185 protein-coding genes, 7 tRNA genes, 6 rRNA genes, 1 pseudogene and 1 riboswitch (1 of these 200 cut by a window edge) are annotated in these 230,686 nt (G+C 55.9%); of the genes and pseudogenes, 125 read left to right on the forward strand and 74 right to left on the reverse strand.

The annotated features are described in order from the left end of the window. The 4 genes from dnaA to gyrB are packed head-to-tail and all read left to right on the forward strand — an operon-like array spanning position 1 to position 6,066. Positions 1-1,380, forward strand: a complete 1,380-nt coding sequence (dnaA, locus tag JYB84_RS00005) for a chromosomal replication initiator protein DnaA (protein WP_207321446.1) — start codon at positions 1-3, stop codon at positions 1,378-1,380. Positions 1,381-1,403: 23 nt separating this feature from the next. Next, a complete protein-coding gene (gene dnaN / locus JYB84_RS00010; RefSeq protein WP_207321447.1) occupies positions 1,404-2,504 on the forward strand; it encodes a DNA polymerase III subunit beta in 1,101 nt (366 codons plus the stop codon). Between the two features lie 45 nt (positions 2,505-2,549). Further along, positions 2,550-3,632 (forward strand): DNA replication/repair protein RecF, encoded by a 1,083-nt coding sequence (recF, locus tag JYB84_RS00015; RefSeq protein ID WP_207321448.1) that lies wholly within the window; start codon positions 2,550-2,552, stop codon positions 3,630-3,632. Between the two features lie 16 nt (positions 3,633-3,648). Then, positions 3,649-6,066, forward strand: coding sequence for a DNA topoisomerase (ATP-hydrolyzing) subunit B (gyrB, locus tag JYB84_RS00020; protein ID WP_207321449.1), 2,418 nt, complete (start codon positions 3,649-3,651; stop codon positions 6,064-6,066). Between the two features lie 70 nt (positions 6,067-6,136). Here gyrB and JYB84_RS00025 read toward each other — a convergent pair whose 3' ends face one another. The 4 genes from JYB84_RS00025 to JYB84_RS00040 form a co-directional block, all read right to left on the reverse strand. Next, on the reverse strand, positions 6,137-6,688 hold the full coding sequence (locus JYB84_RS00025) for a hypothetical protein (protein ID WP_207321450.1): 552 nt from the start codon (positions 6,686-6,688) through the stop codon (positions 6,137-6,139). Further along, positions 6,681-7,640 (reverse strand): hypothetical protein, encoded by a 960-nt coding sequence (locus JYB84_RS00030; protein ID WP_207321451.1) that lies wholly within the window; start codon positions 7,638-7,640, stop codon positions 6,681-6,683. Before JYB84_RS00030 ends, JYB84_RS00025 begins: the two co-directional genes overlap by 8 nt. A gap of 585 nt (positions 7,641-8,225) precedes the next feature. After that, positions 8,226-8,612 carry a DUF6768 family protein gene (locus JYB84_RS00035; RefSeq protein ID WP_207321452.1) on the reverse strand — a complete coding sequence of 129 codons (387 nt, stop codon included), beginning with the start codon at positions 8,610-8,612 and terminating at the stop codon, positions 8,226-8,228. A 33-nt stretch (positions 8,613-8,645) separates the two neighbouring features. Then, positions 8,646-9,155 carry an RNA polymerase sigma factor gene (locus tag JYB84_RS00040; RefSeq protein WP_207321453.1) on the reverse strand — a complete coding sequence of 170 codons (510 nt, stop codon included), beginning with the start codon at positions 9,153-9,155 and terminating at the stop codon, positions 8,646-8,648. A gap of 300 nt (positions 9,156-9,455) precedes the next feature. On the opposite strand from JYB84_RS00040, the gene JYB84_RS00045 reads away from it, so the two are divergent. Continuing rightward, the gene (locus JYB84_RS00045; protein WP_207321454.1) at positions 9,456-11,882 is read left to right on the forward strand and encodes a choice-of-anchor B family protein; all 2,427 of its coding nucleotides are present in this window, start codon (positions 9,456-9,458) and stop codon (positions 11,880-11,882) included. A gap of 50 nt (positions 11,883-11,932) precedes the next feature. Here JYB84_RS00045 and pxpA read toward each other — a convergent pair whose 3' ends face one another. Genes pxpA through pxpB form a run of 3 tightly spaced genes read right to left on the reverse strand, consistent with a single transcriptional unit; the run spans position 11,933 to position 14,210 of the window. Continuing rightward, positions 11,933-12,646 carry a 5-oxoprolinase subunit PxpA gene (gene pxpA, locus JYB84_RS00050; protein WP_207321455.1) on the reverse strand — a complete coding sequence of 238 codons (714 nt, stop codon included), beginning with the start codon at positions 12,644-12,646 and terminating at the stop codon, positions 11,933-11,935. Next, the gene (locus JYB84_RS00055; RefSeq protein ID WP_207321456.1) at positions 12,643-13,569 is read right to left on the reverse strand and encodes a 5-oxoprolinase subunit C family protein; all 927 of its coding nucleotides are present in this window, start codon (positions 13,567-13,569) and stop codon (positions 12,643-12,645) included. The genes pxpA and JYB84_RS00055 overlap by 4 nt, the downstream gene beginning before the upstream one ends. Beyond that, positions 13,566-14,210, reverse strand: a complete 645-nt coding sequence (gene pxpB, locus JYB84_RS00060; RefSeq protein WP_207321457.1) for a 5-oxoprolinase subunit PxpB — start codon at positions 14,208-14,210, stop codon at positions 13,566-13,568. The genes JYB84_RS00055 and pxpB overlap by 4 nt, the downstream gene beginning before the upstream one ends. 240 nt (positions 14,211-14,450) lie before the next feature. Here pxpB and JYB84_RS00065 point away from each other — a divergent pair, with 240 nt between their 5' ends. Continuing rightward, the gene (locus JYB84_RS00065; protein WP_207321458.1) at positions 14,451-15,503 is read left to right on the forward strand and encodes an HDOD domain-containing protein; all 1,053 of its coding nucleotides are present in this window, start codon (positions 14,451-14,453) and stop codon (positions 15,501-15,503) included. A gap of 41 nt (positions 15,504-15,544) precedes the next feature. Here the strand turns inward: JYB84_RS00065 and glyS are convergent, their stop codons facing one another. The 7 genes from glyS to fadB all read right to left on the reverse strand — a co-directional run bounded on the left by glyS (position 15,545) and on the right by fadB (position 27,074). Then, complete coding sequence (gene glyS, locus JYB84_RS00070; RefSeq protein ID WP_207321459.1) at positions 15,545-17,614, reverse strand: glycine--tRNA ligase subunit beta; 2,070 nt, start codon at positions 17,612-17,614, stop codon at positions 15,545-15,547. Between the two features lie 13 nt (positions 17,615-17,627). Then, positions 17,628-18,533: a glycine--tRNA ligase subunit alpha gene (gene glyQ, locus JYB84_RS00075; protein ID WP_207321460.1), complete on the reverse strand. Its 906-nt coding sequence runs from the start codon at positions 18,531-18,533 to the stop codon at positions 17,628-17,630. Positions 18,534-18,761: 228 nt separating this feature from the next. Then, complete coding sequence (locus JYB84_RS00080) at positions 18,762-21,947, reverse strand: amidohydrolase family protein (RefSeq protein ID WP_207321461.1); 3,186 nt, start codon at positions 21,945-21,947, stop codon at positions 18,762-18,764. Between the two features lie 169 nt (positions 21,948-22,116). Further along, complete coding sequence (tusA, locus tag JYB84_RS00085) at positions 22,117-22,362, reverse strand: sulfurtransferase TusA (RefSeq protein WP_207321462.1); 246 nt, start codon at positions 22,360-22,362, stop codon at positions 22,117-22,119. Between the two features lie 94 nt (positions 22,363-22,456). Further along, on the reverse strand, positions 22,457-23,602 hold the full coding sequence (locus JYB84_RS00090) for a GGDEF domain-containing protein (RefSeq protein ID WP_207321463.1): 1,146 nt from the start codon (positions 23,600-23,602) through the stop codon (positions 22,457-22,459). Positions 23,603-23,744: 142 nt separating this feature from the next. After that, positions 23,745-24,908: an acetyl-CoA C-acyltransferase FadA gene (gene fadA / locus JYB84_RS00095; protein WP_207321464.1), complete on the reverse strand. Its 1,164-nt coding sequence runs from the start codon at positions 24,906-24,908 to the stop codon at positions 23,745-23,747. A 24-nt stretch (positions 24,909-24,932) separates the two neighbouring features. Continuing rightward, positions 24,933-27,074 (reverse strand): fatty acid oxidation complex subunit alpha FadB, encoded by a 2,142-nt coding sequence (fadB, locus tag JYB84_RS00100; RefSeq protein ID WP_207321465.1) that lies wholly within the window; start codon positions 27,072-27,074, stop codon positions 24,933-24,935. A gap of 281 nt (positions 27,075-27,355) precedes the next feature. On the opposite strand from fadB, the gene pepQ reads away from it, so the two are divergent. From pepQ to hemG, 4 genes are all read left to right on the forward strand, one after another. Then, positions 27,356-28,675, forward strand: a complete 1,320-nt coding sequence (gene pepQ, locus JYB84_RS00105) for a Xaa-Pro dipeptidase (protein WP_207321466.1) — start codon at positions 27,356-27,358, stop codon at positions 28,673-28,675. A 2-nt stretch (positions 28,676-28,677) separates the two neighbouring features. Next, the gene (locus JYB84_RS00110; RefSeq protein WP_207321467.1) at positions 28,678-29,298 is read left to right on the forward strand and encodes a YigZ family protein; all 621 of its coding nucleotides are present in this window, start codon (positions 28,678-28,680) and stop codon (positions 29,296-29,298) included. Between the two features lie 71 nt (positions 29,299-29,369). After that, positions 29,370-30,827: a TrkH family potassium uptake protein gene (locus JYB84_RS00115; RefSeq protein WP_207321468.1), complete on the forward strand. Its 1,458-nt coding sequence runs from the start codon at positions 29,370-29,372 to the stop codon at positions 30,825-30,827. Further along, complete coding sequence (gene hemG, locus JYB84_RS00120; RefSeq protein ID WP_207321469.1) at positions 30,827-31,354, forward strand: menaquinone-dependent protoporphyrinogen IX dehydrogenase; 528 nt, start codon at positions 30,827-30,829, stop codon at positions 31,352-31,354. The genes JYB84_RS00115 and hemG overlap by 1 nt, the downstream gene beginning before the upstream one ends. A gap of 9 nt (positions 31,355-31,363) precedes the next feature. Here hemG and JYB84_RS00125 read toward each other — a convergent pair whose 3' ends face one another. The 6 genes from JYB84_RS00125 to def form a co-directional block, all read right to left on the reverse strand. Next, entirely contained in the window at positions 31,364-31,669 is a 306-nt protein-coding gene (locus JYB84_RS00125) for an ArsR/SmtB family transcription factor (protein ID WP_207321470.1), read from the reverse strand. Positions 31,670-31,742: 73 nt separating this feature from the next. Further along, positions 31,743-33,185, reverse strand: a complete 1,443-nt coding sequence (locus JYB84_RS00130; RefSeq protein WP_207321471.1) for a TrkH family potassium uptake protein — start codon at positions 33,183-33,185, stop codon at positions 31,743-31,745. Between the two features lie 5 nt (positions 33,186-33,190). After that, positions 33,191-34,600: a Trk system potassium transporter TrkA gene (trkA, locus tag JYB84_RS00135; RefSeq protein WP_207321472.1), complete on the reverse strand. Its 1,410-nt coding sequence runs from the start codon at positions 34,598-34,600 to the stop codon at positions 33,191-33,193. A gap of 16 nt (positions 34,601-34,616) precedes the next feature. Then, positions 34,617-35,897, reverse strand: a complete 1,281-nt coding sequence (gene rsmB, locus JYB84_RS00140) for a 16S rRNA (cytosine(967)-C(5))-methyltransferase RsmB (protein ID WP_207321473.1) — start codon at positions 35,895-35,897, stop codon at positions 34,617-34,619. Continuing rightward, positions 35,894-36,847 (reverse strand): methionyl-tRNA formyltransferase, encoded by a 954-nt coding sequence (gene fmt / locus JYB84_RS00145; RefSeq protein WP_207321474.1) that lies wholly within the window; start codon positions 36,845-36,847, stop codon positions 35,894-35,896. The genes rsmB and fmt overlap by 4 nt, the downstream gene beginning before the upstream one ends. Before the next feature lie 15 nt (positions 36,848-36,862). Then, complete coding sequence (def, locus tag JYB84_RS00150) at positions 36,863-37,366, reverse strand: peptide deformylase (protein WP_207321475.1); 504 nt, start codon at positions 37,364-37,366, stop codon at positions 36,863-36,865. Positions 37,367-37,490: 124 nt separating this feature from the next. Between def and JYB84_RS00155 the strand changes: the two genes are divergently transcribed. From JYB84_RS00155 to JYB84_RS00165, 3 genes are read left to right on the forward strand one after another with little or no spacing between them, the layout of a single operon-like run. Beyond that, positions 37,491-38,597, forward strand: coding sequence for a LysM peptidoglycan-binding domain-containing protein (locus JYB84_RS00155; protein WP_207321476.1), 1,107 nt, complete (start codon positions 37,491-37,493; stop codon positions 38,595-38,597). Positions 38,598-38,621: 24 nt separating this feature from the next. Next, entirely contained in the window at positions 38,622-39,698 is a 1,077-nt protein-coding gene (gene dprA, locus JYB84_RS00160) for a DNA-processing protein DprA (protein WP_456114981.1), read from the forward strand. 2 nt (positions 39,699-39,700) lie between these two features. After that, entirely contained in the window at positions 39,701-40,174 is a 474-nt protein-coding gene (locus tag JYB84_RS00165; RefSeq protein ID WP_207321477.1) for a DUF494 family protein, read from the forward strand. A 58-nt stretch (positions 40,175-40,232) separates the two neighbouring features. Here JYB84_RS00165 and JYB84_RS00170 read toward each other — a convergent pair whose 3' ends face one another. Then, a complete protein-coding gene (locus JYB84_RS00170) occupies positions 40,233-41,966 on the reverse strand; it encodes a collagenase (RefSeq protein ID WP_207321478.1) in 1,734 nt (577 codons plus the stop codon). A 132-nt stretch (positions 41,967-42,098) separates the two neighbouring features. On the opposite strand from JYB84_RS00170, the gene JYB84_RS00175 reads away from it, so the two are divergent. From JYB84_RS00175 to hemF, 3 genes are all read left to right on the forward strand, one after another. Then, a complete protein-coding gene (locus tag JYB84_RS00175; protein ID WP_207321479.1) occupies positions 42,099-42,662 on the forward strand; it encodes a DNA topoisomerase family protein in 564 nt (187 codons plus the stop codon). Between the two features lie 102 nt (positions 42,663-42,764). Further along, positions 42,765-43,328 carry an L-threonylcarbamoyladenylate synthase gene (locus JYB84_RS00180; protein ID WP_207321480.1) on the forward strand — a complete coding sequence of 188 codons (564 nt, stop codon included), beginning with the start codon at positions 42,765-42,767 and terminating at the stop codon, positions 43,326-43,328. Between the two features lie 12 nt (positions 43,329-43,340). Next, on the forward strand, positions 43,341-44,258 hold the full coding sequence (hemF, locus tag JYB84_RS00185; RefSeq protein WP_207321481.1) for an oxygen-dependent coproporphyrinogen oxidase: 918 nt from the start codon (positions 43,341-43,343) through the stop codon (positions 44,256-44,258). A gap of 5 nt (positions 44,259-44,263) precedes the next feature. Here hemF and JYB84_RS00190 read toward each other — a convergent pair whose 3' ends face one another. Beyond that, positions 44,264-44,713 carry a group II truncated hemoglobin gene (locus JYB84_RS00190; protein WP_207321482.1) on the reverse strand — a complete coding sequence of 150 codons (450 nt, stop codon included), beginning with the start codon at positions 44,711-44,713 and terminating at the stop codon, positions 44,264-44,266. Between the two features lie 130 nt (positions 44,714-44,843). On the opposite strand from JYB84_RS00190, the gene aroE reads away from it, so the two are divergent. Next, positions 44,844-45,671 carry a shikimate dehydrogenase gene (gene aroE / locus JYB84_RS00195; protein ID WP_207321483.1) on the forward strand — a complete coding sequence of 276 codons (828 nt, stop codon included), beginning with the start codon at positions 44,844-44,846 and terminating at the stop codon, positions 45,669-45,671. Continuing rightward, positions 45,668-45,925, forward strand: a complete 258-nt coding sequence (locus tag JYB84_RS00200) for a DUF1488 family protein (protein ID WP_207321484.1) — start codon at positions 45,668-45,670, stop codon at positions 45,923-45,925. The genes aroE and JYB84_RS00200 overlap by 4 nt, the downstream gene beginning before the upstream one ends. Before the next feature lie 2 nt (positions 45,926-45,927). Here the strand turns inward: JYB84_RS00200 and JYB84_RS00205 are convergent, their stop codons facing one another. Next, the gene (locus JYB84_RS00205; RefSeq protein WP_207321485.1) at positions 45,928-46,476 is read right to left on the reverse strand and encodes a gamma carbonic anhydrase family protein; all 549 of its coding nucleotides are present in this window, start codon (positions 46,474-46,476) and stop codon (positions 45,928-45,930) included. 493 nt (positions 46,477-46,969) lie between these two features. Here JYB84_RS00205 and JYB84_RS00210 point away from each other — a divergent pair. The 5 genes from JYB84_RS00210 to JYB84_RS00230 all read left to right on the forward strand — a co-directional run bounded on the left by JYB84_RS00210 (position 46,970) and on the right by JYB84_RS00230 (position 52,847). Beyond that, positions 46,970-48,512: ribosomal RNA gene (locus JYB84_RS00210) — 16S ribosomal RNA — on the forward strand. A gap of 275 nt (positions 48,513-48,787) precedes the next feature. Beyond that, a 23S ribosomal RNA gene (locus JYB84_RS00215) occupies positions 48,788-51,680 on the forward strand. Between the two features lie 143 nt (positions 51,681-51,823). Continuing rightward, positions 51,824-51,939 (forward strand): 5S ribosomal RNA (gene rrf / locus JYB84_RS00220). Together the 16S, 23S and 5S rRNA genes form the textbook arrangement of a ribosomal RNA operon. A gap of 187 nt (positions 51,940-52,126) precedes the next feature. Further along, entirely contained in the window at positions 52,127-52,378 is a 252-nt protein-coding gene (locus JYB84_RS00225) for a YkgJ family cysteine cluster protein (RefSeq protein WP_207321486.1), read from the forward strand. Between the two features lie 13 nt (positions 52,379-52,391). Next, positions 52,392-52,847 carry an Rrf2 family transcriptional regulator gene (locus JYB84_RS00230; protein ID WP_207323046.1) on the forward strand — a complete coding sequence of 152 codons (456 nt, stop codon included), beginning with the start codon at positions 52,392-52,394 and terminating at the stop codon, positions 52,845-52,847. On the opposite strand, the gene JYB84_RS00235 is transcribed toward JYB84_RS00230, so the two are convergent. Genes JYB84_RS00235 through gpmM form a run of 4 tightly spaced genes read right to left on the reverse strand, consistent with a single transcriptional unit; the run spans position 52,822 to position 57,497 of the window. Next, on the reverse strand, positions 52,822-53,577 hold the full coding sequence (locus tag JYB84_RS00235) for a divergent polysaccharide deacetylase family protein (protein WP_207321487.1): 756 nt from the start codon (positions 53,575-53,577) through the stop codon (positions 52,822-52,824). The two genes, JYB84_RS00230 and JYB84_RS00235, sit on opposite strands and share 26 nt — an antisense overlap. A 17-nt stretch (positions 53,578-53,594) precedes the next feature. After that, positions 53,595-54,779, reverse strand: a complete 1,185-nt coding sequence (locus JYB84_RS00240; protein ID WP_207321488.1) for a S41 family peptidase — start codon at positions 54,777-54,779, stop codon at positions 53,595-53,597. 30 nt (positions 54,780-54,809) lie between these two features. Next, entirely contained in the window at positions 54,810-55,946 is a 1,137-nt protein-coding gene (locus tag JYB84_RS00245; RefSeq protein WP_207321489.1) for a murein hydrolase activator EnvC family protein, read from the reverse strand. A 9-nt stretch (positions 55,947-55,955) separates the two neighbouring features. After that, a complete protein-coding gene (gpmM, locus tag JYB84_RS00250) occupies positions 55,956-57,497 on the reverse strand; it encodes a 2,3-bisphosphoglycerate-independent phosphoglycerate mutase (RefSeq protein ID WP_207321490.1) in 1,542 nt (513 codons plus the stop codon). 229 nt (positions 57,498-57,726) lie between these two features. Here gpmM and JYB84_RS00255 point away from each other — a divergent pair, with 229 nt between their 5' ends. From JYB84_RS00255 to JYB84_RS00310, 12 genes are all read left to right on the forward strand, one after another. Beyond that, the gene (locus JYB84_RS00255) at positions 57,727-58,161 is read left to right on the forward strand and encodes a rhodanese-like domain-containing protein (RefSeq protein WP_207321491.1); all 435 of its coding nucleotides are present in this window, start codon (positions 57,727-57,729) and stop codon (positions 58,159-58,161) included. Between the two features lie 204 nt (positions 58,162-58,365). Continuing rightward, complete coding sequence (secB, locus tag JYB84_RS00260) at positions 58,366-58,845, forward strand: protein-export chaperone SecB (RefSeq protein ID WP_207321492.1); 480 nt, start codon at positions 58,366-58,368, stop codon at positions 58,843-58,845. Positions 58,846-58,850: 5 nt separating this feature from the next. Then, positions 58,851-59,867, forward strand: coding sequence for an NAD(P)H-dependent glycerol-3-phosphate dehydrogenase (gpsA, locus tag JYB84_RS00265; RefSeq protein ID WP_207321493.1), 1,017 nt, complete (start codon positions 58,851-58,853; stop codon positions 59,865-59,867). A 92-nt stretch (positions 59,868-59,959) separates the two neighbouring features. Beyond that, the gene (locus JYB84_RS00270) at positions 59,960-61,153 is read left to right on the forward strand and encodes a BaiN/RdsA family NAD(P)/FAD-dependent oxidoreductase (RefSeq protein ID WP_207321494.1); all 1,194 of its coding nucleotides are present in this window, start codon (positions 59,960-59,962) and stop codon (positions 61,151-61,153) included. 130 nt (positions 61,154-61,283) lie between these two features. Continuing rightward, positions 61,284-62,198, forward strand: a complete 915-nt coding sequence (locus tag JYB84_RS00275) for a GGDEF domain-containing response regulator (RefSeq protein ID WP_207321495.1) — start codon at positions 61,284-61,286, stop codon at positions 62,196-62,198. Continuing rightward, positions 62,195-63,145 carry an ABC transporter substrate-binding protein gene (locus JYB84_RS00280; RefSeq protein ID WP_207321496.1) on the forward strand — a complete coding sequence of 317 codons (951 nt, stop codon included), beginning with the start codon at positions 62,195-62,197 and terminating at the stop codon, positions 63,143-63,145. The genes JYB84_RS00275 and JYB84_RS00280 overlap by 4 nt, the downstream gene beginning before the upstream one ends. After that, positions 63,142-66,258, forward strand: a complete 3,117-nt coding sequence (locus tag JYB84_RS00285; RefSeq protein ID WP_207321497.1) for a hybrid sensor histidine kinase/response regulator — start codon at positions 63,142-63,144, stop codon at positions 66,256-66,258. The genes JYB84_RS00280 and JYB84_RS00285 overlap by 4 nt, the downstream gene beginning before the upstream one ends. Before the next feature lie 102 nt (positions 66,259-66,360). Then, a complete protein-coding gene (mog, locus tag JYB84_RS00290) occupies positions 66,361-66,891 on the forward strand; it encodes a molybdopterin adenylyltransferase (RefSeq protein ID WP_207321498.1) in 531 nt (176 codons plus the stop codon). Beyond that, a complete protein-coding gene (locus JYB84_RS00295) occupies positions 66,888-67,364 on the forward strand; it encodes a C40 family peptidase (RefSeq protein WP_228290846.1) in 477 nt (158 codons plus the stop codon). Before mog ends, JYB84_RS00295 begins: the two co-directional genes overlap by 4 nt. 87 nt (positions 67,365-67,451) lie before the next feature. Beyond that, entirely contained in the window at positions 67,452-68,405 is a 954-nt protein-coding gene (locus tag JYB84_RS00300; protein WP_207321499.1) for a TAXI family TRAP transporter solute-binding subunit, read from the forward strand. A gap of 41 nt (positions 68,406-68,446) precedes the next feature. Beyond that, entirely contained in the window at positions 68,447-70,462 is a 2,016-nt protein-coding gene (locus JYB84_RS00305) for a TRAP transporter permease (protein WP_207321500.1), read from the forward strand. After that, positions 70,462-70,878 carry a DUF1850 domain-containing protein gene (locus JYB84_RS00310; protein ID WP_207321501.1) on the forward strand — a complete coding sequence of 139 codons (417 nt, stop codon included), beginning with the start codon at positions 70,462-70,464 and terminating at the stop codon, positions 70,876-70,878. Before JYB84_RS00305 ends, JYB84_RS00310 begins: the two co-directional genes overlap by 1 nt. Positions 70,879-70,880: 2 nt before the next feature. Here the strand turns inward: JYB84_RS00310 and JYB84_RS00315 are convergent, their stop codons facing one another. The 5 genes from JYB84_RS00315 to mtnC form a co-directional block, all read right to left on the reverse strand. Beyond that, the gene (locus JYB84_RS00315; RefSeq protein ID WP_207321502.1) at positions 70,881-71,477 is read right to left on the reverse strand and encodes a HutD/Ves family protein; all 597 of its coding nucleotides are present in this window, start codon (positions 71,475-71,477) and stop codon (positions 70,881-70,883) included. 83 nt (positions 71,478-71,560) lie between these two features. Further along, positions 71,561-71,803, reverse strand: coding sequence for a GNAT family N-acetyltransferase (locus tag JYB84_RS00320; protein ID WP_207321503.1), 243 nt, complete (start codon positions 71,801-71,803; stop codon positions 71,561-71,563). A gap of 15 nt (positions 71,804-71,818) precedes the next feature. Further along, positions 71,819-72,706 carry a D-alanyl-D-alanine endopeptidase gene (pbpG, locus tag JYB84_RS00325; protein WP_207321504.1) on the reverse strand — a complete coding sequence of 296 codons (888 nt, stop codon included), beginning with the start codon at positions 72,704-72,706 and terminating at the stop codon, positions 71,819-71,821. Positions 72,707-72,794: 88 nt separating this feature from the next. Then, positions 72,795-73,220, reverse strand: a complete 426-nt coding sequence (locus JYB84_RS00330; protein ID WP_207323048.1) for an acyl-CoA thioesterase — start codon at positions 73,218-73,220, stop codon at positions 72,795-72,797. Between the two features lie 135 nt (positions 73,221-73,355). Beyond that, a complete protein-coding gene (gene mtnC / locus JYB84_RS00335) occupies positions 73,356-74,036 on the reverse strand; it encodes an acireductone synthase (RefSeq protein ID WP_207321505.1) in 681 nt (226 codons plus the stop codon). A gap of 210 nt (positions 74,037-74,246) precedes the next feature. On the opposite strand from mtnC, the gene JYB84_RS00340 reads away from it, so the two are divergent. The 3 genes from JYB84_RS00340 to JYB84_RS00350 all read left to right on the forward strand — a co-directional run bounded on the left by JYB84_RS00340 (position 74,247) and on the right by JYB84_RS00350 (position 76,492). Further along, positions 74,247-74,606: a hypothetical protein gene (locus tag JYB84_RS00340; protein WP_207321506.1), complete on the forward strand. Its 360-nt coding sequence runs from the start codon at positions 74,247-74,249 to the stop codon at positions 74,604-74,606. 111 nt (positions 74,607-74,717) lie between these two features. Next, positions 74,718-75,893: an alpha/beta hydrolase-fold protein gene (locus JYB84_RS00345; protein ID WP_207321507.1), complete on the forward strand. Its 1,176-nt coding sequence runs from the start codon at positions 74,718-74,720 to the stop codon at positions 75,891-75,893. 2 nt (positions 75,894-75,895) lie between these two features. Beyond that, positions 75,896-76,492 (forward strand): DNA-3-methyladenine glycosylase I, encoded by a 597-nt coding sequence (locus tag JYB84_RS00350; protein ID WP_207321508.1) that lies wholly within the window; start codon positions 75,896-75,898, stop codon positions 76,490-76,492. Positions 76,493-76,570: 78 nt separating this feature from the next. Here the strand turns inward: JYB84_RS00350 and JYB84_RS00355 are convergent, their stop codons facing one another. Beyond that, positions 76,571-78,448 (reverse strand): DUF885 domain-containing protein, encoded by a 1,878-nt coding sequence (locus tag JYB84_RS00355; RefSeq protein ID WP_207321509.1) that lies wholly within the window; start codon positions 78,446-78,448, stop codon positions 76,571-76,573. 240 nt (positions 78,449-78,688) lie between these two features. Here JYB84_RS00355 and JYB84_RS00360 point away from each other — a divergent pair, with 240 nt between their 5' ends. Together JYB84_RS00360 and JYB84_RS00365 are read left to right on the forward strand one after the other, a co-directional pair. Then, a complete protein-coding gene (locus JYB84_RS00360; protein WP_207321510.1) occupies positions 78,689-79,558 on the forward strand; it encodes an AraC family transcriptional regulator in 870 nt (289 codons plus the stop codon). Positions 79,559-79,739: 181 nt separating this feature from the next. After that, on the forward strand, positions 79,740-80,129 hold the full coding sequence (locus JYB84_RS00365) for a YybH family protein (protein ID WP_207321511.1): 390 nt from the start codon (positions 79,740-79,742) through the stop codon (positions 80,127-80,129). A gap of 14 nt (positions 80,130-80,143) precedes the next feature. On the opposite strand, the gene JYB84_RS00370 is transcribed toward JYB84_RS00365, so the two are convergent. Further along, the gene (locus tag JYB84_RS00370) at positions 80,144-80,461 is read right to left on the reverse strand and encodes an ArsR/SmtB family transcription factor (protein ID WP_456114982.1); all 318 of its coding nucleotides are present in this window, start codon (positions 80,459-80,461) and stop codon (positions 80,144-80,146) included. 177 nt (positions 80,462-80,638) lie between these two features. Here JYB84_RS00370 and JYB84_RS00375 point away from each other — a divergent pair, with 177 nt between their 5' ends. The 4 genes from JYB84_RS00375 to JYB84_RS00390 all read left to right on the forward strand — a co-directional run bounded on the left by JYB84_RS00375 (position 80,639) and on the right by JYB84_RS00390 (position 86,937). Next, positions 80,639-81,526 carry a permease gene (locus tag JYB84_RS00375; protein WP_207321513.1) on the forward strand — a complete coding sequence of 296 codons (888 nt, stop codon included), beginning with the start codon at positions 80,639-80,641 and terminating at the stop codon, positions 81,524-81,526. Positions 81,527-81,577: 51 nt separating this feature from the next. Further along, on the forward strand, positions 81,578-82,945 hold the full coding sequence (locus tag JYB84_RS00380) for a glutathione synthase (protein ID WP_207321514.1): 1,368 nt from the start codon (positions 81,578-81,580) through the stop codon (positions 82,943-82,945). 204 nt (positions 82,946-83,149) lie between these two features. After that, the gene (locus JYB84_RS00385) at positions 83,150-85,348 is read left to right on the forward strand and encodes an OsmC domain/YcaO domain-containing protein (RefSeq protein WP_207321515.1); all 2,199 of its coding nucleotides are present in this window, start codon (positions 83,150-83,152) and stop codon (positions 85,346-85,348) included. Between the two features lie 404 nt (positions 85,349-85,752). Further along, positions 85,753-86,937, forward strand: a complete 1,185-nt coding sequence (locus JYB84_RS00390) for an alginate export family protein (protein WP_207321516.1) — start codon at positions 85,753-85,755, stop codon at positions 86,935-86,937. A gap of 1,002 nt (positions 86,938-87,939) precedes the next feature. Here JYB84_RS00390 and JYB84_RS00395 read toward each other — a convergent pair. Beyond that, entirely contained in the window at positions 87,940-90,972 is a 3,033-nt protein-coding gene (locus JYB84_RS00395) for a transglycosylase domain-containing protein (protein WP_207323049.1), read from the reverse strand. 470 nt (positions 90,973-91,442) lie between these two features. Beyond that, positions 91,443-92,681, reverse strand: coding sequence for an imidazolonepropionase (gene hutI, locus JYB84_RS00400; RefSeq protein WP_207321517.1), 1,239 nt, complete (start codon positions 92,679-92,681; stop codon positions 91,443-91,445). 148 nt (positions 92,682-92,829) lie between these two features. Here hutI and hutC point away from each other — a divergent pair, with 148 nt between their 5' ends. Further along, entirely contained in the window at positions 92,830-93,534 is a 705-nt protein-coding gene (gene hutC, locus JYB84_RS00405) for a histidine utilization repressor (protein ID WP_207321518.1), read from the forward strand. A gap of 238 nt (positions 93,535-93,772) precedes the next feature. Next, a complete protein-coding gene (locus JYB84_RS00410; protein WP_228290848.1) occupies positions 93,773-96,271 on the forward strand; it encodes a putative bifunctional diguanylate cyclase/phosphodiesterase in 2,499 nt (832 codons plus the stop codon). A 245-nt stretch (positions 96,272-96,516) separates the two neighbouring features. Here JYB84_RS00410 and JYB84_RS00415 read toward each other — a convergent pair whose 3' ends face one another. Beyond that, positions 96,517-97,491: an alpha/beta fold hydrolase gene (locus tag JYB84_RS00415; RefSeq protein WP_228290849.1), complete on the reverse strand. Its 975-nt coding sequence runs from the start codon at positions 97,489-97,491 to the stop codon at positions 96,517-96,519. 7 nt (positions 97,492-97,498) lie between these two features. After that, positions 97,499-99,274 carry a DUF885 domain-containing protein gene (locus tag JYB84_RS00420; protein WP_207321519.1) on the reverse strand — a complete coding sequence of 592 codons (1,776 nt, stop codon included), beginning with the start codon at positions 99,272-99,274 and terminating at the stop codon, positions 97,499-97,501. Between the two features lie 227 nt (positions 99,275-99,501). On the opposite strand from JYB84_RS00420, the gene add reads away from it, so the two are divergent. Beyond that, complete coding sequence (add, locus tag JYB84_RS00425) at positions 99,502-100,500, forward strand: adenosine deaminase (protein WP_207321520.1); 999 nt, start codon at positions 99,502-99,504, stop codon at positions 100,498-100,500. Positions 100,501-100,559: 59 nt separating this feature from the next. Here the strand turns inward: add and hemN are convergent, their stop codons facing one another. Further along, a complete protein-coding gene (gene hemN, locus JYB84_RS00430; protein WP_228290932.1) occupies positions 100,560-101,900 on the reverse strand; it encodes an oxygen-independent coproporphyrinogen III oxidase in 1,341 nt (446 codons plus the stop codon). Positions 101,901-102,039: 139 nt separating this feature from the next. On the opposite strand from hemN, the gene JYB84_RS00435 reads away from it, so the two are divergent. After that, a complete protein-coding gene (locus tag JYB84_RS00435) occupies positions 102,040-103,335 on the forward strand; it encodes a metal-dependent hydrolase family protein (RefSeq protein ID WP_207321522.1) in 1,296 nt (431 codons plus the stop codon). Positions 103,336-103,361: 26 nt separating this feature from the next. Here JYB84_RS00435 and JYB84_RS00440 read toward each other — a convergent pair whose 3' ends face one another. The 4 genes from JYB84_RS00440 to JYB84_RS00455 form a co-directional block, all read right to left on the reverse strand. Continuing rightward, complete coding sequence (locus JYB84_RS00440; RefSeq protein WP_207321523.1) at positions 103,362-103,826, reverse strand: DUF2489 domain-containing protein; 465 nt, start codon at positions 103,824-103,826, stop codon at positions 103,362-103,364. A gap of 14 nt (positions 103,827-103,840) precedes the next feature. Further along, on the reverse strand, positions 103,841-104,374 hold the full coding sequence (gene yihI / locus JYB84_RS00445; RefSeq protein ID WP_207321524.1) for a Der GTPase-activating protein YihI: 534 nt from the start codon (positions 104,372-104,374) through the stop codon (positions 103,841-103,843). A gap of 51 nt (positions 104,375-104,425) precedes the next feature. Continuing rightward, positions 104,426-105,106 (reverse strand): methyltransferase domain-containing protein, encoded by a 681-nt coding sequence (locus tag JYB84_RS00450; RefSeq protein WP_207321525.1) that lies wholly within the window; start codon positions 105,104-105,106, stop codon positions 104,426-104,428. 748 nt (positions 105,107-105,854) lie between these two features. After that, positions 105,855-106,475, reverse strand: a complete 621-nt coding sequence (locus JYB84_RS00455) for a c-type cytochrome (protein WP_207321526.1) — start codon at positions 106,473-106,475, stop codon at positions 105,855-105,857. 168 nt (positions 106,476-106,643) lie between these two features. Here JYB84_RS00455 and yihA point away from each other — a divergent pair, with 168 nt between their 5' ends. Further along, positions 106,644-107,300 carry a ribosome biogenesis GTP-binding protein YihA/YsxC gene (gene yihA, locus JYB84_RS00460; RefSeq protein WP_207321527.1) on the forward strand — a complete coding sequence of 219 codons (657 nt, stop codon included), beginning with the start codon at positions 106,644-106,646 and terminating at the stop codon, positions 107,298-107,300. 657 nt (positions 107,301-107,957) lie between these two features. Here yihA and polA read toward each other — a convergent pair. Further along, complete coding sequence (gene polA, locus JYB84_RS00465; RefSeq protein WP_207321528.1) at positions 107,958-110,735, reverse strand: DNA polymerase I; 2,778 nt, start codon at positions 110,733-110,735, stop codon at positions 107,958-107,960. Positions 110,736-111,123: 388 nt separating this feature from the next. Here polA and elbB point away from each other — a divergent pair, with 388 nt between their 5' ends. Next, positions 111,124-111,777 (forward strand): isoprenoid biosynthesis glyoxalase ElbB, encoded by a 654-nt coding sequence (elbB, locus tag JYB84_RS00470; protein WP_207321529.1) that lies wholly within the window; start codon positions 111,124-111,126, stop codon positions 111,775-111,777. Between the two features lie 7 nt (positions 111,778-111,784). On the opposite strand, the gene glpG is transcribed toward elbB, so the two are convergent. The 5 genes from glpG to JYB84_RS00495 form a co-directional block, all read right to left on the reverse strand. Beyond that, positions 111,785-112,615: a rhomboid family intramembrane serine protease GlpG gene (gene glpG, locus JYB84_RS00475; RefSeq protein ID WP_207323052.1), complete on the reverse strand. Its 831-nt coding sequence runs from the start codon at positions 112,613-112,615 to the stop codon at positions 111,785-111,787. Continuing rightward, the gene (gene glpE, locus JYB84_RS00480) at positions 112,612-112,923 is read right to left on the reverse strand and encodes a thiosulfate sulfurtransferase GlpE (protein ID WP_207321530.1); all 312 of its coding nucleotides are present in this window, start codon (positions 112,921-112,923) and stop codon (positions 112,612-112,614) included. Before glpE ends, glpG begins: the two co-directional genes overlap by 4 nt. A 79-nt stretch (positions 112,924-113,002) precedes the next feature. Further along, positions 113,003-114,028: an L-threonine 3-dehydrogenase gene (tdh, locus tag JYB84_RS00485; RefSeq protein WP_207321531.1), complete on the reverse strand. Its 1,026-nt coding sequence runs from the start codon at positions 114,026-114,028 to the stop codon at positions 113,003-113,005. Between the two features lie 22 nt (positions 114,029-114,050). Continuing rightward, positions 114,051-115,244 carry a glycine C-acetyltransferase gene (locus JYB84_RS00490; RefSeq protein ID WP_207321532.1) on the reverse strand — a complete coding sequence of 398 codons (1,194 nt, stop codon included), beginning with the start codon at positions 115,242-115,244 and terminating at the stop codon, positions 114,051-114,053. A 224-nt stretch (positions 115,245-115,468) separates the two neighbouring features. Next, the gene (locus tag JYB84_RS00495) at positions 115,469-116,104 is read right to left on the reverse strand and encodes a TetR/AcrR family transcriptional regulator (RefSeq protein ID WP_207321533.1); all 636 of its coding nucleotides are present in this window, start codon (positions 116,102-116,104) and stop codon (positions 115,469-115,471) included. A gap of 147 nt (positions 116,105-116,251) precedes the next feature. Here JYB84_RS00495 and waaA point away from each other — a divergent pair, with 147 nt between their 5' ends. Then, the gene (gene waaA, locus JYB84_RS00500) at positions 116,252-117,520 is read left to right on the forward strand and encodes a lipid IV(A) 3-deoxy-D-manno-octulosonic acid transferase (RefSeq protein WP_207321534.1); all 1,269 of its coding nucleotides are present in this window, start codon (positions 116,252-116,254) and stop codon (positions 117,518-117,520) included. Positions 117,521-117,581: 61 nt separating this feature from the next. Here waaA and JYB84_RS00505 read toward each other — a convergent pair whose 3' ends face one another. Then, a complete protein-coding gene (locus JYB84_RS00505) occupies positions 117,582-118,307 on the reverse strand; it encodes a 3-deoxy-D-manno-octulosonic acid kinase (RefSeq protein ID WP_207321535.1) in 726 nt (241 codons plus the stop codon). Between the two features lie 83 nt (positions 118,308-118,390). Between JYB84_RS00505 and JYB84_RS00510 the strand changes: the two genes are divergently transcribed. From JYB84_RS00510 to JYB84_RS00550, 9 genes are all read left to right on the forward strand, one after another. Then, entirely contained in the window at positions 118,391-119,437 is a 1,047-nt protein-coding gene (locus JYB84_RS00510) for a glycosyltransferase family 9 protein (protein WP_207321536.1), read from the forward strand. 1 nt (position 119,438) lies between these two features. After that, positions 119,439-120,512 carry a hypothetical protein gene (locus JYB84_RS00515; RefSeq protein ID WP_207321537.1) on the forward strand — a complete coding sequence of 358 codons (1,074 nt, stop codon included), beginning with the start codon at positions 119,439-119,441 and terminating at the stop codon, positions 120,510-120,512. Between the two features lie 13 nt (positions 120,513-120,525). Beyond that, complete coding sequence (locus JYB84_RS00520) at positions 120,526-121,590, forward strand: glycosyltransferase family protein (protein WP_228290851.1); 1,065 nt, start codon at positions 120,526-120,528, stop codon at positions 121,588-121,590. Beyond that, entirely contained in the window at positions 121,587-122,681 is a 1,095-nt protein-coding gene (locus JYB84_RS00525) for a glycosyltransferase (protein ID WP_207321538.1), read from the forward strand. The genes JYB84_RS00520 and JYB84_RS00525 overlap by 4 nt, the downstream gene beginning before the upstream one ends. Positions 122,682-122,814: 133 nt before the next feature. Continuing rightward, the gene (gene coaD / locus JYB84_RS00530) at positions 122,815-123,300 is read left to right on the forward strand and encodes a pantetheine-phosphate adenylyltransferase (RefSeq protein ID WP_207321539.1); all 486 of its coding nucleotides are present in this window, start codon (positions 122,815-122,817) and stop codon (positions 123,298-123,300) included. Positions 123,301-123,318: 18 nt separating this feature from the next. Further along, positions 123,319-124,803, forward strand: a complete 1,485-nt coding sequence (locus JYB84_RS00535; RefSeq protein ID WP_207321540.1) for a capsule assembly Wzi family protein — start codon at positions 123,319-123,321, stop codon at positions 124,801-124,803. Positions 124,804-124,973: 170 nt separating this feature from the next. Beyond that, complete coding sequence (locus JYB84_RS00540; RefSeq protein ID WP_207321541.1) at positions 124,974-125,699, forward strand: glycosyltransferase family 2 protein; 726 nt, start codon at positions 124,974-124,976, stop codon at positions 125,697-125,699. A 34-nt stretch (positions 125,700-125,733) separates the two neighbouring features. After that, entirely contained in the window at positions 125,734-126,372 is a 639-nt protein-coding gene (locus JYB84_RS00545; protein WP_207321542.1) for a TVP38/TMEM64 family protein, read from the forward strand. Between the two features lie 10 nt (positions 126,373-126,382). Then, positions 126,383-128,113: an ArnT family glycosyltransferase gene (locus tag JYB84_RS00550; protein ID WP_207321543.1), complete on the forward strand. Its 1,731-nt coding sequence runs from the start codon at positions 126,383-126,385 to the stop codon at positions 128,111-128,113. Positions 128,114-128,179: 66 nt separating this feature from the next. On the opposite strand, the gene mutM is transcribed toward JYB84_RS00550, so the two are convergent. The 5 genes from mutM to JYB84_RS00575 all read right to left on the reverse strand — a co-directional run bounded on the left by mutM (position 128,180) and on the right by JYB84_RS00575 (position 131,563). After that, on the reverse strand, positions 128,180-128,995 hold the full coding sequence (gene mutM, locus JYB84_RS00555) for a bifunctional DNA-formamidopyrimidine glycosylase/DNA-(apurinic or apyrimidinic site) lyase (protein WP_207321544.1): 816 nt from the start codon (positions 128,993-128,995) through the stop codon (positions 128,180-128,182). 16 nt (positions 128,996-129,011) lie between these two features. Beyond that, positions 129,012-129,455 (reverse strand): hypothetical protein, encoded by a 444-nt coding sequence (locus JYB84_RS00560; protein ID WP_207321545.1) that lies wholly within the window; start codon positions 129,453-129,455, stop codon positions 129,012-129,014. Positions 129,456-129,529: 74 nt separating this feature from the next. Further along, positions 129,530-130,117: a molybdenum cofactor guanylyltransferase MobA gene (gene mobA, locus JYB84_RS00565; RefSeq protein WP_207321546.1), complete on the reverse strand. Its 588-nt coding sequence runs from the start codon at positions 130,115-130,117 to the stop codon at positions 129,530-129,532. A 257-nt stretch (positions 130,118-130,374) separates the two neighbouring features. Further along, positions 130,375-130,836, reverse strand: coding sequence for a GNAT family N-acetyltransferase (locus JYB84_RS00570; RefSeq protein ID WP_207321547.1), 462 nt, complete (start codon positions 130,834-130,836; stop codon positions 130,375-130,377). A 67-nt stretch (positions 130,837-130,903) separates the two neighbouring features. Continuing rightward, positions 130,904-131,563 (reverse strand): 7-cyano-7-deazaguanine/7-aminomethyl-7-deazaguanine transporter, encoded by a 660-nt coding sequence (locus JYB84_RS00575; protein ID WP_207321548.1) that lies wholly within the window; start codon positions 131,561-131,563, stop codon positions 130,904-130,906. Positions 131,564-131,751: 188 nt separating this feature from the next. Between JYB84_RS00575 and JYB84_RS00580 the strand changes: the two genes are divergently transcribed. Then, positions 131,752-132,492: an ABC transporter substrate-binding protein gene (locus JYB84_RS00580; protein ID WP_207321549.1), complete on the forward strand. Its 741-nt coding sequence runs from the start codon at positions 131,752-131,754 to the stop codon at positions 132,490-132,492. Between the two features lie 5 nt (positions 132,493-132,497). Here JYB84_RS00580 and JYB84_RS00585 read toward each other — a convergent pair whose 3' ends face one another. Further along, on the reverse strand, positions 132,498-133,847 hold the full coding sequence (locus JYB84_RS00585; protein ID WP_207321550.1) for an isochorismate synthase: 1,350 nt from the start codon (positions 133,845-133,847) through the stop codon (positions 132,498-132,500). Between the two features lie 273 nt (positions 133,848-134,120). Here JYB84_RS00585 and JYB84_RS00590 point away from each other — a divergent pair, with 273 nt between their 5' ends. Beyond that, entirely contained in the window at positions 134,121-135,299 is a 1,179-nt protein-coding gene (locus JYB84_RS00590; RefSeq protein ID WP_207321551.1) for an HD-GYP domain-containing protein, read from the forward strand. Here the strand turns inward: JYB84_RS00590 and moeB are convergent, their stop codons facing one another. The 4 genes from moeB to JYB84_RS00610 form a co-directional block, all read right to left on the reverse strand. After that, a complete protein-coding gene (gene moeB / locus JYB84_RS00595; RefSeq protein ID WP_207321552.1) occupies positions 135,300-136,046 on the reverse strand; it encodes a molybdopterin-synthase adenylyltransferase MoeB in 747 nt (248 codons plus the stop codon). A gap of 20 nt (positions 136,047-136,066) precedes the next feature. After that, complete coding sequence (gene moeA, locus JYB84_RS00600; protein WP_207321553.1) at positions 136,067-137,317, reverse strand: molybdopterin molybdotransferase MoeA; 1,251 nt, start codon at positions 137,315-137,317, stop codon at positions 136,067-136,069. Between the two features lie 96 nt (positions 137,318-137,413). Then, entirely contained in the window at positions 137,414-138,490 is a 1,077-nt protein-coding gene (locus tag JYB84_RS00605) for an efflux RND transporter periplasmic adaptor subunit (protein ID WP_207321554.1), read from the reverse strand. Next, positions 138,487-141,579: an efflux RND transporter permease subunit gene (locus tag JYB84_RS00610; protein ID WP_207321555.1), complete on the reverse strand. Its 3,093-nt coding sequence runs from the start codon at positions 141,577-141,579 to the stop codon at positions 138,487-138,489. Before JYB84_RS00610 ends, JYB84_RS00605 begins: the two co-directional genes overlap by 4 nt. Positions 141,580-141,802: 223 nt before the next feature. Between JYB84_RS00610 and ftnA the strand changes: the two genes are divergently transcribed. Continuing rightward, a complete protein-coding gene (gene ftnA, locus JYB84_RS00615) occupies positions 141,803-142,330 on the forward strand; it encodes a non-heme ferritin (protein ID WP_207321556.1) in 528 nt (175 codons plus the stop codon). Positions 142,331-142,385: 55 nt separating this feature from the next. Here ftnA and JYB84_RS00620 read toward each other — a convergent pair whose 3' ends face one another. Both JYB84_RS00620 and ribB read right to left on the reverse strand, forming a co-directional pair. Next, positions 142,386-145,538, reverse strand: coding sequence for an EAL domain-containing protein (locus tag JYB84_RS00620; protein ID WP_207321557.1), 3,153 nt, complete (start codon positions 145,536-145,538; stop codon positions 142,386-142,388). A 238-nt stretch (positions 145,539-145,776) separates the two neighbouring features. Continuing rightward, a complete protein-coding gene (gene ribB / locus JYB84_RS00625; RefSeq protein ID WP_207321558.1) occupies positions 145,777-146,430 on the reverse strand; it encodes a 3,4-dihydroxy-2-butanone-4-phosphate synthase in 654 nt (217 codons plus the stop codon). 110 nt (positions 146,431-146,540) lie between these two features. Further along, positions 146,541-146,750: riboswitch (FMN riboswitch) on the reverse strand. 160 nt (positions 146,751-146,910) lie between these two features. Between ribB and JYB84_RS00630 the strand changes: the two genes are divergently transcribed. Genes JYB84_RS00630 through JYB84_RS00645 form a run of 4 tightly spaced genes read left to right on the forward strand, consistent with a single transcriptional unit; the run spans position 146,911 to position 150,625 of the window. Continuing rightward, positions 146,911-148,983, forward strand: a complete 2,073-nt coding sequence (locus tag JYB84_RS00630) for a S9 family peptidase (protein WP_207321559.1) — start codon at positions 146,911-146,913, stop codon at positions 148,981-148,983. 1 nt (position 148,984) lies between these two features. After that, entirely contained in the window at positions 148,985-149,305 is a 321-nt protein-coding gene (locus tag JYB84_RS00635) for a GIY-YIG nuclease family protein (protein WP_207321560.1), read from the forward strand. Continuing rightward, the gene (locus tag JYB84_RS00640) at positions 149,302-150,015 is read left to right on the forward strand and encodes a hypothetical protein (RefSeq protein WP_207321561.1); all 714 of its coding nucleotides are present in this window, start codon (positions 149,302-149,304) and stop codon (positions 150,013-150,015) included. Before JYB84_RS00635 ends, JYB84_RS00640 begins: the two co-directional genes overlap by 4 nt. A gap of 37 nt (positions 150,016-150,052) precedes the next feature. Further along, positions 150,053-150,625: a DUF4937 domain-containing protein gene (locus JYB84_RS00645; RefSeq protein ID WP_207321562.1), complete on the forward strand. Its 573-nt coding sequence runs from the start codon at positions 150,053-150,055 to the stop codon at positions 150,623-150,625. On the opposite strand, the gene JYB84_RS00650 is transcribed toward JYB84_RS00645, so the two are convergent. Further along, positions 150,617-151,138, reverse strand: coding sequence for a hypothetical protein (locus JYB84_RS00650; RefSeq protein ID WP_207321563.1), 522 nt, complete (start codon positions 151,136-151,138; stop codon positions 150,617-150,619). The genes JYB84_RS00645 and JYB84_RS00650 overlap by 9 nt on opposite strands. Before the next feature lie 318 nt (positions 151,139-151,456). Between JYB84_RS00650 and JYB84_RS00655 the strand changes: the two genes are divergently transcribed. The 17 genes and pseudogenes from JYB84_RS00655 to JYB84_RS00730 all read left to right on the forward strand — a co-directional run bounded on the left by JYB84_RS00655 (position 151,457) and on the right by JYB84_RS00730 (position 180,662). Further along, on the forward strand, positions 151,457-151,972 hold the full coding sequence (locus JYB84_RS00655) for a GNAT family N-acetyltransferase (protein ID WP_207321564.1): 516 nt from the start codon (positions 151,457-151,459) through the stop codon (positions 151,970-151,972). 87 nt (positions 151,973-152,059) lie between these two features. After that, positions 152,060-152,359, forward strand: a complete 300-nt coding sequence (locus JYB84_RS00660) for a DUF6916 family protein (RefSeq protein ID WP_207321565.1) — start codon at positions 152,060-152,062, stop codon at positions 152,357-152,359. Between the two features lie 43 nt (positions 152,360-152,402). Further along, entirely contained in the window at positions 152,403-152,939 is a 537-nt protein-coding gene (locus JYB84_RS00665) for a phage tail protein (protein WP_207321566.1), read from the forward strand. A gap of 9 nt (positions 152,940-152,948) precedes the next feature. Continuing rightward, a complete protein-coding gene (locus JYB84_RS00670) occupies positions 152,949-153,476 on the forward strand; it encodes a phage tail protein (protein WP_207321567.1) in 528 nt (175 codons plus the stop codon). A gap of 11 nt (positions 153,477-153,487) precedes the next feature. Next, positions 153,488-153,616 (forward strand): annotated as a pseudogene (locus JYB84_RS18500) (tail fiber protein); the annotation flags it as partial. Between the two features lie 132 nt (positions 153,617-153,748). Continuing rightward, positions 153,749-154,042: a phage tail protein gene (locus tag JYB84_RS18400; RefSeq protein ID WP_228290853.1), complete on the forward strand. Its 294-nt coding sequence runs from the start codon at positions 153,749-153,751 to the stop codon at positions 154,040-154,042. 203 nt (positions 154,043-154,245) lie between these two features. Next, entirely contained in the window at positions 154,246-155,424 is a 1,179-nt protein-coding gene (locus JYB84_RS00680; protein WP_228290854.1) for a TIGR03032 family protein, read from the forward strand. Further along, positions 155,421-164,558 (forward strand): Ig-like domain-containing protein, encoded by a 9,138-nt coding sequence (locus tag JYB84_RS00685; protein ID WP_207321569.1) that lies wholly within the window; start codon positions 155,421-155,423, stop codon positions 164,556-164,558. Before JYB84_RS00680 ends, JYB84_RS00685 begins: the two co-directional genes overlap by 4 nt. Continuing rightward, on the forward strand, positions 164,555-165,148 hold the full coding sequence (locus JYB84_RS00690; protein ID WP_207321570.1) for an outer membrane beta-barrel protein: 594 nt from the start codon (positions 164,555-164,557) through the stop codon (positions 165,146-165,148). Before JYB84_RS00685 ends, JYB84_RS00690 begins: the two co-directional genes overlap by 4 nt. A gap of 429 nt (positions 165,149-165,577) precedes the next feature. Beyond that, positions 165,578-172,948: an Ig-like domain-containing protein gene (locus JYB84_RS00695; RefSeq protein WP_207321571.1), complete on the forward strand. Its 7,371-nt coding sequence runs from the start codon at positions 165,578-165,580 to the stop codon at positions 172,946-172,948. After that, on the forward strand, positions 172,945-173,538 hold the full coding sequence (locus JYB84_RS00700) for an outer membrane beta-barrel protein (RefSeq protein WP_207321570.1): 594 nt from the start codon (positions 172,945-172,947) through the stop codon (positions 173,536-173,538). The genes JYB84_RS00695 and JYB84_RS00700 overlap by 4 nt, the downstream gene beginning before the upstream one ends. A 303-nt stretch (positions 173,539-173,841) precedes the next feature. Next, entirely contained in the window at positions 173,842-174,615 is a 774-nt protein-coding gene (locus tag JYB84_RS00705; protein WP_207321572.1) for a class I SAM-dependent methyltransferase, read from the forward strand. A 127-nt stretch (positions 174,616-174,742) separates the two neighbouring features. Beyond that, positions 174,743-175,624, forward strand: coding sequence for a substrate-binding periplasmic protein (locus tag JYB84_RS00710; protein WP_207321573.1), 882 nt, complete (start codon positions 174,743-174,745; stop codon positions 175,622-175,624). A 105-nt stretch (positions 175,625-175,729) separates the two neighbouring features. Next, positions 175,730-177,052: a DUF4397 domain-containing protein gene (locus JYB84_RS00715; protein ID WP_207321574.1), complete on the forward strand. Its 1,323-nt coding sequence runs from the start codon at positions 175,730-175,732 to the stop codon at positions 177,050-177,052. Positions 177,053-177,139: 87 nt separating this feature from the next. After that, positions 177,140-178,048 (forward strand): DMT family transporter, encoded by a 909-nt coding sequence (locus JYB84_RS00720; RefSeq protein ID WP_228289672.1) that lies wholly within the window; start codon positions 177,140-177,142, stop codon positions 178,046-178,048. A gap of 176 nt (positions 178,049-178,224) precedes the next feature. Further along, a complete protein-coding gene (locus tag JYB84_RS00725; RefSeq protein WP_207321575.1) occupies positions 178,225-179,121 on the forward strand; it encodes an ABC transporter ATP-binding protein in 897 nt (298 codons plus the stop codon). Continuing rightward, on the forward strand, positions 179,121-180,662 hold the full coding sequence (locus JYB84_RS00730; RefSeq protein WP_207321576.1) for a hypothetical protein: 1,542 nt from the start codon (positions 179,121-179,123) through the stop codon (positions 180,660-180,662). The genes JYB84_RS00725 and JYB84_RS00730 overlap by 1 nt, the downstream gene beginning before the upstream one ends. Positions 180,663-180,681: 19 nt before the next feature. Here JYB84_RS00730 and JYB84_RS00735 read toward each other — a convergent pair whose 3' ends face one another. The 4 genes from JYB84_RS00735 to hslR all read right to left on the reverse strand — a co-directional run bounded on the left by JYB84_RS00735 (position 180,682) and on the right by hslR (position 185,724). Next, positions 180,682-182,469 carry a M14 family metallopeptidase gene (locus JYB84_RS00735; RefSeq protein WP_228290933.1) on the reverse strand — a complete coding sequence of 596 codons (1,788 nt, stop codon included), beginning with the start codon at positions 182,467-182,469 and terminating at the stop codon, positions 180,682-180,684. A gap of 199 nt (positions 182,470-182,668) precedes the next feature. Then, positions 182,669-184,210 carry a phosphoenolpyruvate carboxykinase gene (locus JYB84_RS00740; RefSeq protein ID WP_407696006.1) on the reverse strand — a complete coding sequence of 514 codons (1,542 nt, stop codon included), beginning with the start codon at positions 184,208-184,210 and terminating at the stop codon, positions 182,669-182,671. A gap of 206 nt (positions 184,211-184,416) precedes the next feature. Then, positions 184,417-185,277, reverse strand: coding sequence for an Hsp33 family molecular chaperone HslO (gene hslO, locus JYB84_RS00745; protein ID WP_207321578.1), 861 nt, complete (start codon positions 185,275-185,277; stop codon positions 184,417-184,419). A gap of 12 nt (positions 185,278-185,289) precedes the next feature. Beyond that, entirely contained in the window at positions 185,290-185,724 is a 435-nt protein-coding gene (gene hslR / locus JYB84_RS00750; protein ID WP_228290856.1) for a ribosome-associated heat shock protein Hsp15, read from the reverse strand. A 213-nt stretch (positions 185,725-185,937) separates the two neighbouring features. Here hslR and gspC point away from each other — a divergent pair, with 213 nt between their 5' ends. From gspC to JYB84_RS00810, 12 genes are all read left to right on the forward strand, one after another. Continuing rightward, positions 185,938-186,843 (forward strand): type II secretion system protein GspC, encoded by a 906-nt coding sequence (gene gspC / locus JYB84_RS00755; protein ID WP_207321579.1) that lies wholly within the window; start codon positions 185,938-185,940, stop codon positions 186,841-186,843. A gap of 29 nt (positions 186,844-186,872) precedes the next feature. Next, a complete protein-coding gene (gene gspD, locus JYB84_RS00760) occupies positions 186,873-188,960 on the forward strand; it encodes a type II secretion system secretin GspD (protein WP_207321580.1) in 2,088 nt (695 codons plus the stop codon). After that, on the forward strand, positions 188,953-190,521 hold the full coding sequence (gene gspE, locus JYB84_RS00765; RefSeq protein ID WP_207321581.1) for a type II secretion system ATPase GspE: 1,569 nt from the start codon (positions 188,953-188,955) through the stop codon (positions 190,519-190,521). Before gspD ends, gspE begins: the two co-directional genes overlap by 8 nt. A 3-nt stretch (positions 190,522-190,524) precedes the next feature. Continuing rightward, on the forward strand, positions 190,525-191,748 hold the full coding sequence (gspF, locus tag JYB84_RS00770) for a type II secretion system inner membrane protein GspF (RefSeq protein WP_207321582.1): 1,224 nt from the start codon (positions 190,525-190,527) through the stop codon (positions 191,746-191,748). A 55-nt stretch (positions 191,749-191,803) separates the two neighbouring features. Beyond that, on the forward strand, positions 191,804-192,238 hold the full coding sequence (gspG, locus tag JYB84_RS00775) for a type II secretion system major pseudopilin GspG (RefSeq protein WP_207321583.1): 435 nt from the start codon (positions 191,804-191,806) through the stop codon (positions 192,236-192,238). A 1-nt stretch (position 192,239) separates the two neighbouring features. Then, the gene (gspH, locus tag JYB84_RS00780; RefSeq protein ID WP_207321584.1) at positions 192,240-192,809 is read left to right on the forward strand and encodes a type II secretion system minor pseudopilin GspH; all 570 of its coding nucleotides are present in this window, start codon (positions 192,240-192,242) and stop codon (positions 192,807-192,809) included. Further along, entirely contained in the window at positions 192,796-193,164 is a 369-nt protein-coding gene (gspI, locus tag JYB84_RS00785) for a type II secretion system minor pseudopilin GspI (protein ID WP_207321585.1), read from the forward strand. The genes gspH and gspI overlap by 14 nt, the downstream gene beginning before the upstream one ends. After that, complete coding sequence (gene gspJ, locus JYB84_RS00790; protein ID WP_207321586.1) at positions 193,145-193,918, forward strand: type II secretion system minor pseudopilin GspJ; 774 nt, start codon at positions 193,145-193,147, stop codon at positions 193,916-193,918. The genes gspI and gspJ overlap by 20 nt, the downstream gene beginning before the upstream one ends. Beyond that, positions 193,915-194,904, forward strand: coding sequence for a type II secretion system minor pseudopilin GspK (gspK, locus tag JYB84_RS00795; protein ID WP_207321587.1), 990 nt, complete (start codon positions 193,915-193,917; stop codon positions 194,902-194,904). Before gspJ ends, gspK begins: the two co-directional genes overlap by 4 nt. Positions 194,905-194,928: 24 nt before the next feature. Continuing rightward, positions 194,929-196,113, forward strand: coding sequence for a type II secretion system protein GspL (gene gspL / locus JYB84_RS00800; protein ID WP_207321588.1), 1,185 nt, complete (start codon positions 194,929-194,931; stop codon positions 196,111-196,113). Between the two features lies 1 nt (position 196,114). Beyond that, positions 196,115-196,591 carry a type II secretion system protein M gene (locus tag JYB84_RS00805; RefSeq protein WP_207321589.1) on the forward strand — a complete coding sequence of 159 codons (477 nt, stop codon included), beginning with the start codon at positions 196,115-196,117 and terminating at the stop codon, positions 196,589-196,591. Between the two features lie 63 nt (positions 196,592-196,654). Continuing rightward, entirely contained in the window at positions 196,655-197,365 is a 711-nt protein-coding gene (locus tag JYB84_RS00810) for a type II secretion system protein N (protein WP_407696021.1), read from the forward strand. A gap of 45 nt (positions 197,366-197,410) precedes the next feature. Here JYB84_RS00810 and yrfG read toward each other — a convergent pair whose 3' ends face one another. Then, positions 197,411-198,082 carry a GMP/IMP nucleotidase gene (yrfG, locus tag JYB84_RS00815; protein ID WP_207323058.1) on the reverse strand — a complete coding sequence of 224 codons (672 nt, stop codon included), beginning with the start codon at positions 198,080-198,082 and terminating at the stop codon, positions 197,411-197,413. An 86-nt stretch (positions 198,083-198,168) separates the two neighbouring features. Between yrfG and nudE the strand changes: the two genes are divergently transcribed. The 7 genes from nudE (at position 198,169) to JYB84_RS00850 (ending at position 205,762) form a co-directional block, all read left to right on the forward strand. Further along, on the forward strand, positions 198,169-198,720 hold the full coding sequence (gene nudE, locus JYB84_RS00820; RefSeq protein WP_207321591.1) for an ADP compounds hydrolase NudE: 552 nt from the start codon (positions 198,169-198,171) through the stop codon (positions 198,718-198,720). Between the two features lie 48 nt (positions 198,721-198,768). Further along, positions 198,769-199,581 (forward strand): 3'(2'),5'-bisphosphate nucleotidase CysQ, encoded by an 813-nt coding sequence (gene cysQ, locus JYB84_RS00825; RefSeq protein ID WP_207321592.1) that lies wholly within the window; start codon positions 198,769-198,771, stop codon positions 199,579-199,581. Next, entirely contained in the window at positions 199,582-200,019 is a 438-nt protein-coding gene (locus tag JYB84_RS00830; RefSeq protein WP_207321593.1) for a GNAT family N-acetyltransferase, read from the forward strand. It abuts the gene before it with no gap. Between the two features lie 84 nt (positions 200,020-200,103). Next, positions 200,104-200,703 (forward strand): TetR/AcrR family transcriptional regulator, encoded by a 600-nt coding sequence (locus tag JYB84_RS00835; protein ID WP_207321594.1) that lies wholly within the window; start codon positions 200,104-200,106, stop codon positions 200,701-200,703. Beyond that, positions 200,703-202,568 carry an MFS transporter gene (locus JYB84_RS00840; protein WP_207321595.1) on the forward strand — a complete coding sequence of 622 codons (1,866 nt, stop codon included), beginning with the start codon at positions 200,703-200,705 and terminating at the stop codon, positions 202,566-202,568. The genes JYB84_RS00835 and JYB84_RS00840 overlap by 1 nt, the downstream gene beginning before the upstream one ends. A 123-nt stretch (positions 202,569-202,691) precedes the next feature. Beyond that, positions 202,692-204,014, forward strand: coding sequence for a hypothetical protein (locus JYB84_RS00845; RefSeq protein ID WP_207321596.1), 1,323 nt, complete (start codon positions 202,692-202,694; stop codon positions 204,012-204,014). A 455-nt stretch (positions 204,015-204,469) separates the two neighbouring features. Continuing rightward, complete coding sequence (locus JYB84_RS00850; RefSeq protein WP_207321597.1) at positions 204,470-205,762, forward strand: hypothetical protein; 1,293 nt, start codon at positions 204,470-204,472, stop codon at positions 205,760-205,762. Positions 205,763-205,818: 56 nt separating this feature from the next. On the opposite strand, the gene mnmH is transcribed toward JYB84_RS00850, so the two are convergent. From mnmH to JYB84_RS00865, 3 genes are all read right to left on the reverse strand, one after another. Continuing rightward, on the reverse strand, positions 205,819-206,934 hold the full coding sequence (gene mnmH / locus JYB84_RS00855) for a tRNA 2-selenouridine(34) synthase MnmH (RefSeq protein ID WP_207321598.1): 1,116 nt from the start codon (positions 206,932-206,934) through the stop codon (positions 205,819-205,821). Continuing rightward, the gene (gene selD / locus JYB84_RS00860) at positions 206,931-207,968 is read right to left on the reverse strand and encodes a selenide, water dikinase SelD (RefSeq protein ID WP_207321599.1); all 1,038 of its coding nucleotides are present in this window, start codon (positions 207,966-207,968) and stop codon (positions 206,931-206,933) included. The genes mnmH and selD overlap by 4 nt, the downstream gene beginning before the upstream one ends. Before the next feature lie 80 nt (positions 207,969-208,048). Continuing rightward, positions 208,049-209,155, reverse strand: a complete 1,107-nt coding sequence (locus tag JYB84_RS00865; protein WP_207321600.1) for an acyl-CoA desaturase — start codon at positions 209,153-209,155, stop codon at positions 208,049-208,051. 149 nt (positions 209,156-209,304) lie between these two features. Between JYB84_RS00865 and fabR the strand changes: the two genes are divergently transcribed. Continuing rightward, positions 209,305-209,919 (forward strand): HTH-type transcriptional repressor FabR, encoded by a 615-nt coding sequence (gene fabR / locus JYB84_RS00870; RefSeq protein ID WP_207323059.1) that lies wholly within the window; start codon positions 209,305-209,307, stop codon positions 209,917-209,919. A gap of 56 nt (positions 209,920-209,975) precedes the next feature. On the opposite strand, the gene trmA is transcribed toward fabR, so the two are convergent. Further along, positions 209,976-211,076, reverse strand: a complete 1,101-nt coding sequence (trmA, locus tag JYB84_RS00875) for a tRNA (uridine(54)-C5)-methyltransferase TrmA (protein WP_207321601.1) — start codon at positions 211,074-211,076, stop codon at positions 209,976-209,978. A gap of 147 nt (positions 211,077-211,223) precedes the next feature. Between trmA and murI the strand changes: the two genes are divergently transcribed. Beyond that, complete coding sequence (murI, locus tag JYB84_RS00880; protein ID WP_207321602.1) at positions 211,224-212,015, forward strand: glutamate racemase; 792 nt, start codon at positions 211,224-211,226, stop codon at positions 212,013-212,015. A 9-nt stretch (positions 212,016-212,024) separates the two neighbouring features. Here murI and JYB84_RS00885 read toward each other — a convergent pair whose 3' ends face one another. Continuing rightward, on the reverse strand, positions 212,025-212,480 hold the full coding sequence (locus JYB84_RS00885) for an RNA recognition motif domain-containing protein (RefSeq protein WP_207321603.1): 456 nt from the start codon (positions 212,478-212,480) through the stop codon (positions 212,025-212,027). Between the two features lie 618 nt (positions 212,481-213,098). Between JYB84_RS00885 and JYB84_RS00890 the strand changes: the two genes are divergently transcribed. The 8 genes from JYB84_RS00890 (at position 213,099) to birA (ending at position 220,722) form a co-directional block, all read left to right on the forward strand. Beyond that, positions 213,099-214,641 (forward strand): 16S ribosomal RNA (locus JYB84_RS00890). Positions 214,642-214,712: 71 nt separating this feature from the next. Continuing rightward, positions 214,713-214,789, forward strand: a tRNA-Ile gene (locus tag JYB84_RS00895). A gap of 132 nt (positions 214,790-214,921) precedes the next feature. After that, positions 214,922-214,997, forward strand: a tRNA-Ala gene (locus JYB84_RS00900). Between the two features lie 284 nt (positions 214,998-215,281). After that, positions 215,282-218,174: ribosomal RNA gene (locus JYB84_RS00905) — 23S ribosomal RNA — on the forward strand. Positions 218,175-218,363: 189 nt separating this feature from the next. Then, a tRNA-Val gene (locus tag JYB84_RS00910) sits at positions 218,364-218,439 on the forward strand. 35 nt (positions 218,440-218,474) lie between these two features. Further along, a 5S ribosomal RNA gene (gene rrf / locus JYB84_RS00915) occupies positions 218,475-218,590 on the forward strand. A 154-nt stretch (positions 218,591-218,744) separates the two neighbouring features. Further along, complete coding sequence (murB, locus tag JYB84_RS00920) at positions 218,745-219,770, forward strand: UDP-N-acetylmuramate dehydrogenase (RefSeq protein ID WP_207321604.1); 1,026 nt, start codon at positions 218,745-218,747, stop codon at positions 219,768-219,770. Then, on the forward strand, positions 219,763-220,722 hold the full coding sequence (gene birA, locus JYB84_RS00925; protein WP_207321605.1) for a bifunctional biotin--[acetyl-CoA-carboxylase] ligase/biotin operon repressor BirA: 960 nt from the start codon (positions 219,763-219,765) through the stop codon (positions 220,720-220,722). The genes murB and birA overlap by 8 nt, the downstream gene beginning before the upstream one ends. A gap of 14 nt (positions 220,723-220,736) precedes the next feature. Here the strand turns inward: birA and coaA are convergent, their stop codons facing one another. Continuing rightward, entirely contained in the window at positions 220,737-221,684 is a 948-nt protein-coding gene (gene coaA / locus JYB84_RS00930) for a type I pantothenate kinase (protein WP_207321606.1), read from the reverse strand. Positions 221,685-221,888: 204 nt separating this feature from the next. On the opposite strand from coaA, the gene JYB84_RS00935 reads away from it, so the two are divergent. The 12 genes from JYB84_RS00935 to rpoB all read left to right on the forward strand — a co-directional run. Further along, positions 221,889-221,964, forward strand: a tRNA-Thr gene (locus JYB84_RS00935). A gap of 7 nt (positions 221,965-221,971) precedes the next feature. After that, a tRNA-Tyr gene (locus JYB84_RS00940) sits at positions 221,972-222,056 on the forward strand. 35 nt (positions 222,057-222,091) lie between these two features. Next, a tRNA-Gly gene (locus JYB84_RS00945) sits at positions 222,092-222,165 on the forward strand. Positions 222,166-222,174: 9 nt separating this feature from the next. Beyond that, a tRNA-Thr gene (locus JYB84_RS00950) sits at positions 222,175-222,250 on the forward strand. A 118-nt stretch (positions 222,251-222,368) separates the two neighbouring features. After that, positions 222,369-223,553 (forward strand): elongation factor Tu, encoded by a 1,185-nt coding sequence (gene tuf, locus JYB84_RS00955; RefSeq protein WP_207321607.1) that lies wholly within the window; start codon positions 222,369-222,371, stop codon positions 223,551-223,553. 271 nt (positions 223,554-223,824) lie between these two features. Next, the gene (gene secE / locus JYB84_RS00960; RefSeq protein WP_207321608.1) at positions 223,825-224,196 is read left to right on the forward strand and encodes a preprotein translocase subunit SecE; all 372 of its coding nucleotides are present in this window, start codon (positions 223,825-223,827) and stop codon (positions 224,194-224,196) included. 9 nt (positions 224,197-224,205) lie between these two features. After that, positions 224,206-224,757: a transcription termination/antitermination protein NusG gene (gene nusG, locus JYB84_RS00965; RefSeq protein WP_207321609.1), complete on the forward strand. Its 552-nt coding sequence runs from the start codon at positions 224,206-224,208 to the stop codon at positions 224,755-224,757. 128 nt (positions 224,758-224,885) lie between these two features. Then, entirely contained in the window at positions 224,886-225,314 is a 429-nt protein-coding gene (gene rplK, locus JYB84_RS00970) for a 50S ribosomal protein L11 (protein WP_207321610.1), read from the forward strand. A gap of 4 nt (positions 225,315-225,318) precedes the next feature. Beyond that, the gene (rplA, locus tag JYB84_RS00975; RefSeq protein WP_207321611.1) at positions 225,319-226,020 is read left to right on the forward strand and encodes a 50S ribosomal protein L1; all 702 of its coding nucleotides are present in this window, start codon (positions 225,319-225,321) and stop codon (positions 226,018-226,020) included. A 240-nt stretch (positions 226,021-226,260) separates the two neighbouring features. Then, positions 226,261-226,761: a 50S ribosomal protein L10 gene (gene rplJ / locus JYB84_RS00980; protein WP_207321612.1), complete on the forward strand. Its 501-nt coding sequence runs from the start codon at positions 226,261-226,263 to the stop codon at positions 226,759-226,761. Positions 226,762-226,815: 54 nt separating this feature from the next. Further along, positions 226,816-227,184 (forward strand): 50S ribosomal protein L7/L12, encoded by a 369-nt coding sequence (rplL, locus tag JYB84_RS00985; protein ID WP_207321613.1) that lies wholly within the window; start codon positions 226,816-226,818, stop codon positions 227,182-227,184. A 238-nt stretch (positions 227,185-227,422) separates the two neighbouring features. After that, a protein-coding gene (gene rpoB, locus JYB84_RS00990) for a DNA-directed RNA polymerase subunit beta (RefSeq protein ID WP_207321614.1) crosses the window boundary here: on the forward strand, positions 227,423-230,686 show its 5' portion. The gene runs 765 nt beyond the window's last position; the window shows 3,264 of its 4,029 coding nt (coding positions 1-3,264); the start codon lies at positions 227,423-227,425; the stop codon falls past the right edge of the window.

Raw genomic sequence — 230,686 nt, forward strand, 5'->3', positions numbered from 1 at the left:
GTGGCGGTTTCACTTTGGCAACAATGTATCGGAAGACTGCAGGATGAGCTTTCTGCTCAGCAGTTCAGTATGTGGATCAGACCGTTACAAGCCGAAATGGATGGTGACACCCTGGTGCTTTATGCCCCGAATCGCTTCGTACTCGACTGGGTGCGCGACAAGTACATCAACATCATCAATCAGTTCTTTACCGAACAGATGGGATCCGACGCCCCAAAGCTCAGATTTGATATCGGCAGCCGTCCTTCTGCCAAAACCCAGACAGTGGCTCCCGCAGCCAGCAAGGTGGCCGCCCCAGCCGCCAAGGCCGGGATCAATCACTTTGCCCAGGCCCCCGAGCCTGCTGCCGTCAGCAATCATCGCAGCAACATCAACCCCACCTACCAGTTCGATAACTTCGTAGAGGGTAAATCGAACCAACTGGGTAAGGCCGCGGCCTTGCAGGTGGCGGAGAATCCCGGTGGCGCCTACAACCCCTTGTTCCTTTATGGTGGCACGGGTCTGGGTAAAACCCACCTGCTGCATGCCGTGGGTAATGGCATAATAAAGAACAATCCCAATGCCAAAGTGGTCTATATGCATTCGGAGCGCTTTGTGCAGGACATGGTCAAGGCGCTGCAGAACAATGCCATCGAAGAGTTCAAGCGCTATTACCGCAGCGTCGATGCCCTGTTTATCGATGACATCCAGTTCTTTGCCAACAAGGACAGGTCCCAGGAAGAATTTTTCCACACCTTCAACGCCCTGCTGGAAGGTAATCATCAGATCATCCTGACCTCGGATCGCTATCCCAAGGAGATCGACGGGGTAGAGGACAGGCTCAAGTCCCGCTTCGGTTGGGGTCTGACCGTTGCCATCGAGCCACCGGAGTTGGAAACCCGGGTGGCGATTTTGATGCGCAAGGCCCAGGAAAGCGGTATCAATCTGCCCGATGAAGTGGCCTTCTTTATTGCCAAGCGCTTGCGTTCCAACGTCCGTGAGCTGGAAGGCGCCCTGAACCGGGTGATTGCCAACGCCAACTTTACCGGGCGACCCATCACCATAGATTTTGTGCGCGAAGCGCTGCGAGACCTCTTGGCTCTGCAGGAAAAATTGGTCACTATAGACAACATTCAGAAGACGGTGGCTGAATACTACAAGATAAAGATGGCCGATATGCTGTCCAAGCGCCGCTCCCGCAGTGTGGCGCGTCCAAGACAGGTGGCCATGGCCTTATCCAAAGAATTAACCAACCAGAGCTTGCCGGAAATAGGCGATGCCTTTGGGGGGCGTGACCATACCACAGTGCTGCATGCCTGCCGTAAGATTGCCCAGCTGCGGGAAGAGAGTCACGATATTAAAGAAGATTACGCGAACCTGATCCGCACCTTATCTTCTTAATTTTTGACAGGGAATTGGACAAGATGAAATTTTCGATTGATAGGGATGCCCTATTAAAGCCGTTGCAGCTGGTGAGCGGCGCGGTAGAAAGACGCCATAACTTGCCTATTCTGGCTAACCTCCTCGTAGAAGTAAGCGGTCACTCACTCAGGCTGACAGGCACAGATCTGGAAGTCGAGCTGGTGGGCCAGGCCGCCATTCACGGCGATATCCAGGAAGGCCGTACCACTGTGCCGGCCAAGAAGCTGCTGGACATAGTCAAATCCCTGCCGGAACAGACAGAGCTCAAGATAGAGCAACAGGACAACAAGTGGTTGCTGCGCAGCGGCCGCAGCCGCTTCTCACTGGCGACCCTGCCGGCGGAAGAGTATCCCAATGTGGAAGCCTTCCAGGCTGATATCGAATTCAGCATCAAGCAGGGCATGCTCAAGTCCATTATCGATTCGACCCAGTTTTCCATGGCCAACCAGGACGTGCGTTATTACCTCAACGGCCTGTTGCTGGAGACCGAAGGCAACGTGCTGCGCGCCATTGCCACCGACGGTCACCGTCTGGCCCTGAGCCACAGAATGATTGCCGACTCCCTGCCCGAGCGCCAGGTGATAGTGCCGCGTAAAGGGGTGATGGAGCTGGCGCGCTTGCTGGACGCCGAAGATCAGGACATCAGCCTAGCCATAGGTGAGAGTGCCATTCGCGCCACCACGGCCAACGCTGTCTTTACCAGCAAGCTGGTGGACGGTCGTTTCCCCGATTACCGCCGGGTGCTGCCCAAGGGCGGCGACAAGATAGTAATCGCCAGCCGCAACCAGCTCAAACAGGCGCTGCTGCGGGCGTCCATTCTGTCGAATGAAAAATTCCGTGGTGTGCGGGTCCAGCTGGAAGACAGTCTGCTGAAGATCACCGCCAATAACCCTGAGCAGGAAGAGGCGGAAGAGATCATCGATGTGGATTACCAGTCCCAGCCGCTGGAAATCGGCTTCAACGTCTCCTATCTGCTGGATGTGCTTAACAGCCTCAAGTCCGATGAGGTGCGTATCACCCTCATCGATGGCAACTCCAGCGCCCTGATTGAAAACCACGTCGAGGAAGACTCAATGTACGTGGTGATGCCGATGAGACTCTAACGGACTCGGCCGGCCTTTGGGCCGGCCAGCCCCTTGAACTTCCCGATGAGCCTCACTCGCCTCAGCATAGACGCCTTTCGCAATATCCAATCCGCCCAATTGTTGCCCGGCCCGGGTCTGAATCTGATCTACGGCCAGAATGGCAGCGGCAAGACCAGCATATTGGAAGCCATTTATTTCCTCGGAATGGGGCGGTCGTTCCGCAGCCATTTGGCGCAGCGGGTGATCAACCAGGACGCCGACAAGCTGACCCTGTTTGCCCTGCTCAAGCTCGAAAGTGGTGACAGCAAACTGGGGCTGCGGCGCTTTCGCAGCGGCGATACCGAGGTGCGTATCGATGGCGAGCGGGTCAAGCGGCTGTCGGAATTAGCCGAGGCCTTGCCCATCCAGGTGATCACCCCCGAGAGTTTTGCGCTGCTGTTTGAAGGTCCCAAGGCGAGGCGCCAGTTTATCGATTGGGGTGCCTTTCACTCCTCGCCCCAGTTCCATCAGGCCTGGATGGCAAGTCGCCGGATATTAAAGCAGCGAAATCAGCTTCTTAGAAATGGCGCACCCTATCAGCAGATCCGATTCTGGGATCAGGAACTGGTGCGCTATGCCCTTGAAGTCACAGAGATAAGAAACCAATATGTGCACTCGTTAAATGACGTGCTTAAGGGTATAATCGGGGAGTTTTTACCCGAGGTGGATATCCGGGTGTCTTTCACCCGCGGCTGGGACAGCAAGAGTGAACTTGCCGAGCTGCTTGAGGCCCAATATCCCAGGGATCTGGCCACAGGTCACACTGTCAATGGCCCCCACAAAGCGGATCTGCGACTCAGGGTAGGCACCTTGCCTGTCCAGGACGCGCTGTCCCGTGGACAACTGAAATTGCTGGTCTGTGCACTGCGGATTGCCCAGGGAAAGTTGCTGAAACAGCAGATAGATAAACACAGCATCTATCTGGTGGATGACTTGCCCTCGGAGCTGGATGCACAGCACAGACAACAGTTGCTGCAACAATTGCTCGATACCGGCGCCCAGCTGTTTGTGACCGCCATCGAGCCGGCAGCAATAGTGGATTTATTACCCGCACCGCCCGACAGGATGTTTCATGTGGAACAGGGGCGGGTGACTCAGATTGAATAACCGACGAGAGAATAATATGTCAGAGAATAGTTACGATTCGTCGAGTATTAAGGTACTTAAAGGCCTTGATGCAGTACGTAAAAGACCGGGGATGTACATAGGTGACACGGACGACGGTACAGGTCTGCATCACATGGTCTTCGAAGTGGTCGACAACTCCATCGACGAAGCGTTGGCCGGTCATTGCACCGACATCATTATTACTATTCATGTGGATGGCTCTGTTTCGGTCAAAGATGATGGCCGTGGCATTCCCGTATCCATCCACCCCGAAGAAGGTGTGTCTGCTGCCGAAGTGATCATGACGGTACTGCACGCCGGCGGTAAGTTCGACGACAACTCCTACAAGGTATCCGGCGGTCTGCACGGTGTGGGTGTGTCCGTGGTAAACGCACTGTCCAAGAAGCTGCAACTGACCATTCGCCGCGAAGGCAAGGTCCACGAGCAGTTCTACACCCATGGTGTACCCGATGCCCCGATCAAGGTGGTGGGTGATGCCAGCAAGACAGGTACCGAAATCCGATTCTGGCCCAGCGAAGAGACCTTCTCCGACGTGGAATTCCACTTCGATATCCTCGCCAAGCGGGTGCGTGAGCTGTCGTTCCTCAACTCCGGCGTGGGTATCCGCCTGGTCGACGAGCGCGATAACAAGGACGAATTCTTCAAGTACGAGGGCGGTATCAAAGCCTTCGTTGATTACCTGAACCGTAACAAGACCCCGGTCAACAAAGACGTATTCCACTTCGCCCAGGAGCGTGAAGATGGCATCACGGTTGAAGTGGCCATGCAGTGGAACGATGGTTTCCAGGAAAACATTTTCTGTTTTACCAACAACATTCCCCAGCGCGATGGCGGTACCCACCTGGCCGGTTTCCGTGGCGCCCTGACCCGTAACCTCAACAACTACATGGAAGCCGAGGGTTACAACAAGAAGGGCAAGACCAACGCCACCGGCGACGATGCCCGCGAAGGTCTGACGGCGGTCATTTCGGTCAAGGTTCCCGATCCCAAGTTCAGCTCCCAGACCAAGGACAAGCTGGTTTCCAGCGAAGTGAAGGCCGCGGTTGAGCAGACCATGGGTGAAAAACTCAATGACTACCTGCTGGAAAACCCCACCGATGCCAAGCTGATCGTCGGCAAGATCATCGATGCCGCCCGTGCCCGTGAAGCCGCGCGCAAGGCCCGGGAAATGACCCGCCGTAAGGGCGCCCTCGACCTTGGCGGTCTGCCGGGCAAACTGGCCGACTGTCAGGAAAAAGACCCAGGGTTATCCGAAATCTACATAGTGGAAGGTGACTCGGCCGGTGGCTCTGCCAAACAAGGCCGAAACCGTAAGAATCAGGCGATTCTGCCGCTCAAGGGTAAGATCCTCAACGTGGAGAAGGCCCGCTTCGACAAGATGCTGTCTTCCCAGGAAGTCGCAACCCTGATCACCGCCCTGGGCTGTGGTATTGGCCGCGACGAGTACAACCCGGACAAGACCCGTTACCACTACATCATCATCATGACGGATGCTGACGTCGACGGCTCGCACATCCGTACCTTGCTGTTGACCTTCTTCTTCCGCCAGATGCCTGAGCTGATCGAACGCGGGTATGTCTACATTGCCCAGCCACCACTGTACAAGGTGAAGAAGGGCAAGCAGGAGCAATACCTGAAGGACGACAGCGCCCTGACCGAATACCTGACCACCCAGGCCCTCGATGGTGCCAGCGTGCATCCATCCCAGGGTGCCCCCGGCATGAGCGGTGAGCCGCTGGAACGTCTGGTGAATCAGTATCGCGAAGTGGAAGCCATCATAGCCCGTCTGGATCAGCGTTACCCCTCCAACCTGACCAACCGCATGCTCTATCATCCCGTGATAGACAATGCCATGCTGGCGGATCAGGGCCGGATGAATGCCTGGTGTGAAGCCTTTGTGGCCGATCTCACCGAGCGTGAAAACAGCGGCGTGCTCTACAGTGCCGTGGCGCAACTGGATCCCGAGCGTCAGGTGTATGTGCCCAAGGTGACGGTGCGTAAGCACGGGATCGACACCCATTATGTGTTCACCTACGACTTCTTCCAGTCTTCCGACTGCCACAAGCTGGGTGCTTTGGCCAAGGCGCTCGACGGTTTGATTGAAGAGGGCGGTTTCGTGCAGCGCGGCGAGAAGGTCAAGGAAGTGTCCAGCTTTGTTGAGGCCCTCGACTGGTTGATTGGCGAGTCCAAGCGCGGCCTCTACATCCAGCGTTATAAGGGTCTGGGTGAGATGAACCCGGAGCAGCTGTGGGAAACCACCATGGACCCCGAGAGTCGCCGCATGCTGCAGGTGACCATCGAGGACGCCATTGCCGCCGACCAACTGTTCACCTGTCTGATGGGTGATCAGGTGGAACCCCGGAGGGAGTTCATTGAGTCCAACGCACTCAATGTGGCGAACCTGGATGTGTAAGGCGTAATCTTAGGCTTCAGCCGATTAAAAAAGGGAAAGCACAGCTTTCCCTTTTTTCTCAAATTCAAACCTAGTCAACAAACTTTGAACCACCCCTATTCACTCTATCAATCAAGAAATGCATACCTAGAGCGGTAGTTGTAAGTATGTTACAAATCAAAAACATATATACTGCAACAAAAAAGTATTTAGTTAATTCATTACAATCCGCAGCTAACTGAATAATGCTTTTTCCTGCAAGTTGTACAAATCCCCCGGCGAAGTACATGAAAATACTCATAAATGCCAGATATCCAAAGAGATATGTAAGAAAATTTCTTCTTGTTAATGGTGTTCCACGTAGAGTAGGTGGTTGACCTGACATAGGTTCATCCATTCCTGCTTTATTAAAAGTTGCTACAGCTGCCATAGATGCAATGTAGAACCCCGACAAAATTTGCAAGATTCCATTAACGACTGATACTAAGCTGTCTTTGCCTACAAATACGACGGGGATTGGAAGGTAATACAAAACAGCACAGATTGCCGTTGATAGGATTGCAGGCAAATAGTAATCAAACCACCGTTTTTCGGGATGATAGATTTGTATGTAACAAAGCGGTTTGAGCAGTTTGTCAAACATCTTCTTTTACCATGTCATGAAGTTTAATAAGTATCTTTTCATGGAGTTTAGCATGCACTACTTCCTGGCACTGTGCGATAGGCTCACTGACGGATACTAAAGAGCTTTTGGCAAACATTTTTTCAGCTATATCTCTTTCTCTAACTCCGACCTCAAGCGTTCGTTGTCGTTTGTTATCCCCAACATACTTGATCTGCAGTCTAGTATACTGGCGTTTATTGACCCAGCCTTTGGCATCTTCTATCAGTCTTAAGGCTTGCTCGCCTCTAGTTTTAAGTGCGACCAAGGTAATCCGTTCATCTTTTACAGTAAACTCGCTATCCTCATCCATTTTGTTATCAACGGCGTCTCGAAATGCAACAAATCCTCGGATAGTACCCTTGTTCAGAAGAGAGCTAAGTTTCTCATTTCCATTGAACTCTAGAGATACCATTGGACGGCATTTTAAGTCTTTTTTTTCACCGTCTCGTTGGTAGGTTGATTGGGCACAGATAGCCAACATATGTGTGAGACCATTAGCAAGTATTTGTCTGGTAATACCTGGCACTTCTTCGAGAATGGCATGATGAAAAATTTTTAGGGCTTCGCTGCTTGGTTTTCTTTGAATAACTAGATGGGCAGAAACGGAAATCCCTTCACCTTCCTTCTTTTCTGCGGTACGGGTCTTCCCAGTTAATATTTCAGTAAAAGTAGGATCAGTTGCTTTTTTATCTGCGTATTGAAACAACATCGTTACTGTCTGATCGTCAATATTAAGTTGGTTTAGTCGTAGTGAAACATCACCGTTTTTAATCTCATATACTGCTTTATTGCTTGCAACCATACTCTTCAATTTAGGCAAGATCCGTTCTAAATCGAAGTCAGGGGCATCATCTGGATGCTTTCTCACGCCAAAGTTGCATTCAAGGAGGTATCTTTCATATTGTTGAATAATCATTTCAAAGGGTTGCATGCAGTTATTGTTCGTTGTTTTATATCATGAAAAAATGGCGGTTCCAATTTCTACTAAAGTGAAAAAGCTCTGAAGCGGTGAACGTCGGCAAGCCAACTTGCGGGAGAAATGGTTCTCCTATAATTGCAAGCAAACCTTGAAGTGACATGCTTCCTTACGTTGCGGTAATCTGATGTTCCAAAATAGAAACTGGCGTCCTACTGTTGCCGTTTTATCTCGCTAGCGTTCCCCGAAGGCCTCTGGCCGCTTAATAACATCAAATGCCTGAAGCTGCTGTAGCACCAAAAGATAGCCGCTGTGCCAGCGGCAGAACGTCGTGGGTCTCCAACCCACACCCGGGCAAGGGGCTTTGCTCATCCAAAGCCCCTTGCAACCCAAAGGATGCCCCCAGACGGAGCCGATAGCTCCTCGGCTTTATGCTGAAAATTGGCTAGCGCGCCAGACGCTCATCCCTGATTCGACTGGCGCTGCTTCGGCATCCATGCCTCGCCACGCCATTTTCAGCAACATCCTCGGCGGCTCCTGAAGGGGGAAGCTACGGGTGTGACCTTCAGGTCTGGGTGTGAAATATTGCTTAGACGTTGACTATTTAGTCTTATCCCCGAGCCTTTGGTTTAGCTGTTGGATGGCCAGTTCCAGCTTTTTGAGTTCCCTTTGGGTGGCGCTGCGATTCATTTCGTTGAAGGTCCACATCTTGATGGCGATTTGCATCATGGTGGCGAGCAGCAGGCCTATGCCCCAGTGCAGTTTGGCGGCCATGCTGGATTCTACGAAGAAGAACTCGTAACCACTCCATACTATGATGGCGGTCAGCAGTAGGGCGATTAGGGTCATCAATACCATCCAGCCGCCGAGTCGGCCCTTGTAGGCGTCGGCGAGCATGCCGAACAGACTGGGGTCCTGTTTGATTTGCGCCCGCAGCAGGGCATTTTCACGTTCAAGTTGGTCGCGGATTTTGTCATCGATACTCATCAGTTATTCCTCTATTACTTGTCCTTTTACGTGCTAATTCAGAAGCTGTTCAAGCTGTTTCCTGGCCCTGAACAGTCGGGATTTCACCGTGCCGGTTGGTATGGCCAGGATCCGGCCAATTTCCGCCAGGCTGAAGCCTTCCAGGTAGAACAGGTGAATGATCTCCTGCTCTGTGGTGCCGAGGCGGGTCAGGGCATCGGCCACATCGACGGCCCTGGTGTCCTGGGCTTGGGGCTGTTCCTCGATAGCCGGGGCGTATCTGGCGTTTTGCTTGGCCATATCCAGCACCTGCCAGTGGGCCAGCTGGAACAGCCAGGATTTGAATGCCGCCGGGTCATCCAGTCGGGACAGCCGTTTGCTGAGCTTTATCCAAGCTTCCTGCACCGCATCCTGGGCCAGGCTGGTATTGGCCGTTTTCTTCAGCACAAAGCCCATCACCTGGGGCGTGAAGTGCTGGTAGAGCCTGGCCAGGGCATCCATATCGCCGGCCTGGGCCTCCAACACCCAAAGTTCTATTTGTGCCTGGATCAATGTTGTTGCCACTCCTGTGTCAGTTCCTTTTTGCTTGAAAGACGCTGCAGTCAGGTCAAAGGTTCATGTGTGGATTAAATATTTCCGTCTTAGCGGGATTGGCTCGTTCGAAATAGTGGCTTGGTTCTGCCGCTGATTAAAGCGCAAGTAAAACATATTGATACAGCATGCTGTGAGCAATAAATATCCAGAAGTTGGCCTTGAATCATGTTATTTTTTTGTTGCCTCTGTGCTAGCTTCACTGAATGAAACATTTGGGGTGCCCGCAGTCGGCAATCTTTGCCGTAGAAGAATAAAGAAGGAGTTTGGCGCATGGAACATACCCGTAAATTATCCGCATTGGCTTTGTTGACTGCAGCTCAATGGCTGCAGGCTTCACCGGCCATGGCCCATGCGGAGCATGACAAGGCCCGCTATGTGGCGGTGCAGGGGGTGGATCAGGGACTGTGTGATGATGTCGCCAAGCCCTGTTTGACCCTGGGTTATGCCATCAGCCATGCCAACAAGGGAGACCGGGTGCTGGTGGCCGGTGGCAACTATAAGATCCCGGATGTGGATTCGCTGTTTCTATTGATAAGCGATCTGGTGCCGGTGAAAGGGGGCTTTGATGCCAAATACCGAACCCAGGCGCCGGAGCGTTTTCAGACTGTGCTGACCGGTGTGCCTGCTGAGTTTGCGCCCGAGCTGGCGGCCCAGGGCTTTCGGGTGATCAGTGACGGTATCAGCCAATACGGCAGCGAACTGAGCTCCCTGCTGGAGGTGCATCAGTCGCTGCAACAAAGTCAGGGCAGCAGTGATTGCGTCAATGGCAAGGCGGGGAACTTCAGCTGTGACAAGCTCGACCTGGTGGCCCATATGGCACTGTCGGCCTTCTCGCCTATACCCTCGGCGGCCAACGATATCTGGGGCCATGTGGATCTCAACACGGGCACAGAGTACGCCATTATCGGCCTGGTTAACGGTACCGCAGTGGTGAGCCTGGCGGATCCTGCCAACCCGGTACAGGTGGGCTTGATCCCGGGCAGTCACACCAGCTGGCGCGATATCAAGGTATACCAATGGTTTGACGAGCAGCAGCTGCGCTGGCGGGCCCACGCCTATGTGTCATCCGAAGGCGCGGATAACATACAGATCATCGACCTCAGCCAATTGCCGGCCTCTGTGTCCCTGGTGGCCAGCGATGCAGCGGCGGCCTCGGCCCATAACATCTACATCAGCCAGGTGGATTACAGCACCAATACGGCGCTTGATGGTTTGCAACCGGCGTTGCACATAGTGGGTCAGGGCAGCGGTGGCGGCGCCTTTCGCAGCTACAGCCTAAGCAATCCAGACAAGCTGGTGGCCCGCTTCAGCCATGCCGGGGCGACCCGCGCTGACTACACCCACGATGCCACCTCCATGGTGGTCGACGACGCGCGGGCCCAAGGCAACTGCCAGACCAGTGAATGCACAGTGCTGATGGACTTCAACGAAAACAGCATGCGGCTGTGGAACATCACCGACTTGGCCAATTCGAAACAATTGTCCGAGGTCAGCTATGCCAACGCCCAATATGTGCACTCGGGCTGGTGGAGCGAAGACAAGCAATATGTGTTTGTTCACGATGAACTGGATGAACAGCGCCTGGGGCTGAACACCACCCTGAGGGTCTTCAGCCTCGACAACCTGGAGGCACCACAGCAGGTGGGCTCCTGGAATGGGCCCACCAAGGCCATAGATCACAACGGATATGTACGCGGTAACCGCTACTACATGTCCAACTATCAGCGTGGCGTGACCGTGCTCGATATCCGCAATCCCCGGGTGCCCGAACAGGTGGGGTATTTCGATACATTCCCAGCCTCAGACGGCAATGCCTTTAACGGTGTCTGGGGCATCTACCCCTATCTGCCGTCGGGGTTGATCATCGCCAGCGATATCAACAGTGGCCTCTATATTTTGAGGGATAAGACCCAAAGCGATATCCGCGGCAGCGTGGGCTTCATTGCAGCCCAGACCCAGGCCAATCCCGGCGATAACATCAGTCTGACTGTGACCCGGCCAACTGGGTTGGGCGCAGTCAGCGTCAGTTGGGAAACCCTTGGCGGCTCCGCCATTGCCGGCAGCGACTTTGAGCCTGACCGCGGCACACTGCAATGGGCCGACAATGACAACAGTCCCAAACAGATCAGTATTCAGAGCCTCGACAGCGGCAAGGGCCATCAGTTGCAGGCCTTTGTGCGCCTGTATGATCCCCGAGGTGGTGTGACCCTGACGTCACCCAGTTATCACACCCTGACAATGGGTGAAAATCCGGTCACCCCGGGGACGCTTGGGTTTGACATCGGTTCTCCGACCATTATGGAAGGGAGTCAGTTGCAACTGCCTGTGCGTCGCAGCGGCGGCAGCAGTGGCACAGTGCGAGTGGGTTATAGGTTAGAGAGCGGCAGTGCCACTGTGGGCACCGACGTGACCGATAACAGCGGCGAGCTGCAATGGGATGAGGGTGACACCAGTTTGCGTTATATCACCCTTAGCACCATAGACGACAGCGATGTTGAGTCCGAAGAGAGCTTCACCGTGCGGTTGTTAAGTCTGGATGGCAGCGAAATCAGCGCTGACAGCATAGAGGTGCGGGTGCAGGATAACGATCAGACCCCAAGCGATCCCGGCCAAGATACCGGTGGTTCCTCTGGTGGTGGTAGTTTGGGCTGGCTGAGCCTGCTACTGCTTTTGGGGCTGAAGCGCCGCCAAGTCTGAGCAAACGCCCCGAAAGGGGCGTTTTCTTTGGTGCGGGTTCCATCATCAGGTTAAACACGGCGTGGCAGCAGAGCACGAATTTGGCGGGCAAAGTCCAGCGCCTTAAGGTTGTCGCCGTGCAGGCACAGGGTTTGCGCTTGCAGATGTATCAGCTTGCCGTTAGCGCTGGTCACCCGTCCTGCGAGTAGCTGCTTTACCTGCTCCAACATGCTGGTTTCCTCGGTTAACACTGCGCCCTTGTCACTTCTTGGCATCAAGCTGCCATCGTCCAAATAGGCCCGGTCGGCGAACACCTCGGCCAGGGCGTTCAGGCCCTGTTGTTTGGCTTGGGTTAGCAGGGGACTGCCGGCCAGGGCCACCAGGGTCAGCTTAGGGGCGACCGCCTTGATGGCGTCGATAAGGCATTGGCCCGTCTGTTGATCCCGGGCGGCGGTATTGTACAGGGCACCATGGGGTTTCACGTGGAACATGGGGACCTGTTGCGCCTCGCATACCCTGAGCAGGGCAAGAATTTGCTGCTCAATGGTGCGGGTTAACGCCGCCGGAGCCAGACTCATGGATTGGCGGCCAAAGTGCTGTGGATCAGGATAGCTTGGGTGGGCGCCTATCCTGGCTCCGGCCGCATTGGCCAACGCCACGGTTGTGGTCATGCTGGTGTCGTCCCCGCAATGGCCGCCACAGGCAATATTGACCATATCCATCAGGGGGATGATGTCGGCATCCAGGACATAGCCTTCACCTACATCGGCGTTAAGCAGCATCATTTAAAGCCTCCGAGGCCCAGTTGCACTTGATAAAGATAGGCTTGCCAGTGTTTGCTTGCGCTGAGGGCGTCGGCGCGTTCGACCTGTTGTAATTGCAATTTCTGGCCGGGTCTGGCCTGGGCCAGTTTCCACAGATCCGCCTCAATGACTGTGGCTATCACGGGGTAGCCGCCTGTGGTCTGGGCATCGGCCAGCAAGATGATGGGCTGCCCCGACGGTGGCAGCTGCACCACACCGGGGAATACCCCGTGTGAGGCCATCTCCAGCTCGGTGGTTTTCTGTAGCGGTCGCCCCTGCAACCTCAGGCCCATGCGATTACTGTCGTTGCCGAGCTGCAACTCCTGTTGCCACAGGGCTTCGCCATTATTGGCCAGGAGACCGAACTGTGGACCCGGTAGAACCCGAATAAGCGTGTTCCATTCCGGCTGGCGCAGCCCGGCAATCCGGTTTATCTCTTTGCCAGGAAGCCAATTCAGCTTGTCACCCGGTTGTAGGGCGCGGCCTGCCAAGCCTCCCATACCACTGCTGAGATCGGTCGCCATGGCACCGAACCACAGCGGGCAGTCCAGGCCGCCGGCGACGCAAAGATAGCTGCGCATTCCCTGTTTGGGACTGTTGAGGCTCAGCTGTTGTCCGGCGTGCACCGGGACGCGCCAACCGCACCACACGGCCTGGTCATCCAATCTGGCATCGGCATCGGCACCGGTGAGGGCTATCCACCCATCCCGGAGAAAGCGAAAGCTGGCACGCCCCAGGGTGATCTCAATGGCGGCTGCCCCGGGTTCATTGCCAAGCAACAGGTTGCCCAGCATCAGAGCTTGGCGGTCGAGGGCGCCGCTAATCGGTACTCCCAAATGCGCCACGCCATGGCGGCCAAGATCCTGCACGCTGGCAAGCACGCCCCCCTGGATGACCTCTATCATGCGCCTGTCTCGCTGATGACAAACTCCAGGCTGTCACCGGGTTGCAGCAGGCAGTGCTCGCTGTCGAGCAAGGGAACTGAGGTGTGGCCCAGCAACTGCCAGCCACCGGGGGCGCTGCAGGGGTAGATGCCGGTCTGCTGACCGCCTATACCTACACTGCCGGCGGGGACTTGCAGTCTGGGATTTTCCCGCCTTGGGGTTGCGAGCGCCTCCGGCAGGCCCCCCAGATAGGCAAAACCCGGCAGGAAGCCGAGAAAATACACGTTATAGCGGCCTTGGCTGTGGAGCCGAATAACCTCGTTCTCGCTGAGCCTGTGGTACTGGGCGATAAAGCCAAGGTCCGGGCCATCGTAGCAAACGGGAATTTTATGGTGCCTTGCACCATGCTTATGTTTTTGGGTTCTGCGCCGGCATTCACCGAGCTTGCGCTGCCAGTCAAAGGTTGGGTTGGCTTCGGCCAGCAGCAGGGTAAGGTTATTCATCCCGGGAACCACCTCGGCAAAGTCGGGATCGTCGCGGCATTGTTCGGCCAGGCGCCAAATTTGCTGTTGTTGCAGCAGACCCATGGCGCTGTCTCTGGGAGTGGGCAACCATAGTTGCATGCCACGCTCTCCGATGGGCATAAGCTGAAAGTCTGACATAGCTCCGCTCCCTTGGATGCCGCTTCTGCTAGGCTGTTATTTGAAGCTAAAAAAGGATATTGCCGCTGTCAATGACAGCCGCCGGTCATGGGTGAAATAAGCCCGGGAGATGGCTGGCGGATACAGGTACAAGGGTTAATATTAAAGTTGCTGTCCAGGTGATGAACCTAAATCAACCTTCTGAATATCAACTGATTTTGGCAGTGATGATGGGCGCGGCTTGGCGATATAAGGGTATCGATGAAATTCTTCAGCAAATTGTTCAACCTCAGGGAAAAAACCGTGGTGGAGCGGCCGGTCAGCTTCAGTGAGCCGGCCGTAGCGCAGAAATATCAACAGGACCTGCAACGGGCCAGCAGCCGCCAACAACAGCAGCAAACCGAGGTCACGGACGTGACCCTGGATGTGGCGGCCTTGTTTTACAGCCTGTTGTTCGCCGTAACCAGTAAGGACACCAGTGGGGTGGCCAACAATCTGGAGCGGCGGGTCATAGCCGATGTTGAGCAAGGCTTGGCGGACCCGCAAAAGGTGGCGGAGGACGTGCTCAGATTGCCGGGCAAAGTGTTGGAGCTCGACCGCATGTTGGCCGATCCGGCGGTGGAAACCCCTGAGGTGATAGCCACCATTCAGCAGGATCCTGTGCTCTGTGCTGAGGTGCTCAAGCTGTGCAATTCGCCGGCCTTTCATCGGGGAGAGAAGCACATTACCAGTTTGCAACAGGCTGTGGTGGTGCTGGGTCGGGCCCAGTTAAGACGCTTTGTCAGCAGCGTCCTGCTTAGAGAAATGATTGAGATTAAACCCATTTATTTCAGGCGTTTTGGTGCTGAGATTTGGCGTCACTCAATGCAGGTGGCCTTTCTGGCCAGTGAGCTGGCCAATGAAGATAAGGACACAGCCTTTTTACTTGGTCTGCTGCATGACGTGGGCAAGATAGCCATATTCCAGATGCTGGTGGCGGAATTTGTTAAGGCCGACCCAAGTGAGCAACCCAAGTCCTGGTTGTTCAGGCAGATAATGACCAGCAAGTCGCTGGTGCTGAGCGCGCTGTTGGTGAAATGCTGGCAGTTGCCGCCGCCGTTTTCCAGGGTGTTGGCGGTCCTGGCTCAGAGTGATACGGTTCCTGGATCCGATGTGGCCCGGGCCATTTGGCAGGCCAATTTACTGAGTGAGTGTTCCATGTTGTGGCAGGCCAAACGACTCAGTGAGCCCATGCTGCAGCAGTTATTGCAGCGGCTGGAAGTGGATAGGGCCAGCTTTGACGCCTTGCATGAAAAGTTACTGAATTTTAAATAAAAAAAGCGCGCCAATGGCGCGCTTCTTCTTTTTCCCGGCGCTTATTGCAGCAGGGAGATGTCGGCCACGTGCAGGAACTGATCGCGCAATTGCGTCAGCAGTGCCAGACGGTTGTTGCGCAGGGCCTGATCGTCGGCCATCACCATCACATCTTCGAAGAAGCTGTCGACGCTGTCGCGCAGGGCAGCCAGTTCGGTCAGGGCCTGCTGATAGTTGCCGGCGGCAAACAACGGTGCTATTACCGGGGCGGTTTCGGCCAGTTTTGCCGCCAGTTGTTGCTCGGCAGACTCTTGCAACAGAGCGTTATCAACCTTGGATGGCAGCTCGCCATCTACCTTGGCCAGAATATTGGATACCCGCTTGTTGGCGGCGGCCAGGGCGGTCGCCTGTTCCAGGGTACGGAAATGGGCCACGGCCAGGATACGGTCATCAAAATCTGCTGGGCGGGTTGGACGACGGGCCAGTACCGCGAGGATCACATCGGTGCTGATGCCCTTGTCCTGGTACCAGGCGCGGAAGCGGGCCATCAGGAACTCCAATACTTCGTCGGCGGCATTGGCATTGCTGAGATTGCTGCCGTGCAATTCAACGGCTTTGGCAATCAAATCAACCAGATCCAGTGGCAGCTTGTTTTCCACTATGATGCGTAAAACGCCAATGGCAGCGCGGCGCAGGGCAAATGGGTCGGCGGCGCCCTTGGGGGCCTGACCTATGCCGAAGATACCGCTAAGGGTATCCAGCTTCTCGGCCAGGGCCACGGCGCAGGATACGGGGGCCACAGGCACAGTATCACCGCTGAACTTGGGTTTGTATTGTTCTTCCAACGCCAGGGCCACGGCCTCGGTTTCACCGTCCAGGCGGGCGTAGTGCATGCCCATGGTGCCCTGGGTATCGGTAAACTCCATCACCATGTTGGTCATCAGATCTGTCTTGGACAGCAGACCGGCACGGGCGGCGTCGAAACTGTTGGCACCCATGTGCTCGGCAATAAAGCCGGCAAGGGTGGAGATGCGCTCAACCCGCGCCTTGAGGGTGCCGAGTTGCTGTTGGAATACCACAGTTTCCAGGCTTGGCAGACGGCTTTCCAGGCTGTGTTTCTTGTCGGTATTGAAGAAGAATTCGGCATCGGCCAAACGCGGACGCACCACCTTCTCGTTACCGGCGATGATTTGGGCCGGATCCTTGGATTCTATGTTGGCGACGAAAATAAAGTTGGGCAGCAGCTTGCCGTCATCAGAGAACACAGGGAAGTACTTCTGGTCACCCTTCATGGTGTACACCAGGGCTTCGGCCGGTACTGCCAGGAACTTCTCTTCGAAACTGGCGGTCAGCACCACTGGCCATTCCACCAGCGAGGTCACTTCCTCCAGCAGGGCTTCTTCGATGTCGGCGTTGCCACCGATAACCGCGGCGGCCTTTTCGGCATCGCGCTTGATCAGTGCCTTACGCTCCTGATAGTCGGCAATGACCTTACCGCGCTCCTTGAGGGCGCTCAGGTAATTGTCTGCATGATCCAGGCTGAAGCTGGCTTCACCCATAAAGCGATGGCCACGGATGATGCGGTCTGAGTTGATGCCCAGCACTTCGCCGGCAATCAGTTCACTGCCGAGCAGCAGGGTGACAGTGTGCACGGGACGGATAAACTGGGTACTGCCTGCGCCCCAGCGCATGGGCTTGGGGATCGGCAGCTTATCCAGGGCTTTCTGGGTCATGGCGGCAATCAGGGTTTCGGTGGCCACACCTTCGACCTTGGCGTTATGGACCAGCCACTCACCCTTATCGGTCTTGAGGCGCTCGGCCTGGTCGACGCTGATACCGTTACCGCGGGCCCAACCCTCGGCAGCCTTGGTGGGCTTGCCATCGGCGTCGAAGGCGGAAGCCACGGCCGGACCGCGTTTCTCGACCACTTTATCCTGCTGGGCGGTGGCCAGTTGCTTGACCGACAGTGCCAGGCGGCGAGGGGCCGCATACCATTCAACGGCGCCATGGCTCAGTTCGGCCTTGGTCAGCTCGTCGGTAAAGTTGGCGGCAAAGGATTCGGCCAGGTTGCGCAGGGCCTTCGGCGGCAGCTCTTCGGTGCCGATTTCTATGAGTAAGTTTTCAAAATTCATCTGTGTCTACCTCTTACTTACACATTGGGAAGCCCAGGGCTTCGCGGGCCTTGTAGTAGGCTTCGGCAACCGCCTTGGCCATGGTGCGTACGCGCAGGATATAGCGCTGACGCTCGGTGACCGAGATGGCGTGACGGGCATCCAGCAGGTTGAATGCATGGGAGGCCTTCATCACTTGCTCGTAAGCGGGCAGAGGCAGAGGGGTTTCCAGTGACAGAAGATGCTGACAGGCTTTTTCGCATTGGTTGAACATGCCGAACAGGAAGTCCACATCGGCGTGTTCAAAGTTGTAGGTAGATTGCTCTACTTCGTTTTGATGGAATACATCGCCATAGGTGATACGGCCCAGGGGGCCATCGGTCCATACCAGATCATAGACGCTGTCGACGCCTTGGATGTACATGGCCAGACGTTCCAAACCGTAGGTGATTTCACCCGTGACCGGGCTGCACTCCAGACCACCCACTTGCTGGAAGTAGGTAAACTGGGTCACTTCCATGCCGTTGAGCCAGACTTCCCAGCCCAGGCCCCAGGCGCCCAGGGTGGGCGATTCCCAGTTATCTTCGACGAAACGTATATCATGGATTTGAGTGTCTATGCCCAGGGCGCGCAGCGAACCCAGGTAGAGTTCCTGAATATTGGCCGGAGAGGGCTTCAGAACCACCTGGAACTGGTAATAGTGCTGCAGACGGTTGGGGTTTTCACCGTAGCGACCGTCGGTTGGGCGGCGTGATGGCTGCACATAGGCGCTGCTCATGGGCTCGGGACCGAGGGAGCGTAGGAAGGTTTGCGGGTGGAAAGTACCGGCACCCACTTCCATATCCAGCGGTTGAACAATGGCGCAGCCCTGCTGTGCCCAGTAATCCTGCAGGGTCAGGATAAATCCCTGAAAAGTCTTTACGTCGTGTTTCGTCGTCATGTCTACTGCTGTCAGGCTGAAATAGAAAATGGTTTCGATTATACCCTGTAGATCCGGGCTTATGTAGGCTAATTTTTATCGTATTTTGCATGAAACCGGGGTTTTTCCCGGGGATTGAGGCGTCAGGCAGGATTCAGCACACAGTGCTGTTTGCAGTAGGGGGCCGCCACGGGGGAAAGAAAAAGGGGTGTTCCACGTGGAACACCCCCTTTGAGTCGAGACAGGCCGTTACTCGAAGAAGAACGGCTGACGTTGACGCTTGGCACCGTTGAGTTGATTCATGGTCTCGGCGTCATAGAGCTTGCCGTTGACCATGGTGTAATGGACCTTGTCGGTGACACGTATATCTGCCAACGGGTCGCCATCAATTACTATCAGATCCGCAAGCTTGCCAGCCTTGATGGAGCCCAGTTGCTGCTCCATACCAAAGGTGCGCGCCGGGTTGATGGTGGCCGTCTTGAGTACGTCCAGATTACTCATGCCGCCCTGGGCAAACATCCACATCTCCCAGTGTGCCGCCAGGCCTTCCCGTTGACCATGGGCACCTATGTTGGGGTGCACACCTATGTCATTGAGCTCCTTGGCCACCTTGGCCACGTTAAAGTGGTTGTAGTGGCCATCGGGCGCGTGTGGGCGACGCATGGCGCGGGCCTGCAAGATGTCACCTGGTACATATTTGGACAGGCGTGGGTGAGCCCAAACATCTGTCTTGTCATACCAATAGTTTTCTCCGGATATACCGCCGTAGGCGACAACCAGGGTCGGTGTGTAGCCAACCTTGGTTTGACTCCAGAACTGCTTGATGTCGCTATAGATGGCGGCGGCCGGCAGCGAGTGCTCAACCGTGGTATGGCCATCGGCGACCATGGTCAGGTTGTGTTGCAGCAGGCTGCCACCTTCGGGGACCACCATCATTTTCAACTCGCGGGCGGCGGCTATGATCTGCTGCCTCTGGTTGCGGCGGGGCTGGTTATAGCTCTTGACGCTGAAGGCGCCGACCTTCTTCAGGCGTTCCAGATGGAACTTGGCATCGTCCAGTGAATCCACGTGACTGGTGTAGCCGGGCATATTTGCACCATAGAGTATGGTCCCGGTGGAGAAAATCCGTGGACCAACTATGTCACCGGCCTTTTGTTGTTCCGAAGCAGCAAAAATTTCCGTGGTGTCGTTGGATGGATCGTGGATTGTGGTCACCCCAAACGCCAGACCGGCGTACAGGTTCCAGTTTTGCTGTGGGATGATCTCATCTTCAGCCTGGGCGCCGTGGGCATGGGCATCAAAGAGGCCGGGCATCAGGGTCTTGCCCTTGATATCGATCAGCTGGGCATCTTTGGGGATCTGCACATCGGCACTGCTGCCGACGGCAACAATGTGGTTGTCCTTCACTATGACAACGCCATCTTCAATGACCTTGTCGTCTTCCATGGTGATGACCTTGCCGCCAACAAAGGCCACTGTTCCACGTGGAACATCAGCCTGGTGTTTGAAACCAATACCGGTGACTGTGGGTTCTACCTTGGCATCTTTATCGGCTTTTTCACCGTAGCCGGTATCGACCGCTATCTGGTACAAATCGGGACCCAGGGTCCAATAGAGCTGATTGCTCTGTTTGTTCCAACTCAGGTTCTCACCGGCGCGCACGCTCAGTTGAGTCACGGGCAGATTACCGGCCTTGGGGCCTATCTCTATGGTTTCTCCGTGCTTGGCGAAGGGGGTAACCCAAACCCGGAAGCGTTCGGCGAAGGCCAACTGTTCGCCATCGGGGGAGATGCGAAACTCGGTAGCGTGCTTGCTGGTGTAATGCACCCGCTTGTCAAAGCCGTCGAGATTCATGGAGGACAGTTGCGGTGTTTCACCGGACTCCATAAAAAATACCCGGTCATCGTTTGCACCAAACTGAGGTTGGAAACCATCGGCACTGAGTTTGCTGTTGGTCTTGGACTTCAGGTCCACCTTATACAGACCCGGTTCCTGTGACCAGGTTCTGGGAGTGATGTAGCCACCCTTGGCGCGGCGATAAACCACCAGATCGCCCGAGGGCGAAAACACGGGTTCGACGTATTTTCCCGGTTCATTACTGAGGGTAGTGACCTTGCGGCCGCTCAGACTGATGACCCTGACAGAACCTTGTTCCTTGTCGTTCCAGGTGGTGAACACCAATTGTTTGCCATCGCTTGACCACTGCGGATAGAGCTCTTCGATATCATCTTCCAGCTTGGTCAGACGGCTGACCTTGCCATCGGGCAGGGACTTGAGCCACAGCTTACCCAAGGCTTCATAAACCACCTGCTTGCCGTCCGGTGACACCTGCGCCATGCGCAGCATCTTAACGTCAAATTCATCCTGGTCGATATTCTGGGCAAAACGCACCGAGGGCTGCACGTCCAGCTGAGTCTTGACCGAAAACGGCACTTCAGCCACCTGCTTGTTGTTGACGTTCAGGCGTTGGATCTTACCCTTGGCCCAGAACAGCAGCTCCTTGTTATCCGAGGTCCAGCTCATCATGGGGTACACGCCATGGATGGCCCAGGTTTCCTGCATGTCGCGGTCGAGTTCGCCATAGAGCTTTTCGCTGGCGCCTGACTTGAGATCCAGCAGGTACAAACTGGATTGGAAGCCATCACGTTTGATGTAGGCGAGCTTTTTGCCGTCTGGGCTTGGCGTGGGACGGATGGCACCACCTGTACCTTCTATCAGCACTTCAATATCACCGGTTTGGGTGTCGTAGCGTTTAATCTTGTAAATGCCGGCAACCGAGTCTTTGGAATAGTGGAATGTTTTGCCGGGGGTATCATCCTGGCTGAAGTAAATGTAGCGACCATCGGGAGAATAAGCGGGCTCACCCAGGTCCTTTTGATCGTTGGGGCGTTCGGTCAGTTTCACGCCCTCACCACCGGCAATATGGTACAGCCAGACTTCACCGGCCCCCAGGCTGCGGCTGGCGGTAAAATGCTTGCGGGCTACCAGGTATTGGGAGTCTGGGCTCCAGGCCGGGCTGTTCAACAGGCGGAAGGTTTCTTTGGTTACCGGGCGTGGGTTGCTGCCGTCGGCATTCATCACCCATATATTGTCACCGCCATCTTCATCCGAGGTGAAGGCTATGTATTTGCCATCGGGGCTGTACACAGGCTGCATTTGCCAGGCTATGCCCTTGGCCAGCACTTCGGCTTCACCGCCCTTGGCCGGGATCCGGTAGATATCACCGAGCAGATCAAAGACTATGTATTTGCCGTCCGGGCTGATGCTGACGTTCATCCAGGTACCTTCCTGGACATCAATATTCACTTTTTCCAGTGGGGCATTGGCCGGTGCATTAACCTGCCATTCGGGCTTGTCCTGACTTTCCGCATGGCTGGGAAGGCCCAGGGCCAGGCCTAACGCCAGACACAGGGGAGTGAGCGGTGATTTAAACATAGGGGTGTCGTCCTGATTATTGTGATGTTGAGAACCATGAGCAACTGCGTATAGTTATTTTGTATACAGTTGGTTCAAAGAGCCTCTTTTATCTCACAAAATTGTGCTCAGGAAAACCCGATATCTGTTTCAAATGATGACCTTGGACGAACGGGCTGAAAGCTTGCGCTCAGAGGCCTTTCTTGATCAGGAAGCGGAAAGGGCTGCCGTTGGTGTCGCTGGCAACCAGGGTATGGTCCATAAATTGGCAAAAGCTGGGAATGTCGCGGGCGGTGGCCGGATCGTCGGCAATGATCAGCAGGGTCTCGCCCTCGGCCATGTGTCGCACGGCCTTGCGCACCATCATCACAGGCTCGGGACAGCGCAGTCCGAGGGCATCCAGTTGATGTTGTGCTTGGGTGTAAATATCGCTCATTGCCTTGGTTCGAATTGCTGAAGACGGCGCTAATCTTACTCCGTTCTGGCTTAAGCGCCAAGCCTTGCGGCCCGAATGTTCCACGTGGAACACATTAACGTATCTTGTGTACCTGGCTCGGCGTGCTGATAAGTTGCAATTCGGTTTCTTGCCCGGCCGTGGCTTCAGGCTGCGCACCGAGCATCAATCTGTGTTTCTGCTTTTCATCATACATGCGTGCGTCGGCGGCATCTATAAACTCTGCGGGTTCCATAAAATGCCGGGGACCGGTTTCTGCCATGCCGATGCTGAGACGTATTCCCTTGGTATCCCGCTTCAGGCATTCCTCAAACCGCTGTAAAAAGGTATCGCTGGCTTCCTGGGCGGTGCAGCTTGGCAGCAGCACGAAAAATTCATCACCGCCATAGCGAAAGCAGCTGTCCTCCGGGCGGGTTGCCTCTTTCAGGGCGTTGGCAACGGCGCGCAGCACATCGTCACCGGCCCTGTGGCCCTGGGAGTCATTAAAGTGTTTGAAATTGTCTATATCCATATAGATGCCGGTGACGGATTCGGTGCGACGCTCCGCCGCCCGCAACACCTTGGTGGCGGTTTCGACTATGTGACGCACATTGAGCAAGCCGGTGAGCGGATCGGTGCGCGACATTTCTTCCAATTGCTGGGTGCGTTCCTTGACCTTGTTCTCCATGCTGAGGGCATAGAGTTCCGCCTTGTCCTTGGCGTTTTCAATTTCAGACAGCATGCTGCGAATATAGGTATCAAACACCAGGCTGACATCGAACAGGATTAATTTATCCAGCGCCTTGATGCTGAGTTGATATTCTTCCTCATCCATCAGTCGGGCCAGGGTGTGGAAGATCAGTTCCTTCAGGGTATGTACCGCCGACAGATACAGCTTGGGTTCAACCCCAATGCGCTTATGGACCAGACCAATCCTCAGTCGGTTGTTGATGTACTCTATGTCATAACTGCCATTGAACAGGTCGAGAATATAGCGCCGTTGGGAGGCCCGCAGCCGTTTCAAGGTGTCCGAGTCACCGATCAGCAGGGCGATATCGGCCTCCGAGGTTTGCTGACGATAAAAGGCGTCCACTATGTCATCTATGTGGGCTGCTATGGCCAAGCTGGCTTGTTTCAGTATGGTTTCATCGGTGGCGGTGAAGCCAAACAGATGTTTTCTGTGCTCTATTTCAAGCTCGGTTATCCGCATCTGTTCGATAAGTGATTGTTCGGTAGGCAGCATCTCTGGACATCCTGTTCGCAGTACTTCACTTTTGGGGCATGGTGGCGAACTTAAGTAAAGGCGAGAGTTTCGCCAAAATCAAACAGATACCCAAATAAAACAGCCGGGCAAAAGCCCGGCTGTTTAAGTTGATGCCTCAGGATCAGACGCGTTCGAACACTGTGGCTATGCCCTGGCCCAAACCAATGCACATGGTGGCCAGACCCAGGGTGGCGTCCTTGTGTTCCATCAGGTTGATCAGTGTGGTGGAAATACGGGCTCCGGAGCAACCCAGCGGGTGTCCCAGGGCAATGGCGCCGCCATTGAGGTTAACCTTGTCTTCGACCACATCCATCAATCCCAGGTCTTTCACGCAGGGCAGAGACTGGGCGGCAAAGGCTTCGTTCAGTTCGATTACATCCATATCCTGGATGGTCAAACCGGCACGTGCCAGGGCCTTCTGGGTTGCCGGCACAGGGCCGTAACCCATGATGGCGGCATCACAACCGGCCACTGCCATGGAGCGTACCCGGGCGCGGATCGGTAAGCCCAGGGCGCGGGCCTTGGACTCTTCCATTACCAGCATGGCCGAAGCACCGTCTGACAGGGCCGAAGAGGTACCGGCGGTGACTGTGCCGTTGGCAGGATCAAACACCGGACGCAGGGCCGCCAGGGATTCCAGGGTGGTTTCCGGACGGATCACTTCATCGTAGTCAACCTTGAACAGGGCACCATTGGCGTCATGTCCTTCGATGGCATAGATTTCCTTGGCAAAACGGCCTTCCATCGTGGCTGCGTGGGCGCGCTGGTGTGAGCGCACGGCAAACTGGTCCTGCATTTCACGGCTGATGCCATGGAGCTTGCCAAGCATTTCCGCGGTCAAACCCATCATGCCGGACGCCTTGGCGACATTGGCGCCCAAGCCGGGGTGAAAGTCGACTCCGTGGGTCATGGGTACGTGTCCCATGTGTTCAACACCACCAATGATGAAGGTGTCGCCCATGCCTGTCATGATCGCGCGGCTGGCCTGGTGCAGGGCTTCCATGGAGGAACCGCACAGGCGGTTCACGGTAACGGCGCCGGCGGTTTTGGGGATACCGGCCAACAGTGACGCATTGCGGGCAATGTTGAAGCCTTGCTCCAGAGTCTGTTGCACACAACCCCAGATCACGTCTTCTATGGTGTTGGGATCCAGCGCCGGGTTACGGAGCAGCAGGCCCCTCATCAGTTCGGCGGACAGGGTTTCGGCACGAACGTTGCGGAATACGCCTGCCTTGGAGCGGCCCATGGGAGTGCGGATGCAATCTACGATAACAGCTTGTTTCATTGTGTAATTCCTTCCCTAATAGGCCTAGTAGTAGCTGCCGTTGTTGGCGGCGAGGTCGCGCATGGCATCGGTGACCTGATACAGACCGCCCAGGTGGGCATACTTGTCTGCCAGGGCGACGAAGTTAGCCAGGCCCATGGTATCCAGGTAACGGAAGACGCCGCCACGGAACGGAGGGAAGCCCAGACCGTACACCAGGCCCATATCGCCTTCGGCCGGAGAAGCGATGATACCTTCTTCCAGACAACGCACGGTTTCAATGATCATGGGGATCATGGTGCGGGCAATGATCTCGTCGGCTTCAAAGGACTTCTGCTCACCGAAGGCGGCCTGCAGCAGCTCATAGGCGACAACGTCCTGTTCCTTCTTGGGCTTGCCGCGCTTGTCGACGCTGTACTGATAGAATCCCTTGCCGTTCTTTTGTCCCAGACGTTGGGCCTCGTACATAACATCTATGGCATCTTTGCCATTCTTGCCCATACGATCGGGGAAGCCTTCGGCCATTACGGCCTGGGCATGGTGGCCGGTATCGAGTCCAACCACGTCCAGCAGATAGGCAGGGCCCATGGGCCAGCCAAATTGCTTCTCCATCACCTTGTCGATGGCGGCGAAGTCTGCGCCGTCGGCCAGCAGGCCGCTGAAGCCGGCAAAGTAGGGGAACAATACCCGGTTGACGAAGAAGCCGGGGCAGTCGTTCACCACAATCGGGGTCTTACCCATCTTGCTGGCGTAGGCCACCACAGAGGCTATGGTTTCGTCGCTGCTGTGCTCACCGCGAATGACTTCCACCAGCGGCATCTTGTGTACAGGGTTAAAGAAGTGCATGCCGCAGAAGCGCTCGGGATGCTTGAGACTCTTGGCCAGATGATTGATGGAGATGGTAGAAGTATTGGAGGCAATGATGGCCTCATCGCCCAACTGGGACTCCACTTCGGCCAGTACCATGGCCTTGACCTTGGGGTTTTCCACTACGGCTTCGACCACAATGTCGGCGTGTTTGATGGGGGCGTATTCCAGGGCCGGGGTGATGTTGTTCAGCACCTTGGCCATCTTGTCTGCGGTCAGACGACCACGTTCAACCTGGGCGGTCAGCAGTTTGGCCGCTTCATTGAGCCCCAGGTCCAATGCGCCCTGGGCAATGTCTTTCATGACTATGGGAGTGCCCTTGCTGGCGCTCTGGTATGCAATGCCGCCACCCATGATACCGGCGCCGAGTACGGCGGCCTGGTTGATGGCTTTGGCCTGCTTGCCGGCCTTCTTGGCCTTGCCCTTGACCAATTGGTCATTGAGGAAAATACCGATAAGGGCGGTAGCCACCTCGGTCTTGGCCAGCTTGATAAAGGCCTGGTGTTCGGCCTTGAGTGCTTCGGCCCGGCCTTGGGCGGCCACTTGCTCTATCAGATTGACTGCCGCCATGGGGGCGGGGTAATGCTTGCCTGCCACCGCGAACACCATACCCTTGGCCGTGTTGAAAGACATCATGGCTTCCAGCTTGGGCAGGGTCAGGGGGGCTTGCTTACGGGCACGGCGGGCCTGCCAGTCCAGTTTGCCGGCGATGGCATCCTTGAGCATGGCAATGGCTGCGGCTTCCAGCTGCTCTGGGGCTGTCACTGCATCAACGGCACCGACCTTGAGGGCATCTTCGGGACGCTGATCTTTGCCTGTGGTGATCCACTCCATGGCATTGTCCGCGCCTATCAGGCGTGGCAGGCGGACTGTGCCGCCGAAGCCTGGGATCAGGCCCAGCTTGGTCTCAGGCAGACCAATCCTGGCACTGCTGTCGGCGATACGGAAATCGGTTGCCAGTATGGCTTCACAGCCACCACCCAGGGCAAAGCCCTTCACGGCAGAGGCGGTAGGAAAGGGCATGTCTTCGAGCTTGTTGAATACCTGGTTGGCCTGTTCCAGCCAGGTCAACAGTGTGGCCTCGTCTTCGGCAAACAAGCCTTGGAATTCGGTAATGTCGGCGCCGACAATAAAGGCATCTTTGCCTGTGGTCAGCAGCAGCGCCTTGGCATCGGCGGCTTTGACACTGTCCAGCGCGGCATCCAGGGACGCCAGGGTTTCGCGATCGAACTTGTTGACCGAGCCGCTGGAGTTGAAACACAGCCGGGCAATCTTATCATCGGTCAGTTCGACCTCAATGGTAGGGCTTTGGTAGATCATGTGCTTGCTTTCCTTCTTGGTCAGGAGCCGGGGCCTGGGTCCTGGCTCTCCTTTTACAGCAAAGTCGGCCATCATTTGACCAGTTTGCCGCCCAGTGTGCGACTAATCCATAAAAATTACAACACCCAATTTAAACGGTTGTTTAATTGTTTGGCGGCTAGGGCGAAATTTCGCCTTTGTGATACACTGCCAGCATTCAGAGTAGTCGGCCAGCGCCTTGTTGTGGATATTCTTTTTCTGAGAGCTGCCCCGGCAAAATACCAATCACAGGACTCGCAATCATGGATAAACTGGCCCCGCTCTACGCCACCCACATAGCAGAACTCAACCGTCGCTACGCCGATATTTTGGCCAGGGAACAGTTGGATGGACTGATCATTCATTCGGGACAGGCACACAGGCAGTTTTTGGATGACATGAACTACCCGTTCAAGGTCAATCCCCATTTCAAGGCCTGGTTGCCTGTGCTCGACAACCCCAATTGCTGGTTGTTGGTGAATGGCCGCGACAAGCCGACGCTGATTTTTTACCGTCCGGTGGATTTCTGGCACAAGGTGGCCGATGAGCCCAACGCCTTCTGGAGTGAGTTTTTCGAGATTAAATTGCTCACCAAGGCCGACAAGGTGGCCGAGCTGTTGCCCGCCAGTCTGACCCGCTGGGCCTACATGGGTGAGCATCTGGATGTGGCCGATGTGCTGGGCATCAAGCACCGCAATCCGGAAGCCGTGATGAGCTATCTGCATTATCACCGCAGCTTTAAAACCGACTATGAGCTGGAGTGTCTGCGCCGTGCCAACCAGATTGCGGTGCGCGGTCATCAGGCCGCCCGAAGCGCCTTCTTCAATGGCGCCAGCGAATTTGAGATCCAGCAAACCTATTTGAGTGCCGTGGGGCAAACAGCCAACGAAGTCCCCTACGACAACATTATCGCCCTTAACCAGAACGCGGCCATACTGCATTACACAGCGCTGGAACATCAGGTGCCGGCCCAAAGGCTGTCTTTCCTGATTGACGCCGGTGCCAGTTATTTTGGCTATGCCTCAGACATTACCCGCACCTATGCCTTTGAGAAGAACGTATTCGACGAGCTGATTGCGGCCCTTAACCAGGTGCAACTGGACCTTATCGCCAAAATGCGTCCGGGCGTGCGATATACCGATCTGCATCTGGCGACCCACGACAAGATTGCGGCCCTGCTGTTGGACTTCAAGCTGGCCAGCGGCGATGCTGCGGGATTGGTGGAGCAGGGGATCACCGGCGCCTTCTTCCCCCATGGTTTGGGTCATATGCTGGGATTGCAGGTGCACGATGTCGGTGGTTTCTCCCACGATGAGCGTGGCACCCATATCGCCGCCCCCGAGCAACATCCCTTCCTGCGTTGTACCCGGATACTGGCTCCGCGCCAGGTGCTGACCATGGAACCCGGGCTGTACATCATAGATTCGCTGCTGGCCGAGCTTAAGGCCGATACCCGTGGCAAGCAGGTGAACTGGGATATGGTGGATCAGCTGCGACCCTACGGCGGCATTCGCATCGAAGACAACGTGATAGTGCATCAGGACAGAAACGAGAACATGACCCGGGATCTGGGTTTGGCCTGAGCGTGAGCGAGAGATACGTCATTCCTGCAGCCGAGTTGCTGCTTGAGGAAGAGATAAAACAGAGCCGTTTTATCACCCTGCTGTTTCACTGTGACTCAGAATCAAGGTTGAAGTCAGTACTTACTGACATTAAAAACCGCTTTCCCGGTGCCAGTCACTATTGTTGGGCCATGGCCTGTGGCGCGCCGGGAGCACAAAGCGGACTCGGCTCCAGCGATGATGGTGAACCGGCTGGCTGCGCCGGTCGTCCTATGTTGGCTGTGCTGAGTGGCAGCGACTTGGGTGAGATTGGTGCCGTGGTGGTGCGTTACTACGGTGGCACCAAGCTGGGAGTCGGTGGTTTGGTGCGGGCCTATACCTCGGGTATTAAGCAGTTGCTGCGTCAGATGCCCCAAGCCATAAGACAACTGCGTTATCCTGCCAGTATCGAGTGCAGTTACGGGCAGCTTAAAGATGTGGAATTTCTGCTACAGCAGCTGGATGCCGAAATTTGCGATCGCAATTTCGCTGAACTTATCAAACTGAACTTTTTGTTGGCCTTGGATAAGCGGCGGGAGCTGGAACTGGCGCTGGCTACCCAGTCAAAGGGCCTGCTGCGGGTTTGTTATCAGGACGCTAAATAAGTGGCGATGAGCGGGATTTGTGCGAGAATAGCCGCCGAATACACTGAGCTGGGATCTTCAGAAGCGGCAGCATGCATTTTAGAACCATAACCCGAATTACAGGCCTGTTGATGGGGCTGTTTTCCATGACCATGCTGCCTCCGGCCCTGGTGGCCATATTGTTCAAAGATGGCGGTGGTACCGCGTTTCTGCAGGCATTCGTGGTCTGCCTGCTCCTCGGTTTCCTGTTTTGGTACCCCAATCGTCGTCATCATGCCGAGCTGCGCACCCGTGAAGGCTTTCTGATTGTAGTGCTGTTCTGGACGGTACTGGGATCCATTGGGGCCTTGCCCTTTATCTTTTCCAAGGAACCGGATCTGAGCTGGACCGACAGCTTTTTTGAATCCTTTTCTGCCCTGACCACCACGGGTGCGACCGTGATTGTCGGCTTGGATGACCTGCCAAAGGCGATTCTCTTCTACCGGCATTTGCTGCAATGGCTGGGTGGCATGGGGATCATCGTTCTGGCCGTGGCCATTTTGCCCGTGTTGGGCATTGGTGGGATGCAGCTGTATCGGGCGGAAATTCCCGGGCCTGTGAAAGACAGCAAGATGACCCCCCGCATTGCCGAAACCGCCAAGGCGCTGTGGTATATCTATCTGCTGCTGACCCTGGCCTGCGCCGGCGCCTATTGGATTGCCGGTATGACAGCCTTTGATGCGCTCTGTCATGCGTTTTCCACCATAGCCATTGGTGGCTTCTCTACCCACGACGCCAGCATGGGTTATTTTGATAACCCGGCTATCAATATGATTTGCGTGTTTTTCCTGTTGGTTGCGGCGGTCAATTTCAGTGTGCACTTTGCCGCTTTTTCACGCCGGGGCATTAATTTGCGGGTGTATTTCCGCGATACCGAATTCAAACTGCTGTTGGCCATCCAGCTCGTGTTGGTGTTGATTTGCTTCGCAACCCTTTACCACTCAGGCATCTACGACTCGCCGGAGGAAACCCTGGACTACGCCCTGTTCCAGGCGGTGTCCATTTCCACCACCGCGGGCTTTGGTACTGAGAGCTTCCATCAATGGCCATTGTTCCTGCCCATTCTGCTGATCTTTTCCAGCTTTATCGGTGGCTGTGGCGGTTCTACCGCCGGTGGCATCAAGGTGATCCGGGTTTTGTTGCTGCTGCTGCAGGGCTCGCGGGAACTGAAACGCCTGATACACCCCAGGGCCATGTTTTCCATCCGGATCGGCAACACAGCCCTGTCTGACCGGGTAGTGGATGCTGTGTGGGGCTTCTTTTCCGCCTATGCGCTGGTGTTTGTGTTTTGCATGTTGGCCCTGATGGCCATGGGCATGGACGATATTACCGCCTTCAGTGCCACCGCTGCCTGCCTCAATAACCTGGGTCCCGGCCTGGGTGAGGTGGCCAGTAACTATGCCGGTGTCAGTGATGGTGCCAAGTGGATATTACTGCTGGCCATGTTGTTTGGCCGATTGGAAATCTTCACCCTGCTGGTGTTGTTTACCCCGACCTTCTGGAAGACCTGATGAAAACATTACTCATTTATTCGACCGTCGATGGCCAGACCCTGTCCATTTGTGAGCGCATCCGCAACTGCTGTCAGGCCGCCGGTGAGCAGGTAAGCCTGGTGTCTCTGGATAAGGTTGGTGAGCTGTCATTGGATGATTTTGACAAGGTGCTGGTGGGCGCCAGCATTCGTTACGGTAAACACAGGCCCGAGCTGCTGGCCTTTGTGAATGAACACTGTGAACGGTTGGCGGCAAAGATTAATGCTTTTTTCACCGTTAATGTGGTGGCCCGCAAACCGCTGAAAAACACCCCTGATACCAACCCCTACATGAAGAAATTCCTGTTGCAGTCCAAGTGGCAACCACAGCAGTTGGAAGTCTTTGCCGGCAAGATTAGCTACCCATCCTATGGCTTTTTCGACAAACAGATGATCCGTTTCATCATGTGGCTCACCAAGGGGCCAACCGATGTGACCGGCACCTTTGATTTTACCGATTGGGAACAGGTACAGCGATTTGGTGAGGCTTTTGCCGCCCGCAGTTAACTGCAGCTCTTAACTACAGTAGCGCAGGTGCAGGATGGAGATGATCTCGGTGACCTGGGCATCCTTGAGTTTGTAATAGACTATCTGTGAACTCTTGCGGGTATCCACCAGATCTTCGGCCCTGAGCACCGCCAGATGCTGGGACAGGGCCGACTGACTCAGCGGCACCTTGGCGTTGAGCTCGGTCACGCTCATTTCGTTATCCAACAGCAGACAAAGGATCATCAAGCGGTAGGGATTGGCTATGGCTTTGAGCCACTTGGCCGCTGTCTCGGCATTGTTCACCATGGCATTGACATCTATGGTATCGGACATGATTCACTCACAGCATTGATGATTAGATAATTCTAATTGAAAGTGGCCACCGCGGCAATTTAGCTGTGGCAGTTCAATAGCGCCAGAATCCCGGGTGGAACAACACTGCCACGGTCAAGATTTCCAAACGCCCCAACAGCATACCGATGGACAGCGCCCACTTGGCTACATCGGGCAGGCTGGAAAAATTCCCCGCCGGACCTATGACCGGGCCCAAACCCGGCCCCACATTGGTGACCGCCGTAATCGCGCCTGTCAGACTGGTGACGGGGTCGAGCCCCGTCAGCACCAGCACCAAAGACAGCGCCGCAATCACTGTCAGGAACAAGAGCACGAAGGTCACCAGAGAGCGGATAATGTCTTCGCTGATGGTGCGGTTGTTATAACGCTCCCGGAACAGACCATTGGGGTGGAATTGCTGCTTCAACTGTTCGCGCATAATGGCACCGGCGATTTGCAGCCGGAAAATCTTGATCCCGCCGGAGGTGGAACCGGAGCAACTGCCGATAAACATCAGAAACAGAAAGGCTACGTTGGCCAAAGCCCCCCAGTTACTGTAATCGGTGAGGCCGTAGCCCGTGGTGGTGACCACAGAGACCACGTTGAAGCTGGCCAGGCGCAGCGCATCGAGAAAGGGCAGCTGTTTTTCCATGCTGAGCCAGTAACCCAGTGCCACACTGGTCAGCAGCAGAAATGCCAGAAAGCCTTTGACCTGGGCATCGTTCCAGACTTGCAAACTGCCGCTGCGGATCATCTGTACAAACAGCAACAGCGGCAGGCCGCCGGCAGCCATAAAGGCCACTCCGACCCAGTGCGCCGCAGGGCTGAAATGGGCCATGGACTCATCTGAAGTGGAATAACCGCCGGTGGAGAGTGTGGTCATGGCGTGGTTGATGGCTTCAAACCAGCTCATCTGGGCCTGGTGATAGCAGATGGCACAGAGTATGGTCAGCAAAATGTAGATGTAGAACAGTTCCTTGGCCATATCCTGGGTGCGGGGCGTGGCCTTGTCACTCCAGTCGGACGATTCGGTGCGGAACAGCCTCATACCACCGACGTTGAGAAAGGGCAGTACCGCCACCGCCATCACGATAAAGCCTATGCCGCCAAGCCACTGCAGCAGTGAGCGCCAGATCAAAATGCTGTGGTCCAGGGCATCCAGGCCTGAGAGCACAGTGGAGCCCGTGGTGGTGATCCCCGACATGGTCTCAAAGAAGGCATCGGTATAGTTGATACCGTGGTACAGGGTGAAGGGCATGGCCGCAAACAAACTGACAATGAGCCAGGTGAGGCTGGTCAGCATAAACATATCGCGGATATTGAGCTTAATTTTCTTCTGCTGTCCGCTGCGGATACAAAAGCTGGCCGCGATTCCCGTGACCACGGTCGCGCTCAGGAAGGCGCCCACTGTCTCCTCGCCATAAATCAGGGCGAAGGTCAACGGTACCAGCATAAAACCGGCCAGCATCGACAGGAAGGTGCCAAGAATGAACAGCAGCGGCTTGAAGTTGAGCATGGCTATCAGAAGAAGAATGCGCTGGGTTGGAACAGACGCTCGACTTCGCCCACGAACTTCTTGTTCACCAGGAACAGGATCACGTGGTCGCCTTGTTCTATGACCGTCTTGTCATGGGCCATCAAGACTTCTTCGTCTCGCACTATGGCACCTATGGTGGTGCCTGGCGGCAGCTTAATCTGACCGATCTGCTTGCCGACCACCTTGGAGGTACTGGCATCACCGTGGGCAATGGCTTCTATGGCTTCCGCGGCACCGCGGCGCAGTGAGTAAACGTTACAGATGTCACCCTGACGTATGTGGGTCAACAATGCCGAGATGGTGGCCTGCTGGGGTGAGATGGCGATATCGATATTGGCTTCCTGCACTATGTCCACATAGGCTTCGCGCTGGATCAGCACCATCACCTTCTTGGCGCCCATGCGTTTGGCGAGCAGCGCCGACATGATGTTGGCCTCGTCATCGTTGGTCACGGCGATGAAGACGTCGGTTTGGTCTATGTGCTCTTCCAGCAACAGCTCCTGATCGGAGGCATCGCCGCAGAATACCGTGGTGTATTCCAGCTTTTCAGACAGGGCCTCGGCACGCTCGGCCCTGTGCTCAATCAGCTTGACCGAATGGTTGCGCTCCAGCTTCTTGGCCAGGCCCATGCCTATGTTGCCGCCGCCGGCGATCATGATATTGCGGTAGCTGTTGTCGAGCTTTTGCATTTCACTCATGACGGCGCGGATGTGGCGGCTGTCGGCCACGAAAAATACTTCGTCATCGGCCTCGATGATGGTGGTGCCGCGGGGCATGATAGGGCGACCCTGACGGAAGATGGCCGCCACCCGGGTATCAATATTGGGCATGTGTTCCCGCAGCGCCGCCAGGGCGTTGCCCACCAGTGGACCACCGTAATAGGCCCTTACCGCCACCAGGCTGAGCTTGCCTTCGGCAAACTCAAGTACCTGTAAAGCGCCGGGATATTCAACCAAACGCTGAATGTAAGCGGTCACTAACTGCTCGGGGGCGATCAGCTCATCTATGATGAAGCCACCGCGGGTACGGTTGTCGCTGTTTTTGGTTTCACTGTCGATAAACAGCTTTTCCTGCATGCCCAGGTACTGCTCGGAGCGGATCCGGGCAATCTTGGTGGGAGTACCGAACAGGGTATAGGCAATCTGACAGGCGGCCATGTTGCATTCGTCGCTGTTGGTTACGGCGATCAACATATCGGCATCTTCGGCGCCGGCTTCACGCAACACCCCGGGGTGAGCGCCGTGGCCCACCACGACCCGCAGGTCATACTTGTCCTGCAGGGTACGCAGCTTGCTTTTGTCGCTGTCGACTATGGTGATGTCGTTGTTTTCACCGACCAGGTTTTCCGCCAGGGTTCCGCCCACTTGGCCGGCGCCCAGAATGATAATTTTCATGGCCTTTGCCTAATCCCTAAAGAGTCGCTTTTTTCAGGCGGGCATAGAAGAACCCGTCCATGCCATCCTGTCCCGGCAATATTTGCCAGCCGATGGCCTGGGGATCCGCCTGTTGTGGCAGCGCGTCCAGCCTGGCATCGGGGGTGCGGGCCAGGAACGCCGCTACCTGGTTACTGTTCTCGTCCGGCAATATGGAACAGGTTGCATACAGCAGTGTGCCACCGGGTTTCAGCCACTGCCAGCAGTGATCCAGAATTTGTTTTTGTAACTCAGCCAGTTCTTGAATATCCGAGTCCTTCCGGAGCCACTTGATGTCCGGATGGCGGCGAATAACGCCGGTGGCCGAGCAGGGGGCATCCAGCAAAATGCGGTCAAACCTTTCACCGCTCCACCAGCTGTCGATATTGGCTGCGTCGCCGTGGATGACCTTGGCGTTGAGCGCCAGGCGATCGAGATTTTGCTGTACCCGTTCGAGGCGCTTGCTGTCGGCATCCACCGCCAGCAATTGGATATCCGCCAGTTCCAGCAGGTGGCAGCTCTTGCCGCCGGGCGCGGCACAGGCATCGAGTACCAGTTCACCGTCCTGGGGGGCCAGCAGTGTGGCTGCCCATTGGGCGGCGCCGTCCTGAACCGAGACAGCACCCTCGGCAAAGCCGGGCAGACGGCTGACATCGGTGGCAAATTCCAGCTCAATGGCATCGTCACTGAGACCGGGACGGCAATTGATCTCGGCCGCCACCAGCTTGGCTATGTACTGGTCGCGGCTTTGTTGGCGCCGGTTGTTGCGCAGCCACATGGGTGGCCGCTGGTGGCTGGCTTCCACTATCTGCGGCCACTGTTCATAGGCGGCTTTCAAGCGTTTCAGCAGCCAACCGGGATAGTTGTATTTGAGGGTGTCGTTGCTTTCCGCCAGGGCCGGGATCTGCCGCTGGATATTGCGCAGCACACCATTGACGACCTTGACCAGGCCTTCAAATTTGAGTTTGCGACAGGCCTCGGCAGTTTCGGATATGGCGGCGTGTGCCGGAACCCGGGTGAAGTAAAGCTGATATACCCCCACCAACAACAGCTGGTGGACTATCCGCTGTTTGCCCTTGAGCGGTTTGCTCATGAACTGGCTGACGCAATGGTCCAATTGGGGCAGAAAACGCATGACGCCGTAACACAACTCTGCCAGCAGAGCCTTGTCCTTACCGTCGCTGAGCAATTTTTGCTGTTCCGGCAGGGCGACCGACAAAGATACACCGCGCTCCAGCACATCGAAGACCGCTTTGGCAGCCAGGGCCCTCAGGTTCATGCCTGGCTCCCGATCACTGTGCCAGGGGTAAACCATTCACCGCGGCTGTTGAGTATGTCGGCCACTGCCATGGGCTTTTTACCCGGCAGTTGCATTTGCTTTATTCGCAGCAGGCCATCCGCCGTTGCTATGTCCAGACCTTGTTTACCGGCGGCCACTATTGTGCCTGGTGCCTTGTTACTGCTTTCCGCCAGCGGTTCGGTTTGCCAGACCTTGATGGTTTGACCCTGATGTTCGAAATAGCTGACCGGCCAGGGATTGAATGCGCGAACTTCCTGCCACAGTTGGCGGGCGGGCTTGCCGAAGTCGAGGCGAGCCTCTTCCTTGCTGAGCTTTTCGGCATAATTGGCCAGGGACTCGTCTTGCTTCTCTGCGCTCAAACCGCCCTCGCTGATGGCTGCCAGCGCGTTGAGCAGCGCCTCGGGCCCCAGCTCGGCGAGTTTTTCGTATAAAGAGGCAGAGGTGTCTTCCGCTGCTATGGGCAAATGTGCCTTGAGCAGCATGTCACCGGTATCGAGGCCCACATCCATCTGCATTATGGTGACCCCGGTTTCGGCATCTCCGGCCCACAGGGCCCGCTGTATGGGAGCGGCACCACGCCAGCGTGGCAGGATGGAACCATGGACATTGATGCATCCCAGGCGTGGGGTATCGAGCACCAGCTTGGGCAAAATCAGGCCGTAGGCCACCACCACCATGATGTCAGCCCCCAGGGCTGCCAATTCTTGTTGTGCGTCCTCTTTCCGCAGCGACTTGGGTTGGAACACTGGGATATTGTGTTCCAGTGCCAGAGACTTGACCGGGCTTGGGGTCAACTTTTGCCCACGTCCTGCGGGGCGATCCGGCTGGGTATAGGCCGCAATAACCTGATGTTCACTGCTGAGCAGAGCCTGCAGATGGCGGGCAGCGAAATCCGGAGTGCCGGCAAAGATAATTTTGAGAGGCTTCAAAACGTTTCCTGATGGTTATTTTTCCAGACGGGCGGCTTTTTCCAGCTTTTGGCGTATGCGCTGGCGCTTGAGCGGAGACAGGTAGTCAACGAACAGCTTCCCTTGCAGGTGATCCATTTCGTGTTGAAGGCAGATGGCAAACAGCTCATCGGCTTCGACGGTGAATTCTTTGCCGTGACGATCCTGAGCCTTCACTGTGACAAACTCGGCCCTGTCTACCTTGGCGTAAACGCCGGGTACAGACAGGCAGCCTTCTTCGTTGCAGAAGTCTCCGCGCTTATCGATGATTTCTGGATTGATAAAAACGGTTGGACGCTCGATGTCGTCCTGTAAATCCATCACGATCAAGCGTTGGTGAAAATCCACCTGGGTGGCGGCCAGACCTATGCCTTTTTCTTCATACATGGTCTCGAACATACTGTCGATTTGGGTCTGCAGCGCTTCGTTGAATTCTGTGACCGGCGCTGCAATTGTGCGCAGTCTTTCGTCTGGGAAGCGTAATACTTTCAATAATGCCATAGTTAAACTCTTAACAACTCTGTCAAATCTATGCCAGTTGGTTATACTGACTTTGCTATTGGATCAATTTTAATCTGTAGCGACAATCAATAACAGCAAAAGCTCGTCATAAGAGCTAAACAACATGGACGCTACCATGAAACGGTTAATTTTATTCGCGTTAATGTCGGTCACAAGTTCGTTGGCGTTGGCAGATACCCTGACTCTTAAGCCTGGCCACCCGGACTCCTATATAGTGCAAAAGGGGGATACCCTGTGGGATATATCTGCCCAGTTCCTCAATGACCCTTGGCGTTGGCCCAAACTGTGGGGAGCCAATCCCCAGATTGCCAACCCCCATTTGATTTATCCGGGGGACCGCCTGACTCTGGTGTTCATTGACGGTGAACCCAGACTGGTGGTCAAGCCACAGCTGAGAAAGAGCCCGGAAGGTCGCAAGATGGCCAAAGACGGGGCTGTTCCGGCCATAGACCTGGCATTGATCCAGCCTTATCTGGTCAATAATCGGGTGGTCGACCCCGATTGGTTCGGCCAGCAACCCCTGGTGCTAGGTGGTGAAAGCCCCTCACGCTTCCATGTCAGCGACAACATTGTTTATGTGCATGCCGAACTGCCCAAGGGCCAAAAGTTGGGTATCTACGACGCAGGCCGCATTTTTACCAGCAAGGTGGACGACAGCGTACTTGGCCAGGAAATTATCCTCAGTGCCAGCGGTCGGGTGGTCGAGTCCGGTCCCATCTCCAAGGTGGAGTTGCTGACCAACCTCAAGGAAACCCGCGCCGGCTTCCGCGCCATCGCCATTGAAGATGACTCCCTGATGTCGGCCTACTTTATGCCCAAGCCAGCTCGTGTCACTGAACCTGCCTATGTACTCGGTTCAGAGAAAAAGCTGCGGGAAGTGGGCAAGTTGGATGTGGTCTACATCAGCCAGGGCAGCAGCACAGGCGTAGAGCCCGGTGATGTGTTCTCCATTTATCGTGATGGTGAAACCGTGGTTATCGATGATGAAGGCATGCCCGTGTCGACCATAGATCGCAACGCCTATGAAAACCTCCTGGCCAAGTTTGGTTCGGAGCAGGCCATCAAGGTGCCGGACATCTATCATGGCAACCTGATGGTATTCAAAGTGTTCGATAAGGTCAGCATGGGGCTTATCATGGTCAATGACAGACCTGTGCGTGCCGACGACAAGCTGACCGTGCCAGAGAGTGCCAACCTGCGGAGCGAATAAATAGCAGAAACCCTGGTCGACTGGTTGGTTGTCGGCGCTACCTCCGGGTTGGGACCGGCCCGGATCCGGCAACTGCTCACCCACATGGACGTGGCAGAGCTCAGTCAGAGGTTGCAAGGGGATTTGGCCTCTTTGCCTCTGTCATCGGCCCAGCTGTCCAGACTTGCTTACGATCCCGCAAAAGTTGAACTGGCCCTGGCCTGGCGAGAACGCCAGGCCAACCACCATATCCTCTGTTGCAGTGACCCCCTTTATCCCCCGTTATTGAAGCTGATTAGTGACCCGCCCCCTGTGGTTTTTGTCAAAGGTAGGGCTGAAACCTGCCTTTATCCAGCCATTGCCATGGTCGGCAGCCGCCATGCCAGCGCCACCGGGCTACAGACCGCATCCTGGTTGGCTGCGGAGCTTAGTCGGCTGGGATTTGTGATTAGCAGCGGTATGGCGGCGGGCATAGATGGTGCAGCCCACTGCGGTGCCCTGGATGTTCAGGGACTGTCGCTGGCGGTGCTTGGTACCGGGGTGGATTGTATTTACCCCAAAGGTCATGGCCGCTTGTACCATGCCTTGGTGGATAAGGGCTGTGTAATGAGCGAATACTGGCCCGATACTCAAGCCTTTGCCGGTAATTTTCCCCGTCGCAACCGCATCATAAGTGGTATCAGCCTTGGGACTCTGGTGGTGGAGGCTGCGCGCAAAAGTGGCTCCTTGATTACCGCCCGGATGGCCCTGGAGCAAGGGCGGGAGGTGTTTGCCGTGCCGGGGCATATTTTGGATGAGCAGCATCTGGGCTGTCATGATTTGTTGCAATCGGGGGCAAAACTTGTCACCTGCGCTGCCGATATAGTGGAAGAGCTGAGTACTTTATTGCTATGCCAGCTTGAAAAGCTGCCGCCAAGCCCCCAGATAAGGGCCGAGCGCAGCTCCCAGTTGCCATTTGCATCGCTGTTGGCTAGTGTAGATTATGAAACAACATCCTTAGACAGGCTGGTGGAACATAGTGGAAAACCAATAGATATTGTTTTGGAACAATTGCTTGAGCTTGAATTGCAGGGTTGGGTTGCGCAAGTGCCCGGTGGTTACGTCAGACTTAAGAGGAACTAGCCATGTTTGATATCCTCATGTATCTATTCGAAAACTATGTTCACAGCGAAGTGGAGATGATGGTCGATGAAGATCAACTGACCAAGGAATTGACCCGCGCCGGGTTTCATCAGTCCGAGATCCTCAAGGCTTTGAGTTGGCTCGAACATTTGGCCGATTTGCGCGAGAGTGACACTCCTTATCTGTGCGATCACAACCAACATTCCTTCCGTATATACACTCCTGAGGAAACGGAAAAGCTGGATGTGGAATGTCGGGGCTTCCTGATGTTCCTGGAGCAGATTAACGTGCTCAGCGTCGAAACCCGTGAAATGGTGATCGACAGGGTGATGGAGCTGGATGAGTCTGTGTTGGTGCTTGAAGATCTGAAATGGGTCATCCTTATGGTGCTGTTCAACGCGCCGGGTCATGAGTCGGCCTACGCCCAAATGGAAGATCTGGTGTTTGAACAACCCGAGGGCAGGTTACATTCCTAACCTCAACACCCAAATCAAAGGAGACCATCAGGTCTCCTTTGTTGTTTATGGGCTTGGCTCAGTAGTGAAAATGCTGCTCATCCTGAATTAAATGGGCAGGTCTTAAATAGTCACGGTAGGCATAACGATTTTGTTTGCGTGGGTAGCTGACCGGCGCTTCTTCCTCGGTTTGTGGCCGCAACGCTCCCAGCCACAGGGTGAATGCTTCCTGCTGCTCAGTGGCAATCTGTGCCAGCAATTCCTCGTATCCGCCAAAGTAATCCCGTTTCAGCCATTGGCTGAGCTGTACCAGGGCCTGGGGCTGCTGCTCGGCCAAAAAGCGGATCGCCAGATAGCTCCACTTGTAGGTGCGCTCCAGGCCGTCACTGTAGCGGGTGGCGAAAATCTCTGCCAGGGAGGGGGCCTTGTTTGCCATATCGCTGGCCAGGGTTTCCGCTTCCGCATTATCTGCCCCCTTGCTGATGTATTCCGCCAGTCCTTCGGACCACCACACCAGTTTTTCAGGGAAATGGCCAAAGTCGCCGTATTTCACGTAGCGACCATCGAGATAATGCACGTACTCGTGGTTAAGGTTCCAGACGGCAAACTCGGGTGCAATCCACCATTGGCGAAAGGCAAAAAAACTGGCCTGATTCCCCGGTTTGGATGGGGTACCTTCGATATACATGCCGCCATTATCCGTACTGATATCAAACAGCAATTGGCCGTAGGCGTTGTATTGACTCCAATTTTTAAAGGCGACCACCTGCAGTGAGTCATTGCCATCATTGGCCGTGGGACTATGGGCGGTTGTCAGCAAGTCATGAAAGTCTCCCTCCTGGGAAATCAGCCGCTGACAACTGAGTTCAAACTCTTCCTGACTTAAATCCTGAGCCAGCACATAGAGTCGGGGAGAGCAGTTATGCCTTTGGGGTAATACCGTCTGCTGATCGGGAATACGACACAGGCTGGCGTTGTCGAGACAGGCCTGCCGACCACCGAAGCGATTGACATGATATCCCAGGGTATAAGCATCCCGGGCGGCATCGCCCCGCTTGGCCACGTCGGCCATGGCGATTTTGGCGACGGCTGCGTCCAGTTGCAGCTCCTCTGTGGTCGCTTTTCCTTCCGGGTCTGATGGCAGCAGTAAGCGGTATTGGCCCAGGGCCCAGTAGGCATTCATTCGCGGCCAATCCTCATCTTGACGTAAAGACTCTGTGGATGCGGCAAAGTCGAGGAGGGCTTGGTCGACTTTGGCTTGCAATAACACCTTGGCCAGGCTGCTATCCGGTTGTTTTCGAGCTTCGTTTAACAGCAGGCCGAAGGCGCGCAGGGTTTCCCACAGGGCATAATCGCCGGCAAGTGAGCTCTCTTGCTGCGCAACTTGGCGCAACTGGTTTATCAAGATGGGAAGCAGGGGGGCAAGTTCATCTCCGCGTTCTTTGTCGGCAAAGAAGCGATAGCTTACCACTGCCAGTTGTTCCTGGCTGCCGTGGGAGTCTAGAAACAGTCGGCTGTGGCTCAGTGCCTGTAGGGCTGCCGCGAGTTGGCGGTAGTCCGCAGCATTGAGCTGATCCGGGTTGCCGAAATAGCTGTAGGCCCGCAGATAAGTGAGCAGTTTCTCGGGAGCCAGGGTATCGGACAGGGCAGCTGTGGCTTGTTGAAAGTTGGTCCGGGAATATAGCTGACTGTCAGGCGCCAACTTGATTTGGTGTTGGTCCGGTGCTGTGAGGTGCTGGTGGGTTAAGCCTTGATGGCTACAGGCCGTCAGCCAGAACGTGCCACAAAAAAGCAGAAGCAACTTGCCTTTCATTCAATCCAATCTCCTTTTTGAATATTGCATGCAATATATCATCATCGGTTGGGAGATCCAGTGTTAATGCTTACCTTTCCCTGAAGCAGCACTGCTTGCTAAAATAGCGGCTATTGCTGTGGCGAGGTTCCCATGTCCAAAATTGATTCAGACCTTTTCAGTGCCCACGAGCACGCACTGGAAAAAGAGTACGAGCTCTGCCCCGAGTGCGGCAGTGAGCTGTCGGTCAGGCACAGCAAACATGGCAGCTTTATCGGTTGTAACAACTATCCCAACTGCCAGTACACCCGCCCCCTGGTGCAACACGAAGCCATGGAGGCCCAGGTCATTGAAGGATCCCAGTGTCCCGAATGTGGTCACGAGTTGGCGGTTAAATCCGGTCGTTTTGGTATCTTTATCGGTTGCACCCAATATCCTTTGTGTCATCACATAGAAAAGCCGGAACACTCAGATGAGGCCGAGGTTGTGCCTTGTCCCCAATGCAAGCAGGGGACCCTGGAACACAGGACCAACAGGTATGGCAAAGGTTTTTACGCCTGTAGCTGTTACCCTAAATGTAAGTTCCTGGTGAATTATCCCCCTGTTGCCGAGTCCTGCCCCGATTGTGGCTTCGGCATTCTGGTGCAGCGCAAGGGTAGCGCCGGACTCAGGTTGGAATGCCCCAATAAGCCGTGCAAGTTTAAAAGACCACTCTAGCCCGTCTATTTTGCGCTGGTGCTTATGCTGGTGCTGACAGTGCTTGCCGCTATAATGAAGTCGCATCTCTATCAATATTGAATTCAAAATCAAGGTAATAACATGCTTCACCTCGAACCGTCGGCTATCGCTGACGTGATTGCCACCGGCGGCGTGATCGCCTATCCAACAGAGGCTGTGTATGGACTGGGATGCGACCCTGACAATCTGAGCGCCGTTCAGGCGCTGTTGGATGTCAAGCAAAGGCCCTGGGAAAAAGGCCTGATCCTTATCGCCAGCCGCTTCGAGCAATTGCTTTCGTACCTGGATTTATCCGCAGTGACAGAGCAGCAACTCACCGCAGCGCAAGCCAAATGGCCCGGCCCCTTCACCTTTGTCATTCCGGCAAAGGCCGAGGTCAGCCCTTTGCTGCGTGGCAGCTTCAGCACCATAGCCGTGCGGGTAAGCGCCCATCCGGGTGTCAGAACCATGTGTGATGCGATAGATAAGCCTTTGGTGTCCACCAGTGCCAATCTTGCCGGTGAGGAGCCTGCTCTGACCCTGGCGGAAGTGGAAACTCAATTCAGCGGTAAAATAGCGGCGGTGGTCTTGGGTGAGCTGGGCACAGCGCGTCAGCCATCAACCATCATTGATATTCAAACCGGCCATATTTTCAGACAAGGATAAAAGGATTACAGCATGGGACTTCCGAATGCCGACGAGGTAAAAGCGTTTTTATTGCAGCTGCAGGCTGACATTTGTGCCGGTCTGGAAAAGTTGGATGGCAAGGCCACTTTTGTCAGTGACAGTTGGCAGAGAGCCGAAGGCGGTGGCGGCACCAGCAAGGTGCTGACCCAGGGGGCCGTGTTTGAACAGGCCGGGGTGAACTTCTCCCATGTGACGGGCGCAGCCATGCCGGCATCGGCTACGGCACACAGACCCGAGTTGGCGGGACGCAGTTTTGAGGCGATGGGTGTTTCCCTGGTGATCCACCCCAACAACCCCTATGTGCCGACCACCCACGCCAATGTGCGTTTTTTTATTGCCCGTAAAGAGGGCGCCGATCCCGTATGGTGGTTTGGCGGTGGGTTCGATCTGACGCCCTATTATCCCTTCGAGGAAGATGTCATAGAGTGGCACAGACATGCCAAAGCCCTGTGCGAACCCTTCGGAGAAGAGGTTTACCCCAAATACAAGAAATGGTGCGACGACTACTTCTTCCTGCCACACCGCAATGAAACCCGTGGTGTCGGCGGACTGTTTTTCGATGATCTGAATGAGTGGGGCTTTGAGCGCTGCTTTGACTTTATGCAGGCTGTTGGCAAGGGTTTTCTCACCGCCTATGCCCCGATAGTCAAAAGGCGTAAGCACACAGAATTTGGCGAACGGGAGCGCGACTTTCAGTTGTACCGCCGTGGCCGTTATGTGGAATTCAATCTGGTATACGATCGCGGCACCCTGTTTGGACTGCAGACCGGTGGCCGTACCGAGTCGATTCTGATGTCCATGCCACCCTTGGTGCGTTGGCAATATGCCTATGTACCCGAAGCCGGTACGGCTGAAGCCAAGCTATACGAGCATTATCTCAAACCAAGGGATTGGTTGGCCCTGGGCTGATCCTATTACTGGTTGCGCATGTGATCTGCCAGGGTGGCTATCGCCCGGTAGATTACCTGCCTGTGCTCGGGATTGGTTATGTGCTGCTCCAGCGCATAACGCATGCAAATCAGCCACTGATCCCGCAATTGCTCGTCGATGGCAAAGGGCATGTGTCTGGCCCGCAGGGCGGGGTGGCCATACTTTTGTTGGAACAGTTGTGGACCGCCGAGCCAACCGCTGAGGAATTCATACAGTTTTTGCTCCGACTGAGCCAGGGGGGCTCTATGCACAGCCAACAACTCGCGGGTATCGTCTCCCTGCTGCATGCGCTGATAGAAACTGTGGGCAATGGCCTTTAAGGTGTTATCACCGCCTATCATGTCATAGGCATTGGACTGCTTGGGATCCCTGTCGTCCTGATGGACGGTTTGGGATGCCGGCCTCCGGGGCAGCAATTTCTTAAACCAGTTCATTCACACGCTCACTGAAAAATGGGCGCCCAGTATAGCCAAAAGCCGATGAAAATTACTCCTTGTTCTGCCATTGCCCGCTTAAATGGGCTCGCGGTAGACTGACAGCACGAACCCATTCCCAAGTCAGCCCATGACAGACAAATACGCCGTATTCGGCAATCCCATCGCCCACAGCAAGTCACCGCAGATCCACGCTGCCTTTGCACAGCAAACCGGTGAAGACATAAGTTATCAAGCGATTCTGGCACCTAAGGATGGCTTTGGGGACTGCCTTGCCGACTTTATTGCCGCCGGGGGCAAGGGCGCCAATGTCACCCTGCCATTCAAGGAGCAGGCCTTTGCCCTGTGTGATGACCTCAGTGACGATGCTCGCTTGGCCGGTGCCGTTAATACCCTGGTTGTTGGTGCCGATGGGCGTTTGCAGGGTGAGAATACCGATGGCTTGGGTCTGGTCGCTGATCTGCGTCGTCAGCAGGTTGAGTTGCAGGGGGCCAGAGTGTTGCTGCTGGGGGCCGGTGGTGCCGCCAGAGGTGCGCTCGGGCCTCTGCTCAGGGCTGGCGCCCATATCAGCATCGGCAACCGAACCCACGCCAAGGCGCTTGAGTTGGCAGCCTTGTTCCCAGGTTCGCCAATAGTAGCGGTCGATGCCATGGCGGCAACCCGGGCTTTCGACTTGGTTATCAATTCCACTTCCGCCAGTTTACAGGGGGAGGTACCGCCGCTGGCGTCGGCGGCCATAGGCCCGGCAACCGTGTGTTATGACATGATGTATGGCAGTGGCTGCACCAGCTTTAATAGCTGGGCCAAACAACAAGGTGCCGCAAAGGTAATTGATGGCCTGGGCATGCTGGTGGGGCAGGCAGCCGAAAGCTTTGAGCTTTGGCGTGGTGTCAGGCCTGAGGTAGAGCCGGTACTGGCACTGCTCAGGCAACAGCTCAATCAGGGAGAAGCACAATGAACCAAAGCATCATTTTCACGGATTTGGTTGAGTGGTTGCCTGAGGTGCGGCAAGTTAGATTCATTGCCCAACAAAATGGTGTCAATATCGGCTGTTTGGTTGGCCTGCCACTATTAACCAAACTCAGCGGGACCCAGGCAGATGAAACCAATGCAATGCAGCTGTTTGAAGATGTGCGTTTTGATCTGGAAGATAAAGCCGAGTCGCTCATCGAAGACGAAGCCTTCGATGAGGAAGGGCAAATAAGGCTCTAATCTCAGGCCTGCTGGTTTTCGGCCAGGTATTCGTCTTTCAGGATCACATAGTTCAGTGCCGATTGCGGCAGGAACGCCAGTTCGGCTTCGGTCAAGGGGCGGGCTTGCTTTACCGGGCTGCCCACATAGAGATAACCACTCTCCAACACCTTGCCAGGTGGCACCAGTGAGCCCGCTCCCAGGATCACATCATCACTGACGACGGCGCCGTCCAATATGATGGCGCCCATACCAATCAAGACCCGGTTGCCCACGGTGCAACCGTGCAGCATGGCCTTGTGACCTATGGTGACATCGTCCCCTATCAACAGCGGATGGCCTTCTGGTTTGGCGGGTGTTTTGCGGGTTACATGCAAGACTGTGCCGTCCTGTATGCTGGTTCGTTTACCAATACGTATATGGTTCACGTCTCCGCGCGCGGCAACCATGGGCCAAACACTGGCATCATCACCCAGCTCTATATCTCCCACAAGGACACAAGCCTCATCTATATAAACCTTGGCACCCAGCTTGGGGGCGGTACCTTTGTACTTTCTCAATGAAGTAAACATGTAATTCTCACTAAAACGGGCATTTCGCCCATTATAATGCTGAAAAAATGACTGGTCAGGTCGTTTTTGCCGCAAATGGCGTGAAATTGGCATTTTTCTCAAAAAAGCCCTTGCGTAAAAAGTGCGGCCGCCTATAATGCGCATCCACTGACACGGCAGGCAGCGCAAGGCGCGGCGGCAGGTGAAAGTGGTCGGAGTGAAGCTCCGGCAGCGTCGAAAAAAGTTTTCAAAAACTGCTTGACGCCAAAACGGGGTTCTGTAGAATACGCAGCCCTGACCCGCTGAGAACTCGGTGGGATGCCCAAGCGGCACCGTTCTTTAACAAGTTATTAAGACAAGCAAATCTGTGTGGACACTCGCAGAGCTGATGACATCGACAACGATATTCATCAGTGAATGATGTCCATGCAAACATGCAGTTTGCGACTGTTTACAGTTGCAAAATCGACAGAATTCATTGAGCAGTTTGGCGCAAGCCAAACACCAAAACTTTTAATTGAAGAGTTTGATCATGGCTCAGATTGAACGCTGGCGGCAGGCCTAACACATGCAAGTCGAGCGGTAACACAAGGGAGCTTGCTCCTGAGGTGACGAGCGGCGGACGGGTGAGTAATGCCTGGGAACTTGCCCATTCGAGGGGGATAACAGTTGGAAACGACTGCTAATACCGCATACGCCCTACGGGGGAAAGCAGGGGAACTTCGGTCCTTGCGCGAATGGATAGGCCCAGGTGGGATTAGCTAGTTGGTGAGGTAAAGGCTCACCAAGGCGACGATCCCTAGCTGTTCTGAGAGGATGATCAGCCACACTGGGACTGAGACACGGCCCAGACTCCTACGGGAGGCAGCAGTGGGGAATATTGGACAATGGGGGAAACCCTGATCCAGCCATGCCGCGTGTGTGAAGAAGGCCTTCGGGTTGTAAAGCACTTTCAGTGGGGAGGAAAGGTTGTAGGTTAATACCCTATAGCTGTGACGTTACCCACAGAAGAAGCACCGGCTAACTCCGTGCCAGCAGCCGCGGTAATACGGAGGGTGCAAGCGTTAATCGGAATTACTGGGCGTAAAGCGTGCGCAGGCGGTTTGTTAAGCGAGATGTGAAAGCCCCGGGCTCAACCTGGGAATTGCATTTCGAACTGGCAAACTAGAGTCTTGTAGAGGGGGGTAGAATTCCAGGTGTAGCGGTGAAATGCGTAGAGATCTGGAGGAATACCGGTGGCGAAGGCGGCCCCCTGGACAAAGACTGACGCTCAGGCACGAAAGCGTGGGGAGCAAACAGGATTAGATACCCTGGTAGTCCACGCCGTAAACGATGTCTACTCGGAGTTTGGTGTCTTGAACACTGGGCTCTCAAGCTAACGCATTAAGTAGACCGCCTGGGGAGTACGGCCGCAAGGTTAAAACTCAAATGAATTGACGGGGGCCCGCACAAGCGGTGGAGCATGTGGTTTAATTCGATGCAACGCGAAGAACCTTACCTACTCTTGACATCCAGAGAACTTGGCAGAGATGCCTTGGTGCCTTCGGGAACTCTGAGACAGGTGCTGCATGGCTGTCGTCAGCTCGTGTTGTGAAATGTTGGGTTAAGTCCCGCAACGAGCGCAACCCTTATCCTTACTTGCCAGCGGGTCATGCCGGGAACTTTAGGGAGACTGCCGGTGATAAACCGGAGGAAGGTGGGGACGACGTCAAGTCATCATGGCCCTTACGAGTAGGGCTACACACGTGCTACAATGGTCAGTACAGAGGGTTGCGAAGCCGCGAGGTGGAGCTAATCCCATAAAGCTGGTCGTAGTCCGGATTGGAGTCTGCAACTCGACTCCATGAAGTCGGAATCGCTAGTAATCGTGGATCAGAATGCCACGGTGAATACGTTCCCGGGCCTTGTACACACCGCCCGTCACACCATGGGAGTGGGCTGCAAAAGAAGTGGGTAGCTTAACCTTCGGGGGGGCGCTCACCACTTTGTGGTTCATGACTGGGGTGAAGTCGTAACAAGGTAGCCCTAGGGGAACCTGGGGCTGGATCACCTCCTTACCTAAGCGATGCGTCGCACTGTTGAGTGTTCACACAGATAGGTTTGTCTTAAAACCTGCATTATCGAAAGATAATGTTGCTCTTTAACAATTTGGAAAGCTGATAGTAGAAACTGGACTTGTTCCAGTTAATACAAAAATTGAGTTCTCAAACACTTCAATCAAGTGTTTTGGGTATTCTTCAAGGCGGGTCCATTTCCTACCCTGGAAATGAGACCAAGTAAAACCAGCTGGTCGCAATGCGGCTCAGATGAGTGAAACTCATTTGGGTTGTATGGTTAAGCGACTAAGCGTATACGGTGGATGCCTTGGCAGTCAGAGGCGATGAAGGACGTAGTAACTTGCGAAAAGCGTTGGTGAGGTAGTAACAACCGTTATAGCCAGCGATGTCCGAATGGGGGAACCCGGCAGCATAAGCTGTCATCACTACATGAATACATAGTGTAGTGAGGCGAACGAGGGGAACTGAAACATCTAAGTACCCTTAGGAAAAGAAATCAACCGAGATTCCCTAAGTAGCGGCGAGCGAACGGGGATTAGCCCTTAAGTCTTTGGGGTGTTAGTGGAATGAGTTGGAAAGCTCAACGGTACAGGGTGATAGTCCCGTACACGACAACTAACCAGAGATGAAAACGAGTAAGGCGGCACACGTGATATGTTGTCTGAACATGGGGGGACCATCCTCCAAGGCTAAATACTCCTGACTGACCGATAGTGAACCAGTACCGTGAGGGAAAGGCGAAAAGAACCCCTGTGAGGGGAGTGAAATAGAACCTGAAACCGTATACGTACAAGCAGTGGGAGCGGTTCTTGAGACCGTGACTGCGTACCTTTTGTATAATGGGTCAGCGACTTACATTTAGTAGCGAGGTTAAGCGAATAGCGGAGCCGTAGGGAAACCGAGTGTTAACTGCGCGTTTAGTTGCTAGGTGTAGACCCGAAACCCGGTGATCTAGCCATGGGCAGGTTGAAGGTTGAGTAACATCAACTGGAGGACCGAACCGACTAATGTTGAAAAATTAGCGGATGACTTGTGGCTGGGGGTGAAAGGCCAATCAAACCGGGAGATATCTGGTTCTCCTCGAAAGCTATTTAGGTAGCGCCTCGGACGAACACCTTTGGGGGTAGAGCACTGTTAAGGCTAGGGGGTCATCCCGACTTACCAACCCTTTGCAAACTCCGAATACCAAAGAGTGCTATCCGGGAGACAGACGGCGGGTGCTAACGTCCGTCGTCAAAAGGGAAACAACCCAGACCGTCAGCTAAGGTCCCAAAGTAATTGCTAAGTGGGAAACGATGTGGGAAGGCTTAGACAGCTAGGATGTTGGCTTAGAAGCAGCCATCATTTAAAGAAAGCGTAATAGCTCACTAGTCGAGTCGGCCTGCGCGGAAGATGTAACGGGGCTAAGCAATTCACCGAAGCTACGGGTGTGCACGATAACGTGTACGCGGTAGAGGAGCGTTCTGTAAGCCGTTGAAGGTGAAGGGGTAACCCACACTGGAGGTATCAGAAGTGCGAATGCTGACATGAGTAACGATAAAGGGGGTGAAAAACCCCCTCGCCGAAAGACCAAGGGTTCCTGTCCAACGTTAATCGGGGCAGGGTGAGTCGACCCCTAAGGCGAGGCCGAAAGGCGTAGTCGATGGGAAACGGGTTAATATTCCCGTACTTCTGCTAACTGCGATGGAGAGACGGAGAAGGCTAGGCCAGCACGGCGTTGGTTGTCCGTGTTTAAGGTGGTAGGTGGTGTGCTTAGGCAAATCCGGGCACACATACACCGAGAGCTGATGACGAGGTGCTACGGCACTGAAGTGGTTGATGCCAGGCTTCCAGGAAAATCTTCTAAGCTTCAGGTTAGCAGGAATCGTACCCCAAACCGACACAGGTGGTCGGGTAGAGAATACCAAGGCGCTTGAGAGAACTCGGCTGAAGGAACTAGGCAAAATGGTACCGTAACTTCGGGAGAAGGTACGCTGCTGTTGGTGGAGGGACTTGCTCCCCGAGCTGACGGCAGTCGCAGATACCAGGTGGCTGCAACTGTTTATCAAAAACACAGCACTGTGCAAACTCGCAAGAGGAAGTATACGGTGTGACGCCTGCCCGGTGCCGGAAGGTTAATTGATTGGGTTATCGCAAGAGAAGCTCATGATCGAAGCCCCGGTAAACGGCGGCCGTAACTATAACGGTCCTAAGGTAGCGAAATTCCTTGTCGGGTAAGTTCCGACCTGCACGAATGGCGTAATGATGGCCACGCTGTCTCCAGCCGAGACTCAGTGAAGTTGAAATTGCGGTGAAGATGCCGTATACCCGCGGCTAGACGGAAAGACCCCGTGAACCTTTACTATAGCTTGGCACTGAACATTGACCCTACATGTGTAGGATAGGTGGGAGACTTTGAAGCGGGAACGCCAGTTCTCGTGGAGTCGTCCTTGAAATACCACCCTTGTAGTGTTGATGTTCTAACCTGGGCCCCTAATCGGGGTTAGGGACAGTGCCTGGTGGGTAGTTTGACTGGGGCGGTCTCCTCCCAAAGAGTAACGGAGGAGCACGAAGGTTGGCTAAGTACGGTCGGACATCGTACGGTTAGTGTAATGGCATAAGCCAGCTTAACTGCGAGACAGACACGTCGAGCAGGTACGAAAGTAGGTCATAGTGATCCGGTGGTTCTGAATGGAAGGGCCATCGCTCAACGGATAAAAGGTACTCCGGGGATAACAGGCTGATACCGCCCAAGAGTTCATATCGACGGCGGTGTTTGGCACCTCGATGTCGGCTCATCACATCCTGGGGCTGAAGTCGGTCCCAAGGGTATGGCTGTTCGCCATTTAAAGTGGTACGCGAGCTGGGTTCAGAACGTCGTGAGACAGTTCGGTCCCTATCTGCCGTGGGCGTTGGATGATTGAGGGGAGTTGCTCCTAGTACGAGAGGACCGGAGTGAACGAACCGCTGGTGTTCGGGTTGTCATGCCAATGGCATTGCCCGGTAGCTACGTTCGGAATCGATAACCGCTGAAAGCATCTAAGCGGGAAGCGAGCCCCAAGATGAGTCATCCCTTGGACCTAGAGTCCACATAAGAGCCGTTCGAGACCAGGACGTTGATAGGTCAGGTGTGTAAGCGTTGTGAGGCGTTGAGCTAACTGATACTAATGACTCGAGAGGCTTAACCATACAACCCAGATGGGTTTTACGTTTTGCTTGAAGTACCCAAACTTGATTGAAGTCGAGACTCAAGGCTCGTAAGAGCAGCAGCTTTCCAAATTACCTGATTGGCCTTCTCTCATAAGAGATGACAGCCGGTCAGAACAAATTTGTCTGGTGACAATAGCATTGTGGTCCCACCTGATCCCATTCCGAACTCAGAAGTGAAACGCAATCGCGCCGATGGTAGTGTGGGGTCTCCCCATGTGAGAGTAGGTCATCGCCAGACGCCTAATTCTGGTTTCCACTTTGAAAAGTGAAATCAAACAGAGTCGAAAAGGCCACCCAAAGCGGGTGGCCTTTTTTGCTTTGCTGTCTTCCAGGTGAAATCGGCTTTCAAAAGCGTGCTTCAGCTGGCAAAATTGCGTCGCCTGCATGGGCACTTGTACCTAATTGGTTATAATCAGGATGGCTGGATGGACTGTCGTTTAGGTTGTGGTGCTTGTTGTATTGCCCCGTCAATCACTACTCCCATACCCGGTATGCCCAAAGGCAAGCCTGCGGGTGTGCGCTGTATTCAATTGACGGACGATAATCTCTGTCGTTTGTTCGGAGCACCCGAACGCCCAAGGGTCTGTTTGGCGTTTTCGGCCACTGCTGATGTCTGCGGAACCTCTGCCGAGGAAGCTATCTGGCTGATCACATCCCTGGAACAACTCACGCAATGAATGGCAGGTGACCATGCAATTGACCCGTTATACAGATTATGGCATCAGGATCCTGATGTATATGGCGGTGCAGCCCGAACGCCAGGAGTTATTCCGCATTGCCGAAGTGACCAAGGTCTTTGAGCTTTCTCCAAACCATGTCTCCAAAATCATCCATCATTTGGGAAAAAGCGGCTATTTACAAACAGTCAGGGGAAAGGCTGGGGGGTTCAGATTGGCACGCCCCAGTGCAGACATCAATCTGGGGCAATTGGTTCGTACTCTGGAGCATTCGCTGGCACCGGTAGATTGTGCCAAACCCTACTGTATTTTGACCCCGGCTTGCCAATTACGTAATGTGCTGGGGGCCGCTGTAGCAGCCTATTTGGCTGTGCTTGATCGCCACAGCTTGGCCGACATAGTCAGCAACGGGGATGAGCTGATGAAATTGCTGCCGGATCCCACTATTTCAGTGCTGCAGTTGGGTTAGTTCCCTGCTTTTGCGCCAAAACCAAGGGCAGCAGTTGGGATGCTGGCATTAAGTTTATTCCCTCTTTGCTCAAGGACGGCAAGTTGGCCTTGAGAAACGCGACCGTAGTCGGATGGGGGTGAGCTATGGCAACCGTCATACCCGGTCCCTTGCTCAACTCCAGCAGTTGCCTGAATTGTCTTTCCAATCCCTTATGACTGATGTCGTTATCCAGGAACAACTGACGCCTGAGTGACGGCACTCCCCGTTGCTCGGCCATCTCTTCGCCACGGCTGAATTTGGTGGTGGCGCTGTCGATAAAATAGAGCTCACGACTTTTCAGCATTTCCATTAGCCAGGACATGGGGGCAGGCAACTGGGTTAACAAGCTGCCCATATGGTTATTGACCCCTTTGATATAGGGCACACTGTCCATGGCCTGGGCCACTTGTTGCTTGAATTGGCTTTCTGACATCTGATTGGTCAGTCCGCCCGGGCCGAGCGTATCGCCATTGAGTGCCTGCATTGGCAGGTGCAACATAATTTCGTGGCCCTTTTGATGGCCTTGTTGAGCCAATTTCTTACCCAAAGGGGTATGGGGCAGCACCGAAAGTGTCACTTCGGGAGGGAGGCTTAACACCGCCGTGTCGGTCTGACGATAGCCTATATCATCGATAATGATGGCCAATTGCCCGGCATGGACTGAGGTCAAGCTTGTCGCAAGCAACAAGAAAACGAATATTAAGCGCACGAAGTAATAGCTTGTGATTATTTATGATTTGTAATCAATGCTATTGCCGAATCCAAGCCGAGGTCAACCTTTGTATCCTTATTGTTTAGAGATAAAAGTGGGCTTGGCTGTTCGCTGATGCTGATATCCGGCTCAATCCCTTTGGCGTGGATGTCGCGGCCATTGGGAGTGTTGTACCTGGCTATGGTCAGTTTAATCGCGCTGTCCGTTCCCAGGGTCGGGATCAGGCTTTGTACCGTGCCCTTGCCGAAACTGGTTTCGCCTATCAGGGTGGCGCGACCATTGTCCTGTAAAGCCGCTGCCAATACTTCGGCAGCCGAGGCCGAACCTTTGTTGATTAACACCATGATCGGGATGTTGCCGACCATGGTCTGCGGCGAGGCAAAATAGTCGGAATTGGCGTCGAAGAAACGTCCTTCGGTGGACACTATTCTGCCCTTGGCCAGAAAGAGATCCGCAATCTTGATGGCCTGGTCCAATAACCCGCCGGGATTGTTGCGTAAATCCAGTATTAACCCGCTCATGGCTTGACCCCGCCATTGCCGCAGTTGGGCCATCATGTCTTCGGCAGTGTTGTCCTGAAAGCTGCTGAGCCTGATGTAACCAATGCCGTCGCTCAACCATTTTCCTTCCACCGATTTCACCTGAATTGTTTCAGGTGTCAGGGTTACGGCGAAAGTCTGATCATCATTGTTGTGTTGCAGTTCCAGGTCCAACGCCAGGTTGTTGATGCTGTGGTAACGAATTTCCGACAGGGCAATATTGAGATCCAGGCTGCTGACCAACTTGTCATTGATCTTCAGTATCCGATCGCCGGCTAATATCCCGGCTCTTGCTGCCGGGGAGTTGGGAAAGGGGGCAATAATGTTGAGTTGTTCGCTATTGCCGGACGCCACTTCGAAACCAAAGCCGTAATATTCACCGTGGTTGGCGTCGCGTAAATTGATGAGTTGTTGCCTGTCCAGATATCCCGAATAGGGATCCAGATGATCAAATATGCCCTTGATGGCTGCCTGGATCAGCTCGTCCCTGTCGACCTGATTAACGTAGTAGGTTTCCACCGTATCCATGATGTCCAGTAACAAGGGATAGTTGTACTGGCTGCCGAACGACTTAACCTGTTCCTGTCCGGTAAGGCTGATGGACAGGCCCAAGGTCAATCCCAGGACCAGGGCGCCAAGGTAACGTAACAGTTGTGACATGGGGGCCCCCTTCGACTGGCGGGGCGCGCTTTACCGACGACAATATCCCGCCGGATCGACGGCTTGCCCCTTATGCCTTATTTCGAAGTATAGGCCAGGCTCGGTTTGTCCACCCGAACGTCCAACCAGTGCGATGGCGTCGCCCGTCTGAACGGTATCACCGGCTTCCTTGAGCAGTGCCTGGGCGTGGCCATAAAGGCTCATGTAACCCTCGCCGTGATCCACCACCATGACCATACCGAAGCCACGCAGCCAGTCGGCAAAGATCACTTTACCCGGCGCAATGGCAAACACATTTTGGCCTTCGGGGGCGGCGAGCATGACGCCCTTCCACTTGATTTGGCCCGAGCGGGTACTGCCGTAGGAGACATTCAGCGCGCCCTTGGTGGGCCAGCCCAGTTTGCCCCTCTGGCTCGCCAGCCCCTTCATGGACGGGCTTTCCTTGGCGGTGCGAAGGGCTTCTTCCACCACGCGCTTGAGGCTGGCCTCTTCGATTTGCAGCTGCTCAAGTTCGGCACCGCGCTCAGACAGGGTCTTTTGCAGCTCATTCAGCGTCAGCTGACGCTGACTTTGCTCGGCGCCCAGGCGTTTGGCCTGGTCTTTTTGCTCGACTATCAGGCGCTCCAGGCGGGACTGTTCATCCAATTGCTGGCTGCGCACCTGCTGCAGTTCGTCCAGAGTCAGTTTCAGCTGGTCTATGGCCTTGATGCGGGCCTTGTTGAGGTATTGATAATAGGCCAGCATCCGCTCGATCGTCGCCGGACTCTGCTGATTGAGCAGCATCTTACTGTAATCGTGGCTGCCGGCGAGATAGGCGCTGGCCAGTTGCTTAGACAGGCTTTGTTGCTGGCTTTGTTTAAGGCGTTCCAGTTGCTCGCTGCGTTGCTTCAGCTGTTGCAGCTTGGCGCTCACCTTGGCCGATTCACCCTGGGTGCGGTTAATGGCACCTGCGGCATCGGCGATGGCCTTCTCATCCTGCTTCAACAGGGCAACCAGGCGCTCCCGTTGCTTGCCGGTGCTCTTGAGGGCACTTTGCTGTTGGCTGATCTGTGCCTGTATGGCTTTCAGCTCAGACTGCCGCCGCTCCAGATCCGCGGCCTGGAGGGGCAGTGACAATACAAGAAAGCCAGCAAGTATGCCGGCTTTCGACCAACGCAAAGTGCTCAAGTGTCTTGGTTACTCTTTGATAGTGATTAAGGGCTTGCCGGTCATTTCTGCCGGAATTTCCTGTCCCATCAGCGCCAACATGGTGGGGGCCACATCGCTCAGGCGACCGCCGCTGGCAATTTCAGCATCCCGGCCCACATAGATAAAGGGCACCAATTCGCTGGTATGGGCAGTATGGGCCTGGCCAGTGCTGGGGTCCTGCATCTGCTCGGCATTACCGTGGTCTGCAGTGATCAGGCATTCGCCACCCACCTTGGCCAGGGCATCAATCACCCGTCCCAGACAGGCATCGACCGCTTCACAGGCTTTGACCGCGGCATCGAAGTTGCCGGTGTGACCCACCATGTCGCCGTTGGGATAGTTACAGATAATGACATCATACTTAGCAGATTCAATAGCTTCTACCAGTTTATCTGTCAGTTCGGCGGAACTCATCTCCGGCTGCAGGTCGTAGGTTGCCACCTTGGGAGAATTGATCAGTATCCTGTCTTCCCCTTCGAATGGTTGCTCCTTGCCGCCGTTAAAGAAGAAGGTGACATGGGCATATTTCTCGGTTTCGGAGATCCGCAACTGGGTCATGCCGCGGTTCTGCAGCACTTCACCCAGGGTGTTGACCAGATCTTCTGATGGAAATGCCACGGGTGCCTTAATGTCGGCAGCGTATTCGGTCAGCATCACGAAGTTCAGCTTGGGCGTATGTTGACGCACAAAACCGTCAAAATCGGCATTGATGAAGCTGCGGCTGATTTGGCGGGCGCGATCGGCACGGAAGTTCATGAAAATCAGTGCATCACCGTCCTTCATCACAGCGGCTGACTCACCCTCTGGCACTATGGCTGAGGCTGCAACAAACTCGTCATTTTCATCACGACCATAGGCCGCCTCCAGTGCGGTGACCGCATTGGTGAATTCGAATTTGCCCTTGCCCTGAGTTAACAACTCATAGGCCTGAGACACGCGGTCCCAGCGGTTATCGCGGTCCATGGCGTAATAGCGACCGACGATGGAGGCAATGCGACCTGTGCCCAGCTCGGCAAACAGCTCATTGAAATGGGCCAGACTGCTCTTGGCGCTGCGCGGCGGCGTGTCTCGGCCGTCGAGGAAGGCATGCAGGAACACCTGATTGGCACCTCGGGCCACGGCCATGCGGCACATGGCTTCGATGTGCTCTTCGTGGCTGTGTACGCCACCGGGCGACAACAGGCCCATAATGTGCACGGCGCCGTTGGCGGCAATGGCGGCATCTACCGCCTGGCACAGGGCCGGATTGTGTTCAAACTCGCCATCGCTGATGGCCTTGGAGATGCGGGTCAGCTCCTGGTAGACCACACGGCCTGAACCCAGGTTGATGTGGCCTACTTCGGAGTTGCCCATTTGACCGTCGGGGAGACCGACGTCAAAGCCGGAACCGGAAATCAACCCATGGGGGCGAGTGGCATTGAGCTGGTCCAGAACCGGGGTGTTAGCGTGAAAAATCGCATTGCTGGCGGTGTCTTCACGGTAACCCCAGCCATCCAGGATCAATAATGCCAGAGGACGTTTTGCTGTCATGGTGGTGTACCTTCAAGATTGAGAAAGTTATAGAAGCGTCAGAATCGGAAATTGCTCAAATACTACTACGACTGCCGGGGTGGGACAAAGGCATTTGCCCCTAATGCGAGCGCGGACGGCTTTTGTGACGCCGACGGGGTTTGCCCGGGTGCGGGATGCTGCATTCTGCCATGTCGGTGGTATACTCTGAGCCCTCAATTGTTATTGGACAGCGACCTTAATTAACATCATGCAAGAATATATCGAGTTTTTTCGCAGCAACCCCATGTTGAGTCTGGCCTGGGCCGGTTTGTTTATGGCGCTGATCGTCAGCGTATTCAAATCAGTCACTTCCAAGGTCAAAAACATCAGCCATCAGGAGCTGGTGCAGTTGGTCAATAAGCAAGGGGCCAAGGTAGTGGATGTGCGCGGTAAAGAGGATTTCCGTAAAGGCCACATAGTAGATGCACTTAACATCAGCATGGCTGAGATTAAAAATAATCAACTCTCCGCCCTTGAAAGCGCCAAGACCAGCCCCATTATATTGGTATGCAACGCTGGCATGACCTCATCTCAAGCGGCTCAGCTTTTGGTTAAACAAGGTTTTGAGCAAGTGTTTAATCTCAAGGGTGGTATGGGTGACTGGCAGGCAGCCAATATGCCTGTTTCAAAAAGCAAAAGATAAGCGGTCGGCGATGGGTTCCTGGTTTAAACGGCGGTTCCCATTCGGCATTCGGATCCTGTGATCGGCAAAGGGCTAAGCGGTTTTTTGGCGGACGAGATCAAACACCCGGGATGGTTTGAGTTCCAAAGGATTTCAGGCAGTCGGGCCCAAAATTACTGGCTTTCAATGAAAAAGCCGATTCAACTTTTTGATAGGTAGGAAATTATGGCTGAAGTAGCAAATAACGAACAACAAGCCCCACAGTTCAACATCCAGCGCGTTTACACCAAGGACATGTCTTTCGAAACGCCAAACAGCCCTGGCGTATTCCAGAAGGAATGGAGCCCAGAGGTGAAGCTGGATCTGGATACCCGCAGCACCAAGTTGGCCGATGACGTATATGAAGTCGTGTTGTCTGTGACCGTGACTGCCAAGAACGGTGACGAAACTGCCTTCCTGTGTGAAGTTCAACAAGCCGGTATCTTCTCCATCAGCGGCCTGAGCGAGCCACAACTGGCTCACTCTCTGGGTGCCTATTGCCCCAACATCCTGTTCCCATATGCCCGCGAGACAGTGGCCAGCCTGGTTGCCCGTGGTACCTTCCCACAGCTGAACCTGGCCCCGGTTAACTTCGATGCCCTGTTTGCCCAGTATGTGCAACAGCGTGTATCTGCAGAAGCTCCGGCCGAAGAAGCAAACGCGTAACGCAAATGAAAGACACTGCCGATATCACGGTACTGGGGGCGGGCTCTTATGGCACCGCCCTTGCCATTTCTCTGGCCAGTAACGGACACAAGACCCTGCTTTGGGGCCATGATCCCGCTCATGTGGCACGCCTGCAGCAGGCGCGCTGTAACGAAACCTTCCTTCCCGGTATCGCTTTCCCCGATTGCCTGCAGTTGGAGGCGGATCTCGGCAAGGCTCTGCAAGCCAGCCACAATGTGTTGGTGGTGGTGCCAAGCCATGTGTTTGGCAACGTGCTGACCCAGGCCAAGCCTTTACTGCGCAGCGATGCCCGCATCGTCTGGGCCACCAAGGGATTGGAGCCGGAAACCGGTCGACTGTTGCAGGACGTGGCCCGGGATATTCTCGGCGATGCTTTCCCCCTGGCGGTACTGTCGGGGCCGACCTTTGCCAAGGAGCTGGCCGCAGGTCTGCCGACCGCGATATCCGTGGCTGGTACCGATCCGGTATTTACCCAGGATTTGGTGGAGCTGTTACACAGCCCCAAACGGTTGCGGGTTTATGCCAACGATGATTTTATCGGTCTGCAATTGGGCGGCGCGGTTAAGAATGTGATCGCCATTGGCGCGGGCATGTCCGATGGTATCGGCTTTGGTGCCAATGCCCGTACCGCGCTGATCACCCGGGGGCTGGTAGAACTGAGCCGTTTGGGCGAAGCTTTGGGGGCCCAAAGCGCCACCTTTATGGGCATGGCCGGTCTTGGTGATCTGGTGCTGACCTGTACCGATAACCAATCCCGCAATCGCCGCTTTGGTTTGGCATTGGGCAAGGGCTCTGATGTTATGACGGCGCAGGCCGAGATAGGTCAGGTGGTTGAGGGTTACCGCAACACCAAAGAAGTTTATACCCTGGCCCATCGCCTGGGGGTAGAAATGCCGATTACCGAGCAAATCTATCAGGTCCTGTATGAGGATAAATCCCCGTTGGAGGCGGCCAAGGAGCTGCTGGCCAGGGAGAAAAAGTCCGAAACCAAGGCCGAATAAAAGCCGCTCGACAGGGGAAAAAGGATGCTAAAATAGCGTCCTTTTTTATGGCCTTTTGTTGAGGCCCTGTGGTCCATTTGCCGGGAAATCCAATGTCAGCAGTCAAACATCATCAGGTCATCATCATAGGCGCAGGCGCTGCCGGATTGATGTGTGCGCTTACCGCCGGTTATCGTGGCCGCGATGTGCTCTTGCTCGACAATGCCAAGCAGTTGGGACGCAAGATCCTTATCAGCGGCGGTGGTCGCTGTAACTTCACCAATCTCAATATTGAACCCGCGGCATACCTGTGCCGCAATCCTCACTTCTGCAAGTCGGCCCTGGCGCGTTTTACCCAGTGGGACTTTATCGCCATGGTGGAGCGTCACGGCATCGCCTTTCACGAAAAGACCCTGGGCCAGTTGTTCTGTGATGACTCGGCCAAGGACATAGTGGACATGCTGACCACAGAATGCGACTGGGCCGGGGTCAAGATTCAGTTGCGTACCGAGATCCTGAATGTGCAGGCGCAGGAGGGCGGTTACCTGCTGCACACCAGTCAGGGAGACCTGAGCTGTGAGTCCTTGGTGATTGCCACCGGGGGCCTGTCCATGCCCAAGCTGGGAGCCACCCCCTTCGGTCTGCAATTGGCGCAGCAGTTTGGTTTGAACGTCCTGCCCACCTGTGCCGGCCTGGTGCCTTTTACCCTGCAACCCCAGGACAAGGCCAACTTCGAACAATTGTCCGGCATCAGTCTGCCTGTGGTGGCCACGGCCCAATGTGGAAAGTCCTTCCGCGAGGCGTTGCTGTTTACCCACAGGGGACTCAGCGGTCCGGCGGTATTGCAGATCTCATCCTATTGGAAGCCGGGTGAAAGCATCAGCTTCAACCTGTTACCGGACACGGACCTGACATCCTGGCTAAAGGAGCAGTGTGCCGAGTCCCCCAAACTCAGCCTGCGCAACGCCATGGCCAGACTCTTGCCCAAGCGCTTGGTGGAGGTACTGCAGGAGATGGGGGCGCTGCCGGACAAGGCTTTGAACCAGCTGGGTAAGGCGGAGATTGAATCCCTGCAACAGTATTTCAGCGATTGGCGCATTCAACCCGGCGGCACCGAGGGCTATCGTACCGCTGAAGTTACCCTGGGCGGGGTCGACACAGATGAACTGTCGTCAAAAACCATGGAAGCGCGCAAACAACCCGGACTCTACTTCATCGGCGAAGTGGTGGATGTCAGCGGTTGGCTGGGAGGGTACAACTTCCAATGGGCCTGGAGTTCGGGCTACGCCGCCGGCGAGGTGGTCTGATACTGTTCATGGCCCTTCGGGGCCATTTTTGTCACCAAGCAGCCAAAATCGGGAAAGCAGCTACACTTCCACTATCTGTATCAGTCATTAATGGAAGAATGGCCGCATAACCGTGGCCTCAGGGGCAATCATGGACGAACTCCAGACAGTTTTGATAGTTGATGATGTGCGCACCAATAACCTGGTCATGGCCCAATGCCTCAAGGGGTTGTACCAGATCCGCGAGGCCAGTAATGGCCACGACTGTCTGCGTGAAGCCCGCCGCTACCCTCTACCTTCTTTGATCCTGCTGGATGTGATCATGCCCGTGCTTGATGGGTACGAGGTGTGCCGACTGCTAAAGTCCGATCCCGTGACAGCGGATATTCCGGTCATTTTTGTTACCGCCAAGGATGCCGATGAGGATGAACAGAAGGGATTGGAGCTGGGGGCCGTTGATTACATTACCAAACCCATAAGGCCGGCCATAGTTCGGGCTCGGGTGTCGACCCATGTGCAGCTCAAACAGCACAGGGACAAGCTGCAATTTATGGCGCTGCACGATCAGCTGACCGGACTCTATAACCGCCGTTACTTTCAGGAAAGCGCCGAACAGCGGCTGGCCAAGGTGTGCCGCAACACCAGCCATTTGTCTGTGGTCATGATCGATGTCGACCATTTCAAAAAGATCAATGACGAGCACGGTCATGACAAGGGTGACTTGGTGCTGCAACAACTGGCCGCCTTGCTGAAGGCCAATACCCGTCGCGAGGACGTGGTGGCCAGGATCGGGGGCGAGGAGTTCGTCATCTTGATGGACTGCGCCCTGGAGGCCGCAACTTATCGCAGTCAAAGGTTGCTGCATTTGATTGTGGACATGTGTCCCGCAGGACTCAAGATCAGCTGTAGTCTGGGGGTCGTGCAGGCCAATGCCAAACATCCGGACTTTTCATACTGGTTGAAACGCGCCGACCAGGCCGTATACCAGGCCAAATCCCGAGGGCGCAATTGCGTGGTCGTTGCAGGGGATGAGACATCCGTGCTGCTTGAGGAGCCATCCCTGTGAAGCGGCTATGGCTGTTGCTTACCCTGTGCTGGCTGGCCGCCTGTGGCGGGCAGCCGGCCACCAAGGTCGTGATTGCCATCAATCCCTGGCCCGGTTATGAGTTGCTGTATCTGGCACAGCAGCAGGGCTACTTTGCCGAAGAAGGGCTGCGGCTGGAATTGGTGCAGGTGGCCAGTCTGTCGGACGCCCAGCGAGCCTACCTTGCCGGTGGTGTGGATGGGTTCACCGGCACTCTCATCGAAGCGGTGCAGGTGGCCATGCTTGGCGGCAAGCCACTGAAGATTGCCTTGCTGGCCGATTATTCCGCCGGTGCGGATCTGATAGTTGCACCGGAGCACTTTACCTCTATGACTCAGCTAAAAGGCAGGACCCTAGGGTGCGAAGTCAGTTCTCTGGGTATCTATTTTCTGGCCCGGGCGCTGATGGCCAATGGTATGACCCTGGATGACGTTAAGGTGATCAATGTCGAGCAGGGCGATGGTAATCGCCAATTGGCGGCGGGAACCATAGACGCCATGGTCACCTACCCGCCGTATTCCATTGCCTTACTCAAACATGAAGGCATGCAGCAATTATTCTCGACCCGGGAAATTCCCGGTGAGGTGCTGGACATAGTGTCTGTGTCCGAGAGCTTGCTGCGGCGTGAGCCGGATTTCCCGGCCAAGTTGCAAAATGTCTGGCAAAAAGTGCTGGAATATCACATGCGCCACCCGGAGGAAGCCAACGCTCTGATGGCCCGGCGCGAAGGTATCAGTGCTGCCGAGTTTAATGCCTCCCTGAATGGTTTGGCCTTGCTGACAAGGGAGGCGCAGCAGCAGCTGTTGGCCGATAGGGAGCGTCTCAGCGGGATGCTTGACTCTGTATGTGACACCCTGACACGGATCCAGGCCGTTAGCGGGACCTGTGACAAGCTGCCGTATCTCTTTATTGGAGGGGCGAGCCAATGATGTCCTTGATGCCGCGGGAAAGCATCGCCTACAAGCTTAACCTCGCGACCCTGTTCTGTGCCTTGCTGGTGTGCCTGCTTGTCAGCCTCTATTACCTGAGCGAGGTCGATAAGCGCATTCGCAGTCAGGCTGATTTTGAACTCACGGATCTGGTGGGGGCGCTTAATTTGGCGCTGGAAACCCAGGCCGATCAAGCCAATATGCAAAGGGTTGCCGGCGCATTGGCCGCCCGCAGCAGCATATTCCAACTGTCTATCATCAATGCCGACACCCTGGAGATAGTGGCCGACAATCATATCCAGCATCAGGGCCAGCCCATGGAGCGGGTGTTGGATGGCGACAGCCAGGGATTGGTGCGTAGCGTCACGGGCGAGGCTTCCGGTCAGCAGCGCTATTCGAAAGAGGGTCAGATATTTCAGGCGGTATTGGTGTATCTCATCTCACCCGAAGTGCAGCGTCTGCGGCCCTACGTGGTGTTTATCGGCTACGATCCGGAGCCGATCCGCAGCGAAGCCATGGAAGAGCTGGTGGACTACATTGCCATCCAGCTGCTGGGCTTTGCGCTCCTGTTGTTGATAAACCTCTACACCCAGCGCAAGTATGTACTTAAACCCATAGGTCGGATTGCATCGCAGATCGCCGCCCATGGCACAGAGCATACCCTCAGTCTGGACAACAAGGATGAATTTGGTCTGCTGGTGGAAAGTTATAACGCCGCAATTCGTGAGCGGTTGCAACAGCAGCAGGAGCTGGAGGACTCCCGCCGCTATATCGACAGCGTGATCAACGTTATTCCGGTGCAATTGGCCTACGTGGATGCCGAGCGGCGCTACCGTTTTATCAACAGTCGCTATCTGCAGCTGTTGCAGAAAACCGAAGACGAAGTGCTGGGCAAAAAGGTGGCCGAGGTCTTGCCACCTGAGCTGGAAGATACGGTGCGGCCACATCAGTTGCAGGCCTTGGCAGGGCGCAGACAAGAGTTCGAGACCGAGTCGACCAATGAACAGGGGGAAACCCAGTTCGTACAGGTGACCTACATGCCGGATGTGGACGCCAGCGGCACTGTGGTTGGTTTCTTTTCCTGTATCGAAGATCTCACCGCCATCAAGCTTAACGAACTCAAGATAGAAAACTATGCCAGGGAGCTGGAGTTCCATAACCTGGCCCTGTCCGAGGCCAGCGAGAAGGCCGAGTCGGCCGCCCGGGCCAAGGCGGACTTCCTAGCCTGCATGAGCCATGAGATCCGCACGCCCATGAATGGGGTCATAGGCATACTCAGTCTTTTGGCGCGCACCGAACTGTCGGCGCAGCAACAGCACTATGTGGATGTCGCCTCATCGAGCGCAGAGTCACTCCTGAGCCTGCTCAATGACATATTGGATTTTTCCAAGATTGAGTCGGGGAAATTTGAAATCGAAACCCTGCGTTTTGACCTGATCCAATTGTTGGACGAATTTGTTCAGCCCATGGCCCTCAAGGCCGAAGAAAAAAGGCTGCACCTCTTGCTTGATATCACCGCCGTTGGTCACCGCTGGTTGCTTGGCGACCCCGGGCGCCTGCGGCAGGTACTGTTTAACCTGGTGGGCAACGCCATAAAGTTTACCCAGGCGGGCTGGATAGCCATCCGGGTCAGCAGCGAGGCGGAAACGGACAAGCAAGTCCGGATCAGGATAGCCATAGAAGATACCGGCATAGGCATACCCGCAGCCAAGCTGGCCCAGTTGTTTAATCCCTTCACCCAGGCCGACAGCTCTACCACCCGCCACTTTGGCGGCACCGGCCTGGGGTTGTCCATTGCCAGGCGACTGTGTGAGTTGATGCAGGGGGACATTCGCGCCAGCAGTGTCGAACACGTGGGCAGCACCTTCGAATTCAATGTGCTGTTGACGGTGAGCGAAACGCCTGCCGACAGGCATTGGCCCCCCGAATTGCAGGGGAGACTGTTGCTGCTTGGGGGAGATTGCGGGGCCAACGAGACAGTGCTGGCGGAGTTGCTGCAATCCTGGGGCGCCGACGTTAAGGTGTTGCCGGGCAGGCAAACCGTGGCGGCCAGCCCCGAACTGAGCCGCGCCGAGGGCTTGATCTACAGCCTGCCTCCCCAGAGTCCGGTCACCGAAGAAATACAGTGGCTGACTTCTCTGGCCTGTGGTCAGACAGCCAAGAGCCTGGCTGTGGTGTCTCACGAGCAGCATTTGCAGTTGTTGCCTACCGCCAACAAAGATTCCGTGGCGGTACTGTGCAGGCCCTTGTCCCTGTTCGCGTTGATGGCCTGGTTGGCGCTGGAGGAGCTGCCGGAATCACAGCAGGACAGTGGCAATGACGATATTCCCGTGGTCGCCGGTCACCCCAGGGTGCTGTTGGTGGAGGACAACAGGGTCAATCAGATGGTGGCCATGGGCTTGCTGCATGAGTTGGGACTGGAGGCCGATCTGGCTGCCAACGGTCTGGAGGCGCTCGACAAACTGCAACTGAGCAACGAGGGGCACTTCCAGGCGGTGTTGATGGATTGCCTGATGCCGGCCATGGACGGTTATCAGACCACTGCGATGATCCGCCGTGGAGAGGTGGGCGAACACTGGCGCCATATTCCGATCATTGCCATGACCGCCAACGCCATGAAGGGCGACCGCGAACACTGTCTGGAGTCGGGTATGGACGACTACATCTGCAAACCGCTGATTATGTCGGTCGTGCGTCAGGTTCTGAGCCGTTGGCTTGGTGGTATGCCTTTACCCAAGGCCGCCGAATCTGCCGCCCCCCAGACCCGGGCAGGGGCCCTGTTTGACCGGGAGGCCATGCTCAAGCTGATGTCCGGAGACCCGGGCCTGCTCAATGAGATATTGGCGGTCTTCGTTGATGAAATGCGTCATCACAGGGCGGCCTTTCTCCAGGCGATGGACGATCAGGATTTTCCCGGCATTCGAGCCAGCGCCCATTCGATCAAGGGGGCCGCCGCCAATTTGGGCATGACTCCCCTGGCCAATATGGCCAGACGCATGGAGGTGGCCGCCAGGGAAAGGCAACGGGACATACTGTCCCTGGCCCAGGACGAGTTTCTGCAGATCCTGGATGACACCCTGGTGGCATGCCGGTGTCAGGAAGACAGGGTGTGAGCCGGCGCGCCGATTTCAAGCTTGTCACCTTCGGCCCGGGTCAAAGTGTGGTATGTTAACGGCCTAGAATCCCTAGTTTTTACTGCCAAAAGGAATCATGCCATGGCCACAGCCAGAATCGGTATAGTCACAGTCAGCGACCGCGCCAGCGCAGGGGTGTATGAAGACCTCTCCGGCAAGGCGATCATCGATACCCTGGGCCAATACCTGACCTCGCCCTGGGAGCCGGTATACAGGCTGATCCCCGATGAGCAGGTGGAGATTGAACGGACCCTGATCGAGTTGGCCGACAATGAAGCCTGCTGTCTGATAGTGACCACGGGGGGCACAGGGCCCGCCAAACGTGATGTGACCCCTGAGGCCACCGAGGCCGTGTGCCACCGCATGATGCCGGGTTTCGGCGAGCTGATGCGCGCCGAGTCGCTCAAGTTCGTGCCCACGGCCATTTTATCGCGCCAGACCGCCGGTCTGCGTGATGACACCCTGATAGTCAACCTGCCGGGCAAACCCAAATCCATTCGTGAATGTCTGGATGCCGTGTTTCCAGCCATTCCCTATTGCATCGACCTGATGGAAGGGCCTTATCTGGAATGCAACGAGGACGTCATCAAGGCCTTCAGACCCAAGAAATGACCTTGCTGCGGATCCTGTGCGTACTGTTGTTGTTGGCTTTGGGCGGCTGTTCTTCCGCACCTGAGCCACAGACTCCTGCTCCTGAACCTGCCAGGGCGGCTCCCGGGATCCCCAGGGACAGCCTGCTGGCTTTGTACCGCGAGTGGCAGGGTACGCCCTATCGCCTTGGCGGCAGTGACAGGCGGGGCATGGATTGCTCGGCCCTGATACAACTGGCCTATCAAAGCACCCAAGCCCTGGCATTGCCCCGCACCGTTGCCGAGCAGGCCAGACTGGGTCGGCCTGTGTCCTTGGCCGAGGTGGTGCCGGGGGATCTGTTGTTTTTCAAAACAGGTCGGCGTCAGCAACATGTGGCCATCGCCCTGGGCGAGCGACGTTTCCTGCACGTGTCCACCAGTCAGGGGGTGATTATTTCCACCCTCGACAATCCCTTCTGGGCGACGGCCCTGTTACAGGCCCGCCGACTCCTCTGACCTAAGCCCAAGTGCCAACTCTCGTTTGGCATGCTAAGGTGATTTGCTGTATACCCGTCTCAAATCAACGCGATAAGGACATGCATCATGACAGTTAAGCGTAAATTAGGCCTGCTGGGCGCCCTGGCTGCCCTTGGGATCAGCACCGCAGTTTGGGCGGCACCCACCTTTATCAACATACTCACGGGTGGCACCAGCGGGGTCTATTACCCCATAGGCGTGGCCCTGTCGCAGATTTATGGCAAGGACATCGAGGGCGCCAAGACCTCGGTGCAGGCCACCAAGGCGTCGGTGGAAAACCTGAATCTGCTGCAGGCAGGTCGGGGCGAACTGGCGTTGGCGCTGGGGGATTCGGTGTCCGCAGCCTGGAAGGGTGACCTGGATGCCGGCTTCAAGGCACCCCTGGACAGGCTCAGAGCCATAGGCGCTGCTTATCCCAACTACATTCAGCTGGTGGCCAACAAGGATGCCGGCATCAAAACGCTGGCGGATCTCAAGGGTAAGCGCATTTCTGTCGGCGCACCCAAATCCGGTACCGAACTCAATGCCCGTGCCATCCTGGCCGCCGCCGGTCTGAGTTATCAGGACATGGGCAAGGTGGAATTTCTGCCCTATGCCGAGTCGGTTGAGCTGATTAAGAACCGCCAGCTCGATGCCACCCTGCAATCCTCCGGCCTGGGCATGGCGGCCATTCGCGATCTCGCCGCCACCATGCCGATTAACTTTGTTGAGATCCCGGCAGAGGTGATCGCCAAGATAGGCAATGCCGCCTATCAGCCCGGCATCATCCCGGCCAACACCTATGAAGGCCAGTATGCCGAGGTGCACACGGTTGCCATCCTGAATTTGTTTATCAGCCACGCCAGGGTCAGCGATGACACCGCCTATCAGATGACCAAGTTGCTGTACCAAAACCTGGAGCGTCTGGGCAATGCCCATGCCGCGGCCAAGGCCATAGATCCCAGGAGCGCCGCCCATAATCTGCCGCTGCCCTTGCATCCCGGGGCCGAGCGCTTCTTCCGCGAAGCGGGCCTGCTCTGATTTTCAAAAAAGGGCCCCGATTGGGGCCCGCAGGAGAGCCAATGACCGACTCCCAACGGGGACTGGAAGCCGCGACCGGGGATTGGCCCAGGGCGCTGTTTGCAGTCGCCCTGCTGTTTTCCAGTTTTCAAATCATCACCGCCGCTTTTCATCCTGTGTCGACCCAGGTGCTGCGCTCGGTGCACGTGGGCTTTTTATTGTTGCTGGTGTTTATCAGCTTTCCGACCCTGGGCAAGGGCCGTCCCTGGCCGCCCTTGGGCTGGCTGCTGGGCTTGCTGGGCATGGGCACGGCCGCCTACCAATGGATCTTCGAGGCCGAGCTTATTCAGCGCTCCGGTGAGCTGACCGACATGGACATGTATGTGGGTATTGCCCTGATAGTGCTGGTGTTTGAGGCTGCTCGGAGGGTGATGGGACCGGCACTGCCGCTCATCTGTGGCCTGTTCCTGGCCTATGGTCTGCTTGGACAGTATCTGCCCGGCGATCTGATGCACAGGGGTTACGGTCTCGACCAGATAGTGAACCAGCTGTCCTTTGGCACCGAGGGCCTCTATGGCACCCCCACCTATGTGTCGGCCACCTACATTTTCCTGTTTATCCTGTTCGGTGCCTTTTTGGAGCAGGCGGGGATGATCCGCCTGTTTACCGACTTTGCCATGGGCCTGTTCGGCCACAGGGTCGGCGGACCGGCCAAGGTGTCCGTGGTGTCATCGGCGCTGATGGGCACCATCACGGGCTCAGGTGTGGCCAACGTGGTGACCACGGGGCAGTTCACCATTCCCTTGATGAAACGCTCGGGCTACCGCGCCGCCTTTGCCGGAGGGGTGGAAGCCACCGCCAGCATGGGCAGCCAGATCATGCCGCCGATCATGGGCGCCGTGGCCTTTATCATGGCCGAGACCATCAATGTGCCCTTTTTTGAAATTGCCCGGGCGGCACTGCTGCCGGCCATGCTCTATTTCGGTTCGGTATTCTGGATGGTGCACCTGGAGGCGCGCCGGGCCGGACTCAAGGGGCTGAGCCGCGATGAGTGCCCCAATCCCTGGCAGGCATTGGCCGCGCGCTGGTATCTGCTGATCCCGCTGCTGGTGCTGATTGGACTGCTGTTTTCCGGCCGTACACCGCTGTTTTCCGGCACAGTGGGCCTGGCGCTGACCGCCATGGTGATCCTCGGCTCGGCACTGATCCTGGGGGTTTCCTCCAAGGCCATGCGCCTGGTGTTCTGGATTGTCCTGGGGTTGCTGTGTGCCGGCTTTTTCCGCCTCGGCATAAGTGTGGTGTTCGGGGTGATAGGTTTGCTGGTGCTGGCCTGCTTTTGGGTCAAGGGCGGGCGCGATACCCTGAGATTGTGCCTGCACGCCCTGGTGGAGGGTGCCCGTCATGCGGTGCCCGTGGGCATAGCCTGCGTGCTGGTGGGGGTCATTATCGGCATAGTCTCGCTTACCGGCATAGCCTCCACAGTGGCGGGTTACATTCTGGCCGTGGGCCAGGACAAGCTGCTGCTGTCGCTGGTGCTGACCATGTTCACCTGTCTGGTGCTCGGCATGGGCATTCCCTCGATCCCCAATTACATCATCACCAGTTCCATTGCCGCTCCGGCGCTGTTGGATCTCGGCGTGCCCCTGGTGGTGTCGCACATGTTCGTGTTCTATTTCGGCATCATGTCGGATCTGACCCCGCCGGTGGCCCTGGCCTGCTTTGCCGCCGCCCCCATAGCGCGGGAGAAGGGCCTGAAGATCAGCCTCTGGGCCATACGTATCGCCATCGCCGGTTTTATCATTCCCTACATGGCGGTCTATGATCCGGCGCTGATGCTGCAGGGCGACAGCCTGTGGGCCACGGCCTATGTGGTGACCAAGGCGCTGCTGGCCATTGGGCTTTGGGGAGCTGTGTTTACCGGCTTTCTGTGGCTGCCGCTGAACTGGTTGGAGCGCCTGCTGGGCTTTGGCGCCGGTGCCAGCCTGATCCTCGCGACGCCGCTCAGTGATGAGCTGGGCTTTGGCCTGCTGCTGGCCTGGCTGTTGCTGCACGGCCTGCGGGCCAGGCGTCACCCCTGATGCTGGGCCTGTGTCTGGGCTTGGCGGGCCAGGTCTGGGCCCAGTTGCCATTGGAGAGTTTCAGTCTGCAGTGGCAGCACAGTGTCGAGAAAATTCGCTGGGAGGAAGACTATCGGCTGGAAGATTATCGGCTTGAAAGCCAGGGGCTGGCCGCTCTGTGGCTGCGCTTGGTGGAGGCCAGGGTGCGCGGCACAGGGGCAGGAATGGAAATCCCCGATGATGCCTGGTTTGCCGATGGCAGCTGGCACTATGTCCCGGCGCTGGCACCCATTCCCTTGCTCAGGTTGGGGCGCAGTCCGCAGGTGGCGGATTGGCAATTGTGCCGGGACGGAGAATGCCATGAGCTGAGCCATTGGCTGGGGCCACCTCAGGCCGAGGTGACCGCGGTGGAGCTGTGGCCCTGCCGGGCCAATTGAGTTCAGAGGCCGAGGAAAAATAACACGCACAGGCTGGGGCTGAGTGCGCGCACCTCCAGCGGTTGTTGTGCCAGCAAGAGATCACCCGGGCTGAGCCTGGGCGTCATACCCTCTATGGTGAGGGCGCCACTGTGGAGATAGATGCCATACTGACCCGGCACAGTCGTTTCACCGTGTCTGGCCGAGGTGCCGCTCTCCAATGAATGGCGCTCGGCATGGAGCAGCAGTTCACCACCCATACCGGCATTGCAGATCAGATTGAAATCGCTGATGGGACCTTCCAAGAGCCGGGCGTTTACCTTGGCTTCACCTTCAAACTGCCAGGCGGGTGAGTCCGGGGTCAGCAGCAGTTGACCACTGTCCTCGCCATGTTGCCAGTCAAGGGACATGCCTTTCCCCTCCAGCACCAACAAGAGACGACGATAACCACTGAAGTCGCTGAATGGGCCATCCCGTTCTACCCTGGCGCTGCTGATGCGCCAATGGAAATCGCGATCGGCCACCTTGGCACTGGTCGGGCTGATCAGCAGCTCTGTGGTGCTGCCACCGGCCCAATGGCTGGTGTGGGTTTCGTCCGCCTTAATAAGACGATAGGGCATGATTTTGCTCTGTAGTTTAGGTAGTTGAGGTCATTATGCGGCGGGAATGCGACAGCTGCAAAAACAATCCGGAAAGGCCGCCCCTAGAGAAACTTCTGCACGTACCAGCAGCTGGCCTGGATCTGCAGGCCCTGGGCCCGGGCCCACTGCAGCCCGGCGCGGACCAACTTTTCGGCCACACCGCGACCGCGCAGCTCCGGCGGTACATAGGTACTGGTGAAGTTGATCTTGTCGCCGCTGCGCCTGTATTCGAGGCGGGCCTCAAAGCCCTCAAGGGGCAGGAGGAAGCAATTATCCTGGGGGTTGTGCTCTATGGTGCCTTCCATTGTGTCTCCCTGACATCAGTTGGCTGAGGCGCGCGCCTGCTGGCGCTGCCGTTTGTATTCCTTGGCTTCCTTGGGAACCGGGCTGACCTTGCCCGTTTCCAGCCAGACCTTGAGACGATTGGCATCCGCCAGGTGGGTGAACTTGCCGAAGGCATCCAGCACCACGAAAGCCACATCCCGTTTGGCCATTCTGGTCAGCATCACCAGACAGTGACCGGCCTCGTCGGTGTAACCCGTCTTGGTCAGTTCAATGTCCCAATTCTTTTTGTTCACCAGGCGATTGGTGTTGTAAAACGCCAGGCTGTACTTGGGCTTTCTGAAGGTCACGCTGCGGTTGGAGGCACTGCTGAGTTCGCCGAGCAGCGGATGCTTGCGTGCCTCCCGCAGCAGCAACAGCAAATCGTTGGCGCTGGAGACGTTGCTGGTGGACAGCCCCGTGGGCTCAACGAAATGGCTGCTGTTCATGCCCAAGGCCTTGGCCTTGGTATTCATGGCCGCGATAAAGGCCTTGTAACCACCGGGATAATGGTGGGCCAGGGTGGTGGCGGCGCGATTTTCCGATGACATCAGTGCCAGTGCCAGCAATTCCCGACGTTTAAGCTGACTGCCCAGGCGCACCCGGGACACCACGTTTTTCATAATATCGGCCTGGCTGACATCCACCGTCAGATATTCATCCAGTGGCAGTTTGGCATCCAGCACCACCAGACCCGTCATCAACTTGCTGACCGAGGCTATGGGTAACACCTGATCCGGATTGCTGGAAAACAACACTTCATTGGTGTTGAGATCCACTGCCAGGGCACTGCCGGAGGCCAGTTCCAGTTGTGGCTTGGATGCGGCGGATATCGACAGGGAAACACAAACAAGCAGCAGGCCGGCGAGAGAGGTCAGGTATTTCATGGAGGCGTTAAGTAGTGAACAGATGTCGCTCAAGTGTAATTGAGTGCTGCTGCGGCGCCAACTGGGGGAATGGATAAAAGTCCAGCAATCAGCGCAGATCCTGCTCAAGTAATAGCCTGAGTTCGGAGGGCAACCGGGCCTTGGTGCCGCTGTTGAAGTCAAACATCACCGCCATCGAGCTGCCCGTGGTGGTCAGGGCCTGCTGACGTTCGCTGAACACCTCGTAATGCAGGGTGAAGCGGTCATCGCGGACATCGCTGATGCTGACGCCCACCAACAGGGTGTCCGGGAAGGTCACGGGGCGCTTGTACCTGGCCTGGTTCTCACTGATCACCGGCCCTACACCCTTGGCATACATGGCACCCAGGGGATAGATGCGGTCGAAATAGTCGATGCGTGCGGTCTCGAAATAGCGGAAGTAGACCACGTTGTTGACGTGCTGCAGGGCATCCATTTCACCCCAGGCGACATTGATGCGGCTGGAGTGAGGGTATTTTTCCAGGAACTTTTCCAGAGGCTTGGACATTTCAAACGCTCGTTTAAGGCAAAAAGCCAGCCTAGCAGCATAAGCGGGGGCCGACAAGGGGCAACCCTGTCTCTATATCTTTGGGGGAGAGGAAAAAAAGGGTGCCTGCGGCACCCTCTTGGATTATTCCACAATCAGCTCATCGAAGCTGGAGATAATCCTGTATTTGCCGGTACGCTGCTGCGGCTGGCGCACCATCTGGCAGGTCATCATACCGGCGGCCTCGGCGGCCTTGAGCTCATCCACCACGTCGGAAACAAACAGTATTTGTCTTGGGGTCAGGCTGATGGTGTTGACTATGTTGCTGTAGGCCTGCTTGTCCAGTTTATTGCCGGTGCGGGTGTCGAAGTGGCCGTTGAACAGCTCGGTCAGATCGCCGCCATCGCTGTGACCGAACAGCAATTTCTGGGCATCCACCGAACCCGACGAAAAGCTGTACACCCTCAGGCCCTGATCCCGGAAGCGTTTAATCGCCTCGATAAAGTCGGGGAAGATATGGCCCTTGAATTCACCGCCGGCGTAGCCCTGTTTCCAGATCAGGCCCTGCAGCGTCTTGAGCGGTGTGACCTTGCGGTCCTCGGCAATCCACTGGCAAAGGATCTCGGCAATCCGGGCAACGTCGGCCTCGGGTTCCAGGGCGATATCGCGCACATCGCCCATGCAATAATCCACCAGGGGGTTGTGCTGCTGGCTTTGCAGGAAGTCGGCCATCCTTTTGGCGGAATAGGGGAACAGGGTGTCCTGAATAAAATTGAGATCCGTGGTGGTGCCGGCTGTGTCTACAACTATGGCTCTGATACCCATGATATTTGATGCTCCGCTAAACCTTGCCCAAGAATGCAGCCCGATCCTAAAGTGAATTGCCCCGCTTTGCCAGTGCAATCGCTGCCGCCTGCGGCCTGGGACACGAATATTAGCGCAGACGACATAATCTGCTGGGCAAGGTCCCGGTCATAGGTCACTATCGGTTGCAGACCGAACCGGGTTGGTATCGGCTGACAGGCAGGAGCGCCCATGGAATACAATGAGATCAGCAAGACCCTGAACGGCCTCAATTGCCGCAGCAACTTCACTATTCACCAGGTGACAGAGTACATGTTGCCCGGGCTCAAGGAGCCTCTGTACTTGCACAAGGAAGGCAAGACGGCACTGCTGGTCATTCGCCCGGCCTTTGAGGTGTTTGCCGGTGAGCTGGCGGGCCTGGCCGGGGTGCATGCCAAGTACGATTATCACCACAATGCCCAGATGACCCGTTTCCCGACCCGCTTGCACAAGAGTCTGACCGAAACCCACTATGGTTTGGCCTTCAGTTTCGACGACAGCGAGGCGGTGCGGCTGTTTATTGAACGCTTAACCGCCATAGTCAAAGGTTAAACGGATCGCCACGGCGGTTGTCCCCCGCGCCCGGGTTTGTTAACTTCGGCATTGAAAATACTGATATTTCAATAATCGGCGCTATATCAAGCCGCTCGAGGGACCGACACCATGAAATTTGCTTTAACCTCTATCGCTATCCGGCCCCTGCTGGCCCTGTTGCTGACCCTGGTGGCCGGCGCCGCCCAGGCGGGCCGGGTGGAAACCCTCAGCGTCAAGAACGAGGCCTTTACCGAAGCCGCCGAGTTTCGTATCAGCCTGCCCGACACCTACGACAGCCAGAGCGACAAACGTTATGTGGTGCTGCTGGACCTGCATCCCAGGGCGGCAAACCTGCTGGCGGGAATGGAAGATTGGATGAGCCACAACGGCGATTGGCCCTGGTTGGAGACCATTATCGTCACCGCCCCCGATAGTCATCAGGGCCTGGGCAAGCTCAAGCAGGCGGCCATAGAGCAGGGCGATGGGCAGCTGCTGGACTTTATTGAGCGCGGCCTGCTGCCGGCCATCGAGGCCAAATACCGCAGCAACGGCTTCAAGATAATGTCGGGCTTCACCGGCAACGGCGGATTGGTGCTCTACACCCTGCTTAACCGACCCGAGCTGTTCAATGCCTACCTGGCGGCGAGCCCTGTGCTGGGGCAGGATTTTGCCAAGGTGTTGCAGGACGCCGAGCCCAAGCTTAAGGCCATGGCATCCAGACTGGAGCACAAGCCGCGCTTCCTGCAGATCTCCACCAGCGACAGCGATTTCGAGCAGGGCCAGCTGGCGCCCTATGCGGAGCTGGAGGCCAAGCTCAAGGCTTTTGCCCCCGCGGGACTCAAGTGGCAAAGCAAGCGCTTCGATGGCAGCTATTACATGACCCAAGCTGTGCTTGCTACCGCCCACGGTATCGAATTTATCTTCGACGACATCCACAGGGTGCTGGCCCCGGACTCGGCCATCAGTCAGAAGGGAGCTGAGGCCATCATCCGCCATTACCAACAGCTGTCGACCGATGTCTACGGTTTCGAGGTCAGCCCGGCCGATTCGCTGATTGCCCTGGGTCAATCCCTGAAGCAGAGTGCGCCGCAGCAGGCCCGGGCCGTGTATGAGTCCGGTCTTGCCAGTCTGCCAAAGTCCGCCAGCCTGCATTTCGAACTGGGGCAGCTGCTCGGCGAGCAGGGCGACAAGCAGGGGGCCAGGAAGGAGTTGCAACTGGCGCTGGCCAATACTGATCATCCCTTTTGGCAAAAATATTACGGTGATGCCCTGGCAAAAATAGAGTCAGGAGCGGCAAAGGAGTAAGCATGAGTACCATACCCGGGCCCGATGGCCAGCCCCGCTGCCGCTGGTGTGCGGCGGCACCTGAGTTTTTCGATTACCACGACCGCGAGTGGGGTTATCCGGTGGCGGACGATGTGCGCCTGTTCGAGAAGCTGTGCCTGGAGAGTTTCCAGTCCGGCCTCAGCTGGCGCACCATACTGGCCAAACGGGAAAACTTCCGCGCCGCCTTTGCCGGCTTTGACTTCAACAAGGTCGCCGAATTTGACGAGCGGGATGTGCAGCGGCTGCTGGCGGATGCCGGCATAGTCAGGCACAGGGGCAAGATAGAAGCCGTGATCAACAACGCCAAACGGGCCCAGGAGCTGGTGGCAACAGAGGGTTCGCTGGCGGCCTATTTCTGGCGCTTTGAGGCGCCCGGCGGTCATGAGCCCCAGAGTATGTCCACCTCGGCCGAGTCCGAGGCCCTGTCGAAGGCGCTGAAAAAACAGGGTTGGAAGTTCGTTGGCCCGACAACCGTGTTTGCCTTTATGCAGGCCATGGGCCTTATCAATGATCACGTTGAGAACTGCGTGGTCAGGAGCAAGGTTGCCGATGCCCGCGCCGGTTTCAGCAAGCCCTGAGTGGCCTTGGTTAGCCAATAAAAAAGCCCGGACTCAGAGCCGGGCTTTTTTATTTATCGTTTGTATAGAACAGGCGGTTTACTTGGTTGAGTCCAGCCAGGCGTTTATCTTCTGCTCCAGCAGGGGTAGCGGCAGGGCGCCGTTTTCCAGTAAGCGATCGTGGAATACGCGGATGTCGAAGCTGCCACCCAAAATCTTTCTGGCCTTTTCACGCAGCTCGATAATCTTCAGCTCGCCCAGCTTGTAGCCCAGGGCCTGTCCCGGCCAGACGCAATAGCGTTCGATTTCTCCCGTGGCCTCGGAGATGTGTATACCCTCGGTGGCCACCGCATAGTCTATGGCCTGCTCCCGGCTCCAACCCTTGGCGTGCATGCCGGTATCGACCACCAGGCGCACGGCGCGGTGCAGTTCAGATTGCAACCTGCCAATGTCGTCTATGGGATCGCCTTCATAGATACCCATCTCGGCCGCCAGGCGCTCGGCATACAGGGCCCAGCCCTCACCGGCGGCGTTGGAGTAGAAGATGGTGCTCAGCAGCGGCAGTGTGTCCGACAGGCCGATAATGGTCTGCAGATGGTGCCCGGGATTGGTCTCGTGGTAGGTCAGGGTTTGCACCGAGTAGGACGGCAGGGAGGCGGTGTCATACAGGCTGATCCAGAAGGTACCCTTGCGGCTACCATCCTGGGACGGGGCGTCGTAGAAGGCACCGCTGGTGGAGGCAGCGCGGCTGTCGGGCACGGCTTCCACCGCCACCTCCTGATCCGGCAGGCGGCCGAACCACTGGGGCAGCTTGGCGTTCACCAGCGCCAGATCCTTCTGAATTCCGGCCATCAGCTGCGCTTTGCCCTCGGGGGTATTTGGGTAAAGATACTTGGGATCGTTCAGCAGCACCTGCATGCGCTCGCCGACTGTGCCTTCGGTGTAGCCGAGCTTTTGCAGCAGGCCGTCCATCTCGGTGCTGATGCGGCTCACTTCACTCAGACCCAGCTGGTGGATCTGCTCGGCGCTCATGTTCGAATTGGCCAGGTGCTTGATCATGGCCTGGTACAGTTCGGCGCCCTTGGGCAGACGGCCTATGCCTGCATCATGTACCGCCTTTGGCTGCAGCGCCTCCAGGGCGGCGACCAGTTCCCGGGTGGCGGGGTAATAGTGGCTGCCCACCAGTTCGGCGGCGGTGGTCACCAGAGTGGTGCCATCCTCAACGCCGCCCTCGGCAAGCTTGGCGGCGAAGCTTTTCACCAGCGGATGCTCGGCGGCCGGGGAACTCAGCTGTTGCTGCAGGGCAAACAGGGTTTTGGCTATGATAAAGTCCGGTGGGATCACCCCCTGTTCTGCATCCTGATTCAGTTTTTCGATAAGGCCCTTCATGGCCACGGGATAGGCCCTCAGTCGGCTCAGGTAGGCCTGGGCCTGGGCGCTGTTGGTCACGGCAAACTTGTCTTCCATGTAGCCGGGGAATTCCACCTGCAAACCGGAAAGGTGGTTGACCGCATAGGGTTGGAACCAGACGCCGTATTCGCCGAGTATGTTGCCATAGCCGACGGTTTCGGCCGGCAGCAGGGCGCCGCGCACCTCGGTGCGGATGGCATTCAGGCTGACCCGCTCAGATGGGGTGAGGGCTGCGGCATCGATGGCATCCAGTTGCGCCAGCATGGCCCTGACACCGGCACGGCGCTTGGCCTCACCGTCAAGGCTGTAGTCTGTGAGGCTGGACATTATGCCTTCGCCGGCATCGCTGTCCGGCACACCGTAATAGGTGGCCAGTTCGGGACGCAGGGCAAAATAGCTGCGGGTCATGGCGCTGAGCTGCTGCTTGAGGCTTACCTTGTCCTCGGCCTGTTTGGCCGGAGTTTGGGATTGAGTCTGGGATTCGGCTTGGCTTGGGTTGCCAGGGGCCTGCTGGCCGCAGCCGCTGGCCAGCAGGGCCAGCATTAAGCCGTTGATCATTTTTTTCATAGGGTTCTCATATCTGTTGGCTTTATTGTTAGCGGGTCTGTGCCCGCTTGGCGAATATCCTAACAGCTTGCGGCCTCCGAGGCTGAACAAATTTGTATACAATATTGAGCTTTCCTGACCTTAGCAGATTGATTCGGCGTTGGAGAGCCATTGCGCAATTTCAATCAAGTATTGGCTTGGGACCGTGGGCATAGTAGTGGCCACGACGAAAGCGAAAACAGAGAAGGGAACACAGAAGGCATGAAGCAGGAGAGCAAGAGTTCACACCAGGCCCGCCTGGGCAAGGTGTGTGACTACATAGGCCGGCATCTGGATGAGGATCTCAACCTGGATAAACTCGCCGCCATCGGCGCCATGTCCAGGTTCCATTTTCACCGGGTGTTTCAGGCCGCCACAGGTGCGCCCCTGAGCCGCTATGTGTTGCTGCTCAGGCTCAAACGCGCCTCCTTCCGGTTAGCCTTCGAGCCCAGGCGCAAGATCCTCGACATAGGCCTTGAGGCGGGGTTTGACAGTGCCGAGGCCTTCAGCCGCGCCTTCAAGCGGGTGCTGGGTCAAAGTCCTTCCGCGTTTCGTCGCAGTCCCGGGTGGCCCGATTGGCACCTGGTGATAAATCAAATGAATCCAGCCAAAGGAGAGATGAAATTGGATATTAAAATTGTGGACCTGCCGACGCAGCAAATTGCCTATCTGGAACATTGCGGTGACCCAAGCAGGGTAATGGAAACCGCCGGCCGCTTTATCGAATGGCGCAAGACCAGCGGTCTGTCACCTGTGGATAAGGCCAATACCTATGGCATACCCAATGGCGACCCCAAGACCATGGCCGCAGAAGACTTTCGTTTTCGCATCTGTGGCACGGTTGGCGAAGCCATTCCCGCCAACGACTTCGGGGTGCAAAACGGAACTATTCCCGCCGGTCGTTATGTCGTGGTGCGCCATTTGGGCAGCCACGACGCCATGGATGACAGCATTTATGGCTTCTTCCGCGACTGGCTGCCTCAAAGCGGCGAGGCGTTGCGGGAAGAGCCACTGTTTTTTCACTACCTCAACTTTGTCCATCAGGTGGACGAGTGCGATCTGCAGACCGATATCTACTTGCCGTTAATGTGAGCTCACTGCGTTGGCGGCGCTTCATAATCCGCCGCTATATTCTTATGCCGATAAGTGACTAGAGCCGGGCTTCCCGGGACCCGCTTGGGTCCCGACTTTGGCTAAGCTTGTACTCTGCGGTGAGCTATTTCGTTATAAGCACATAACGACCGGCTCGCTTGTTAAACCAGAGGACATGATCATGGCACATTCAACTCAGGTCTATGACGCCATAGTGGCGGCTGACCAGGCCTTTATGGCCGCCTTCCATCAGGGTAATGCGGCGGCGGTTGCCGACCTTTACTCCCGCGACGGCCAGTTTTTGCAACCCAATGGTGGCTTTGTCAAAGGTCGCCAGGCCATACGCGATACCTTCCAGGCCATCATGGACATGGGGGCGAAGGAAATTCGCCTGGCGGCATTGGAAGTGGAAGACTACGGCGACACCGCCGCGGAAATAGGCACCTATGTGCTGGAAGGGGACGGTGGCCAGGTGCTCGATCAGGGTAAATTCATGGTGCTCTGGCACAGGGAAAACGGCCAGTGGCGCCTGTACCGGGATATGATCAACTCCAGCATGCCGGCCCACTGAGGGCCCGCAAAGGTTTATAGGTTTTCAACCCTGAGCGGCTGGTCACCGGCGCAGCATTCGGCATATAGAAAGCCCAGCAACGCATTGACCGCATCGAAATTCAGGGTGCAATACAAGGTGCGGCCGTCCCGTTGTTGCTGCATCAGCCCGACCTTGCTCATTCGACTCAGGTGATGGGACAGGGTCGAACCCGGGATATCCAGCTTGGCCTGGATATCCCCCACACTCATACCCCCATGCCCGGCCCTGACCAACAGGCGAAAGATACTCAGGCGGGTGCTGTGCCCCAGTTCGGCCAATTGATCGGCCGCCAGTGTTAATTCCATGCTCAATCCTTATCGACTGTCCTGGGCCTATTCTAGCCGTCGTCGGCAGCGGAAAACAAAAATATTTCGATCATTGTCGAAATCTCTTGTATTTCGATAATCGTGGAAATATATTAATTCCACAATCATCGAAATATGTGCCGACCCGCTCGGCATCCACAGCAGTACAACAGGAGGGGCACCATGTATCCGGCATTCCAGGCGGCGTTAGTGTTTTTTATCTCTACCCTGGCAGAACTATTGTTGTTGTTTGTGGCCATCAGCGCCCTGGTGCAATGGTTGCAACTGCGGTTTCCTGCTGCGCGGGTCAAGGCCCTGCTGGGGGGCGGTGCCGGCTATCTGACAGCGGCGGCACTGGGTGCCATCACGCCTTTTTGCAGCTGTTCGACCCTGCCGCTGCTGGAGGGTATGTTGCGGGCCAGGGCCGACTTTGGCCCTGTGATGACCTTTTTGCTGACCTCGCCGCTGCTTAATCCTGTGCTGCTGGTGTTGCTGATTGGCACATTGGGGCTCAAACTGGCGCTGTTTTATGCCCTGGGGGTACTGCTGCTGGCGCTGCTGGCGGGCTGGTTGTTGCAACACCTGGGATTCGGTCGTTATGTCACCCTGACGCCGGGCACAGTGGAAGAAGCGGCCACCTCGGTTGCAACACAAGGCATTAAAGCCGGGATGCTGCTGCGGGGTGCCGTGAAGCAGACCAGGGAAGTATTGCCACACCTGATTGCCGGGGTGGCGGTCGGCGCCCTGATCCACGGTTATGTGCCGGCGGACTTCTTCAGTCGTTTGGCTTTCGGCGAACCCTGGTGGCTGATCCCGGCCTCAGCGCTGTTGGGGATCCCCTTGTATGTTCGCGCCAGTTCCATGTTGCCCTTGGCGGCCAGTTTGGTGAGCAAGGGTGTCAGCTATGGCAGTGTGATGGCCCTGACCATAGGCGGAGCCGGTGCCAGTCTGCCGGAACTGATCATCCTCAGCCGCCTGTTCCGCTGGCCGCTGCTGCTGGCCTTTATCACAGTGGTCTTCACCACGGCCTGTGTTACCGGCCTTACGGTCAATCTGCTGATGCAGCCTTGAGCTGAAGTAGCCCTGAGCTGATGTTGCCCCGAAATAGGGAAGGAGAAACAGATGCATGCCACCACATTGGTCAAGCCGGTCTTGCCGGCTGCCACAGAACCCGATTGGTCGGCGCTGCTGACCCGCTCATCCCTTGGCCTCAGGGCCGCCGATGGCCGCTTTATGCCGTTGCCCGTGTCCCTGACCCCTTATCAATTGACCCCGGCGCAGTGGCTGGCGGCGAAACAAGGGGCGAGCCTGCTGGGCAGGATGCTGGCCGCCATTGCCGCCGAGCCCCACTGGCTGCTGACCGAGCTTGCCCCCATACTTGACGGGGATTCTCTGCCGGCACGCTTGGGGCGTTTGCTGCAAGAGTCCGGCCCGGTGCTGGCCCAAGGACTGGCACTGATGCGTCACGACCTGATGTTGGATAGCCAGGGCCAGTGGCGCTGGGTGGAGTCCAACCCGATTGCCGCCGGTATGGGACCACTCAATGACCTCTGGCTTGAGCTGCTCCGCCCCCACAGGCCGGAACTGACCTTTGCCGACAATCAGGCGTTGGCAAGACAGGCGGATTTCATGCTGCAGGCCGCGAAAAGCTGGGCACAGAATCGGGGACGCAGCCGGGCCAACATAGGTTTTGTGGTCGAACCCAGGGAAGACAATATCTTTGATCAGCAGTTGCTGGCCGATGCCATGGCGCGGCAGGGCGCCAGGGTGCAACGCCTGACCCTGGCCGACCTTGAAGTTTGCCTCAGCAGTGGCAGCAGTGACGGGCCGCTGTTGGATTTGCAGGGCGAGGCGTTGGATCTGCTGTATTGGCGTACCGGCTACAACGCCGCCGATTATCAGAACGAAGCGCAGTGGCGGCTGCGATCCGAGCTGGAGCGGCTGGACATTCTGCTGTGTCCCGACATGGCGCTGCAGTTGGCCGGCAGCAAGTACCTGCAACTGCAACTGAGCCAGCTTTTTGCCTCCCCCGAGTCCCGCCTGGCATTTGGCCGCCGCTTTGGCTTCTCGGCCACCGAGCTCGCTGAACTCGGTGCCCTGATGTCACCGGCCATGGCGGTGTTGCAGTTGCATCCTGAGCAGCTGACAAAGCTGATTGCACAGGGCTGGTGGTACAAGCGCCAGGACGAGGGCGGCGGCAATGTGGCCAGGGGCGAGCAGGCGCTGGCCTGGGCCCGTGAAGACAGTGCCGACAGCGGCGCCCTGTTGATGGCGCCCATAGCCGCCCAATCCAGGCCGGAACTCCTGAGCAAGTTGGTGCGGGGTGAATGGTTGCAGGCCCGGGGTCATATCTCTGAGCTGGGGATCTTTACCCTGGGCGATCGCGCCGACTACGGCGGCTACCTGCTGCGAACCAAGGCCGACACCAGCCTGGAGGGTGGGGTACACAAGGGCTTTGGGGTGCTGGACACTCTGGTGTTGGCGCCATAGGCCGTTTCGCAGCTGCGATGGCGCTCCGGGCAATTAATCCAAGACAATTATTCCAAGACATAGGGCGGCAAAAAGCGGATAATTCCGCCAATTTTGCTCGATTTGACCATGGTTTTGGGGTTGCCCTTTGCGGCCCCGCCATGGCGAGCGTCATCGGTGCCCTTGAGGCAGGCGGCCAGCCCCGCAGGAATTCGGAACTATCCAATGGAAATCAAAGTAAATTTTCTCGACAATCTCAGACTTGAAGCCAAGTTTGATGATTTCACCGTCATTGCCGACCAGCCCATACGCTACAAGGGTGATGGCTCGGCCCCCGGCCCGTTCGATTACTTCCTGGCCTCGTCGGCCCTGTGCGCCGCCTATTTCGTCAAGGTGTATTGCGTCTCCCGCGATATTCCCACCGAGGGCATTCGCCTGTCCCAGAACAACATAGTGGACCCGGAAAACCGCTATAACCAGATCTTCAAGATCCAGGTGGAATTGCCGGAAACCATTTCCGAAAAGGACCGCGAGGGCATACTGCGCTCCATCGACCGCTGCACTGTGAAGAAGGTGGTGCAGACCGGCCCCGAATTCCAGATTGAGGTGGTGGAAAACCTCGATCAGGACGCCCAGGCCATGCTGATGCTAACCGCGGACGAGAGCCATCACACCTTTATCCTCGGTAAGGACCTGCCGCTGGAGCAGACCATAGCCAATATGACCGGCATATTGGCGGATCTGGGGATGAAGATAGAGATCTCCTCCTGGCGCAATCTGGTGCCCAATGTCTGGTCGCTGCACATTCGCGATGCCGCTTCGCCCAAGTGCTTCACCAACGGCAAGGGTGCCACCAAGGAGAGCGCCCTGTGCTCGGCCCTGGGGGAGTTTATCGAGCGCCTGAGCTGCAACTTCTTCTACAACGATCAGTATTTTGGCCCGGAAATCGCCAACGCCGAATTCGTCCATTACCCCAATGAAAAGTGGTTCCAGCCCGGCCCTAACGATGAACTGCCCGACGGCCTGCTCGACGACTATTGCCTGGAGATCTACAACCCGGACGGTGACCTCGCCGGATCCAACCTGATAGACACCAACTCCGGCAACGTGGCCCGCGGCATCTGCGCCATTCCCTACGTGCGCCAGAGCGACGGCGAGACTGTGTATTTCCCGTCGAACCTGATTGAAAACCTGTTCTTAAGCAATGGCATGAGCGCCGGCAACAACCTCGATGAGGCCAAGGTGCAGTGTCTGTCGGAAATCTTCGAACGCGCCATCAAGCGCCGCATTATCGAAGAGGAAATTGCCCTGCCGGACGTACCCAAGGATGTGCTGGCCAAGTACCCGGCCATACTGGCGGGCATAGAAGCGCTGGAGGCCCAGGGCTTCCCGCTGGTGATCAAGGACGCCTCCCTCGGCGGCCAATTCCCCGTGATGTGTGTGACCCTGATGAACCCGCGCACCGGCGGCGTATTCGCCTCCTTCGGTGCCCACCCCAGCCTGGAAGTGGCGCTGGAGCGCAGCCTTACCGAGCTGCTGCAGGGCCGCAGTTTCGAAGGTCTGAACGACGTGCAAAAGCCCACCTTCAACAGCATGGCGGTGCAGGAGCCGGAAAACTTCGTCGAGCACTTTATCGACTCCACCGGGGTGATCTCCTGGCGCTTCTTCAGCGCCAAGCAGGACTATGAGTTTGTCGAGTGGGACTTCTCCGGCACCAATGCCGAGGAGAGCGCGCGTCTGTTCGGCATACTCGAAGACTTGGGCAAAGAGGTCTACATCGCCGAGTTCACCGACTTAGGCAACGCCTGCCGCATCCTGGTACCGGACTTCTCCGAGGTCTACCCTGTGTCGGACCTTATCTGGGACAACACCAACAAGGCCCTGGATTACCGCGAAGACATACTCAACCTGCACAGCCTCAGCAGAAAGCAGCTGCGCAGCCTGTCCCGACGCCTCGACGAGAGTCAGCTGGATATCTATACCGACATCATTACCCTGATAGGGATAGAGTTTGACGAGAATACTGTCTGGGGTCAGCTGACCATACTGGAACTGCGCCTGCTGATCTGTCTGGCGCTGGGTGAATTGGAAGAAGCGCTGGAGCTGACCGAGACCTTCCTGCAGTACAACAACAACACTGTCGCCCGCGGCCTGTTCTACCAGTGCGTGCAGGCGGTGCTGGAGATCAGCCTCGACGACGAGCTGGAGCTGGATGACTATCTGGTGAACCTGGGCCGCATGTTCGGCCAGGAGACCCTGGATGCCGTGGTGGGTTCGGTGAAGGGCGAGGTGCGTTTCTATGGCCTGACCCCCACCAATTTGCAGCTCGATGGTCTTGAGAAGCACCAGCGGTTGATTGAGAGCTACAAGAAGCTCCACGCAGCCAGGGCCAGAATAGCGGCCTCGGCCGCGGTAAAAGCCTAGTTAGCGGCTTACGGCCGCGGTCAAAGCTTAGGTAGAGACTACGGCGGTTTATGCCTAATCAGCCGTGGAGTCGCCTTCAGGTAGAAGGCGTGACTCTTTCGCGTGATAGCAAATAGTAAAAGCCAACCCACTGGGTTGGCTTTTTTCATGACCCATGAGCGGACCCGAACAGCAGACGGTTTTTTACCGACTGGCATGCTGAAATATCGCTGGGTTCGACTTAAATACCTCTAAAGATATACTCACAAATAAGTATAAGTCATTGAGCTGACTCACACTTTTACCCATCCAAATCCCGACTGAGCAAAAGCATGTGCCGGATCACAAACCGGCTAAAAGCAAGCCAATAACATGCGCCGCAAAAGCAACTCTCTGATAATAAGCCCAATCCCGAGGATTTGATGATGAAATTCAGTACCGCTGCCCTTGCCGTATCCGCCGCTCTGCTCGGCCTGTCCAATGTTGCCATTGCCGACCCCGTCAGCAAGGCCCTGGTGGAAGACGCCAAGGTCAATGTTCAGTTTCGCGCCCGCTTTGAACAGGTAGACCAGCTCTCCGACACCCAGGACTTGACCTCGCTGCGCACCCGCCTGACCTATCAGAGCGGTGAGTTGGCCAACTTTTTCGTGCTGGCCGAAGTAGACGATGTACGTGCCACAGATGAGAAGCCCTGGATTTCCGACTACGAGTACACTGAAATCAACCAGGCCTTTGTGGGTTACAAGGCCCCGGCAGACACAGTGCTCAAGTATGGTCGCCAGCGGATCCTGCTGGACAACCAGCGTTTTGTGGGTGGCGTGGGTTTCCGTCAGAACGAGCAAACCTATGATGCCTTCTCGGTGGAAACCAAGGGCGTGGAAAACCTGACCGCCTTCTATGCCTACGTCAACAACGTTAACCGCATCTTCAGCGAAGCCTCGGGCAATGCCGATCACAACAACGACACCCACCTGTTGAACCTGAATTACAAGGCAAACGCCTGGGCCAATGTCTCGGGTTATGCCTATCTTATCGATAACCAGGACAAGCCTGCCTTCTCCACCGACACCTACGGTGTGCGCCTGAGCGGTAAGGGTGATGTCGGCTCACTGCAGCTGGCCTACACCCTTGAATATGCCAAGCAGAGCGATGGCGCTGACAATCCGGTTTCCTATGATGCCGATTACCAACTGGCAGAGGCCTCACTGGGCTTCAGCGGCATCAACGCCAAGCTGGGTTACGAAGTGCTGGGTTCGGACAAGGGCAACGCCGGTTTTATCACCCCACTCGCCACCCTGCATGCCTTCCAGGGCTGGACCGATAAATTCCTGTTCGGCGGCGCCGGTAACTGGAACAAGGGGATGAATGATCTGTACGGCTCCCTGAGCGGCAACTTCGGCGATCTCAAGTGGTTGGCCGTGTATCACAAGTTCGAGTCCGATGTGGACAATATCGACATGGGTAAGGAATGGGGTGTGAGCCTGGCTTATCCCTTCGCCAAGCATTACAGCGTTGAAGCCAAGTACGCCAGCTTCTCCGGTGCCGATGCCGGCTATGCCTTCAGCAGCGATGCCGATAAGGTATGGCTGACCTTTGAAGCCAAATACTGATAATTGATATCAGCCCCGGGGCTGAGTCAGCCTTAAATAAAAAGCCGCTTTTAAGCGGCTTTTTTTTTGCAGACGCTCCAATGATGGAGCCAGCGCCCAAGACACCTGGCAGCGTCAGGTCGCTGCGGTACGCCAGCGGCGGCAGGGCAATTGTCATACCAGAGCATGTTTTTTGTGCTGCGCGTGGCAAATAATGACGCTATCGCAGTGCGTTTTTTCTTGTTCGTCTGCCTTGGTGGTGCCTTTTCTCTAAAGACGAAGAAATAGTGCGCTAGCGTGAGCTATTTTCGTTGCCGCAACAACGAGATTGCTAAGGAATGCCGCTGTGCCAGCGGCCAAAGTCGTGGGTCTTCGACCGGGGGCGCCTAGCCCACACCCGAGGTGTATCTGCGCTTTGCTGAGTCTGCTTCGGTCTCAAACTGTGTGATTACTAATGAGCCGCTGTGCCAGCGGCAAAAAGTCGTGGAGCTTCGCCCCACACCCGAGGAAAGAGGGCAGTATCGACTTGCCCCCTTTCCAAACCCCTAGCGAACCGCGACGAAGCGGACAGCCCCTTGGTCTTATGATGCCAATTCGCTACCGCGCCAGACGCTCATCCCTGATTCGACTGGCGCTGCTTCGGCATCCATGCCTCGCCACGCGATTGACATCAACGCCCTGCGGCCGCTTCGAGCGGAAATGGTGTATTCCTCTGGCTTCTGAGTTGTCGGAAGATCCCGCACGGCTTAAGTGGTGCACCTTTAAATTAGGCACAGGCGAACCAGTGACCTTCCTCGCCATGGATGGCGAGGCAGAGCTTACAGGGATGTGCTTGCAGCGTGTCACTGGGGTGCCTGTGCGTAAGCCCACCGCAGGTGATTTGTTGCCGCATGGCTGGAAGATACAGCTAAGTTTGTTGGCTACTCGAGGCAGTAAGCCACGACTTTATCCACTGGAAAGCGGCAAGCCCCGTAGGGGCTAAAACCTGGATTCGCCAAGCGCAGCTTGGCGACAAAGGCCACATTAGTCCTCTGCTGTACACATCCCTGTGGGGGACGTCACGTAGGGGGCGAGGATAGGCATCATGCCCTTCATCACTTGCAGTGGCAGTGCGGAGGTGAAGCTGAAATCATCGGACTGACTGCCGGGGACGAAGGCGGTTAAGGTGCCGAAATAGTTGTCGCCGAGGTAGAACACAAAGGTGGCGGTGCGGTTCATCGCCAGGGTGGCCACTTTGCGGCCGTGCTGCATCTGGGTCACTATGCGGTTGTCACCTGTGCCAGTCTTGCCACCTATAGCCAGCTTGGTGCCTTTGTCATCAACAAAAATTCCCTTCAGGCGCCGCGCCGTGCCATTTTCCACCACATTGGCCAGGGCGGCCTTGAGTGCCCGCGCCACTTCCGGGCGCATCACCTGTTCCCCTTGGGGCGGCTGGTTCTGCAACTGAACCTCGTAGGGGGTATCGATGGCGAAATGCAGCTGATTGATCCGCACAGTGGGCAGCCTGAAACCGTCGTTCTGGATGATCCCCATCAGCTCGGCCAGGGCCGCGGGCCTGTCACCTGAGCTGCCAAGGGCCGAACCCAGGGAGGGCACCATGGAGGCGAAGGGGTAGCCCCATTTCACCCAACGTTGGTGAATGTCGAGGAAGGCCTCGACCTCCAGCATCACCCGCACCCGCACATCGCGGGCGTTCTTGTGACGGGTTTTAAACAGCCAGCGGTACACCTCCTGACGCTGGGCCTTGCTGGCCTCCTTGACCTGTTCCAGATCGGCATCGGGATGCTGCAGCAGGTAATCGAGCACCCAGAGTTCCAGCGGGTGTACCCGCGCTATATAGCCTTGATCGGGCAGGTTATATTTATCCGGACCGTATTTGTTAAAAAGCTCCGTCAGGCGACGCTCGCTGTAACTGTGTTGCGACAGGCGCTGCTGCATAAATGCCCCGAAGGCCTTCAGGGACTCATAGGGTTGCAGGTAACGGTAAGCGGCGGAGAGTTGTTGCTCCGCCTGGGGCACGCCATCAAAGAAGGTGTCAAGGCGCTCATCCGGCGCCAGCTTTTTGTATTTGCGATAGAACTTGGTCACAAAGGTATTGCCTTCGCGGTCGGCAAAGACCCGCAGGTATTCGTCCCGCTTGGGATCTTTATCGTTACGCAGCAGTTGGGCCATATTGCCCTCGTTTCTCATACTGCTGCTGTAATTGACTATGTCCCGCATCAGGCGCACAAAGGGCAGGTTAATGGAGTCCTGCAGCGCCTGGTACAGGCTCGGGGTCTGTAGATCCTCGGCCTTTTTAAAGTTACTGAAAACGTGCAGGCCGCCGCCGGTAAAGAATTGCTCCCGGGGTGAAGCGGAATATTGCCGCTGCAGGGCGGCGTCGAGCATGGGCTCAAGACTGCGGTCGGGGTGCGCAATCAGATAATCTATGGCCCAGCGGGTCAGCTGATCTTTGGGCTCTATGGTGACCCCTTCCAACTCAATGATGTGCCAGTCGGCATACTTGGCGTGGATCTCGGCGATGATGTCCAGATAGGTGGACAGCACCCGCAGTTTGGCGGTGGAGCCCAGTTCCAGCTTACTGCCTTCGTTGATATCGAAAGGTTGCACTGTGCTGTCGGTTTGCACTCGTACCTGATTGGCGCCCGGGGTGCGCTCGTAGAGGGTGAAACTGTAGAGCACGTTTGCGAGTTGGCTGGGTTGCAACAAACGTTCACCCAGCAGGCCCATGCGTTCGGCTGTGGCGGTTTGGCTCAGGCTGCGCAGGTAGCGACTGACGCTTTGCTGCAGCTCACTGTGCAGGCTGCTGTTGACCCTGAGGTCGAGGCGATCCAACTCGAACAGTTCCGCATTGAGCATGCCGGCGGTGCGGATCCTGATGGTGTTGATGCCCTTGTCGGCTTCGGTCTGAATATTGCGTTGCGGTTTGCCCCGGGCAAAGTGCAGCGCTTGTCCCAGGGCGGCATCCCTGAGATCCGGCTCTATCAGGCCGTGGCGGGCGAGCAGTCTCAGGTGGCTGTCGACCAGGTTTTCAAGATCATCATGGCCTTGCAGCAAATAATAGGACGGGCGGCGCTGGGCTATCATCAGGGCCAGCACTTGACGGAATACCTGACCACGCTCCGCACCGTTGGCCTGGCTCTGGGGCGAGGCCAGCAAGCGGTTGGCGGCATCGAAGTCTGTGCCAAACCAGGCCCACAGGCCATCGCCTATGCCGTGCACCTCGCCATGGTTGGGGGCAGAGGCCAGGGGGACTGTATTCAGGTAGTCCTGCACTATCCGCTTGCGCGCGGGGCCGGTCTTTTCCCCCTGCTGATATACCCGCACACTGGCGGAGCCTATCTGCAATAGCTTGTCCTTGATGCTTGAGGTCAGCCCCTGGGGCGAATGACGGAATTTCTCGATCTGGGTTGCCAGGGTGCTGCCACCGGAGGTGGGCACATCCAGCCCCAGCATTTCCGCTATCTGGCTCAGGCCGGCGACCACAAAGCGCGGCCAGTCCATGACAGGGTTGAGCTTCTCTTCTTCGGTCCACAGATCCCGGTTTTCAATAAACAGCAGGGTGTTGACTATCTCGTCGGGGATCTTGTCCTCATTGCCATAGACGCGTTTGGGGTAGCGGAACTCATACAGGTCGCGGTTGCGGCAGTCCAGCAAGGTCAGTCCCGATTGCGCCTTCTCACGGTAAGGCGGGAAGAAGCCCCACTGGGCATACTGTTGCAGGGCCGGTGAAAAGGCCACCTGGCGGGTCACCTGGAAGTGACGCTGCAGCAGCCTGTCGATATAGGAGGGCAGCTTGCTGTAGCCGTGGCGCTCATCGAAGGGGCCGTAATCGGGATAGCTGACCGCCTGGGTTGGCTCCGGCTTTAACTCATAGGTCAGCTCACTGGCATAGCGGCTGAGGTACTTGGCCTGGTAATAGGAGGTTTGGATTTCCTGGGCAATGAGGACTGCCAGACACAGCAGGAGCGTGAAAAACAACAACCAGACGCGGCCCCGGGATCTGGCCTTGAGCTCGGCTAACGGCGGACGGGGTCTGTGGTTGTCGTACCTCATCTCTGGCAAAGGATTATGCAAAACAGCTCCCAAAAACAACTTCCCAAAACAACTCAATAGTGGCCCGGATAACGACCGCACGGCGGTCTGTCCCTCGGTTGAACAGCGCTTGGCCTGTTGCGCACTGTTCTTCCTGTTGATCGTCATTGCCGAAGGGGCGGGTCAATTTTGACTTCTGCCGTGAGATCAATCGCTATTTTAATGAGTTAATCTGACGCCAAATAGGGGGGGCGATAAAAATACTCGTCCTTGAACCTGCCGGCGCCGGCTTGTTGGGGAAGTGTAGCAGCGTACTGTGATTGCCGGCTGCCGCCTGGCGTTGATAGCGCTATGCTGTGGTGCCCTTGGCGGCAGTCGAACGGGGCTAAAGGTGCGTCGGTTACCTGTACACGGCTTGACTGAAAAGACTGATAAATGTCTTAAAAACAAAAGGGTGCCATAAAGGCACCCTCTGCTCGGCAAGGTCTAAGTTATTGGTGGATAACTTTGCCAGCCTTGACCACATCCACCAGGGGATTCACTCCGTAGGAATAGGCCAGCTCCGCCGGAGTGGTGATATTCCACAGGCAGAAGTCTGCCTGCATCCCCTCACGGATAATCCCAACGCTGTGCTCGCGGCCCAGGGCCATGGCGGCATTGCAGGTGACACCCTTGAGTGCCTCTTCCGGCGTCAGGCGGAACAGGGTGCAGCCCATGTTCAGCATCAGCAGGGTGGAGCACAGGGGTGAGGAGCCGGGATTGAAATCGCTGGCCAGCACCATGGGCACACCGTACTGGCGCAGCAGGTCGATTGGGGGCAGCTTGGTTTCCCGCAGGAAGTAGAAGGCGCCCGGCAGCAGCACGGCGCAGGTGCCGCTTTGGGCTATGGCCTTGACCCCGGCCTCGTCCAGATACTCTATATGGTCCACCGACTTGGCACCGAGACGCGCCGCCAGTTCGCTGCCGCCGAGGTTACTGAGCTGCTCGGCATGCAGCTTGATGTCCATGCCGAGGGCTTGGGCGGCGGTCAGTACCCGCTCTGTCTGCTCAAGGTTAAAGGCGATGTTTTCGCAGAACACGTCGGCGGCATCGGCCAGCTGTTCGGCGGCCACAGCCGGCAGCATTTCGTTCACCACCAGATCCACGTAGGCATCGGCGGCGCCGTCACCCAAGGCCTTGAACTCGGGCGGAATCGCGTGGGCACCGAGGAAGGTGGTGACCACGTCCACATGGTGGTGGGCGCCGAGTTCGCGGGCGACCCGCAGCAGCTTGAGTTCGGTATCCAGATCCAGGCCATAGCCGGACTTGATTTCGACCGTGGTGACCCCTTCCCTGGCCAGAGCATTGAGGCGGCGGCGGGCGAGGTCAAACAGCTCGGCCTCTTCAGCCTCGCGGCAGGCCTTGACCGTGCTGACTATGCCGCCACCGGCGCGGGCGATTTCTTCATAGCTGGCGCCCTGCAGCCGCAATTCAAATTCGTTGGCCCTGTTGCCGGCAAACACCAGATGGGTGTGGGCATCGATGAGACCCGGAGTGATCCAGCCGCCCTTGCCGCGATAAACCGGGGTCGCCAGGGCATCGAAGCTGGGCAGTTCGCTGCGCTTGCCAAGCCAGGCAATTTTGCCGTCCTTCACCGCCAGCGCTGCATCCGTGATGGCACCGTAAGCTTCGGTTATGGCAGCGTCCATGGTGGCGATATTGATATCAATCCAAACCTGATCCCAAGACATGATGACTCCTGTGTAGTGACGGGCGGCGGTTAATTTTAGGGGCTTGCTTGTGGTTGCTTGTATATACAAGCTAGGATTATAGCCGACATTTCAGATTGGGATAAAGGGACCGGGCCCGGCAAAATGCAGCGGCCCGCCAGGAAGAGTGATGGTCACTGCCAAGTTCGCGGAAATCAAACAATACATTATCGCCCGCATCGAATCAGGTGAGTGGGAAGAGCACGCCCGGGTTCCCTCGGAGAACCAGTTGGCGGAGCAGTTTGGCTGCAGCCGCATGACCGCCCGCCGCGCCCTGACCGAGCTGGTGGACGCCGGGGTGCTGGAGCGCTCCCAGGGGCTGGGCACCTTTGTGGCCTCACTCAAATCCCAGTCGCCCATGTTGTCGATTCGCAATATCGCCGATGAAATCAAGGACAGGGGCCACGGTTACAGCGTGCGGGTACTGGAGCTGACGACCATGGAAGCCAGCGCACCCATCGCCATCGCGCTGGGGCTGGAGACCGGCAGTGCCGTGTTCTATTCTGTGCTGGTCCACTGCGAGCAGGGCTTGCCGTTGCAGTTGGAAGAGCGCTTTGTTAACCCCGGTCTCATCCCCGACTATCTGGCCCAAGACTTCAGCCATCTCACGCCCCACGAATACCTGTCGCGGGTGGCGCCGCTCACCGAGGCGCGCCACACCATAGAGGCCATAGTGCCCAAGGAGCAGGTGCAACGGCGCCTGGAGATCCCCGCCTCCGAGCCCTGTCTGCAGATCATCCGCCGCACCTGGTCACGCCAGGGGGTGGTCAGCTTCGCCCGCCTGATACACCCCGGCAGCCGCTTCCGCCTCGGCGGCCATTTGACCTTTAAGTAAGCTGGGGATTCGGTTTGGGTATGGAGCCACACCCTGCATGTTGGCGGGGCCTTTTTCCGTATCCGGGTACGGCGCGGGAAACACTGTATTCAGTACGGCAGCGGCTATATAGCCAAGAGATTGATGCCTAAGCTGATTTCCATACCAGCCTTAGCCGGGAATGACCGGGAAGCCTTTGCCAAAGTAGGTCTTTGTCGCTAGCATAGATGATTGATTTGTTCCCCTGACCGGATCCTTTGTGCCGAAACTGCCAAGACTGCCGCTGGCCCTGATAGTGCCTGTAAGTGTACTGCTGATATACCTGTGCCTGGTCACGGGCGAGTTTCTTTATGAGCAGCAGCAACTCAGGGACACGGCGGCGACCGAGCAGACGGCCCAAATCCGCTCGCAGATGTTCCGTTTGCAGCACATAGTGGAATCGGCGCTGGCGGTCCATGATGAAGAGCGCATCGAGCAGGAAGTCTCCCTGGCCAGTACGGATCTGAACCTGATGGTGCTGGTACTGCTGGATAACAGCAGTGCCATTCGTTATGCCAACCACATAGTCTGGCAGGGCAGCCGGGCCCGGCTGGTGATCGATGGTTATGAGCCAGCCCGCCATGAGCAGGTGGTTCAGGGCGGCACGCCTTGGGTGGCGGTTAATCCCGAGCGCCTGTCGGTGCAGGCCTATTACCCTATCAAAAATTCCGATCCCGGCCGCTTCGGTGAAGTGGAACTCATTTATCTCGAATACGATCTGTCCGCGGCCTTTAACGGTGCCCTCGATCAGTTGCAGCAGCGCTTTTTGCGCATCTGGGGTGTCGGCGCCCTGTTGATTTTGGTGTTGCTGGCGCTGCTGCATGTTACCGGCATTCGCCCCCTGCGATTGCTGGCCAGGGCGGCCGCCAATCCTTCCACCGATGCGTTTGCCCGCCCAATCCCCCTGGCTTCCAGCGAAATTTTCCAGTTGCAGGGCTATCTGGGGGAAACCCAGAGCCGTCTTGAGCGCACGGTAAAACAGCTCAGGGACTGCGAGCAGCGTTGGCTGTTTGCAGTGGAAGGCTCCCATAACGGCATCTGGGATTGGCAATTGGCCAGTGATGAACTGTTCCTGTCCGATCGCTGGAAGGACATGCTGGGCTATGGCCCATCTGAGCTCAGCAGCGAATACCAAAGCTGGGAGTCGCGGATCCATCCCGAAGACAAGGACAAGGTTTTGCAGGCTCTCTATGGCTACCTCAATGGTGAGTCAGAGGTGTATGAGAGCGTGCACCGTATGCGCCATAAACAGGGCCATTATATTTGGGTGCTCGACCGCGGCATGCTGGTGGAATGGGATGAGCAGGGCAAACCGGCACGCCTTATCGGTACCCACAGGGACATCTCGGACGAGGTGCGCAACCAGCAGGCCATAGCCCATCAGGCCAATCACGATCCTTTGACCAATCTGGCCAACCGTCGCGCCGTGATGGACGCCTTGTATGACTTCCAGCAGGGCAGTGGCCGCAAGACGGTCACCCGTAAACGCCTTGGCGCCCTGATGCTGATTGATTTGGATAACTTCAAGATAATCAACGATGCCCTGGGGCATCATCACGGTGATCGGCTGCTTATCCAGGTGGCGGCCCGCTTGGCGGGGGCCTTTTCGGGCAATGCGCTGGTGGCACGCCTGGGTGGGGATGAGTTTGCCGTGGTGGTCCTGGATGTGTCCGAAACGCCGGAAGCGGCCGCCAAGCGCGCCCTTAATTTGGCGGGGCAAATACGGCAACTGATCGCCCGCAGTTTCAACCTGGCCGATCAGCAGCTGAATGTCTCTGCCAGTGTCGGTGTATGTCTGTTCGATAACCAACAGCCCCAGGAACCGGCACAATTGCTGCGGCAGGCCGATATGGCCATGTACGAGGCCAAGGAAAGCGGTCGTGACGGTTGCGCCCTCTACAGCCCGGAACTGGATGACAAGGCGTCCCGCAACCTGTGGATGCAGAACGAGCTGCGCCATGCCATCTCCCGTGCCGAGCTGTTCCTGGTGTTTCAGCCCATAGTCGATGCCCGTGGTGAACTGGTGTGTGCCGAGGTACTGCTGCGCTGGCAACATCCGGAGAAGGGCTTGATTTCGCCGGCGGAATTTATCCCCGTGGCCGAGGGCAGCGGCCTGATCGTGGAGATAGGCCAGTGGGTGTTGCTGGAGGTTTGCCGGGTCATTAAGCGCCTGGAGGCTCAGGGCTGTGAGGTGCCGCCGATGGCGGTCAACATCAGTGCCCGGCACTTCAACCAGCAGGAATTCGCCGAGCGTCTGATTGCCCTGCTCAAGGGGCAGCAGGTGATGCCGCAGCAACTGGAGCTGGAGCTGACCGAATACGCGCTGCTGACCAACCTGAAGCTTATCAGCGAGCGGATGCAGATTCTGCGGCAGGCGGGTATTTCCATCGCCATCGACGATTTCGGCACCGGTTACAGCTCCCTGAGTTATCTGCAGAGTTTGCCGCTGTCACGGCTTAAGCTGGATGCGGCCTTTGTCAGCCGCATCGGCAGCAGCGACGCCGCCGACGCCATAGTCAGGGCCATCATAGACATGGCCCACAGTCTCCGCTTGGCCGTGGTGGCCGAAGGGGTGGAAACCCAATTGCAGCGGGATTTCCTTGATCAACTGCAGTGCGACTTCTTCCAGGGCTACCTGTTCAGCAAACCCATAGGGGAAGCCGAATTTGCCGCCCGTCTCGGCGCCGAAACCTTTACCCAGCCTCAGGCCACGGCCTGAGCTCATGGCCTAAGTCAAGCAGGATTCGAAGAAGGCCGGCATGACCACCGGCTCCTGGGGGCCTAAGGCTTCTCCCTGTTTCAGGCCACTGCCTGAGCCAAGAAGGATTCGATAAGGTCATCACGACTTTCAGGTCCTTGGTATCGAGGCCTATTCCCAGTTTCAGGTCACTGCCTGAGCCAAGCAGGATTCGAAGAAGGCCGGCATGACCACCGGCGCCTGGGGGCCTAAGGCTTTTCCCTTTTTCAGGCCACTGCCTGAGCCAGATGGGGCTCGAAGAAGGCCAGCATGGCGTCCAGGGTCTGTGCCCGGGGCACATCATTTTCCATAAACAGTTCATGCTTGGCGTTGGCGATATTAACCAGCTGACAGCGCCCCCCCACGGCCCGTTTCTGGGCCTCGTTATCCACTATGCTGTCTTCGTCCGCCTGCAGGATCAGTAGCGGTATCTTGCTCTCCCGTGCCGCCAGCACACTGGCATCGCAGGCGTCGAGGGCCTCCAGTAACCAGCGGTTGGTGGGTGAGCCCAGTTGCAGCTGCGGATTGGCCTGGTACAGGGCGCGGTAATCATCATATCTCTCGCGGCAATGGGTCAGGTCATTCTTGGCGAACGGCGTAGCCTCGTAATCGCCGCCACCGAGAATATAGTTGGGCTGGCCCTTGTCACTGCTGTCGAGCTTGTGTGCCAGCCAGCGGATAAACACCTTGCTCATGGGCAGGCGAATACCGTACATGGGGGCCGAAAAAGCCGCTGCCAGGAATTGGCCGCCATGGCGCTCCAGGTACAGACTGCCGATACAGCCTCCCATGGAATGGCCGCTCAGCAGCAGCGGGCCCTCGGCCCGAGGCAGCACCAGTTTGTCCATAAAGATTTTAAAATCATCAATATAGTCATCAAATCGGGCGACGTGGCCCTGATGGGGATTGGCGGTTAAGCGGGAGGAAAGTCCCTGGCCCCTATGGTCGAGGGCGTACAGGCTATAACCCTTGTCATGGAGTTCGGCGAACAGCTCCAGGTATTTCACGAACGACTCTACCCGGCCATTGCTGAATACCAGGGTCGCCCGCGGCCGGGGATGACGCAGTTCCATGGCGCAAATCTCGACTCCGGGGGCCGTGGTCAGGCGCTGCATGTAAATTTGCTCCGCTAGCGGCTTGAACGCCGCCGGCAGTTGCATACTTGTGTCTGCCAGAGACTGGGTAAACATCTTGTCGCTCATAACACCATTAGCCCCGATGGGCGGCAATAAAATCATCTATTTGCTGTTCCAGCACCGACATGGGCACTGAGCCGTTTTCCAACACAGCGTCGTGGAAGGCGCGGATGTCGAATTTGTCACCCAGGGCCGTCTCGGCCTTGGCCCGCAGGCGCTTGATGGTCAGCTCTCCAATCTTGTAGGACAGGGCCTGACCGGGCCAGGAAATGTAGCGGTCTATCTCTGTGGTTACATTGTGCAGTGACAGCGCAGTGTTGCCGGCCATGAAGTCTATGGCCTGCTGCCGGGTCCAACCCTTGGCGTGCATGCCGGTATCCACCACCAGACGGGCGGCACGCCACATTTCATAGGTCAGGCGGCCGAAGTTGCTGTAGGGATCCTTGTAGAAGCCGCCTTCCAGACCGAGGAATTCACTGTACAGGCCCCAGCCCTCACCGAAGGCGGAGATATAGCTGTAGCGCCTGAAGTTGGGCAGTTGCTCCAGCTCCTTGTTGATGGAGATCTGCAGATGGTGACCGGGCACGGCCTCGTGCAGTGTCAGGGCCTCCAGTTCGTACAGGGGACGCTTGTCGAGGGCATAGGTGTTGACCCAGTAGTAGCCGGCCCTGTCATCGGATTCGCTGCCGGAATAACGTCCTGTGGTGTACTTGGGGGCGATTTCCGCCGGTACGGGTTCAATGCCGTAGGGCGCCCGTGGCAGCTTGCCGAAGAAGCGCGGCAACATGGCATCGGCCTTCTTGGCAATATAGGCCGCTTCCTTCAGCAGTTGCTCCGGGCTGGTGACATAGAAGCGCGGATCGGTGCGCAGGAAATGCAGGAAATCGGCGAAACTGCCCTTAAAGCCGGTTTCCTTGATCAGTTGCTCCATCTCGCCACGGATACGCTTCACTTCCTTGAGGCCCAGCTGGTGTACTTCTTCCGAGCTCATGTCCAGGGTGGTGTAGTAGCGCACCCGGTTTTCGTAGAAGGCCTTACCGTCGGGCAGATCGTAGGCGGCGATGGATTCGCGGGCGCCGGGAATGTATTCCTTGGTCATGAAATCATAAAAATCGCGGTACAGGGGCAGCACCTTGTCCCGCACCAGGGCTTCACCGCGACTGCGCAGCTCGGCCTGCTGCTCGGCGCTGAAACCGGCCGGGAACTGGGTGAAGGGAGCGAAATAGCTGCTGTCCTTAACCGGCACGATAAAGGCGCTGATACTGTCCTCAAACCCCTTGAGCGTGACCTTGGGCGGGGTGATCCCCGCGGCCAAACCTTGCTTCAGCCAATGGGTTTGCTGGGCGAAATAGGTCGGCAGGGCTTCGAGCTTGGCCAGATAATGCTGATAGTCCTCAAGGGTCTTGAAATTGCCCTTGCTGATCCCGGCCACGTAGGCGTGGAAGCCACCCTCGGAGGTAATGGGCAGGTAATGGTCCTTGAAGTGATACATGTCGACATCGTTCTGCAATTGGCCCTGCAATATGTCGGCATTGATCCTGTCGGTCTTGGACAGGCTGCTGCGGTCGAGCTGCTTGATGGCCGCCAGCAGTTGCGCCTGTTGTTTGAATCTGGCCTCCAGCGCCTGTGGCGACATGTCGGTCAGCTTGCCGGCGGCTGTGGCATCGCCCATGGCATAGGCCATTTCGGGGCTGGCGGCCAATTGGGCGGCCCAGGCCTGGTCAATCAGTTGCTGCAATTTGGACGTTTGCCTCGCTTCAATCTGAGAATGGGGTGCTTGGGCAGCTTGATGAGTACTGCAGGCACCCAAGGCGCATATCAGCAGGGCAGGGGTCAGAATTTTATGCATTTTTTAGTTCCTTGTTATTTTGCAGCCGTCCCGATTATGCCTCAGTCGGAGGGGAAACGTCAGCCCAAACCCCGGGTATATTGGATTCAGAATCGGAGAATTTGTTGATTTCGCGAACAGATTGAACATTACTCAGAGGGCGGAAGGAAAATGCATGTTAAACTTGGTCGTCGCCCAAGACCAAGAATAACAACGCATTGGCGGGGCCATTTAAACAGGGGTTAACTATGATTGATAATTCGATTCCTTTGGTGGATCTCCACCGGCATCTCGACGGCAATGTACGGGTGCAGACCATATGGGAGCTGGGCCATCAGCACGGTATTGCCTTGCCTGCGTCTTCCTTGGACACCCTGGCGCCCTTTGTGCAGATCCAGGGCAAAGAGTCCAGCCTGGTGGCTTTCTTGAAAAAGCTGGATTGGATGGTAGCCGTGCTGGCCGATCTGGATGCGGTCAAGCGGGTGGCCTATGAAAACGTGGCCGATGCCGCCCTGTCCGGCCTGGACTATGCCGAGCTGAGATTCAGCCCCTATTACATGGCCATGAACCATAAACTGCCCATCGAAGGTGTGGTGGAAGCGGTTATTGATGGCGTGGCCGCCGGCCTGAAAGACTATCCCCAGGTGAAGATTAAGCTTATCGGCATCATGTCACGTTCTTTCGGTCAGGACGCCTGCACCGCCGAATTGGATGGTTTGCTGGCCCATAAAAACAAGCTGGTGGCCATAGATCTGGCCGGTGATGAGCTGGGCTTCCCTGGCGCCCTGTTTAATGACCATTTTGCGCGGGTTCGCAAGGCGGACCTGCAGATCACAGTTCATGCCGGTGAAGCCGCCGGACCCGAGAGCATGTGGCAGGCGATTCAGGAACTGGGTGCGACCCGCATCGGCCACGGTGTCAATGCGATTCGCGATCCCAAGCTGATGGAATTCCTGGTGGAAAAACGCATCGGCATTGAGTCATGCCCCACCAGTAACCTGCACACCTCAACGGTCAAGTCCTACCTGGACCATCCGCTGCGCCGCTTTATGGAAGCCGGGGTGCTGATAGGTCTCAATACCGACGACCCAGGTGTCAGCGCCATCGATATAGCCCATGAGTACAAGGTTGTAGCCGAAGAGATGGGTTTCAGCGCCGCCGAGTTGGCCCGTCTGCAGCGCAATGGTGTGGAGATGGCTTTCCTGTCCGACAGCGAGCGCAAGGCACTGTATGCCGCCAAGGCCTGACACGCCCATTTATAGACACAAAAAAACCGGCCAATTGGCCGGTTTTTTATTGCCGGGGTTTAGATAACCCGGGAGAACTGTTGCTGACGGGCCTTCTCGCGGAAGTAGACGTCGAAGCACATGCAGATATTGCGGATCAACAACTGCCCTGTATTGGACACAGTGATCTTGCGATCCGCTATGCTGACCAGTTTGTCGTCGATAAAGGTCTGCAGCAGCTTGAGATCCTGGGCAAAGTAATCTTCGAATACCAGGTCAAACTTCTGGTCTATGGTGGCCATGTCCAGTTCGAAGTGACAAATGAGCTGCTTGATTACCGCACGGCGAATTTCATCGTCGGCGTTGAGGTTGCAGCCTTTCCACAGGGCGTGACCCTGGGCATCAATCGCCTCGTAATAGGGACGAATATCCTTCTGATTCTGGGCATAGCAGTCGCCGATCTGGCTGATTGACGATACACCGAGGCCCAACAAGTCGCACTCCTCCTGGGTGGTGTAGCCCTGGAAGTTGCGGTGCAGCTTACCGGCCCGTTGCAGCTTGGCCAGCTCATCATCGGGCTTGGCAAAGTGGTCCATACCTATGTACTGGTATCCGGCTTCGGTCAGTGTATTGATGGTCTGCTGCAACATGGTCAGCTTTTGCTGGGGTGCGGGCAGATCTTCATCCCTGATCTTGCGCTGGGCAGCGAAGCGGGACGGCAGGTGAGCATAGTTGAACACCGACAGACGGTCCGGTGACAGGTCGAGAATGCGCTTGATGGTTTCGGCGAAAGTCTCGGGAGTCTGGTGTGGCAGACCGTAGATAAGATCCACGTTGGTGGACTCAAAACCCATGGCCTTGGCGCGGTTGATCAGGTCGAAAATAAACTGCTCGTCCTGCTCGCGGTTAACCGCTACCTGTACCTGCTTGTTGAAATCCTGTACCCCAACAGAAATACGGTTGAAGCCGGCCTGTTTCAGGGTGTCGAGCATGGACAGCTCAATCTCACGGGGGTCGACCTCAATGGAGAATTCCCCTTCGGCAGCGAAGTTGAAATGCTGCTTCAGCAGATCGGTCAGACGCAGTATTTGCTCGGGGCTTAAGAAGGTCGGTGTGCCACCACCCCAGTGCATTTGGGTCACTGTGTAGTGCTTGAACAGCGGTGCCCGGCTGACAATCTCGTTGGCCAAATACTCTATGTATTGATCGGCCTTGTGGGCGTGACGAGTGATTACCTTATTACAACCGCAGTAATAACAAAGCTTTGCGCAAAATGGAATGTGTAGATAGAGTGATAACTTATCGCTCTTGCTGTTGGATATGGCCCGCTGCAGATCCTGCTCGGTAAAGGCATCGTTAAACTCCAGCGCCGTTGGATAAGAGGTATAACGTGGACCGCTGTAGTTGTATTTCTCGATCATCGACTGATCCCAACTGATTTGGGTTGGCTGTTTCAAGTCGTGCCCTCCAATTAATTTAGCAATAGGCGAATTATGCGGCTTCGATGGTCAAATAACTTTGATCCATGTTGTAAATTCAAAAATAAGATAGAGAACCATAATGAAAAAAGCGCTGCTCCCTTTATCCCTGATGTTACTCAGTGTCCAGGCCCAGGCCCTGACGCTGATCCATGCTGGCCAGATTATCGATGGCCGTTCCGATGCCCCCATGCAGCAGGCGACCCTGGTGCTTGATGGCAACCTGATCCAGGCCATTGAGCCCGGCTATAGGGCCGCGGCCGAAGGCGATACCGTCATCGACTGGCGCGACGGTACCCTGATGCCCGGCTTTATCGACATGCATACCCATCTGACGTTCAGGGGGGGCGAGGGCGCGTATCTTGAACCTTACACTCTGAATCCGGCCGATGTGGCCCTGCGTGGTGTCTTGTACGGCCAGAAGACCATGAATGCCGGTTTTACCACTGTGCGGGATCTGGGGGACATGGGCAATGCTTCCGTGGCGCTGCGCAATGCCATCAACAAGGGCTGGGTACAGGGGCCAAGGATCTACACCGCTGGTACCAGCATAGCGACAACCGGCGGCCATGCCGATAAAACCAATGGCCGCAATCTGGAGCTGGTGGGCGATCCCGGGCCCAAGGAAGGGGTAATCAATGGTGCGGCCGAGGCCTACAAGGCGGTGCGCCAGCGTTATAAGGAAGGAGCCGACCTTATCAAGATCACTGCGACCGGCGGGGTGTTGTCGGTGGCCAAGAGCGGTGAAAATCCCCAGTTCACCGATGAAGAACTCAAAGCGATAGTGGCGGCCGCCAGTGATTATGGCTTTAAGGTGGCTGTGCATGCCCATGGCAAGGAAGGCATACGCCGCGCCATTCTCGCCGGGGTCAACACCATAGAGCACGGCACCTATATGGATAAGGACCTGTTCCCTTTAATGAAAAAACATAATGTTGCCTTGGTACCCACCCTGATGGCCGGTGAGTATGTGACCGAGAAGGCCAAGATTGACGGCTTCTTCCCCGAGTTGGTGCGCCCCAAGGCGGCGGAAATTGGTCCCAAGATCCAGACTACCTTCGCGGCGGCGTACAAGGCCGGGGTGCGTATTGCCTTCGGGACCGATGCCGGGGTGTTTGAGCATGGTGACAATGCCCGGGAATTCAGTCTGATGGTGGCGGCGGGTATGCCACCGATGAAGGCGATTCAGTCGGCCACCTCGGTGGCGGCCGAGGTCTTGGGTGAACCCAAAATCGGCATTCTGGAACCGGGCCGCTTTGCCGATGTGGTGGGGGTCAGAGGCAACCCGCTGAAAGATATCCAGCTGTTGGAGCGGGTGTCTTTGGTGATCAAGGACGGCAAGGTGGTCAAGATACCCAGAGGCGAACAAGCGGAGTGATGAAAAGGGCGCCGAGGCGCCCTTTTTCAATGGTTGCTGACCTTGAAGTCGCTGAGACGCTTGGCCTCATCCAGTATGGCCTGCTCGAACTCGGCTTCGGACTTCATGCGTTCAAAGTCGAGTCGCATCCGCTCCTGCTTCGGCAGGGCCTGGCGCGCGTCCATGATGGGATGATCCTTGATGCGCTCAAAGTGAGTAAACAGCGCCGGATAGTCTGGGCTGACCCTGTCGGTGAGCGACAGCACATCAAACAAGCGGGCTATCCGCACCACACCTTCGGAAATTTCACAGCGATCTTCGGTCATGGCCAGGGCGATATAACGGATATCCCCCAGCACAGATTCGCGGCGGGTATCGGCCTGCTCCTTGCGTGCCTTGGCTTCTTCAACTTGCTGTTGTTGCTGCTTACGCACCTTCAATAACAGCAAAGTGGCATAGCCTGCCAGGCCCAAAATAATGGCGGCCCCCAGAATGGTCAGCGTCGTCAGCATGCCAGTTTCCCCTATCAGTCTTGCTGGTAGTCTTTCAGTAACTCGGCGCCGGATTCGAATTTCTCCAGCAGATCGTCGTCGCTGCTTGGGCGGCTGGCCGGAGCCTCGTCGATGTCCGCGATACCCAGCTTTTCCATCAGCGCTTCAATCTTGCTGAGCTGCTTATCAAGCCAGCTTTGGTCTTCTGCGCTGAGATCGCGACCTTCTTCCAGCATATCCAGCAGGTTGTTGAGGCGCGGATCTTCCTCCAGTGCCAACAGTTTTTGCTCGTCACTGAGTTTGGGTTGTTTGACCTTGGCCTGTGGCTTGCTGTCTGTGAGCGTGAGGGCCACCGGCTTTTTACTGCCGTGCCTTGGGTCATTACTGGATTTGCGTCCGCTTCCAGAGGGCGAGGCCTGGTTCAGCATGCCTTCGTTGTGACGGCTGCCAGCCTTGTTGCCGGAGTCACGCTTGCGTTTGCTGCTTGCGACTTCTTCGCTCTTTTTCAGTTTGGGTTTGCGTTTGGGGCCGTTTTCGCCGCCCTTGCGCGTCTTTTTGATACGGGTCATAACATTCTCAGATCAGATGACAGTGTTGGCCTTGGAAAACCGAGTCAGGGCTCAATCAGCAAGGTGCGAAACAAGGTCGCGTGTTATATCAGATCCCGATGCTTTTTGCATCAGAATGAGGTCGTTTCCGGCAAATAATAGCCCAAGGCCACTGGCCGCGGCCAGGTATTCAAAGGTTGCGCGGCTGCAGAAGCTGACATGAGCCAGGTTGTTCTTGTGATGCCATTTGGCAAAGTTGTCTTCCCGCTGCAACAAACGGGTGTTGATTGCCAAAAATGCGCCGGGCTTCAGCAGGCGAACCAGCAACTCCCACTCGCGCCCCGGGTTGATAAAGTGCTCAAAGACCCGAAAGCAGCTGACAAAATCATACTGGCATCGCAACAGGTCATGCCTGGGGGCAAGATACACATCGAACTGGTTAAGGCTGTGACCGGCGGCTTCAATTATGGCGAGGCTGCTGGCATCCAAAAGCCGGCCGTAGTTGAGGCCTTGGAGTCTGGCATCCGTGGTTTTGCTCAATTCCCCCAGCAGCGGCAACAAAAACTGCGACAACTGCTTTTGCTTTATTCCGCCCGGCTCCCGACCATAACGGCGGCGAATCGCTTCGGGGGGCAGGTGACTGCCGACATCCGCAAACACCAGCTCGCAGCGTGGGCAACGGAAGTAGCTGCGTTTCTTGTCCTGGTGAAAAAATGCGGCTTCTCTGTGGTGGCACAGGGGGCAGGCTTGCATGGGGTTCGGTCCAACTGACTTCCAGGGGCGGGCACCAGTATAACAAGTTGGCGCCCCAAAAGAAAAAAGGCGGCAGTAGGCCTGCCGCCTTAACATCGGTGCCTCAGCACCTTATCCTGATTCCAAGTATCCTTACTTGCTATGTGACTTTCCCGGTCAGATCCATCTTTTTCTTACTGCTTTCCTTGCCGGTATTTCTCGTTATCGGTCTTCCAGACGCTTTCTATTTCGTCCTGCTATCTTCCTGAACACAGCTTCCGTAGATGGTCTTCTATGACACATCCTGTTCCAACCCGTCATCATTGACGCTAACTTTACCATCCATGTAGTAAGACTCTCAGTGTGGCAGTAAGAACAATTCTGCAAAGTTCAAAACTGATTTTTCTGCCCATGCTGACAGTTTTAAGGGTAGTGCTAAACAGCAATTGCCAAACTCGGCGTTTCCCTTATTGGTTTTGACCCGGATCTCAGCGCGAAATCACTACTCATTATTATTATTGGCGAGTGGTCTTAGTAAAGTTATTGTTATTAGTTGACTTTATTCTTATATCTTAAATGTAAACCGTACCGAAACCTGAAAGTTGTTTGAATGATTTTTGTACTATCAGTTGGGTTCATCCCGGTACGTCGCCAATTAAACCCAAAAGGGTGATCTTTGTCAAGTCTTTATCTTGTCAGTTTACGTTAACGTAAACTTGGGGCGATAAAAAAGGGTGGACTCATGCCACCCTTTTATCATCACTCGGTGTTATTTCAGACCGGCGATGTACTTTGACAGAGCTTCGATATCCGCATCGGTCAGCTTGCCGGCGATATCCTGCATCATGCCGTTCAGATCGTTGGCGCGGGCCTTGGTGCGGAACTTAGTCAGCTGGATCTTGATGTAATTGGCATGTTGACCAGCCAGAGATGGGAAACCGGCCAGACCAGCACCTTTACCATCGGGACCATGACAGGCCATACAGGCAGTCACGCCGCGGGACATATCACCACCTGTGTACAGTTGTTTGCCAAGGGCTGGTACATCTTGTACTTCAATGGCTTGAACTGATTGGCTGGCGAAAAATGCCGCAACATCTTCAATGTCCTGCTGACTCAGAGGCATGGCCATGCCACCCATGATGGGATCCATACGGCCTTCTTTACCACCTGATTTGGCAGCACTCTGGAAGTCGTGCAATTGCTTTTCCAGATATTGAGGGTGCTGACCGGCCAGTTTGGGGTACATGTCGATCATGCTGTTGCCATCCATGCCGTGGCAGGCTGAACAGACGAGAGCTTTGGTTTTTCCCGCTTCGGCATTGCCTTCAGCCATTGCAGTGGAAGACATGGCAGCGAGAACAGACAGCGCAAGAGCTAATTTCTTCATAGCGTTCCAACTTCTTGTTAAGATTATTGTCCTGAGCTTACCGGCCTGGCCCGCAAGCGTGGTAAAATACACTGAGTATAGTCGGGCAAATATTTTACACGAAAACCTGTAAAAGTAAGCAAATCTTCAGAAAATATGCCCGATGCCGAATAAATTTTGGAGCCAAATGTGACTCAGACCCGGATTGATTTTCGCCAAACCAAATTTCTTATCAGCGCCCCGGACATAGCGCATCTGGATCAACATCTTCCCGGTGATGTAGGTGTAGAGATTGCTTTTGCCGGTCGCTCCAATGCCGGCAAATCCAGTGCTCTCAATGCCTTGACCGAACAAAAGAACCTGGCGCGCACCAGTAAAACCCCGGGCCGAACCCAGCTGATCAACGTATTTGCTTTGGATGAGCACAGGCGTTTGGTGGACCTGCCCGGTTATGGTTTTGCCCAGGTACCGTTGGCAATGAAACAAAAATGGCAACATGCGCTGGGAGAATATCTGCAAAAGCGTGCCTGTCTCAGCGGTGTGGTGGTGTTGATGGATATCAGGCATCCGCTCAAAGATCTTGATATGCAGATGATCGAATGGGCCGTTGCCAGTGAAATTCCGGTGCTGGCCCTGCTGACCAAGGCCGACAAACTGGCACAGAGCGCGAAGATGAAGACAGTCAATGAGGTGCGCAAGGAGTTGGCCGAGTTCGGTGACTGGGTGCGGGTCGAACCTTTCTCATCGTTGAAGGGTACGGGTAAGCCCAAGGTACTGGCGATTCTTGACGAATGGTGTCATCCCGAGTGGTTGGAGCAGGCCGAGGAGCCGGATGGCCAGGCTTAAGCTTGCTTGATACTAAAAACGCCGCAACTGCGGCGTTTTTTATTGTCCGCATTCAGCCGGAGCGCAGGCAAAAAAAACGCCGTTGACAGGGTCAGCGGCGATAAAAAAGTTAGCTCTTTGGGGAGAAGCTAAAATTCAACAAGACTCAAGTACCACCAAACTGCGTCTGGATGGCTCTCAATGACGAAAGCATATCCCGAACCAATCAAAAATTAAAGTATTTGCTCTAAAATATTTTTCAGACATAAAAAAAGCCCCAGCAAATGCTTGCTGGGGCGCCAGTATTTGGCAGTTCACTAGAAGTGAAATAAAGGTCTGAAAGATAGAACATCTTAACCTCTGTACCCTACGCAGAGAATATTACCCCATTTATCTCCAAAGTAAAAACAGTTTTTGTAAAAAAGCGACAATTATGTGAGCCATCACTCAGATGGTTGCGCTAAAAGGCAGCACTTTTTGATCTGTAACTTTCTCAAATAGATAAAATATCAATTGCTTAGCGTATTTTTACCGCATGGGCGGCTAAATCTGATCTATTTACAACAAAATACGCTGCGGGCCGCTTTGAGTAAGGGGTGTGTGATTGTTTTGAAAATAGGTTGAGGAGGGCCAGAAACAAAAAGCCGTGCGGGGCACGGCTTTTTGCTGAGAGGGGACTTAGTGGGCTTGATCCCAGTTGTCGCCGAGACCGGCTTCCGCCAATAGCGGAACATTCAGGTTGGCGGCTGCCGCCATCAGGCTGCAGATCTTGCTCTTCAATGCTTCGGCCTTGTCGGCATCCACCTCAAACACCAGTTCATCGTGTACCTGCATTATCATGCTGATTTCACCTTGGGTCTCGGTGGCTATCCAGTGCTGAATGGCAATCATGGCCTTCTTGATAATGTCGGCGGCCGTGCCCTGCATTGGGGCGTTGATCGCTGCGCGTTCGGCGGCCTGGCGGCGCATGGCGTTGCGATCGCGGATTTCCGGCAAATACAACCGGCGACCAAACAGGGTGCTGACATAGCCCTGTTCTGCGGCGGCGGCCCGGGTTTCTTCCATATACTTGAGCACCCCTGGATAGCGGGCAAAGTAAGTATCTATATAGCTTTGGGCCTCGTTGCGGGGGATGTCGAGCTGGCGGGCGAGGCCGAAGGCTGACATGCCGTAAATCAAACCAAAGTTGACCGCCTTGGCGCGGCGACGCTGCTCAGGTGTCACTGTTTCGAAGGCCACATCAAAGACTTCGGCGGCGGTGGCCCTGTGAATGTCCTTGCCTTCGGCAAAGGCCTTCAGCAGGCCGGGATCCTGGGACAGGTGCGCCATGATCCGCAATTCAATCTGGGAATAGTCGGCCGCCAGGATCAGTTTGCCTTCGGGGGCGATAAAGGCCTGGCGAATACGGCGACCTTCCTCGGTGCGAATGGGAATGTTCTGCAGGTTGGGATCGCTGGACGACAGACGGCCGGTGGCGGCATTGGCCTGGTGATAGCTGGTGTGTACCCGCCCCGTTTTGCCGTTGATCATCAGCGGCAGCTTGTCCGTATAGGTGCTCTTGAGCTTGGTCAGGCTGCGGTGTTCAAGGATGATTTTCGGCAGGGGATAATCCAGTGCCAGCTCTACCAAGACTTCCTCGGCGGTGGATGGCGCACCCTTGGGCGTCTTCTTCAACACTGGGTAACCCAGCTTGTCAAAGAACAGTTCCTGCAATTGCTTGGTGGACGACAGGTTGAAGGGCCCGCCGGCGATCTCGTGGGCTTGCTGTTCCAGCTGATCTATCTTGCGTGCCAGTTCATCGCTTTGCTGTGACAGCAACATGGCATCGATCAATACACCCCGGCGCTCAATGTCTGACAGCACATCGATCAGTGGCAGTTCCAACTCCTTGAACACGCTTGCCAATCCTTGTTCACGTTCCAGTCTTGGCCACAAATGTTGGTGCAGGCGCAGGGTAATATCCGCGTCTTCGGCGGCGTAGGGTGCGGCCTGTTCCAGGGCTATCTGGTTGAAGGTCAGCTGCTTGGCGCCTTTGCCCGCTATGTCTTCGAAGGCAATATTCTTGTGGCCCAGGTACTTGAGTGCCAAGCCGTCCATGTCGTGACGGGAGGCCACAGAGTTGAACACGTAGGACTCGAGCATGGTATCAAAGACCACACCTTTGAGATTAATGCCGGCGTTGGCGAGCACACTCATATCGTACTTAATGTTCTGACCCACCTTATGAACGGCCGGGTCTTCGAGCAATGGCTTGAGTTTGTCGAGCACCAGCTGGCGTGGCAACTGCTCCGGCGCGCCTGGATAGTCGTGGCCAATTGGCAGGTAGGCGGCCTTGCCGGCTTCGATGGCGAAGGACAGGCCAACGAGTTCGGCCTGCATGTAGTCGAGACTGGTGGTTTCGGTATCGACCGCAAAGAGTTCCGCCTGGCGCAGGCGCTCCAGCCAGCTGTCCAGTTGCGCTTCGGTCAAAATGGTATCGTACTGGGTGTCAATGACAGGAGCTGGGCCGGCATCCTGTGACGCTTGAGCATCTTGAGTTTGCGCGCCATTTTTGGCGTTTCCTCTGGGACTCTTGTTATCCAGAACTTCTGCCAGCCAACGCTTGAATTCCATTTCGCCGTAGCAGGCAATCAGCTCGTCTCGGTCGGGGTCGGTCAAAGACAGGCTGTGCCAGTCCTGTTCCAGGGTAACGTCTGTCTTAATGGTCGCCAGGCGGTAGGACAGCTCCAGCATCTCGGTATTGTCACGGATCTTGGCCGCCATGGTTTTGGCACCGCGAAAGCCCAATTCGGTAACGCTGTCGGGTTCGGCCAGCAGTTTGCCGACACCACCGGCGCCAGTGAGCATGGCCAGTGCGGTCTTCTCACCCACACCGGGCAGACCCGGGATGTTGTCGGCCTTGTCGCCCATCAGTGCCAGCAGGTCGATAATCAGTTCGGGTCCGACTCCAAACTTGGTGGTCACCTCTTCCGGCCCCATTATGGTGTCGGTCATGGTGTTGATCAGTGTGATATGGGGATTGACCAGCTGGGCCATGTCCTTATCGCCTGTGCTGATCAGCACGCTGCGGCCCTCGGCGGCGGCCTGCACTGCTATAGTGCCTATCACGTCGTCGGCCTCGACGCCGGGAATGCACAGCAGTGGCAGGCCCAAGGCTCTGATAATGCGATGCAAAGGCGCAATCTGGCTGCGCAGATCGTCCGGCATCGGCGGTCTGTGGGCCTTGTATTCTGTGTACATCTCGTTGCGGAAGGTCGGTCCCTTGGCATCAAAGACCACCGCCATCTGGCTGGGCTGGTAGCGGGACAGCAAACTGCGCAGCATATTAACCACACCGTAAACGGCACCCGTGGCTTCACCCTTGGAGTTGGTCAGGTGTGGCGGGGCATAATAGGCGCGATACAGGTAGGAAGAACCATCCACCAGGATGAGTGGGTCGTGGGCTATTTCTGGCATAAAAGAGTGCCTTTGCTGTCCTTGAAATCTTGGTGGCTAAGGATGCCACATCCCTTGAAGATCGGCCACCGCCAAAAGCCCACAGCCTGTGGATAAGTCTGTGAGCTAAAAAGGTCAACAATGTGAGAAGGTTATGAATACTACCGAAGGGTTCATGCTTAACTTGTTGAAAACCGATGATTTAATTTTTTATTGTGATTTATCTTGCAATTCCGCCGAATCTTCCTGATTTGTGGATTTCTTTGTTGGTTGTTTTTCTCTGGCTCTGCGGCCATGCTATCGGCATAGGGTCCAAAATACCGATGAACTAACTTAGCATGATTTTTAATCAGATCAATCGAAATGTGATCTGTTTGTTAAAACTAAATGACATAAGAGGGACGTTTTTATGAAAAATATCGCAGTGCTGTTGGCGGGATGCGGTGTCTATGACGGCAGTGAAATTCATGAGGCGGTATTGACCCTGCTGACCCTGTCCCAGGCCGGGGTGCATTACCAATGTTTCGCACCCAATATCGAACAAATGCACGTGGTCAATCACCTGACCGGTGAGGTGGTTCAGGGCGCAAAGCGTAACGTATTGGAGGAAGCGGCGCGTATCGCCCGCGGTAATATCAAGGCGACCCAGGCGCTGGACATCGACAAGTTTGATGCGCTGATCATCCCCGGTGGCTTCGGGGCAGCCAAGAACCTGTGCAACTTTGCCGTAAAAGGCGCCGACTGTGAGGTGGCACCCGAGGTGACCGGCTTTATCGGTGCCTTCCGTGATGCAGGTAAACCCGTGGGCTTTATCTGTATTTCACCCGTGATGATCCCCAAACTTTATGGCGCTGGTGCCCAGGGCACCATAGGCACGGATGAAGGTACGGCCGCAGCTTTTACCGCCATGGGCGGTGAGCATCACAGGGCCTGTGTGGATGAAATAGTGGTGGATGAGAAACGCAAAATAGTCAGTACCCCTGCTTATATGCTGGCGGACTCCATCGCCGAGGCGCAAAGCGGCATAGATAAGCTGGTGCACAAGGTGTTGGCCCTGGCTTAAGTTCCAATCAGGGTTTGCGACTGTCGAGCCAACCCTGACCCAATCCTATGACCAGGCCGGCGAGGTGCGCCCCGTTGGCCATGGACATACCCAGTACATCGAAAAAGCCCAGCAGCATCCACAGCAGCATAAAACCCATGTATGCCGGTGGCAGTCCAATACCGGCTTGCGGTTTCTTTATCCCCATCACCCAGGTGTAACCCGCCACGGCATAGACCACGCCCGACAAACCGCCGAAATTGGGGCCGGTCAGCAGGTATTGGGCCAGATTGGGCAGGGTGCCCGCGACGAGCAAGAGCAGCAGCAGTGGCCCCGTACCCAGCCGGGTCTCTATCTTACCGCCCAGATACCACCACCAGAGCAGGTTGAAACTGATGTGCATCAGCGAGAAGTGCATCAGGGTAGGGGTAAACAGGCGCCAGACCTCGGCATGACCGTTGGAGACAGCGCCGAAAAAGCTCAGCAGACTGTAGGTTTGCTGGCCCAGTCCCAGCTGCATGGCGCCGTAGACCAAAATGCAAAGGGCGAACACCAGCAAGGTTAGTGGGCCTGCGCCGGTCAGGAAACGGCTGAACAATGCCAGTGCAGGGGCTCCGTAATCCAGGCCGGCGTGCAAATCGCCGTGTTCCCAGGAAGCCTGCAGGTATTTGGCATCGTAGGGATGGCTGATGAAGTGGTCAAATTCAGCCCTGGCGCGGGAATAATCCTGCTCCCGCTCCACGCTGACAATGACGCCGTGCTCCGCCTGTTGAATACGGCAAGACACGCCCTGGCCGCGCAGATAATCCACCAGGGCCTGGGCGGCGCGGGGATTGGGCAGGCGGCCAATTTCCATCAGACGTGGGCCAGGTGCCAGGCGCTGTAACCGCCGTCGAGGCTGAAAACCTGGTCGAAACCCTGCTCGGCCAGGTAGGCTGCGGCGTTCTGGCTGCTGATACCGTGGTAGCATACCACCACCAGGGGCTTGTCCATGTCGGATTCGGCGATAAAGCGGGCCAGGTTTTCATTGCTGAGATTGACCGAGCCTTCGATATGACTGCTGCCATAACTCTGGGCGTCGCGAATATCGGCGATTTGAACTTGATCGCCGTGGTCGGCGCGCATGTGGATGAGCTCGTTAACGCTCAGGTGCTTAAAGCTGGACATGATGAAATCCGGGGTATTGATCAATAGCTATAGTGTGCAACAGGGTGCTGCAATCTGTACAGCACCCTGTTGAAGCGGGTTAATCCCAGCTGAGGATAACCTTGCCGGACTGGCCGGAGCGCATGGCGTCGAAGCCCTGCTGGAAGTCATCCACCTTATAGTGGTGGGTGATGATGGGGGACAGATCCAAGCCAGATTGCAGCAGGCTGGCCATCTTGTACCAGGTCTCGAACATTTCACGGCCGTAGATGCCTTTGATGATCAAGCCTTTGAAGATGACCTTGCTCCAGTCGATGGCCATTTCGCCGCCGGGAATACCCAGCATGGCAATCTTGCCGCCGTGGTTCATGGTATCGAGCATGGCGTGGAAGGCCGCAGGCACACCGGACATTTCCAGGCCCACGTCGAAGCCTTCGGTCATGCCCAGGTCTTTCATCACGTCCCTGAGATTTTCCTTGGCCACGTTGACCGCGCGGGTGGCACCCATTTTACGGGCCAGCTCCAGACGGTATTCGTTGACGTCGGTGATCACCACATGACGGGCACCCACGTGACGGCACACGGCAGCGGCCATGATACCTATGGGACCGGCACCCGTGATCAGCACATCTTCACCCACCAGGTCGAAGGACAGGGCTGTGTGCACCGCGTTGCCGAATGGGTCGAAGATGGCGGCGAGATCGTCGCTGATGTCATCGGGGATCTTGAAGGCGTTGAAGGCCGGGATCACCAGATATTCGGCGAAGGAACCTTCACGGTTCACACCCACGCCGGTGGTGTTGCGGCACAGATGGGTGCGGCCGGCGCGGCAGTTACGGCAGTGACCACAGGTGATGTGGCCTTCGCCTGAAACCCTGTCGCCAATCTTGAAGCCGCGGACTTCCTGGCCGATACCGACCACTTCGCCCACGTATTCGTGACCGACCACCATGGGCACGGGGATGGTCTTTTGTGACCATTCGTCCCAGTTATAGATATGCACGTCGGTACCGCAGATGGCGGTTTTGCGGATCTTGATCAGCAGATCGTTGTGGCCCATTTCCGGCTTGGGGGCGTCCACCATCCAGATGCCTTCTTCGGGCTTGAGTTTGCTCAGTGCTTTCATTGTTTTGCTCCCGGAAAGGGCATCAGATGATGCCCATCTCCTTGCCGATACGGGTAAAGGCCTCGATGGCCTTGTCCAGCTGCGCCCTGGTGTGGGCGGCGGACATTTGGGTACGGATCCGCGCCTGCCCCTTGGGAACCACTGGGAAGGAGAAGCCGATCACATAGATATTTTCTGCCAGCAGGCGATTGGAGAAGTCGGCAGCCAGTTTGGCGTCACCCAGCATCACAGGGATGATGGCGTGATCGGCGCCGGCCAGGGTGAAACCCGCGGCTGACATCTTTTCACGGAAGTAGCGGCTGTTTTCCCATACGGATTCACGCAGCTCCTGACCGTCCTTGAGCATTTCCAGTACCCGTATAGAGGCGGACACAATGGAGGGGGCCAGGGAGTTGGAGAACAAATAAGGGCGTGAACGCTGACGCAGCCAGTCAATCACTTCCTTCTTGGCTGCGGTGAAACCACCGGAAGCACCACCCAGGGCCTTACCCAGGGTGCCTGTGATGATGTCGACCCGGCCCATCACGTCACAGTACTCGTGGGTACCGCGACCATTGTGGCCGATAAAGCCCACTGCGTGGGAGTCATCCACCATCACCAGGGCGCCGTACTTGTCGGCCAGATCGCATACACCCTTGAGGTTGGCAATCACGCCGTCCATGGAGAATACGCCGTCTGTGGCGATCAGAATATGACGACAACCGGCATCGCGGGCAGCGATCAGTTGGGTTTCCAAATCGGCCATGTCGTTGTTGGCGTAGCGGAAACGCTTGGCCTTACACAAACGCACGCCGTCAATGATGGAGGCGTGGTTGAGGGCGTCCGACACTATCGCGTCTTCGGCACCCAGCAGGGTTTCGAACAGGCCTGCGTTGGCGTCGAAGCAGGAGGAATAGAGTATGGTGTCTTCCATGCCCAGGAATTCGGACAGGCTGGCTTCCAGCTGCTTGTGTATGTCCTGGGTGCCACAGATAAAGCGCACTGAGGCCATACCGAAACCATGGTCGGCCAGGCCCTGTTGGGCGGCCTTGATCAGTTCCGGGTGGTTGGCTAGACCCAGGTAGTTGTTGGCGCAGAAGTTGATCACTTCGGCGTTGTTTACCTTGATGGCCGTTTGCTGGGGCGAAACTATGACGCGCTCGCTTTTGTACAGGCCTTCGGCCTTAACTTCGGCGAGTTGCTGATTAATCTGCTCGTAGAATGAGGGTGATGCCACTTGTCTCTCCTTAGTTAACTTTATTCTGTTTCTTGGAGTGGCGGCATTCTACCCTTAAACCAAATCGCCCGGCAGCTTTTTTTAGCAGCGCGAAGGCCGGATAAATTAGTTTAGGGCTGGCAGGGGTTTCGCATTAAAAAATCTAATCCTTGGCCTGCGATTGACCGCCTAGGATCCATTTGATTGTAGTCGCGGGCGGCACTGAATGTCACCCGCGGTTTGGATCAGCTTGCTTGCGCCAGATAGTGTTGCTCCAACCTGTCAAAGGTGGGGCGGGATTCCGGGGTGGAATAGGCGCGGAAGATCATCAACACCCGCAGCAGGCCCTCATACAGGGATGCCTTGCTGATGCTGGCAATGCTGGATTGGGTCAGCTTGTAACTTATCCAGAAACTGACCAGCATCTTGATGGTATCGGCCAACTCCACTTCTTTGCCGGATTCGATGGCCAGGAAGCCTTCCTGGTTCAGCTGCCTGAGAATGTGACTGGAGTGCTGCAATACCTGTTGCTGGGCCTTGAGATAGCGCTGTTTGAGCTGTTCGTCGCGGCTGAGAATATCCGCCAGGTTGGCGTACATGAAGCGGAATTGCCACATGGTGTAGAAGATGGCATCGAAGTAGCCCATCAGCAGTTCCAGGGTAATTTTTTCCCCTTCATAGGGTTTGAAGCCCGAGGCCAGGTGGCTTTCGTACATGTCGAAGATGCTGCGGATGATGTCTTCTTTATTACGGAAATGGTAATAAAGGTTGCCGGGACTGATATCCATGTGGGCGGCGATATGATTGGTGGTGATGTTGCGTTCGCCATGCTCATTGAACAGTTCCAGGCTGGCATGGATTATCTTGTCACGGGTTTTCATGTAGGTCCTGTTGTTATTTGGGCAATCCGCGTTCCGGCGAGTCACTGGCCGCCGATAACAGACCTGATCCCAGGCTTAGTTCGGCAGTCGGATTATGTTAGCATTGCCCCAATTCATCAGGCAAAACTCATTTAAGCGCCGGATCTTATGAATCGTTTGCTCTATTCGCTGCTCTTGTATCTGCTATCGCCCTTGTTACTTCTGTACCTGGCTCTGAGAGCCAGTCGCAGCGCCGACTATCGGGGCCGCTGGGCCGAGCGTTTCGGCCTGGCCACTCTGCAGCCCTGTGATCTGTTAATTCACTCGGTCTCCATGGGGGAAACCCTGGCGGCCTTGCCTTTGATCCGCGCCATCCTGGCAAGGAAGCCGGGTATCAGAATTACCGTAACCACCACCAGCCCCACGGGCTCGGCCGAAGTGGTTAAGGCCCTGGGTGCTCAGGTGCAGCATTGTTATCTGCCCTTTGATTTGCCCTGGTGCGTGGCCCGTTTTCTCAGAGTCCTGAATGCCAGCGAGCTTATCATCATGGAAACCGAGCTGTGGCCAAACCTCATTCATTTGGCCAAGGTCAGGGGCATGAAGGTCCAGCTGGCCAATGCCAGATTGTCGGCCAAGTCGGCGGCCAGCTATCACAAGTGGCACAGGCTGACCGGTCCCATGCTGGCGAGCATTGACCGCATCGCGGTGCAAACCCAGATTGAAGCCGAGCGCTTTCAGTCCCTTGGGGTAGCGGCGCAGCGTATTGCGGTTTGCGGCAGCCTCAAATTTGATCTGCAGATAGACGAGAGCCGCCGAGAACAAGCCAGACAACTGCGGCAGCATTGGGGCAGGGATAGGGATCCTGTCTGGGTTGCCGGCAGTGTCCATCCGGGGGAGTTTGCTGCGGTATTGGCCGCCCATAAGGTCCTGTTAACCCGGTTTCCCCAAGCCTTGCTGATATTTGTCCCCCGGCATCCGGAGCAATTCGTTGCGGCGGCCCAGGCCATAGTCGACGCGGGATTGAGTCTGGCTAAGCGCAGCGCCAATGACATGCCCGTGCCCGGAGTGCAGGTACTTTTGGGCGATACCATGGGTGAGCTGCTGACTTGGTATGGTGTCGCCTCAATTTATCAGGGGGCTGCCTTTGTCGGCGGAACCCTGATACACAGCGGCGGTCACAACCCGCTGGAGCCCGCGGCCATGGGCTTACCGGTCGCACTTGGGCCCAATCACTGGGACTTCACCGAAATCAGCCGCTTACTGCAGCAGGCAGGGAACCTGACCCTGGTGCAGGATGGGGAAGTTCTGGGTGAATTATTATCGCTCTGGTTCACCGATGAGCCAGCGCGAGCCACAGCCGGCGCAGCAGGCTTGGCCGTGGTCGAGCAGAATCGGGGGGCGCTGGAGAAGCAATTGGCCTGGTTGAGCCAGGAGTGAAGTCAGCCCTGAGCCAAGAGTTAAGTTAGCCAAGAGCGAGGTGAGCGCCAGGGTGACCGGCTCAGCCTTGGCCCATGCCCGCCTGATAGCCTGCCAACAGCTGTTGCCAATTCTCAGGGCTGAAATGTAGCCCAGCTTGTTTGCCTTTCTCCTTATTGAAGGAGCGCAGCAACCTGTCTATGTTGCTCTGCTGCCATTGGCTCGCCGGCGTCCTGAGTTCACCCCGGTCAAAATCAATCAAATAGAACTCGCCGTTTCCAATCAGGATATTCTTGGCGTTGAGATCGGCATGATAAACGCCGCGGCGGTGGAAGCGGGCTAAGGTGCTGCCCAGTTGCTGCCATTGCTCCGTCGTCATGGCCTGCTTTTCCAGAAAGGCCACCAGATCGACACAGCCTTCGATGCGTTCTATCAGGATATCGGCGCTGTACCACAGGGCCTTTTTAACAACCCGTGCCGCAATTGGCTTGGGCACCGGCAGACCTTCACCGTGCAGCTGTTCCAACAGTTTCAGCTCGGCCAGGGCGCGGGTCCTTTCCAATCCAGTATAGAGGTAGGCATCCTTACTGAGTTTTTCCATCAGACCACCACGCCAATAATGGCGCAGCACCCAATCTGTCGTGTTTGCCGGTGGGCGGATAAACCAGGTGGTGTAACGACCGAAGGAACTGCCGCTGATCCGGCCCTGTTCGCGCCAAAACTCCGCATTGAACCACTCTGTGGTCAACGAATCGGGCGCCGCGGTGGCCAGGGCCAGTGTTGTAGCGGAACTTTTCCTGAGTCTCATGGGGTAAATCTAATCCGAAGCGTGGAACCTGGCGCCATTCTACATTAAGATCGCCGCTTTGTACCCAAGCACCCCGGAAGCCCATGAGCCTCAATCCAGAACAGATCCAAACCCTGTGCCTGCTGCGTCTGTCAGCCATAGGTGATGTCTGCCACGCCGTGGCCATGGTTCAGGCCATACAGAGACGTCATCCCGCCATCGCCATTACCTGGGTGATAGGCAAGGTGGAGTATCAGTTGCTCAAACACCTGCCCGGCATCGAATTTGTGATCTTTGACAAGGCCAAAGGTTGGAAGTCCTACGGGGAATTGCGGCAGGCCTTGAAGGGGCGCAGATTTGATGTGCTGCTGCACATGCAGGTGGCGCTGCGGGCCACAATCGCTTCCATGATGATTTCTGCCAAGGTGCGTATCGGTTTTGACCGGGCCCGCGCCAAGGAAGGTCAGTGGTTGGTAACCAATAACAGCATAGCGCCCCAGCACGAACCTCACGTGTTGGATGGCTTTATGGGATTCGCTGCCAAGCTCGGGGTCACCGATTTGACTCCGAGTTGGAACATACCTGTTCCCCAGGCCGATGAAGAATTTGCTGCAGGGGTTATTGCACCGGTCGAGCGGGTGCTGGCGATCTGCGCCGCCGCAAGCAAGGTCGAACGCAATTGGCTGCCGGAGCGTTATGCCGCCGTGGCAGACTATGCCGTGTCCAAGGGATTCAGGGTGCTGCTTTGCGGTGGTCCCAGCGCCATGGAAAAACAACTCGCTGCCAATATTCAACGGTTTTGCCAATCCGAGTTGACCGATCTGGTGGGAAAAACGTCCTTGGTTCAGCTTTTGGCAATTTTACGCCGAGCCAGCCTGGTGCTGGCACCGGATACCGGCCCGGCACACATGGCCGTGACCCAAGGCACACCCGTAATAGGTTTGTATGCCCACTCCAACCCCGGCCGTACCGGCCCCTACACCTGCCGCAACTATGTGGTCAGTGTGTATGACCAAGCCATGGCGGAGCAGTATCCCAACAGGCTAATGCCCTGGGGCACGCGCGCCAAGGGAGAGCATTTGATGGCAATGATAGACGTGGCTTCGGTTTGCCGAATGCTTGATAAGATCTTGAGCGCCAGGGAGCTGTGAGATGAGACATCCCAAGCTGCTGTTTATTCCTGTTTCTTCGGCCGAAGGCATAGGGGAATACATGCGTTCCATGATTATCGCCGAGGGGGTCAAGCGCCGTTGGCCGGAAGCGGATATCCATTTTATCCTCAGCCGCGAAGCTCCCTATGCCAATACTTGCCCCTTTAAAACTCATCAGGTTGCCCGGTCACCCACCAAGGAAGTGGCTGCGGTCAATAGGTTGATGGCTGAACTCAAACCGAACATAGTGATTTTTGATGCCTCCGGGCGCCGCAGCCAGTTGGCCTGTGCCAAGCGGAATGATGCGGCCGTGGTTTTTATCAGTCAGCATAAGCGCAAAAGAGCCAGGGGCATGAAGTGGAGCCGTGCCAGGCACACGGACAGGCATTGGGTTGCCCAACCATCCTTTGCCATAGAGCCCCTGAGTCGTTGGGAAAGGATCAAGTTGAAGCTGTTGGGACTTGTGTCTCCCCGGCATCTGGGTATGGTGTTTATGCCACCGGATGAAGTGCGGCGTGAGACTTTGCAAGCTAAGTGGCAGTTGCAACATGGCCAGTATTTGCTGGTAAACGCCGGCTCCGGTGGGCACAAGTTAGGAGTGGGGCTTGCGGCCGACATTTTTGCCGATGCTGCCGCTGCTCTATCGCGGGAACTGGGCATTAGAACCGTTATGATCTACGGTGAGAATTATCCAAAGCAACCTGTCGAAAACGACGACGTTGTCGCTATTAAGTCACTAAATAACGAGGATTTTATCAGCCTGTTGTCGGGGGCGAAAGCCGCCATTCTCAGTGGTGGTGGTACGGTGCTTCAGGCCATTGCTCTGGGTGTGCCTGTCTTGGGTGTGCCTGTTGCCAAAGATCAACCTGCCCGGTTACAGGCCTGTGAGGCGGAGGGACTCATCAAGGTTGCTGCTTCGGAAACCTTGGTTGAATCGGCCAGGGCGTTCATACAGCCACAGGTGTTGCAGCAATTAAGCCAAGCATTAGCCAGTCAGTCACAGGGAAATGGATTGCAACAGGCCCTGGCCGATATCGCCGAGTTACTGGTCGAGCGCGCCAACCAAGAAAACTAAGCAGGGATAGGATTTGAATAAGGATTTGAAGTTAATGTTTATCCCCGTGTCCTCTCCTGAGGGCATGGGAGAATACATGCGTTCCCTTATCCTGGCGCAGGCCTTGGCAGATCGCTTTCCTCGGGCGCGTATTGAGTTTTTGTTGAATCGTCACGCGCCCTATACCGCAGAGTGTCCCTTTCCGGTGACCTTGCTTGACAGCAGTCCCACGCGTGCCACCGCCGCAGTCAATGATGCCATTAAAAATATGGTGCCGGACCTGGTGGTGTTTGATGCTTCAGGCAGAAAAAAGCAGCTTGAGTGTGCCCAAGAGGTTGGTGCAGCTGTGGTGTTTATCAGCCAGCATAAGCGTAAGCGGCGACGGGGATTAAGAATTGGACGTGCCAAAGTGACCGATTTGCATTTGGTGGCGCAACCCGAATTTATCATAGGCCAGCTGGGATGGCTTGAGCGTTTGAAATGCGCTTGGTTCAAATTGCCAAGGCCCAAGAATATCGGAGCGGTATTTTTTCCACCGACACCGGATAGGCAAGAGCGCCTATTGGCAGAACTGGGATTGGAACGGGGTAACTTCCTTTTGTTCAGTGCCGGTTCAGGTGGCCATAAGTGGAATCAGGGACTGGCAACGGACAGATTTTTGGATGCAGCCAAAGAGGCAAACCAAAAAACGGCTATGCCTTGCTTACTGGTGTTGGGACCAAATTATCCGGGTGAGACCCCGGATGTTGAGGGGGTGCATTGCCTGCGTTCCATGACTCCGATGGATTTTGTCAATGTCCTGGATGCGGCGACCGCTGCAGTACTCAGTGGTGGTGACACACTTTTGCAGGCGATTGCCCTTGGCAAGCCGACCCTGGCAGTGCCTGTGTCCAAGGACCAACCGGCACGCATCCACCGTTGTGTCGAACAAGGCCTGGTCCTCAGCGCCACCTTGCCCACCTTGGTGGCTGCGGCGCACAATTTTGTAACGGAAGAACGACAGCGGGTATTGAGGCACAAGTTGATGCAGCAGACACAGGAGAACGGTCTGCATCTGGCAATGAAACACATGATAACTCTGATCGAGGACAGACTATGAGCGGCAAGAGAATCGCCATTGCCATTAATTCGTTGGCTGGTGGTGGTGCAGAAAAAGTTGTAATGACCCTGGCGTCTTCGCTGATAGCTATGGGTCACGAGCCGCATTTGCTGGTGCTGCAAAATATTTGTCAGCACGAAGTTGCTCCCGAGCTCAAGGTTCATTATTGCTTCGGTGCCGAAGAGCGCAATATCGACGGCTTCTGGCGTTTATCAAACTCGGTCAAACGTGTTAAACAATGGATTGCCGGATTGGAGGCCGAATACGGTAAATTCGATCTTTTCCTGTCCAATTTACACCAGACTAACCTGATGATGACCCGTGTGGGTGTCGCTCCATTATATTGTGTGGTGCACAATGCCATGGAAGAGGAGTTGAAACGTCAGCGCAAACTTGGCCCCCTTGCCTGGTTTGAAATGTGGCGCGCTCAGCAGGCTCTTGATGGTCAGCATCTGGTAGCCGTTTCTGAAGGCTTGGCAAATGAGCTCAGGCATTCAAAACGCATCAAGCCTGCATCCGTGACAACTATCTATAACCCATTTGAGCTTGACACTATCCGGACCTTGGCTGAGCAAAGACCAGCAGATATGCCGGAAGGCGATTACATTATTCACGTAGGACGTTTTGCCAGGCAGAAGCGCCACGATGTGTTGTTTGCTGCGTTGAAGGTGATGCAGCATCAAGTGCCTTTGGTGCTGTTATGCAGTAATCGCAAAAAAGCATTGAAGGCGGTAAAGAAGCTGGGACTGGAACAGAGGGTCATTATTCCCGGCTTTCAGCAAAACCCATTCCCCTGGATAAAAAACGCGAAACTGCTGGTATTGAGTTCAGACTATGAAGGTTTTGGGAACGTGTTGCTTGAGGCGTTGGCGCTGAACACTCCTGTGGTCAGTACCGATTGTCCCCATGGTCCGGATGAAATCCTCGGTGACGCATTGGCTCACTGCTTGGTTCCAAGAAGAGATCCCCAGGCGCTGGCCGCGGCCATGGATCGGGTGCTCACTCAGGGCGTATCTTTGGAACAACTGCCGATACTGGACGCCGTTGGTGCCGAACACGTGGCGCAGCAGTATTTGGCATTGGCCAAATAGTCCACAAATTACAGAAATAAAACAGTGTGTTGTAATTTTGTTGCCGGGTCGTGTGCCCGGCATTTTCATTCACAACTATCCCAAGAGGGAGTAATATTGGCAATTCTTTCGCCTTTAAAGGATGGAGTTTCAGGTGCATACCAGAGCCATATACCCGGGAACATTTGACCCGGTGACCAACGGTCACACAGATTTGATTGAGCGTGCGGCCAATCTGTTCCGGCATGTGATCATAGGTGTCGCCGCCAGCCCGTCCAAGCAGCCACGTTTTTCTTTGGAGAAGCGGGTTGAGCTGCTTAAATTGGTCACTGCACATCTGGATAACGTCGAAGTGGTGGGCTTCAAGGGATTGCTGGTGGATTTTGCCAAGGAGCAGCAGGCCAGCGTACTGGTGCGTGGCCTGCGTGCCGTGTCCGATTTTGAGTACGAATTCCAGCTGGCCAACATGAACCGACGCCTCAGTCCGGAACTGGAAAGTGTGTTCCTGACCCCGGCCGAAGAAAACTCCTTCATTTCATCAACCCTGGTCAAAGAGGTGGCGCTCCATGGCGGAGACGTCAGCCAATTTGTCCATCCCGCAGTGGCAGAGGCATTGTTGGCTTTGCCATCTAAAAAATAAGCGATTTAAAAGGATTTTATGAAAGCTTTGACTCTTTCCGGCCTGAGCTTGGCCATGTTGGCTGCCTCTGTTACCGCTGCGCCCTGGGTCGATACCGCGGATCTTTACTTAAGGACCGACATCCAGACCTTGGCCGATGCGGGCATTATTACAGTACCGGTGAACACCTATCCCTTGATGTGGTCGGGCATAGGTGTCGATCTTGGCAAGGCGGAACCTTCCTTGATGACAGAGGCCCAGGCCCAGGCCTATGCCAGGGTTAACTTTTATTATCAGCAGGCCATTGCCAACAGAGGCGCCAGTCGGCTGCATTTGAGTGCAGCGGATGACGCGGCCAGATTCCAGCATTTTGGCAGCGATTATCGCGAACAGGGTGAGCTTGGCCTGTCCCATGAATACCTGGGCAGTCGTTTTGCGTTTAAATTGGCGGCAACCGCAACCCTGGAGCCACAGGATGAAGAGACCTTGCGCGCCGATGGCAGCTACCTGGCAATGATTGCCGGCAACTGGGTGTTGACCGCCGGAGCGCTGGAACAGTGGTGGGGTCCGGGCTTTGATACCGCATTGCACAGGTCCAATAACGCCAGGCCCATGCCGGCCTTAACCCTCAGCCGCAATAATGCTGCGGCCTTTGAAACCCCCTGGCTATCCTGGATTGGTCCCTGGACTCTCACTACAGGTGTGGCCTGGATGAACGATGACAGGGCGGTGGAAGATGCCTTGTTATGGCAGTTCCGTGGCACTTTGCGCCCCTTCAAACAATTGGAGATTGGCACCTCCTGGACCACCCAATTGTGCGGCGAAGGCCAGCCTTGTGGTATGAACACCTTCTTCAAGGCCATATCCGGTGGTACAGAGTGCGTGGATGGCAGTGATAATTGCGATCCCAGCCAGAATACCAAGATAGGCAACCAGATGGCCGGTTTTGATCTGCGCTATGCAGATACCTGGTTCAATGTCCCCGTGGGCCTTTACCTGGAGCGCACCTGTGAGGATTCCAGCGGTAAAATGCCATGGCAGTTGGCGGACTGTGCCAACTTGGTGGGTGTGGATAGCCGTTTCGGCGGTGCCGGTGAGCAGTTCAAGGTGTTCCTTGAGTATTCCAATACCCAGGTGGCCTGTGGTGAAAACCAGAACAGCTTCAACTGCTTTTATGAACATGGCACCTACCTGAGTGGTTCCCGTTATCAGAAACGTTCATTGGGATCGACCTACGATTCCGATGCCAAGGTGCTGGTATTGGGTTTCATAGGTCAGTACGGTGACAGCAAGGGGGTTAACGCCCTGCTGCGCTATGCCAAACTCAATGAGGACGGTAGCAACCGCGGTGGCGATTGGAGCCCCAAACCAGCCAAGGAAGATCTGTTGATGCTGGAGTTGTCATACCGCCAGCCGGTCTTCAAGGGCATGCTGACCCTCGGGGGCAGCGCCGGTCGTTCTGAATTCGTCAGCGATTCTGAAACCAATGCCGGTGTGTTTGGTGCCTACGAATACCGTTTTTAAGAGCCGGATTTTAGTGTGAGCGGCTGTCATCCGGTGGCCGCCGTTTTAGGTTAGAATGTTTGCACATCAGGGCCGGATTGGGGATGATATTCCCTTAAATTTTCCGGCTCTGTGCCTTTTGCCCTGCTTTTGGATAATATTTATTCCATTCAAGCGTTTGGAGAGTACTTTTGATTTCAGTAGTCATACCCGCAAAAGATGAGGTGGGTAACATTGGTCCCCTCATCGAAGAAATCTGTCTGGCGCTGAAGGGACTCAGTGATTTTGAAGTGCTGGTGGTCGATGACGGCAGCAGCGATGACACCGCCGGTGAAGTATTGCGCACCGCCAAGGCCCAGGATTGTGATGCGCGGGTGATCCGCCACCGTCACAGCACCGGCCAAAGTACGGCCATTTGCACTGGCGTGCTGCAAGCCAAGGGTGACTATATAGTGACCCTGGATGCCGATGGTCAGAACGATCCTGCCGATATCCCGGCCATGTACGCCCTGATCCCCGGCATCAAGCAGCCCCATTTCTGCATCGCAGGCTACCGTAAGAACCGTAAAGACACGGCCTGGAAACGTTTCCAGTCGCGCTTTGCCAATAAGGTCAGGGACGCCCTGCTCAACGATGGTGTACCCGACACGGGGTGCGGTCTCAAGCTGTTCCCCCGGGCGACCTTCCTGCGCTTGCCCTACTTCAATCATATGCACAGGTACATTCCGGCGCTGGTCAGGCGCATGGGTGGTGAGATCCGCATTGCCGTGGTCAACCACAGAGACAGGCAGGCCGGGGTTTCCAAGTACACCGCCTGGAACCGCGTTTGGGTCGGGATAGTGGATATGTTCGGGGTGATGTGGCTGAATCGCCGCGCCAAGATCGCCGAGATAGAACGCATTGACCACAGTCGCTAACAAAAAATTGAGGCGGGCACTCAAGACGGCACTTATGGTGCTGTTGCTGACCCTGCTGATGCTCGCCGCCCAGGCCGGTTGGTTTGAACACCTGACCGACAGTAACTGGGTGGCCAATTTTGTCAAAGCCCAGGGCGCCTATGCCCTGGCGCTGCTGTTTGCTATTGGTGCCCTGTTTACCGCCATCGGCGGCCCGAGACAAATGATCGCTTTTGTCTTTGGCTTTGCCCTCGGTGGCTGGCAGGGGGCGCTGTTTTCCAACTTTGCGGCCCTGGCCGGTTGCATACTTTGTTTTTACAGTGCCAGATTGACGGTGCGCCGCAGCTTGCAGCGCCGCTTTGGCAACAGGTTGCAGCGCTTCGAGCGTCTGATCGCCGAACGTACCTGGCTCAAGGTGTTGATGATCCGCCTGTTGCCCGTGGGCAGCAATGTGCTCACCAACCTGTTTGCTGGAGCCACCCATGTGCCGGCGCGGGGATTTTTGCTCGGTAGCTTTATCGGCTATCTGCCGCAAATGCTGATCTTTGCCTATGCCGGTGCCGGTATTGGTCTGTCGGATCATTATCAGCTGGCCATCAGCATAGGGCTGTTTATCCTCTCCAGCGCCATTGGCGCTTACCTGTACCGCAATCGCCTGAGTCGTCAGGTGGATGAATTGGTTTCCGAAGAATAAGGGTGTTCCCATGGCTTTTCTGCTGAAGTACTTCAACAGTGATGACTATCGCCGGGTATTCTGGGCCTTGTTTGTGCTGACCTTGGTTGTCATGGCGCTGGGCGTGGGTTTTCGCTCACCCTGGCCGGCCGACGAGCCCAGGTTTGTCGAAGTGGCCCGTGAAATGGTGGCCAATGGTCAGTGGCTGTTTCCAGCCCGCGGCGGCGAGTTTTACCCGGACAAGCCACCGGTATTCATGTGGGCGATAGCTCTGTGCTATTTCCTGCTTGGCAATCTCAAACTGGCGTTCCTGATCCCCAATGCCCTCTGTGGTCTGGTGACAGTGCTCTTGGTGTTTGATCTCGGCGCCAGGTTGTGGAACGTGCGCACCGGTCGCAACGCAGCCCTGTTGCTGATGCTGGTGCCCCAGTTTCTGATGCAGACCAAGAATGCCCAGATAGATGCCATGGTGGCGTGTTGGATAACCGTGGGCTGTTACGGCCTTATCCGCCACTTTATGACCGGCCCGAGCTGGCGCTGGTATTTTATCGGCTGGGCCTTTATGGGCCTGGGCGTGATTACCAAAGGGGTGGGTTTTTTGCCGCTGTTGATCTTGCTGCCGTTGGGATTTTACGCCTGGAAACAGAAGCTCTACCGTGACAGCTGGGGCTGGCGCGCCCTCGCCGGGCCACTGGTGATGTTGGCCGTGATTGCCTGCTGGCTGGTGCCCATGGTGCTGACCGTCAAGGCCGCCGGCACCCCCGAGCATCTGGCCTACATGAACAATATTCTGTTCAAGCAGACCGGCGAGCGCTACGTCAACGCCTGGCACCATATCAAGCCCTGGTATTTCTTTGTATTCAGCGTGATCCCTTGGCTTTGGTTTCCGCTGCCCTTGTTGGTCATTGCCTACTGGAAGCGCTTTGTGGCCGCCATCAAGGCCGATCCGCGCATTATTATCTTGCTGTGCTGGGTGGCGTTGGTGGTGCTGTTTTTCAGCATCAGTCCGGGCAAGCGCAATGTGTATATTCTGCCGGCGTTGCCAATGGCTGCACTGGCCATGGCGGCGGCCCTTGCCGGTGTCGACAGATGTAATTGGTTTGAAAAGCTGGTGTCTGGGCTGCTGTGGTTCCTGGGAGTTGTGGTGTTGGCGGCCGGGGTGCTGTCCTTTATACACCATCCCAAGTTGGTCAAGGCCATGGCCGACTATACCGAGGACTTAACCGGCATAGGCCTGATGTTTATCAGTCTGGGCCTGGCGTGGCTGGGGTTATTGCTTTGGTCCAGACGTCAGGCAGCGCTGCTCAAGGCCGGTATGGTGTCGATTCTCGGCTGGGCCCTGGTCAGCACCTGGGGTTACAGCCTGCTTGATGATATGCGCACACCCAGACCCCTGATGCAGCACACCGCCGAGGTCATAGGGCCTGAGGCCGAGCTGGGGCTTATCGATTTTAAGGAACAGTTCATCCTGTTCTCGCCGGTCAGCATCACCCATTTCAGTTATCTGGCGCCCAACGAGCAGCAGGAACGCAATGCTGCCCTGTGGCTGAATGAGGGACTGGCCGAGGGGAAACAGCGATTTGTGTTGGCACCCGCCAGTATCCAGCTCAGTTGCTTTGATCTCGGCAAGGGCCGCGATATGGGCATGGCACACAGGGAAACCTGGTTGTTGCTCGGTGTCGACGCAATGCAGGGCGAATGCCCGGCGCCCGCCAGATTGCAAAGGTTTTTCACCGCGACTCCAGGTAGCTGGATGCATTGATACCCATGAACAATAAAAAAGGCTGCCAACGGGCAGCCTTTTTTTATGTGTCGTTATTGCCCCGGATCATCTGGGTTGGCAAATACCACAAAATACCGTGGTGCGTTGTCCCAGGCGAATTTCAGATAGCAGGTTGCCGCAGGCGGTGCAGGTTTCGCCACCACGGCCATAGACATGCAGCTTTTGGGCGAAGTAACCGGGTTTGCCATCGGCGTTGGTGAAGTCCTTGAGTGTGGTACCACCCTGCTTAATGGCCTGGGCCAGTATTTGTTTCACCTCTGCTACCAGCAATGTCAGGCGCTCCAAATCCACCTTGCCGGCTTCGGCCTCCGGGTGTATTCCGGCGGCAAACAGGGCTTCGTTGGCGTAAATATTGCCGACTCCGACCACTATGGCGTTGTCCATCAGGCACAGCTTAATGGCCTTCTTTTTACCTTTGAGGGCGGCCGCCAACTGGGGGACATTGAAGGCCTCGGTCAGGGGTTCGGGTCCCAGCTTGCTGAGCAGGGGATGGGCCTGCTCGGGCAGCTCGCACCAGAGCCAGGCGCCAAAACGGCGCGGATCGTTGAACCTGAGAATACGGCCATTTTCCAGTTCCAGATCAATATGATCGTGTTTTTCCACCGGGGTATTGCGCGGCAATATCCTCAGGCTACCGGACATGCCCAGATGCACTATGGTGGTACCGGCATCCGTATCTATCAATAAATACTTGGCGCGGCGGCGCACACCCTGGATGATTTGGCCGACAATATTTTGTGCCTGCGCCGGTACGGGCCAACGCAGGGAATCATTGCGGACTATCAGGGCACGCACCTTTTGGTCCAGCAGGTGGGGGGCTATGCCCTGGCGGGTAACTTCGACTTCCGGTAATTCAGGCATGGGGCTTCCAGGATCATTAATGGGTCAAAAGTACAGGTTCAAGGGACTCGCGCCTGCTGGGGGGGATGAGGTACCAGTTGCCGGCGGGGGACTTGAGCAGACCATCGGCAAACAGCAGCCAAACCTGACCTTCGCTTTGGTTGGCGATGCGCAGTAACAACTCTCGGGGCTGTTTGGTTTCTGCGGGAGCCTCGCTCAGGGGAGACACTTCCAATTGCAGCCAGGCATCGGCCCAGTCGCTGCAACTTATTACCTGGGGATCGCAATGCCAGCCATCATCGCTGCGGCTGAGCCAAACGCCATCAAGCTGCAACTCGGTCAATGGCACCTTGGCATCAAATAACGGACTGGTGCCACTGGGAACCTGGGAGGTACGGCGATCCAGCACTGTCAGTACAGAAACCATCAATAAACTGGCGATGATAATGGTGTTGTTCCACTGCCTGCGGGTCAGAGCCATGGCTAAGATCTTATTGGTTGTGGTGATTTAGCCCAGTGTATCACGGCAGCGCGACACTGCCAGCCGGGGCCAGTTCAGTGATTAGTCTGTTCCCACTGAGTTAATTCATCCTTGGTATTGAGGTTGGTAAAGGCACCGGGCTTATCGGCAAAGGACACCTTTGCCAGCTTGCGGGATTGGCACCAGTGCTCAACCCGGCGTTCCCCCGTAGACAGGTAATCTGCGATAGCCTGTTTCAGCTCGGTGCGCAGCAGCATCACCACAGGGTGACTGCGCTGTGCATCGCAGGCGATGGCCAGTTCGGCATTTTCCTGTTCAAGCCCCGCCAGGAGTCTGGGCAGCAGGTCTTCAGGCAGCTGAGGGCAATCGCAGGGCACCACAAGCAATAACTCGGCACTGGTATGGTGCAGGGCGCTGAGAATGCCGGCGAGGGGACCGGCGAAATCCAGATTGCCATCGGATATGACCTGATGGCCGAATTCGGCATAGCGATCGCCATTGCGATTGGCATTTATCAGGATCCGCGTCACCTGATGTTTGAGCCGGTTGAGTGTGTGAACTATCAAGGGTTGCCCCGCCAGGAGCACCAATCCCTTGTCATCACCATCCATGCGCCTGGCTTTTCCACCGGCCAGCACGACAGCATCAATTTGCCTTGGCATTGGGAGTCTCATACAGGATTGTCAATGCAGCACACCTTATCCTCAATGAGTGCCCGGTGCCAGACTTGTCGGAGGATGGGGGGATAAAAAGCGCAAAAAAAAGCCGGGTAATGCCACCCGGCCACAAAGTGTGTGAGCAATGTCGTGCTATGCAAACTCAGGAACACCTTGCACCTGAATCGGTGTGAGGGTGAGTTTTGGAACGCACATTAACGATAATCATTCTCAATTGTATTTGCAAGCACTATTTGCCGTTTTTACAACGACAGGGATTTTTGCAGGCTGAGTTTGGTGTCACCCGGTTGCATACCATTCTGGAGTGCGGTGATTTGGTAACGGTTGCGGATCAGTAAACCCAACATGGGGGCCAGACGATTGAGGGTCTTGACCGAAACCCGTTGGTAGCCTTTGTCTTTGGCCCAGGCTTCCTGGGATTCCAGCAGTCGCTGTGCCAGACCCAAACGGCGATAATCGGGCAAGATGCCGCCGAGCCAGCTGTAAAAGTGCTGCTCATCCAGGGCATAGCCCAACTTGAAGCCCGCCAGTTCGCCTTCGATAAAGGCCCATTGCAGCAAACAGGGCTTGTCCGCCAGTCGAGTCAGCAATTCATCGGCGGTGGCCGGTTTGTCGAACTCGGGGATCTGTTGCATCAATTCGGCAACCTGGGTCGCCAGTTGGGGTGTCAATTGCTCTAAGGCTTGAATGTGGATCTGGTACATCTCTGCTCTCTCTGCCGGCTCGACCTGGAATAAAGAAGCGCATTATAACAGGTCGGGCCAGTTGAGGTCACTGACTTGCGTCGCAATCCTGAGCCGGCAAAATCTTGTCCTGCAGTAATTGCAACAACAGACCATAGGCCGGTAGGAACAGGCCCAGGCTGACCAGCAGCTTTACGCCATAATCCACGGCGGCAATTTCCGGCCAATGGGCAGCCATAAAAGCATCGCTGGATGCGTAGAAGGCGACAGCGAAAAATACCAAGGTATCCATCAGGTTGCCTAGCAGGGTCGAGGCTGCGGGTGCCAGCCACCATTGGGGACGTTGACGCAGCTTGGCAAAGACCTTGATGTCCATCAGTTGCCCCAGCAGATAGGCGGCAAAGGAGGCGAATGCGATGCGAAACACAAAGTCATTGAAGTTCAGCAAGGATGCGCTGCCCTGATATATACCTTCATGGAACAGCACGCTGATCAGGTAGGAAATCAGCAGGGCGGGCACCATGGCGCGCAATATGATGGCGCGGGCGGCGTCTTGCCCGAAGATTCGTACTGTGAGATCCGTGGCCAGATACACAAAGGGAAAGCTGAAGGCGCCCCAGGTGGTGTGTAAGCCAAACAATTGGAACGGCAGTTGTACCAGATAGTTGCTGGCACTGATCACCAGCATATGGAAGCTGACAAGCAGCACCAAGGCCCGCCGGTATTGGGCTTGAGAAAGAATCAACATATTGTGGCCTTTTTAGTGGTTGTCGGCGGGGTGAGGGAACCCGCTAAGTGAATGGAAATGCCTTACCCTCCAGGGGCAAGGGCACGGGATTATACCCATGCTGGGTTCCTTGGCAAGGAATGCAGTGGAATTTGCAGGTTAATTGCTGGCCTGTTTTCTACACTGTATTAATCGGAAGGAGATCCCTTATGAATGCAATATTCAAATGCGGTCTGGCGTTGGCCGCCTTGCTGTCTTTCTGGCTCAGGGCCGAGCCGGTAGAGATCAGGGTGGTCAGTGGCAAGTGGATTGGATTCAGTAATGAGGATGGTACCGGTTATTACTTTGAGCTGCTCAGGCGCGCTTTTCCGGAACCTGAGTGGCAGCTGTCCTATTCGATAGTGCCGTTCGCCCGCAGCCTGTATTTATTCGATCATCAAAAGGCCGACATAGTGCTGGGGGTGTACAAGGGCGATATAGACAACGGCCAGTATTGTCGTTTGCCGGTGGAGCTGGACACAGTGGATATTGCCATGACCCCCAATCTGGCGGCCAGTTGGTCCGGCCCCCGGAGTCTGGAGCATAAAAAGGTCCAAGCCTATCTCGCCTATGGTTATGATCGCCTGGTCTCTGTACCCATGTATTACGAGGAAAGCAGCAACTTGTTGGACATGCTGAACCGGGTCAATAACGGCTATATAGACGCTGTGCTCGATTATCGCCCCAGTATGGAGGCCCTGGTTTCCAAGCTGGAACGGCCACAACGCTTTGTTATCCTGGACAGTGTGATCAGTGCTGAAGTCTACTTTGGCTTTGCCGACACGGATTTCGGTAACAGTCTCAGGATCCGATTCGACGAAGTGCACCATAAGTTAATCGATTCCGGCGAGCAGCAAGCGCTGTTACGCCAGGTCGAAGGGCAGAGAAACAGCGAAAAGCCCCGGCAATAGGGGCTTTATTCGGGCTGCAGCACGGACATAATGGTGGCCAGTTTGTTTTCCAGTTCCTGCCATTCTGCGGCGGGATCCGAGCCCGCCACTATACCGGCACCGGCAAACAGGGTGATCCTTGCCGGCTCCACCAGGGCGCTGCGAATGGCGACCGAGAATTCACTCTCCAACTTGTTGAAATAACCGCAAGCGCCGGCGTACCAACCGCGATTATAACCTTCCTGCTGGCGGATAAATTGCAGTGCCCTTTCCCTTGGCAGGCCGCCGACCGCCGGTGTCGGGTGCAGGGCCTGCAGCAGTTGGAAATCGTTGATCCCGGCCTTGAGCTCGGCCCGTATGGCCCGGTGCAGATGCTGAATATGGGGCAGCTTGAAAATGGTTGGCGACTCTTCTGCGCCCACGTAATTACACAGCGGACCCAGGTTTTCCACTATGTGTTGCCTGACCAGCTGGTTTTCGCGGCTGTTCTTGCAATCATCCAGCAATTGCCGCGCCAGCAGGGCATCCTGCTCGGGATCCTGTCCCCTCAAGGTGGTGCCGGCCAGGGCTTCGGTAAAGAGTTCCGACTGGTGTCTGCGGTACAGCCGCTCCGGAGAGCAGGAAATAAAAGCCCGCTCCGGACTGAACTGGAATCCAAACTGAAAACTGTTGGGGCAACTGCGTTGCCAGCGGGCCAGCAGCGACCAGGGATTGAGGTTTTCACTCAGCTGTAAGCGGGTTTGGCGGGACAGCACTACCTTGGGCGTCTCCTGGTTAAACGCCGGATGGGTGACCTGTTGCACCAACTCCTGCCAGCGGCTGTAGCCCGGAATATCGCTGCGGCCAAGTAAGTTAATCTTGGGCTCGGCCTGCGGATGTGTGGGGCGGAGCGCCGCCAGGGTAGCTATGGCAGACTGGCGTTCGCTGTCCAGTCGACTGAGATCCAGATTCAGCAGCAATCGCAGCGAGTTGCCACTGCGCCGCAGTTCAACCCTGGGCAGGACGAAGCGTGCCCGGCCAAATTCAGGCCAGGGTTCCACCTGACGATCAAAAGCCAGGCCGCCGTAGTAACGCAAATCGGGATTGGAGCTCAGGGCCCTTTGGCGCTGATAGCTTTCTGCCAGCTGATGATCCGACACCTGGGTGTCAAAGAAGCGTTCGGCGCAGATGCCTATGGCGGCGGCCTCTTCCTTTTTCTCCCTGCCCTGCCAATAGATGCGCGGATATTGCTCTTGGCTGGCAAGCCAGGGCAACAGAGGCTCCGGGGTCAGCTCAAGGGACAATTGCAGCAGAGGCTCGTGGGTGTCAGGCCGCTTCAGCTCAAGCAGCAGCTGCTTGAGTGTCTCCAGGGCTTGGGCCAGTGGCTGGGCAGACAAAATGGGCTTTCACTCCATGCTGAGTTGAATCAAACGTTTGAGTTTCCAAGGTAAAGACCGGGGTCAGGCCTGTCAATCTGCCATTGTCAAAGCTGTGAGCCAACGCAAACAGCTAAATCAGCAATGACTTAAGTTCTACGGTAATCGCTTATGCGAGGGCTACAAAAGGGTACTTGGCGGCGCAGTTAAACTGTGAATAGAATGGGGCTGCCGGACACAGACAAGTTTCAATGGAATGGAGTCAGAACAATAATGCAATAAGTGAGTGCGGTTATGGCAGATGCTGCGAATCCAAACGAGGCTTTGATAAAAGTGCCGGTCGATAAATTGGCCATAGGTATGTATGTGTCGGCGGTTGAGAATAATGGCAAGCTTGCCATCGCCAGTGCCGGGAAAATCCGTCAACGCCAAACCATAGACAAGTTACTTCACAGTGGTATCCGGCATGTCTGGGTGGACATGGAGCGCTCTGACGAGAGTTGCGGTTTGAAGCCCAAGGCAGAAGAGCCAAAAGTGGCCAGGACCAAAGTCAGTCGCAATCTGCAGCAAACCCAGGCCAAGAAAATCCTCTCCGAAGCCAAGGATCTGGTGCGCAAGGTGATGTCCGAAACCTTTGGCGGCAAGGCCATTGAGGTGACCCCCTTCGAAACTCTGGCGGACTCCATGTTGGAGTCAATCATGCTTGATGCCGATGCCTTCAAGTGTGTATCGGCCTTGAGAGACAAAGACGCCTACCTGCTGGAACATTCCATCAATGTAGCCTTCCTGTTGGTGACCTTCGGTCGACACCTTAAATTGGATCGGAATGTGCTGAAACAACTCGCCATTGGTGGCCTGTTGCATGATATCGGCAAGATCAAGGTCGATAATCGGGTGCTGCATAAACCGGGCAAGTTGACCCCTGAAGAATTTGAGCATATGAAGCTGCATCAGGTGTATGCCCAGGAGATCATTCAGCAATCCCAGGGTTTGTCACAGGTATCCAAGGATGTATGCCTGATGCATCACGAAAAACTTGATGGCCGCGGTTATCCACGGGGGCTGAAAGGCGATGAATTACCGCTCCATGGACGCATGAGCTGCATAGTGGATATCTTTGATGCCCTGACAGCCACCCGCTGCTACAAGGAGGCCATGAGCCCGGCCGCCGCCTTCAAGATTCTGCTCAGCCTGACCCCTTTTCATCTGGACACAGATCTGGTGTACGACTTTATTCGCTGTATCGGGGTGTATCCGGTGGGATCCCTGGTGGAATTGTCCGACGGTCGTGTAGGGATAGTCTGGGAGGCCAAGGACAGGGATGCATTGCATCCCGTGGTCAAGTGTTTCTATTCCATCAGAAATAAGCGTTATACAGAGGTTACCCTGGTGGACCTGCTGAAATCCGAGCTGCACATAGAGCGGGGTGTTTCCCCCGCCAGTCTGGATGTGGATCCGGCGCCCTTCTACTGATCAACCACAGACGGGGCAGGACGCCTGCTTCGCCAGGCGCATCTCGCGAAATTCCATGGTCATGGCATCTATCAGCAGCACCCGGCCCACAAGGGGACGGCCCATGCCACACAGCAGCTTGATGGCCTCGGTGGCCTGCAGACAGCCAATCATGCCCACCACGGGCGCCAGGATGCCGGACTCAACGCAACTGAGTTGCTGCTCGCCGAACAGGCCACTGAAACACTGGTAGCAGGGGGTGTCAGCGCCGTAGTCGAACACAGTCACCAGGCCTTCCATGCGGATGGCGGCCGCCGACACCAGGGGTACCCTGTGGCGGAAGCAACAGAGATTGAGCTGTTTGCGCACCTCAAGATTATCGGTGCAGTCGAGCACCAGATCCTGTTTTGCCACCAACGCATCCATGGCCGCTTCGTCCAGCAGGCCATGGTGAGTCTCTACCCTTATTCCGGGATTGAGCCCGAGCATACTGTCCCGGGCCGATTCCACCTTGGGCCGGCCAATATCGCCGTCACTGTGCAATACCTGGCGCTGCAAATTGGACAACTCCACTGTGTCGAAGTCCACCAGGGTCAGTTGACCAATGCCTGCCGTTGCCAGGTATTGTCCGGCGGCGCAGCCAAGGCCCCCCAGGCCCAGGATCAATACCTTGGCCTGTTTGAGCTTTTCCTGGCCATCGATGTCCATGGCCTTGATGGAAATTTGCCGGCTATAGCGGATAAGTTCGGCGTCGCTGAGTATGTCCATGTGATTTTCCTGAAGCGGGACTATGCCAGTGCACCGTGGAAGGGTTCAACCATAACTGTCTCGCCCACCTGCAGGTCACCCTGGTATTGGTCCAGCAGAATAAAGCAATTGGCCAGACTCATGGAGGTCAACATGCCGGAGCCCTGGCTGCCGGTGAGCGCCACTTCCAGGGCGCCCTCGGCATTGCGGCTCAGTATGCCCCGCTGGTATTCCACCCGTCCCGGCTGCTTGCGCACCGCAGTGCTGAGGGCCGCCGCCAACATCAAGGGTTGGCTCTGGGCCTGCCCCTGCAACTTCAACAGCATGGGCCATACCAGCTTGTGAAAGGTGACCATGGAGGACACGGGATTACCCGGCAGGCCGCAAAACAGCGCCTTGCCAATGCGGCCGAAGGCAAAGGGTTTGCCCGGTTTGATGGCCAACTTCCAGAAATGGATTTGCCCTTCCTGTTCCAATATTTGCTTGGTGTAGTCGGCTTCCCCGACCGAAACGCCGCCCGAGGTCAGCACCATGTCGGCCTTGGCCGCCGCAGTGCGGAATGCCTGGCGCAGCGCCTCAGGATCGTCGGGGATAACACCCAGGTCGAGCCATTCCACACCGGCCTTTTGCAGCAGGCCGAGAATGGAATAGCGGTTGGAATCATAAATCTGTCCCGGTGCCAATTCGCTGCCCACGGGCCTGAGTTCGTCACCGGTGGAAAAGAAGGCCACCACGGGCCGGCGCACCACCCTGAGTTGGCTGATGCCTATGGTGGCTATGACGCCGAGTTCGGCGGCGCGGATGCGGGTGCCTGCCGTCAATACCCGGGTGCCGGCCTTAAGTTCCTCACCACGGCGGCGCACGTTGGCGCCCTTGCCCTTGGGGGCCTGGATCAGGATGGCATCACCCTGCACCTGGGTCTGTTCCTGCATCTGTACCGTGTCGCAGGCGGCGGGCACGGGCGCACCGGTCATGATACGCACACAGTGACCGGGAGGCAGTTCCCCCTTGAACGGATGCCCGGCGAAGGCCTGACCGGCGAGCTTGAAACTGCCGGACTCCTGGCCATTGAGCTCATCGAAGCGGAAGGCGTAGCCATCCATTGCCGAGTTATCAAAGGGGGGCAGGTCGAGACCACTGGCGAGATCTTCCGCCAGTACCCGGTCGAGGGCCTCGGCCAGGCGTACCATTTCGCTGTCATCAAGGGCGCTGACCTGGGACAGCAACAGGGGAATGGCTTCGTCTGGGTGAATCAAACCGGGTTTGGCGCAGGGGTCTAGAGTCATGGGCATATCCGCAGGCTGGCAAAACAAGGGCTCATTATGCCATGCCAGCCTGCCATGGCCAGTGACAGGCTTGTATAAGTTTGAACTGAATCAGCTTTTACTTCAGCTGGTGCCCTTGGCCAGCTGCTGTTGCTCGGGGGCGAAACGCACCAACTGGCCATCCTGCAGGGTTTCGGCACCCCGGATCACCACACGATCACCAGCCTGCAATTGGCCCTGCACCGCAATCCAGTCACCGGCACCATCCCCCAGGGTCACGGCAAGGCGCTCGGCCTTGTTGTCGCCATTGATCCTGAATATAAAGGCGCCGCTGGAGCGCAGCACTATGGCATCCCTGGGTACCAGGGTGGTCAACTGTGCAGGGGCTATGGGCAGCGCCAGGGACACCAGTTCGCCAACACTGATGCTGCCGTCGAGGGCGCCCGGTAGATCCAGCCTGGCCTCAAAGGTTTGCGAGCGCACGTCGGAAACGGGGATCAGCGAGCGGATACTGGCCTGGAACTCGCCGTCGGCATGGTAGATGTTCAGGCTGTCGCCAACCTTGACCCTGCGGCTGTGCTTGAGTGGCGCATGCAGGCGGATTTCCAGATGCTCGGGGTCGGTCAGGCTGACCACTGCTTCGGCCGGACCAATATCTTCACCGGCCTGGTGCAGACGGTTGGTGATGATTCCGGCGAAGGGGGCCTTGAGTTCGGTGCGGTTGATGTTGTCCTGGATAATGTCCAGTTTAATCCGCGCCAGCTCCAGATTGCTTTTGGCCAGCTCCAGGGCCGTGCTGGCATCGTCCAGTTCATTGCGGGACACGCTCTGGCTGCGAGACAGCTTCTGCAGGCGTTCGAAGTTGCGCTGTAGCTGGGTCAGGTTGATCTGCTCGCGGCGGATCAACGCCTGCTGCTCCGTGTGTTCCAGTTCCAGGCGAGTTTTGTCGAGCCGCGCCACTGTATCACCGGCCTGGACCCGGGTTCCGGCTTCCTGGACCCAGTCGAGGCGGCCGCTAACGCCCGTGGTCAGCTCGGCGTTATTACGGCTGTGGACCGAGCCTATCACCATGATCTTGGGTGACAGGGGCCGATTCTCCACCTGGGCTATGCTCACCAGGCGGGCCTCGGTGTCGGCGGCCAACGTGGGCAGCGCCAGGGCCGCGATTGGCAATATCAGGGTGGCTACCAGCTTGTTCATGGTGTTACCTCGGCAATGCGGGTTGAATTGGAAGATGAGACTGTGTGAGACGCCGGGCTGGTCAGGCGCAGCAGGCTTGGCATCAGCAACAGGGTAAACAGGGCGCTGGCGGTCATGCCGCCCACGATCACGGCGGCCAGGCCGCGGTAGATCTCGCTGCCAACACCGGGCACCAGCATCAGTGGCAACATGCCGAAGATACTGGTGAGTGTGCTCATGTACACGGGTTGCGCCCGGGTCGCCACGGCCTGATAGATGGCCTCGTCCAGCGCCAGGCCATCACGGCTGCCCTGGCGGGTCTGGTCCACCATCAGTATGGCGTTGTTGACCACCAGGCCCAGCAGGATAATGAAACCTATCATGGTCAGCAGGTCGAGGCTCTGGAAGCTGAACAGATTCAGCAGTCGCAGGCTGATAACACCGCCGCAAATGGCCATGGGCATGGATAGCAGCACCAGCAGGCTGTCCTTGGCAGACTTGAACAGGGCCGCCATCAGCAGGAACAGGATCAACACGGCCAGCAGGAAGTTGGTACCCATGTCACGTATGGTCTTGTCCAGGCGGTCGGCGCTGTCGCGAAAGCCCAATGAGCTATCGGCGGGCAAGGTGGCGCGGATCTTCTCCATGGCCTGGGTCTGTACCACTTCCATGGCCTCATCCAGGGACATGTCCGCCGGCGGGAAGATCAGCAGGGACACTGTGCGCTTGCCATTGACCCGCTGCAGCTGGGTCGGCCCCACGGTGCGGTGCAATTGGGTCAGCTCGCCTATGGTCTGGATCCCGGCGGTGCGGGTATAGACAGGCGTTGCTGCCAACTGCTCGGGCACTGTCCACTTGGGGCCCTTGAGCAGTACATCCATGCGCTCGTTGCCGTCGAAGTACTCACCGACGAACAGGCCCGAGGTATAGGCCCGCACCGCATTGGCTATCTGGATGCGGTCGGCACCGGCCTGGGCCAGACGGCGCTCGTCCGGAATGAGTTGCAACTCGGGCTGGGCCATGGTCAGGCCGGGCAGGGGCCGCACCACGGCACCGGGCAGTGCCTGGTTGATGATCTCCATGCCCTGGCCTGCGGCTTCCATCAGGGCCTCCATATCGGGACCGTGGAAATCGACGTTGATGGCCCGGCCGCCGTTGAAACCGAATTGCAGCAGGGATCCGCGGCTGGGGTAGGCCTGGGTGTCGGGCAGGTCGATCAGTATCTTGTCCTTGAGCACCTGGATCATCTCATCGGCCCGGGTGGGATCCTCGGGGTAGATGAACAGCACGTTAAAGGCGCCGTAAACGGAGAAGTTATAGCCCTTGATATAGGGTTGCTGCTGCTTGTCATAGTAAGGCTTGAGCCGGCCTATGATGGTTTCGCCCAGCTCCTTTTCCATGGTTTCCAGGCTGGCACCCGGAGGCAGGGAGAAGAAGGTGAATATGCCGTCCGAGCGGGCCTGGGGCAGGAAGTCGGCCCTGGGCATCAGGGCCAGGGTCAGGGCAGATGCGCCGAAAATCAGGGTAACACACCAGAATAGTGCCTGTTTGCGACTGCCGGTCAGGGCCCTTACCTTGGCGGTGAGCCAGAGCCAGAAGCGTTCGCCGCTATCCTTTTCCGGCAGTTTAAGCCACAGCATGTTAAACACGGGGATCAGGGTGACGGCGCTGAAGAAGGAAGAGATCACTGCCACAGACAGGGTCAGGGCCAGATCGGAAAACAGCTGGCCTTCGACGCCGGGCATGAAGAGCACCGGCAGGAAGATGGCAACCGTGGTGGCGGTGGACGCCAACAGCGCCCCCTTGACCTCGGCAGTGCCCTTGAGCACGGCGCTCAGCAGCGGCTCTCCGCTGCGGTGCAGCCGCACTATGTTTTCCTGCACTATGATGGCGGCATCCAGCACCAGGCCCACGGCAAAGGCCAGCCCCGCCAGGGAGATCACATTGAGGGTGCGGCCCATGGCCTCCAGGGCCATAAAGGCAATCAGCAGGGCCACAGGAATGGTGGAGGCTATCATCAGGGTGGCCCGCCAACTGCGCAGGAAGGCGAACAGGATCAGCAGCGCCAGCGCCGCGCCGACCCCCAGGTTGCCCTGCACCAGCAAAATGGCGCGTTTGATGTGGACCGAGGCATCGAAGGACAGCTCCATCACCAGCCCCTGACTGTTCAGCACCTCGCGGTTCAGTTCCTCGATGGCGACATTGATACCGTCGAGCACGGCCACGGTATTGGCATCAAAGGTGCCTTCCACCGTGATGTAGTAGGCCGGGAAACCGTTGCGCTTGGTAAAGCCCTGCTGCTCGGCGGCGGCAATTTTTACTTCCGCCAGTTCGCTCAGGTGCACGGGGCGGCCTTCATTGTAGGTGACTATCAGGTTACCCAGGTTTTCCGGCTTGTACTGACCGACAAAACGCACTGTGTACTGGCGCCGGCCCACATCGGCTGTGCCACCGGAAATATCGGCGGCGCGGGACACTGTGGCCCGCAGCTCATCCAGGGTGATGCCCAGGGCGGCGGCACGGAAGGGATCGAACTCTATGTGCAGTTCCTTGGCTTGGCGGCTTTGCAGCTGCACACCGCCCACCCCGGCGATTTGCCGCAGGCGAGGTTCCACCACGTCGTCGATCATTTTCTGGTAGTGGCTGAAATCGGTGATCGGGTTGTCTGCCGTGGTGCGAATGAGGATCGACGCCATGTTGGGCACGCCGTTATTGCCGCCGCCAACATTGATAAAGGGTTCGTTGGCGTCCAGCGGTCTGGGGGGCGTCTGGTTGAGGGCGTTGATCACATTGATCATCGCCTCCTGCATATTGGTGCCCACCTCAAAGGTCAGGGTGATACCGCCGAATCCCTGGGAAATGTTGGAGTTCATCTCCTCCACCCCCGGCACCTGGCGCAGCACATTTTCCTGGGGCTCAATGATATTGGATTCCATCTCCTGGGGCGCGGCGGCACGCCAACCGTTAAACACGGAGATCTGCGGCTGATGTATGTCCGGCAATAGCTGTATGGGCAGCTTGGCCACCGCCAGTACCCCAAAAATAAGGATGAGCAGCAGCGCCACCAGGGTGGCGGCCGGATTGCGGGTACTTTGGGTGGTGAGATCCATGCCAGTCCTTGCCAATGAAATCGAAATGTATGGCGCAAATGATAGGGAGCAAATGTTATTGCTTCCCACACAATTGGTTAGCAAATGTTGCACGAATGACCTGCCTGACTGTGATTGATAATGGTTAGCACTTGCAAATCATGTAGTTAGATAAATAAAGTTGCTTTTGATTCGTCCCTTGGGGACAATGGTCGACCATCGAAACAGGCTAAGAGGAAGTGCCATGCTGGCCAGCGCCATGATTGAAAAGCTCAATGAACAGATCAATATGGAGTTCTTCTCCTCCAATCTCTATCTGCAGATGAGCGCCTGGTGTGAGGACAAGGGATTTGAAGGGGCGGCCCATTTTATGCGCCAGCATGCCGATGAAGAGATGGGCCATATGCGCCGTCTGTTCACCTATGTCAGTGAAACCGGTGGCATGCCGCTGCTGGGCGCCATTGCCGCACCGCGCACCGAATTCAGTTCACTGTTGGCCCTGTTTGAGTACACCTATGAGCATGAGCAGCTGATCACCCGCAAGATCAACGAGCTGGCCCACACCGCCTTCAGCACCCAGGACTATTCCACTTTTCATTTCCTGCAATGGTACGTGGCCGAACAGCACGAGGAAGAAAAGCTGTTCAAAAGCATAGTCGACAAGATCCGTCTGGTGGGTGAAGACGGCAAGGCACTGTTCTTTATCGACAAAGATCTGCAACAGCTGGCAAACAGCAGCAGTGACAGCATAATGAAGGCGCCGGCGGCTTAAGGTCGCAGCCCAATAAAAAAACGCGGCCCAAACGCCGCGTTTTTTATTGCCAGTGTTACTGGTTTACGCACTGGCCCGGCAATTGTTGCTGTGGCAGCCAGGCGCTGATTTCTTCAAAGCTGTGTGGCCGTGACAGCAGATAACCCTGACCATAGTCGCAGCCCAGGGAGGCGAGAAATTGCCACTGGGCCTCGGTTTCTATGCCCTCGGCCACCAGTTTCATCCCCAGGGATTGGCCCATGTTGACTATGGCGCGCACCAAACCGGCGTCGGACTCGCCCTGGGGCAAGCGCTCGACAAAGCTGCGATCTATCTTGATCACAGAAATGGGGAATTTCTTCAGGTAACTCAGGGACGAATAGCCGGTGCCAAAGTCGTCCAGATAGATATCACAACCCAAACGGGCAATGCGCCTGAGGTTAACCAGACCGCGGCTGTTATCGTCCATCAGCATGCTTTCGGTGATCTCTATATGAACCTGTGATGCGTCCAGCTGGTGGCGTTCCAGCGCCTTGGCCAGCAGCATATCGAAACCATCCCCCTTGGTATGTTGCAACTGGGCACCTGAGACATTGATGGCCATGGTGAGCGGCCAGCCCCTGGCGTGCCACTTGGCCAGATCGGCCAGCGCTTGCTCCAGCACCCATTGGCCCAAGGTTTCGATCAAACCGGTTTCTTCCGCCACCGGAATAAACCTGTCCGGAGAAATAAAACTGCCATCGGCCTGGGGCCAGCGCAGCAGCGCCTCCACACCTGTCACAGTGCCCTGATGCATATCCACTATGGGCTGGTAATGGAGGCAGAAGGCTTCGGTCTGGACTGCCTGACGCAGTTTTTGTTCCAGTTCCAGCCGCTCGCTCATGGCCCTATGCAACCCGGGAGTGAAATAACGGAAGGTGTTACGGCCATCGTCCTTGGCCTGGTACATGGCGGTTTCGGCATTGCGGCACAGGGTTTCCACATCGGTACCGTCTTCGGGATACAGGCCTATGCCCATGCTGGCACTGATCCCCAGCGATTGGCCGCCGAGTTCGAAGATGCCGTCAAGGCAGGTCGCCAGCCGGGTCGCCACTTGCTCTATGGCAAGATCGTTGGCCAATCGCGGTAGGATAATGACAAACTCATCGCCGCCGATGCGGGCGAGGAAATCCGCTTTGCCCATATGGCTTTGCAGCCTGGCAGCCACCGCCTTGAGCAGTTCATCCCCCAGGCTGTGGCCCTGGGTATCGTTGATGAATTTGAACCTGTCCAGGTCGAGGCTTATCACCGCCAACTTGCGTTCATCGTGACGGGCCAGACTGATTTCGTGTTGCAGGCGCTCGGCAAACAACTTGCGATTGGGCAGCTGGGTCAGGGGATCGAAATGGGCCTGGTACCAGATGTCCTGCTCGTACTGCTTGCGGCGGCTGATGTCCATAAACAGGCCTATGTGTTGCACCACTTCGCCGGCGTCGTTGCGTACCACGGTAATGGCCAGGTATTCGGGATAGATCTGACCGTCCTTGCGCCTGTTCCAGATCTCGCCTTCCCATTTATCCTGGTTGGCCAGTGATTGCCACATGGTTTCATACAGGTGTGGCGGATTGCGGTGGGCGCTGAGCATGGAAGGATTGCGGCCCTTGACCTCCGCCAGGCTGTAGCCTGTGATGCGACTGAAGGCAGGGTTCACCATTTCGATATGGTTATCGGCATCTGTCACCATTATGCCTTCGGCGGAATATTCGAATACTGCGGCCGCGCGGCCAAGATCCTTGCGGAATTTCTGGTACTCACTGAGCATCTTGTTCATGGCAAGCGCCATGTCGGCAATTTCGTCCGAGCCCTTGATGTCTATGCTGATATCCAGATTGGGATTGTCGGCCATGCGGCGCATATCCCGGGCTATGGCCGCTATCTTGTTCATAAAGCTGGCGATAATTTTGCGCCCCAGCCAAATGGAGGCGATTAAAATCAGGTTGGCCATCAGCAGGTAGAAACAGATATAAAACAGGGTCAATTTTTGTTGCTGGTGACTCTGTTTTGCAATTTGAAGGCGTATCTCCTGACCCAGGGCATGCAGCTGCTCCAGGTGCTCCTGGGTCAGGGTGTGCCATTGGTCGAGCAGCATGTTTTGGCTGGGTTGCTGCAGAGCTGACAGGGCTGCCTTCAGGGGTGGCACCAAGGGCGCTGCCGTGGATGACTTGGGCAGCGGCCGCTGATTGCTGAGACGCTTGAGCTCCAGCAGTCCTTGATGCAGCTGGCCCAGGGCCAGTTGTTGATCTTCGCCAAGGAAGGGGGAACCCAGCATGGCATCCAGCAGTTGTCGGGCCGCCTGCCAGTCGAGCTGGAATCGCTGCAGATCCGTATTGTCGCCACCTTGCCAGTAAAGCTGGAAGCTCTGCAGCAGGCCGGAACCGGCCACCAGGTGTTCAAGTTCGTTGACCTGATCCCGCAAACGATATTGGCCCTGTATTTGCCGGCGCAATTGTTCCAGTTTTTGCTGGGTCAGTGAGGCCTGTACCAGACCAAGACCATGCCTGTGTGCCGGTGAAAAGGTCTCCTTGGCTCGCTGAAGTGTGTGTTCCTGGGCCAGAGCCAGGGCGCTGAAGGCGTCGAGGCTGCCCTTGCCGGCCAAAATCAGCGGCACCAGCTCATTTTCCCTGACACTCAGTTCGGCCAGTTGAAACACTTCCGCCAGTTCACCATAGGCCCGGGCCTGTTGCAGATCCTGACTTTGGTACTGTAATTGGCTCAGCAGTAACATAAGCCACTGTTTCAGGGGACCGAAGGGCAGAGGACCGGCCACACCCACAGCATGTTGATTCTGACGCTGCAAAGCCAGTTGATAACCGAGCCGACGGATTTCATCGAGGCAATTGCCAAGGCGCATATCGCCGGGAAGTGGTTGAATTTCCTGTTGTAAATCTTTGACGGCATCGCTTTCCAACAGCTGCTCCAGCAGTTGGTTACTGCGCTCTCCGGAGGCCTGAAGTTCGGCCAGGGAGCTGTTGGGCCAGGTGAGGATCAGTAATTGCTCCCGCTGCAATTGCTCCAGCAGCGTGGCTATGCCTCCGGCGACTATGATGGCTTGATTGTTGTGGTTGTCAGCCTTGGTGGCCTGATGCAGTTCCCAGGCCCGGTTCATTCCCATCAGGGCCAGCAGGACCAGGGGCAGAATGGCAAAGAGGATTAACTTTTGCCTCAGACCGAGGTGATGCAGTGACAGCATGTCGTGGGACTCCCTGTTCCGACAAAGGGGTGAAAAGGGTTTGGGCCGGGCAGTAGTATCACAGGCGCGGCTTATGAGGCGACCCTTATTTAATGGATTTCTAATCCTGCTCACAAAAAGGAAGTTTCAGTGGCGCAGGGGGATGTTGAGGGTTGCGCCAGCGGCGGCGCAGGCTGCTGTCACTGACTTGGGCACATAAAAAAGGCGGCCAAGGCCGCCTTATGCTGCATTAACCGCCTCAGGCAATCTTGCTCTGGGTTTGCAGCCGGTAGGCCACCAGATCTTCGATGCTGAGTACTGGCATGCCGTGGTGATTGGCGAAGCTAACTATTTCCGGCAACTTGGCCATGGTGCCATCGGCGTTGGTGAGTTCGCACAGCACCCCGGCCGGGGCCAGGCCCGCCAATTGCATCAGATCAACAGTGCCTTCGGTATGACCGCGGCGGTTGAGCACACCGCCGGGTTGGGCCCGTAGCGGGTAGACATGGCCGGGTCGTGCCAGATCGTCGGGTTTGGCATCCGCGGCTATGGCGGTCTTGATGGTGGTGACCCTGTCGGCGGCCGACACCCCTGTGGTGACCCCGACCTTGGCCTCAATGCTGACGGTAAAGGCGGTGCCGTACTGGCTGGAGTTGTGCTCCACCATGGGCGGCAAGGCCAGCGACCTGAGTTTGTCATCCGGCAGACACAGGCAAACTATGCCACTGCATTCGCGGATCAGCATGGCCATCTGCGGCACGGTAAGGGACTGGGCGGCAAAAATAAGATCGCCTTCGTTTTCCCTGTCCTCGTCATCGACCAGGAGTACGCCCTGGCCCCGACGCAGGGCGTCCAAGGCGGCTTCCACCCTTTGTTGGGCATTGCCAAAAGCGCTGAGTAAAGACTGATTCATGGTAAAAATCCTTAAATAATTGAGTTTTACTGAATCAGGGCATGGAGAGACGCACCCGCGCCGAAACACGGGTGGCAGCGAGCCGGGCACGGAAATCCGCGCCTGGCTGTGACCATTCTCTTTCATCCGGACTGAGTCAGAAATCACTGACAACACCGTCGGCTCTGGATTAGCTGCTGCGGCAGTTAACAACAATGGTTAACTGCCATGACAGGGACACCAGATCTGCTGACCCCGTGGCAAGCCACGGGCGCTCGCGGGCTTTTCTCTGTTGAGAATTTACCGCCGGTGGGGAATTACACCCCGCCCTGAGAATATGCCGCTGTGTGCGGCGGCCGCTATTGTGCCCGTCTTGGGCTCCCAAGTCCAAATTTTGCCCACAATCAGGGCCGGTCGCTTTTGTACATAGGGTTGAACAGTAGCGGTAGCCGCCCCGCTGGCTTAAGATGGCGGCAAACGCCCGCTTCCAAAGAGAGTTTGATGTCAGCCCTATCGCCAACCTTACCCCCTGCACCCGTGGCCGAGCGCCGTGAGCACCAATGGACCGAACACGGGGTGCTGCGCCCGGACCCTTATGCCTGGCTCAGGGATGACAGCCGGACAGAACCCGCGGTATTGGCGCATTTGGAGGCGGAAAACCGATATGCGGACGCCCACATAGCCGGGTTTGCGCCGCTCAGGGATAAGTTGCTGGCGGAAATGATCGCCAGGTTGGATCCCGATGAATCCAGCGTACCCTATCGCTGGCGCAGCCATTATTACTACCGCCGCTTCGAGGCCGGTCTCGAATATCCGTTGCTGGCGCGCAAGGCCGAATTGGAGGGGCCCGAGCAATTGCTGCTGGATGTCAACCTCCGCGCCGCCCGCAAGGATTACTATGATCTCGGTGGCAGCAGTGTCAGTCCCAACGAGCGCCTGCTCGCCATTGGCGAGGACTGCCTGGGACGGCGCATTTTTCGCATCCAGGTGCTGGACCTGGCCACGGGCGAAACGCTGGCGGACAGTCTGGAGAACACCGAAGGGGATCCCGTCTGGGCCAATGACAATCTGCATTTGTTCTATATCGCCAAGGATCCCGTCACCCTGCTCGGCAACAAGGTGTATCGCCACCGCCTCGGCACGCCCCAGAGCGAAGATGTGCTGGTCTACGAGGAGACGGATGACAGCTTCTTTCTCGGTCTCGACAAGACCCTGGATGACAGCCGTATCCTCTTGTATCAGCAGGCAACCCTGACATCCGAGGTATCTTTGCTCGATGCCGATGCCCCCCTGGGGCAATTCCAGTCTTTTTTACCGCGCCAGGAAGGCCATGAATACAGCGTCGCCAAGCTCGGCGAACATTATTGGGTGCTGAGCAATCATCAGGCGCCCAACTTCCGGGTATTCAAGGTCGCTGCCGCGAGCACAGCAAACATGGATAGTTGGCAGGAGGTTTGGCCCCACGCCAGCGAGGTGCGGGTTGAAGACATACTGCTGCTCAACCATGCCCTGGTACTGCAAACCCGGGAGCGGGGCGCAACCCATATCCATATAGTGCCCCATGACGGCAGTGCACCCTCGCAGTTGAGCTTCGATGAGGCCGCCTATGTAACCGGGCTTGGTACCAACCTGGACCCGGATGCCACCAGCTTGCGGATCTGGTATTCCAGCCTCACCACCCCGGATTCGGTATTCGACTATTGCTTGAAAACCGGCGCGCGCACCCTGCTCAAACAGCTAAAGCTGCCGCCGGAATTTTCACCGGCGCTGTACCACAGCGAGCGCCTGTGGCTTAAGGCGCGGGATGGGGTCGAGATCCCCGTATCCTTGGTATACAGGCGCGGCAAATTCAGGGGCGATGGCAGCAATCCCCTGTACCTCTACGGTTATGGAGCTTACGGCCATGTGGTGGAACCAGATTTTTCCGCCGCCGCCCTGAGTCTGCTGGACCGGGGGCTGGTGTACGCCATAGTCCACGTCCGCGGCGGCGAAATGCTGGGGCGGGCCTGGTACGACGCCGGGCGCCTGTTTAACAAGCTCAACAGCTTCACCGATTTTATCGACGCCACCGAGGGCTTGTTGGCTCTCGGCTATGGCGATCGCTCGAAAGTGGTCGCCAGTGGCGCCAGCGCCGGTGGCCTGTTGATGGGGGCCGTGGCCAATATGGCGCCCGAGCTGTATCTCGCCATGGCCGCCCACGTGCCCTTTGTCGACATAGTCTCCAGCATGCTGGATGAGACCCTGCCCCTGACCACCAACGAATACGATGAGTGGGGCGATCCCAATGACAGGGCATGCTTCGACTATATGTTTAGCTACTCGCCCTATGACAATATCAGCCGCCAGGCCTATCCCCATTTGCTGGTAACCACAGGGCTGCACGACTCCCAGGTGCAATATTTCGAGCCCGCCAAATGGGTCGCCAGGCTCAGGGAAATGAAGACCGACGCCAATTTGCTGCTGTTCAAAACTGACATGGACACGGGCCACGGCGGCAAAAGCGGCCGTTACCGTCAGTACGAAGACACGGCGCTGGAATACGCCTTCTTTCTGCATCTGCTGGGGTTGGACTGAGATGGCCGCAGCAGCCGACTGGCATCTGTATCTGATCCGTTGCGGCGGCGGTGAGCTCTATACCGGCATCACCACGGATGTGGCCCGTCGCTTTGCCGAGCACAGCGGTCCCAAGGGCGCCAAGTACCTGAGGGGCAGGGGGCCGCTGACTTTGGTCTACAGTGAACATGTTGGCGATCGCAGCGCGGCGCTCAAACGGGAACTGGCGGTCAAGCGGTTGTCCAAGTCTGCCAAGGAGGCGCTGGTGGCCGAAGCCTTGGCACAAGCCTCGGCCCAGGCGCCTGATAACAGCGATTTGCAAACGGAAAAGGAAATCCCATGAGAAACCCACGGCGATTGCACGATCACAGGCTTTTGATCGAAAAGCACCAACTCGACACCCAATCACCGGCTGCGGACTCGCTGTTCTGGCGCCTGTGGCAGGACGGCGGCAGCGAGCTGGCACACAAGGCGCTGGCTACCGGGTTTGTGCAGGGGATAAGGACAGGGTCATTGGATCCGCGCAGCTACGGCGCCTTTAGCGTCAGTGATATTTACTACTGCTGTCAGGGCGCCAATGATTTTGGCGATGCGGCCCGGCGCAGCCGGGATCCCGTGCTGCAGGATTTTTTGCTGCATAAGCAGCAAAGCTATGACAAATACTTCCGCGAGGCATGCAACGAATGGCGCCTGGCGGATCCCAAGGCCGTACTGCCGAGCGATACCGCCAAGCGTTATTCCGACTTTGAGCGCCGCTTGGCCACAGGGCAGGCTGAGGCGGGTAAAGCGGCCGATCCCATTTACACCCTGATAGCCATGCTGCCCTGCGAATACCTCTGGGGCTGGCTGGCCCAGCAGCTGTCGCCCGCGTCCGATACCAATCTCTACGGCCCCTGGATCAGCAGCAACGCCTGTGTAGCCGGTGCCTTCGCCATGGGTAACTTTATTGAGGCTTATCTTGGCGAGCATGTTGTGGATGAAGAGTTGGCACGGCACCTTTACCTGACCGCCATGGAACACGAATACCGCAACTTTGAGGGAGCACTGCCATGAGCTGGCGTGAGCTACTCGGGCAGGCGCATAAAAAGTTATGATACTTAAGCTCATCGATTGTACGTCCAAGCCGGGAATGCGGGCCGACTTCAGCAAGGCCCAGATGGCCTGGGCGCCCATAATCCGATGCGATGGTTTCATCGCTCAGTTCGGTGGTTGGGACAGCGCCAACGGTCACGCCATTATCCTTGCCCTGTGGCAAAGCGAGCAGGCAGTCGCGGATTTTATGGCATCGGTTCATGACGGGATTTTTGCAGGCAGCGGCCAAGAGCACACCTACCACCAATGTAAGGTGCAATATTTCACCCTTGAACAGGACCTGGAAGCGTTGCAACCGGCTTGGCTGTCGAATGCCTCCTCGGTGCGCATAGAGCAATACCCATGTCATATGAAGCAAACCGACCCCTTAATTGGCCCGGCACTCTTGGGTGTGGTGTGGGGTCGCTCAAATCAGGAGTCAGGACATCGCCTGCGTTTATCTTTCTGGCATGACGGAGTGCAGTCGAATAAGCAGAGAGGCGAGATGCAGGAATATTCAGCCTTGCCGACCTGTCTGCATCTTCCCCTGTTACCCGAATGGAGGCTATTGAGCCAGATTGAGTCAGGCTGAGTCAGCCAGCTCCGCCAACCGGGATTTACGGTAAGCTTCGTCACGAAACCAGCGCTGCATTTTGGGATAACCGTCAGGGTGCTGCGGGTTTTCACACATAAACCAGCTGTACAGCAGGGGATAACCGAAGCCCCGCTTGTCGGCGAAAGCCTCGATCAGGGTCGCAGAGGCGCCGCGGTAGCCGTCGGGATGAAACAGACATTCAGCCGGCAGGCCGACTTTTTGCAGCGCCGCCCAGGACCAGGCAATGGCCGCCATCTCCTCTCCGCCCTTGTGTCCCGCATGTTTCATATCACCACCAAGCTTGGGCCTGGCACTTTCATCGGTCACTGCAATGTGCCCGGCCTCGTGCAGCAGGTCGCCCGGGTAGCGCAGCCGCGCCAAGTCTATGAGCAGCTCGCCGAGCTCAATTTTGATGCCGGGCAAAAAGGTTTTGTCATCGAGGGAGGTGAGGCGATACCCCAGCCCTATCTCGTCAAAAAAAACCAGAATTTTTTCAGTTTCGCTCAGCATTATCGGCTCCTGCATCAGCGTAAGTCGGCCGGAACCGGGTAGTTGGGATGTTCCACCGGAAAGGTCGCCCAAACTGCTGGAATGGGCGCCTCGCGCCTGGTACAGAGCCTTGCCTCGGCTACATCCACCTTTCCCGCAGGATACACCCCGAACCAATGTGGTGGCACATAGGCCGAATCAGGGCTTTGATTGTCGCAGCAAGAAAAACCAACCAATGTAAAAAATTCCTGCAGTTCTCAAACCCTGTTCTACAGTTAGTAACACCTAAGCAGCAATTGTTTGTTGCTTCAAGAAAATAAATATGCAGCAGGGAAGCACATGCAAAAATTTACCCCCCCGAAAGGTCTCCATATTCGGCCGTCAACTTCATCCGATAAACCCTTCCTGGAAAAACTGCATCGCCTCGTCAGGCAAGACCTGCGGCTTCTCGATGCCGATGAAGACTTTATTGAGTCTGTGGTTGAGATGCAGTTCAGAGCCCAAACCGAGGGCTATGGCGCCCAATTTCCCAATGCCATGTACTTCATCATCGAAAAGCACATGGAAAAAATTGGCCGGGTCTGCGTCGATTTCGGGGTTAACGAACTGCACTTGATTGATATCGCTTTTCTGCCGCAGGCGACCGGCCATGGTTTCGGCCGCGCCATCATACAAAGCTTCCAGTATTGCGCCGCGCAGTCGGGTTTGCCGATGAGTCTGAATGTGGCCCAAGACAATCCCGCAGCCAAACGGCTTTATCTCAATCTGGGTTTCATGGTCGAAGCCATACACCCCCCCTATGAAGAAATGCGCTGGTATCCGCCGGCCATGACCGCATTTGTCGCCGTCAGTTAGCAAGCAGTAACAACACCAATAATCCGGGCTGCGTGGCAGCGTGTGTTTATGCATCCCTCCATGGAACCAAGAGAAGGAGTTTTGTCTATGACTCAATTTGTATTTGATGTGCTGAATGAAATGGTCAATGAACCGATTGGCGTTTTTGAGCCGGGTTCGGATGAAAAGATAGCTGAGCTCAAGATCAAAAAGGTTGAACGCAGCCTGGCCCACGGCAATGAGTTTGATGCCTTTACCGTGGAACTCAGCGGTGATGCCAGGGAGCACTGCCCGCCGGCAACCTATCTGTTCAAGCATCCGAAATTCGGTGAGGAAAGCTTGTATATGTCGCCCTATGCCATTGATCAATATCAAATTTGCATATCGCGGAAAGCGGACAACAGCTGAGCCGATACTTAACTCAGTACAGACTATCAATAAGGAGATATGTATGTCAGATCAATTTATAGGAGAGATCAGGCAGGTCGGCTTCAGTTTTGCCCCGGTAGACTGGTCGATCTGCAATGGTGCGATTTTGGATATAGCTAATAATCAGGCGCTCTTTTCCCTGCTCGGCGCGTATTTCGGTGGTGATGCCCGCACCACGTTTGGTTTGCCCGACTTGAGAGGCCGCGTTCCCACCCATCCCAATATGACCACCTCAGGCACAATCTATCAGCAAGGACAGATGGGCGGCTGGGAGCAGATGATCATGACGATCGCCGATATGCCAGCCCACAATCACGACCTATACGCCAGCACCTCGGAAGCCGATTCCATGTATCCGGTACGTCCTGGTTCCCAGAGCAACCAGTTTGCCGAGTGCGCGACCGGTGAAGTGTTTTATGCACCGGCGGCCAATACACAGGCACTCTCCTCTGACACCATCACCAACACCGGTGGCGGGCAGGGATTCAACATCATTCAGCCAACGATTGCGATGCTGTTTATCATCGCTCTCGAAGGCCTTTACCCATCGCGAAACTAGGAGGCCGCCATGTCAACTCCCTTTATTGGTGAAATCATCATGTTTGCCGGTAACTTTGCGGTGAAGAACTACAGCTTCTGCAATGGAACCCTGCTGAATACTTCAGATAACGCGCCGCTCTTCTCTCTGCTGGGGACCATGTACGGTGGTGATGGCAGAACTACTTTTGGCTTGCCGGATTTCAGAGGTCGGGCTCAGGTGTCTGTGGGTAACAGTCCCGGGACTCAGCATCCCTGGCCTCAGGGTCTGAGGGCTGGTGCCGAAGATGTGACGCTGCTGGAGGCTAACCTGCCGGTTCACAGCCATAACTTTAACGTTGCTCTGGGTAACCCCTCCACGGGAACGGCGGAGGCTGCAATGGTTGCCAAAGGCAACCATTATGTCGCCAGCAATAACCCCAATATTACCGGCAGCGGCTTTATGTACGATAAGTCAGTAGGTAACGCAGGGGCCGATGCGCCACTTCCGATCATGTCACCCTTTATCGTGGTGAATTTTATGATCGCCATGAACGGCATCTACCCGACGCGCGCTTAGGAGCTAATAATATGGCTAACTCATTTACAGCACAGATCAAAATCTTTCCCTATACTTTTGCGCCGAGGAACTGGACCTGGTGTAACGGGCAGCTCCTTGCCATTAACCAGTTCACAGCGTTTTATTCTTTGGTCGGTACCATCTATGGTGGTGACGGAAGAACGTCATTTGGCATTCCCCAATTCCAGGGGCGCACGCCGCTTCATGCAGGTACAGCGCCCGGGTTGACCCCCAGGGTTATCGGGCAATGGGGTGGTTCCGAAAATAGCCAGGTGTCTCCAGCCTATCTGCCAACACACTCACACCAGATTAAGGCAGTGCAGGCCCAGGTAGCCGATACCACGGAAACTGCCACAAACATCAGCTACCTTTCAGCCAGTCGTCCCGGCGGGACCATAGCCAGTAATAAATCCTACTGCAGTACGCCGCCGGGAACCGGGCAAATGCAGATGGCGGAAGCGGCCATAGGCGTGACGGGGGAAGGTGATGGTGTTCCCCTCAGACAGCCCTATACGGCGCTGCATTTCTGCATTTGTCTTGAGGGTATCTATCCGACCCGTAGCTAAAAAATAGCTGCTTTGAACAGCCTCTGGAAACAGGGGCTGTTTAGATTAAGGTAATTAAAGCCAACCGGCATCTAAAGTATCGAAGTTAAATTCGCATTTTTCAGACCCTGACTATAATTACCCGGTAACTATAAAGACGAACACAGCATAAAGGATTCGGTTATAGATTGTTTTAAACATAACCAGCACATATAGGGATAAAAATGTCTGAAGTGAAAGAGATGGAACCTCAGCAGCAAGTCGCGCAAAAATTGTTCGATTTTTCAAGTGAATACTCAAGCAATCTGCCCGGTTTACTCAAGGCCTTGAACATCTCTATTGCGGTAACCAGTTATCAGGCCGACAGGCTCTTTTTTCTTCGCACCGACGGTGTGAAAATCAACACTCATTTCAAGTACTTTCCCCGCCCCATGGGGGTATGTGCCGATGCAGGCCGCCTCACCTTGGGTACCCTGACCCAGGTATTGGATTTTCGCCACAGTGAAGTCGTTCTTAACAATATCAAAAACGGCCAGATGGACAGCGAGGCCAAGCTGTCGAGAAAAATCAAGGAAGACAGGCAGCATATTGGTGAACTGTTCAGAACCAGGAAAGAAAAAGAAATACAAGCTTTTAAGCAGGCCGATGCCCTGTATCTGCCACGGGCGGCACTGAGTACAGGGATGATCAATATCCATGATATCGCCTGGGGCAATGAGGGACTTTGGGTTGTGAATTCAACGTTTTCCTGCCTTTCCACCTTATCACCGGATTACAGCTTTGTTGCCCGCTGGAAACCGCCCTTTATCAGTGAGCTGGTGCCGGAAGATCGCTGCCATCTGAACGGAATGGCGCTGAAAGACGGCTATCCCAAATACGTCACCACCTTTAATCAATGTGACAACCTGGATTCCTGGGTTGATAGGCCGCTGGGTGAAGGCACGCTGATCGACGTCGACACGGATGAGATCCTGCTGAAGGATCTCATCATGCCCCACTCACCCCGTTACTATCGTGAACGGGTATATCTATGTGACTCCGGCACCGGACGGGTGCTTGAGTATGATCCCGCGACAAAAACAACACAGACCTTGATCACCCTGCCCGGATTTCCCCGGGGGATGAACTTTATCGGTAACCTGATGTTTGTTGGTTTGTCCAAGGTGCGTAAGAGCGACATAGGTGCCACGGTACCCATAGCCGAAGCGCTGGAAGAATCACAATGTGGGGTCTGGGTAATAGACCTTGATAGCCAAGGCATTGTCGGAAATATCGTCTTTAGCGGCGATGTCAGTCAAATCTACGATATCGCCGTAGTGCGGGATGCGGTTACACCGGATCTCGCCGCTAATAACATGGTTTCAATTCGTCATTTGTTCGATTACACGGAAGAATTGGCATGAAAAACGATCTGAAAAAAGCCGCCCTCGGCGCCCTTGTTCCCGCCCTGTTTGCCGGTGCAGCCGCCGCCCACAATTCGGCAGCAAGAAGCCGCTTTTCCACCTCTCGTTTCAGCAGCAAGGTCGCCTTTGGCAAAAATGGTGCCGCCGCGCTAAAGGATGAAGCCAAGGGCAAGGATCCCTTCAATGCCTTTGACTTGGCTGCGACCAGAGATTGCGATACCAGCCCGGCAGTAAGGATGCAAAGCCAGTGCGTATCCGATGAAACCCGATTTGCCGTATTACAAGATCCGGCGCTGATAGGCCCGGGTGAGCTGGTAAAAAGTGACATGTCCGGCGATATTCCGGATCAGGCTCAACAGCAGCCAGTCAGCCAAGTAAATAAAACCCCGCCCAGAATGGCAGTAGATGAAATTATCATCGTTGATGCCGGCGTCGAGGATGCCGCCATCCTGCTTAACGGGGTGGACCCCAGGATCATGGTGTTTACCATTGCCGCCGACAGCGACGGGGTGAAGGCGCTGGCGACCATCCTCGGCCATTTTAAAGAGCTTCAAAAGGTGCACCTGATCTCCCACGGCAGCGATGGGGTATTGCAGCTTGGCAATACCCGGTTGACCCGGGAGAAATTTGACGAGTACGCGGGCAGCCTGGCAGAGATTAAACAGGCCTTTGCCGAACACGGCGGCCTGTATCTGTACGGCTGTTCGCTGGCGGCCGACGCCAAAGGAGAGGCCTTTGTCACAGAACTGAAAAACCAGCTGGGAGAGGTGAATATCGCCGCCTCCACTGATTTGACCGGACCGACCCGCCTTGGTGGCGACTGGGAGCTGGAGCTTGTGACCGGTGATATGGATCTGCGCTCCCCCTTTGACCCACTTGCCATGCAGCAGATGGATCATAATCTGGCCACCGTTTGCTATACCTATGCTCACGGAACTTTTGGCACCAAGTACATTTATCACCCTGACTTTGGTGCAGCCAGCTCAAGAAAGCGGGTTGGGCTAGTCTCTTCCGGTGGCAGCGCAGCCTTATATATCAATCATATCCCTAGCGACCATCTTGTATCCCGTAATAATGCGTCAAATGGTGGCACTCTCTTCGCAAGTAAAGCTGCTGCGTTGGCTAGCCCCTATTGCCAATCCGCCGTCAACAATGCCCCAACTGTATCTGGCGCCCCGGCGAGTGTGACTGTGCTGGAAGACACGGCAAGCAACGTTGATTTGTCCGCCGTCATCTTTGCGGATGCGGATGGCGACAGCCTGACTGTCACACTTTCCTTGAACACAGGCACCTTGACCGCTACAAGCGGCGGCGGAGTGACCATAGGCGGCTCAGGAACTGCCGCCTTAACCCTTGCAGGCACTCCTGCCAATATCAACACCTACCTGGATACAGCATCGAACATCAAGTACACCGGGGCCGCCAATGCTGCAGGTAACGGCGCTGCAACCCTGACCATCAGTGCAACCGACGGTAACGGCGGCAACTTGGCGTCAAACCCGTCGATCAGTATCAACATCACTTCGGTCAACGATGCGCCGTCGCTGTCAATTGGTTCAAACCAGAGCGCAGGCAGCGGCACCGGCGGCCTACAGCAGTCGGTGAACAGCTTCGCGTCCATGTCCAATGACGGTGACGTCGAAGCGGTGCAAGGGATTGCCGATTTTATTGTGTCTGAAGCGAGCGACACCAATAACGTGGTATCCGGCGTGGACATCAGCAATGCCGGCACCCTGACCTATACACCTGCGAGCGGAGTTGAAGGTACAGCCACCATTAACGTGCAGGTGCAGGACGATGGTGGCACGGCGAACAGCGGCGTGGATACTTCTTCTACCTCTCAATTCACTATCACAGTCGATACTCTGGCACCTACTGTGACGTCGGTCAGCGTGCCGGCCAGCGCCACTTACATCGTCGGACAGAATTTGAACTTCATCGTGAATACCAGCGAGGCTGTGACCGTTAACACCAGTGGTGGCACACCACAACTGGGCATCACCGTTGGTGCCACCTTGCGTCAGGCAACTTATCAGTCAGGAAGTGGCACCAGTGCCTTGCTATTCAGATACACGGTGCAATCGGGCGATTTGGACAGCGATGGCATTGCCATTGGCACCTTATCAGCCAACGGTGGCACCCTGCGTGATGCCGCCCTCAACGATATGAATGTCACCCTAAACTCGGTAGGCTCAACGTCCAGTGTTCTGGTGGATGCGATAGTGCCTACAGTTTCTTCGGTGACTGTTCCGGCCAACGGCACCTATATCGCCGGGCAGAGCCTGGATTTCACCGTCAATACCAGTGAAAACGTCACGGTCAACACAAGCGGTGGCACACCACAAATGGCCATCACCATAGGTGCAACCACCCGGCAGGCAGTTTACCAGTCGGGCAGCGGTACCAGTGCTCTGGTGTTCCGTTACACAGTACAGTCAGGCGACGCCGACAGCGACGGTATTGCGGTAGGCACTCTTGCAGCCAACGGTGGCACCTTGAAAGACTCCGTTGGCAACGATATGAACCTGACGCTGAATTCCGTGGGTTCAACCACCAGTGTGCTGGTGGATGCGTTAGCACCGACAGTGTCCTCGGTCAGTGTGCCGGCCAACGGCACCTATGTTGCCGGGCAGAACCTGGATTTCACTCTGAATACCAGCGAGGCTGTCACTGTGAACACCGGCGGTGGTACGCCACAAATTGCCATCACCATAGGCGCAACCACCCGCCAGGCTGTGTATGTTTCGGGCAGCGGCACCAGTGCGCTGCTATTCAGATATACAGTGCAATCGGGCGAACTGGATACCGACGGCATAGCTGTCGGGGCGCTTTCCGCCAATGGCGGTACCCTGCGGGATGCCGCAGCCAATGATCTTAACACCACCCTCAATTCGGTGGGGGCAACCACCAGTGTGCTGGTGGATGCGGTTGCACCGACAGTGTCCTCGGTCAGCGTGCCGGCCAACGCCACCTATATCGCCGGACAGAATTTGGATTTCACCATCAACCTGGATGATAACGTAACGGTGAATACCGGCGGTGGCACGCCGCAAATAGCCATCACCATAGGCGCAACAACACGGCAAGCCACCTACCTGGCGGGCAGTGGCTCCAGTGCGCTGGTTTTCAGATACACAGTACAATCGGGCGATCTGGATACCGATGGCATTGTCGTAGGTTCACTCTCAGCCAACGGCGGCACCCTGCGTGATACCGCAACCAACGATCTCAACACTACTCTTAATTCGGTGGGTTCAACAACCAGTGTGCTGGTGGATGCTGTGGCACCTACAGTGTCCTCGGTCAGTGTGCCTGCCAATGGCACCTATATCGCCGGACAGAACCTGGATTTCACTGTCAATACCAGTGAAAACGTCACGGTCAACACAGGCGGCGGCACGCCACAAATGGCCATCACCATAGGTGCAACCACCCGCCAGGCCGTCTATGTCTCGGGCAGCGGCACCAGTGCCCTGTTGTTCAGATACACGGTGCAATCCGGTGATGAAGATATCAATGGTATTGCGGTAGGCACTCTTGCAGCCAACGGTGGCACCTTGAAAGACTCCGTTGGCAACGATATGAACCTGACGCTGAATTCTGTGGGTTCAACCACCAGTGTGCTGGTGGATGCGGTTGTCCCGACCGTTGCCATCAGCTCCACGTCCTCGGGAACCGTCAACGGTCAGTTTGATGTGACCTTTACCCTGAGCGAGAGCAGCACTGATTTCGATGTGTCCGACGTCACGGTCGGCAACGGCACCAAGGGCGCATTGAGTGGCAGTGGCACCAGTTACACCCTGCCTTTGACGCCTTCTGCTGATGGAACTGTAACGGTTGATGTGGCGGGCGGTGTGTTTACCGATGCCGCCGGTAACAACAACACGGCCGCGACCCAGTTCAGCATCAATGCCGATGTCACCCCACCCGGTGTAACCATTTCCAGCAGTGCTTCGGGTACGGTCAATGGTCAGTTTGACGTGACCTTTACCTTAAGCGAGAGTAGCACTGACTTCGAAGCGTTCGACATCACTGTCAGCAACGGCGCCAAGGGCACCTTGAGTGGCAGCGGTACCAGTTACACCTTGCCCGTGACGCCCTCTGCCGATGGCACGGTCACCGTCGACGTGGCGGGGGGCGTGTTTACCGATGCTGCCGGCAACAACAACACGGCAGCGACCCAGTTCAGCATCGCCGCAGATGTCACTGGCCCCAGTGTGGTTATTGGCTCCAGTGCCTCTGGTACGGTCAACGGCCCGTTTGACGTGACCTTTACCTTAAGTGAGAGCAGCAGCGACTTTACCGCGGCCGACATCACGGTTGGCAACGGCAGCAAAGGTGCTTTGAGTGGCAGTGGCAGCAGTTATACTTTGACGGTAACGCCAAGCGCCGATGGTACAGTCACGGTTGATGTGGCGGGAGGCGTCTTTACCGATGCAGTCGGCAACGGTAACAATGCTGCGACGCAGTTCAGCATTGCGGCCGATGTGACTTCCCCCAGTATCAACATCAGCTCCACTTCCTCGGGAACCGTCAACGGTCAGTTTGATGTGACCTTTACCCTGAGCGAAAGCAGCAGCGACTTCACTGCGGCCGACGTCACGGTCGGCAACGGCAGTAAGGGCAGCTTCAGTGGCAGTGGCACCAGCTACACCCTGGCTGTGACCCCTTCAGGCGATGGCGCGGTGACGGTTGATGTGGCTGGAGGCGTGTTTACCGATGCGGCCGGCAACGGCAACATGGCCGCGACCCAGTTCAGCATCAACGCCGATGTGTCGGCACCGACCTTAAGTAGTTCATCGCCCTTCGATGACGAGGTCAATGTGGCCACCACGGTCACGCCGGTACTGACCTTCAATGAGACGGTACAACTTGGCAACGGCAGTATCAGCCTGCAGGAAGTGGGAGGCAGCAGCTTCGAGAGCTTCGATGCCGGCACAGGTATGGGCGATAACGGCGGCTCGGTGGCGGTGCTGGGCAGTGCCCTGACCATCACCCCCGGCGCTGCGCTGCGCACCGGCAAGCAATACGCCATACACATTGACAACGGCGCCATCACCGACAGCAACGGCAATGCCTATGCGGGTATCAGTGATGACACCACACTCAACTTCCTGGTACGGCCCAAGCTGGTGCTCAGTGTCGACAAGACAGAGGTCAGTGAACCCCACAGCGAAACCGCAACAGTGACCCTGTCACTGCAGGACGACGGTGGCAATGCCTTTGTTGCCCTGTCGGATGTGGACGTGGTGTTGGCCCTGAGTGGCACTGCGACATTGAACAGCGATTACGGTCTGCTCGGCAGCAACTTTACTGAGGGGACTCTGACCCTGACCGTGCCCGCGGGTTCGGACAGCAGCACCCTGAGTGTCACCGCCATTGATGACGTGGTGAGCGATGATGGCGAAACCATTGCGGTCGACATCGACTCTGTCTCCAGTGGCAATGCCACCGAGGTGACTGCCCAGTCGGTGAGCATCACTGTGAATGAAAACCGGACGCCAACCCTGACGGGCCTGCCTGCCAGTTTCACCATAGTGGAAGATGAGGTCAGCAATATCGACCTGTCGGCTGTGGTACTGGCCGATGCCGACAATGACCTGCTGAACCTGGTGTTGTCGGTGGACAGCGGTACCCTGACATCGCCCCTGGGCAACAGCGGTAATGTCACAGTAGTGGGCTCGGGCACAGATGCCATGGTGCTGACAGGGCTGGCGGCAGATCTGAATACCTTCCTCGACAACGCCAACGCGGTGGCCATTACCACAGCGCAGGATCAAACCGTGGACATCGTCCTCAGCGCCGCACCGAGCGATGGCCTGGCAAACGGCAGCATGAGTCAGGCCACGGTCAGCGTGACCCCGGTCAATGATGCGCCGACCGGCAGTGTGACCATCTCAGGTATGGCCGTTGAGGATGCCATGCTCACCGCCAGCAACACGCTCGCGGACGTGGAGGGTCTGGGCACCATCAGCTACCAGTGGAACCGCAACAGTGTGCCGGTCCTTGGCGCCACTGCCGCCAGCTATGTGCTGGGTGATGTGGACGTGGGTGGCCTGATGACTGTGACCGCCAGCTACACAGATGGTCAGGGCACGGCGGAAAGCGTGACCTCGGCCGCGACGGCGGCGGTGGCCAACGTCAACGATGCGCCCACCGGGACTGTGTCCATCAGCGGGGTGGCGCTGGAAGGGGAAACCCTGACCGCCAGCCACAACCTGGCCGACGATGACGGTCTGGGAGCCGTAAGCTTCCAGTGGTTGCGGGAGAACGCCGTGATTGCCAACGCCAGTGGCAGCAGCTATCTGCTGGTTGCTGCCGATATCGGCAGCCGCATCAGCGTTCGCGCCGGCTATACCGACGGTCATGGCACCGCCGAAGCCGTCGACTCGGCCCAGACCGAAGCTGTGGTGGCGGCCAACAAGGCGCCGGTGGCCAATAACAGCCAGGTCAGTGTCGATGAAGACAGCAGCATAGCGATAGAGCTGGATGCGACCGACCCGGACCAGGACACCCTGGCAGTGACCATAGAGACACAACCCACCAACGGTGAGTTGGTGCAGCAAGGGGCGCTGTGGCTGTACACCCCCAATGCCGACTTCAACGGCGATGACAGCTTCAGCTACAGCGTATCCGATGGTTCGCTGAGCTCAGGCACGGCCACGGTCAGCATCACCGTGACTCCGGTCAATGACGCGCCGGTGGCGGTGGCGGATGCCTTTGAGCTCAGCAGTGATTCGGGGCAGTTCAGCGCCTTCAATGTGCTGGCCAACGACACCGACATCGATGGCGATGCCCTGACCCTGTATCAGGTCAGCACCAACCTGGGTGAAGCCAAAGTGGTGGACAACCAGCTGAGCTACCGTGCGCCCCTGGGTTACCAGGGCACTGTGGTGGTCAACTACAAGGTGCGGGATGCGGCCAAGGCCGAAAGCAGTGCCGTGGCGACGTTGACCGTCAGCTCCACGGCGGCGGGGATAGTGCTGACGCCACCGGCGGATGTGACCGTCAATGCCACCGGCTTGTTTACCAAGGTCGAGATGGGCACGGCGGTGGCCACGGCCGGCGGTGAGAGTCTGCCGGTGACGGTGGACAGCAACGGCTTCTTCAGTCCCGGCGCCCACAAGGTGACTTGGTCTGCGGCCGACGGTGACACAACTGTGTCCATGACCCAGGCGGTGAATGTCATTCCCCTGGTGGGTCTGAGCAAAGACCAGACGGCGAGCGAAGGCAGTGATGTGAGCTTCCGGGTGCTGCTCAACGGTGATGCGGTGAGCTATCCGGTGGAAGTGCCCTACAGCGTAGGCGGCACAGCCGCGACCGATGGCTCAGACCACGATTTGGTGGATGGCAGCGTGATGTTCAACCAGGGCGAGCTGGAGAAAACCGTGTCGCTGCACCTAGTGGACGATGGCACCCCCGAAGGCAATGAAACTGTAGTGGTCACCCTGGGCACCCCGACCCATGCGGTGCTGGGACCCAAGGCCAGCCATACCCTGACGATAGTGGAAAGCAACGTGGCGCCCAGTGTGGTACTTGGTGCCACCCAGGGTGACGGCCAGACCCGTATTGTCAGTCAGGATGGCGGCCTGGTGACGGTGACAGCCACTGTGACCGACCCCAACACGGGTGACAGCCACAGCTTTGACTGGTCGCAGAGTGATAACGCGTTGGTCGACAGCGACGGTGACGATAGCACCTTCACCTTTGACCCATCGACGCTGTCACCGGGCTTCTACAAGCTGCGGGTGGCGGTGAGTGACGGCGACAAGACAGGTATGGACCGTCTGAAACTGCGGGTCGAGGCGGCGCTGCCGACACTGGACACCACAGACAGCGACGGTGACGGCATCAACGATAACGATGAAGGCGCGGGTGACAAGGATGGTGACGGTATCCCGGATTACCTGGATGCGGTCAACCTGGCCCGCAACGTGGTCCAGGAAACCCCAGCCAGCAGCAACAGCTTCCTGATGGAAACTGAACCCGGTCTGGCATTGAGTTTGGGTGATGTGGCGTTCCGCGCCAACGGAAGTGACACAGGTGTCAGCAACGGCGATGTGGTGACCCATGGTAATGAGGGCGCGGGGGCGACGGACGACATCGACTATCGCTATGGCAACGGTATGTTCGACTTCAACGTGGAAGAACTGCCGCTGTCGGGGCAGTCGGTCAACATAGTGGTGGCCCAGTTCCAGCCGGTACCGGCCAATGCTGTGTACCGCAAGCTGATGCCGGGTGGTTGGCAGGACTTTGTGATTGATGCCAATAACGCCGTGGCCTCGGCATCCGGTGCCGAGGGTTACTGCCCACCGCCGGGTGATGCGGCCTACAGCACAGGTCTGACCGAAGGTCACTGGTGTGTGCAGTTGACCATAGAGGACGGCGGTCCGAACGATGCCGACGGTGAGGTCAACAGTGCCATCGACGACCCGGGTGGTCTGGCGGTGCCGGCCGGCAGCAACAATGCGCCCATGACGACCGCCGATGTGGTGACCATGAAGCGCAACGCCAGTATCGACATTGACGTGCTGGCCAATGACACCGACGTTGACGGCGACAGCCTGATGTTGACCAGCGTGAATGCCGACCTGGGTCAGGTGAGCATAGTGGACAACCAGCTGCACTATGTGGCCGAAGCCGGGCACCTGGGTGAGGCGCACCTGAGCTACGGTGTCAGTGACGGTAAGGGCGGCTCGGCCAGTGGCAAGGTGACAGTGTCTGTGTTGCCGAACAAGGCGCCGGTGGCGGCGCCTGATATGGCCTCGGTGCACAGTGGCAACAGCGTGGTGATAGACGTGCTGGCCAACGACAGCGACCCGGATGCGGATGCGCTGACCGTGACCGCGGCCAGTGCTATGCACGGCATCGTGGTTATCAACGCCGACAACAGCCTGACTTATACGCCGACAGTGGGCTATGACGGCACGGATACGGTGAGCTACAGCATCAGCGACGGTGACGGCGGTGAAGCGCAAGGCACTGTGACCATAGCGGTATCGGCGATGGAGACTGTGACCATCACCAACCGCTCGTCCGGCGGTGCGCTGAACTTCTGGGCCTTGGGTGTGCTGCTGGCGGGCCTGTGGCGCCGTCAGTCGAAAAACAATAAACAGGGAGTCAAAACCAAATGAGAGCAGGCATAGGGTTAATGGTAGTGGCGCTGTGGAGCGCGGCGGTGACGGCCGAACCCTTCGAGCTGGGCCTGTGGCTGGGCCAGGCTTCGACGGATGTGCGCGGAAACAGTGCTGACATAATGAGTGCCGACATAGTGGGTGTCGATGACAATGACACCAGTTGGGGAGTGGAGCTGGGTTACGCCCTGACGGACGACTTCGGCCTGACCCTGGGGTATGTGGACCAGGGCGAGGGTACCCTGGTGCTGCAGGCCGACACCATCACGCCCGCGGCCTATCACCAGCAGGTGCGCGAAGTAGCGCCGCTGCTGGCCGAAGGGGTGACGCTCGGCGGCGCCCTGCGCTTCCCGGTGGCGGAGCAGTTCTCGTTGTTTGCCGAAGCGGGCGCCTTCTTCTGGGAGTCGAAGGTGAAGAGCAGTAACGGCACTGAGACGCTGAAAACCAACTTCGACGGCACCGACATGTACGTGGGCACCGGGGCGAGTTACCACTGGTCACCCCAGTGGTCGGCGTCGGTACGCTATCGGTACTACCACCTGGATGAAACCGTGAACGACTGGTCGGTTGGACTCAGCTACCGCTTCTGAAGCCGTTAATACTTAATCAAAACGGGCGCTTAGTGCGCCTGTTTTATTTGTCCGGGTAAATGATAAGCGGCAAGTCAGATCTCTGCTTCAGGTACAAATTTGAGATTTGATTGTTAATTGTCCATGTCGGCTACTGAAATAGCTATCTTTTTGATGATGACGTGAGCGGTTGATTGTATTGCGATTCTATAGTTTTTTTAAGTTTCTCGCGTCGGCTTTTAAGTTTTCTATTGTTAACAACTGATAAATGATCCCAGTGGACTAGGTTCTGCTTTTTCTGTGGTAGCTCCGTCTCGGCACAGCTGCAAAAAATTGATCGAAATTGCACCATAACGAGCTAGCATACTGTAAATCCTTATCTATACTCACCATCTCAGATTCCCTACAAAACAAAAGTTTAATCCTACCTATTTGGCATTGGAGTGCTTTATGAAAAACGCATTAACGGGCGTCCGCGCCCGCGCTTTGCTCTCGCTGTCAATTTATCTCGGTTTAGGTTGGTCAAGTGCTCAGGCGGCCGATGTAGTGCTCTCTAATGGCGGCACCTTGGGCGGTACCAGCGTAATGGGTTTCAACATGGGGCAGTCGTTCACGGCGACCAAGACCGGACGGATCACCCAGGTCGAGATTGCGGCCTCGAACAACGTCTTCGGAACCGCGACACTCAATATCTATTCGGGCGCCGGCAATGGCGGAACCCTGCTCTATAGCAAGAGCGGTATCGATTTTTCGGGCGTCGCCGCCATCATCGACCCCAACGTCTACAGTTACACCGCCATTACCGTGGACACCGAAGTGCCGATAATCAGCGGCAACGTCTACACCTTCCTGTTGACGCCAAAGACCGCCCTCGACATTGGTTATGTCAACAGCAACAACTACGCCGGTGGCGCCTTGTTTTCGCCTGACCTCGGCGGCTTCCAGAACGGTAACGATCTTCCGTTCAAGATTACCCAGGCTGATCCTCTATATGACAGCGACGGCAACCTGACCGCCGGCGCTGGCGCAGAAGCCAGCACCATAGACACCACTGTGGATACAGTTGGTGAGGCCATTGACTTCATGGACTTCACCTTGACCGATGGCGGTAGCGGCGATGCTCGTAACCTGACCGCGTCGCAAATCGTGGTGCACATCGGGGGCACCAGCAGCAACACCGAACGCTCGGCTGTTACCTGGCGATTGAATGGCCCTGACGCCACTAACGTGGTCGGCGTCTACAACAGCGGCGCCCAGACCATCACCTTCTCCGGTCTCTCTATCAGCGTTGCCGACGGCGGCAACGAGACCTACACCATCAATGGTTATTTCAATACCACCACCGGCCTGACAGAAGGCCATACGTTTACCTTGAGCCTGGACGGCGCTACAGATGTTACTGTTGGTCAAGTCGACAGTCATTTCGGTGTCACTTCCTCCGTCAGCAATGGTGCAGGTGCGGCCATCAGCGTCGTCGCCTCAAAGCTCACTTTCAATACCCAGCCGGCCGGCTCGGTTTCCGGGGCTGCGCTGACTACTCAGCCGGTCGTGGCAGCGACCGATGCCTTCGGCAACACCGACGTTGATTACACCAGCAACATCACACTTACCGAAGGCAGCGCCGGTTCGCTTTCGGGGACGACCACGCTGGCTGCCACCGCAGGCGTGGCAACCTTCACCAACGTCGTATATACGGCAACGGCCGACCAGGAAGCGTTCACCTTGACCGCAGCTTCCGGCGCCTTAACCGACGGAACATCCAATGCGGTGAACTCGGACGTGGTTGCGACACAGTTGATCTTTACCACCCAACCAGCTCCGACGACCTTGGTCAGCGGCGCGTCCACCAACTTCTCCACGGTTCCTGTGGTCAAGGCTGTGGACGGTACCAGTACAGTCGATACCGGCTACGCGACAGCGATAGTCCTTTCGGTCACAGATCCCAATGATGGTATTGTCGACGGCACAGTCGACGCGTTCACGGGTACCGGTGATGAAGATATTCTCGGTTCCACCGTAACTATATCGCCGACCAGCGGAGCCTCTACCTACACAGGTTTGGCGATTCAATACACGGCAGGGGGTGTCAGCGATACCATAGCGTTACGTGCGACATCCGGCGGCCTGACTGCCGTCAACAGCAGCAGCATTAATGCGATAAGTCCACCAACGGTCACTGATGGCAATATCAGCATCAGCGGCGGTACCGGAACGGCCGGCGCCTTCAGGATCGGCGATGTGGTCACGGCGACCTGGGATAACTCTGGCACTGGTGACAATAATGCCGGTGTGTCAGCGGTGACTGTCGACTTCAGTCAATTCGGCGGCGGCGCGGCGGTTGCGGCCAGCAACAATCTGGATATCTGGACCGCGACCTATACCATAGTGGCTGGCGCAATCGATGCTTCCAACCGTAACGTCAGTGTTACCGCCACCGGCAGCGGTTCAAGCACCACTGCTGATACCACCAATGCCACGGTCGATAATATTGCACCCACGGTCACCGACGGTAATATCACGGTCACAGGCGGCACCGGTACCGGCGGAGCCTTTATCCTGGGCGACACTGTGACTGCGACCTGGAATAATACAGCTGGCGGTGACAACAACAGCGATACCATAGTTGGGGTCACAGTTGATTTCAGCAGCATGGGCGGCGGCAGCGCCGTGACTGCAACAGATTCTGCCGGCGTCTGGAGTGCTACCTACGACATTACCTCAGGCTCAACCAGTGGCAGCAACCTGAATGTCAGTGTCGAGGCCACAGATAATGCAGGTAATACTACCCAGCAGGCTGATACCAGCAACAGCAGCATAGATAAAGACGTGCCGACAGTGACCAGCGTCAGTGTGCCTGTCAATGGCACCTATATTGTTGGGGATAGCCTGGATTTCACCGTCAACCTGGATGACAACGTGACGGTTGATACCGGTGGTGGAACGCCACAGTTGAGCCTGACTATAGGCGCCACGACCCGCCAGGCCGCTTATCTGTCTGGCAGCGGTACCAGTGCTTTGGTGTTCCGTCATACCGTGCTGTCCGGTGATGAAGATACCGATGGTATTGCGGTCGGGGCACTCTCAGCCAACGGTGGCACTCTGCGCGATAGCTCAGGGAATGATCTCGACTTAACCCTTAATTCAGTTGGTTCAACAACCAGTGTGTTGATAGATGCTATCGCACCCACTGTGAGTATTGGCTCAAGTGCCTCTGGCACGGTCAACGGTCAGTTTGATGTGACCTTTACCCTGAGCGAAAGCAGCAGCGACTTCACTGCGGCCGACGTCACGGTCGGCAACGGCAGTAAGGGCAGCTTCAGTGGCAGTGGCACCAGCTACACCCTGGCTGTGACCCCTTCAGGCGATGGCGCGGTGACGGTTGATGTGGCTGGAGGCGTGTTTACCGATGCGGCCGGTAACGGCAACACGGCAGCGACCCAGTTCAGCATCAACGCCGATGTGTCGGCACCGACCTTAAGCAGTTCATCGCCCTTCGATGACGAGGTCAATGTGGCCACTACGGTCACGCCGGTACTGACCTTCAATGAGACGGTACAACTTGGCAACGGCAGTATCAGCCTGCAGGAAGTGGGAGGCAGCAGCTTCGAGAGCTTCGATGCCGGCACAGGTATGGGCGATAACGGCGGCTCGGTGGCGGTGCTGGGCAGTGCCCTGACCATCACCCCCGGCGCTGCGCTGCGCACCGGCAAGCAATACGCCATACACATTGACAACGGCGCCATCACCGACAGCAACGGCAATGCTTATGCGGGTATCAGTGATGACACCACACTCAACTTCCTGGTACGGCCCAAGCTGGTGCTCAGTGTCGACAAGACAGAGGTCAGTGAACCCCACAGCGAAACCGCAACAGTGACCCTGTCACTGCAGGACGACGGTGGCAATGCCTTTGTTGCCCTGTCGGATGTGGACGTGGTGTTGGCCCTGAGTGGCACTGCGACATTGAACAGCGATTACGGTCTGCTCGGCAGCAACTTTACTGAGGGGACTCTGACCCTGACCGTGCCCGCGGGTTCGGACAGCAGCACCCTGAGTGTCACCGCCATTGATGACGTGGTGAGCGATGATGGCGAAACCATTGCGGTCGACATCGACTCTGTCTCCAGTGGCAATGCCACCGAGGTGACTGCCCAGTCGGTGAGCATCACTGTGAATGAAAACCGGACGCCAACCCTGACGGGCCTGCCTGCCAGTTTCACCATAGTGGAAGATGAGGTCAGCAATATCGACCTGTCGGCTGTGGTACTGGCCGATGCCGACAATGACCTGCTGAACCTGGTGTTGTCGGTGGACAGCGGTACCCTGACATCGCCCCTGGGCAACAGCGGTAATGTCACAGTAGTGGGCTCGGGCACAGATGCCATGGTGCTGACAGGGCTGGCGGCAGATCTGAATACCTTCCTCGACAACGCCAACGCGGTGGCCATTACCACAGCGCAGGATCAAACCGTGGACATCGTCCTCAGCGCCGCACCGAGCGATGGCCTGGCAAACGGCAGCATGAGTCAGGCCACGGTCAGCGTGACCCCGGTCAATGATGCGCCGACCGGCAGTGTGACCATCTCAGGTATGGCCGTTGAGGATGCCATGCTCACCGCCAGCAACACGCTCGCGGACGTGGAGGGTCTGGGCACCATCAGCTACCAGTGGAACCGCAACAGTGTGCCGGTCCTTGGCGCCACTGCCGCCAGCTATGTGCTGGGTGATGTGGACGTGGGTGGCCTGATGACTGTGACCGCCAGCTACACAGATGGTCAGGGCACGGCGGAAAGCGTGACCTCGGCCGCGACGGCGGCGGTGGCCAACGTCAACGATGCGCCCACCGGGACTGTGTCCATCAGCGGGGTGGCGCTGGAAGGGGAAACCCTGACCGCCAGCCACAACCTGGCCGACGATGACGGTCTGGGAGCCGTAAGCTTCCAGTGGTTGCGGGAGAACGCCGTGATTGCCAACGCCAGTGGCAGCAGCTATCTGCTGGTTGCTGCCGATATCGGCAGCCGCATCAGCGTTCGCGCCGGCTATACCGACGGTCATGGCACCGCCGAAGCCGTCGACTCGGCCCAGACCGAAGCTGTGGTGGCGGCCAACAAGGCGCCGGTGGCCAATAACAGCCAGGTCAGTGTCGATGAAGACAGCAGCATAGCGATAGAGCTGGATGCGACCGACCCGGACCAGGACACCCTGGCAGTGACCATAGAGACACAACCCACCAACGGTGAGTTGGTGCAGCAAGGGGCGCTGTGGCTGTACACCCCCAATGCCGACTTCAACGGCGATGACAGCTTCAGCTACAGCGTATCCGATGGTTCGCTGAGCTCAGGCACGGCCACGGTCAGCATCACCGTGACTCCGGTCAATGACGCGCCGGTGGCGGTGGCGGATGCCTTTGAGCTCAGCAGTGATTCGGGGCAGTTCAGCGCCTTCAATGTGCTGGCCAACGACACCGACATCGATGGCGATGCCCTGACCCTGTATCAGGTCAGCACCAACCTGGGTGAAGCCAAAGTGGTGGACAACCAGCTGAGCTACCGTGCGCCCCTGGGTTACCAGGGCACTGTGGTGGTCAACTACAAGGTGCGGGATGCGGCCAAGGCCGAAAGCAGTGCCGTGGCGACGTTGACCGTCAGCTCCACGGCGGCGGGGATAGTGCTGACGCCACCGGCGGATGTGACCGTCAATGCCACCGGCTTGTTTACCAAGGTCGAGATGGGCACGGCGGTGGCCACGGCCGGCGGTGAGAGTCTGCCGGTGACGGTGGACAGCAACGGCTTCTTCAGTCCCGGCGCCCACAAGGTGACTTGGTCTGCGGCCGACGGTGACACAACTGTGTCCATGACCCAGGCGGTGAATGTCATTCCCCTGGTGGGTCTGAGCAAAGACCAGACGGCGAGCGAAGGCAGTGATGTGAGCTTCCGGGTGCTGCTCAACGGTGATGCGGTGAGCTATCCGGTGGAAGTGCCCTACAGCGTAGGCGGCACAGCCGCGACCGATGGCTCAGACCACGATTTGGTGGATGGCAGCGTGATGTTCAACCAGGGCGAGCTGGAGAAAACCGTGTCGCTGCACCTAGTGGACGATGGCACCCCCGAAGGCAATGAAACTGTAGTGGTCACCCTGGGCACCCCGACCCATGCGGTGCTGGGACCCAAGGCCAGCCATACCCTGACGATAGTGGAAAGCAACGTGGCGCCCAGTGTGGTACTTGGTGCCACCCAGGGTGACGGCCAGACCCGTATTGTCAGTCAGGATGGCGGCCTGGTGACGGTGACAGCCACTGTGACCGACCCCAACACGGGTGACAGCCACAGCTTTGACTGGTCGCAGAGTGATAACGCGTTGGTCGACAGCGACGGTGACGATAGCACCTTCACCTTTGACCCATCGACGCTGTCACCGGGCTTCTACAAGCTGCGGGTGGCGGTGAGTGACGGCGACAAGACAGGTATGGACCGTCTGAAACTGCGGGTCGAGGCGGCGCTGCCGACACTGGACACCACAGACAGCGACGGTGACGGCATCAACGATAACGATGAAGGCGCGGGTGACAAGGATGGTGACGGTATCCCGGATTACCTGGATGCGGTCAACCTGGCCCGCAACGTGGTCCAGGAAACCCCAGCCAGCAGCAACAGCTTCCTGATGGAAACTGAACCCGGTCTGGCATTGAGTTTGGGTGATGTGGCGTTCCGCGCCAACGGAAGTGACACAGGTGTCAGCAACGGCGATGTGGTGACCCATGGTAATGAGGGCGCGGGGGCGACGGACGACATCGACTATCGCTATGGCAACGGTATGTTCGACTTCAACGTGGAAGAACTGCCGCTGTCGGGGCAGTCGGTCAACATAGTGGTGGCCCAGTTCCAGCCGGTACCGGCCAATGCTGTGTACCGCAAGCTGATGCCGGGTGGTTGGCAGGACTTTGTGATTGATGCCAATAACGCCGTGGCCTCGGCATCCGGTGCCGAGGGTTACTGCCCACCGCCGGGTGATGCGGCCTACAGCACAGGTCTGACCGAAGGTCACTGGTGTGTGCAGTTGACCATAGAGGACGGCGGTCCGAACGATGCCGACGGTGAGGTCAACAGTGCCATCGACGACCCGGGTGGTCTGGCGGTGCCGGCCGGCAGCAACAATGCGCCCATGACGACCGCCGATGTGGTGACCATGAAGCGCAACGCCAGTATCGACATTGACGTGCTGGCCAATGACACCGACGTTGACGGCGACAGCCTGATGTTGACCAGCGTGAATGCCGACCTGGGTCAGGTGAGCATAGTGGACAACCAGCTGCACTATGTGGCCGAAGCCGGGCACCTGGGTGAGGCGCACCTGAGCTACGGTGTCAGTGACGGTAAGGGCGGCTCGGCCAGTGGCAAGGTGACAGTGTCTGTGTTGCCGAACAAGGCGCCGGTGGCGGCGCCTGATATGGCCTCGGTGCACAGTGGCAACAGCGTGGTGATAGACGTGCTGGCCAACGACAGCGACCCGGATGCGGATGCGCTGACCGTGACCGCGGCCAGTGCTATGCACGGCATCGTGGTTATCAACGCCGACAACAGCCTGACTTATACGCCGACAGTGGGCTATGACGGCACGGATACGGTGAGCTACAGCATCAGCGACGGTGACGGCGGTGAAGCGCAAGGCACTGTGACCATAGCGGTATCGGCGATGGAGACTGTGACCATCACCAACCGCTCGTCCGGCGGTGCGCTGAACTTCTGGGCCTTGGGTGTGCTGCTGGCGGGCCTGTGGCGCCGTCAGTCGAAAAACAATAAACAGGGAGTCAAAACCAAATGAGAGCAGGCATAGGGTTAATGGTAGTGGCGCTGTGGAGCGCGGCGGTGACGGCCGAACCCTTCGAGCTGGGCCTGTGGCTGGGCCAGGCTTCGACGGATGTGCGCGGAAACAGTGCTGACATAATGAGTGCCGACATAGTGGGTGTCGATGACAATGACACCAGTTGGGGAGTGGAGCTGGGTTACGCCCTGACGGACGACTTCGGCCTGACCCTGGGGTATGTGGACCAGGGCGAGGGTACCCTGGTGCTGCAGGCCGACACCATCACGCCCGCGGCCTATCACCAGCAGGTGCGCGAAGTAGCGCCGCTGCTGGCCGAAGGGGTGACGCTCGGCGGCGCCCTGCGCTTCCCGGTGGCGGAGCAGTTCTCGTTGTTTGCCGAAGCGGGCGCCTTCTTCTGGGAGTCGAAGGTGAAGAGCAGTAACGGCACTGAGACGCTGAAAACCAACTTCGACGGCACCGACATGTACGTGGGCACCGGGGCGAGTTACCACTGGTCACCCCAGTGGTCGGCGTCGGTGCGCTATCGGTACTACCATCTGGATGAAACCGTGAACGACTGGTCGGTTGGACTCAGCTACCGCTTCTGACCGCCACAGCGGTGGCGTGCAGCGATGAACAGAAAAAGGCGCCCAAGGCGCCTTTTTTATTTTATGCCTCTTACCCTTGGATCAGATCAAACACGGGATCCCGGATGCAGAGCTAAGGGATGACACAGCTTGGGCACAAGGCTATGCTGGAGCGCTGGATGGCATCTCCTCTGGATCACCAGAGTCAACTGCGAGCGACAATGGCTGCCCAGTCACGGATCTTGTGGCGATGATTTAGCTTCTAACCCATGTTCCACAAAGCCGTGTTAACAACATCGATAAACATTGACTCAGGAATACACCATGGAAGACTTTCTTGCCCTGAACCGCGATGGATGGGATACCCGCACCGAGCTGCACCTTGAATCTGATTTTTATGACCTGCCGGGCTTTTTGGCGGGTAACACCAGTTTGCGGGAAATCGAGTTGGCGGAACTGGACGTGCGGGGCAAGCATTTGCTGCACTTGCAATGTCATTTTGGTCTGGACACCCTGTCGTGGAAACGTCGGGGCGCTGCCTCAGTGACCGGGCTCGACTTATCCCCCAAGGCCATAGCGGCCGCTCGGCAGATAGCGGCCCAGGCGGACCTTGATGCCAGTTTCATCTGCGGCGATGTATTGCAGGCCAGAACCCTGGTGACCGCGGAGTTTGATCTGGTATTTGTCTCCTATGGCGCCTTGCTGTGGCTGCCGGACTTAGCGGCATGGGCCCAGACAGTGGCCGCCTGTCTCAAGTCCGGCGGTATGCTGTATTTGGCGGAATTTCACCCTGCCAAGGCGCTGCTGGATGGCTATGACTATTTCCACACCGGGCTGGCCGAAGTGGAGGAGGATGGCAGTTACACGGAAAACAGTCGTGATACCAAGTCAACTCTGGTCAGCTGGTCCCACGATCTGGGGGCCATATTGTCGGCACTGCTGGCGGCGGGCTTGGTGGTTGAGGCGTTTCGGGAGCACGATTTCAGCCCCTATAATTGCTTTGCCAACCTGATCGAGGAAGAGCCGGGCCGTTATCGCCAAAGGCTCAATGGCAAGGCGGTGCCCATGGTGTTTTCCTTGCAAGCACGCAAGCCCTGAGCTGTCCTGCTCCCATTCGCGGTTTTTCCTCTAAAGCATTTTGATTGGCGCCCCTCAGGGCCGGCCACTATGCTCAGAATGTACCCGGCCGCTTGCCGGGGGAGTGCAGGGATTGCCGGGAGAAAGAATGACACCCTATAGCCTGTTGCCCTTATTGTTCTGCCTGCTCATGACGCAAGCCTGGTCGGCACCTGTGGCTACGCGTCAGACTGTACTGGTGGAATCACAGCGTTCGGCACGGGATGCCAGCCATGATTTTTATGTGGATCTGCTGCAACTGGTGCTGAACAACAGCCGTGAGCAGTGGGGCGAGGCCAAGGTCGAAGAGGTGAACGGTGATTTCTCCCAGTCCCGCGCCTTTGCCGCACTCAACAGTGGCCAGTTGCATGTGTTCTGGGCCGGTACCAGCAAGCAAAGGCAACAGAGATTCAGGGCCATAGAGGTGCCCTTGTTTGCCGGCCTGCTGGGTGTTCGGGTACCTGTTATCCGCCGGGACAGGTTGGCAGAGTTTCGCGGTTATCAAACCTTGGTCGACTGGCAAGGGCTGCTGGCGTGCCAAGGGTCGCAATGGCCGGATTCGGACATACTGGAGGCCAATGGTTTCAGGGTAACCCGGATAGCCAAGTTTGATCTTATGTACAGCATGCTCAAGCAGGGGCGCTGTGACTACTTCCCCCGGGGGCTCAATGAGGTCGGTGCCGAATTGGCGGCAGTCGGCCAGCAGGACCTGATGGCCTACGAAGATGTGCTGATAACTTACCCCTTTCCCATGTATTTCTTTGTCGCCAAGGACAACGAGGCTTTGTACCAACGCCTGAGCATCACCCTGGAGGCCATGGCCGCCAGTGGTGAGTTGCGACATTTTCTCTTCAGTCACCCCACCACCGCCGGGCTGTTTCCTCTGGCCCGCTTTGACGACAGTCTCAGGTTCCGACTGACCAATGCCCTGTTGCCGGAGTCGACCCCTTTGCAGCGTCCGGAACTCTGGCTGCCGCTGGCTCGTCCCTGAGGTTTGCACAGCTTTGCGTCCCTTGACTGTGATTTACATTCCCCGCCTGTCTGAACTCCCGAACTTGCAATAAAAACGTTAACGGGAGGTTGTGTGGGAAGTTCAATGAAATTGGGTCTGGTGGCCCTGATGTTGCCTTGGCTTGCGGCCTGCGGGGGCAGCGATGGCGGTGACGGGGACAGCGACAGCGTCGCCTACGTGCAATTTTACAATGCCTCGGCCAACAGCCCGGCGGTGACCCTGACACTCGACGAGTATGCTTATTCGGCGGTGGAATTTGGTGACAGCCTGCCTCGCTATGGTGTGAGCCCCCAGACTCTGGATGTGGCGCTACTGGGGGTGGATGCGGCCGGTGACGAACTGAGCCTGCATGAGCAAAACCTGGACTTTGTCGATGGCGAGAATCATCTGCTGGTGCTCTACGGTGACTATGGTGACAGCAAGCTGATGGACCTGGTCTACAACCGCGATGAGCTGGACGAGCTCAACGATGAGGGGGAAGACAAGGCTCAGGTGTTGGTGGCCCACGTGGCGCCGGGCTTGTCCGCCTATGATGTCTATGTGGCGGCCGATGGGGTGGATTTCGGCTCGGCACAGTTGCTGGGAAGCCCGTCCTATGGCCAGTACAGCGACAGCTTGCTGCTGGATACCGGCTACTACCGGGTGTTTTTGACCGAGCCCGGCGGCACAGAGCCTGTGTTCAGTTCCGCCTTGCTCGATTTCAGCCAACAAACGGTACAAAAGCTGATGCTGCGTCCCGGCTTTGGCCCCGACAGTCTTAAATTGAGGATTGATGCGGTGGATTCCACGGGTTCACCCCTGTCGGTGACGGATGCGGCGGCCGCGGCCCAGTACCGGGTGTATAACGCCTGTGGCGCCGAGCGTACCCTGGAGCTCGGCAAGGACGAGCAGGTTCAGTCCAGCCTCATTGTTGCCGCGGGGGCTATCTCAGAGTATCAGGTGCTGCCATTCGATGATTATGATCTCGATATTTGGGACGAAGTCGGAAATCAAGGTATCCAGGATCTGCTGCTGACCTTTAACCAGGATGACAGTCGTACCCTGGTGATTTACCCCGGAACCGACGGCATGCAGGCCATGGCATTGACCGAGGATCTGCGGCCCCGCAGTTTCGATTACAAGCTGACGGCAGTCAACCTGGTGCCGGACAGTGAGGATCTCAGTATCTACTTCCTGACCGAGGACGAGACCCTGGATTCGGCGCAGTACAAACTCAGCAATTGGGATTTCAGCGAGCGGCCGTCGTTGACGCTGCCAAGTGGCAGTTACGAGGTGTTGGTGATCGCCGCCGATGATAATGGCACCCTGTCGCGGCTTGCCCGGTTGGCTCTGAATCTGGACGGTCACCAAAATCTCAGTCTGGTATTGACCCGTGATGGTGACAGTTACCGGTTAACGGCGCTCTAGCCACGTTCCATGAATAAGCCTGAGGCGCCTGCAGTCAGCAGGCGCTTTTTATTGCTCGCCCCGCTATAATGACGCTCTTTTTGTCCTGTGCCTGCGACCCTTATCTTGAGCTACGAATACCTGGCCCTGCTGGCGGCCGCCTGTTGGGCCGTCGGCAGTCTGATGTCTGCCAATGCCTCAACCCATTTGGGATCCTTTGCCTTTACCCGCTGGCGTATGCTGAGTGCCAGCCTGATGCTGTGGATCCTGACAATTATCGGTGGCGGCTGGCATAGCCTGGGGGCCGACAACCTGTGGTTGCTGGCACTGTCGGGCGTCATAGGCATATTCATTGGTGACACCTCGCTGTTTGCTGCCATGAATCGCCTTGGTCCCCGCCGTGCCGGGGTGCTGTTTGCCAGTCACTCGCTGTTTTCCCTGGTGCTGGCTTACCTGTTTCTTGGCGAAACCCTCTGGGGCTGGACCTTGCTCGGCAGCGCCATGCTGGTCAGTGGGGTGATGACGGCGGTGTTCTTTGGCAAGCGCAAGAGTGAGCAGCATGTCTGGGAAGCGAACAGTGGCAAGCTGCACACTGGGGTGGCACTCGGACTGCTGTCGGCCCTGTGTCAGGCCGTGTCTACCCTGATGCTCAAGCCGCTGATGGCGACCGACATCGATGCCATTGCCGCCTCGGCAATGCGTATGACCTCGGCCTTCGTGCCCCATTTTCTGTTGCTGCTTTTGGGCGTTAAGGTGGCCAGGGCCTACAGACCCATGACCAAAAAGGTGTTTGCCCTGGTGGTCGGCAATGCGGCCCTGTCCATGGTACTCGGCATGACCCTGATATTGCTGGCACTGCGCCATGGCAACGCAGGTATGGTTGCCATACTCTCATCCGTCAGCCCGGTACTGGTGCTGCCACTCCTGTGGTTGGTATACAAACGCAGTCCGGCCCTGGGTGCTTGGCTCGGCGCCATTATGACTGTGTGCGGCACCATGTTGATCCTCAAACATTGATGGCTGCATCAACCGCCCGCCCAGGGGGTGAAATTCACCATCTATTGGTCTGTTCCGCTGCCGTAAAAGTCGAATTGCGAACCAATTTTATATCAACCCATTGATATTAAGCTGTTTTGTTTATTGGCATATGATTTGCTGCTGTCCGCTCACTTCACAACAGAACGGACTCTCCTATGCTTCTGGACATTCAGGAACTCACACAAAGCTACAAGGGCGGCAAGCTGGCCATAGACCAGTTGTCATTGACGGCCGGAGCCGGCATTTTGGGGCTGCTTGGCCCCAATGGCGCGGGCAAAACCTCATTAATGCGCATCCTGGCGACCATCAGCCAACCCAGCTCCGGCAAGGCCCTGTGGCGCGGTCAGGATATAGCAATGAATCCGTCACAGCTCCGTGGCGAGCTTGGCTACCTGCCGCAGTATTTCGGTGTCTACGATCAGCTCAGCGGCCGTGAATTCCTGCATTACCTTGCGGGTATGAAGGGGCTCAAACACGCGGACGCGGACAAACAAATCAGTGAATTGCTGGCAAGGTTGAACCTGCTGCCGGTGGCCGATACCTCATTGAGTCAATATTCGGGGGGCATGCGCCAGCGTATTGGGATAGCCCAGGCGCTGCTGAATGACCCTGCGCTATTGATAGTGGATGAGCCGACAGTGGGTCTTGATCCCCAGGAGCGGGCGGGTTTTCGCCAGTTGCTCAGCGAAGGTCGGGAAGAGCGCCTGGTGATCCTGTCGACCCACATAGTCTCGGATGTTGAATCCATTGCCGACACCATAGCCATTATGGCCGCCGGCAAGCTTATCCAACTGGGTTCACCCCAGGCACTGCAGGCCAAGGTGGCCGACAAATGTTGGCAATGCACTGTTTCACCGGCTGAGCTGACAGAGTTGCAACGGGATTTTGTGGTCAGCCACAGCACTCGTCAGGGGGATAGACTGCTGGTGAACCTGGTAGCGGATCTGTGCCCTCATCCCGGCGCGCAGCGCCGGGCCCCCAGCCTCGAGGACGCCTACCTGTACTTTGTGGCCAACAAACCCGGCCCGCGCGCGCTGACCAAGGTGGCCTGATGAACAGATTCCTGCAATCCGTCATGGCGGATTACCGTCAGCGTATCCGGCGCCAGAGCTTTCTGGCCACCCTGCTGCTGATGGCCGTGCTGACTATGCTGTTTTTCCCGTCCACGGACTCCGAGTACCAGACGCTGATCATCAATGATTACCGGGGTATTTATAACAGCGCCTGGCTTGGGATCTGCCTGGCCATGTTGAACATTATTTTCCTGCCCATCATCTGTTTCTATCTGATTAAAAACGCCATAGGCACGGATCGGAACACGGGCATAGGTGAGCTTATTGCCGCCACTCCGGTGAGCAAGAGCGCTTACCTGCTGGCAAAATGGACGGTTAACGTTGGCGTGCTGCTCAGCATAGTCATGGTGATGATGCTGACCCTGGTGTTTATCCAGCTCTATTACGGTGAAAGCCGCGAGATTGAACCCTGGTTGATACTTTGGCCGCAATTGGTGTTTGTGGTGCCCATGTTGCTGTTGATCGCCGCCGTGGCCCTGCTGTTTGAATCCGTGTCCTGGCTACGAGGTGGCTTGGGTAACTTGCTGTATTTCTTCCTCTGGACGGGCTCGATAGTGAACATGGCCGAGAGCGGCTCCGGTCTCGGCCTAGTGATGAAACAACTTGAGACCGAGGTAGTACAGAAATTCGGTGAGCAGCAGTCCGGCATTAATCTGGGGGTCAGTATTGAACAGGGCTCGATGGAGGTGAAAACCTTTGTCTGGCAAGGTATTGATATTACAAGGGAGCTCGTGCTCAGCGGCTGGCCATTATTACTGGGCTGTGTGATAGCGTTAGGGTTTGCCGTGCTTTTCTTCGATCGCTTCAGGCATGTCGGTGCCCAGGGCTCAGGCATCAAGGCGCCGTCTTTCCTGGCTAAGCTCCTGTCCCGGGCCGGTCATTGGTGTGACTCGGGGTTGAGGGCAGTAACCCAGGGCTTCGGTTTCGGTCGCATGTTCCGCCTGGAGCTCTTGTTGCTGCTCAAGGGACAAAACCCCTATTGGTACCTGGGTTTGATTGGGCTAAATGTGGCTCAGCTGTTTGTTCCACAAGAAGTGTTGATGAACGCCCTGATCCCTGTGTCCTGGTTATTTTGTGTGCTGGTATTGTCCCAGCTGGGGTTGCAGGCAAGGCTCGCCAATACCCGGGAACTGTTGCTTTATGGGGGAGGGCAACGTTTGTTGCCATTGCTGAGTGCAGCAGCAGCCTTATTATTGCTGGCGTCCGCTGGCGGTTTGCTCAGGATGCTGTGCCAGGCCCAGTGGCTGATAGTGCTGCAAATGTTGATTGCCGTGGGCTTTACCCTGGCGCTGGCACACGCCTGCGGGCGACTTACCGGTACGTGCCGTACCTTTGAAATCCTGTATCCGGCGCTGTGGTACATAGGCCCGCTGCACGCCACCTTGTATATGGACTATTTCGGGGTTAACAGCCAGCAGAGTTGGCAGGCGGGTATACCGCTTTACGTGACAGCCCTGACCCTGCTGTTGCTGTTTGTGGGTACGGTGAAGGCCAGAGTGGAGCTTGGCGGCAGGGCTTGAACCTGCCGCCGGTAAGGTGTCAGCGGCCCCGGTACACGGGATAACGCAGGTACTGGTTGTCATAGTAGGGGCTGCGCTCATAGAACCAGCGCAGGCGGGCATGGGGATCGGCGGCAAAGGCCGGATCCAGCAATGCCTGATCAAACTCGGCCTTGAGGCCGGGATTGTCCTGTAGCATCTTGGCGGCCATGGGCTCCACTGCATAGTCTTCCATGTACTCGGTGCGACTGAATATGGGGTTGAAGAAGCCCCATTGCAGCAGGGAGTCCGGTGATTGGGGCTCCAGCAGCATGATGGCGAGATCGCCCAGCGGCTGATCCGTTGGGATCTTCACTGTGCCGGCGGGCAGGGTCACGCTGACTTTTTCCAGCTTGCTGTCGGCCTTTACCCTGTGGCGCCCTTCGAAATCCTTGGTATCGAATACAGGATTGTCAAACCTGTACTGTTGCAATTTCATTTGTGTATCTTGTTTCAGTTCAGTCATCCGGATTCCATGCAGGCGCAGACGGGCTATCGCTTCCTGCCACTGGGGGGGGATAAAGTAGGCCGCCGGGCGGCTGACCTTGATTCCTGCCTTGGTGCTGCCCAGCACCGGCAGTTGCGGATAGAGCTTGGGTTCACCCAGCCAGCGCACCACCTTGGTGCCTGAAATGGAACTGGTCTCGGTTTTATAATCTATACCCTTGAAATCCCACCCCTGTGGCTGAATTTCATCTTCCCAGGTGAGGGTGATGAGTTGGGCGTAATGAAAGCTGTCCTTCATGATCGCGGCTTTCAGCGACGTGGCCTCGGTGGCCACGGTTTTCAGGGTTTGTTCCAGCATCACATAGGTGCCGAGCACCCTTTGCCTGAAGGGTTTGAGGCTGTGGTTCTCAATCAGAATGGTAGGCAGGTGGCGGGCGTCGCCATAACCGTTGGAGAAGCGGGGCGTGGCGCGCCACCAGGACATGCCCTTGGATAAATCAGTTTCATCGAGGGCGAAAATCAATTGGCCGGGAATATGGCCTGCGTCGCTCAGGGCTGTCTCGACCGCAGGGCGATAATGGCTGTCGAGCCAGCCATAAATGGCCGGACTCAGGCCCTGGGGCAGGTTATAGCCGAAAGTGACATCGTATTGGTAATCGATGCCGTCGGTCACATGTACATCTATGTAGAGTTGGGGTTGCCACTCATTGATGGCGCTCAGCATCAACTGCATTTCCAGGGTATCGGCCTTGGCGTAGTCACGGTTGAGGTTGAGATTGCGGGCGTTGGTGCGCCAGCCCATGTGTTTGGGACCTCGCTGGTTGACCCGGTTGAATTCGCTGCTGCGTTCGTGGGCGTCGACGCTGAAAATCGGCACAAACAGCAGGTTGGCACCATCAAGCAGCCCGGCCTTGGTACCCATGGCTATGTCCCTGAGCAACATCATGCCGGCATCCTTCCCATCAATTTCACCTGAATGAATGCCTGCCTGAACCAACACAGTGGGTTTGCCATTATCGGCCAGCGACTTGGGGGTATCCGCACCTTCGGTGGAAGCCACTATCATCCAGAGATCCCGTCCCTGTGGGCTCTTGCCCAGGCTGACCTTCTGCACCATGGGACTCTGGGCCACCAGTTTATCCAGCCATTCCATGGTGGTTCGATAGTCGGGACTATCAAGCCCCGCGCTTTGTTCGAACGGTGTGGCCCAGGGATCGTTCGCCTCGCGCATCAACGCCAGGCTGGCGCCCTGCCAATCCACCTTCGGAGGCAGTATATCGTCATTGATATAGGTAAGGTCGGCACCGTTGGCACCGGGCAGCAGGGTCAAGGCAAATAACATGAGTGAAAGGGAGGACAGGCGCATGACACACTCCGCAATTGGCAGGCTGTTGTAATTATTGGGGACTTATCTTTCTATAAATGCTCCCTCGCCGCAAGCTGAGAATGGCGCCGGCGCCAGGATTTTATCTGTAAATTGGTGCAATAAAAAAACGGCTCCCTGAGGAGCCGCTTTCAATGCCGGTATCACGACATCAGATTCAGGCCTTGGGGCCGGCGTTTCTGATGGAGTCAGGTACCTGATATTTGGCGAAGTTGGCCTGGAAGGCCTTGGCCAGTTTGGCGGCGTACTCGGCATACTGGCCCTTATCGGCCCAGGTGTTGACCGGATTCAGCAGCTTGCTGTCTACGCCAGGCACTGCGACCGGGATATCCAGGTTCAGCTGTTCCAGGTGCTCGGTTTCTACATCCTTCAGATCGCCGTTGACAATGGCGTCAACGATGGCGCGGGTGGTCGGGATGTCAAAACGCTTGCCCACACCGTATGGACCACCGGTCCAGCCTGTGTTCACCAGGTATACCTGGCTGCCGAAGCTTTCAATACGCTTCATCAGCAGCTCGGCGTACACGCCTGCAGGACGCGGGAAGAAAGGTGCGCCGAAGCAGGTGGAGAAGGTGGACTGGATGGCGGCGGTAGAGCCAATCTCGGTAGAACCCACCTTGGCGGTGTAGCCGGACAGGAAGTGATAAGCAGCCTGTTCCTTGGACAGCTTGGACACGGGAGGCAAGACACCGGACACGTCGCAGGTCAGGAACACTACGGCGTGGGGTTCACCACCGCGGTTGTCTTCCTTGCGCTGGGCAATGTGCTCCAGAGGATAGGCGGCGCGGGTGTTCTCGGTCAGGCTGGAATTCTTGTAGTCTGGGATACGGTTTTCATCCATGACCACGTTTTCCAGCACTGTGCCGAAATGGATTGCGTCCCAAATCACCGGCTCGTTCTTTTGGCTCAGGTCGATACACTTGGCGTAGCAACCGCCTTCGATGTTGAACACACCGCGGGGTGCCCAGCCGTGCTCATCATCACCGATCAGGAAACGCTTGGGATCGGCAGACAGTGTGGTCTTACCGGTGCCGGACAGGCCGAAGAACAGGGTAGTGTCGCCGGCATGGCCCACGTTGGCGGAGCAGTGCATTGGCAGCACGCCCTTGGCGGGCAGCAGGAAGTTCTGCACCGAGAACATGGCTTTTTTCATTTCACCGGCGTACTTGAGACCGGCCAGCAGCACTTTGCGCTCGGCGAAATTGAGGATAACTGTGGCGTCTGAGTTGGTGCGGTCGCGCTCAGGCTGACACACAAATCCCGGGGCATTAATGACTTGCCAGGTGGGCTTGCCGGCCTGGTTGAAGTGCTCAGGGATGATAAACAGGTTACGGGCGAACAGTTGGTGCCAGGCGTACTCTGTGGTCACTGTGACCGGCAGGTAGTGCTCAGGGTCGGCACCGACTTCCAGATCGGAAACGAAAACTTCTTTGTCGGCCAGATAGGCTTCAACGCGGTTCCACAGCTGGGTGAAGGCTTCGGCATCAAAGGCCTGGTTAACCGGACCCCATTCGATTTCATTTTCGGTTGAGGCTTCTCTTACGATAAAGCGATCACCGGGTGAACGACCTGTACGGGCACCGGTTTTGGCAACCAGAGCTCCATTTGCGGTCAATTCTCCCTCGCCACGTGCCAGGGCCAGTTCAACAAGCAGGGCAGTTGAGGGATTACGGTGTACGCGGTTAGCTCCTTCCGCCATAGGTAAGGTCTCCATCATTTTTGTTCGAGGTGTAATGTTGATACCGATCTATGTTGCCGGTTTTGTTTTTCGACGGGCCCGGATTGGGCGGGCCTGGCGTAGGCGCGATTGTACCCGAATCGGCGGCCAATGTGTGAGTTGGATCTGCAAAATCACCTAAAAAAACGGGCGTCAAAACTGACGCCCGTCTTATGCTGTGACCAGGATCACTGTGGTGTGTCCGGCGCCTGGGTGTTGGCGTAAAGCGCCTGAACATCAATGGCATCAAAACGGTAGTGGCTGTTGCAGTATTCACAACCCAATTCAATGATGCCCTTCTCGGCCAGCAGGTGCATGACTTCATCCCTGTCGAGGGTACGGATGGCGGCTGCACTCTTTTCCCGCGAGCAGGTGCATTTGAAGCTGATATCTATGGGGTCAAACAGTCTGACCTGCTCCTGGTGATACAGGCGATGCAGCACTTCCTCGGCCGGCAGGCCAAGCAGCTCTTCCTGTTTAATGGTATCTGTCAGCTGGCTGAGGTGGTCAAAATCCGCCAGGTTGCCGTCTTCACTGGGCAATACCTGCAACAGCATGCCGCCCGCGGTATGGCCATCGGCGAACAGTTTGATCATGGTGGGCAATTGCTCTGACTGCTGGAAATAGTCTTCCAGGCAGGCCGCCAGAGTTCCCTTGTCCAGCGCAATCACGCCTTGATAGCGCTCGCCTTCTTCCGGGGTGAGGGTGATGACCATATAGCCCTTGCCGAACAGCTGGCTCAGACTCGCATCATCGGCCAGCTCACCTTCCCAGCGAGCCACGCCGCGCAGCTCCTGATTATGATTGCCGTTGATGACGGCCATGGACACCGGGCCGTTGCCCTGCAACTGCACCCCAATGTCACCACTGAACTTGAGGGTCGCTGTGATAAGCGAGGTAGCGGCAAGCAGCTCTCCCAGCAGGCGTTGCAATACCGGCGGATAGCTGTGGGCATTGACTATGGCCTGGTAGCTGTCGGCCAGTTGTACCAGCTCACCACGAACGTCTGCATTTTCAAAAAGATAACGGTAAAGTGTGTCTTTGTTCATCTCGGTTCTCGATTACTCTGAGCCGCTTTTTATCCGCAGCAGCTCACGTCGTTGTTTCTTGTCCGGTTTGCTGTCGGGCGCCGGATTGTGCAGGTTCAGGCGTCTGGCCTCGGCATTGCGGGCGCGCTTGTCAACACTGGCCTGTGTTTCTTTATACAGGGTCTGGGCTACCTCGGCGCCCTGGCGCTGTTCCGACAGCTTTTCTATCACTATCTCTTTTTCGTCATATCCCTGGCGTAATTTCAACACGGCGCCAACTTCAGCATTTCTGCTGCATTTGGCCCTTTGACCGTTGTAGGTCACCTTGCCGCCGTTGATCATTTCCTTGGCCAAAGCCCGGGTTTTATAGAATCGCGCTGCCCATAACCATTTGTCCAGGCGAACAGAAGTGGGCTCAGCAGCAGATTTTTTTGAATCCATCATGGTCTCCACGGCAAATTGGCCCATAATCAAAGTCACTGCGTTGAACTGCCAGCGAATATTGGGGTCAATGACTAGTCCGGGTGCCGATTTAGGCGCGCAAACGTAGCACATTTGCCGAATTTTCGCCACTTTCAGCGCTGTTATGGGCTTGTTGCCCAATTGCGACTGGGTTAGCATGGCGCATGGAATTTCTCGATAACAATCAGAACAGAGACCTGTATAGAGGGTCCGTATCATATGGATTTATTGGACAATGTTTTAGCCAAGGCCAATGCACTACCGCATCGGCACCTGAGTCGACTGGCCTTCTGGGCTGGTTTTGTGTTGTGCATTTATTTGCTTGCAGCCATTAGTTGGAAGCTGGTACCTGCACCCGCCGAAACCGGCCAATGGCGCCCCTCACCCGTCCAGGGCCAGAATTCCGGCCCCGTGGATATCAGCGGCCTTAGGCTGCTGTTCGGCAAGGCTGACACCAGCCAGCCCAAACCGGAACCCGTGGCCGAAGTCATTACCGACGCACCCAAGACCAGTCTGTCAATCCAGCTGACCGGGGTGGTGGCGTCCACCGCTGAACAACATGGTTTGGCTATTATTGAGTCTTCCGGTGGTCAGGAAACCTATGCCCTGGGTGACAAGATCAAGGGTACCTCTGCCTCCCTCAAGGAGGTGTATGCCGATCGGATTATCATCACCAACGGTGGCCGTTACGAGACCCTGATGCTTGACGGTCTGCAATACACCACCCAGAGCGACGTCAACGCTCAGCTGCAACAGGCCAAATCGGACGCTGCGGTACGCAAGGTCGACAGGCGCCATGATCGTGAGGTCAGCGAAGGCCTGTCAGACTCCCGCGAAGAGTTGCTGGCCGATCCCAGCAAGATCACAGATTACATAGCTATCTCACCCGTCAACCAAGGTGACCAGCTGATGGGATATCGACTCAATCCCGGAAAAGATCCCGGATTGTTTCAACAGGCCGGCTTTAAGCCCAATGATTTGGCCAAATCCATTAACGGCTATGACCTGACGGTCGGTTCCCAGGCGTTGGAGCTGATGGCCCAGTTATCCGAATTGACCGAGATGTCGGTCATGGTGGAGCGGGAAGGGCAATTGGTCGAAATCATGTTTAGTTTGCCGCAATAAGAAGCACAGGCATTAGGGGAAGAACAACAATGAATAACACAGGGATCCGACACAAGCTTATCGCCTCCATTGTCGCCGGTGCCGCCATGATGGCACCGTCGCTGGCCTGGTCGGAGCAATATGCTGCCAATTTCAAAGGCACTGAAATTCAGGAATTTATCAACATAGTTGGTAAAAACCTCAACAAAACCATCATCGTTGATCCCACCATCCGCGGCAAAATCAACGTCCGTTCCTACGACCTGCTAAACGACGAACAGTACTACCAGTTCTTCCTCAACGTGCTGCAGGTTTACGGTTACGCCGTGGTCGAAATGGAAAACAGTGTTATCAAGGTCATCAAGGACAAGGATGCCAAGACTGCGGCCATACGTGTGGCCGACGACAAGGAACCGGGTCTGGGCGATGAGATGGTGACCCGCATTGTTGCTCTGTATAACACAGAGGCCAAACAGTTGGCGCCGCTGCTGCGCCAGCTGAACGACAACGCCGGTGGCGGTAACGTGGTTAACTATGACCCCTCCAACGTGCTGATGATTTCCGGCCGTGCCGCCGTGGTAAACAAGTTAGTGGACATAGTCCGCCGGGTCGACAAGCAGGGTGATACCGAAGTGCAGGTGGTGCCGTTGCAATACGCCTCCGCCACTGAGATGGTCCGGATTATTGATACCCTTTACCGCGCCTCTGCCAACCAGGCCCAGCTTCCCGGTCAGGCACCCAAGGTGGTGGCCGACGAGCGCATTAACGCCGTGGTGGTCAGCGGTGACGAGAAGAGTCGTCAGCGGGTAGTGGAGCTGGTCAAGCGTCTTGATGGTGAGCAGGCCACCACGGGCAATACCAAGGTGCGTTACCTGCGCTATGCCAAGGCCGAAGATCTGGTGGAAGTGCTGACCGGCTTCGCCCAGAAGTTGCAGAGTGACAAGGATGGCGCAGCCCAACAAGGCTCCAGCAAGCGCCGCAACGAAATCAATATCATGGCCCACACGGACACCAATGCCTTGGTGATCAGTGCCGAGCCCGACCAGATGCGCACCCTCGACAGCGTGATCAACCAGCTGGATATCCGCCGTGCCCAGGTGCTGGTGGAAGCCATCATAGTTGAAGTGGCCGAAGGGGATGATGTGGGCTTAGGCGTGCAGTGGGCTCACTTGGCCGGTGGTGGTACCCAGTTCAACAACCTGGGGACCACTATAGGCGAAGTGGGTGCGGGGATCTGGGCTGCTAAAGTTGAAGATGGCTCTACAATTACCACGATAGACAACAAGGGCGACCCTGTAGTGTCGACCACGCCGAAGAAGAAAGCCGACTATACCCTGCTTGCTCAAGCGATGGGTAAGGTCAATGGTTTGGCCTGGGGCGTGGCTTCAGGCGACTTCGGTGTTTTGGTGCAGGCGGTTGCCAGCGACACCAACTCCAACGTGTTGGCAACCCCGTCCATCACCACCCTGGATAACCAGGAAGCCTCCTTTATCGTCGGTGATGAGGTGCCGGTACTGACTGGAGCCCAGAACTCCAGCAATGGCAACGCCAACCCCTTCCAGACGGTGGAACGTAAGGAAGTGGGGGTCAAGCTCAAGGTCACGCCACAAATTAACGAAGGCAACGCGGTCAAGCTGGCCATCGAGCAGGAAGTGTCAGGTATCAACGGTAAAACCGGGGTGGACGTGACCTTTGCCACCCGTCGTCTGACTACCACGGTAATGGCCGACTCGGGTCAGATAGTGGTGCTGGGTGGTTTGATTAACGAGGAAGTGCAGGAAAGTATCCAGAAGGTACCGCTGCTTGGGGATATCCCCATCCTGGGTCACCTGTTCAAGTCTTCTTCCAGCAGTAAAAAGAAGAAGAACCTAATGGTGTTTATCAAACCGACCATTATCCGTGACGGCATCACAATGGAAGGTATCGCGGGTCGCAAATACAACTACTTCCGTGCCTTACAGCTGGAGCAGCAGGATCAGGGCATCAACCTGATGCCGATGACGGATGTCCCAGTGCTGCAGGAATGGGAAAAGGCTGAAGAGATGCCCCCTGAAGTGCGCGAGCTGTTGGAGCGTTATAAGCAAGATGACGAGTTCCAATCCGTAGAACCGAATACGAAAGACGACAGCAATGAGTGATCTGCCAAAGACCGACAATGACGGGCTCGAAGGCCTGTCCCATGAGTTGGGCGTTGAGGCAGAGAGCCATGCCGATGAGGCATTTCACTCTGCCAGTCGCGATCGCTTGCCCTTTGCTTTTGCCCACCGTTATGGTCTGGTGCTGGCAAAGGGCGAAGCCGATGCCCTGACCCTGTTTCACACCGACAAAACGCCATTGACCGCCCTGCTGGAAGTGCGCCGTTATGCCGGTCAGGTACTGCCCCTGGTCAAACTGGCCCAGAATGCCTTTGAGGCCAAGCTCACCCAGGCCTACCAGGCCAATTCGTCCGAAGCACAGCAGCTGATGGAAGACATTGGCAATGAAATGGATCTGTTCACCCTGGCGGAAGAGTTGCCACAGACAGAAGATCTGCTGGAGGGCGATGATGATGCGCCCATCATCAAGCTGATCAACGCCCTGCTGTCGGAAGCCATCAAGGAAGAAGCCTCGGATATCCACATTGAGACCTATGAAAAGCAACTGGTGGTGCGCTTTCGCATCGACGGCGTGCTCAAGGAAGTCCTCAAACCCAATCGCAAGCTGAGTTCACTGCTGGTGAGCCGCATCAAGGTGATGGCGCGCTTGGATATCGCCGAGAAGCGGGTACCCCAGGATGGTCGCATCTCCTTGCGTATCGGCGGCCGGGCTGTGGATGTGCGTGTCTCCACCATGCCATCGAGCCATGGCGAGCGGGTTGTACTGCGTCTGCTGGACAAAAATGCCGGTAACCTGGATCTGCGCCAGTTGGGGATGACCGAGGGGATCCGCAGCAAGTTTGATGAGCTTATCCGCAAACCCCACGGCATCTTGCTGGTGACAGGCCCCACGGGCTCGGGCAAGAGTACCACACTGTACGCGGGTCTGACCGAGATCAACTCCCGCGATACCAACATCCTGACGGTCGAAGATCCCATTGAATATGAACTGGAAGGCATAGGCCAAACCCAGGTCAATACCAAGGTCGACATGACCTTCGCCCGTGGCCTGAGAGCCATTTTGCGTCAGGATCCGGACGTGGTGATGATAGGGGAAATCCGCGATCTGGAAACAGCCCAGATTGCGGTGCAGGCCTCCCTGACTGGGCATCTGGTGATCTCCACCCTGCATACCAACACCGCCTCGGGTGCCATTACCCGTTTGCAGGATATGGGTGTTGAGCCCTTCCTGGTGTCATCCAGTTTGCTTGGGGTATTGGCCCAGCGTCTGGTGCGGACCCTGTGTCCCGTGTGTAAGGAAGCCCACGCCCCCGATGAGCGCGAGCGTGAACTGCTGGGGATCACAGAAACCGACAAGGTGATTTATCGCGCCAAGGGCTGTAAGGCCTGTGGTTACAATGGCTATCGTGGCCGTACCGGTATCCATGAATTGCTGGTGGTTGACGACAACATCCGTGAACTAATCCACGGTGGTCGCGGTGAGCTCGCCATTGAGAAATACATACGTCAGTTTGTGCCCAGTATTCGCCATGACGGCATGGGCAAGGTGCTTGCCGGGATTACGACCCTGGAAGAAGTGCTGCGCGTGACCCGCGAGGAGTAAGGCATGCCGGCATTTGAATACAAGGCGCTTGATACCAAGGGCAAGCAGCTCAAGGGCGTGATAGAGGCGGATACCGCCCGCCATGCCCGCAGTCAGCTGCGCGATATGCGTTTGATGCCGCTGGAAATTGAGCCCGTGGTGGAAAAGGAAGCCAAGGCAAAAGGCGGTGGCATTTCCCTGTTCAAACGCGGTATTTCCGTAGCGGAATTGGCACTTATCACCCGTCAAATTGCGACCCTGGTTGCCGCTGGATTGCCGGTGGAAGAAGCGCTCAAGGCCGTGGGCCAGCAGTGCGAGAAAGACCGCTTGGCCAGCATGATCATGGCGGTGCGCTCGCGGGTGGTCGAGGGTTATTCCCTGGCAGATTCCATGGCCGAATTCCCCCATATATTTGACGATCTTTACCGTGCCATGGTGGCGTCCGGCGAAAAGTCGGGCCATTTGGAAGTGGTGCTCAATCGCCTCGCCGACTATACCGAGCGGCGCCAACAGCTGAAGTCCAAGCTGATGCAAGCGATGATCTACCCCATTACCCTGACACTGGTGGCGGTGGCCGTGGTCTCTATTTTGCTGGCGGCCGTGGTGCCCAAGGTGGTCACCCAGTTCGAGCATATGGGCCAGGATCTGCCCGGTTCCACTCAGGCCCTAATGGCGGCATCCGAGTTCGTCCAAAGCTACGGCTTGCTGGTCGTTGGCCTCATTGCCTTTGGCCTGGTGCTGTTCCAGCGCCTGTTGACCAATCCGGCATTCAAGATGAAGTATCACAAGCTGCTGCTGCGCCTGCCCGTGGTCGGCAAGGTCAGCCGCAGCATCAACACGGCCCGGTTTGCCCGTACCCTGAGTATCCTCAGTGCCAGTTCGGTTCCTCTGCTGGATGGCATGCGCATTGCCAGTGAGGTATTGCAAAACGTGCGGGTCCGGGAGGCGGTGGAAGAAGCGACCGCCAGGGTGCGTGAAGGTACCAGTCTGGGCGCGGCCCTGACCAATACCAAGCTGTTTCCACCCATGATGCTGTACATGATAGCGTCGGGTGAAAAGAGCGGAGAGCTGGAAGGCATGTTGGAGCGTGCCGCCGACAACCAGGACCGGGAGTTTGAAGCCAATGTGAACCTGGCTTTGGGGGTGTTTGAGCCCGCGCTGGTGGTGAGCATGGCGGTGGTGGTACTGTTTATTGTACTGGCCATTTTGCAGCCAATTTTGGCGATGAATAACATGATAGGCCACTAGGCCATTGCGGTATGCCGGGGCGCGAGCCCAGGCAATTTTCAAGGAGAAGGACACAATGCAATTCCGAAACAAGCAACAAGGTTTTACCCTGCTGGAGATCATGGTGGTGATAGTGATCCTCGGCATCCTGGCCTCCATGGTGTTGCCAAACGTACTGGGCAACAAGGAGAAGGCCGACCAGCAAAAAGCGGTGGCCGACATAGTGGCACTGGAAAACGCTCTGGACATGTACAAGCTGGATAACAGCGTGTATCCCACCACAGAGCAAGGTTTGGAAGCTCTGGTCACCAAGCCAAGCATGTCTCCCGAGCCACGCAATTACCGCGACGGCGGCTATGTGAAGCGTTTGCCCCAGGACCCGTGGCGTAATGACTATATGCTGCTGAGCCCTGGCCAGAACGGCAAGATTGACATCTTCAGCGCCGGCCCCGATATGCAAGCCGGTACCGAAGACGATATCGGTAACTGGAACCTGCAGAATTTCCAATAAGATGAAAGGCTCACGCGGCTTTACCCTGGTCGAAGTCCTGCTGGTGGTGTTGTTGATAGGCCTGGCCGCGACCGCGGTTACCCTGACACTGCCGGGTTCGGGCATCAAAGAGCAGCTGGATAAGGCCGCCCGCCAGTTCATGGCCGTAACCGATATGGTGCGGGATGAAGCCGTGCTCAGCGGTCAAATGCTGGGGTTGGTCATCGAAGATAACAGCTACCGCTACGTGATTTACAAGGACGGCAAATGGCAGGCGCTGGAACAGGAGCGCTTGTTGGCCAAGCGTGAGATGGAGCAGGGCGTCACCCTTAATCTGATTGTGGAAGGCTTGCCCCTGGTTCAGGAGGACGAAGAGCAGGAGTCCTGGTTCGACGAGCCCTTGATTGAGCAGAGCGAAGAAGAGAAGCGCAAGTATCCCGAGCCACAAATCATTATTTTCCCAAGCGGCGAAATGAATGCCTTTGAACTTGCCTTCAGTACCCGGGATCCTGAGGCCGGCCCCCAGGAGTCGCTTATTGTGGCAGATGCCTTGGGCAGATTGACGTTCGGGAGAGCCGATGAAGCGCAGTAAAGGCATGACGCTTTTGGAGGTGATGGTGGCTATGGCGGTATTTGCCATTGCGGCCGTGGCCATGATCCAGAGCATTGGCGACCAGATGGCCAATATGCCGGTGATGGAGCAGCGCACCCTGGCACAGTGGGTCGCCGACAACCAGATGGTCGAAGCCAGATTGGTGAAGGGTTTCCCCGCCGTTGGCAAGAAAGAAGGTGACACCGAACTGGCCGGCCAAACCTGGTATTGGCGTTTGGAAGCCATCAAGACCACAGATGAAAATTTTCGGCTGCTGAAGGTCAGTGTCAGCGACGATGACAGATTTAAACGCATAGTGGCAGAGGTCAGCAGTTATGTTCGCAAGACCGACTAAGGCCACGGGTTTTACCCTGCTGGAGATGCTGCTGGCCATAGGCATCTTTGCCATGCTGGGTCTGGCTGCCAACGCCGTACTCAGCACAGCCCTGAAAAATGACGAGGCCACCACAGAATTCAGTGCCAGGTTGCAATATTTGCAGCAGGGTTTTGGTGCCATTGAAAGGGATCTCGGGCAAATGGTGGCCCGCACCCCGAGACTGCTCGAAGGCGGCCGCGGCAGTACTGTCCTGCAAAGCGGCAAGGATATGCTCGACAGCGACTCCGAGGCCTTGGTGTTCTATCGCATAGGCTGGCTCAATCCCGATGGTAAGCTGCCGCGCGGCAGTTTGCAGTCGGTGGCCTACGTGGTCAAGGAAGGCCGGCTGGAGCGTTGGTATTACCCCTATCCCGAACCTGAGTTTGGTGCCGAACCGCTGAAGACTGTGCTGTTGGATAAGGTGCTTGAGGTGCAATACGCCTTTTATCACGATGGAGCCTGGCAGCGAAAAATCGAGGCCACAGCCCTCCCCGAAGCCATAGCCATGGAAGTGGATTTAGAGGGCTTTGGCAAAATTCAGCGCAAGTTTCTGTTGCCCAAGGGCGCGCCCGTGGGCGAGAAGAAAGACGATGATGGCAAGGATGGTGAAGGCAAAGACGGTGAAGATAAAGAATCTGGCTCAGGTTCAGGCTCAGGTTCCGGCTCGGAAGATGAAGACGGCCGCGACACCGGAGGCAACAGGCCCGAAGATGAGGAGGACCTGGGGTCATGAGCTATCAGCGACAGCGTGGCGTGGCCATGATAGTGGTGCTGCTTATCGTGGCCATGGTGGCCATCATTGCTACCAATATTACCGGTCGAAACCAGTTATCCATGCGCCGTACACTCAATCAGGTGCAGTATGACCAGGCCTATTGGTATGCCCTGTCGGCGGAAGAGCTGGCCAAAAAGGTACTGAAGCAGGATCTCGATGACAGTGAGGGCAAGGTGCACCTTCAGCAGTATTGGGCCCTGGCCGATGTGGTGCTGCCGGTGGAAAAGGGCGAGATAGCCGGCAAGATCACCGATATGCGCTCCTGCTTTAACCTCAATGCCCTGGCGCGGGGCAGCAGTGATTTGGAAAACGGCCAACCCAAGATGACCCTGGCGGCAAGGCAGTTCAAGGCGCTGTTGGTGGCCTTGGGGATGGATGAATTCGGTGCCGAACGCCTGACCCACACACTTAAGGATTACCTGGACGAGGATACAGTGACCAGTCCCTTTGGTGCCGAGGATGCAGAGTATGAATCCCGCAATGTGCCATACAGGGCGGCAAATACTCTGATGAGCCACAGGAGCGAACTCAGGGCCGTGATGGGTTTCACCCAGGATGTGTATTTGAAACTGGCACCCTATGTGTGCGCCATTCCCGGGGAAGAGCGGCAATTGTTGAACATCAACACCCTGGAGGTCGAGCGGGCGGCCCTGTTGGCGGCTATGCTGGATAACAGTATCTCTGTGGGTGAGGCTGAGAGTGTGATCAATCAGCGCCCCGGTGATGGATTCGATAATGTTGATGAATTTTGGGAGTTGGTGTCGTCAAACACGGCCAAGAGCGACGACAAGCTCAAGTCCAGCATAGTGCTGGACAGCAAGTATTTTCACCTGGAGGCCGGCGCCAAAGTTAACGAGGCGGTTTTCCGTCTGGACAGTGTGCTGCGTCGTGCAGGTAACAATCAAATGGACATTTTGACCCGCCAGTATGGTGGGCAAAAGTAACAACAGCTCCGTTGGAGAATGACTGTGAGTGAACGCTTATTTATCCGTCTGGGGGCCACGGCCTCCGAGCCCTGTAGCTGGCTGGTGTGGTCGGAACAGGAGCAGGAGATCATCGCTTCCGGTGAACTGGCAGATGCGGCTGCACTGGCAACCCTGGGTGAGCGTGCCGCGAATCGCCCGGTGGATATTTTGGTACCGGCGTCCGCCATGTCCCTGAGTCAAATCAGTTTGCCCGAAAAGGGCCAGCGCCAGGCGCTTAAGGCTTTGCCTTATATGCTGGAAGAATCCCTGGCCCAGGATGTGGACCAGATGCATTTTGTGATTGGTCCCCGCGACGGCGATAACCTGACCGTGGTAGCCGTGGCCCATGAACAGATGCAGATGTGGTTGGAATGGATCCACGAGGCGGGTCTCAAGGCCCGGCGCCTGGTGCCGGATTGCCTGGCGTTGCCTCTCGCCAACTGTCAATGGGCGGCCATGATACTCGGCAGTGAGTTGCTGCTGCGGACAGGCGAGGGCGCGGGTCACAATCTGCCTATCGACTGGCTGGACACCACATTGCCGATGCTGACGCCGGAAGATGCCCCTTCAGTCGCCACCTACAGTGAGTTGGCATTGCCCGGCACCCGGGCGGAAGCCCAGCCCTTGGAATTGCCCATGCTGGTGCTGGCCAAGGGTATGCTGCATGCGCCCCTGAATTTGCTCAGCGGCCTCTACAAACCCAAGCGGGAAATCAGCAAACAGCTGTTGCAGTGGAAGAGCGCGGCCGTAGTGTTGGCGGTGGCGGTCTTGTTGGCCCTGGCCAATAAGGGGCTGAACATTCACCAACTTAACGTACAGGCGGCGGAACTCAAGGCTCAGAATGAAGCCATCTTCCGCCAGGTTGTGCCCGGCAGCAGCCGAATTACCAACCTGAGATTCCAGTTGACCACCGAGCTCAATAAGCTGGCCGGCAGTGGCGGTGGAGCAGAGTTTTTCTCCATGTTGGCCGCACTCAAGGATTCCTTTGCCAAGGTGCCGGAACTCAAGCCGGACAGTCTGAGGTTCGACAGCGCCCGCGGTGAACTGAGACTGCAGGTGAGTGCCAAGGATTATGCCCAGATTGAAAAATTCAAGGAGCTGGTGGCCAAGGACTTCCAATTGGAGGCCGGTGCCATGAACAGTGGCGAAGATTCGGTTAACAGTACCCTGACCCTGAGGAGCAAATAAGATGGAAAATTTTCGCGCCTGGTGGGAAGGACTGGCCCAGAGGGAACAACAGCTGGTGGGAGCCTGTGGTGCCTTTGTGCTGCTTGGCTTTCTGTACTGGGGAATTTGGAGTCCCATAGCCAATGCCGAAGCCGATGCCCTGGCTGCGGTCAGGGCTCAGCAACAGACACTGGAGTTTGTGAAGCAGACCGCCAACCAGATTGCCGGTCTGCGTCAGAGCGGTGGCAAGAGCGCTGTTCAAGGCAGTATCACCAACGTGGTTAACCAAACGGCCGGTAAATTCAGCCTGACCATTACCCGGATGCAGCCCCAAGGCGATAAGTTGCAGTTGTGGATGGACGATGTGCCCTTTGAGGCACTGTTGGGTTTTCTCAATGAGCTGGTGCAGCAAAAGGGCTTGGCACTGGAAAGTCTGGACCTGGCACAAACCGACACTCCCGGACTGGTCAAGGTCAGACGTATCCAGTTGGCACAATAAGAATTCGAAGGTGTGATTGTGGTAAAGAAAGTAGTACTTGGCATTCTGCTCTATCTGCTGTTTATGCTGGTGTTGTTCCCGGCGCGGCTGGCATTGGGGTTGGCTCCTCTGCCAAAGGACGTTAGCGTCGAAGGTGTTTCCGGTAGCCTGTGGCAGGGAGAAGCGAGTTCGGTTGCGTTTCAAGGTCGGCAAGTGGATCAGGTGCGTTGGTCCCTGTCGCCCTGGGCCTTGCTGCTGGGTAGCACCAATCTGGAGCTGCAGGTTGGCAATCGGCGATCCGCCGTGACGGCCAATGGCAACTTGTCGCTTTCCATGTCGGGTGTCGGCGCCCACAATTTTAAAGTTAGCGCACCCCATGATTTTCTTATCGGCAATCGCCGCCTGCCGTTTGGCGCCGAGGTGCGTGGAAACCTGGAGCTGTATTTGGCCAACTTCAAACAGGGTAGCCCCTGGTGTGAGCAGCTGACTGGCAAACTCAATATTCAGGGTGCCGGGCTGAAAAACCAGTTTGGTGAGTACGATCTTGGCAATATGGGTTTCGGCCTGGGTTGTACCGAGGGGCGGATATTGCTCAAGGCCGATGAAAAGGATAACCAGTTGGGGCTGGTGGGGACTTTGGAATTGCAGGCCGACAATAAGTTGCTGGTGAAGGCCAAAATCCGGGAAACCGATTTCCAGAACGACGACATGAAGAAAGCCCTGGCCTTCCTGGGGCGTAAAGATGCCGAGGGTTACTATCCTCTGGAATACCAGGGCAAGATCCCGGGGCTGTAGGGGTTATACTAGCCGCAATAAAAATGGCGCCTCAGGGCGCCATTTTTATTTGTTTGCTGCCTGCAAATCTTCCAGTAACAGCCGGTAATCATCAATGGCGGGAAAGGCCTGAAATTGTTTGTGGGGTTGGCGACTGTCGGGATTGCTGATCCCCAATTGATGGCCTATGCCTGCCTGGCGGGCGGCTTCCAATATGGCTTCGTTATCATCGACAAACAGGCAACGGCCGGGATCCAGCCCAAACTTGGTGATGACCTGCTGCCAGAAGGCCTGGGCTTCCTTGGGATAGCCCGTGCTGTGGCTGGAGAGGATTTCATCCAGACCAGTGGCCAGTTCTGTGTGTTCCAGCTTTAACGCCAGGCTGTCTGGATGGGCATTGGTGAGCAGGATGCGGCGTTTACCGCACTCTCCCAGTGCTTTGAGGAAGGGCATGCTGTCCTGGCGCAGTTGGATCCGCTCGACCAGGGTACGATGCAATGCCAGTATGTCCAGCTGCAATGTTCGCTGCCAGTAATCCAGGCAATACCATTCCAGGGTACCAGCCACCTCGGCATAGGCCTGTTCCACCAATTTGCGGGCTTGCTCCACGGGAATGCCGCGACTCTCGCTCAGGCACTGGGGCACCAACGACAGCCAGAAATGATTGTCGAAGTGCAAATCCAGCAGGGTGCCATCCATATCCAACAGCACTGTGTCTATTTGATCCCAGGGAAACATGCGAAAATTCCGGTTGTAGATTGAAGACAGGATAGTAAGATTGTATCTCATCTCCATTCCCAAATAGCACAACCTCAGGGGCCTCTATGCACCAGCGGCAGAAAAAGCCGGAAATACTGCACACAGAAGTGGTGGCCAAGAGCCGTCTGTTTCAGATTGAGCAGGTGCATCTGCGTTTTTCCAATCAGGTCGAGCGCCATTATGAGCGCATGAAGGGCAGCAACCGTGGTGCCGTGATGGTGGTGCCTGTGCGCGGCGACAAGTTGCTACTGGCCCGTGAATATGCCGCCGGTACGGAAAATTATGAACTGGGTTTCCCCAAAGGGCTTGTTGACCCAGGTGAGTTGCCCATAGAAGCCGCCAACCGGGAGCTGCAGGAGGAGATAGGCTTTGGGGCAGCCAAGCTGACCTTGCTCAAGGAGCTCTCCCTGGCACCGGGCTACTTCTCCAGCAAAATGCAGATATTCCTGGCCGAAGATCTCTACGAAAGCCGCCTGGAAGGCGATGAGCCCGAACCCATAGAAGTGATCCCCTGGCCGCTTGCACAATGGCAGGAATTGCTGGAATTGGCCGATTTTTCCGAATCCCGCAGCGTCAGCGCTTTGTTTTTGGCGCAAAAACACCTTAACCTAAAGTAGTTTCAGTATTCGTGATGGTACCCTGGCGTGCCATCATCGGGAGTGGTTATGAAGCCAGAGCAACTCATAGAAGCTGCCATCGACATTGCCATGGCAGCAGGGGAGAAGATCCGGGAAATCTATTTGACCGGCAGCTTCGAGCGTGAAGTGAAATCCGACAACACCCCTGTTACCTCCGCCGATCTGGCAGCCAATCAGATCATAGTGGACCAACTCAAGGCGCTGACACCGGATATTCCCGTGCTGTCGGAAGAGTCGGCCGACATTCCCCTGGCGGACCGCGCACATTGGCCGGCATACTGGTTGGTGGATCCTTTGGATGGCACCGGCGAGTTTATCGCCGGCAGCTACGACTTCTCAGTGATCATCGCCCTGGTGGAGCACAACCGACCCGTGATGGGCATAGTGTACGTGCCCATGACCGGGGTCTGCTATTACGCCATTGCCGGTCTTGGAGCCTACAAGCGCAGCGGCGGCATGGAAGTCAGGATCACCAGCAGGCAGATAGCTACAGATGCCAAGATTCCGCTGCGATTGGCGGTCAGTCGGCGCCAGGATCCCCAATCAGTCCTCAAGCTGTTCCATCAACCCAAGCATTGTGAACTGGTGGTGATGGGCGGTGCCGCACTCAAGAGTTGCCTCGTGGCCGAAGGCCGTGCCGATTGCTATGTGCGGGTCGGGCCGACGGGAGAGTGGGACACTGGCGCCGCGCAGATCATCATTGAAGAAGCCGGTGGTCAGCTGATGGACATTGAGCTGCAACCCCTGAGTTACAACGAGCGTGAGACCTTCGAAAACCCCAATTTTATCGTGGTGGGCTCACCCAATCTGGCGTGGGACAAGATATTGGTGGGAGATTAATTGCTGACCATTCGCCCTCTCCAGAAAGCCGATATGGCAGCCGTGTTCCGTGTGGAGCAGGCCTGTTTCGGCGACCACTGTTTTCCGGATTTTTTCTTTCGTCAGGCCCTCGACGCCTGGCCCTTGGGTTTACTCGGCGCCTTTGATGACACTGGGTTCCTGCTGGGATATTGCCTGTGCAGCAGCGCTGAAGAGGCCGGTTGCGGTTGGATCATGTCCTTGGCTGTGATCCCAGAGGCCCGCGGTCGCGGTGCCGGCAAGGCCTTGATGCAAAACCTGTTGAACCAGCAGCGCTACAGCAGTCTTAAGCTCACTGTGGCACCGGATAATCCGGCATTGGCGCTCTATCTTGGCCTGGGATTTATCCGCACGGGAGAGGAGAGCGATTACTTTGGCCCAGGCGAGCACCGGCTTTTGTTGTGCCTTGATGCCGACTGATCCCTGAAAATCAGTATTGTGAACATTGTTTTTTATTTGGCCGAATGTTAGCCTCTTGGTCATTCCAGTCGAGGAGACCGAGACATGGCAAGACGCAAGGAACACAGTCACGACGAAATTCGCCAAATGGCGATCGCCGAGGTACAAGAAGCATTGGCCAGAGGGGAAGGCGACCAGCTCAGTTTGCGCCGGGTTGCCACTCAAATAGGCTACGCCCCCAGCACCCTTATCAACATCTTCGGCAGTTATAACTACCTGCTGTTGGCTGTGTCAGAAGCCTGCCTGCAGCAACTGCTCGGCAACCTGGTTTGCGACTCCCCCTCGAGCCCCTTGACGGCACTGGAACAGATGGCCCGCCGCTATGCCGAATTCGCCCTGGCTGCTCCCGACAGGTTCAGATTGCTGTTTGAATTGCAGTTGTCGGCAACAGAGCCCCTGCCGGAACATCACAGTGCCCTGATCGAGCAGCTGTTGTCCTTGCCCTTGCCCCTTCTGGCATTACAGCTGCGCCGTGACGCCGATACCCTGGTCACGGAGGCGCGCTTACTGTGGGGCGCGATACACGGATTGGTCAGCCTGGCGTTAACTGACAAGCTTTTTGGTGGGGAACACACCCTTGGCAGCCTGGTCTGCCAACAGGTACGAACCCTGATCGCCGGATTTGAATCGGGGAGGAATACCTGATGTTTTTCAGTCGCCGCTTTTTACCTTACTTTGTCACCCAGTGCCTGGGTGCCCTCAATGACAATATTTACAAGAACGTGTTGCTGCTGTTGGTGACTTACAGCCAGGTGGACAGTTTGCCCATTGGCGTGGATCTGTTCGTCAACCTGGCGGCCGGCGTGTTCATTTTGCCGTTTTTCCTGTTTTCGGCCCATGCCGGTGTGGTGGCGGATAACATAGATAAGGCGCGACTCATTCGCGCACTGAAGTTGTTGGAGCTGGTGATCATGAGTTGTGCCGTGTTGGCCATCCTCAGTCACAACTACCTGATGATGTTGCTGCTGCTGTTTTTAACCGGCAGCCAGTCGGCTTACTTTGGCCCGGTAAAATACTCCCTGCTGCCCCAGGCATTGGCGGAAAACGAGTTGGTGACAGGTAATGCCTGGGTGGAAATGGGCACCTTTCTGTCGATTCTGGTGGGCACCTTGAGCGCGGGCCTCATAGTGTCGAGCGAGCATGCCGCCGGGACGGCAGCCCTGGTAGTCTTTATGCTTGCCCTGGCGGGCTATTTGGCCAGCCGCGCTATTCCGGCCTTGCCTCCCCAGGGGAAAATTCGCCAAATTCACTTTCGGCCCCTTTCCGGTGCCTGGGGAAGTATCCGCAGGGTGAAACGTACCCCTTCGATCTGGATGGCGATTCTGGCCATAAGTTGGTTTTGGTTTCTGGGGGCCACGTATCTGACCCAGTTCCCCAATTTTGCCAAGCTGCACCTGCATTCGGGTGCCACAGTGGTGTCACTGCTGTTGGCGCTGTTTTCCATAGGTATCGCCGTGGGGTCTTTCCTGTGTGAGCGGCTCTCCTTTGGTCATGTGGAGCTTGGGGTGTTGCCCTTTGGGGTGCTGGGATTAACTGTGTTCGGCGTCGATATGTTGTTGGCCCTGCCGGACCCCGCAACCTTCCCGGTAATGCTATATGGCGCCGGAGAGTTTATTGCCCAGTCCGCTCATCACAGGTTGATGTTCGACCTGTTTATGGTAGGTGTCAGCGGCGGGCTGTTTATTGTCCCCCTGTACGCCTTTATCCAGTCCCGAGCCGCAAAGGGTGAGTGCGCCCGCGCCATTGCCGCCAACAACATAGTCAATGCCCTGTTTATGGTGGTCTCGGCTTTGTTGTCCATGGTGCTGCTGGGTGCTGTCGGCCTTAGCATAGTGCAGCTGTTCCTGATGCTGGCGCTGACGAACGCTCTGGTCGCCTTCTACGTCTATCGTCAGGTGCCTGAGTTTACCCAAAGGTTTGTTAGTTATTTGCTGAGCCACCTGCTGTACCGGGTCACGGTACGGGGCAGGCCAAATATACCCAAAGAAGGCGCCGGGCTGATCGTGTGTAACCATGTCAGCTATGTGGATGCGCTGCTGATTTTGGGTGCCTCTACCCGGCCCATTCGTTTTGTGATGGACAAAAGCATCAGCGAAATGCCGCTGCTCAGGTACCTGTTCCGCCATGCCGGCGTTATTCCCATCTGCTCACCCAAACAATGTGCGCAAACCTATGAGAAAGCCTTTGAGCGAATAGATGCGGCCCTGGCACAGGGAGATCTGGTGTGTATTTTCCCTGAGGGTCGTCTGTCTCCCGATGGTGAACTGGGTGAATTTCGCCCTGGTGTGGAGCAGATCCTCAACCGTCGCCCCGTGCCTGTTATCCCCATGGCACTGAAAGGCCTGTGGGGATCCTATTTCAGCCACAAGGATGGTCACGCCCTCACCACCCGACCCAAACGATTTTGGTCAAAGGTTAGGATCGATATAGCCCCGGCCCTGGATGGTGTTGCACCGGACAGGAATGTGCTTAGAGATCATGTGCATGCAATGCTGAAAAGCACCGAATAGGTAGAAAGTTCTTTTAAAACAGTGTATTAATGGCGTTATTCTGTATAAATCCCCTTGTTTGGTATTTCTGTTGGTGATTTAATCGGCGAATTTCAGCAACCAATATTTTACAGGGGAGTAATTATGAGGAAGGAAATCTGCGCCAGTACCTTGGTTCTGGCGTTAGCTGCCTGCGGTGGTTCAGGTGGCGACAGCTCAGGGAGTGGTAGTAATAGCTCTGGTGGCAACGGCTCCGGTGGCAGTACACCCAGATTGACCCTGGACACCCGTGCCAAAGCATCGGCTTGTGATATTTCGGCCCCCAAAGCCGGAGTGGATGTGATAGCGCACAAGGCAGATGGCAGCATTCTGGCCCAGTACAAAACCGACAGCCAAGGACATTTGGACATTTCCTGGGGCAGTGATGCACACCACCTGACCATTGCCTCTCAAATCAGCGTGGCAGGAGACTGGGATATTCAGACATCGCTCGAACAGCAAGCCGGTGATGTGGGTCGATTGACTTATATAGATACCAGTCTCGACGGTCAGTGCGATTGCACAAGTTTCAATATAGATAGCAGTGAAATCGATGCCAGCTTCCCAAGCCACAATCTTTACCTTCAGGGCGTGAATATAGGTGGATATGGCGGCTGGAGCGAACAGGTTTGCAAGAATAACGGCACTTTCGCACCATTGAATCTGGTGCTGGTTCCCAAAGAGTCCAGTGTACCCGGATATGCGGCCGTGGTTGATTTGAATGCCGTTGCAGGCACTCAAGTGACACTTGGCGCGGCGCTTTTCGATGGCGCAGCCAATCAGGGGACTCTGCTGAATGTTGCCGCTAACGTCAGTGATTATCGTCTGAGGACCTTCTCATTGACTGAGCAGGGCAGACAAAACAGACTGTATTGGAACAATCAACAGGCGTATGTTTTTCCAGAGCTCTACGCCAACAATTTGCTGGAGATGGTGCAAAAGGTCAATTTGGCCGATGTCGCAGAAGGAAGAATGACCTACTCGTCGTTGCAGCGCAAACGGGTAGTGGATGCTTCGGCTACACAATCAATGGCTCTGGCGCAAAATTCCCAACTGATGAGCGATGAAGTTGGTGGAATTTTGGCGGCCATTATGAATGATACCCAGGTTGACTATGATTTCAGTGCCACGGGCTCAGGTCGTGACCATATGTTGATTACTCTATGGGCACACGAGGTGCACTGGAACATTGATGGGCCATTGAAAGGAACCATCCCGGCGCTGGATCTGCCTGAAAATGTTCAGCAGGCATTTGAATCCCTCACCGAACCCGCTATTTATTTCGGTAGCTACGGTTATGGTCATTCCTGGAACATACACCAATGGAGAAGTTTCCTGGCGCAGAAAAGCCGCTTGGATAGTGAGGATCTGTCCACCGACAGAGACAACTATGAGTATGAACAAATTGCTGTCTACCTGAATCAATAGACCATATCAAACCGCCTCAGTCGAGGCGGTTTTTTCAGGTCTGGCTACTCGGGCATAGCTCGGTGAAATGGCCCTACAGCGGCCATTTGAGCCATGCGGGAATCTCGGGACGTTCTGCCTTAGAGTAATTTTCCCTGATGATAATCTGAGCTCATTTTGCGAGTTCCTTAAATGTCTTGATGTTCATTGCTTTCAGAGATTCATCTTATTCAGCATCAAAGCGGGACTCATGCGAATCACCAAATCCAGACCTGTTGGTTTTGGGTGACCATTGAAATTGAAACCTTGCCAAACACCAGTGAAACTGACGCATTTTTGTTCGCCATATAGGTGAATAAATTGCTTTAGACAACATATTAAGTTATTGCTTTTGAATTGAAAAATTGCACTTGTCAACCTGTATTTTTTGCCGCATTAATACTTTGGCTTTACAAAAAAATACAGGAATAGTGCTTATGAATAAGGAAATATATATTGCTCTGATGGTATCTGTTCTGGCCGCTTGTGGTGGGCAGGAAAATGCCAATTCCAATCAGAATAGCGAAAATCAGGATCAACCCACCACAACTCGACTTACGGCGGAGTTTGTAAGAAAGCCATCGAAATGTGAGCTGAATGTACCTGATCCGGATATCAGAATAATTGCTCATGCTGCCGATGGCACTGTTAACGGCATATACAAGCCTGACTCTAATGGCAAATTAGATATAGCCACGCCTGCTGGCGCCAGTCATATATCTTATGTGTTCATTAATGGTTCTGAAATCAGGTTGGATACGCGTCTCGGTCAGGTCAGTGGCGATTTGGGCAGAATCGAACACCTGGATGCCAATTTAGATAGCATGTGTCAGTGTGAATCATTCCGCTTAGATCCTGCCGAATTAGCAGCAGACTATCCTTACCACGATCTTTACCTGCAAGGTCGTAAAGTGGCGACTACATCCGCTATCGAACAAACCTTTTGCAAAGCGCCTGGAAAGGGGTATCCGTTAGTTGATCTGTGGCTTAAACCTAGAATCAATAACGACCAAGCCTATGGGGCGCTGCTGGATATCAACGGCACTCAAGGTACCGTGATACTTAATCAAACATTGTTTAATCAACCCATTAACTTGGGTGTGCAGCTTGAGTTGATTTCAGATCAAGCAGATATAAGCGCCTATTCAACATTTGCCAATACCGCTCAAGGGCGTCTTCACTATATGACCGACAGCCGTTTTTCAAAGTTTTATGTGTTTCCTGGGTTACACGACGAAAACTTTGTACATGCGCATAGGGATATTTATTTTGCGGATAACCTTAGATACGGCGCTACTCGCCGCCAGCGTGTGTTCGCACCTGAGGAGGAGCAAAACATCGAAGTGGCACAAAATGAGTATGCCCTACAAGATGCTGTTACTGAGTTGCAGCAGGGTTTTGGCGGAAATTCCGCAATAAATTATGATTTCAGTCATATAGGTAAAGACAGGGCTGTAATGATGATGTCCGTGTGGGGGAATGACATATATTGGAATGTGCTGGGGCCGCTAACAGGTACCCTCCCTGACCTACAAATGCCCGCTGACATTGAAGCGATCCTGGATAGCAAAGAGGTTATATATCTGGATATAGGGTCATATGGCTATATGATGCCCGGAGGCTTCGCAGCATGGAGCAAGGCCATCGCCGAAGACAGTCGCAGGAATGATGAATTACGGCAAGCATATTTCGATAACTACGATGCGGAGTATCTGGAATTTCGCCTGTAGTGAAGGGACTTCCGACAGCCAGTCTCGGACAGAAGTCGTGATTAGTTGGAACCGCCTCAGCCGAGGCGGTTTTGCTTTTGCATATCCAGGTATTCGGCCATGGCTTGATGATTGCCGCTGAAGATAACGCGTTCTTCCTTTTTACCTAGCTGGAAGCGGTACATGGGGTCGTAATACACCTCCAGCAGCAGGGTGATCCAGCTGAGGTGTGCCCTTGTATCGTTGCTGCTGATTTGCGTGGCTAGGGCATCAGTCATCAGCGCTTTGACTTCGTCATGCACCTTGCCCCCAAGGCGTTTGTAGATGCCTTTCAGGCTGGCGAACAGATAGTCGCTGAATGCGTTGAAGCCCTGTTCTTCTCCCAGTCTGCTGATGTAGCCCGCATGCATCTTGTGCACATAGTCGTCCAACAGCCTCGGCAGCCTGTCTTCAAGGGACTCTTCCAGTACCAATACGGGGGCGGCCTGCATCTTGTCGTAGAAGCTCTTGGGAATGGCCGAGCGCCCTATCAAAAAGCTTTCATCTTCCAATAACAGACTTGGCTCGGCTCTGTCCTCATGACGCAGCAGCGCAATGGCGAGGTTATTTTCAAAGTTGATTTGGCTGGGTTGACCCTCATGGTTTTTGCCGAAGCTTGACCCCCTGTGGTTGGCAATGCCTTCCAAATCCACCGCTTCGCTGCGGCTCTGTATGAATTCGGTTTTACCCGAGCCTGTGATGCCGCTGAGGATCTGCATCTGCCCCTTGGCGGGTGCCATTTCTATGGTATCCAACAGGAACTGACGCATGGCTTTGTAACCGCCATCGATAAAAGGTACTTCAATTCCGGCTTCCTTGAGCCATTGCTGGGTCAGCTGGGAGCGTAGGCCGCCGCGAAAACAGTAGAGGTAGCCTTCGGGGTGGCGCTGGAAGAAGTCCAGCCAGGCCGCAACCCTGGCTTCCTTGACCTTGCCGCATACCAGCGAATGCCCCAGTGCGATGGCAGCCTCCTGTCCCTGTTGCTTGTAGCAGGTGCCGACCTTTTGCCGCTCATTGTCATTCATCAGCGGCAGATTGGTGGCAGAGGGAAAGGCGCCCTTGTCGAATTCAATCGGGGCGCGCACGTCCATCATCGGATGGCCGGAGGTGAAAATCTGCCGGTATTGCTCCCTGGGGATACGCTTGGGCGTCATTTGCGTAACTCCAATTTGCCGTTACCGGCCTTGAGCTGACCAATACACACAGCTTCTATTCCCTGTTGTTGCAACAGCGCCCTGAGCCCGGCTTCCCCTTCGGCAGAGACGGCGACCAAGAGCCCGCCACTGGTCTGGGGATCGCACAGCAGTGCTTTTTCACGCTCGTTGAGTGCGGGCAGGTGCTCACCGTAGCTGTCGTAATTTCTGTGGGTGCCACCGGGAATGCAGCCCAGGCCAAGGTAATGTTCGGCCTTGGCCAGCAGCGGGATCTTGTCTATTGCGACCTCTGCATCCAGCCCGGCTCCCTGGCACACTTCCAGCAAATGACCGGCAAGTCCGAAGCCGGTCACATCGGTCAGGGCGTTGACACCTGGCAGCCTGGCAATGTCGGCGCCGATTTTATTCAGCTGACACATGGCCTCGGGGGCTATGTGTTCATCTTCGAGGGCCAGTTTCTTTTGCTTTTGGGCCGTGGTCAGTATGCCAATGCCTATGGGTTTGGTGAGGAAGAGTCTGTCACCGGCCTTGGCGGTATTGTTTTGTTTCAGATGTTCCAGCGCAATTTGCCCCGTGACCGCCAGGCCGAAAATGGGTTCGGGGGCATCTATGCTGTGACCACCGGCGAGCATAATGCCGGCATCGGCACAGGCCTGACGGCCACCATCAACCACTTGTTGGGCGACTTCTGCCGGCAGTTTGTTGATGGGCCAACCCAGAATCGCTATGGCCATTATCGGAGTGCCACCCATGGCGTAAATATCGCTGATGGCGTTGGTGGCAGCGATACGGCCAAAGGTGAAGGGGTCGTCCACTATGGGCATGAAGAAGTCGGTCGTACTGATGATGCCCGTGGTGTCATTGAGTTTGTATACGGCGGCATCATCGCGGCTGGCATTGCCGACCAGCAGCTTGGGATCGTCGAAGACAGGCAACTGGGATGCGAGTATGGTACTCAGCACCTTGGGAGAAATCTTGCAGCCGCAGCCGGCGCCATGGCTGTATTCGGTGAGTTTGATGGGTGATGGTGACATTTCAGGTTGCCCGCTTTAACGATAGTGGCCAACATGATAATACCTTACGGCCGCCATGCAAGGCGGCCGTGGTCACAGGACTAACGATAGGCGGCGTTCAGACTGTTCCAATTGGCCTGTTGCAGCTTAAGGCGCGACTTGAGTTCGTTGAATCTGGGGCGCAGCTCCTCAAGGCATAGCTTGTGGCGCTTGGCCTCCAACAGCTCTTTCTTTACCTGATAGAACTCAAGTAGCTGCTGTTTCAGCGTCTCGTATTCGCCCTGCAGTGTTTGCCACAGTTCTTCGTAATCCTGTCTGTGTGTGATCCGCTGCTGGGTGCGTTTGAGCTGCATCTGCAATTTGGCCGCCTCGATACGCTCTTGGGGCACCTTGCGCAAATCGCTGGCCATACCCAACCAGGAAAGCAGTTTGATCAGCCACTTGGTGGGATCGTAATGCCACCAACGTATGCCGTTGCGGTAGTCGTTTTCGAAAATATGGTGGAAGTTGTGGTAGCCCTCGCCATAGGTCAGCACCGCCAATACACCGTTGTCGCGGGCAGTATTCCTGTCGGTATAGGGTTGAGTGCCCCAGATATGGGCCAGGGAATTGATGAAGAAGGTGCAGTGGTGCACCACCACCAAACGCAGCAGACCGGCCACCAACAGCATGGTCCAGACATCGCCGTTGAACCAACCCAGCAATGCCGGCAGCCCTATGTTCATCACCAACACCAACGCCAGATAATGTTTGTGCTGCCACATGACTATGGGATCGTTCTGCAGGTCGCGGACGTTGTTATAGTCGTGATAACGATGGGCCTGGTATTCACGCAGCATCCAGCCGATATGGCTGTACCAGAAACCCATGTTCGCTGAATAGGGATCTTTGTCGTTATCGTCTACATGCTTGTGGTGCACCCTGTGATCGGATGACCAGTGCAGGGCACTGTTTTGCAACGCCAGGGCGCCACCCAGCGCATACAACCACCTTACCGCCCCATTGGCCTTATAGGCTTTATGGGACCAGAGCCTGTGGTAGCCGGCGGTGATAGACATACCGCTATAGAAGGCCAGTACCACAAAGGTCAGCCATTCTATGGCATCTATGCCATGGGACCATGCGCGCCAGGGGATGAGCACTGCGGCGCCGGTGAAGGTCAGCAGAAACAGCATCAGATTGAGCCAGATGATGGGAGGTTTTTTCATTATCGGTTTCCAAATCGCGTTTAAGCGTACAACTGTAAGCTAATTTACCTGCAAGGACCCCATGGGGTCAAGCCGGCCGGGGCTGTGTTTCTGTGGCAAACGGGGTATTATCCGCAACATCATTGGTTTGGATGGAACACAAGATGGGAATTGGGATCCGGGCACAGCAGAAAGAAAAAACCCGTCGCGCGCTGGTGGACGCGGCCTTCAATCAGCTCAGTGCCGAGCGCAGTTTTTCCAGTCTCAGCCTGCGGGAAGTGGCCCGGGAGGCCAATATTGCGCCGACCTCTTTCTATCGTCATTTCAAAGATATGAACGAGCTTGGCCTGACCATGGTCGATGAAGGCGGCCTGACCCTGAGGCAGATGATGCGCAAGGGCCGGCAAAGGGCCGAGGCCGGTGGCAGCGTGATCCGCATTTCCGTGGATACCTTTATGGAAGTGCTGGACTCCAATCCCAACGTGTTCCGCATCTTGCTCCACGAGCGCTCAGGAACTTCGGCCGCCTTTCGCGCGGCGGTTGCCCGTGAGATTGAACACTTTATTTCCGAGCTGGCCCATTACACCGAGGAGACTGCCCATCGCAGTCCGGCTTTGGCGAGGGCCCAGGCAGAAGCTCTGGTGACTCTGGTATTCAACGCCGGCGCTGCGGCCCTGGACATGAAAAAGGCTGATCGCAAGGTGCTGGCGGATCAGTTGGTGATGCAGCTGCGCATGGTGGCGACCGGCGCCGAAGTATTGCAGCACAAATTGGATAACAGGTAGGTCTGCAATCAGAACAAAAACGGAGCCTTAAGGCTCCGTTTTTGTTTTGAAGGAGCTTATTTGCGACGCTCCAGCAACACACCCGCTTCGGTGTGATGGGTATAAGGGAACTGATCGAACAGGGCAAAGCGAGTGATCTCGTGGGTTTGGCTGAGCACTGCCAGGTTGTCCTTCAGAGTCTCAGGATTGCAGGAGATATAGAGAATGCGCTCATATCCCTGCACCAGTTTGACCGTCTCTGCATCCAAACCCGCTCTGGGGGGGTCCACAAAGATGGTGTTGCAGTCATAGCTTTGCAGATCGATACCCTCAAGGCGCTTAAAGCTTTTACCACCCTGCATCGCCAGGGTGAAGTCTTCCGCTGACATGCGGATGATATCCAGATTGGCTATGTTGTTAATGGCGATGTTGTACTGGGCCGCATCCACCGACGGTTTGGCCAGCTCTGTCGCCAATACCCGCTGAAAATTCTGCGCCAGGGCAATGGAGAAATTGCCGTTACCGCAATAGAGTTCCAGTAGATCGCCCTGACTGTTTTGGGTGGCATCAATGGCCCATTCCAGCATTTTGACCGCCACCTTGGCATTGGGTTGGGTAAAGCTGTTTTCTATCTGTTTGTAATGGTATTGGCGACCATTGACATCCAGGGTCTCAACCACAAAATCCCGGTCCAGTATCAGTTTCTGTTTTCTGGCGCGGCCTATGATGTCAACCTTGAACCGGTCTGACAGCGCCGCTTTCAGGGCTTTGGCTTGCTCCAGCCAATCATCCCCAAGCTGCCTGTGGTAGAGCAGGCTGACCAGAATTTCCCCTGAGAGCGTGGACAGGAAATCCACCTGGAACAGCTTGTGGCGCAGCACGGGATTGGGTCGCAGATGTGCCATCAGTTCCTGCATCATCTGGTTGATGAGCGTGCCGGCCGGCAGATATTGGTCACAGCGAACCTTTTGCTGCAGGGCATTATCGAACATGTAATAGTAGAGATCGTCTCCATCGTGCCATACCCGGAATTCACTGCGCATCCGATAGTGGGCCGGTTCAGAGGCGAAGACTTCCAATGCCGGAGGTGTGAATTCGGCAAAGGCCTCTGTCAGTGACTGGCTCTTGTCCGCCAACTGGGCATCATACTGCCGGGGATCCATTGCTGCTAAATTCATTGTTACTTACCTTGGCCTTGTTTGGGGGCGCAAATTTTATACCAGATGACGTTGATGTCCAGCTTTCTGGGCAATCGGCAATACTGGCAGAGGCGTGAGCGGTGTGGGAAAATGACGGCCTCGCAATGGCGTTGGAGTGTATAAGCTTTGGGTAACAGTATCTTGGTATTCGATTCGGGTATAGGTGGCCTGTCTGTGCTGCAGGAAATCCGTGCCCGCTTGCCGGAGCACGAATACTGCTATCTGTTTGACAATGCCCGCCTGCCCTACGGCGAGCTGAGTGAGCAGGAGCTCATCTCCGGTTGCGTTTGCCTGATTGAAGATATGGTTGCCCGTTGTAACGCGGCTGTGGTGGTCATAGCCTGCAATACCGCCAGTACCTTGGTGCTGCCGGCCTTGCGATCCCGGTTGAGCATTCCAGTTGTTGGGGTGGTGCCAGCGATTAAACCCGCTGCGGCCATGTCACACTCAGGACATATAGGACTATTGGCAACCCCGGGGACGGTAAGACGGGCTTATACCCATGAACTGATAGCCAGTCATGCCAAAGATAGCCAGGTACATCTCTTTGGCAGCTCAGAGCTGGTGATGATGGCAGAGGCCAAAATGGCGGGGCAGCCGGTAGATCTTTCCACATTAAGCAAGATACTGGCACCGGTGAAGGAAACAGAGATAGATGTGCTGGTACTGGGTTGCACCCATTTCCCCTTGCTCGCTGAAGAGCTGAGTCAGGTTTTAGGGGAAACTATCAGGCTGGTGGATTCGGGGGAGGCAATCGCCAGGCGGGTGGTCCACCTTCTCGGGGAGGCTGCCATGATAGCAGGTCCGGGTAAATTGACGGCCTGGCATACCACAGATGCCATCAGTGAAGGTCTGTCAACGTCCCTCAGGGCGTTAGGCTTTAACGCTATCTTGCCTTATCGCATCGAGGGACGCTGACCAAAGGGCTTATTCGTCGCCCTTTTCCTGTCCTTCGCCGTCTTGAGTCTTGGCTTCCCTTACCTTCAGGGTGCGCTCCTGAAAGGTAAAGTCATTCAGCTTGGTCATGGCTTTTTTGGCGCCGGCTTCAGACATCTCCACAAAACCGAAGCCTTTACGGCGGCCGGTCTTGCGATCCCGCACCAGACGGACCGAGTTGACCGGGCCGAATTCACCAAACAGGATTTTAACTTCACCTTCATGCACCCGGTAGGGCAAGTTGCCTACATAGAGAGTCATGGTTGGTCCTGTGTATTCGGTTTCGGTTGCTTGCGCCTGTGCATCCGGCAACAAAATAAATACCACGCCGGCAATCATTGCACCCGCCGCGAATGCTATGTATGCCGGCAGGGTCGGCATAAACTGATAGATAGCAAAAGCTCCCAGCGCAGCAACAATCAAAACAATAAGAAATGATTTCTGCATAAAAAATTGGTCTCTAATCAAATGAAAAATGATAAATAACTGTTAACAGCCGGTATATGGTAATGAATTCTCAGGGGTTAAACCAGCGGAGTGGAGAAAAAATGAGCGTGCCAGGTCGCAATATTTGAGTTTCTTTCGGGTGTGAGGAACCTTCTGGTGTGAAAATTAGCCAGTTCGCATCTTTTATCCGCAATTTGCCGTAAACATCAGCAGTTGATTTCCAAAGACCGGATTAGTGCTTGCCGACTCGTTATTCCCCCCTATAATGCGCCTCGTTCCGGAGACAAGGGCCTGTTGGGCAAATACTTGAATCGGGGACGCTGTTGTTCGCAACAGCAGCTGAGCTAAAATTTAGCCAGTCAGCGTCAGGCGAAGAAAAAATGCTTGACGCAACATGGGTGAAGCGTAGAATACGCAGCCCTGACCAGAAGAGAAATGGTCAACGTTCTTTAACAATTTATCAAGCAATCTGTGTGGACACTCGCAGAGCTGATGACATCGACAACGATATTCATCAGTGAATGATGTCCATGCAAACATGCAGTTTGCGACTGTTTACAGTTGCAAAATCGACAGAATTCATTGAGCAGTTTGGCGCAAGCCAAACACCAAAACTTTTAATTGAAGAGTTTGATCATGGCTCAGATTGAACGCTGGCGGCAGGCCTAACACATGCAAGTCGAGCGGTAACACAAGGGAGCTTGCTCCTGAGGTGACGAGCGGCGGACGGGTGAGTAATGCCTGGGAACTTGCCCATTCGAGGGGGATAACAGTTGGAAACGACTGCTAATACCGCATACGCCCTACGGGGGAAAGCAGGGGAACTTCGGTCCTTGCGCGAATGGATAGGCCCAGGTGGGATTAGCTAGTTGGTGAGGTAAAGGCTCACCAAGGCGACGATCCCTAGCTGTTCTGAGAGGATGATCAGCCACACTGGGACTGAGACACGGCCCAGACTCCTACGGGAGGCAGCAGTGGGGAATATTGGACAATGGGGGAAACCCTGATCCAGCCATGCCGCGTGTGTGAAGAAGGCCTTCGGGTTGTAAAGCACTTTCAGTGGGGAGGAAAGGTTGTAGGTTAATACCCTATAGCTGTGACGTTACCCACAGAAGAAGCACCGGCTAACTCCGTGCCAGCAGCCGCGGTAATACGGAGGGTGCAAGCGTTAATCGGAATTACTGGGCGTAAAGCGTGCGCAGGCGGTTTGTTAAGCGAGATGTGAAAGCCCCGGGCTCAACCTGGGAATTGCATTTCGAACTGGCAAACTAGAGTCTTGTAGAGGGGGGTAGAATTCCAGGTGTAGCGGTGAAATGCGTAGAGATCTGGAGGAATACCGGTGGCGAAGGCGGCCCCCTGGACAAAGACTGACGCTCAGGCACGAAAGCGTGGGGAGCAAACAGGATTAGATACCCTGGTAGTCCACGCCGTAAACGATGTCTACTCGGAGTTTGGTGTCTTGAACACTGGGCTCTCAAGCTAACGCATTAAGTAGACCGCCTGGGGAGTACGGCCGCAAGGTTAAAACTCAAATGAATTGACGGGGGCCCGCACAAGCGGTGGAGCATGTGGTTTAATTCGATGCAACGCGAAGAACCTTACCTACTCTTGACATCCAGAGAACTTGGCAGAGATGCCTTGGTGCCTTCGGGAACTCTGAGACAGGTGCTGCATGGCTGTCGTCAGCTCGTGTTGTGAAATGTTGGGTTAAGTCCCGCAACGAGCGCAACCCTTATCCTTACTTGCCAGCGGGTCATGCCGGGAACTTTAGGGAGACTGCCGGTGATAAACCGGAGGAAGGTGGGGACGACGTCAAGTCATCATGGCCCTTACGAGTAGGGCTACACACGTGCTACAATGGTCAGTACAGAGGGTTGCGAAGCCGCGAGGTGGAGCTAATCCCATAAAGCTGGTCGTAGTCCGGATTGGAGTCTGCAACTCGACTCCATGAAGTCGGAATCGCTAGTAATCGTGGATCAGAATGCCACGGTGAATACGTTCCCGGGCCTTGTACACACCGCCCGTCACACCATGGGAGTGGGCTGCAAAAGAAGTGGGTAGCTTAACCTTCGGGGGGGCGCTCACCACTTTGTGGTTCATGACTGGGGTGAAGTCGTAACAAGGTAGCCCTAGGGGAACCTGGGGCTGGATCACCTCCTTACCTAAGCGATGCGTCGCTGTGCTGAGTGTTCACACAGATTGCTTGATAGATGAAAAGAGACAAATGCGTGAGGGTCTGTAGCTCAGGTGGTTAGAGCGTACGCCTGATAAGCGTAAGGTCGGTAGTTCGAGTCTACTCAGACCCACCAAATCTCCGCTTCTGCTTTGTTGTAAAGCGCGTCGTTTAGGCAACTAAACTTCCTTGCTCTACGCCGCGCATAAGCGCAGATTGATTTCTCGCATTGTTTCGGACTGTGATGACGGCGGATGCTGTCTGAAATGGGGCTATAGCTCAGCTGGGAGAGCGCCTGCCTTGCACGCAGGAGGTCTGCGGTTCGATCCCGCATAGCTCCACCACTTCGCTGCCACAGCGACAGTCTCAGGAATAGAGACGCCAAAGATAAGTGATGAATTTATCTTTGGCTTTTTTAAGCCCGCTCTTTAACAATTTGGAAAGCTGATAGTAGAAACTGGACCTTCTCTTTGAGATGGGATTCAGTTAATACAAAAATTGAGTTCTCAAACACTTCAATCAAGTGTTTTGGGTATTCTTCAAGGCGGGTCCATTTCCAACCCTGGAAATGAGACCAAGTAAAACCAGCTGGTCGCAACAGCTCAAGTGAAACTCATTTGGGTTGTATGGTTAAGCGACTAAGCGTATACGGTGGATGCCTTGGCAGTCAGAGGCGATGAAGGACGTAGTAACTTGCGAAAAGCGTTGGTGAGGTAGTAACAACCGTTATAGCCAGCGATGTCCGAATGGGGGAACCCGGCAGCATAAGCTGTCATCACTACATGAATACATAGTGTAGTGAGGCGAACGAGGGGAACTGAAACATCTAAGTACCCTTAGGAAAAGAAATCAACCGAGATTCCCTAAGTAGCGGCGAGCGAACGGGGATTAGCCCTTAAGTCTTTGGGGTGTTAGTGGAATGAGTTGGAAAGCTCAACGGTACAGGGTGATAGTCCCGTACACGACAACTAACCAGAGATGAAAACGAGTAAGGCGGCACACGTGATATGTTGTCTGAACATGGGGGGACCATCCTCCAAGGCTAAATACTCCTGACTGACCGATAGTGAACCAGTACCGTGAGGGAAAGGCGAAAAGAACCCCTGTGAGGGGAGTGAAATAGAACCTGAAACCGTATACGTACAAGCAGTGGGAGCGGTTCTTGAGACCGTGACTGCGTACCTTTTGTATAATGGGTCAGCGACTTACATTTAGTAGCGAGGTTAAGCGAATAGCGGAGCCGTAGGGAAACCGAGTGTTAACTGCGCGTTTAGTTGCTAGGTGTAGACCCGAAACCCGGTGATCTAGCCATGGGCAGGTTGAAGGTTGAGTAACATCAACTGGAGGACCGAACCGACTAATGTTGAAAAATTAGCGGATGACTTGTGGCTGGGGGTGAAAGGCCAATCAAACCGGGAGATATCTGGTTCTCCTCGAAAGCTATTTAGGTAGCGCCTCGGACGAACACCTTTGGGGGTAGAGCACTGTTAAGGCTAGGGGGTCATCCCGACTTACCAACCCTTTGCAAACTCCGAATACCAAAGAGTGCTATCCGGGAGACAGACGGCGGGTGCTAACGTCCGTCGTCAAAAGGGAAACAACCCAGACCGTCAGCTAAGGTCCCAAAGTAATTGCTAAGTGGGAAACGATGTGGGAAGGCTTAGACAGCTAGGATGTTGGCTTAGAAGCAGCCATCATTTAAAGAAAGCGTAATAGCTCACTAGTCGAGTCGGCCTGCGCGGAAGATGTAACGGGGCTAAGCAATTCACCGAAGCTACGGGTGTGCACGATAACGTGTACGCGGTAGAGGAGCGTTCTGTAAGCCGTTGAAGGTGAAGGGGTAACCCACACTGGAGGTATCAGAAGTGCGAATGCTGACATGAGTAACGATAAAGGGGGTGAAAAACCCCCTCGCCGAAAGACCAAGGGTTCCTGTCCAACGTTAATCGGGGCAGGGTGAGTCGACCCCTAAGGCGAGGCCGAAAGGCGTAGTCGATGGGAAACGGGTTAATATTCCCGTACTTCTGCTAACTGCGATGGAGAGACGGAGAAGGCTAGGCCAGCACGGCGTTGGTTGTCCGTGTTTAAGGTGGTAGGTGGTGTGCTTAGGCAAATCCGGGCACACATACACCGAGAGCTGATGACGAGGTGCTACGGCACTGAAGTGGTTGATGCCAGGCTTCCAGGAAAATCTTCTAAGCTTCAGGTTAGCAGGAATCGTACCCCAAACCGACACAGGTGGTCGGGTAGAGAATACCAAGGCGCTTGAGAGAACTCGGCTGAAGGAACTAGGCAAAATGGTACCGTAACTTCGGGAGAAGGTACGCTGCTGTTGGTGGAGGGACTTGCTCCCCGAGCTGACGGCAGTCGCAGATACCAGGTGGCTGCAACTGTTTATCAAAAACACAGCACTGTGCAAACTCGCAAGAGGAAGTATACGGTGTGACGCCTGCCCGGTGCCGGAAGGTTAATTGATTGGGTTATCGCAAGAGAAGCTCATGATCGAAGCCCCGGTAAACGGCGGCCGTAACTATAACGGTCCTAAGGTAGCGAAATTCCTTGTCGGGTAAGTTCCGACCTGCACGAATGGCGTAATGATGGCCACGCTGTCTCCAGCCGAGACTCAGTGAAGTTGAAATTGCGGTGAAGATGCCGTATACCCGCGGCTAGACGGAAAGACCCCGTGAACCTTTACTATAGCTTGGCACTGAACATTGACCCTACATGTGTAGGATAGGTGGGAGACTTTGAAGCGGGAACGCCAGTTCTCGTGGAGTCGTCCTTGAAATACCACCCTTGTAGTGTTGATGTTCTAACCTGGGCCCCTAATCGGGGTTAGGGACAGTGCCTGGTGGGTAGTTTGACTGGGGCGGTCTCCTCCCAAAGAGTAACGGAGGAGCACGAAGGTTGGCTAAGTACGGTCGGACATCGTACGGTTAGTGTAATGGCATAAGCCAGCTTAACTGCGAGACAGACACGTCGAGCAGGTACGAAAGTAGGTCATAGTGATCCGGTGGTTCTGAATGGAAGGGCCATCGCTCAACGGATAAAAGGTACTCCGGGGATAACAGGCTGATACCGCCCAAGAGTTCATATCGACGGCGGTGTTTGGCACCTCGATGTCGGCTCATCACATCCTGGGGCTGAAGTCGGTCCCAAGGGTATGGCTGTTCGCCATTTAAAGTGGTACGCGAGCTGGGTTCAGAACGTCGTGAGACAGTTCGGTCCCTATCTGCCGTGGGCGTTGGATGATTGAGGGGAGTTGCTCCTAGTACGAGAGGACCGGAGTGAACGAACCGCTGGTGTTCGGGTTGTCATGCCAATGGCATTGCCCGGTAGCTACGTTCGGAATCGATAACCGCTGAAAGCATCTAAGCGGGAAGCGAGCCCCAAGATGAGTCATCCCTTGGACCTAGAGTCCACATAAGAGCCGTTCGAGACCAGGACGTTGATAGGTCAGGTGTGTAAGCGTTGTGAGGCGTTGAGCTAACTGATACTAATGACTCGAGAGGCTTAACCATACAACCCAGATGGGTTTTACTGAAAATGTTCTACTTTAAAATGCTCCAAGCATTTAAAGTATTTCCTACATCCTTGTAGGTCACCACATTTTCCAGCACTTCCTCCTTCCCTGGAGGTCGTGCGAAGAATATCCAAACTTGATTGAAGTCGAGACTCAAAGCTCAACAGAGCAGCAGCACAGAATTTCCGGTCGCTTAGCTCAGCCGGGAGAGCACCTCCCTTACAAGGAGGGGGTCACTGGTTCGATCCCAGTAGCGACCACCATATTTCACTGCACAGCTTTCCAAATTACCAATTTGTCTGGTGACAATAGCATTGTGGTCCCACCTGATCCCATTCCGAACTCAGAAGTGAAACGCAATCGCGCCGATGGTAGTGTGGGGTCTCCCCATGTGAGAGTAGGTCATCGCCAGATGCCTAATAAGACGAAAAGGCCACCCAAACGGGTGGCCTTTTTGCTTTCAGCTTCTCAAATAGCAGCCTTTCAGGGCAACACTTGTTAGCCCTTGGGGTGTGTTCTGCTGTGTTAGCGGCTAGAATGGGGCTTTCCATTCTCAGCCGGATATAAGATGTTCCCCAGCGTTTCCCTCAAATCCTTCAATACATTTGGCCTGTCGCAGTCTTGTAACAGGCTGGAACGCATCCAATCCCAGGATCAGCTATTAACAGTTTTACGTGAACTCAAGCAAAGTAACGCGCCTTTCTTGGTTCTGGGTGGTGGCAGTAATGTGGTGTTCACCGAGGACTATGACGGCACTGTGTTGCAAATGGCAATTCAAGGCATTCAGGTTTATGAAGAAGAGGAATGCTTTCGGTTGGAGGTGGCTGCAGGCGTAAATTGGCACCAACTGGTGTGTTTTACCCTGGAAAACGGTATGCCGGGGTTGGAAAATTTAGCATTGATCCCGGGTACCGCCGGTGCTGCGCCAATTCAGAATATCGGAGCCTACGGTGTTGAGTTTTGCGATGTCTGTGACTGGGTGGAATATCTGGACATAGCGTCGATGACGAAGCACAGGATAACGGCGGCCGAATGCCATTTTGGCTACCGTGATTCTATTTTCAAACATGCACTGAAAGATAAAGTGATCATCTGTGGCATTGGCATTCGTCTGGCGAAAGCCTGGTCGCCAAAGGTCTCTTATGGGCCGCTCAGCGAGTTGCCAGCTAAAGATCTCACTCCCAAAGCTGTCTTTGATCGGGTAGTCGCCATTCGGCGGCAGAAGTTGCCGGATCCCGAAGTGCTGGGCAATGCCGGTAGTTTTTTCAAAAACCCTATAGTCGAGGCAGCGCAATACGCCGAACTTGCGGTACGTTTCCCACAGATCGTCGGTTATGGCATGGAAGACGGGCGGGTCAAGTTGGCTGCAGGCTGGTTGATTGAACAAGCTGGCTTGAAGGGTTTTAAACTCGGCCAGGCCGGAGTGCACGAACAACAGGCCCTGGTTTTGGTGAATCTCGGCTCTGCAACGGGGGCTGATATTTGCGCGCTGGCGCGATTGGTGATGCAAAAGGTGCTGGAAAAGTTTGGTGTGCGGCTGGAGGCTGAGCCGAATATCATAGGACATCAACAGCTGGAGGCCGAAAATGAGTGAACACTGGCAACGTAAACGCGAAATTCTGGCATTGATGGCGGCCGGTGACTTTGTTTCCGGGGAACTTTTGGCTGAAAAGTTGGGTATCAGTCGCAGCGCCATCAATAAGCATATGGATGGGCTTGCAGACTATGGGGTGTCCTTGTTCAGCGTTAAGGGAAAGGGATACAAATTAGCTTCGCCTGTGTCCCTTATCGACCCTGTCAGACTCAAGCAGGGCATAGGCAAAAGGTGCTTCTATTTCGATGAAACTGACAGCACCAATGCGTTTATGCTGCAGCATGCCGATGAGCTGGAAAGTGGCGACCTTTGCGTTGCCGAGTATCAATCCAGTGGCAGGGGAAGGCGGGGGCGCAGCTGGGTATCGCCCTATGGCAGCCACCTGTATTTTTCATTGTTCTGGTCTCTCCCTGAGTTGTCAAAGGCCATGGGTTTAAGCCTGGTGGCCGGTTGCGCTCTGGCCAAGGTGTTGGCGGACTTGGGCGTTGAGGAATTGGGGTTGAAATGGCCCAATGACCTTTATTTTCAAGGTCGCAAGTTGGCCGGCATCCTGGTGGAAATTAAGGGGCAGGCCGATGGCGAGTGCCAACTGGTGATTGGCATAGGTGTTAATCTTGCCATGCCCATGAGCCAAGCTGAGAAAATTGACCAGCCCTGGAGTGACTTACAATCGACGGAAAGGATGCCCGATAAGACATCTCTGACCCTGGCTTTGCACAGCCAATTATGCAGGGATTTAGAGCTTTTTGAACGGGAAGGTCTTTGCGCTTTCCAGAGCCGTTGGTCAGCTGCCGATGAGTTTGCCGGCAAACCGGTTGAACTGTTGATGGCCGACAGGCGCATCGCCGGGATCTGTCGCGGAATAGATGAACAAGGTGCCCTGCTGCTTGAGACGGATGCCGGCCTGCAGAGTTTTATCGGCGGTGAAATCAGTCTGAGGGCCGGGCATTGACCGGTCAAAGCGACTTATTTACGCAGTAGCACCTGTTCCATCTGGTGATTTTGTCCCTTGCGCAATATCAGATGCGCCCGCTCCCGGGTGGGTTGGATATTTTGCCTCAGGTTGGGGCCGTTGATGCTGTCCCAGATCTGTGCGGCGGTGTCGACAGCCTCGTTGTCACTCAGTGCCGCATAATGATGGAAGTAGGAACGTTCGTCGGCAAAGGCACCGCTGCGGAATTGCAGAAAACGTTCTATATACCATTGCTTCAGTAAATCCTCTTCGGCGTCCACATAGATGGAAAAGTCCACAAAGTCTGACACAAATGGCCGACGGATATCCACATGGGCATCCAAGCCGGTTTGCAATACGTTAAGGCCTTCCAGGATCAGTATGTCCGGTTTATTGATGATCTGGTGCTGGTCTTTGATGCGGTCGTAGCTGAGGTGCGAATAAATCGGTGCTTTGACCTCAGTCTTGCCGGATTTCACCGCAGAGATAAATTCTATCAGCATCCGCCCATCGTAGCTTTCCGGAAAACCTTTGCGCTTGAGCAGACCTTTTCGTTTTAGCTCGTTCAGAGGGTAAAGAAAGCCATCGGTAGTCAATAGGTCGACCTTGGGATGCTCAGGCCATTGCTGCAGCAAGGCTTGCAGTATGCGTGCTGTGGTGCTCTTGCCGACGGCAACACTGCCGGCGATGCTGATGATATAGGGGCTGTCGGTGGGTTTTCGGCCAAGGAAGGCATTGAGTATGACGCCTCTCTGCTGCTTGGAACCCACTATAAGGTTAAGCAAGCGGCTTAAGGGCAAATAGATGTCCGTGACCTCTGACAAGGAAATGCGTTCATTGATACCACGCAGGTGGCTGAGATCGCCTTCGTTAAGCGTCAAGGGGACCGAGTTCCTGAGTTCGGCCCATTGGTTGCGGTCGAAGTTCAAGTAGAGGGCCTGCTGGGTCTGGTTATTATTCATGCACTTTCCTTACCTTAGGCTGGGCACAGTACACCAGCTCCGGAAGCGGCACAATAGTGACGAATAACCCTTAACGCGGATTGTTGTGGTGCCAGGGTGGAAGACGTGCAAAAAAGCGCCGCTTGGCACTTTTTTTGGCGAAATTGCGATTTTTCTGTTGCACTCATGGCGACATTTACCTAATATCCGCTACCGAAATGACATGCCGGCATAGCTCAGTTGGTAGAGCAACTGACTTGTAATCAGTAGGTCCCGAGTTCGACTCTTGGTGCCGGCACCATTTTACTGGAGGGGTTCCCGAGTGGCCAAAGGGATCAGACTGTAAATCTGACGGCTCCGCCTTCGAAGGTTCGAATCCTTCTCCCTCCACCATTTTCCTAGGTACTAGGTGGCCAAAGTTAGGTTGTGCGGGCATCGTATAATGGTATTACTCCAGCCTTCCAAGCTGATAACGCGGGTTCGATTCCCGCTGCCCGCTCCAATTTAAGATGCTGATATGGCTCAGGTGGTAGAGCGCATCCTTGGTAAGGATGAGGTCGGCAGTTCGAATCTGCCTATCAGCACCAGCCTCTCTTTATAAATGCTACTTTTACCTAATGTAAACGGTTCGATGTCAGTTGATGACATCGGATTTTTTCTATATACAGGTTTTCATCACCAAGTATCTTGGATTGAGGCAATACCATGGCTAAAGCTAAATTTGAACGTTCCAAACCCCACGTAAACGTGGGCACCATCGGTCACGTTGACCATGGTAAAACCACTCTGACTGCTGCTATCTCCCACGTGCTGGCCAAGCACTACGGTGGTGAGGCGAAGGACTTCTCTCAAATCGACAACGCTCCAGAAGAGCGTGAGCGCGGTATTACCATCAATACCTCTCACATCGAATACGATACTCCTACTCGCCACTACGCCCACGTAGACTGCCCAGGCCACGCTGACTATGTTAAAAACATGATCACCGGTGCTGCCCAGATGGACGGCGCAATCCTGGTAGTAGCTGCGACCGACGGTCCAATGCCACAAACTCGTGAGCACATCCTGCTGTCTCGTCAGGTAGGCGTACCTTTCATCATCGTGTTCATGAACAAGTGTGACATGGTAGATGACGAAGAGCTGCTGGAACTGGTTGAGATGGAAGTTCGCGAACTGCTGTCTGAATACGACTTCCCAGGTGATGACCTGCCAGTAATCCAAGGTTCTGCTCTGAAGGCCCTGGAAGGCGACGCTGCTTGGGAAGGTAAGATCCTCGAGCTGGCCGAAGCTCTGGATACCTATATCCCTGAGCCAGAGCGTGACATCGATAAGCCATTCCTGCTGCCAATCGAAGACGTATTCTCAATCTCTGGTCGTGGTACTGTAGTAACCGGTCGTGTTGAGCGTGGTATCATCAACGTAGGTAACGAAGTTGAAATCGTGGGTATCCACGACACCACCAAGACCACCTGTACCGGTGTTGAAATGTTCCGCAAGCTGCTGGACGAAGGCCGTGCCGGTGAGAACGTAGGTGTTCTGCTGCGTGGTACCAAGCGTGATGAAGTAGAGCGTGGTCAAGTACTGGCCAAGCCTGGTTCAATCAACCCACACACTACTTTTGAATCAGAAGTATACGTTCTGTCAAAAGAAGAAGGTGGTCGTCACACTCCATTCTTCAAAGGCTACCGTCCACAGTTCTACTTCCGTACAACTGACGTGACCGGTACCATCGAACTGCCAGAAGGCGTAGAGATGGTAATGCCTGGTGACAACATCAAGATGGTTGTTACCTTGATCTGCCCAATCGCAATGGACGAAGGTCTGCGCTTCGCAATCCGTGAAGGCGGCCGTACCGTTGGTGCTGGTGTAGTAGCCAAGATCATCAAGTAATCTCGATTGCTTGAAAAAGGCGACCTCAGGGTCGCCTTTTTGTTTTGTGACAATTGGATAGCCTTACGCCCCCTGGCTAATCCATCTGCATTTTTGCCACTTCACAGCCTTGCGCCGCCGGTTGAATAAGAATACAATCTATGGCCGATTTTTAAGCCCTGAGCCTGTCGTTTCCGGCAATTCATGGCGAGTTCGGAAAATGGGGCAGATCCCGGTAACTATCGGGATTAGGGTGCCTGGCTCAGGCCGTATTGAGTAACGGAATTAACCGATGACAACTAATACTGAAAACCAGGGAAGTTCTCTGGATCTCGTTAAGTGGGGGGTGGCAATCCTGTTGCTGGCCGCTGCTGTAATTGGCAACCAAATGTACAGTGAGGCCAGCGTTGTAGTGCGGGCCCTGGCAGTAATTGTGGCATTTGCCATCGCAGCATTTGTTGCGTTGCAGACCGAAAAAGGCAAACAAGCCTTGGCTTTTGCCCGCGAGTCGCAGATTGAAGTGCGCAAAGTGATATGGCCGACCCGTAAAGAAGCCCTGACCACTACCTATATCGTATTGGCAGCAACAGGTGTTCTCGCGATCGTTCTGTGGGGCCTGGATGCGGTTCTGCTGAAAATAGTTAACTTGATTACCGGCGTATAGGCACCTCGAATGACTGAAGCTAAAGAAGCTAAGAAAAGATGGTATGTGGTTCAAGCATTCTCCGGCTACGAGGGCCGAGTGTGCAAGTCTTTGATTGAACACATCAAGATGCATGGTATGGAACAATACTTCGGCGAAGTCCTGGTTCCTACCGAAGAAGTCGTTGAAATGCGTGCCGGTCAGCGTCGCAAGAGTGAGCGCAAGTTCTTCCCTGGGTACGTGCTGGTACAGATGGAAATGAACGATGACTCCTGGCATCTGGTCAAGAGCATTCCACGCGTGATGGGCTTTATTGGCGGTACTTCTGATCGTCCCGCGCCCATCAGCGATAAAGAAGCCGAGGCTATTTTGCGCCGTTTGCAGGAAACCACGGATTCTCCAACCCATCGCGTTATGTTCGAACCCGGTGAAGTGGTTCGGGTTAACGACGGTCCCTTTGCCGATTTCAATGGCACTGTGGAAGAGGTCGATTATGACAAGAGCCGCGTTAAGGTGTCTGTGATGATCTTCGGCCGCTCAACCCCAGTCGAGCTGGACTTCAGCCAGATCGAGAAAGGTTGATTAATTAAAACGCAAAAATCCGTTTGGCAAGGGGTGTGGATTTCTATATAATCCGCACCCGTTGTTTTCGGGGAGCCCGTGGGCATGTTGCCTGCAGGCGTTTGAACCCAAACTGAGGAAATGTCAACATGGCAAAGAAAATTGAAGCTTATATCAAGCTGCAAGTAAAATCTGGCTCCGCTAACCCATCTCCACCAGTTGGTCCTGCTCTGGGTCAAAAAGGTGTGAACATCATGGAATTCTGTAAAGCGTTCAACGCCCGTACAGAGAAAATGGAAAAGGGCATGCCGATCCCAGTAGTGATCACTGTATACAGCGATCGCTCTTTCACTTTTGAAACCAAGACTCCACCAGCGTCTTTCATGCTGAAGCAGGCTGCAGGCCTGAAGTCAGGTTCAAGCCGTCCTAACACCCAGAAAGTGGGTACTATCAAGCGCAGCAAGCTTCAGGAAATCGCTGAAACCAAAGCTGTTGATATGACTGGTGCTGACATTGAAGCGATGACTCGCTCAATCGAAGGTACTGCACGTTCCATGGGCTTGGTAGTAGAGGACTAATAAAATGGCAAAACTGACTAAACGCATGCGCGTGATCCGCGAAAAAGTGGACGCTACCAAGAGCTACGAAATCAACGAAGCCGTTGCCCTGCTGAAAGAGCTGGCTACCGCCAAGTTCGTTGAGAGTGTTGACGTTGCCGTTAACCTGGGTGTTGACCCACGTAAATCTGACCAAAACGTCCGTGGCGCCACTGTGCTGCCACACGGTACCGGTCGTGACGTGCGTGTAGCCGTATTTACCCAAGGTGCCAACGCCGAAGCCGCCAAGGCTGCCGGTGCTGAACTGGTAGGTATGGAAGATCTGGCTGAGAAGGTTAAAGCCGGCGAAATGAACTTCGACGTAGTTATCGCTTCTCCTGATGCGATGCGCGTTGTAGGTATGCTGGGTCAAATCCTGGGTCCACGCGGCCTGATGCCAAACCCAAAAACCGGTACTGTAACTCCTAACGTTGCCGAAGCTGTTAAGAACGCCAAGGCCGGTCAGGTTCGTTACCGTAACGACAAGAACGGTATTATCCACACCACCATCGGTAAAGTGGACTTTACTCCCGTTCAACTGAAAGAAAACCTGGAAGCTCTGCTGTCTGCACTGAGGAAGGCCAAGCCTGCCGCAGCCAAAGGCCAGTACGTGAAGAAAGTCAGCATCTCCACCACTATGGGTGCAGGTGTTGCGGTAGACCAGAACAGTCTGGAAACTGCCAACTAATTTTACAAGGGTCGCGCATTAAACTATAATGCGCGCACTTTTGTGGGTTGAAGCCTGCTTTTTGGCAGGTTTCCATCCAAGACCGCAGGTGTTTTTCAAAAAACTTAATTTCCTGCGTAGATGGTGTCAGGCCCCAGATAGAATTCTTCTGCTGGATAATCTGCACCGTAAGTGGCTGAGTTAATAGCTCAGTAGGTAAATTCCGGGGGCGACCCCGGGTAGAATCCAGGAGTATAGCCAATGGCATTAAGACTCGAAGACAAAAAAGCGATTGTTGCTGAAGTCAACGAAGCTGCCAAAGGTGCACTGTCTGCAGTAGTAGCCGATTCTCGCGGTGTAACTGTAGGCGCCATGACCACTCTCCGTAAAAACGCCCGCGCTGCCGGTGTATACGTACGTGTAGTACGTAACACTCTGGCCCGTCGCGCCGTTGAAGGTACTGCTTTTGAGTGCCTCGGTGAAGTGTTCACTGGCCCAACTTTGATTGCTTTCTCTAACGAGCACCCAGGTGCCGCCGCACGTCTGTTGAAAGACTTCGCGAAAGAGCAAGCTAAATTCGAAGTTAAAGGTGCAGCTTTCGAAGGGAATTTCATCCCTGCAGCTGATATTGATCGTTTGGCAAAACTGCCAACTTACGAAGAAGCACTGGCACAGCTGATGATGACTATGAAGGAAGCATCTGCTGGCAAGTTCGTTCGTACACTGGCTGCACTGCGCGATCAAAAACAAGAAGCCGCTTAATTTCAAGCTGGCTGCTTAATCGAATTGAATTCAGAACATTAGGAAATTTTTGTTATGTCTATCACTAAAGACCAAATCCTCGAAGCCTTTGCAGCTATGTCTGTAATGGAAGTTGTTGAACTGATCGAAGCTATGGAAGAGAAGTTCGGTGTTTCTGCCGCTGCTGCCGTAGTTTCTGGTGGTGCTGCTGAAGCCGCTGTAGTTGAAGAGAAGACCGAGTTCGACGTAGTTATGACTGCCCACGGTGACAACAAAGTTGCTGTGATCAAGGCCGTTCGTGGTGCTACCGGTCTGGGTCTGAAAGAAGCCAAAGCTATGGCTGAATCTGCTCCAGTAGCCGTTAAAGAAGGTGTCTCTAAAGCAGAAGCTGAAGCTCTGGCCAAAGAACTGACCGAAGCCGGTGCTACTGTAGAGATCAAGTAAGCTATTATTTAGCTTGCAAACATTCGGGCTTGTCCCGGATGGAGGCTGGCGGTTTTTTAACCGTCGGCCTTTTTTGCGCTGTAAGCGTTGGCGATTTTTTTTCACCGTTTGTCGCCAAATTCTGCAGTCCCTAGCAGTGATTATTGGTTAGGTTCTTGCCTCAACGGTGATGGGCAAACGTGCTGAATTAACCCTTGTTGGTTCAGTCTTGGTCACATCTCGCAAGCAGAGGAAACCCATGGTTTACTCCTATTCTGAAAAGAAGCGTATTCGCAAAGACTTTGGTAAGCGTCCACAGGTGTTGGATATCCCTTACCTGCTGTCGATTCAGTTAGACTCTTTTAAGAAGTTCACCGATCAAGATCCCTCCGGTGAGCGTGGCCTTGAGGCCGCTTTCCGCAGCGTTTTTCCCATCAAGAGCTTTTCTGGTAATTCTGAGCTGCAATATGTCAGCTACAAGCTGGGTGAGCCCGTATTTGATGTGAAAGAGTGCCAGATCCGCGGCGTGACTTATTCTGCCCCCCTGCGCGTGAAACTGCGCATGGTGCTGTTTGATCGCGAAGCCGCCGCCGGCACAGTAAAAGACATTAAAGAACAAGAAGTCTACATGGGGGATATCCCTCTGATGACTGACAATGGTACCTTCGTTATCAACGGTACCGAGCGTGTTATCGTTTCTCAGCTCCACCGTTCTCCCGGTGTGTTCTTCGACCACGACCGTGGCAAGACTCACTCTTCCGGTAAGGTGCTGTATAACGCGCGTATCATTCCTTACCGCGGTTCCTGGTTGGATTTCGAATTCGACCCGAAAGATGCGCTGTTTGTGCGTATCGACCGTCGTCGTAAGCTGCCTGCGACCATCATCCTGCGTGCCCTGGAGTTCTCTACCCAGGAAATCCTGGATCTGTTCTTTGAGCGCGTAGAGTTCTCTATCAAGAAAGATTCACTGGTGATGGGTCTGGTTCCTGAGCGTCTGCGTGGCGAAACCGCCAGCTACGACATCAAGGATGCCGAAGGCACAGTTCTGGTTGAAAAGGGTCGTCGCGTTACTGCACGTCATATCCGTCAACTGGAAAAAACCAATACTACTGAACTGGAAGTACCGGTTGAGTACATTGTTGGCAAGATTGCCGCTCAGGATTATATCGATCCTGATACCGGTGAAGTATTGCTGTCTGCCAACTCTGAAATCCGTCTGGAAGATCTGGCCCAGCTGTCTCTGGCCGGCATCAAGAATATCGCGACCCTGTACATCAACGAACTGGATCACGGTGCCTACATTTCCGACACCCTGCGTATCGATTCTTCTACCAATCGCCTCGAGGCCCTGGTGGAAATCTATCGCATGATGCGTCCTGGCGAGCCGCCAACCAAGGATGCTGCCGAAGCCCTGTTCCAGAACCTGTTCTTCAGCGAAGAGCGTTATGACCTGTCCAAAGTAGGTCGTATGAAGTTCAACCGTCGTCTGGAGCTGCCCGATGACGAAGGTACCGGCGTACTGTCTAAAGAAGACATAGTTGCGGTGATGAAGAAAATCATCGAAATCCGCAACGGTTACGATGAAGTGGACGATATCGACCACCTGGGTAACCGCCGTATCCGTTCCGTTGGTGAAATGGCCGAGAACCAATTCCGCGTTGGTCTGGTACGTGTTGAGCGTGCCGTGCGTGAGCGTCTGTCTCTGGGCGATCTGAACGAACTGATGCCTCAAGATCTGATCAACGCCAAGCCAATCTCTGCGGCGGTGAAGGAGTTCTTCGGTTCTTCTCAGCTGTCTCAGTTTATGGATCAGAACAACCCGCTGTCAGAAGTGACCCACAAGCGTCGTATCTCCGCGCTTGGTCCCGGCGGTTTGACCCGTGAGCGTGCCGGCTTCGAAGTCCGTGACGTGCACCCAACTCACTACGGTCGTCTGTGTCCAATTGAGACCCCTGAAGGTCCAAACATTGGTCTGATCAACTCGCTGGCGACCTTCGCCCGTACCAACTCTTACGGTTTCTTGGAAACGCCATACCGTAAGGTGATCGACGGCGTGGTAACCGATGAAGTGGAATACTTGTCCGCCATCGAAGAAGGCCGTTATGTGGTTGCTCAGGCGAACATTGAACTGGACCACGAAGGTCGCATCCTGGAAGAGCAGGTTGCCTGTCGTCACAAAGGTGAATCTACCTTTATGCGCGCTTCCGATATCCAGTATATGGACGTATCGCCACAGCAGATCATCTCCGTGGCCGCTTCCTTGATTCCGTTCCTCGAGCACGACGACGCCAACCGCGCACTCATGGGCGCGAACATGCAACGTCAGGCCGTACCTACTCTGCGCTCAGACAAGCCGCTGGTAGGTACAGGTATTGAACGTGCCCTGGCTGTCGACTCAGGTGTGGTAGTGGCTGCCAAGCGTGGCGGTGTGATCGACTATGTCGACGCCAGCCGCATCGTGGTGAAAGTGAACGAAGACGAGCTGCGCCCAGGCGAAGCCGGTATCGACATCTACAACCTGACCAAGTACACCCGTTCGAACCAGAACACCTGTATCAACCAGCGTCCATGCTGCCAGGTAGGTGATCCGGTTGTACGTGGCGACGTATTGGCCGACGGTCCTTCTACCGACCTCGGTGATCTGGCCCTAGGTCAGAACATGCGCGTAGCCTTCATGCCTTGGAACGGTTACAACTTCGAAGACTCGATCCTGATCTCCGAGCGTGTGGTTCAGGATGACCGCTTTACCACCATCCACATTCAGGAACTGTCCTGTATCGCCCGTGATACCAAGCTGGGTAGCGAGGAAATCACCGCCGATATCCCCAACGTGGGTGAGTCTGCTCTGTCCAAGCTGGACGAGTCAGGCATCGTCTACATTGGTGCCGAAGTGAAGGGTGGCGACATTCTGGTTGGTAAGGTAACGCCCAAGGGTGAGACCCAACTGACTCCGGAAGAGAAGCTGCTGCGTGCCATCTTCGGTGAAAAAGCCTCCGACGTGAAAGACAGCTCGCTGCGTGTACCTAACTCAGTGAAAGGTACCATCATCGACGTTCAGGTATTTACCCGTGACGGCGTTGAGAAAGACAAGCGTGCCATCGAAATCGAAGAGATGCACATTGCTCAGGCCCGTAAGGACCTCTCCGAAGAGTTCAAGATCCTGGAAGAAGGTGTACTGGGCCGTGCCCGTAACCTGCTGCTGGGTGCCGGCTACACCGAAGCTCAACTGGCTGCCATTCCTCGTAAGGAAGTGCTGACCCAGGTGATCGACGATGAAGCCAAGCAAACCGAACTGGAACAGCTGGCCGAACAGCACGAAGAGCTGAAAGCCGACTTCGACAAGAAGTTCGAGCACAAGCGTCGCAAGATCACTCAGGGCGATGACCTGGCTCCAGGCGTGCTGAAGATCGTCAAAGTTTACCTGGCGGTTAAGCGCACCATCCAGCCTGGTGACAAGATGGCCGGTCGTCACGGTAACAAGGGTGTGATCTCCAAGATCTGTCCAATCGAAGACATGCCATAC

Origin of the sequence: Shewanella cyperi, from assembly GCF_017354985.1 — a bacterium.
In the GTDB taxonomy this organism is placed as follows: Bacteria; Pseudomonadota; Gammaproteobacteria; order Enterobacterales; family Shewanellaceae; genus Shewanella; species Shewanella cyperi.

Coding starts and splice junctions, on each gene's coding strand:
- dnaN (WP_207321447.1), top strand. CDS start 1,404: ATGAAATTTTCGATTGATAGGGATGCCCTATTAAAGCCGTTGCAGCTG.
- recF (WP_207321448.1), top strand. CDS start 2,550: ATGAGCCTCACTCGCCTCAGCATAGACGCCTTTCGCAATATCCAATCC.
- gyrB (WP_207321449.1), top strand. CDS start 3,649: ATGTCAGAGAATAGTTACGATTCGTCGAGTATTAAGGTACTTAAAGGC.
- JYB84_RS00025 (WP_207321450.1), bottom strand. CDS start 6,688: ATGTTTGACAAACTGCTCAAACCGCTTTGTTACATACAAATCTATCAT.
- JYB84_RS00030 (WP_207321451.1), bottom strand. CDS start 7,640: ATGCAACCCTTTGAAATGATTATTCAACAATATGAAAGATACCTCCTT.
- JYB84_RS00035 (WP_207321452.1), bottom strand. CDS start 8,612: ATGAGTATCGATGACAAAATCCGCGACCAACTTGAACGTGAAAATGCC.
- JYB84_RS00045 (WP_207321454.1), top strand. CDS start 9,456: ATGGAACATACCCGTAAATTATCCGCATTGGCTTTGTTGACTGCAGCT.
- pxpA (WP_207321455.1), bottom strand. CDS start 12,646: ATGATGCTGCTTAACGCCGATGTAGGTGAAGGCTATGTCCTGGATGCC.
- JYB84_RS00055 (WP_207321456.1), bottom strand. CDS start 13,569: ATGATAGAGGTCATCCAGGGGGGCGTGCTTGCCAGCGTGCAGGATCTT.
- pxpB (WP_207321457.1), bottom strand. CDS start 14,210: ATGTCAGACTTTCAGCTTATGCCCATCGGAGAGCGTGGCATGCAACTA.
- JYB84_RS00065 (WP_207321458.1), top strand. CDS start 14,451: ATGAAATTCTTCAGCAAATTGTTCAACCTCAGGGAAAAAACCGTGGTG.
- glyS (WP_207321459.1), bottom strand. CDS start 17,614: ATGAATTTTGAAAACTTACTCATAGAAATCGGCACCGAAGAGCTGCCG.
- glyQ (WP_207321460.1), bottom strand. CDS start 18,533: ATGACGACGAAACACGACGTAAAGACTTTTCAGGGATTTATCCTGACC.
- JYB84_RS00080 (WP_207321461.1), bottom strand. CDS start 21,947: ATGTTTAAATCACCGCTCACTCCCCTGTGTCTGGCGTTAGGCCTGGCC.
- tusA (WP_207321462.1), bottom strand. CDS start 22,362: ATGAGCGATATTTACACCCAAGCACAACATCAACTGGATGCCCTCGGA.
- JYB84_RS00090 (WP_207321463.1), bottom strand. CDS start 23,602: ATGCTGCCTACCGAACAATCACTTATCGAACAGATGCGGATAACCGAG.
- fadA (WP_207321464.1), bottom strand. CDS start 24,908: ATGAAACAAGCTGTTATCGTAGATTGCATCCGCACTCCCATGGGCCGC.
- fadB (WP_207321465.1), bottom strand. CDS start 27,074: ATGATCTACCAAAGCCCTACCATTGAGGTCGAACTGACCGATGATAAG.
- pepQ (WP_207321466.1), top strand. CDS start 27,356: ATGGATAAACTGGCCCCGCTCTACGCCACCCACATAGCAGAACTCAAC.
- JYB84_RS00115 (WP_207321468.1), top strand. CDS start 29,370: ATGCATTTTAGAACCATAACCCGAATTACAGGCCTGTTGATGGGGCTG.
- hemG (WP_207321469.1), top strand. CDS start 30,827: ATGAAAACATTACTCATTTATTCGACCGTCGATGGCCAGACCCTGTCC.
- JYB84_RS00125 (WP_207321470.1), bottom strand. CDS start 31,669: ATGTCCGATACCATAGATGTCAATGCCATGGTGAACAATGCCGAGACA.
- JYB84_RS00130 (WP_207321471.1), bottom strand. CDS start 33,185: ATGCTCAACTTCAAGCCGCTGCTGTTCATTCTTGGCACCTTCCTGTCG.
- trkA (WP_207321472.1), bottom strand. CDS start 34,600: ATGAAAATTATCATTCTGGGCGCCGGCCAAGTGGGCGGAACCCTGGCG.
- rsmB (WP_207321473.1), bottom strand. CDS start 35,897: ATGAACCTGAGGGCCCTGGCTGCCAAAGCGGTCTTCGATGTGCTGGAG.
- def (WP_207321475.1), bottom strand. CDS start 37,366: ATGGCATTATTGAAAGTATTACGCTTCCCAGACGAAAGACTGCGCACA.
- JYB84_RS00155 (WP_207321476.1), top strand. CDS start 37,491: ATGGACGCTACCATGAAACGGTTAATTTTATTCGCGTTAATGTCGGTC.
- JYB84_RS00165 (WP_207321477.1), top strand. CDS start 39,701: ATGTTTGATATCCTCATGTATCTATTCGAAAACTATGTTCACAGCGAA.
- JYB84_RS00170 (WP_207321478.1), bottom strand. CDS start 41,966: ATGAAAGGCAAGTTGCTTCTGCTTTTTTGTGGCACGTTCTGGCTGACG.
- JYB84_RS00175 (WP_207321479.1), top strand. CDS start 42,099: ATGTCCAAAATTGATTCAGACCTTTTCAGTGCCCACGAGCACGCACTG.
- JYB84_RS00180 (WP_207321480.1), top strand. CDS start 42,765: ATGCTTCACCTCGAACCGTCGGCTATCGCTGACGTGATTGCCACCGGC.
- hemF (WP_207321481.1), top strand. CDS start 43,341: ATGGGACTTCCGAATGCCGACGAGGTAAAAGCGTTTTTATTGCAGCTG.
- JYB84_RS00190 (WP_207321482.1), bottom strand. CDS start 44,713: ATGAACTGGTTTAAGAAATTGCTGCCCCGGAGGCCGGCATCCCAAACC.
- aroE (WP_207321483.1), top strand. CDS start 44,844: ATGACAGACAAATACGCCGTATTCGGCAATCCCATCGCCCACAGCAAG.
- JYB84_RS00200 (WP_207321484.1), top strand. CDS start 45,668: ATGAACCAAAGCATCATTTTCACGGATTTGGTTGAGTGGTTGCCTGAG.
- JYB84_RS00205 (WP_207321485.1), bottom strand. CDS start 46,476: ATGTTTACTTCATTGAGAAAGTACAAAGGTACCGCCCCCAAGCTGGGT.
- JYB84_RS00225 (WP_207321486.1), top strand. CDS start 52,127: ATGGACTGTCGTTTAGGTTGTGGTGCTTGTTGTATTGCCCCGTCAATC.
- JYB84_RS00230 (WP_207323046.1), top strand. CDS start 52,392: ATGCAATTGACCCGTTATACAGATTATGGCATCAGGATCCTGATGTAT.
- JYB84_RS00240 (WP_207321488.1), bottom strand. CDS start 54,779: ATGTCACAACTGTTACGTTACCTTGGCGCCCTGGTCCTGGGATTGACC.
- gpmM (WP_207321490.1), bottom strand. CDS start 57,497: ATGACAGCAAAACGTCCTCTGGCATTATTGATCCTGGATGGCTGGGGT.
- JYB84_RS00255 (WP_207321491.1), top strand. CDS start 57,727: ATGCAAGAATATATCGAGTTTTTTCGCAGCAACCCCATGTTGAGTCTG.
- secB (WP_207321492.1), top strand. CDS start 58,366: ATGGCTGAAGTAGCAAATAACGAACAACAAGCCCCACAGTTCAACATC.
- gpsA (WP_207321493.1), top strand. CDS start 58,851: ATGAAAGACACTGCCGATATCACGGTACTGGGGGCGGGCTCTTATGGC.
- JYB84_RS00270 (WP_207321494.1), top strand. CDS start 59,960: ATGTCAGCAGTCAAACATCATCAGGTCATCATCATAGGCGCAGGCGCT.
- JYB84_RS00275 (WP_207321495.1), top strand. CDS start 61,284: ATGGACGAACTCCAGACAGTTTTGATAGTTGATGATGTGCGCACCAAT.
- JYB84_RS00285 (WP_207321497.1), top strand. CDS start 63,142: ATGATGTCCTTGATGCCGCGGGAAAGCATCGCCTACAAGCTTAACCTC.
- mog (WP_207321498.1), top strand. CDS start 66,361: ATGGCCACAGCCAGAATCGGTATAGTCACAGTCAGCGACCGCGCCAGC.
- JYB84_RS00295 (WP_228290846.1), top strand. CDS start 66,888: ATGACCTTGCTGCGGATCCTGTGCGTACTGTTGTTGTTGGCTTTGGGC.
- JYB84_RS00300 (WP_207321499.1), top strand. CDS start 67,452: ATGACAGTTAAGCGTAAATTAGGCCTGCTGGGCGCCCTGGCTGCCCTT.
- JYB84_RS00305 (WP_207321500.1), top strand. CDS start 68,447: ATGACCGACTCCCAACGGGGACTGGAAGCCGCGACCGGGGATTGGCCC.
- JYB84_RS00310 (WP_207321501.1), top strand. CDS start 70,462: ATGCTGGGCCTGTGTCTGGGCTTGGCGGGCCAGGTCTGGGCCCAGTTG.
- JYB84_RS00315 (WP_207321502.1), bottom strand. CDS start 71,477: ATGCCCTATCGTCTTATTAAGGCGGACGAAACCCACACCAGCCATTGG.
- JYB84_RS00320 (WP_207321503.1), bottom strand. CDS start 71,803: ATGGAAGGCACCATAGAGCACAACCCCCAGGATAATTGCTTCCTCCTG.
- pbpG (WP_207321504.1), bottom strand. CDS start 72,706: ATGAAATACCTGACCTCTCTCGCCGGCCTGCTGCTTGTTTGTGTTTCC.
- mtnC (WP_207321505.1), bottom strand. CDS start 74,036: ATGGGTATCAGAGCCATAGTTGTAGACACAGCCGGCACCACCACGGAT.
- JYB84_RS00340 (WP_207321506.1), top strand. CDS start 74,247: ATGGAATACAATGAGATCAGCAAGACCCTGAACGGCCTCAATTGCCGC.
- JYB84_RS00345 (WP_207321507.1), top strand. CDS start 74,718: ATGAAATTTGCTTTAACCTCTATCGCTATCCGGCCCCTGCTGGCCCTG.
- JYB84_RS00350 (WP_207321508.1), top strand. CDS start 75,896: ATGAGTACCATACCCGGGCCCGATGGCCAGCCCCGCTGCCGCTGGTGT.
- JYB84_RS00355 (WP_207321509.1), bottom strand. CDS start 78,448: ATGAAAAAAATGATCAACGGCTTAATGCTGGCCCTGCTGGCCAGCGGC.
- JYB84_RS00360 (WP_207321510.1), top strand. CDS start 78,689: ATGAAGCAGGAGAGCAAGAGTTCACACCAGGCCCGCCTGGGCAAGGTG.
- JYB84_RS00365 (WP_207321511.1), top strand. CDS start 79,740: ATGGCACATTCAACTCAGGTCTATGACGCCATAGTGGCGGCTGACCAG.
- JYB84_RS00375 (WP_207321513.1), top strand. CDS start 80,639: ATGTATCCGGCATTCCAGGCGGCGTTAGTGTTTTTTATCTCTACCCTG.
- JYB84_RS00380 (WP_207321514.1), top strand. CDS start 81,578: ATGCATGCCACCACATTGGTCAAGCCGGTCTTGCCGGCTGCCACAGAA.
- JYB84_RS00385 (WP_207321515.1), top strand. CDS start 83,150: ATGGAAATCAAAGTAAATTTTCTCGACAATCTCAGACTTGAAGCCAAG.
- JYB84_RS00390 (WP_207321516.1), top strand. CDS start 85,753: ATGAAATTCAGTACCGCTGCCCTTGCCGTATCCGCCGCTCTGCTCGGC.
- JYB84_RS00395 (WP_207323049.1), bottom strand. CDS start 90,972: ATGAGGTACGACAACCACAGACCCCGTCCGCCGTTAGCCGAGCTCAAG.
- hutI (WP_207321517.1), bottom strand. CDS start 92,681: ATGTCTTGGGATCAGGTTTGGATTGATATCAATATCGCCACCATGGAC.
- hutC (WP_207321518.1), top strand. CDS start 92,830: ATGGTCACTGCCAAGTTCGCGGAAATCAAACAATACATTATCGCCCGC.
- JYB84_RS00415 (WP_228290849.1), bottom strand. CDS start 97,491: ATGAGCGACAAGATGTTTACCCAGTCTCTGGCAGACACAAGTATGCAA.
- JYB84_RS00420 (WP_207321519.1), bottom strand. CDS start 99,274: ATGCATAAAATTCTGACCCCTGCCCTGCTGATATGCGCCTTGGGTGCC.
- add (WP_207321520.1), top strand. CDS start 99,502: ATGATTGATAATTCGATTCCTTTGGTGGATCTCCACCGGCATCTCGAC.
- hemN (WP_228290932.1), bottom strand. CDS start 101,900: ATGATCGAGAAATACAACTACAGCGGTCCACGTTATACCTCTTATCCA.
- JYB84_RS00435 (WP_207321522.1), top strand. CDS start 102,040: ATGAAAAAAGCGCTGCTCCCTTTATCCCTGATGTTACTCAGTGTCCAG.
- JYB84_RS00440 (WP_207321523.1), bottom strand. CDS start 103,826: ATGCTGACGACGCTGACCATTCTGGGGGCCGCCATTATTTTGGGCCTG.
- yihI (WP_207321524.1), bottom strand. CDS start 104,374: ATGACCCGTATCAAAAAGACGCGCAAGGGCGGCGAAAACGGCCCCAAA.
- JYB84_RS00450 (WP_207321525.1), bottom strand. CDS start 105,106: ATGCAAGCCTGCCCCCTGTGCCACCACAGAGAAGCCGCATTTTTTCAC.
- JYB84_RS00455 (WP_207321526.1), bottom strand. CDS start 106,475: ATGAAGAAATTAGCTCTTGCGCTGTCTGTTCTCGCTGCCATGTCTTCC.
- polA (WP_207321528.1), bottom strand. CDS start 110,735: ATGCCAGAAATAGCCCACGACCCACTCATCCTGGTGGATGGTTCTTCC.
- elbB (WP_207321529.1), top strand. CDS start 111,124: ATGAAAAATATCGCAGTGCTGTTGGCGGGATGCGGTGTCTATGACGGC.
- glpE (WP_207321530.1), bottom strand. CDS start 112,923: ATGTCCAGCTTTAAGCACCTGAGCGTTAACGAGCTCATCCACATGCGC.
- tdh (WP_207321531.1), bottom strand. CDS start 114,028: ATGAAAGCACTGAGCAAACTCAAGCCCGAAGAAGGCATCTGGATGGTG.
- JYB84_RS00495 (WP_207321533.1), bottom strand. CDS start 116,104: ATGAAAACCCGTGACAAGATAATCCATGCCAGCCTGGAACTGTTCAAT.
- waaA (WP_207321534.1), top strand. CDS start 116,252: ATGAATCGTTTGCTCTATTCGCTGCTCTTGTATCTGCTATCGCCCTTG.
- JYB84_RS00505 (WP_207321535.1), bottom strand. CDS start 118,307: ATGAGACTCAGGAAAAGTTCCGCTACAACACTGGCCCTGGCCACCGCG.
- JYB84_RS00510 (WP_207321536.1), top strand. CDS start 118,391: ATGAGCCTCAATCCAGAACAGATCCAAACCCTGTGCCTGCTGCGTCTG.
- JYB84_RS00515 (WP_207321537.1), top strand. CDS start 119,439: ATGAGACATCCCAAGCTGCTGTTTATTCCTGTTTCTTCGGCCGAAGGC.
- JYB84_RS00525 (WP_207321538.1), top strand. CDS start 121,587: ATGAGCGGCAAGAGAATCGCCATTGCCATTAATTCGTTGGCTGGTGGT.
- JYB84_RS00535 (WP_207321540.1), top strand. CDS start 123,319: ATGAAAGCTTTGACTCTTTCCGGCCTGAGCTTGGCCATGTTGGCTGCC.
- JYB84_RS00545 (WP_207321542.1), top strand. CDS start 125,734: ATGGTGCTGTTGCTGACCCTGCTGATGCTCGCCGCCCAGGCCGGTTGG.
- JYB84_RS00550 (WP_207321543.1), top strand. CDS start 126,383: ATGGCTTTTCTGCTGAAGTACTTCAACAGTGATGACTATCGCCGGGTA.
- mutM (WP_207321544.1), bottom strand. CDS start 128,995: ATGCCTGAATTACCGGAAGTCGAAGTTACCCGCCAGGGCATAGCCCCC.
- JYB84_RS00560 (WP_207321545.1), bottom strand. CDS start 129,455: ATGGCTCTGACCCGCAGGCAGTGGAACAACACCATTATCATCGCCAGT.
- mobA (WP_207321546.1), bottom strand. CDS start 130,117: ATGCCAAGGCAAATTGATGCTGTCGTGCTGGCCGGTGGAAAAGCCAGG.
- JYB84_RS00570 (WP_207321547.1), bottom strand. CDS start 130,836: ATGTACCAGATCCACATTCAAGCCTTAGAGCAATTGACACCCCAACTG.
- JYB84_RS00575 (WP_207321548.1), bottom strand. CDS start 131,563: ATGTTGATTCTTTCTCAAGCCCAATACCGGCGGGCCTTGGTGCTGCTT.
- JYB84_RS00580 (WP_207321549.1), top strand. CDS start 131,752: ATGAATGCAATATTCAAATGCGGTCTGGCGTTGGCCGCCTTGCTGTCT.
- JYB84_RS00590 (WP_207321551.1), top strand. CDS start 134,121: ATGGCAGATGCTGCGAATCCAAACGAGGCTTTGATAAAAGTGCCGGTC.
- moeB (WP_207321552.1), bottom strand. CDS start 136,046: ATGGACATACTCAGCGACGCCGAACTTATCCGCTATAGCCGGCAAATT.
- moeA (WP_207321553.1), bottom strand. CDS start 137,317: ATGCCCATGACTCTAGACCCCTGCGCCAAACCCGGTTTGATTCACCCA.
- JYB84_RS00605 (WP_207321554.1), bottom strand. CDS start 138,490: ATGAACAAGCTGGTAGCCACCCTGATATTGCCAATCGCGGCCCTGGCG.
- JYB84_RS00610 (WP_207321555.1), bottom strand. CDS start 141,579: ATGGATCTCACCACCCAAAGTACCCGCAATCCGGCCGCCACCCTGGTG.
- ftnA (WP_207321556.1), top strand. CDS start 141,803: ATGCTGGCCAGCGCCATGATTGAAAAGCTCAATGAACAGATCAATATG.
- JYB84_RS00620 (WP_207321557.1), bottom strand. CDS start 145,538: ATGCTGTCACTGCATCACCTCGGTCTGAGGCAAAAGTTAATCCTCTTT.
- ribB (WP_207321558.1), bottom strand. CDS start 146,430: ATGAATCAGTCTTTACTCAGCGCTTTTGGCAATGCCCAACAAAGGGTG.
- JYB84_RS00630 (WP_207321559.1), top strand. CDS start 146,911: ATGTCAGCCCTATCGCCAACCTTACCCCCTGCACCCGTGGCCGAGCGC.
- JYB84_RS00635 (WP_207321560.1), top strand. CDS start 148,985: ATGGCCGCAGCAGCCGACTGGCATCTGTATCTGATCCGTTGCGGCGGC.
- JYB84_RS00640 (WP_207321561.1), top strand. CDS start 149,302: ATGAGAAACCCACGGCGATTGCACGATCACAGGCTTTTGATCGAAAAG.
- JYB84_RS00645 (WP_207321562.1), top strand. CDS start 150,053: ATGATACTTAAGCTCATCGATTGTACGTCCAAGCCGGGAATGCGGGCC.
- JYB84_RS00650 (WP_207321563.1), bottom strand. CDS start 151,138: ATGCTGAGCGAAACTGAAAAAATTCTGGTTTTTTTTGACGAGATAGGG.
- JYB84_RS00655 (WP_207321564.1), top strand. CDS start 151,457: ATGCAAAAATTTACCCCCCCGAAAGGTCTCCATATTCGGCCGTCAACT.
- JYB84_RS00660 (WP_207321565.1), top strand. CDS start 152,060: ATGACTCAATTTGTATTTGATGTGCTGAATGAAATGGTCAATGAACCG.
- JYB84_RS00665 (WP_207321566.1), top strand. CDS start 152,403: ATGTCAGATCAATTTATAGGAGAGATCAGGCAGGTCGGCTTCAGTTTT.
- JYB84_RS00670 (WP_207321567.1), top strand. CDS start 152,949: ATGTCAACTCCCTTTATTGGTGAAATCATCATGTTTGCCGGTAACTTT.
- JYB84_RS00680 (WP_228290854.1), top strand. CDS start 154,246: ATGTCTGAAGTGAAAGAGATGGAACCTCAGCAGCAAGTCGCGCAAAAA.
- JYB84_RS00685 (WP_207321569.1), top strand. CDS start 155,421: ATGAAAAACGATCTGAAAAAAGCCGCCCTCGGCGCCCTTGTTCCCGCC.
- JYB84_RS00690 (WP_207321570.1), top strand. CDS start 164,555: ATGAGAGCAGGCATAGGGTTAATGGTAGTGGCGCTGTGGAGCGCGGCG.
- JYB84_RS00695 (WP_207321571.1), top strand. CDS start 165,578: ATGAAAAACGCATTAACGGGCGTCCGCGCCCGCGCTTTGCTCTCGCTG.
- JYB84_RS00700 (WP_207321570.1), top strand. CDS start 172,945: ATGAGAGCAGGCATAGGGTTAATGGTAGTGGCGCTGTGGAGCGCGGCG.
- JYB84_RS00705 (WP_207321572.1), top strand. CDS start 173,842: ATGGAAGACTTTCTTGCCCTGAACCGCGATGGATGGGATACCCGCACC.
- JYB84_RS00710 (WP_207321573.1), top strand. CDS start 174,743: ATGACACCCTATAGCCTGTTGCCCTTATTGTTCTGCCTGCTCATGACG.
- JYB84_RS00715 (WP_207321574.1), top strand. CDS start 175,730: ATGAAATTGGGTCTGGTGGCCCTGATGTTGCCTTGGCTTGCGGCCTGC.
- JYB84_RS00725 (WP_207321575.1), top strand. CDS start 178,225: ATGCTTCTGGACATTCAGGAACTCACACAAAGCTACAAGGGCGGCAAG.
- JYB84_RS00730 (WP_207321576.1), top strand. CDS start 179,121: ATGAACAGATTCCTGCAATCCGTCATGGCGGATTACCGTCAGCGTATC.
- JYB84_RS00735 (WP_228290933.1), bottom strand. CDS start 182,469: ATGTTATTTGCCTTGACCCTGCTGCCCGGTGCCAACGGTGCCGACCTT.
- JYB84_RS00740 (WP_407696006.1), bottom strand. CDS start 184,210: ATGGCGGAAGGAGCTAACCGCGTACACCGTAATCCCTCAACTGCCCTG.
- hslO (WP_207321578.1), bottom strand. CDS start 185,277: ATGAACAAAGACACACTTTACCGTTATCTTTTTGAAAATGCAGACGTT.
- hslR (WP_228290856.1), bottom strand. CDS start 185,724: ATGGGCCAATTTGCCGTGGAGACCATGATGGATTCAAAAAAATCTGCT.
- gspC (WP_207321579.1), top strand. CDS start 185,938: ATGGATTTATTGGACAATGTTTTAGCCAAGGCCAATGCACTACCGCAT.
- gspD (WP_207321580.1), top strand. CDS start 186,873: ATGAATAACACAGGGATCCGACACAAGCTTATCGCCTCCATTGTCGCC.
- gspE (WP_207321581.1), top strand. CDS start 188,953: ATGAGTGATCTGCCAAAGACCGACAATGACGGGCTCGAAGGCCTGTCC.
- gspF (WP_207321582.1), top strand. CDS start 190,525: ATGCCGGCATTTGAATACAAGGCGCTTGATACCAAGGGCAAGCAGCTC.
- gspG (WP_207321583.1), top strand. CDS start 191,804: ATGCAATTCCGAAACAAGCAACAAGGTTTTACCCTGCTGGAGATCATG.
- gspH (WP_207321584.1), top strand. CDS start 192,240: ATGAAAGGCTCACGCGGCTTTACCCTGGTCGAAGTCCTGCTGGTGGTG.
- gspI (WP_207321585.1), top strand. CDS start 192,796: ATGAAGCGCAGTAAAGGCATGACGCTTTTGGAGGTGATGGTGGCTATG.
- gspJ (WP_207321586.1), top strand. CDS start 193,145: ATGTTCGCAAGACCGACTAAGGCCACGGGTTTTACCCTGCTGGAGATG.
- gspK (WP_207321587.1), top strand. CDS start 193,915: ATGAGCTATCAGCGACAGCGTGGCGTGGCCATGATAGTGGTGCTGCTT.
- JYB84_RS00805 (WP_207321589.1), top strand. CDS start 196,115: ATGGAAAATTTTCGCGCCTGGTGGGAAGGACTGGCCCAGAGGGAACAA.
- JYB84_RS00810 (WP_407696021.1), top strand. CDS start 196,655: ATGCTGGTGTTGTTCCCGGCGCGGCTGGCATTGGGGTTGGCTCCTCTG.
- yrfG (WP_207323058.1), bottom strand. CDS start 198,082: ATGTTTCCCTGGGATCAAATAGACACAGTGCTGTTGGATATGGATGGC.
- nudE (WP_207321591.1), top strand. CDS start 198,169: ATGCACCAGCGGCAGAAAAAGCCGGAAATACTGCACACAGAAGTGGTG.
- cysQ (WP_207321592.1), top strand. CDS start 198,769: ATGAAGCCAGAGCAACTCATAGAAGCTGCCATCGACATTGCCATGGCA.
- JYB84_RS00835 (WP_207321594.1), top strand. CDS start 200,104: ATGGCAAGACGCAAGGAACACAGTCACGACGAAATTCGCCAAATGGCG.
- JYB84_RS00840 (WP_207321595.1), top strand. CDS start 200,703: ATGTTTTTCAGTCGCCGCTTTTTACCTTACTTTGTCACCCAGTGCCTG.
- JYB84_RS00845 (WP_207321596.1), top strand. CDS start 202,692: ATGAGGAAGGAAATCTGCGCCAGTACCTTGGTTCTGGCGTTAGCTGCC.
- JYB84_RS00850 (WP_207321597.1), top strand. CDS start 204,470: ATGAATAAGGAAATATATATTGCTCTGATGGTATCTGTTCTGGCCGCT.
- mnmH (WP_207321598.1), bottom strand. CDS start 206,934: ATGACGCCCAAGCGTATCCCCAGGGAGCAATACCGGCAGATTTTCACC.
- selD (WP_207321599.1), bottom strand. CDS start 207,968: ATGTCACCATCACCCATCAAACTCACCGAATACAGCCATGGCGCCGGC.
- JYB84_RS00865 (WP_207321600.1), bottom strand. CDS start 209,155: ATGAAAAAACCTCCCATCATCTGGCTCAATCTGATGCTGTTTCTGCTG.
- trmA (WP_207321601.1), bottom strand. CDS start 211,076: ATGAATTTAGCAGCAATGGATCCCCGGCAGTATGATGCCCAGTTGGCG.
- JYB84_RS00885 (WP_207321603.1), bottom strand. CDS start 212,480: ATGCAGAAATCATTTCTTATTGTTTTGATTGTTGCTGCGCTGGGAGCT.
- murB (WP_207321604.1), top strand. CDS start 218,745: ATGTTCCCCAGCGTTTCCCTCAAATCCTTCAATACATTTGGCCTGTCG.
- birA (WP_207321605.1), top strand. CDS start 219,763: ATGAGTGAACACTGGCAACGTAAACGCGAAATTCTGGCATTGATGGCG.
- coaA (WP_207321606.1), bottom strand. CDS start 221,684: ATGAATAATAACCAGACCCAGCAGGCCCTCTACTTGAACTTCGACCGC.
- tuf (WP_207321607.1), top strand. CDS start 222,369: ATGGCTAAAGCTAAATTTGAACGTTCCAAACCCCACGTAAACGTGGGC.
- secE (WP_207321608.1), top strand. CDS start 223,825: ATGACAACTAATACTGAAAACCAGGGAAGTTCTCTGGATCTCGTTAAG.
- nusG (WP_207321609.1), top strand. CDS start 224,206: ATGACTGAAGCTAAAGAAGCTAAGAAAAGATGGTATGTGGTTCAAGCA.
- rplK (WP_207321610.1), top strand. CDS start 224,886: ATGGCAAAGAAAATTGAAGCTTATATCAAGCTGCAAGTAAAATCTGGC.
- rplA (WP_207321611.1), top strand. CDS start 225,319: ATGGCAAAACTGACTAAACGCATGCGCGTGATCCGCGAAAAAGTGGAC.
- rplJ (WP_207321612.1), top strand. CDS start 226,261: ATGGCATTAAGACTCGAAGACAAAAAAGCGATTGTTGCTGAAGTCAAC.
- rplL (WP_207321613.1), top strand. CDS start 226,816: ATGTCTATCACTAAAGACCAAATCCTCGAAGCCTTTGCAGCTATGTCT.